The sequence below is a fragment of the Psychrobacillus mangrovi genome (assembly GCF_037104765.1).
Classification (GTDB): Bacteria; Bacillota; Bacilli; order Bacillales_A; family Planococcaceae; genus Psychrobacillus; species Psychrobacillus mangrovi.
Window position 1 is genome coordinate 57,672 of record NZ_JBAWSY010000004.1, and the last position, 186,494, is coordinate 244,165.

Consider the following 186,494-nt stretch of genomic DNA (forward strand, 5'->3'; position numbering starts at 1 on the left):
TGCCAAATGGAGTAAATACAAAATTTTTCCAACCTGCCGAAAGAGATGCGGACTATGTTGAAAAGTTCAATTTACAAGATAAATTTGTATTTTCATATGGTGGAAACTTAGGGTATGCTCAAGGGCTAGAGTTTATTTTATATGCTGCCAAAAAAATGCAAGATATTTCTCCAGACGTTCATTTCTTAATTGCAGGAGCTGGTCCTGAGGAAGAAGAGCTACATCAACTAAAAGAAGAACTTGGTCTTATGAATATGACATTTTTAGGCCATCTTCCTTTAAAAGAAATGCCAAAATTGTTTTCTGTTACAGATGTTAGCATTGTACCTTTAAGAGATTTAGAATTGTTCGAAGGTGCTCGCCCATCTAAAATTTTCCCTGCCGCTTCATCAGGAGTACCTGTACTGTATTGTGGAAAAGGAGAAAGTGCAGAAATCATTACTAAAAACGGGATAGGCTTAGTTGCTATGCCTGAAAACGTCGAATCTATTGCTAGTACGATGTTTGATTTTGTCGAATTAAATGAAGAAGAAAGAAGGGAAATGCAGGAGAACGGTCGGAAACTAGCAATTAATGAATATAGCTGGTCATCTATTGTCAAAGATCTTTTGCACAACCTTACGAAATAGTAATAGTCTTTTCATATACATGCAGAAGAAATTTATGTATAATTGGTTAGATTATATTTTATAAGTAAAGTAGGGAAAGAAAATGGCTACTTCACGTCGGACAAAGCGTAAATCAAAGACCAAAAGAAAAATTTTATATACAGTATTAACCGTGTGCATGCTATTGTTTTCTGCAGTCATCGTTTTTGCAACTAATCTATCTCTCGAGACAAAAAATGCAACCTCTAAAATGTATGAACCTCTTGATAGTGAAGTAACAAAAAATGATTCGACAAAGAAATATGAAAATGCGAAAGCCGAAGACTCCGCTTTCACAATTTTATTAGCAGGGATTGAAAATCAAGAAGGTGCAAGATATGGTCGTTCAGATGTACTAATTGTCGCAACTATCAATCCAAAAACCGAAAAAATATCCATGGTTAGCCTTCCTCGAGATATGAAAGTTTATATTCCCGATCTTGGCTACAAGGATAAAATAAATCATTCATATGCGAATGGTGGTATTAACTATACAGTTAATACAATAGAAGAATTACTAGATATTCCTATTGATTATTATGTTTCTACTGATTTCCAAGGGTTTGAAGATATCGTTGATACTGTAGGTGGAGTAGATGTAGATGTTCCATTTACTTTTAAAGCTCAGCTTACAGGTAGTTTAAAATGGAAGTCATACACGGAAGGCCCAATGTTTTTAAATGGAAATGAAGCGCTTGCTTATGTTCGTATGCGTAAAAGTGATCCTCAAGGTGATATGGGACGTAATCTTCGTCAGAAACAGGTCATTGAAGAGGTCATTAACAAAGCCACAAGCGTAAGTAATATTACAAAAATTGACGACATGATTGCTGATGTCGGAAATAACGTAAAGACAAATATTCCAACTTCTGAATACTTCGGTCTAATTAAAATGTATCAAAAGATTAAGTCTTCCCCAATTGAGCAGCTTCAAATTGAAGGCGATAACGATACAAGTAGTGGCTCTTATTATTACATTCCGAGAGAAGATTCTCTGGAAGAGGTAAGAAGCCGACTTAAACTTAACTTAGATGACTTTGGACAAAAAGCATCAAGCGAAACGAAAATAACAACGCAAGTAAATGATTTATCAATAGGCAAGTGAAACGAGTCGGTCGTAATGGCCACTCGTTTTTTTTGTTGAAATTTCTGCAACACTTGGATGGCATCTTAATTTAAATACATAGAGATATTAAACTAGTTACAAATTGACTAGATCTAGTTTAAGTCTAAAAAGGATTTGTTAATATCCAAAAATACAATTATTGGCTAAGGGCAATCAATTGAGTACTGAAAGCAACCAATTAAAAATTAAAGCAACTAGAATACTAATGAAGACAACCAATTCTGCTATGGAAGCAATCATTTATTATTCACTTTCAAACACGATTCGGCGCTTTGTGGATGCCTCCCGCGATAAGCCAGGCAGAAGTACACTGCCAGTCTTATCGCTTCGGCTAATACTTTGAAGGCGCCTTGCTGTTGCTTGCAATAAACGTACATAGAATTAATAATTGTGTCTTATCTATAAAGATCCAGTCCATTAAAACGAAATCCATTTATTGTCTAAGGGCAATCAAATGAGTCCTCATAGCAACCAAATAAAAATTAAAGCAACTAGAATACTAATGAAGACAACCAATTCTACTATGAAGTCAATCAATTGCATCTGAAAGCAATTATTAATATTTAAACTTTCAAACACGCTTCGGCGCTTTGTGGATGCCTCCCGCGATAAGCCAGGCAAGAAGTACACTGCCAGACTTATCGCTTCGGCTACCACTTGGAAGGCGCCTTGCTTTTGCTTGCAAAAAATAAACGCATAGAATTAATAATTGTGTCTTATCTATAAAGGTCCAGTCCATTAAAACGAAATCCAATTATAGGCTAAGGGCAATCAATTGAGTCCTCATAGCAACCAAATAAAAATTAAAGCAACTAGAATACTAATGAAGACAACCAATTCTTCTATGAAAGCAATCAGTTGCATCTGAAAGCAATCATTTATAATTCACTTTCAAACACGCTTCGGCGCTTTGTGGATGCCTCCCGCGAAAAGCCAGGCAGAAGTCACTGCCAGTCTTATCACTTCGGCTACCACTTGGAAGGCGCTTCGCTGTTGTATCCAAATAAAATACTCTTACTTATGCAATAAATTTAGTCCTCATATTCAATCATTTCCCCATAAAAACAACCTGAAACATGTATAAGCGTTTTGTAAAAATATATTCTAAGTAGCTCTTGTTACCACTTGTCAGAAGACGCTATACTGTTTATTATTGAACATACCATTATTCGCCATTTTTTTATTATTTTTTAGCAAATAGGTCTTAAAGAACCATAATTTAGGTAATTTTTATTACCTAAAGTTATATTACAGTCTTGTTACATTGGTTTTAATTACATTCGTTGGATTGTTTTATCTAATTTTGTCTATTAAAATGGAATAAAAACATGTTTCTAGGAGGAACAAATGAAAAAAGTAATTGCATCTTCTGTTTTAGCAACTTCTGTCCTTTTGCCAACTAATGTTCTCGTGAGTACTCCACTCTCCACATATGCTGCTTCCAATGAAAGTGTCGTATCTAATCAATTAATCGGGAATACAGCAATACTTACTGAAGATAATGTAAATGTGAGAAAAGGAGCTGGAACCGAGTTTAATAGTATTGCGAAAGTACATACAGGTCAAATCGTTTCCATTCTTGCAACTGAAAAGAATAGTAAAGGCGAGACATGGTACAAGGTTTCCTATAATTCTACAGAAGGTTGGATAATTAGTGATTATGTGCAAGCAGCAACAGCAACTGTAAATAATCGTTCTGGCTCGATTGATTCGAGCTATGTAGGAACAACTCAAATTATAGGCAATAGTGCTTCTGATATGAGAAGTGGTGCAACTACTTCATATAAAGTAGTTTCGACAATTCCAGCAGGTACTTCATTAAAAGTAGTAGATGCTTTTACAAATGCACAAAAGGAAGTTTGGTTTAACGTAGATTATCAAGGTAATAAAGGCTGGGCGAAGTCCGATTCATTTATATTGGACACTCCGGATGGACAAGTTCCAACTTCTGCAGTAAAAAGTAGTTCAATTACTGACGGAGCTAGCTATGTAGGAACAGCTCAAGTTATTGGCAATAGTGCTTCTCAAATGAGAAGTGGTGCAACTACTTCATATAAAGTGGTTTCGACAATTCCAGCAGGGACTTCATTAAAAGTAGTAGATGCTTTTACAAATGCACAAAAGGAAGTTTGGTTTAACGTAGAATATCAAGGTAAAAAAGGCTGGGTGAAATCCGATTTATTTACTTTGAATGCTTCTGCTGATCAAACTCCAACGACCGCTGTAAAAAATAGTTCAATCACTAGCGGAACTAGTTATGTTGGATCATTTCAAGTTATCGGTAAGAGTGCTTCGAATATGAGAAGTGGTGCAACTACATCTTATAAAGTGGTTGAAACTATACCGGCAGGCACTTCGGTTAAGATACTTAACGCTTTCACGAATGCACAAAAAGAAGTTTGGTTTAACGTAGAATATAATGGTAAAAAAGGTTGGGTAACGTCTGACTTATTTGCTTTAAAAGCAACGGCTGGTCAATCTGCCACTTCGAAAAAAGTTGTCAATCAAATGACGATTCATAAAGGAGCAACTAAAAGCTATTCGGTTGTCTCTACTGCAAAACCAGGAACAACATTAGTAATCCATGAAGAGTTTACAAATGCCTTCAAGGAAAAATGGATGCAGGTAACTTATGCTCCAGGAAAAAAAGGGTGGATCCTTGCATCTGCTTTTGAAGATGCATCTATTGAAAATAAAGCAGTTTTAAGAAAATCTACTGTACATTCTGGTGCTACAAAAAGCTATAAAACAGTTGCTACGATAAATGTCGGAACAAAATTACCTATTCATCAAGAGTTTACAAATGCTGCAAAAGAAAAATGGTACCAAGTAACATATGCAGCAGGTAAAAAAGGATGGATTCCAGCATCTGCATTTGAAAGTGTTTCATCTACTCCAGGAGAATCTGAAACGCCACCAGTTGATGAAAATAATCATGTAATATTAGATACTCATTTGAAAATTTCTGTTGCTGTTGCAAATATGCGTTCAGGCCCAAGTTTAAGTTTTGACGTTGTAACACAAGCAAAAATGAATGACTCTTTCCTATCAACCGAATATGCAGAAGATGCTGCAGGTGAAAAATGGTTTAAAGTGATTACTACTAGTGGTGATGCTTGGTTACATGAATCGGTTATTTCAGTTGGAGACGCATCTGTTGATGTTCCAAATTACGGAGATAGTGGTGTAATTCAACGTTTTAATGCTTTAGTTTATGTTGATAGTTCATTTAGCTCTAAAGTGTTAGTAGGACTACCCAAAAATACATCTTTCACAATACTAAATCAGTTAGTGGCTGATGGAACTGTCTGGATTCAGATTAGTACATCAAATGGTCAAGTAGGATGGGTTCCAGATTTTGAAGTAAATGAAAACATACCAACAAAATATGGTACTAAAACATCTACTGTATATAATGGTGCAAGTGCAACTGCTAAAAAAGTTGATACAATTTATTTAAGTTCACCTGTTCGCATATTACGTACATTAAATGGATGGGTAAATATTGAAACACAAAACCAAAAACGTGGTTGGATTCAAGCATCAGTATTATCAGATGTCTCTCCAATTTCTTTAACAAATGGTAGAACGGAAGTTCGAAACGGTCAAGATTATCTTGTATGGTCTAAGCCTTCTAAATTTAACATATCTTATTCGATGCCATCTAAAAACGTTTTAAAAGTATCTGGTAATCTATCTCAAATTAACGAGATAAAATCGAATGTAGCTGGTGTGGACAGTATGAAGGTGGAGAAGGTATCTGGGGGTACATCAGTGTTATCCATTACGTTTAACCCTAACTACACGTACACTATTCGTGATTACGATAAAGAACTCACGATTAAAGTAGTTCCTAAAGGATTAGCCGGCAAGAAAATTATTATTGATGCTGGGCACGGTGCAAAAGATCCTGGTGCTGTAGGTCCGAATAAGACAAAAGAAAAAGATGTAACACTATCAACAGCGAAGGCTTTAAAAGCTGAATTAGAGGCAGCAGGAGCTGAAGTAGTACTAACTAGAAGTACGGATGTTTTCCTAGAGTTAAAAGAGCGTACAGATATTGCCAATAAATCAGACTATGATGCATTTATTAGTATTCATGCAGACGCTTTTACTTCTACATCTAAAGGAACGACGACTTATTACAATGCTTCTGTAAACTTTAATGGTCCAAAAAGTTATACACTTGCAAAAAGTGTTCAATCCGATCTTGTAAAAGCTATCGGAACTTACAATCGTGGAGTAAAATCACAATCTTTCTATGTAAATCGTATGAATGAGTTACCTTCCGTATTAGTTGAGTTAGCATTTATTTCTAATCCAACTGAAGAGGCACAATTGAAAACCGCTAAATTCCAAAAGAATGCAGCAATCGGTATACGAAAAGGATTAGAAAACTATTTTCAACAATAAGAGAGGAATGTAAATAATGAAAAAGAAATTTTTAGCAACACTTGGAGTAGTACTAGGTTTAAGTTTACTAGTCTCCATTAATATTCCAACTTCAACAAAAGCAAACTCAAACTTACTTTTAGCTTCAGTTGATTGGGTACAAGCACAGTTAAATCCAATAAACTCAAAAGTTACTGCTCTAGAAAAACAAGTATCAGAACAAGCAGTACTTATAAGTCAATTACAAAAAGCAGTTTCAGAAGGTGGAAGTGTTGTTGTAACGCCGCCAACTACTCCAAATCCTACAGAACCTGGTAGTTTACCATCTGTAGTCTATACAACTAGTAGTAGTGTAAAAGTGCATAGCGGGGCAACTCGTGACTATAAAGTTTTAGCTACTTTTGGAGCAAATGAAGGATTAACAGTTATTGACCAACATAAATCTGCTTCCGGAATATGGTACCGTGTCGAGCTATCTGCTACTGTAAAAGGCTGGGTATTCTCAGGAGACGTATCGACAACAAAGCCTACTAGTTATATACCCACAAATGTCATTACTAAACAAGCAGTGAACGTTAGAAAAGGTGCAACAACAAATTATGCATCTATTGAACTAGTTGCAAAAGGCACTTCTCTAAAATACTTAGGCTCATTCAAAAATGTATCTGGTGAAACTTGGTACAATGTGCAAACCGCTAAAGGAAACAAAGGTTGGGTGCTAAGTACGCTAACTGAGGTGAAATAAAATGCTCAAAAAAGGATTGACCGTTTTATCTATAGCGTTACTTACGTTAGCTACATCTAATACAGCATTTGCATATACTCAAGAAAGCTATTCTAAGCAAGTGCGTGTGGAAGTGCATAATGCATCTTCTACTTCACTTAATTTGAACGGTATATATAAATTAGAGAATCTAACAACAAATGAAATGTTTTACGCGCTACCTAATACACCTATTACGTTTTCTCAAGTAAATGGGGAAGTTTCCATTTATCAAGTTGGATCTGCCATGTATTCAGCAAACGGATTCGCTTTGCATGCTTTATCGGGCAATGAAAAGATGGTTGTGTTTACTGCAGATGTAGAAGGTAGAAAAGGCGCTACTGCAGATTATGAAGTGGTAAAAGCGTATAAATCTTTCCAAGGTGCATATCTCGTAAATGAATTTACGAATGCAAACGGGGAACTATGGTACTCCATTAGAGATGACCAAGGAGTTTCTTCCTGGATTCCTTCGATTAATGCAACTGTAGGATCTGTCGTAAATCAACCACTTGGTAAAACGCCTAATGGTACACAATACCGTGGTAGTTTTAATGTAGTGAAGTCAGGTGCTAATGTGCAAATAGCGAATAGACTTGATTTAGAGAATTATTTAAAAGGTGTTATTCCAAATGAATCACCTGCATTATGGCATATCGAAGCCCTAAAAGCTCAATCAGTAGCAGCAAGAAGTTACTCATTAACTAAGACTGGTATTTTAAGTAGTACAACAAAAGATCAAATGTACAAAGGATATACCTCTGAGCATAAAAATACGAATGCTGCTGTGGAAGCAACTAACGGTTTGGTTATTAAATCAGGCGGTAATTTAGTACAGGCATATTTTTATTCTACAAGCGGTGGTAGAACAGCAAATATCGGAGAAGTTTGGAATTCAACACAAGTACCGCAATTTGTATCTGTAGATGATTCTATTGAAAAATCTCCACATAGTAGCTGGTCTGTAAGTATTCCAGCATCGAATATATTAACTAAATTTGGATTTAATCCTTCTACTGATCAATTACTAGATGTGAAACTTGCTAAAACAGGATCCAATGGAGAAGTTTCTGCTGTGACTGCTGTGACTTCTGCTGGTGAAAAAACAATTGAAGGCAATGAAACAGTAATGCGTAACGTATTTTTAGATGCAAAAAATGCATCTTTAAAATCCAATTGGTTTGATATTTCATTTACGAAACCAACCGGAGTTACAGATATCGCAGTGCAAGGTGCAAACGGCTCTACAGCAGTAACATCGTTAAACGGTATGTCTGTGCAAACAGCAACAGGTACAGAAACGATCTCAAGTGGTTCCGTAGGCGTTCAAACGAATGAAGGGATTGTCTCAACAACAGCGACAACCCCTGGAATCCAATCTGTTACTGTAAACGGAAAAGGCTACGGCCATCGAATCGGCATGAGCCAATATGGTGCGAAAGCCCGTGCAGAAGCAGGGTGGACTTACGACCGTATACTAAAACATTATTATCAAGGCGTAACAATAGAAAAATACTAAGTAAAAAGGTGACCAATAGATTTGGTCACCTTTTTATATGGTCAAATATGGTAGAACGAGATTAATAACATCGAAACCGAGACAAGCTTTCTAAAAACCGAGACCAAATATTCAAAACCGAGACCAGTTTACACTTAACCGAGACTTAATGTGTCCATTCACTGGAATTAAATGCAACAAAATAACACTAAATGGCTGAACGAGACCAATCGACAGGTGAAAGCGACAAACAATGCACTGAAAGCGACTAACGCACAGTCGAAAGCGACCAAATAACAGCCCAAAGCGACCAACCAAACAAAAAAGCTGTCTCCCAAAAGAGACAGCTTCCATATTAAGGTTTAATAAAATTCTCTGTATAATAAGGAATGGTTCCATTCTTCCATTCTCCAAAAGACACGCCTACACCAAGTTGGGTATAGTTAGTACTAACAATATTTTTACGATGACCTATTGAATTCATCAATGCTTCGTGTGCGTAGTATGGGTTTGTGTATCCCGAGGCTATGTTTTCTCCTGCATTCCGAAAAAGAACTCCTCCATTTGCAAGCCTGTCAAAAGGGGATTCTCCTTTTAAGTTATCATGTTCAAAGTAATTATGTATTCCCATATCGATACTATGACCACGAGCAACATTTGAAACATGCGTCGAATATTGTAGAATCGAAACCCCTTTTGCCTTTCGTTCAGCATTCGTTAATTCAAATAAGAGAGTCTCATAACTTGTTTCTAGTGTACTAGATTTAATTGGATAGAGATTTGTATTTCGTTTTATTAACTGGTTATCTATTAAATAGATTGCAGTAACCTTATTATCATTATGAACATCGATAAAAAAGTTAGCTTCATATTGTGGGAAATCATACGTAATAATTTCAAATGGATAAAGGTTACGGGTTGTTTCGTATTCTTTTCCCAAATTATTTTCTAGTTGACTAATAGTACTAGCTATCGAAATACCTTTAAATTGATAGTTTTTATCTTTTGTATAAAGTGACGCGATTTTATTATTTAAATAACTGATTGTGTAGAAGTTATTATAGCTATTGTGATAAATAGACGTTGAAGCATTAAACTCATTAGCTATTTTTTTCTTCGCGCTTCCTAATTTCGAAGTAACAGAAGATGTACTGTCACCGATTTCCATAGAAATAGGAGTAGTTTTTGAACAATTAAGTAATCTCAATTTTTCTTTTGATGGTGTTTGATATAAGATTGTAGAATCATTATTAATAACTAGTCCGCCACCAAGATGATAATATGATCCTTTATTGGCGTACACACGAAAGCTTTCACCTTTTTTAACTATGCGTGAAGCTTCGAACACACCGTTATCATTTTTATAAATAGTTGTTGGTTTTTGAATAATTACTCTGCCGATTTGACCGGATTTTAGCTCTATTCCATCCCAATGCACAACTCCTGGACAATTTGCCGCAGCAGTAAAAATAGGAGCTACGCTAAAGCTAATTAAGAAAACAAGTAAAAAAATCAATTTCTTCATATATCCACCGTCCTTAGTAAAAAGTATAAATCAATTTACTTCAAATTCCAAAAATTCTTTTTCGACAATTTCTATTTTGGTCTGTCCATTCGTAATTTCGGTCATCCAATCAGAGAATTTAGATTCATCCTCTGCTTTTACATATACATTCACTTCTACAGAATCCGCATAGTTAATGTCTTTTAAAGGATATTCAGAATTTCGTACTTCATTTTCTACTTTTCCTAACCAATTGTAGTCAATCGATACTTTCATCAAATGATGCAACTTACGTTCTACAACTTTTGCTGCAGCAATACCCTCTGTTGTCGCTTTTCCATAAGCCCTTATAAGACCACCGCCACCTAGTTTGATACCACCAAAATAACGTGTCACGACTACGACTGTATCCTTTATTCCTTGCTTCTTTAATACTTCTAGCATTGGTACTCCAGCTGTTCCGCTAGGCTCACCATCATCATTCGCTTTTTGGATGTGATCGTGCTCGCCAATAATATAAGCAGAACAGTTATGAGTAGCATCTTTATGCTTTAGTTTGATAGAATTAATAAAATCTTGTGCTTCTTCTTCAGTCTCGGCTCGATTCACATAGGTTAGAAAGCGGGATTTTTGGATAATTATCTCACTTTCTCCATAATCTTTGACTGTATGATAATCATTTCTCATGTTTTAGGGTCCTCCTTGAGTAATTTGAAATATAGTTGTAAACTAATTTTAATTTATTTTTAGTCACTTAGTGCTATAATAGGGTTTGTCACCCGTAATGAATGAAGACTCATTTGCTGAGTACAAAGGAGAAAACAGATGACGAATAAGAATTTTGACACAAAATCGTTAGATGTTATTTTCGATCGAATGGTAGAAGTAATGGATCATTCGAAAAAGGATATATTCATTATAAGCGAACAAAGTCGTCAAAGCTTCGAAGAAATGAAAGTTGAATTAGAAATAATTCGAGACAACATTGAAACCGTGATTATTGAAGGAGATTTGTTAGAAACGAAATCGCGTTTAGCTAGAAATCGTCTGGCAGAAGTATCTAAAAACTTTGAAACGTACGATGAACCTCAAATTCGGAGTGCTTATGAAACTGCAAATGAAATTCAAATCAACCTACTGATCAAAAGAACAGAGGAAAGACAACTTCGCTTACGAAGAGATGAATTGGAGCGCAGATTACAAGACTTACTGGAAATGATTGAACGTGCGGATCAACTAGTCAATCAAGTAAATATTGTAATGAATTATTTAACCTCCGATTTAAAAGATGTGGGAGTTGCACTAGAAAACGCTAAAATCAAACAAGATTTCACCCTGAAAATTATTGAAGCACAAGAGGAAGAGCGCAAAAGACTTTCTCGTGAAATTCACGACGGTCCGGCCCAAATGCTTGCGAATGTGTTACTTAGAACAGATCTAATTAATATTACATATCAGCAGCGTGGTGGAGACGAAGCAATGAAAGAGATTAACGAGCTGAAAGATATGGTTCGAAATGCACTTTCAGAAGTTCGTCGAATAATTTACGATCTTCGCCCAATGGCTCTTGATGATTTAGGATTGATTCCTACGCTTAAAAAGTATATCTCAACTATCCAAGAATACAATCCGACATGTATGATACATTTTCAATTATATGGAGAAGAACAACGTCTACAACCAAATTTTGAAGTTGCCATTTTCCGCCTGATTCAAGAGTCTTTAACTAACGGCATTAAGCACGGAAAGTTTAAAGAAGCATGGGTTAAAGTTGAATGGTTGAAACAAAAAATAAATATTATCGTCAAAGATAATGGAATCGGATTCGATCAAAACGAAGCAAAAGAAAAATCATTTGGATTAATCGGTATGCGAGAAAGAGTTGATCTCCTTGATGGAACGATGAAAATTATTTCATCACCTGGAAAGGGAACAACTATTTTGTTTAGTATTCCGATAAATGAGGAATAATAACTACAGTGTTTTTATAGGAGGAAATGACGATGACAAAAATAATTATAATAGATGACCACCAACTTTTTAGAGAAGGTGTAAAGCGCATTTTAGATTTTGAAGATTCTTTCGATGTAATTGCAGAAGGAGACGATGGTAACGACGTTGTTCGTTTATACGAACAACATGTGCCAGACGTAATATTAATGGATATTAATATGCCAACAAAAAATGGCGTAGATGCAACTGCCGAATTACTTGAAAAATACCCTGATGCAAAAGTCATCATGCTCTCTATCCATGACGACGAATCTTATGTAACACACGCTCTAAAAACTGGTGCACTTGGATATATGCTAAAAGAAATGGATGCGAACGCAATTGTCTCTGCAATCAAAGTAGTAGCACAAGGCGGTTCATACTTACATCCAAAAGTAACTCGCAATCTAGTAGCCGAATTCCGTCGACTAAGCGAACGCGAAAACAAAGGAAACTTCCATCAAACAGAAATTCGCCGTCCATTCCACTTACTTACTAAGCGCGAATGCGAAGTGCTTCAACTTCTAACAGATGGACAAAGTAACCGCACAATCGGCGAAACCTTATTCATCTCAGAAAAAACAGTTAAAAACCACGTATCCAGCATTCTACAAAAAATGAACGTAAACGACCGTACCCAAGCCGTAGTAACCGGTATTAAAAATGGTTGGGTTGAAGTAAGATAATTAAAGATTGGGAACCCTCTCGCGACTGAGCGAGAGGGTTTTTATATGGGAAAATTACGAATTAATGAATATTGGACTATGAATTTGCGATACGTGAAAGTGAACTTGCGTTAATATGATTTAATTTGCGCTAAGTGAGCTCTAATTTGCGTAACGCACTTAACAGAGAAGAAAAGCCCTCTGAATTTGCGATACGAGAGAGTGAACTTGCGTTAAGTGAGCTCTAATTTGCGTTAAGCACTCAAGAGAGAAGAAAAGCACTCTGAATTTGCGATACACGAGAATGAACTTGCGATACACGAGAATGAACTTGCGATAATGGGATTTAACTTGCGCTAAGTGAGCTCTAATTTGCGTAACGCACTTAAGAGAGAAGAAAAGCCCTCTGAATTTTTGATACTCGAGAGTGAACCTGCGTTAATAGGATTTAATTTGCGCTACGAGAGAGTTTAAACTTTTTTAGGAGAGTAGTACCTCCAAGCACCTCCTTTGTGGACGGTTAAATTTAAATCAGTGAGCATGCGTGATGCTGAGTAAACGGAATCTAATTTACAAAAATGACGAAATTCTTTGTTGGTAATAGTAGTATTAATTAACCAAAAATATTCTTGGACAGTCATATGATGAGCATTTCTATCGTTTTTCTTACATATTGGACAATTCCATGTTCGTTGTAATCGTTTCATTCCTAACTCACCACAATTCGGACATTCAACTCCAAGAATTAAATCATTTGGGGAAATGCGATAGTATTGACATAGCGGAGGATATCTATAGATAGATTGTTTCTTTCTAATCATTTTTTCAATATGTTTAATTTGATGAACAGATAATTGAGGAGAAGAAGATTGGTTATACATATACAAAATCTTTTCAATAATACTTTCTAATTTAAATATTGGATAATGGGGAGGTTTTTGACGAATTCTGCTAGACTTAGCAGTCATCACTACAGCGCCTGTCACTTTCAATTCCGGCACATAATTTTCTAAAAATGCTTTCATAAACCGTATATGTTTCATTAGCTGAAAATAGGGATTAGGATAGGTTATTTCTGAACCATCTCTACTAATTTTGTAAAATTCATCAGAGTTTTCTTCAAAATACAAATCATCATTCATATTCTTTGACTCGAGCACAATACAACATCGATCGGTTATCAATAAGCAATCAATTTGGACACGCCACTCACCTAGTTGTAATTGTACATTTGATAAAATATAAAATGCTCCAGGTAATCTCAACTCTTCTAACTTTTCTATTAGTCTATTCTCTCCGCGAATCCCTGATTCCATTTTTCTTATATCATCTATGATTGTTTGGAGTTTTAGATGATCCGAGGGCAATCTTTTTACTAATGCATAATGTTCTTTAAATAATATTTTGTTCACCTCCAATCTACCTAAACTATACATCCTCCTTCCAGAATATTCTACCTAATTTCACACGGAACCAATTAATTGAGTTTTCGTCCTAGTTATGACAAAATAACCTCAGCAGGAGGAGATAACTAGATGAAATTTATACACGTACTTATACTCGCAGCAACCGTATTTACGCTCGCTGCTTGCAATAGCAATGAAGAAGAAGCAACAAATAGTGGCACTGCAAATAATGCACCAACTGATGCACAATCAGTAACTGACCACGCAGCAAAAGACAAAGCAGCAGAAGAAGTTGGTTTTGAAATGGCTGGTGGAAATATTGAAGAAGCAACAAATGTCCCAGAAGAAGAAAAAACCGCAATCCTAGCAGCTTTCAATGAATACATGGAAGCATTCAATGTAGAAGACATCGACCGTTACATGAATACCATTTCCAAAAAACCTGAAGGCTTCAACTATGCCGATGAAAAAACGGTAGTTCAAGAAACATTTTCGGAGTACGATACAATTCGAACAGCTGAAAATACTACAGTTATTAAATACGATAAATCCCATGCGCAAGTATTTGCGAACATCAACATCGCACTCGAACAACCAGGCACAGGAGCAAAGCTTGATCGAAATGGTCGTCAAGTAACAGTATTCGCTAAAGAAGACGGAAAATGGCTCGTAACAAGCGTCTATTTTATAGGCGAATCATCTAAATAATACACTTATCATACCCTCTATATGACAAATATCATGTCGAGGGTATTTTTGTGCTTTCTTTTACCCCTTACATTCAGTACACTATGGAATAGGAGTGTGATTTATTACATGAAAACGGTAGTAGTAACGGACAGTACCGCCTATATCCCAAAAGAAATTCGCGATAACCTTAACATTCGCATGGTACCACTTAGCGTTGTTATCGGCAACGAGACGTATCTTGAAGAAATAGACATAAACACAACCGAATTTTACGATAAAATCCGAAACGAACGCACGCTTCCCAAAACGTCGCAACCAGCACTCGGAGACTTTGTTCAAACCTTTGAAGAACTATCTAAAGAATACGATGCAGTCATTTCCATCCATCTATCAAGCGGAATTAGTGGAACCCTTGCAGGTGCCAACCAAGCTGGCGGAATGGTTGAAGGCATTGAAGTATACACATTTGACTCGGAAATTTCCTGTATGGTCCAAGGCTTTTACGTTCTTCGTGCTGCAGAAATGGCTCAAGCAGGTGCACACCCAGAAGCCATCCTTCAAGAACTCAACAACATGAAACAAACAATCCGCGCCTACTTTATGGTGGACAACCTAGACCATCTTCATCGCGGAGGTCGGTTAAACGGGTTCGAACGGGTCATAGGCTCTGTACTTCAAGTGAAGCCAATCCTTCACTTCGAAAACAAAGTGATCGTGCCATTTGAAAAGGTCCGCACACGCAAAAAAGCGATGAAGCGCATTGCAGACCTGCTTCAAGAAGAGGCAAACAAATATGCAAAACTGCAAGCAACCATCATCCATGCGAACAACGAACAAGAAGCCTTCACATGGAAAAACGAGTTAGAAGCACTTATGCCAAACGTTCACTTTACAATCAGCTACTTTGGTCCTGTGATCGGAACTCACTTAGGCGAAGGCTCGATGGGTTTAGGATGGGTAAAAACCAACTAAGGAGTATGCCCATGAACGAACAATTACAACAATTTCTCACTGGCCGCATATGGCTTCGCGAACACACCCCATTTCCGCGCGAAGTCATCGACGCCCACATCGACAGTGGCCACATCCACCTCAAACCCGGTATCGACACTAGACTCAGCAACTTTTATTTTTGGCAATTAAAGAAGAGCGTCTGTAACAGATGCCACAACACAAATCCAAACTTATTTCACACATTTCACTGTGCACGTTGTAACCAAAAATGTATCTATTGCCGCCATTGTATTCGGATGGGGCGGGTGAGTAGTTGTTCTGAGTTACTTCTTTGGAACAAAGAACATGCTCGCGGCGCGAACGGCCATGTGTTTGAATGGAACGGCCAGCTTACTCCTCTTCAGCAAAAAGCAAGTGAAGAACTATTAGCAAGTGTCCAACAAAACAAGTCTCATTTACTTCATGCAGTATGTGGCGCAGGAAAAACCGAGCTACTATTTCCATCCATATTCGCTAGTTTACAAGAAGGAAAAAGAGTATGCGTCGCAGCACCAAGAACAGACGTTATATTAGAACTATTCCCACGCTTTCAAAAAGTATTTCCTAAAACGACCATTCACGCACTTTACGGTGGGGCTCCTGACCAAGAGGGCTTTGCCGAACTAGTACTCGCTACAACACATCAACTCTACCGTTTTAAAAATGCATTCGATGTGGCATTTGTCGACGAAGCAGACGCCTTTCCTTATTACGCAGACGAAACTTTAAGACTAGCAGTCACAAAAGCCGCCAAAAAAGATGCAGCCATTCATTATGTAACAGCCACTCCTACCAAATCATTAAAAACAATCAACCAATCCATTCTTTCCCGAAGATATCACGGTCATGATCTACCCGTTCCACGGTTTGATAGTCTTTGGGGATATACAAGGCAATTGAATAGAGGAAAAGTTCCTACTAAATTACAACAATGGATCGAAGATAAATCCAAAAACAATATCCCATTTCTCGTTTTTCTTCCTACTATTGAAATGCTCGAAAACTTCCCGGGAAATTTACCGAGAGTCCATGCGGAACACCCTGACCGTAAAGAGACTGTCATGCAACTTAGAGAAAAGAAAATACCTGGATTACTAACAACCACCATTTTGGAAAGAGGAATAACAATAGAAAATGTTCATGTAGCAGTAGTTGGGGCAGAGCAGAAAATCTTCACTTCAAGTGCCCTTATTCAAATAAGTGGACGAGTTGGACGTTCTTTTCAATATCCTAAAGGTGATATTGTCTTTTTCCATCATGGAATTACGCACGAAATGGACGAGGCTAAAGAAGCGATAGAAGGGTGGAACAAAAAATGATTTGTTTACTATGCGGGAGCCCATTTCAATCAAATCCTACTTGGAGGAAGCTTATATTATATGAAATAGAAGCATCAGCTTGTAAAAGATGTTTGAGTAAATTTGAGAAAGCAGACACCAAATTTGACTTAGCAGACTTCAAAGGAACGCGCTATGAGGGAGCTATAGATTCTGTCACATCTCTCTATTCATACAATGAAGTAATGCAAAGCTATTTGCATCAGTATAAATTTTTACAGGATGTTGCTTTGGCCCAAGTTTTTGCAGAAGAGCTACGGCATTTATTCGAGAAAAAAGAAGGGATAGTTGTGCCAATCCCCATGTATCCAGAAAAGCTACTGTTGAGAACCTTCGCCCAAGTAGACGAGCTATTGAATAGTGCAGCAGTTCCTTTCCAGCACTTACTTGCAAAAACTGCAGCAAGTGAGCAAGGAAAAAAATCGAAAAAGGAACGATTAGAGGCAAGTCCACTATTTGAAGTAACGGGTAAGATAACGGCACAGACCTTTATATTATTCGATGATATTTACACAACAGGCACGACCATGCACCATGCTGCTAAAGTTTTGAAGAATTTTGGGGCCACTAGAATAGAAGCAATCACTTTAATAAAAGGATAACCTGCCGATATAATTTATAGATTATTGAACTTGGAGGGAATCCATCATGGGAGAACTTAAAAATTGCCCGACATGCGGTGAATTTTTTAACTATACAGGAATAAGAGAAGTATGTAACAACTGTGCAATGAATGAAGAAAAACAATACGAGGTCGTGTACCGCTTCTTACGTAAACGCGAAAACCGTGCTGCAACAGTCGAAAGAATAGTCGAAGCAACCGGTGTAGAAGAAGCACTTCTACACAAATGGGTTCGCAAAAATCGCTTGCAACCAGCAATGTTCCCAAACCTTGGATACCCATGTGACAACTGTGGAAAGCTTACGAACCAAGGAAAACTATGCAAAAGCTGTACAGAAGAACTAAAATCAGGACTTCGTCAATTTGATGCGGCAAAAGAGTTTCGAGAAAGAGTTGCTAACCAAGACAGTGGCACCTATCACATGGATAGTAAAAAGAAATAGGTTACTAGTTTAAAATACCTAATCTATTGGTGTAATACTATTTCGTACAAAAGCCTCTAAAAAACATCCCTGTTCTAACCGAAATAAGGTATATATACTTCGTAATAAAAAAGGGGAGGAAAAGGGTATGAAAATTTCAAATATAGGTTTGAACCAAGTAAATCCATATAAACGTAATCAACAACAAACTGAAAAAGTACAAAATGCAACCAAAACAACTGCAGATCAGCTAGAAATTTCTTCAGTAGCTAAAAGCATGCAAACGAAATCTCCAGTAGAGGTAGAACAGGCTGAACGCGTTGAAGCAATAAAAGCGCAAATAGATGCAGGGACATACAAAGTAGATGCAAAACAACTTGCATCTAACATCCTCAATTATTACCGTATTTAAAAGGAGCTCATAGGAATGTCCATCGAAAAGATATTGCATGCTCTAAAAAAACTTGAAATGTTACACAAAAGTTTATTAGAAATTGCATATAAAAAAACAGAAGCAATCAAAACAGGGGACATGGACAGTCTAAACCAACTGCTCAAGGACGAGCAGGCACACGTAGCAGGCATTTCTCAGCTTGAACAACAGCGTCAATTAGAGGTAACGGATTACCTTCGAGCAAAAGGAATTGCTCCGATTGACAACCCAACTGTTGCACATGTCTTAGAAAATACCAACACTAACGAAGAAAAAGAGCAATTAGGAGCAGCGAGAAACAAACTTCTGCTAACGCTTGAAACTCTAAAACATCAAAACGATCTGAACCAAAAGCTTACACTTCAATCACTTCAGTTCGTGAACCTAACACTGGACATGTTACGTCCAAAGCCTGATCAAATAAACTATTCTAAATCCGAAGTACGTAGTCCCTCGAAAGACAAAACCTACTTCGATTCACAAGCATAAGGAGGCTAACCCATGCGCTCCACATTTATGGGACTAGAAGCAAGTAAACGCGGACTATTTACCCAACAATCCGCTCTATATACAACAGGACACAACATCTCAAACGCCAACACGTTAGGCTACTCACGCCAACGCGTTAATATGGAGGCAACACTTGGCTATCCTGGAACAGGATTGAACGCACCAAAAACACCAGGGCACATCGGTACTGGTGTACAAGCACAGTCTGTACAACGAATTCGGGATGCCTTCATTGATCGACAATATAGACAAGAGTCTAACAAACTTGGGTACTGGGAGTCCAGATCACAAGCAATTACTCAAATGGAAGATATCATGGCAGAACCATCCGAGTTTGGTTTGAATGAATCATTAAATCAATTTTGGAAATCCTTACAAGATCTAAGTACAAACCCTGAAAACGCGGGAGCTCGTAAAGTAGTAGTTCAGCGAGGAATTGCAGTTGCGGAATCGTTTAACTATATTCATAAGCAACTTTCTGATATTCAAGGGAATTTTAAAAATGAAATTTTAACATCCACTGATGATATAAACTCAATTTTAAAACAAATTTCTTCTATGAATGAGCAAATTCAAGCTATTGAACCGAATGGTTATATGCCAAATGATTTATATGACGCTCGCGATAATTTATTAGATGAATTATCAACCTATTTTCCAATCGAAGTGGAATACACTAAATCAGGCGGAAATGCCCTTCCAATAGCAGAAGGTGTAGTGAAGGTATCTTTTAAACTAAACGGTAGATCAGTAGAAGTAGTTAACGGAAAAGACGCAGCAAGTTTATCAGCAAATGGAATGACAAATAGCGGGGATTATGAACCTTTTACTAGCTTTACTGTAACAGGTTTTGGCAATGTACCGAATGATACAATTAATTATGCTGATTTAGAAGCAAATAAAGGAAAAATGTTATCGCTAATTAATTCATATGGTTATGGTGTTGTTGCTGCCGAAACTGGGTTTTATCCAGAAATGTTAAAAAAATTAAATGATATGGCTGACGCTTTTGCACAAGAATTTAATAGAGTACATGCATTAGGAAGCCCTCTTACTGGTAGTGCCGATGTTGCAGACTTTTTTGATGTATCGGCAACAGGAGCAAAAGGGATAAAAGTAAATCAAGACATAATAAATGATCCAGGAAGCGTTGCAGCTTCTACTTCAGTAGGGGAAGAAGGAAATGGAGCTAATGCTTTAGCATTAGCGAAGGTAAAATCTGCATCTTTAACAATTGGTACTAGTAATGCAACAGTTCAAACCTTCTATCAATCAATCATCGGTCAATTAGGTGTGGATGGAGAACAAGCAGCACGACTTACTTACAACTCTACTACTATCAAGTTAACTGTTGAAAATAACCGTTCTTCTGTTAGCTCCGTTTCTTTAGACGAAGAAATGACGAACATGATCACATTTCAACAAGCATACAACGCAAATGCACGTATGATTACAGTGATCGACGAAACACTAGATAAAATTATCAACGGCATGGGCCGAGTTGGACTATAATAGGAGGACTTACACATGCGCGTAACACAATCAATGCTTTCTAACAATATGCTACGTAACTTATCAACCAGTTATAGTAAAATGGGAACATTGCAAGAACAAATTAATTCAGGTAAAAAAATCACACGCCCTTCACAAGACCCAGTAGTAGCGATAAAAGGTATTGGTTATCGTACTGACTTAGGTAAAGTAGAACAATATCAGCGTAATCTTGGAGAGGTAAACAACTGGTTAGATAGCTCTGATGATGCATTAGATAAAGTAGGAATTGCCTTAAGACGGGTACAAGAACTCGTTACACAAGCATCAACTGATACAATAACTCCAGAAGATCGAACAAAAATTGAAAAGGAAATTACCCAAATTAAAGGTCAAATTCGTGATTTGGGAAATACCAAGGTTGGTGACAAGTATATATTTAGTGGAACTAAAACGTTAGAACCTTTATTTACAGACACAACCTTGGCAGGAGAGAACATTGTTCCACCAGGAGGAAGCACATATCCAACGGATTCAACTATAACTAGCTATGAATCTTCTGTAAATATTGAAGTATACGATGGTGTTCAAATTACTGTAAACACTAATGGTTATGATATTTTTAGTAAGATCGATGAAATGATGATAAACTTAGAAGCAGATTTGAAAAATCCTACAAAGGCGGGATCTGACTTTGGACCCTATCTATCTACTATAAGTGATAATCAAAATCTTGTTTTAGGAGCACGTGCAGATATTGGTGCTCGCCAAAATAGAGTAGAAATGATGGGAAATAGACTTGGAACACAAGAAGTAATTGTAACAAAACAGTTATCAAATAATGAAGACATTGATTATGAAAAAGTTATCACTGAATTAATAACTCAAGAATCAATTCACAGTGCTGCCCTTTCAGTTGGTGCACGCATTATCCAACCATCATTAATAGATTTTTTAAGATAATAAAAAAGCGTTTGGACAACTCGTTCAAACGCTTTCTTTAAAGGATGTTGACTATGAGAATTCCACAAATTCAAATACAAACAACAAAAGCTCAACTTGGTTTAAATATCGAGAAACCAAGCCAGTATATTGAACAACCTAAAGCTGATTTACAAATTAGACAACCAGCAGCTGATGTTTCTATTCGAACTACAGACGGTCAGCTTCAAATTGACTCTTCTCAAGCAAGAAGAGACTTAGGATTAACAGGACCACTAGAATTTAGTAGAAATTATGCACAAAAAGGAAGGCAAGCAGTCCTTTCGGGTATTGCCAGACGTGCTAGAGAAGGCGAACAACTAGCTAGTATTGAGAATCATGGTAATGCTATACAAGCAATTGCTGCTTCTAAGGCAACTCCTCAAAAAAAAGCACTTGGTATTAAATTTGTTCCATCTATTGGATCTGTCAAAACCACTTATACTCCAGCTAGTTTAGACATAAATGTGCAAACAAATAAAGCCCAAATTGATGTAACCGTTAATAAACCAATTCATAATTATACACCAGGAAAAGTATCTAGCTATATGCTGCAATATCCATCGATAGAAATAGACGTCATTGTATAAAAGGAGCTACTTATGAAGATTGACACAAAATTTTTAGGTGAAATTACAATAGAAGAAAAAGAAATCATTCAATTTCCAAACGGATTGCCAGGTTTTGAGAAAATAACAGAATTTGTTATTCTGCCATTAGAAAAAGATTCTCCATTTGCAATTCTACAATCTATCAAACAACAAGAGATTGGCTTCGTTATAGCTCTACCATTTGAATTTAAACAAGACTATGCATTCGATGTAATGGAAGAAGACAAAGAAGAATTAAAAATAGAGTCACCTGAAGATTTAATCACCTATTCAATTGTTACTTTAAAAGAACCTTTTAATAATTCGACATTAAACTTACAAGCACCAGTTTTAATCAATCACAAACAAAAGATTGCTAAACAACTTGTATTGCAAGATGCAAGTAAATATCCATTACGATTCCCAATTGAAGGGAGCAATTTTTAATGCTTGTACTTTCACGAAAAAAAGATGAATCAATCATGATAGGAGATCAAATTGAACTAAAAATATTAAGCATAGACGGAGACCAAGTAAAACTAGGGATTGTTGCTCCAAAAAATATAAAAGTCTACCGGTCTGAAGTATACGAAAGTATTCAAAACCAAAACAAAGAATCATTAAATGTGTCTAAATCATTAATTGAGAAACTTTCTAAAAAAAATATTTAAAAACTATTAAACATTTCCAAATAAGTACGATACTAATAATGTAAGGCAGAAATGGGGCGGCCGACCTTATACTGCCAAACAATTTCCACATGGATGTGGAACTAAATAAACCAAAATTCAAGGAGGAATCTCACAATGAGAATTCAACACAACATTTCAGCTTTAAATACACACAGAAACTTAACAGCTAACCAAGGTTCAGCTGCTAAAAACTTAGAAAAACTATCTTCAGGTTTCAAAATCAACCGCGCTGGAGACGATGCTGCTGGTCTTGCAATCTCTGAAAAAATGCGTGGACAAATTCGCGGTCTTGACATGGCTACTAAAAATGCACAAGATGGCATCTCATTAATTCAAACAGCTGAGGGTGCTCTTAATGAAACTCACGCAATTTTACAACGTATGCGTGAATTATCAGTACAATCTTCAAATGATACAAACACAGACGATGATCGTGCTGAACTACAAAAAGAAATTACTGCATTAACTACTGAAATTACGCGTATCGCTACTGATACTGAGTTCAACACTCAATCATTACTAAATGGTTCATTCACAGCTAAACTAATTCATATCGGTGCAAATACTGGACAAACTTTATCAGTTAGTGTTGCAACTATGGACGCTTCAGCTCTAGGTCTTAGTGCTCTTACTGTATCTACACAATCAGGTGCGAACAATGCAATTGCATTACTTGATTCTGCTATCAAAACTGTATCGTCTCAACGTTCTGATCTTGGTGCTATCCAAAATCGTTTAGAACACACAATTAACAACCTTGGTGCAACTTCTGAAAACTTAACTGCAGCTGAATCACGTATTCGTGACGTTGATATGGCTAAAGAAATGATGGAGTTCACTAAGAACAATATCTTAACTCAAGCTGCACAATCTATGTTAGCTCAAGCTAACCAACAACCACAAGGCGTACTTCAATTACTACAATAATAGTTAGTAATTAAAAAAGCTGAAGCTTATAGCTTCAGCTTTTTTTATAAAGTATTTATATTACATAGAAGAAATAGGCTAGCTGCGTTATTAATAAAATATTAGGTAAAAATAATTTTCCTTTGAAGAATGAATGAGGGATTGCATGTATAAATTAAAAAAAGAACTAAATAAAAGAGAAATTGAAGTAATAAAAATATTTGATGATGAAACGAACAAAATCGTATCACTAAATTCTGAAATATCTCCGCTAAAAGAAATTGAACGTTTTTGTCAAACAATCAATAATAATATGTTTTATATTATTATTGGAAGTGGAAATGGAACTATTCTAGAGTATTTATTAAATAAAAAATTTAAATCTAAATTTATTATTTTAGAAATTTTTGATGAAATTAATTACTCTGATGAGTACAAAGAAATATTAAAGGAACATAACATTGTTCTCTTTCATAATTCAAAAATAAACTATTTAGAGTTAAGCGGTGCAATAAGAAACTCTCTAGGAATGGAGTGTGAAGTATTAATACATCCAAACTATGATAGACTAAATACAGAGCTACTCTCCCCGATACTTGAAAAAATAAAAATGGGTATAGTTACTGCTACAATTAATAAAAATACAGAAAACTATTTTAAATTTGAATGGATAACCGAGCCTATATTAAATCTTTCCATCACCAAAGAAGCGAGATCTATTATGGAAATAAAAGACAATTTTATTGATAAAGATATAATTCTTGTTTCCTCAGGTCCTTCCATGGTGGATCATATTGATTTTATGAAGATGAAAAGTAATTCTGCTTATATAATTGCTTCCGGTTCTGCAGTAAATGGTTTAATCAACAATGATATTATGCCAGACTTCGTTACAATTTTGGATGGCTCCTTAATAAACTATACAGCACATTTTGAGCAAACACAGTATACAGGTCCTATTATCACTACTGGAACCACAAATCACTCTATCTTAAAGAATCATAAAGGAGAAATTTTTGTTACTAATTTTGCTCAAGATACCGTTACGGCTGCTGAACGAAAGGATCTACTAAATATTCCAACTGTGCCATCAGTAGCATTATACTCATTATTGTTATCTCATTTTCTTGGTGCAAAAAATGTATATATGGTTGGCCAGGATTTGGCTTTGGCGAATGGACAGTATTATGCATCTGGAGTAAATCAACATGCTAATATGAAAAACCTTGGACAAACGATTGAAGTAGAATCAAATAATGGTGGTATGACTCATACTACATTTGGCTTAGCTTCAACTTTAGAGAGCTTTAATAATGTTGTTTCTATTATCACTAAAACTAATTCAAAGATTCAGATTTATAATTTAGCAAAAGATGGGGCAAAAATTAAAGATGTTCCTTATATTAATTCTGAAGAAATCGAATTTGTTGATAAAATTGAAAAAGGTTGGATTAATCGATCTGTAACTAAAGCTAATTTAAATTATACTTTTTCAGCAGATTTTTTGAGCAAAATCGAAGCGTGTAAGAAAGATGTAGATTATGCTGTTCGTAAAATAAATCAAATGAATTTATCTGCCATATCGCTAAAAGACTTAAAAAAAGTATTGCTATTAATAAAATCTTTGAGGGAAAATGAAGTGTTAGAAACTCATATTTTGAGTTTGCTTTATTCTTCTACTAAATCTATAAATAATATGTTTGAATTTGGTTTTGAGGATAACTTTGAAACAAATAAAGAGCGAGTCGAAATGATTAATAAATTTAAGATTTACATTGAATATATTCAAAAGTATCTTTTGGGATTGTTAGAATCTCCGGTATGGTTACAACTCGATAAGGAGAGATTATGATGGAACTAGACATTGAAAAGGAATTAATAGCATTAATAGAAAGCCTAAATCAATATACATCTAAAATCCCACAAGGATGTATTAAAATAGCAGAATATTTAAGACTTAATAAACGGGATAAAGCATTCAGTTCTATTGGAGATTTTGTGGAAGGAATGGAATGGATAAGTGATTCTATTAATATTCTCGAGAGAAATGATTACTTAATAATATTTAATAGCCAAAAAATGAAAGAACTATTAAAGGAAATTAATATAGTTTTAGAGCAACAAGATGAAAATTTATTAGCAGATTTATTTGAATATGAAGCGGCTAGTTTTTTTGAAGAGGTTAATCAGTTAGGAATAGTTGCTGATAAGACCAAAAAGTAAGAAGGAAATTTAAAAACAATTGAAAAAGGATGGTATGATGAAAATCCTAGTAACTGGTGCTGATGGTTTCATTGGCTCACATTTAACAGAAGCTCTTGTTACACAAGGCTATGATGTTCGAGCATTTGTATATTATAATTCATTCAATTCATGGGGATGGCTTGATCAATCTCCATTGGAGATTAAAAAGAATTTAGATGTTTTCGCTGGAGATATTCGTGATCCGTATGGAGTAAAGGAAGCGATGAAAGGGTGTACCCATGTATTGAATTTGGCAGCACTTATTGCGATTCCTTATTCGTATCATTCACCAGATACCTATGTCGACACAAATATTAAAGGAACGTTAAATATCATACAGGCAGCGCGTGACCTAAATGTGGAGAAAGTTGTCCATACTTCAACAAGTGAAGTTTATGGTACGGCATTGTATATTCCAATCGATGAAGAACATCCACTACAAGGACAGTCTCCTTATTCAGCCACTAAAATTGGAGCAGATCAAATGGCAATGTCCTTCCATCGCTCTTTCGATACTCCAGTTTCGATTATTCGACCTTTTAATACATATGGACCGAGACAATCAGCCCGTGCGGTAATACCAACTATTATTAGTCAATTAGCAAGTGGTAAGACAACGATTAAACTGGGTGCGATTAGACCAACACGTGATTTCAATTATGTAAAGGATACTGTAAGTGGTTTTATCTCGGTAATGGAATCTTCTAAATCAGTAGGTGAGGTTATTAATATAGGCTCAAATTATGAGGTTTCAATTGGAGAAACAGCCGAAATGATTGCAGATATAATGGGGGTTAATTTGACTATAGAAACAGATGAGCAGCGCTTGCGACCAGAGAAAAGTGAAGTGGAACGGTTATGGGCTGAAAATAAAAAAGCAAAAGAATTACTTGGATGGGCACCAAAATTCGGCGGAAAAGATGGCTTCCGTAATGGTTTAGAAGAAACTATTGAATGGTTTACAAATTCTAAAAATTTAGCTCAATATAAGGCAGATGTATACAATATATGACTAAACAATGGCTAACATTTACAGAGCAGATAAAAGCCCATTACAAACAAGACTTTGTACCTCTACATGAACCGACTTTCAGTGAGAAGGAGCTTGAGTATGTAACAGACTGCGTTAAAACAGGCTGGGTATCATCTGTTGGCGCATATGTTACGCGTTTTGAAGAGGAACTTGCTAAATTCGTAGGAGTAAAGCGGGCAATAGCTGTCATGAACGGGACAGCTGCTTTGCATATAGCACTAAAAGTAGCAGGTGTTAAACCGAATGATGAGGTCTTGATGCCTTCTTTGACATTTATCGCAACAGCAAATGCGGTTTCTTATATACAAGCAATCCCACACTTTGTCGATGTGTCTGAAATAACATTAGGGATAGACTCAGAAAAACTAGAACAATATCTACTAGAAATTGGAGACTTTAAAGGGAATGAGTTACTCAATAAAAAAACGAACCGTGTTATTCGTGCAGTTGTGCCAATGCATACATTTGGACATGCAGTAGAAATTGATGCTCTTCAAAAGGTTTGTGAAAAATTTAATTTAATATTAATCGAGGATGCGGCGGAATCGTTAGGATCCTATTATAAGGGTAAGCATACAGGTAGCTTTGGTAAGGTAAGTGCAGTTAGCTTTAATGGAAACAAAATCATTACAACAGGTGGTGGGGGTGCTGTTTTGACAGACGATGAGGAATTAGCTGATTATGCTAAGCATATAACGACAACCGCTAAAATTCCGCATCGTTGGCAATATGAGCATGATGAAATTGGTTATAATTATCGAATGCCAAATATTAATGCAGCAATTGGTTGTGCTCAGCTTGAAAAAGTATCTCAGTTTGTAAACCAAAAACGTCAGTTAACCCATTTTTATGAAGGACTACTTCAAGATTTAGATGGGGTAAGACTGTTTAAAGAACCGAAGCATAGCACAAGTAATTATTGGTTGCAGACACTCATTTTGGATGAACTGTATACTAGAGACGAAGTGCTAGCATTATTGAATGACAATGGTGTAATGAGTCGTCCTATTTGGACACCAATGCATTATTTAAAGCCTTATGAAAACTGTCCGAAAGCTGATATGTTGATTACAGAGCGCTTCAATAACAAAATTATTAATATTCCTAGTACACCAGTAAACGAGGGTTAAATGTGAAGAAAAAAATTTGTGTTGTAACTGGCACTAGAGCTGAATATGGCTTGCTATATTGGTTAATGTCTAAAATCCAAAAAGATAAAGAATTGCAAATGCAATTAATTGTAACAGGAATGCATTTATCACCTGAATTTGGATTGACTTATCAACAAATAGAAAAAGATGGTTTCATTATAGATCAAAAAATCGAAATGTTGTTATCTGGAGATACTCCTTCCGCTATTGTAAAATCTATCGGGTTAGGTGTTATAGGTTTTGCTGATGCGTATCAATCCTTAAAACCTGACTTGGTAATTCTTCTTGGAGACCGTTTTGAAATATTTGCTGCAACACAAGCAGCGATGGTATCGAGAATTCCTATTGCTCATATTCATGGAGGGGAATTAACCGAGGGGTTAATAGATGACCCAATACGTCATTCCATTACGAAAATGTCCCATATTCATTTTACTGCTTCGGAAGAATACCGGAAAAGAATTATTCAAATGGGCGAACAGCCGGACACTGTATTTAACGTTGGAACTTTAGGTTTAGAAGGCATTAAAAATACATCTCTATTGTCATTAGAGGCTTTTAAAGAATCTATTCAATTCGATATGGACAAATTTTTCTTAGTTACTTTACATCCGACAACATTAGAAGAAAGTACAGCAGAAGAACAAATAAAAATTTTACTCTCTTCTTTAGATGAATTTAAAAATTATAAAATTTTATTTACTAAAACAAATGCGGATACAGATGGACGAATTATTAATAGGTATATTGAGCAATACGTTCAGAAAAATAAAAATCGATGTACTGTTTTTGATTCATTAGGACAGCATCGATATTTAAGTGCTATAAAGCATTGTTCGGCAGTTATAGGTAACTCTTCAAGTGGACTTGTAGAAGTTCCGTTTTTTTTGAAACCAACTATAAATATTGGAGATCGACAAAGAGGAAGACTTAAAGCAAATTCAGTCATTGATTGTAACTTCGAAAAGAATGAGATTCTTCGTGCTATTAAAAAAGGTATTAGTAATAATTTTAATCTAAATGTACAATCGATGCAGCAAGTATATGGTTCAGGTAATACATCAGAAGATATCATTCATGTATTGAAGCAAACTTCTTTGGATACGATTTTGAAGAAAAAATTTTATGATATTGAGTAGGAGAAATACATGAGAATTGTATATATTGGATGTGTTCTATCGAGTGAGCATTTTTTAAAAGCTATTTATCATTATACAAATGCAAAAATAGTAGGTATTGTAACGAAAACACAGTCTGATTTTAATACAGATCACGTTTCGCTAGCATTATTTGCAGAACAACAAAATATCGATTGGCTTGATTATAAAGATCAGGAAAATTTACTAAATTGGATACATGAAAAACGGCCAGATGTCATTTATTGCTTTGGATGGTCACATCTTTTACCTAGAGAGATTTATAGTATAGCTAAAGTAGGTGCAATTGGTTATCACCCGGCACTCTTACCACAAAATAGAGGAAGACATCCAATTATATGGGCTTTAGCGCTAGGGTTAAAAGAAACAGGTTCCACTTTTTTTTATTTAGCAGAAGATGCAGATTCTGGTGATATTTTAAACCAAATAGTGGTTGAAATTACCGAAAATGACGATGCGAATTCACTATATCAAAAATTATTAGAAATTGGTGAAAAGCAAGTTATTCAAATGACGAACGATTTGATGAGTAATCGAATTATCCCTATTTCACAGGATAATAATAAAGCGAATTATTGGAGAAAGCGTTCGAAGAAAGATGGAGAAATTGATTGGAGAATGGGCAGTAACACCATTATTCAATTGATTAAAGCATTGACAAAACCATATGTAGGTGCACATTTTGTATATCAGAATCAAGAGTATAAAGTGTGGGCCGCTAAAGAAGTCCAGTTGGGTGGACAAGAGTATAAAAATGTTGAGCCTGGAAAAGTTTTGAAAGTAAACTCAGATTCATTTACAGTGAAAACAGGTGACGGGGTAATTGAAATTTTGAATAGTGATTCACATATTATTCCCAAAACAGGAGAGTATTTATGAATAAAAAAATTATAGTAATGACGCCACATCCTGACGATGAAACATTGGGATGTGGGGGAACTTTATTAAAGTATAAAGAACAGAATCATCAACTCTATTGGCTCATTATTACGGGAATGGGTGATAATTTTTCGAATGAGCGAAAACAGTTGCGGCAAAAAGAGATTGATGCGGTAGCAGTTCATTATCAATTCAAGAAAGTATTTCAACTTAATCTTCCAGCAGCTGAACTGGATAAAATACCGATGGCAGATTTGGTTGATAGTATTAGTGAAATATTTAGCAGTGTTCAACCACAAATAGTTTTCACGCCATACCCGGGAGATATACATAGTGATCATAAGACTGTTTTTGATGCTACTATGTCTTGTACAAAATGGTTTCGGTACCCATCAGTAGAAAAAGTATTAGTATATGAAACATTATCGGAAACAGATTTTTCGATTGATCCAGATGCAAATGGATTTAAACCAAATATATTTGTGAATATTAGTGGATTATTAGACAAAAAGATAGAGATAATGAATATTTACGAATCCGAAATAAGTGATTTTCCTTTTCCAAGAAGTGAAAAAGCAATTCGCTCTCTTGCTTTTTTACGAGGAGCAGCTAGCGGGTTTGAGGAGGCAGAAGCATTTATGTTGCTAAAGGAGCGAATAGAATGATGAATACATATATTATTGCTGAAGCAGGTGTCAATCATAACGGTTCATTTGAACTGGCGAAAAAACTTGTCCTAGCAGCAAAAGAGGCTGGCGCAGATGCAGTTAAATTTCAAACGTTCAAAGCAGAGAATTTAGTGACAAAGGCTGCAGAGCAAGCAGCATATCAAGTTGAAAATTTAGGGGAAGCTACTTCGCAATTTGACATGCTCAAAAAGCTGGAGCTATCCTATGATGAGTTTACTGCATTAAAACAGTATTGCAATGAGCAGTCTATTGAATTTTTGTCGACACCTTTTGACTTTGAAAGTGTCGACTTTTTAGTAGATACACTTGGAATGGAAATAGTGAAAATTCCTTCAGGAGAGCTAACAAACGCTCCTTTTATTTATTATATTGCAACTAAAAGAAAGAAAATGATTGTATCTACTGGAATGGCAACGTTAGATGAAATTCATGAAGCACTAGGTTTTATAGCATTTGGTCTCGCAAATTTCAAAAAAGTATCCATAGAATATGTGAAAGCTTTCTATAAAACTGAGAAAGCTAAAGAATTACTTAAGCAATTTGTGACAGTTTTGCACTGTACAACGGAATACCCTGCCCCGTTAGAAACTATAAATTTAACTGCTATGAATCAATTACGAGTAGAATTGCAAGTTCCAATAGGTTACTCGGATCACTCAGAAGGTATTATTGTGCCAATTACAGCAATTGGTTTAGGTGCAACGGTTATTGAAAAACATTTTACGTTAGACAAAACTTTACCTGGTCCAGATCATAGAGCCTCACTAAACCCTAAAGAGCTAATCCATATGATAAAAGGTATTCGACAGGTGGAGCAAGTTTTAGGTAGTGGTTTGAAACACCCTTCAGAGATAGAATTGAAGAATCGTAGAGCTGCACGCAAAAGTATCGTTGCAAAGACGGAAATTGTAGTGGGAACAACACTTACAGAAGCACATTTAGATCTGAAGCGCCCGGGAACTGGATTATCACCTTCTACTTATTGGTCATTACTAGGTTCAGTAACCCAAAAGGCTTATGAAAAGGATGATTTGATTGAAGAATAAGCCTATTATCATCATAGGAAATGGCGGACATGCAAGAGCTTTAATAGAAATTTTACTAATGCAGAGTCGTGAAATAATAGGGTTTACAGCACCGACGCAACAAGTTAATCCATTCGGTTTCACGTATTTAGGGAAAGATGAAAGCATTGAACAATATCATCAAGATGAAATAATTTTAGTACTTGGACTTGGTACTATTCAGATTTCATCTATTAGAAAAGAAATATTTGACCGTTTTAAAAAGTTAGGCTATACATTTGAGTCTACTATTCATCCAAAAACAATTATTTCACCAACTGTACAATTTGGTGAAGGGGTACAAATAATGGCTGGGGCTATTGTTCAAACTAATACCAAAATTGCCGATAATACAATTATAAATACAGGAACAATAATAGACCATGATTGCATAATTGATGCACATACACATCTTGCTCCTGGTGTAACTGTTTCAGGTAGTGTACATATTGGTGAGAGCTGCCACATTGGTACTGCTGCTACAATCATTCAAGGTATCACTGTTGGAAAGAAAAGCTTAGTGGGAGCAGGTGCAGTAGTTGTTTCAAATATTGCAAATGAAAAAAAGGTAGTTGGAGTTCCTGCAAAGGAAGTGTAGATTATGAAGAAATGGACAGAAATAGCAGTTGGACCGCATACAACACTCTTTGAAACAATGAAGATTATTGATGAATCATCTTTGCAGTTTGCTATTGTAATAGATGAACAGCAGCATATGCTTGGAACCGTAACAGACGGAGATATTCGTCGAAGTATTCTTCGTGGTGAAGGACTTGAAGTGGAAATACAACATGTAATGAATAGAAAACCTTTTGTCGAGAAATCAGGTCAAAAACATCGAGATTATTTAAAGCTTATGAAACAAAAGCAAATTAAACAGCTACCAATTGTAGACGAGTATAATAGAATTGTTAATGTGATTTTTTCAAGTCATCAAACAACTAATACAGATCCTAATAATATCGTCATATTAATGGCGGGTGGACTTGGAACTAGGTTGCGACCGCTTACTGATAACATTCCTAAACCAATGTTGCATATAGGGAATAAACCAATTCTCGAAACAATTATTGATGGATTTAAGCAATATGGTTTTGCAAATTTTATATTATCAGTGAATTATAAAAAAGAAATAATTCAAGACTATTTTCAGGATGGCTCAGCATTCGATGTCTCAATTTCATATGTTGAAGAAGAAAAAAGAATGGGAACAGCAGGTGCACTTTCTCTATTAACTAAGAAACCAAGTGGACCTGTTTTTGTAATGAATGGTGATTTATTAACGCAAGTAAACTTTGAACAGTTATTACAATTTCATCAAGAGACGAATGCAATAGCCACAATGTGTGTGCGAGAATTTGAATATCATATTCCTTATGGTGTTATTGAAATTGATGGTCCTCAGTTGACTTCTATTAAAGAAAAACCAGTGAATCGTAATTTTGTAAATGCAGGCATCTATGTACTTAGTCCAGAAGTGTTTGACCTAATACCGCAAAATGAATTTTATGATATGCCAGATTTATTTAAGCAACTAATGGACAAAGGTGAAATTGTTTCTGCATTTCCAATTCGAGAGTATTGGTTAGATATCGGACAGATAGACGATTTTGAACGAGCAAATAGTGATTATAGGGAGCAAGTTAAATGAAACCATCCTTTTTAGCGATTATTCCTGCAAGAGGTGGATCGAAAGGTATTCCTAGAAAAAATATCAAAGAATTAGCTGGAAAACCCCTAATTGCTTGGACAATTGAAGAAGCAAAAAAATCTAAGTACATTAATCGAATAATTTTGTCATCTGAAGATGCAGAAATTATAGAAGTTGCAAAACGATACGGTTGTGAAGTCCCCTTTATCAGACCGGTAGAATTAGCGCAGGATAATACTCCAGGGATTGATCCAGTAATACATGCTATCGAACGATGTCCTGGCTTTGATTATGTAGTATTGTTACAACCAACCTCTCCACTTCGGACAGTTGAAGATATAGATGGAATTATTGAAACGCTATTAAATAAAGAAGCAAATTTTTGTGTTAGCGTAGTAGAGCCAAACCAATCACCTTACTGGATGTATAATTTGAATGAGAATGGAAGGATGGATCCCGTAATAAAGCAAGCTAATTTTGCTGTTCGTAGACAAGACTTACCAAATGTATATTCTCTAAATGGAGCTGTTTACGTAGCAAATGTTGAAAAATTGAAAGTTGAAAATTCATTTATTACTAATGAAACAGTAGGATACGTTATGCCAAGAGAACGATCATTTGATATAGACACAGAAGTGGATTTTTATCTCTGCGAGCAAATGCTTAGAAATTATTAAAGTAAATATTTTTATAGCCTTGGTAACGGTAGCTATATAACTGTTTTTAAGGCTTTTATAAAATTTTGAATTTATTTTGAATAAGATGCATACACCGACCTTTGATCACTATGTAAAATACACCTTCTTATAATGCAGGTAACAATCCCAACAGAATTTCAGGTCCCAAAATAAAAAAACATAAACTAATACCCATTTAAAAAATAGGTGGGGATTAGTTGAAGTTTCTTTTTTATATAACCTATGTTTTGGTTAAATTTCTTAATTTATGTTATTTATAAAAAGTTGGATTTGGAGGAAGTGGAATGGGATTTTTAAAAGAATTAGGATCATTTAGATGAGGGGCTTAGTGATATGGGAAAAGCTATTAGTGCTACAGCTAAAGCAACTAGACATGCTATTTCTAATGTTGTTGAAAATGTCATAGACATTGTTGGTGGTATTATAGAAACTATAAATTTAATAATAAATAAGAATCGCTATCGTACTAAGTGATGCTTACTTATATTGATGAGAGATAAATTGATCATACAAATAATGAGTTTGGGGTGAGCTATATGAGAATAGCCCATAATATTATCAGCTTAAATACTTTAAATAAAATGAATATAAATAATAAGCAAGTTAATAGTGGTTTATCAAAATTATCGTCGGGTTTACGAATTAATCAAGCAGCAGATGATTCTGCAGGATTGACAATATCAGAAAAAATGAGAGGACAAATCCGAGGATTGGAAAGGGCCGAACAAAATATACAAGATGGAATTTCCCTTATACAAACTGCAGAATCAGGTCTAAGCGAGATTGCAAATCCCAATTTACTACGATTAAGAGAGTTAACTATACAAGCGGCTAATGACATTTTGAATTCTGAAGATAGACATATTATTCAGCATGAAATCGAGCAGACATTAAAAACAATTAATCAAATAGCTAATGAAACTGGATTCAATACAATGAATTTGTTAAATGGAACAAATCCACGCATAACTTCTAATGCTGTAGGGGGTTCCTCTTTTAATTACGAAAACATTTTGAAACTTCCCCCAGTAAATAGTATTGGATCATTTGCATTCGGAACAGATGAGGGTTATCCAACTTCGAGTCTAGATAACAATAAAATACTTGTATATGGAGAAGGTAGCACTTCTAATCCAGCAGTTAGAATAGATGGTGTCAGTTATAAGTTGAAGACTGATACTAACATAACACCAACTGTTGAAAATAATGGAGTGTATGAAACAATATATTCAATTCCTTCAAAAAATGTGGAAGTGACTCAGCTTATAAGTATAAAAGAAGATAAGTATGAAATTCAATATATGATAAAAAATAATGATACAAGCAATACTTCTATTGGATTTCAATTTCACTTGGATACAATGTTGGGTGAAGATGATAGTGCACCTTTTATAGTAAATGGTTCTAATATTAATAGCCAAACCGTGTACTCTGGCAATGATATTCCTGACGATTTCATTGTATATAATCAAAATAATGGTGAGGGTGTAAATAGTGAGTTTCAGGCAAAAGGAATCATTAAAGGTGAGGGTATAGTAGAAGAACCATCGCAGTTCGCTATCGGAAGGTATTCAGATGTTGCCGATTGGAATTTTAATGCTAATATAGGACCGGTTGGGGATAGTGGGTATAGTATTTGGTGGAATCCAAGAGACATCGGAAGTGGAGGTTCTTTTACAGTAAACACATTCTATGGTCAATCGGTGCCACCTACAATAGAGGATCCATCTAATTTGATTAATGGTCCATTTGATATAATATTACATATAGGCTCAAACACTGACCAACAGTTTAAAATTCAACTTTCGGATGTTAGAGTTCAAAAATTAGGAATAAGTAATATTAATGTTCTATCAAATAACAACGCTAATTTTGCATTAAAGAAAATTGATGAGGCAATGAAACTAGTTTCTACAGAGAGAACGAAATACGGATCATATCAAAATGCTTTGGAACATATTGAGAAGAATGTTTCTAATTATAAAACTAATTTAACTTCAGCCGAATCGCAGTTAAGGGATTTAGACATATCAAAAGTGATTGTAAAGCTAAAAAAAGATCAAATCATCTTACAAGCATCACAAGCTATGTCTACCCAAGCTAATCAAATGTCTCAATCAATTTTGCAACTATTAAAGTAGTTATCTAGTAAGAATTGTTATTAAATAAAAATTGAACAAATGAAAAATACCAAACAGTCGAGCAATTACTCGGAGTTTGGTATTTTTGATTAATTAAACAAGCTCAACACATCACTCACATTTCGGTTCGTCTGCTTAATAAGCATCTCATCACCTTTTTGACGGATACCTTGTTTAACAAACTCCATCATTTCAAAAGCCATATCTGGATCACGAATTAGAGATTCCGTTTTTTGTAAGCTCATTTCCATATTAGAAACATTCTCCTTATGGTGAGATAGAGCCTCAAAATCTGAACCTGTATTAGCTAAGTGATTAGATATTGTAGATAATGCATTATCAACTTTTGCAATTAAATCTACTGCCTCATCTCTAGTAGAAAGTTTAGCAATTTCTATCCCTAAAGAAGTAGTACTAACATTCACGGTATCAATACGCAATGTTTGACCAGCATTTGCACCGACATGTATGTATAGTGGCCGTACATCTCCAAGAATATTTTGTGTATTAAATTCCATTTTCTCAGAGGTGTCATCGATAGAGCTAGACAGTTGGTCTAATTCCTTTTGTGAGGCAACACGATCATCATCTGTGACAGTATCAGTAGAAGTTTGAACAGCAAGTTCTCGTATTCTTTGCAGAACACTACTTACATGCTGGAGACCTGCGTCAGTGGACTCTAAAACGGATATGCCATCCTGCATATTCTGCTGTGCCCTTGCTAAACCTCTAATTTGTCCACGTAATGTTTCAGAGATAGATAACCCTGAGGCATTATTAGCGGCACGAGTTAATTTATCTCCACCTGAGAGCTTTTCAAGAGTTTTAGTTATTGCTGTATCATTTTTTTGATAGCGGTTTGTTGAGAAGGATATCCATGCCTGATTCTGTAGTTTCAATCCAATCACCTCCATGTGAATTATTTGTATTTCTTCTATATTATCGACAGAATAGATGAAAATTTTGCTAGGAACTGAAAATATTTAAAAAAAGACCGATAGTGTAAGTAAGAACATTGTGAGCATAGGGGGAAGTTTTGGTATGCGTATAACAGCTCAATCACAAGCAAAGGATGTTGTAGTTGCTCCACAATCTAAACAAGTATCAATTCCTGAGGTTGAAAAAGTAAATATAGGGGAAAATTCTTTAAAGCAAATAATGCAAGCGGAACAAAAAGCAAATGAAAAAGAAAGTTTTCCAAAAGACAAAGTGCAAAAAGCAGTAGATGCATTGAATGAATTTATGACGGTTCAAAATCGTAATTCCAAATTTGTCATGCATGATGGCTTAGATCGCTATTATGTAGAAGTAGTGGATGCGGAGACGGATGAGGTCATTCGAGAAGTGCCTCCTCGTAAATTGTTAGATGCATTTTACACGATGCAAAAATTTTTAGGAATGATTGTAGACGAGAAAATTTAGGAGGTAATTATAAATGGCAGGTATGAGAATAGGTGGATTAGCCTCAGGAATGGATATAGACCAGATTGTTGGAGATTTAATGAAAGCGGAGCGTATACCACTAGATAAATTATTTCAAAAAAGAACTACATTTGAATGGCAACGGGATTCTTACCGTGCAATCAATACAAAGTTAAAGAGCTTTGATACTTATTTATTTGATAATTTTTCTTTGTCTAGCAACTTCAATAAAAAGACTGTAGAAAGCTCAAATGCAAATCTTGTAAGTGCAACTGCTACAGGTTCAGCATCTAGTAATCTTTCAATTGAAGGAGTTTCGCAATTAGCGACTGCAGCAAGGCAAATAGGAAATACTATTTCAACTTCAACAGGGGGAACAGCAACAGGTGCTACAAAAATGAGTGAACTTAGTGGTATTTCAGGGAACACGACCATTTCTCTCAAAGCAATACAATCAAACGGTACCTTAGCTAAAGAAGCTACAAATATTGAAATTAAAGCTACAGATACTATTGATCAAGTTATCTCAAAAATAAACAATAGTAATGCAGGAGTGTCGGCGTTATTTGAAAATGGTAAGTTATCAATTACCGCAAAAAATACAGGAGATATTAAAGGTGGAGCAGAGGTACAAGTTAGTGGTGGGAATAATGTCTTTTCTGCATTAGGAATGACTAATTCAACTAATTTAGCATCAGGGGGTACAAATGCTGTCTTCCAAGTGAATGGCATTGCTACGGAACGGTCTAGTAATACTTTTACAATTTCAGGATATAATGTAACACTTAAATCGACTTTTAATGTAAAAAATACTCTTGAGGAACAAGTGGCTCGATTAGAAATCGCAAAAGATCAAGCCATCCAAGATGTAGCAAATGCTCAAACAGCAAAGGATGTAGCACTAAATAATCAATCACTAAAGCAATCTGAATATGATTCGGCATTTAATGGGTTAACTTTGGACCAACAGACGTTATACACAGATACTGTTAAGGATAGCAGTGCTTTAAAAAATACTCTAGCAAATCTTAGTGAAGAGCATTTTCTAGATTTTAAGAATCTAACTGCAACCGAAGATGCAGATATTGATAGTTTAACTATTACCGACGAATCTAAAAAAATGTTGAAAAGCCTATCTCCTGAAGATAGAGTAGCTTTACAGGGAATGAGTAATGGAGATTTTACTGCCTTGAAAGATGTAGTTGTTAAGAACATAAGTCTAGATATTGCTAATTTAGATGTTACGAGAACTACAAATGATTTGACAGCAAAAGAGACTCTAAGAGACCAAAAGATTGAAGAATATAATTTGGCAATTCAGCAAAATAATAATACTAGTCCAGACGCATCTGTTCCTACAATCAATTTAACAGCAAGTTCAGATATTAATGCAATGGTTGATAAAGTAAAAGAGTTTGTTGAAAAATATAATGAACTTATTGGAGGCATGAATACTTCACTTAAAGAAAAAAAATATCGTGATTTTCCTCCTTTAACTGATGAACAGCGAAAAGACATGTCCGAGAAAGAGCAGGAACTATGGGATGAAAAAGCAAAAAGTGGATTACTTAGAAGTGATTCTATCGTAAGTGTTGGCTTGTCTGAAATGCGGAATGCTATTTACGGTCGTGTTGGAATCGAGGATAATATAATTGACACTCTTGCTGAAATGGGAGTAACTACTTCAAGTGCATACTCTGATGGTGGTAAACTAGTTATCAATGAAGACAAGCTGCGAAAAGCATTAACCGAAAATCCAGATCAAGTTGTAAAAACACTTACTCGGTCAGGAGAAAAGGCTACTGATACTTCAGAAGACACTAGAGGAATTGTTCAGCGTCTACGTGATTCTATGAAAAAATTCACTCTAAATATTGAGAAAAAAGCAGGGAAAGCTAGTTCTACTGACCAACAATATGCCATCGGAAAAAGTTTGATTGATACGAATTCTCGTATTTCAAACTTTCAACGCAGGCTTGAAGATATTGAGTCACGCTACTGGAGACAATTCACTGCTATGGAACAAGCAATATCTAAAGCTAATCAACAGTCTGCTTTCTTAATGGGACAATCAACAGGTCAATAATAAAGTATTTTTTGGATTTAAAATAAAAGGAGTTGTGTTATATTGTCAGCACAATCGGTACATCAGGCTTATAAAAATAATAGTGTGAGCACCGCTTCACCCGGTGAATTAACATTAATGCTTTATAATGGATGCCTTAAGTTTTTAGGTAAAGCTAAGGTAGCTATTGTAGATAAAAATATTCAAGAAAAAAATGTTAATTTACAAAAGGTTCAAAAAATTATTCAAGAGCTTATGGTGACATTGAATATGAATATTGAAATCTCTAATTCCATGATGCAAATGTACGAATATATGAATCATCGTTTAATTGAAGCAAATATGAAAAATGATGTGGACATCATTGAAGAAGTAGAAGGTTATGTGACGGAATTCAGAGACACTTGGAAACAAGTAATTCAAATTAATCGTCAAAAGCAATTCACTGGGAATCAAGCATAATGGGTGAGGTAGAAAATTTTCTAGATGCATCTGAAAAGCTATATTCTCACTTAGCTAAAAATCCATCAGAGAATGAACGTACAGAATTTATCGAGCAAGTTAATGAGTTACTTGATGCTCGTGAGGAAGCAATACATGCTTTAGCTGAAATTGATTTATCTACAAATTCTCTCTATACTCATTTGATAGAATTAGATAGAGGTATAAATGAACGATTAGATAAAATAATGGATCTAATCAAAGGAGATTTAAAAGATCTCCAACAAAAAAAACGTCATGAGGGCTCTTATCGTAATCCTTACGCAGCAACTCAAACAATTGACGGTATGTATTTTGATAATAAAAAATGAAAAACACCGACTTTTGATTAAGAAAGTCGGTGTTTTTAGCAGTAGTTAATGTAGTAATATTATTAATTCTTAATTTTTCACATTCTTACTGGATGAGACTTTTTAGATATAATTATATCGGATAATTTAGCAACAAATAAATACTGAGGCTTATATTTTGTGTAATCTTACTTTAAAGTTTATCATCCTTTAACTAACTAATAAAACTATAATCATTAATTGCTTTTAGAAGCATATTTCCCAGGCAATTAAATATAAAAATAATAATGTACTAGTATGAAAATAATGGTATTATTACATTACTAGTTAATTAGAAGGAGGAAAACTATGTTTAAGAAGGTGCTAATAGTAATGGTATTATTATTTACATTCACTACTTCTGTAAGTGCAAATACTTTGTATGAAGTGAAAAAAGGGGATTCCTTAACCAAAATTGCTAAGCAATACAAAGTAACGTTGAACGATCTTCGAACATGGAACAAGCTAACAAAAGATAGTATCTATGTGAAACAGAAATTAATAGTACAAAAGCCTAAAGTCGCTAGTACAACTACTAAAGCTACTCAAAAGGTAGCAGCTGCGAATCCCGTAACAACTTCCAAGATAGATACTCCTGCACAAGCTGTCCAGGTGAAAGCGGAGGAACTTATTAATAACTCAGCACCAATACTTAATGAAGCAAAATCTCTTTCTTCAAGTGGACAAGCTAAATACGATTTAGTAGTAGACTTTGCAAAACGTATGGAAGGAATTCCGTATTTGTATGGTGGCAACACGATGGCTGGATTCGATTGTAGTGGATTTATATATTTTGTTCATTCGCAGGCAGGGCTGAAGGTTACGAGACATAGCAGCGAGAGTTATTTTGCACAAAGTTCAGCCATTGAGAATCCAGTTGTTGGGGATTTAGTGTTTTTTGAGAATACATATAAAGCTGGAATTTCACATATGGGAATTTATTTAGGCAACAATGAGTTTATACATGCGGGTTCTAAGGGCGTTGAAATTGCTAGTTTAGATTCTTCCTATTGGAAGGAACACTTTGTTTCATTTAATAGATTTCATGTGGTAAGTGAATAATTTTGGAGAGATTAGGAGCTTTATGATGAAAATGACAATAGCGAAGAAAATGTGGTTAGGGTTTTCTGTGGTTCTTATATTACTAGCAGGAATTTCTATTGTTCTAGGGCTTACCATAAAAGAAATGAATGCTAAGTATCAGTTTTTGTTGGATGATCGGGTAGAGAAAGTGGATTTAATAAAAGATATTGAGATTGCTCAAAAGGATATATCTCGTAGTGTGATGGATTATTTATTATTTAATACAGACGAATCGCTGAAGCATATTAGAGCAAATTCAGAATTACAGGTTGCCTTAACTAGTGACTTGGAAGGTCGACTGTTTTCTCCAGAAACATTAAAAATGATGGAGGATATCAAGAAAAAAGAGAAGACCTTCATAGAGAAAAATGAGGAATTGATTAATGCCAAGAAGAATAAAGATACTTCAGCAATCAATAAACTCACAGCAGATTCTAAGGTGATAAGTAATGATACGATTAAAATCTTAGGCGATCTAGAGCAATTTCTACAAGATGATATGGACAAAACAAGAGCCAATTTGAAACAGTTTGAATCTACTTCTAACTTAATAGTTTTGGTTGTGCCTCTTTTGAGTATTATTTTAGGACTTGCAATAGCATATTTCATTAGTAGAAGTATCTCTAAACCAGTTAAGAAAGTTACAGCAGGACTTGTTCAGATTGCAGATGGTAATTTACGAGTAGAGCCAATCAAGATTAAAAACAAGGACGAAGTAGGGGAAATGGCAGTAGCATTCAATACTATGTCGCAAGATTTACTTGAAATTGTGTCCAGTGTAAGAGATTCTTCGATGCAGCTTGCAGCAAACGCGGAAGAACTTACAGCGAGTGCGGAAGAAAGTTTAGCTTCTTCACAAATGGTGGCGAAATCTGCAGAGGAACAAATGGTCACTAGTGAGCATCAAGTACGTCATATGGATTCATCTGTTCATGCGATGACTGAATTATCTCAAGGTGTTGGTCAAATCTCTGCTAACAATGAAGAGATGTTGCGTGCTGCAGATGATGTACAGAAACTTGTTGAAAAAGGTTCTGGTGTAGTGGCTAATGTTGCGACTCAAATGAATACGATTCATTCAACTTTCAAAGATACTACAGTCATTATGAATACTATGGCGAAGCATTCGGATGAAATACAAAATGTAACTGCACTTATCACAGAGATATCTGAGCAAACGAATTTATTAGCATTAAATGCGGCTATTGAAGCTGCTCGTGCTGGTGAGTATGGTAAAGGGTTTGCTGTTGTAGCGGAAGAAGTTCGTAAACTGGCAGAGCAATCTAAGAATTCTGCTACCGAAATTGCTTCCATCGTTCAAGTCATTCAATCAGCTTCCAGTGACGCAGTAAAGGCAATCACTGAGGGTGGAGGCAAAGTGGAAGCGGGACTATCTAAAACAACTGAATCTATGGATGTATTTAATGAGATAGAAACGGCTGTTGGAGAAGTTGGCGTTAAAGTGCAATCAGTTTCAGCAGCGATTGAACAGATTCAGGAGATGGCGAAATCTGTATCGGAAGGTTCACTTGAAGTTCAACGTCTAGCGACACTTGCTGCAGACGGAGCAAATGATACAAGTGCTGCAACGGAAGAGCAGCTTGCTGCAAATGAAGAGATAACAGCGAATGCACAATCTTTAGCCGATCTTGCAGAAGACCTACAAAATAACGTCAGTCATTTTAAAATTTAAATAATAGGCTTTGTTATCGATACTGTTCATCCTGTAGTGGCTCATTCGCAGCGTGCGTCAAACGCACACCCTTGTGGATGGCATGCATTATACCGAAGAACTAAAGAAGCTAAATATTAAAGAGCTCTAAATTGTTTATGCAATTTAGGGCTTTTTTGTGATATTTAATAATAACTGTATGACAAAATACCTTTTAATATGTATAATAATAGAGTTACTAAAGAATCATTTGGAGAAGAGAGAATAGTAAAAAGGGAGTTAGGAAATGAAATTGACAATAGCGAAAAAATTATGGTTTGGCTTTTCAGCGGTATTACTCTTATTAGTTTTAACAAGTGTGAATTCGATTTTAGCAACAAATTCTATCACTAGTAAATATCAGTCTTTACTTGATATGAATGTTAAAAAAGTTGAACTAGTAGGGGAGATTGAAGTCATCCAAAAAGATATGGCAACTGCTATATTAGAGTTTGTTATGTTTGGAAAAGAAGATGCGCTTGGTAAATTTGATGAGGAAATTGAAAACGGGTCTGTTGCTGCAAAAGCGCTTATTGAGAGTGTGAAAGATGAGGAATCGTTAAAATTATTAGAAGATCTACGTACGCAAACAGTGGCGCTATTTGAATCAAACGATAAAATTATTTCATTGAAAAAGAGCAATCAACCATTTGAACAATATGCTAGCCAATCTACTGTATTAAACGATGAAGTGCTAGCAATTTTAGCTGAATTAAAGCAAATTCAAATTAAGGATATGGAACAAACGAGAGCTGATTTAGAAAAATCTCAAGCAAGTACGAATAGAAATATAATCCTTTTAACTATACTAAGCATAATTATTGGAATCATTCTTTCTTACTTTATTAGTAGAGGTATTTCAAAACCGATTCAAAAGGTTACTGCTGGTTTAGAGGAAATTGCAAATGGAAATTTATTAGTTGAGCCTATTAAAATTAAAAACAAGGATGAAGTTGGCGTAATGGCGACAACATTCAATAAAATGTCGAGCGATTTACAACATATTGTGTCAAGTGTGCGAGATTCGTCTATGCAGCTTGCTGCAAATGCAGAAGAGCTTTCTGCAAGCTCAGAGGAAAGTTTAGCTTCCTCTCAAATGGTTGCAAAATCTGCAGAAGAACAAATGGCATCTAGTGAGCAACAAGTGACGCATCTTGAAAATTCTGTAAACTCAATGGTGGAATTACAACAAGGTGTTGGACAAATTTCGCAAAGTAATGAAGAGATGCTTCAAGCAACGGATGGGGTTAAAAATCTAGTGACAAAAGGATCGTCGGTTGTATCAGATGTTGCGACCCAAATGGATACAATTCATACGACTTTTAATGAAACAACAGAAATCATGAAAAATATGGCGAAACATTCAGATGAAATTCAATCCATTACTGCGCTAATAACGGATATATCGGAGCAAACTAATCTTCTTGCTTTAAATGCTGCAATTGAAGCAGCTCGTGCAGGGGAATATGGTAAAGGCTTTGCAGTTGTAGCAGAAGAAGTACGTAAACTTGCTGAGCAATCTAAAAACTCAGCATCCGAAATTGAATCGATGGTTCAGTTAATTCAATCTGCTTCAGGTGATGCTCTTAAAGCCATTACTACGGGTGGAGATAAAGTGGAAGAAGGGCTTTCCAAAACTACTGAATCTCTCAACGTATTCAATGAAATTGAATCAGGAGTGGGAGAGGTTGTATTCAAAGTAGAATCCGTGTCTGCAGCAATCGAACAAATTCAAGCGATGGCTGAATCAGTTACGGAAAGCGCGCAGCAGGTACAAGCATTAGCAGCAAATGCAGCAGATGGTGCGAGTGATACGAGTGCGGCTACAGAACAGCAGTTAGCTTCCAACCAAGAAATCTCTTCGAGTGCACAATCATTAGCAAATCTCGCAGAAAAACTACAAAGTGAAGTAAGCCATTTTAAACTCTAAACTATTTAATAAGAAAAGACTCTAATTCTGTAAGTTGAATTGGAGTCTTTTTTGAAAGATTAGAAAGTATATGTAATAGAACTACCGAAAATATAGTGTTCATAAGGTTTTCCTGGCGTTAATCTAACAAGGAAAATTAAAAAATATACTAAAGTAAGGTATTATTACAATAGTGGATGTATTGTTATTAGCGGAATATCGAAAAAATAGTAAGTATTCTCCTAATAGAGTAGAAAGATAGCGACCGAAATTGCATCTTCGGTAGCTTATAATATGAATAGGGTAGCATCTATTCACTAATTATACAAAACAGTGGTACTAAGTTTCCAAGAGTTGCAGGAGTGCGACGGACAGACGAACGCCACAAGATTACCAAAAAAAGAGGGGAGGGTCGTGACGCTAGTCACGACCCTCCCCTCCAAAATTCACTCGGTAATATTGTAGCCAAGTCTTGTCCAAAGCCCACCGGAAACAATTGTAAATAGGGACGAGCTTAGCGCTTTTCTTAAAAGAAATAGAAAACATCGCGAGTATAAGCAAGTAGCTAGCGAGTAATAAAACTATGTTGCGAGTATTCTTCCTAGTTTTGCGAGATCTTAAAATTTCCTCAACTAGACACATTCATTTAAAACCTAATACTTTATAATGAAATTAGGTGATAATTTATGTATGCATTTATTGTTTTTATACACGTATTCAGTGCGATCCTTTCCATTGGTCCTTTCTTTGTATTATTTCCTTTATTGAATCGAATGAAAGGGAAAAGTGGGGATGTGATTGATTCATTATTAGGTGTATTTCAAGCATCTATTCGAATCGTGAAGCATGCGGGTCATGTGTTAGTTATTTCGGGGATTCTGCTGATGTGGCAAGGGAATTGGTCGTGGTCAACGTCATGGGTGGTCATGACGATTGTTGCTATGGTTAGTTCCATTGTGTTTCTGGCGAAGGCATTTAAGCCAAAGATTCGACAATTCCATGCAGGAGAGTTTGATTCCAATATCTTAATTAGAAAATTACGAACTTCTGTATGGCTATATATTTTATTATTACTGATTATGCTTTGGTTTATGGTTGTGAAACCAAATTTATGGTGATGGCTCTTTCTCGTTTTTGGGAAAGGGTCTTTTTGTTTTGCTATTCCTCCGAGTTATTTTACGATTTGAGACGTTTATCTTGCGATACCTCCGAGTTATTTTGCGATTTGAGACATTTATCTTGCGATCACTCAGAGTTATCTTGTGATTTGAGACATTTATTTTGCTATTCCTCCGAGTAATCCTAGCGATTCAAATCAAATAGTTTTTTTAAATTTTCCCCCTTACCCAGTTCTAAAATGATGTCTCTAAGCATAGAACTACCACACTCCCGTCATTTTAACAAAAAGTTCATAATTATTTTTTTGTGAATATAAAATGCGATATATCGCACTTGTAAGCGATTACAAACTCAATGAATATTCGAAAATAACTGATAATTTAAAAATAGGGTGTTGACGCGGCTTTTTAAAGGGGTTATGATATCTTCAATATATTAAATATTGTGAGAAAATTCACAATCAAAAATTAAGCAAAACTATTTAGTTAGTTGCAAAAAAGCAGTAGTATAGGAGAGCGATTTAATTGAGAAGTGACATGATTAAAAAAGGCGTTGATCGCGCCCCTCATCGTAGTTTGCTTTATGCAACTGGGGTTAAAACAAGAGATTTAGATAAACCGTTTATCGGTGTTTGTAACTCCTATATTGATATTATTCCTGGCCATATGCATTTAAATAAGTTTGCGGAAGTCGTCAAAGAAGCAATTCGTGAGGCTGGTGGTATTCCATTTGAATTTAACACGATTGGTGTAGATGATGGAATTGCAATGGGTCACATCGGGATGAGATATTCACTTCCTAGTCGTGAATTAATTGCAGACTCAGCTGAAACTGTTATAAACGCACATTGGTTTGACGGAGTCTTTTACATACCGAACTGTGACAAGATCACACCAGGGATGTTAATGGCAGCAGTAAGAACGAATGTCCCATCTGTATTTGTATCAGGTGGACCGATGGAAGCTGGAACATCAGCTGACGGGAAACAACTTTCCTTAACATCTGTTTTTGAAGGTGTTGGATCTTATAAATCAGGTTCGATGACAGCTGAGCAATTACTAGATATTGAACAAAACGCATGTCCTACATGTGGTTCATGTTCAGGAATGTTCACTGCTAACTCGATGAACTCTTTAATGGAAATGTTAGGTGTGACTCCTCCGGGTAACGGCACAATCGTTGCAACTTCCGAGGAACGTCACAGACTAATTAAAGAAGCAGCACATCATTTGGTACGAATGGTTAAAGAAGATGTGAAGCCAAGAGATTTGATTACAAAAGAAACAATCGATGATGCGTTTGCACTAGATATGGCAATGGGTGGTTCAACAAATACAGTTCTCCACACACTGGCAATCGCGCATGAAGCAGAGATCGAATATGACGTGAGAGAAATAAATGAAGTAGCAAAACGAATTCCATATTTATCAAAAATTATGCCTGCTTCTGATTACTCTATGCACGATGTACATCTTGCAGGAGGGGTTAGTGCAATTATAAAAGAACTCTGCGAGATTCCCGGAGCTGTTCATCCAGATCGAATGACGGTTACTGGTAAAACACTTTATGAAAATGTAAAGGAATCAGAAATTAAGAATGATCAAGTCATACGCCGAAAAGAAAATCCATATAGTCCTGTAGGTGGTTTGTCCGTACTATTTGGTAATATTGCTCCAGAAGGTGGAGTTATTAAAGTAGGTGCAGTAGATCCTTCTATTAAAGAATTTACTGGTAAAGCGATTGTGTTTGATTCACAAGAAGCAGCACAAGAAGCAATTGACAACGGTATCGTACAAGAAGGCCATGTAGTAGTTATCCGCTACGAAGGTCCGAAAGGCGGACCAGGGATGCCAGAAATGCTTGCTCCAACCTCAGCAATTCAAGGTCGAGGGCTAGGAACAAAAGTGGCACTCATTACAGACGGACGTTTCTCCGGAGCATCTAGAGGTATATCCATTGGACATATTTCCCCAGAAGCTGCAGATGGCGGACCGATCGCATTAGTAGAAAATGATGATATTATCGCTATTGATTTAACAAATAGAACAATAGAGTTGAAGGTTAATGAAGAAGAATTAGCTACAAGAAAAGCAAACTTACAACCATTTGAACCGAAAATTAAAAAAGGTTATTTAGCAAGATATTCAAAACTTGTAACATCTGCAAGTACAGGTGGAGTTATGAAAATTTAATAACCAAATAAACTTAAATCATTGATGAGGCAAAAGTTAAAGGAATCTTGTATTCACAGAGAGCTGGTGTAGCTGGGAACCGGCAATACAACCTTTAGCGACATCCCCTCGGAGTGAAGTGTTGAACGGGAAACCAATTAGATACTTCCGGGTGTAGTACAAAGCTACTCTCGTTAAAAATGGATGGTCGGCAATTTGTCGGTTGTCTGCGAGGTAGCGGTTGCGCTGCGAACTAGGGTGGTACCATGAAAAGAATTTCATCCCTATACAAAAGAACTATAGTTTTTTTGTGTGGGAGAAATTCTTTTCTTTTTTTATACAAAAAGGTGTTGTCTAGACTTTAGCACCTTGCCCCTCGGGGTCAGAACAGGTGCTTACGCTTTTCGATTTGAACTGGACGATTTGAACAAAAGGAGGAAATTATGATGAAGTTGAGTGTAGAAGAAGCAGAACAAACCTATGAAGAAGCTGAAATGCCTGCTGCTCCGAAGCAATTGGATGGAGCAGATGTATTAATCGAAACGTTAAAAAAACATCAGGTTGAAGTAGTATTTGGTTATCCAGGTGGTGCAGTTTTACCGATTTATGATGCATTATACAAAAATCCAATCAAACATATCCTAGCTCGTCACGAGCAAGGTGCGATCCATGCAGCGGAAGGTTATGCAAGAGTATCAGGGAAGGTTGGAGTAGTTATTGCTACTTCGGGACCAGGGGCGACGAACTTAGTGACTGGAATTGCTGATGCTATGATGGACTCAATTCCACTAGTTGTTTTTACAGGTCAAGTTGCTACTACAGTCATTGGAACAGATGCTTTTCAAGAAGCGGACATCATCGGGATTACACAACCAATTACAAAACATAATTACCAAGTAAAAGATGTAGCAGATTTCCCAAGAATTATTAACGAAGCTTTTCATATTGCTTCCACAGGTCGTCCAGGACCAGTCGTCGTAGATATTCCAAAGAATATGGCAACAGGCTTGTTTGTTTCAACTGATTCTACAAGTCATGAAGTGAATCTTCCGGGATATCAACCAACGACAACACCGAACTTTTTACAAATTCAAAAAGCAGCGCAAGCTATTTCAACAGCAAAACAGCCATTAATTTTAGCAGGTGCAGGCGTACTATTCGCAAAAGCTTCTGATCAGCTAGCAGCATTTGCTGAGAAATATCAAATTCCTGTAACAAACACACTTCTAGGACTAGGAAGCATCAAAGGTGATCATGAACTATTTCTAGGAATGGCAGGAATGCACGGTACGTATACAGCAAATATGGCGATTCAAACATGTGACTTGCTAATTAATGTAGGAGCTAGATTTGATGACCGTTTAACAGGAAATTTAAACTATTTTGCACCGAATGCAAAAGTAGTTCATATCGATATAGATCCAGCGGAAATTGGGAAAAACGTTCCTACAGAAATCCCAATTGTAGCGGATGCAAAAGAAGCTTTAGAAGCATTGCTAGCACAAGATGGACCAAATGGAAACACTGCATCTTGGTTAGAAAGCTTAAATGTTTCATCAGTAGAATATCCATTTCATTATCAAGCGAGTGAAGAAAGAGGACTTCTACCGCAGCAAGTATTAGAGCTTGTACATGAGTATACAAATGGAGATGCAGTAGTTACTACTGACGTAGGGCAGCATCAAATGTGGACTGCACAATATTATAAATTCAATCATCCACATAACTGGGTAACATCAGGTGGACTTGGAACGATGGGATTCGGTTTTCCGGCAGCGATTGGTGCTCAGCTTGCGAAACCAGATGCAAAAGTAATTTCGGTCGTAGGAGACGCTGGTTTCCAAATGACACTGCAAGAATTATCTCTATTACAAGAGTTGAGAATTCCAGTAAAAATAATTATTTTGAACAATCAAGCACTTGGGATGGTTCGCCAATGGCAAGAGACTTTCCATGGAGAACGTTTCTCTCAATCACTCATTCCAGTTCAACCAGATTTCGTTAAATTGGCAGAGGCTTATGATATTAAAGGCTACAAAATCGAAACGTATGAAGATGCAAAGGTTCAATTAGAAGAAGCACTTGCATCAGATGAGCCAGTATTGATTGACTGTAGAGTTGTACAAAAAGAAAGTGTATACCCAATGGTTGCTCCAGGAAAAGGACTACATGAAATGATTGGAGTGAAGCCAGAATGAAGCGAATTATTACGGTAACCGTGATCAATCAAAGTGGGGTTTTAAACCGGGTAACTGGCCTACTCATGAAGCGTCAATTCAATATTGAGAACATTACAGTGGGGCATACGGAACAACCACAAATCTCTAAAATGACATTTGTCGTAAACGTAGAAGATCAACAAAAACTAGAACAGCTTTTAAAACAGCTACAAAAACAAGTAGATGTGTTGAAAGTAAATGATATAACAGAAAAATCAATTGTAGTAAGAGAGTTGGCGCTTGTGAAAGTCGTGTCGCCACCAGCTGTAAGAGCGGAAATCAACAGTATAGTTGAGCCGTTCCGAGCTGCAACAATTGATACAGGGAAAAACGTCGTTACTTTTCAAGTAACAGGTAACCCAGAGAAAATCGATGCTTTCATTGATTTACTCAAGCCATATGGCATTAAAGAGCTGACAAGAACAGGCGTCACCGCATTTGTTCGCGAAAATCAAAAAGTAAATACACCACAATTATCTATACTGTAAAAATGCAATACTGCTTGTCTGACACTTAGTTATAAAGTTTATATACTTTTAAATAATATAAAAACCCAAATTCGAGGAGGAAATTACAATGGCTAAAATGTATTACAACGGAGATATCAACGAAGGACTTTTAAAGGAAAAAACAATCGCAATCATCGGTTACGGATCACAAGGTCATGCTCATGCACAAAACTTAAAGGATTCAGGCTTTAACGTAGTAGTTGGTATTCGTGCAGGGAAATCATTCGATCAAGCAAAAGAAGATGGATTAGAAGTTTATTCTGTAAAAGAAGCAGCTGAAAAAGCAGACGTTATCATGATTTTATTACCAGACGAAAGACAAAAAGCTGTTTATGAAGCAGAAATTCAACCTGCATTAACTGCTGGAAAATCATTAGTATTCGCTCACGGATTCAACGTACATTTTGATCAAATCGTACCTCCAGCTGATGTGGATGTATTCCTTGTTGCACCTAAAGGTCCAGGACACTTAGTACGTAGAACGTTTGAAGCAGGAGCAGGGGTACCTGGTTTATTCGCAGTATATCAAGATGCAACTGGTCAAGCAAAAGATCTAGCTTTAGCATATGCAAAAGGAATTGGAGCTGCTCGTGCAGGAGTTCTGGAAACAACTTTCAAAGAAGAAACAGAAACAGATCTATTCGGAGAACAAGCGGTACTTTGTGGTAGTACAACTGCAATCGTAAAAGCTGGTTTTGAAACTTTAGTAGAAGCAGGATACCAACCAGAGCTTGCTTACTTTGAAACATTACACGAATTAAAACTAATCGTTGATTTGATGTACGAAGGTGGAATGGCTACAATGCGTTCTTCTATCTCGGATACAGCTGAGTGGGGAGACTTCGTTTCAGGACCACGTATCATTGATTCTTCTGTAAAAGATCGTATGAAAGACGTATTAACGGACATTCAAGATGGAACATTTGCAAAAGAATGGATTAAAGAAAACGAAACAGATCGTCCAAAATATAATGCAATCAAAAAAGCAGAATCTGAACATCAAATCGAAGTTGTTGGTGCAAAACTTCGTGAAATGATGCCATTCATCAATGAAGGAAAAAAACAAGTCAAGAAAGAAGTGGTAACAAGTGGTCAAAATTGATATTTTCGACACAACGCTACGTGACGGGGAACAATCTGCAGGTATTAACCTTAATACGAAAGAGAAGTTAGAAATAGCTCGTCAGCTTGAAAAATTTGGAGTTTCCATCATAGAGGCAGGATTCCCTGCTTCTTCACCTGGAGACTTTGAGGCTGTTAAGCTAATTGCGGACACGGTGAAAAACTCAACTGTAACAGGACTTGCTCGTTCCATTCAAAGTGATATTGAAACTTCTTGGGAGGCTTTAAAAGGTGGAGTGCAGCCGCATCTTCATACCTTTATCGCAACTTCCCCAATCCATATGCAATATAAGCTGAATAAAACACCTGAGCAAGTAATAGAAATTGCTGTTGAATCAGTAAAGCTTGCTAGAAAATACTTTCCACTTGTTCAGTGGTCAGCAGAAGATGCGACACGTTCGGACCGAGATTTCCTAGTACGTATTATGAACGAAGTAATTAAAGCTGGAGCGACAACGATAAATATTCCAGATACAGTTGGATATGCTTCTCCAATTGAATATGGAGCTTTATTCAAATACTTGACTGAAAACGTAACAGGTATTGAAAAAGTGAAGCTTTCTGCTCACTGTCATGATGATCTAGGTTTAGCAGTTGCCAATACACTTGCAGCTATCGAAAATGGTGCAACGCAAGTAGAAGGTACTATTAACGGAATCGGGGAACGTGCAGGCAATGCAGCGCTTGAAGAAGTTGCAGTTGCTCTACATATTCGAAACGATTACTACAAAGCAGATTCTGGCATTGTTTTAAAAGAAACGAAACGCACAAGCCAGCTTGTTAGCAAGCTAACTGGGGTAGTCATTCAACCGAACAAAGCAGTTGTCGGGAAGAATGCATTTGCACATGAGTCTGGAATTCATCAAGATGGCATGCTGAAAAACCCTGAAACATACGAAATTATTACACCTGAACTAATCGGTGATGTAGCAACAGAACTAGTACTTGGTAAACATTCTGGACGTCATGCTTTCTTTGATCGTGCAATACAGATGGGCTTCCAATTAAGTGATGAAAAGCTAAATGCTGCATTTGTTGCATTCAAAAAATTAGCAGATAGCAAGAAAGAGATTACCGAGGATGATTTATTTGTTTTATTGACAGATCAACAAGTACAGACCTCTGAAGTGGAAGTATATGATTTAGAAAGCGTTCAGGTGCAATATGGAACTTCAAATATTCCAACTGCTACTGTTCAAGCAAAAACACCAACTGGTGGAGTGGAAGTAGTATCGTCAACTGGAGCAGGTTCTGTTGAAGCGATTTTTAACACGCTTGAAAAGCTAGTAAACGGAGAAGTTCATATTATTGATTACCGTGTATCTTCTGTATCTAAGGGAAGAGACGCACTTGGAGAAGCTGTAATTAACTTGAGCTTTAATGGCGTTATTTCCTCCGGACGTAATGCTTCACAAGACGTATTAGAGGCATCAGCAAAGGCCTATTTGAATGCTATCAACCGTCAACTAGTCAAAGAGCATTATCAAAATAGAGTACCAGTAAGTCAATAAATTATAAGAACAGTCACCTAAAGTCTAGACAAACAAATGGGAGTGAATGGGATGGAAAAAACGATAACGGTATTACCGGGAGATGGAATTGGTCCAGAAGTAACGCAAGCGGCTGTAAAGGTGCTTCAAGCAATTGCGCACCGCTTCAATCATACGTTTAATCTGCAATATGCGCTGATTGGTGGAGCAGCAATTGATGCGAAGGAAAACCCTCTTCCACAAGAGACAATTGATGCATGTAGTCAAAGTGATGCCATCCTTTTAGGCGCAGTAGGTGGGCCAAAATGGGATCAAAATCCATCTCATTTACGCCCTGAAAAAGGATTATTAGCAATTCGTAAACATTTTGGTTTGTACGCAAATATTCGCCCTGTTAAAGCTATTCCAGCATTACTTGATGCTTCTCCGCTTAAGAAAGAAGTCGCAAAAGATGTGGACTTAGTAATTGTTCGTGAATTAACAGGTGGTCTTTATTTCGCTGAACCCCGTAAGAAAACAAATGATTATGCTTTAGATACTCTTGTTTATACAAGAAAAGAAATTGAACGAATCGTTGATACTGCTTTCCAAATTGCGAGAAGTCGTAGAGGTAAACTAGCATCAGTTGATAAAGCAAATGTCCTTGATTCTAGTAAATTATGGCGTGAAATCGTAGAAGAGAAAAAACAAGGATATCCAGATGTAGAAGTAGAGCATATGCTTGTTGATTCTACTGCGATGAAATTAATTACAAAGCCAGGAGCTTTCGATGTAATCGTTACTGAAAATATGTTTGGTGATATTTTAAGTGATGAGGCATCTGTAATTACTGGTTCATTAGGTATGTTGCCTTCAGCAAGTACACGTGAAGATGGATTTGGTTTATATGAACCGGTACACGGTTCTGCACCTGATATTGCAGGACAAAACAAAGCGAATCCAGCAGCAACAATTCTTTCAGTAGCAATGATGCTTCGTGAAGCTTTCCAAATGGAAACTGAAGCGGCAGCTGTAGAAGAAGCAGTGTTTAATGTTTTAAATGATGGAAATCTTACAGGTGATTTACAAGTAGAAGGAAAACGAGCACTTTCTACAACAGAATGGACAGCAAAAGTATTAGAAGAGTTAGACTCAGAATTTGTATCTGATAGCATAATGTTTTCTTATGTCTAACCAAAAGGAGAGGGACTAAATGGCAAAAACGATTATTGAGAAAATTTGGGATGAACATATTGTATATGAGGAAGAAGGTAAACCAGACCTTCTCTATATCGATTTACACTTGCTCCATGAAGTGACATCTCCCCAAGCTTTTGAAGGGTTACGACTAAATAATCGTAAGGTTCGTCGTCCGGATCTTTGCTTCGCGACGATGGATCATAATGTTCCGACACGAAATAGAGAGCAGATTAAAGATGTAATTGCCCGTAAACAAATTAGCACGCTTCAACAAAACTGTGAAGAGTTCGGTGTCCCTCTTGCAAATATGGATCACCCTGATCAAGGGATTGTCCATATAATTGGCCCAGAGCTTGGTCTAACACAACCAGGTAAAACAATTGTATGTGGAGATAGCCATACGTCTACTCATGGTGCCTTTGGTGCAATCGCATTTGGTATAGGTACAAGTGAAGTAGAACATGTTCTTTCTACACAAACTCTATGGCAAGCAAAACCGAAAACGATGGAAATCAAAGTAACTGGTGAGCTTGGTTATGGAGTAGCTGCTAAAGATATTATCTTAGCGATCATTTCAAAATTCGGTATCGATATGGGTACTGGCTATATCGTGGAATATACTGGTGAGGCAATTCGTAAGTTATCTATGGAAGAACGCATGACCATTTGTAATATGTCAATCGAAGCGGGAGCTCGCGCTGGTTTGATTAGCCCGGATGAAACAACTGTTGAGTTTCTAAGAGGCCGTGAGCATGTTCCATCTGGAGAAGCCTTTGAGAAAGAATCAGCTCGTTGGCTGGCTTTAGCTACAGACGAAGGAGCAACTTACGATAAAACAGTGGAAATTTCTGTTGATGAAATTGAACCTTTTGTAACTTGGGGAACTAATCCTTCGATGGGTTCAGGTGTTTCTAAGAATATTCCATTTAAAAATGATTTTGCTGAAGCAAGCGACCAGCAAGCACATGAAAAAGCACTTGCTTACATGGGTCTAAAAGAAGGCATGCCTTTAGAAGAGATTCAAATCAGTAATGTATTTATCGGATCTTGTACAAATGCTCGCCTAAGCGATTTACGTGTAGCAGCAGGTGTGATCGAAGGAAGAAAAGTTCATCCAAATGTGAAAGCAATAGTTGTACCTGGATCGCAAACAGTGAAAAAACAAGCAGAACAAGAAGGCATCGACAAAGTATTCCTTGATGCAGGATTTGAATGGCGCGAATCTGGTTGCAGTATGTGTCTAGCAATGAATGACGATGTTGTACCAGCTGGCGAACATTGTGCATCTACATCCAACCGAAACTTTGAAGGTCGACAAGGTGCAGGATCTAGAACGCATCTGATGAGTCCAGCAATGGCAGCAGCTGCAGCTATCGAAGGTCATATTGTAGATATTCGCAAATTTCAACTAGTAAATGCGTAAGGAGGAAAACCCGTGGAGCCTATAAATGAAATCAACAGCGTAATAACACCTTTAAATCAAAAAAATGTAGATACAGATCAAATTATTTCAAAAGAATTTCTAAAGAGAATCGAACGTACAGGATTCGGTAAATACTTATTTTATCACTGGCGTTTTGATGCGCAAGGAAACCCTATTGAGAGCTTCGTTTTAAATGACGAACGTTATAAAGATTCTACTGTGTTAGTAGCACATGAGAACTTTGGTTGTGGATCTTCTCGTGAACATGCACCATGGTCGATTTTAGACTATGGCTTCCGAGTAGTGATTGCTCCAAGTTTTGCAGATATTTTCTATAATAACTGCATGAAAAATGGAATTCTTCCTATAAAATTGTCAGTAGACGAAGTTGAAACACTTTTAAGTAAAGATGAGTATAATGTGAAAGTGAATTTAGAGAACCAAACAGTTACTGGTGGAGATGGGGCAGTATTCTCATTCGACATCGATCCGTATCAAAAGAAAATGCTTTTAAATGGTTGGGATGAAATATCATTGACGTTCCTATACGAAGATCATATTAAAGCGTATGAACTAAAAAAAGCATAATTATATTAAAATAGAGAATTAGGAGATGGTTTTGTTGGGAATTCATACGACACTGTAGGTTTATACCGAGCAACTGAAAAAGTAGCAGAGTTCGTTCATCGGACACCGTGTAAAAAGTCGACTACATTGAATGAAATCAGTGGAAAAAAAGTATTTCTGAAAATGGAAAACTTACAAAAAACGGGTTCATTTAAATTAAGAGGAGCAATGAATAAAGTCTCGCAGCTAACTGAAGCAGAATGTGCAAAAGGCTTAATTGCTGCTTCAGCAGGCAATCACGCGCAAGGTGTCGCTTATGCTGGAAAAGCTCGCAATGTACCAGTGACGATTTTCATGCCACTTGGCACTCCAGTATCAAAAGTGAATGCAACAAAAGGCTATGGTGCAACGGTCAAACTAGTTGGTCAAAACTTTGATGAAGCTTATATGGCAGCAAGAGAGGAACAACTTCGCACAGGTGCCACATTTATTCACCCATTTGACGATTTAGCAGTAATCGAAGGCCAAGCAACAGTTGCGATGGAAATGCTTCAACAACGTCCGGAAATTGACACGATTGTCGTGCCAGCTGGAGGTGGAGGGTTACTCGCAGGTACTTTACTTGCCGTAAAATCAACTCGTCCAGATATCCGAGTTATTGGTGTCCAATCCATTAATTCAGCTGCGATTGCAATTGCTTACAAAGGAAAAAACGCCGCTTTACTTCCTTATCAAGGCAAAACAATAGCAGAGGGAATTAACGTGAAAGTCCCTGGTAAGCTAACGATGAACATTATTAATGCCCTTGTGGACGACGTCATCACAGTGACCGAGCAGGAGATTGCATCTGCCATTCTCTTTATGCTAGAACGCGAAAAAACGCTCATTGAAGGTGCAGGAGCCGCAGCAGTAGCGGCAGTGTTGAGTCACCACATCCCATACTCCTCCGGGAACGTTGGAGTTATCGTGAGTGGAGGAAATTTTGACATCAGCAAACTAGCCGAATGTCAGCAAATGTCCATTCAAGTTGCATTAGCAAAATAATTTGGTAACCGCTAGTCTGAAGAGGCTAGTGGTTTTTTTAGTTAGAGAGGATCAAAAAATTGCGAGATGTAGTGAGTAGAGACTTCGAAGTTGTGAATAATAAGGAGGATGTAGGGAGTACGTAAAATATCGCTCTTAAGAGTTCGAATAGAGTCAGTAACAGGATTCTATGCAGTCATTAATTTGCGATATGGACGATTGAACTTGCGTTATCGAGCTTTAATTTGCGTTACGGGCGATTGAACTTGCGATATCCGATCTAATTTGCACTATGCCCGATTGATTTTGCGATATCCAGCCTTAATTTGCATTACTGACGATTGAACTTGCGATACCCGATTTAATTTGCGTTATACCCAATTGATTTTGCGATATCCAGATTTAATTTGCGATATGATCGATTCAAGTTGCATTACCCAGATTTAATTTGCGCTACCCGATATAATTTGCACTATGCCCGATTGAACTTGCGATACCCGATTTAATTTGCGCTATAGACGATTGAACTTGCGTTATCCGAAATTAATTTGCGTTATGACCATTTGAACTTGCGATACCCAAAATTACCTTCCGAGATCACCCATAATATCTCAAATTAGTTACTTGACTTTATTAAGTAACTAAAATATAATAACTTACTATAAGTAACTAATATATTGGAGGCATTCAAAATGAAATATCAAAATAAACCATATACATTCGTTGAATTAGTTGAATTAAAAGTATCCGATTTAGAGAAATCGCTTGTTTATTACCAAGAGATAATTGGCTTTAAAGTATTAGAGAAACAAGAAAATAAAGTGCTCCTAACAGCGGACGGTAAAACGGCTCTATTATCACTTGAGCAACGAGCAAACAGTTTACCAAAAACGCAAAAAACAACTGGATTGTACCATTTTGCACTTCTATTGCCTAGCCGAGCAGACTTGGGAGCAGTATTAAAGCACTTCATCGAAATTAACGAACGAGTTGGAGCTGGAGATCATTTAGTGAGTGAAGCATTATATTTAACTGATCCAGATGGTAATGGAATCGAGATTTATCACGACCGTCCAGATACTGAGTGGACATGGAACGGTGAATTTGTTGCAATGGATACACTTCAAATTGATGCACAAGGGATTTTAGCATCTGGTGCAAGTACTAAATGGGTTGGTTTACCTGAAGGAACAGTAATGGGACATATTCATTTACACGTAAGAGAATTGGCTGAAACGGAGAAATTTTATAATTTATTAGGATTCGAAGTTGTTACTCCTAATTATCCAGGGGCATTATTCATGTCAACGGGTAAATATCATCACCATATCGGATTAAACACATGGGCAGGAGTCGGAGCTCCACCAGCAGGTGAAAACGTAGTTGGACTCGAAGCTTTTACGCTAGTTTATCCAAGCGATGAAGAACTAAAAGCAGCAGTAGAGAATTTAAAAACAAACGATATGAACGTTGTAGAAGAAAATGGATCATTCGTTACAAAAGATCCGTCTCAAAATAAAATCAAATTAATTGTAAAATAATTCAAAAAGAGCAACTTCATAATATGAGGTTGCTCTTTTTATAATATTAAACTGATAAAGGCAGGTACATATCCAAATATTTTGAGACCCGATAATTAACCTCATCAAATTTGTTATCCTAAAATAACCTAGTTGACCTCCGATAAAACAATTAGATATAACAACAATGAGAGGGGCAACAAGGTGGAAATCTTACTTATCATACTAATATTATTAATAGTTTTAGGCCCAAGTAAACTTGGAGAAGCAATAGATGGATGTTTAGTTACAATCTTTGGTTTGTTATTTTTAGTTTTAGCAATAATAATATTCGGGAAAATATTAGGAGGAATCACAGGAGACTTCAAGAAATTTTTCTATCATAGCATTACATTTGTTGAAACATATTGGTGGTTAATTTTAGTTATTCTAATTTATTTCTTATTACTTTTAAGATTAAAATCAAAAAATAAGAAATTAAGTGTTAGTTTTTGGAATTCCGTTTCAACTAATGAGACTACTTTGGCTCTTAAATTACTTAAAAGAAAGCCAAATATCAACTACAAAGGTTATACGAGAACCACACCATTAATGCTGGCTTCAAAAAGAGGAAATATTGAATTAGTAGAAGCTTTAATTAAATCTAAAGCAAAATTGAATCTAAAAAATAAATTTGGTGATACAGCATTTGTTGTTGCAAGATTTACATGTAAAGATGATATTGCGGACATGTTAATTAAAGCGGGTGCCAAAAGTACAAAGCCAAGCAAAATGATTTTGGTTGATTGTATCTTGAATAATAACATTGAAGGATTTAGGAGATGTATTTCTTCAGGAATTAGTCCTCAGATAATAGCTCCTTCTGGGAAATCTGCTTTAGAATTGGCGATAGAAAAGAATAGCACAGTTATAACTGCATATTTAATTAAATACGGTGCATTGTTAAATTCTATACAAGTAGGAAGTAATACTAATTTTGAGATACGGCAGATGTTAAGTACAGGAAAATATTTGGATCATATATTAAAATATGAAAATGAATTAATTAGAAAAAAATTGTAAGTACATTATTATTTGATCTTACACAATTATAGCTTTTTTGTAATGAGTCAATTTGATATTAGTTACTAGAATGACAATAAACCATTTGGACAAGTTATTTTTACGATAATATGTTTATTTCTTATAATAACTTGTCCATTTTAGGTTAATTATTGATTCTACTAAACAACCTTATAGTGCTAATCTGTTATCTGCGCTCTTCTCCCTCACAAAGCCTTAAGCATTCCACCATCTATAACCAAATTCTGACCAGTCATATATGAATTTGCTTCAGAACACAAAAATACAACTACTTTTGCAAACTCTTCTGGATCCCCATATCTTCCGCTTGGTATCGCTCGCTTATAACCCTCGCGAATTTCTTCAATCGGTACTTCTTTCTTGTCTGCTGCAATTTGATCGAGCTCTGTGACCCGGTCTGTTTGAATTCGACCTGGTCCGACAGTATTGATCAGTATATTGTTCGCTCCATATTCACGGGCAACACTTTTAGAAAGTCCAACCATCCCTAAACGGAAAGTATTCGACAGGATTAGACCGTCGAGCACTTCTTTTGTAGAAGAGGAAGAGATGTTGACGATTCTACCGAAGTTTTGTTCTTTCATGTAAGGGATGGCTAATCGAATTGTCCGAATATAGCTCAATAGATTTTTCTCAAATGCTGCATTCCAATCGTCATCATTTACTTGAGAAAAACCGCCTGGAGTAGGTCCGCCAGCATTATTTACAAGAATATCTACTCCACCAAGTTGCGCGATAGCTGTCTCAAATAGTTGATTGATGTCGTTTTCTTTTGTTATATCACATACAGAATAATAGACATTCTGATTGTTACTCACCCTAATAATATCCTCTGCAGTTTGTTTCAGTTCTTCTTCGTTTCGACTTGAAATGAGTACTTTCGAGCCCTCTTTTGCAAATTGAAGTGCGGTTGCTTTTCCAAGACCTTTGCTTGATGCCATTACGATGACACGTTTGTTTGTAAGTCCCAATTCCATGTTCATTCTTCCTTTCAATATGTACTAGTTTTATCCTACATTGAATATTCAAATTTGTCTTGTAAGCCTTATTGTAAAAGTATTGTAAAGAATAATAAAATACGTACTTTTGAAGGAATCTCCATGCTATATTTTTAAATAGGAGGTCTCAATACCTATGAAAAAATGGTCTAGTATTCCGTTGCGTATGAAATATTTAATAGCGATATTTAGTTCTTTTTTCTTATTCGGGATAATGGCGGTATTATTAATTATACAAGTGATACATAACCAAAATCTATCCGATCAGTTAGAAGTCTCATCACATAATGTCGAAAAAGCTGATATTATGAAAGCGGAAATAGCCAGTTTGTATATTGCTATCTCGCATTATGCTGGAGATCCATTACCAGAATTTGAGGAAGATTATGAAGCGAAAAAGGCAAGTCTTGAAGAACTTACAAACACTGGTCGAGAAAAAATACAACAATTAGACTGGGATGCTTTCACAAAAACACTAAATGGCATGTATACAACGTATGAAAACAATTTAAAAAAATCAGTAGAAAAGAAAGATAATGTCGCTAAGCGTAGGCAATTGAAAGCAATGAATGAGGAACAACTCCATTTAACCCAAATGCTTGACGAGACAAGAAAGCTAGAATCAGAAAATAGACAATCAATTATCAATCAAATGAATCAAAGTCAGCAAAGTATGATTTTAGTTGTCATTGCTTCATTTTTAATTGCTGGTTTACTGTCTGCTGCATTATTGTATTTAACAAATCGACAAATAAAAGAACAGTTAGCGCACGTTGCATCCTCTGCGAAAGAAATAGCAACAGGAAATTTACATATAAAACCTCTTTCTATTTCTACAAAGGATGAAATCGGTGAAGTTTCCAGTGCAATGAATGAAATGCAAACAAATTTAAAAGACATGGTACATATTATTAAACAAATTGCAGAGAAACTAAGCAAGGACAGTACTATATTAAAAGATTATTCGCATGAAACAGTGGCAAGCACGGATACTGTGCAAACTGCTATTAACGAAACAAGTAACAATATGTTAGAACAAAAAGATGCATCTATTGGAATTAGGGCCTTTTTGGAAGAGTTTTCACGTACATTTGGAGAAGTCACTGATAAGGCGGTCGTATTAAATGATCATGCAACCATTGCTGTGCAGATTGCCGATGAAAGTGCAAATACAATGAGAAAAGCAGCTGTTGAAGCCGGAAGACTGCGTACTATTTTTAAAGAAGCTGATAAAGAGAGAAAGTTGTTACAAGAAAGAACGGAAGAAATTGCGCGTATGACGACAATTGTGCAATCTATTTCAAAACAAACAAATTTACTTGCTTTAAATGCTGGAATCGAAGCGGCCCGATCAGGAATACATGGAAAAGGTTTCGCTGTTGTTGCCGAAGAAGTAAAAAAGCTAGCATATGAGGTATCCATTACAGCAAATACAATTCATGAAGTTTCTACTTCTATTACATTACAAGGAAATGTAATGGAAAAAGTTTTTGCAGAAGGATTATCCACTTCTAAGCACAATGCAACTACTTTTCAATTGTTGCATGAAAAATTAGATGAAATCGTTTCTTTTATTCGGGAATCAAAAAATCAAAACGAACATATGGCCAATTCTATTATTACTATTGAGACAGAGAAGAATACTTCTGAAAAACTGATCTTTGCTCTTACAGAATCCATAGAAGAAAATACAGCACATATGGAGCAAACGGTACAGTTGTTAATGTCTAATGTCGAGACTATAGAATCATTATCAAAACTCATTAATGAAGTGAGTGAGCAAGCAATTATATTAGAGGCATCAACCTCTCGTTTTACAATGTAATATTAGCCCGACTTGTCATTTTTGTGACTTGTCGGGCTTTTTTTCTATGAGAAATATGCTATTTTCAAAGGTTTTAAGCATTTTCTCAAAAATAAAAATAAGTCTCAAAAAGAAGTTTTGTAACACAATTGTTACACAAATGTAAAAATAAAATGACATATTACGTGGTAAGATGATTTTAGATAAATTATCAGAAAACTTCAGTAACTCGGGGGAACAACATGAATTTAAGATTTTCGTCAAAAAAGATCATTACTATTTGCTTATTATCTATGCTTTTTGTCGCAGCTCCATTTGCAGGTAATACTGAAGCTTCCAATGCAGTAAATTCAGATGAATTAGTAGCAACAGCTAAAGATTTAATAGGAATTAAGTATCGTGGTGGTGGAACAACGAAAGCAGGATTTGATTGTTCAGGGTTTGTAAGTTATGTTTTCGATGATCTAGGAATTGATCTTCCAAGAACTGCTGCGGGTATGCATAGTTCAGGTGATAAAGTGGACAAAGATGATTTAATATCAGGTGATTTAGTATTCTTTAACACTACTGGTAAAGGTGTTTCTCATGTTGGCATATACATAGGTGATGGTAAATTTATTCATTCTTCTTCATCAAAAGGTGTGAAAATTGATAAGTTGAGTGACCCGTATTATTGGGGGAAACGCTATGTTGGAGCTAAACGAGTGGCAGAAGTAACAGTAGCAGTAAACAAATAAAACATATAAATATAAGCTCTATCGTATAATTTACGGTAGAGCATTTTTTTATATCGGCAATAGTCGCAATTTTGTTGAAAATTTATTTTACCTTCTTCATAATAAAGGAAAATCGTAACTATTATGAATTTTTGTTTAACAGGGGGGGAATAAAAATGCTCTACAAACGAAATGAATATTTTAGATATACCTTCGAGGAGCCATTTGAGGCAACTTTTCGCTTGAAAAAAGAAGCTAGCGAAACATCTCCAGAAGAAATTTCGAAAAAAGGTAAATGTTTGATGATTGATATAAGTCCAAATGGGGTAAAGATGTATTCGGAGCTCTTTATAGCTATTGATCAATTAAACCATGTCGAATTGCAATTTAAAATAGACGAGACGCCCATCCAAATTGATGGAGAATTTATTTGGTCACATCGTAAAAAGGTTGGTTTTGAATATGGTGTAAGGCTAATGGGTGACGAAGAAAGCGAAAAATTAATCATCAGTGAACTAAAAAACAGACGCAAAAAAGAACTGGAACTTAAGAAGTAAATTATATTTCAAAGTTCGACAAATCTTAAAATATTCTTTACAAAAGGAGGATATTTTAAGATGAATGTAGAAAAATATTATTAGCGTCATATTAAAGGAGGAGTTTACATGTTAAACTTTAACATTCGTGGAGAAAATATCGAGGTGACTCCGGCAATTCGAGATTACGTCGAAGGAAAAGTGGAGAAAGTTGCCCGATACTTTAACGAAGAGATCCAAGCTACTGCCAATGTAAATTTGAAAGTGTATAACGATAAGCAGACTAAAGTTGAAGTAACTATTCCAATGAAGAATCTTACTCTACGTGCAGAAGAGCGAAACGCGGATATGTATGCTGCAGTTGATTTAATAGTTGATAAATTGGAACGCCAAATTCGAAAATACAAAACAAAAGTAAACCGTAAATTCCGTGAACGAGAAGGAATCGCAGCTTATTTTGCTAGCGTTGACGCTCCTGATCAACCCGTTGAGAACAATGAAGAAGAAGAATATAATATTGTTCGGACTAAACAATTTGATCTTAAACCGATGGACCATGAAGAAGCAGTATTACAAATGAATATGTTGGGTCATAATTTCTACATTTTTACGGATGCAGAATCTAATGGCACTAACATAGTGTATAAACGTAAAGATGGTAAGTACGGTTTAATCGAAACAAACTAATAAAATACTTTCCTCTAAATTAAGGAGGGTACTGAAGGTACTTTCTGTTCTAACTTGAACAGAAAGTACCTTATTTCTTTTTCTATTCATGAGGAGCCATTTACTTTAATTATACAGGTAAACGATATTGTATTAGATAAAAGAAAGGCTTAATTGTAACCGTACAATTGTTGATTGTAGTGGAAGGAGGCGACTCCGGCGGGATCAGTGAGACAGATGAACCATCACAACGTACCTGAAGGGGCGGTGATGTTTCATCGCTCACCCCGCGGAACGCGTTCGCCTCGAACGAAAATCAAGGGGTTCCATCCAAAAAAGCGAGTAAGTGAACAATAAATCGTTCACTTACTCGCTATTTAATCCTTCTGAGGACTTTTTCAGTGCCCTCATATAAAGAAGAGAGTTTTTTTATGTTAAAATATTTCTAAGACAAAATCTTTACTCCTACCAAAATACAGTAGATACATGTTTGTGAACCTACATGTTGTTTGCACCACTATGTAACGAATGGTAAAATGGGGAGTAAGACTGAATGGGAAGTGAAAACTAGATGCTTGGTGTATTAAATAAAGTATTCGATTTAAATAAACGTGACCTTAAACGATTGGAAAAAGTTGCAGATAAAGTGGAAGCTTTAGCTAGTGAAATGGAAGCTAAAACAGATGATGAATTACGTGCCAAAACAGACGAGTTTCGTACTCGTTATGCAAACGGAGAAACATTGGATGAATTATTGCCAGAAGCCTTTGCAGTTGCGCGTGAAGGAGCAAAACGTGTCTTAGGATTATATCCTTTCCGTGTGCAAATCATGGGTTCTGTTGCACTTCATGAAGGAAACATTGCAGAGATGAAGACAGGGGAAGGGAAAACACTTACTTCTACTATGTCTGTCTATTTAAATGCAATTCCTGGACTTGGCTCACACGTTGTAACAGTCAATGAGTACTTATCAAGTCGTGATGCGACGGAAATGGGACAACTGTTTGAGTTTTTAGGGATGACAGTTGGCTTGAATTTAAATTCATTGTCTAAAGAAGAAAAACGTGAAGCTTATGCTGCAGATATAACGTACTCTACTAATAATGAACTAGGTTTTGACTATTTACGTGATAATATGGTGTTGTATAAGGAAGATAAAGTTCAACGTCCACTTCACTATGCCGTAATCGATGAAGTTGACTCCATCTTAATAGATGAAGCAAGAACGCCTTTAATCATTTCTGGACAAGCGAACAAAGCAGCGCTGCTTTATAAACAAGCAAATGCGTTTGTACGTACTTTAACGAAAGAAACAGACTATACGTATGAGGAATCTACAAAAGGTGTAACGTTAACAGACACTGGTGTTGAAAAAGTAGAAAAAGCATTTGGTATTGAAAACTTGTTTGACTTAACACATGTTCGTTTAAATCATGCGGTCAATCAGTCATTGAAAGCACATGCTTCCATGCACTTAGACGTAGACTACGTTGTTCAAGACGAAGAAGTTGTCATCGTTGACTCATTCACTGGACGTCTAATGAAAGGACGTCGTTATAGTGATGGTCTACATCAAGCAATCGAAGCAAAAGAAGGTTTAGAAATTCAGAATGAATCGATGACAATGGCAACGATTACGTTCCAAAATTTCTTCCGTATGTATGACAAATTATCAGGTATGACGGGTACAGCTAAAACAGAGGAAGAGGAATTCCGTAATATTTACAATATGAATGTTATTGCTATTCCAACGAATCGCCCAATTATGAGGGACGATCGTGCAGATTTAATCTATGCATCGATGAATGGGAAGTTTGAAGCTGTTGCTGCCGACATTGCTGAAAGAAATAAGAATGGTCAACCTGTTTTGATTGGTACTGTAGCAATCGAAACGTCTGAAATTATTTCCAAATTGTTAACAAAACATGGCATTAAGCATAATGTATTAAATGCGAAAAACCATGAACATGAAGCGGAAATAATTGCTACAGCTGGTCATTTGGGTTCTGTTACAATTGCGACGAATATGGCCGGTCGTGGTACAGACATCAAACTTGGTGAAGGTGTATTAGAAGTCGGTGGATTAGCAGTAATCGGTACAGAACGCCATGAATCTAGACGTATTGATAATCAGCTGCGTGGACGTTCTGGTCGTCAAGGAGATCCGGGTATTACTCAGTTCTATCTATCGATGGAAGACGAATTAATGCGTCGTTTCGGTTCAGATAATATGCGTAATATGATGGCGAAACTTGGCATGGATGATTCACAACCAATTCAATCTAAAATGGTTTCTCGTGCAGTAGAATCAGCGCAAAAACGTGTAGAAGGTAATAACTTTGATTCACGTAAACGTCTATTGCAGTATGATGATGTATTACGTCAACAACGTGAAATTATATACAAAGAGCGTAATGAAGTTCTAGAAACAGATAACATGCGTACCCTAGTGGAATCAATGATTTTCGGTGCGATTGAGCGCTTAGTAGCTTCCTTTACAAGCTCAGAAAATAAAGCTGAGTGGAACTTAAAAGGAATTGAAGACTATGTTCAAGCAAACTTTTTGCCTGAAGGTGTTATTACACAACAAAGTTTAGAAGATTTATCTTCGGAAGAAATCATAGAAAAATTAAAAGAAGAAGTTATTCGTTTCTATGATGCAAAAGAAGAAGATTTAACATCTGAACGTATGCGAGAATTCGAAAAAGTAGTTTTACTTCGTTCGATTGACTCTAAATGGATTGATCATATCGATGCGATGGATCAGCTTCGCCAAGGTATTCATTTACGAGCTTATGGCCAAAATGATCCACTTCGTGAATACCAAAGTGAAGGATTTGCGATGTTTGAGGCAATGGTTGAAGCCATTCAAGAGGACGTTGCAAAATATGCAATGAAAGCCGAAATTCGCAATAATCTAGAACGTGAAGAAGTAGCTAAAGGTCAAGCAGTGAATCCAAAAGAAGATGGAGAAGCTGTGAAGAAAAAACCTGTTCGCAATGAAGCACCGGTAGGTCGAAATGATTTATGTCCTTGTGGAAGCGGGAAAAAGTTTAAGAACTGTCACGGTGCCGTACAGTAATAAACAAGAGCTCAAGCGCCTATGTCTGCTTTATTTGTAAATTGACTAGGCGCTTTAAGTCTGAGTACATGCAAGAGAATTTATGAAAGTCGGAGGCAATATAATATGGTGGAAATAGCAGCGATACGAAATGAATTAGATCGAACAGCAGGAAAATTGGAAGACTTTAGGGGGTCTCTTTGACTTAGAAAACAAAGAGGTTCGTATACAAGAATTAGAAGAAATGATGACTTTTCCAGACTTTTGGGATGATTCGCAAGGAGCCCAAAAAGTTATCAATGAGATGAATGGATTAAAAGGAATTGTAGACCAATACAAAGACCTTGTTTCTACACAAGAAAACTTAGAAATGACGCTTGAATTAATTAAAGAAGAGCCAGATGAAGAGCTGCAAGAAGAGCTTGGAATTGAATTAAAAGATTTCAGTAGTAAACTTGCTGATTTTGAATTGCAAATGCTTTTAAGTGAGGAATACGATAAGCATAATGCTATTTTAGAGCTACATCCAGGTGCTGGTGGTACAGAGTCACAAGACTGGGGTTCTATTTTACTTCGTATGTACCAACGTTGGGCAGATAAACATGGCTTTAAAGTTGAAACAATTGATTATTTACCAGGTGATGAAGCAGGTATTAAATCGGTTACGTTACTTATAAAAGGACATAATGCATATGGTTATTTGAAAGCTGAAAAAGGTGTGCATCGTCTTGTTCGAATATCACCTTTTGACTCATCGGGCCGTCGTCATACATCCTTCGTTTCATGTGAAGTAATGCCAGAGTTTAACGATGAAATTGAAATTGATATTCGTAATGAAGATTTGAAAATTGATACGTATCGTGCAACTGGTGCCGGTGGTCAGCATATCAATACTACCGATTCAGCGGTTCGTATTACCCACTTGCCAACCAATACGGTTGTTACTTGTCAAACAGAACGTTCACAGATCAAAAACCGTGAACACGCAATGAAATTATTGAAATCGAAATTATACCAACTGAAAATCGAAGAGCAAGAAGCACAACTTGCTGAAATTCGTGGTGAACAAAAAGAAATCGGATGGGGAAGTCAAATCCGTTCTTATGTATTCCACCCATATTCAATGGTAAAAGATCATCGTACAAATGAAGAGAGCGGTAACGTTCACGCAGTAGTTGATGGTGAACTAGATCAATTTATCCATGCTTACTTGCGTTCAAAAATAAATTAATAGACGTTTGACACTCTGATGTTATAATTGAGTAACATTAGAGTGTTTTTTTGTCTTTAATATGATTATATAGGAGGATAGCGAGATGGAGATTATAGACATTAAGAATCAGGATTTAGCAAAGAAAAATTTTATTTTATTTTTAGCTTATGGGCTAGCTGGTGGATTAGGACTTATCACGCAAATTATTTTAAAGAAAGATATGAATCTAATAATAGCTATTGGTATTCCATTTATTGTAACAATTATGTTCTACCTTTTATCGAAAAAATGGCATCCAATTTCAATAATATTCCCTTATATTGTATTATTAGCGGGTGGTATTACTGTCATCGGAAGCGCATATTTTTACATGGTAAGTGTTGCTACAATAGTTTTGGCGCTTTTTATATTGATATTAGGTAGTTTACATAACAAACAAAGCATATTTTTGGTTGGTTATTTATTCTCATTTGTGGCGCTAGCTATAAACGTTGTGTTGGATAACACGGGAATTTTTGAAGACCATACTATTAATGTCTTTTTTGTTCAATTTATTATGGCATTGGGTATTTTCTTACAAGTGAGGCAAAGCAAAGCGTTATTTATAAGTGTTGAAAAGTTAGTCGAAGAGTCGAAAGATAAAGCGATAAAAGAGGAAGTATTAAAACAAAAGCTGGAAACTGCAGTAGCTACAATTACAACCAATTTGGAACAAATTCGTACAAGCACACATGCATCTATTCATTCACAACATGAAATGCTTCAAGCAGTAGATGAGGTAAGCATTGGATCTCAAAAACAATCAGATCATGTTATAGATATTGTAAAGAACTCAGAAGCTACAACAGATTCTGTAAAAGAAATGATTGGACATTTAAAGGCCATAGTCTATAAAGCGGAGATAGCGGAAAAGAATGCTGCAGACGGATCTAATGTTATGAGTATGATGAAAGACGAGATTGATCAGTTTATAGTGTTTTTTGATGAATTAAATAACACTTTCAATGAGCTTTCCAATAAAATCAATGAAACAAATGAATTTGCAAGCACCATTCGAAAAATAACCGAGCAAACGAATTTATTAGCATTAAATGCTTCCATAGAAGCAGCAAGAGCAGGAGAACAAGGAAAAGGCTTTGCGGTAGTTGCAGAAGAAATACGAAAATTGGCTGGTGTAACAGATCAGTCGTTAAAAAATATTGATACAAACTTAAACGAAGTAAATAAATATAATGAAGCTGCTATGAGTAAACTAGCAACAGGTGCTGCACAGATTTACTCACGAGTTAAAACAGCAGATGAATCGAATAAGTCATTTATTGAGTTATTTGAAACAATGCAATCTTTACAGGGAGAATTATCTAAATTTTTAATGAATTTTGATTCTATTGTTAATAACAGTGAAGCTATCCAAACAAGTACCAACGAATTTGCAGCCATCATTGAGGAAAGCACAGCAGCGGTAGAAGAACTAAATGCCACTCTTATAAATATTACGGATGATCAAAAATCAATTGCTCGATATATCGATGAAACATACGACGAAACACAATCGATTAAGAAATAGTAGTGATGCCCAACACGATGGGCATCTTTTTTTTGTTAAAAAGTATCCAATGGAATAGTTACTATAATCGGTCGTATAATGGCGAATATCGGTCGAATACTTATAATAATCGGTTTAAAAACCATACTATCGTACGAATGACTATATACTTTATCCTTTTATCACGCCATTATGCTAAAGTTCACAAAGTCCTCATCTGTTGTTATACTAGTTCGGGCAATATAAGTATTTTGAAACGAAAGAGGATAAAACATGTCTACAAATCAAAGAATACAAAAAGAACTTCCACCGTTATGGGAACAAGGAAGAGATTATTTATATGTAATAATTGGCGCGGCTATCATTGCAATTGGATTTAATGTATTTTTATTACCAAACCAAATTGCTTCGGGCGGAGTAAGTGGGATAAGCACTATCTTAAAAGGTGTATTTGGATGGGAACCAGGGTTAGTTCAATATGCATTTAATATCCCTTTATTTATTGCCGGTCTTTTTTTTCTAGGTGCTAAGTTCGGCATCAAATCCTTCGTTGGAACACTTACACTTCCTGCAGTTGTTTTATTATCTGCTAGTTGGGAACCATGGACAACGAATCCACTTTTAGGGGCTCTATTTGGAGGAATGGCAGTAGGTCTTGGATTAGGCATCGTGTTTCGAGGTGGAGCATCTACTGGTGGTACTGATTTAGCAGCTCAAATTATTACAAAGTATACTGGATTTTCTCTTGGCACAAGTGTGTTATTAATAGATGGTTTAATAGTGCTTAGTGCTGCAGTCGTTTTTGATATTGAAAAAGCACTTTATGCATTGATAGGTCTATTTGTAACGACGAAGACGATCGACATTGTGCAACTAGGATTTAGCCAATCTAAAATGATTTACATTATTACGAATAAACAAGAGGAAATAAGGGATGCTATATATAAAGAAATAGATAGAGGGGTGACAAAACTTCCTGCAATTGGGGGATATACAGAGGAAGAACGACCAATTTTATTAGTTGTTGCGTATCAAACAGAATTCACAAAACTGAAACAAATAGTGAAAACGATTGATCCACAAGCCTTTGTGATCGTATCAAACGCTTTTGAGGTACTAGGGGAAGGTTTTAAAAGGAACTAACTTTGGTATACTAAGAATGCAATGTAATATTAGCTAAGGGAGGAAAAAACATGAATAAAAAATTATTAGCTGTACTACTTGGCGTTGGTTTAATGTTAGGTGCATGTGGCGGCGGAAATAACAACGCAAAACCTGCTAATACAACAGAAAATAATGGTACAACTGAAACTGCAACTGTAGATCCCGAAAAAATTGTAAATGCAAAATGTACAAGCTGTCATGGTGGTAACTTACAAGGGCAAGGAAATTTTCCAGCACTTAATAATGTAGGATCTCGCTTATCAAAAGATGAGATTTTAAATGTAATTGAAAATGGTCGAGGAGCTATGCCAGGTGGTCTTATTACAGGCGAAGATGCAGATGCTGTTGCTGCTTGGTTAGCTGAAAAGAAATAATTATCTATACTTTATTCCGTCAAAAATTTAATGTATTTTACAAAAATCAGTTGCTTTTAACAGCAACTGATTTTTTTTGTGTTTAAAGAAGGAAAAGGGAAGAGAAATGTAGAATGTTAAATCATTAGGTAATTTGTATGTGTGAAATGTTCTGTAATTCGTAAAAAGGAAACAAAAAAAAGTGTCGAAACTAAACAAAAATACCTATAAAATGAAATGAAACTGTAACAAAAAAAATGTCATCTAATGTTATAATAGGCATGTCGTATTTTACAAGGAAAAATAATTAGGTGGTTTAAAAATGATAGAAATGGTAAATGTCTACAAAAAGTATCCGAACGGTATTGTTGCTGCAAATGGTATTGATGTAGAGATTAAGCAAGGAGAGTTTGTTTACGTTGTCGGGCCAAGTGGTGCAGGAAAATCGACATTCATCAAAATGATGTATCGAGAAGAAAGACCAACTTCAGGGGATATACTTATTAATGGAGTTAATTTAGCAACTCTAAAAAATAGTAAAGTCCCATATTTAAGAAGACAAATTGGGGTAGTCTTTCAAGATTTTAAATTGCTACCTCGTTTAAATGTTTATGAAAATGTCGCATTTGCATTGGAAGTTATTGAAGAAACACCCAAAGTAATACGCAAAAAAGTAATGGATGTTCTTGAACTAGTTGGTTTGAAACATAAAGCTAGAATGTTTCCGACAGAGCTTTCAGGTGGAGAGCAGCAACGTGTGTCGATTGCTCGTTCCATTGTAAATACCCCTAAATTAGTTATTGCGGATGAACCGACAGGAAATCTAGATCCTGATACTTCGTGGGAGATTATGAATATTTTTGAAGAAATAAATTCACGTGGAACGACAATTATTATGGCAACTCATAATAGAGAAATTGTTAATACATTAAGACACCGTGTTATCGCAGTTGAGGGTGGATTAATCACCCGAGATGTATACGGAGGAGATTACGGTTATGAAAGCTAGAACAGCAGGAAGACACTTCAGAGATAGCCTTAAGAGTATAAGTCGTAATGGTTGGATGACATTTGCCTCGGTTAGTGCAGTAACGGTAACTTTATTACTTGTTGGTGTTTTCGTCATGATTATGATGAATCTAAATAAAGTTGCGGATGATCTTGAAAAAGATGTAGAAATTAAAGTAATCGTAGAGTTAACAGCAGACGAAGCTGCTATCACGAAACTAGAAGAAGATATTAAAAACACACCAGGAATTGCAGAAGTTGCTTATTCTCCAAAAGAAGACGAATTGAACAAGTTAGTGCTAGATTTTGGGGAAGACTTACGATTATTTGAACAGCAAAACCCATTACATAATGTGTTTTATGCTAAAGCGGAAAATCCACAAGAAACAGCAGCGGTTGCGAAGAAAGTTGATAACTTAGATAACACCTTCGAAGTGAAGTATGGCGAAGGGAAAATTGAAAAACTCTTTTCTTTCTTGAATACAAGTAGAAATATAGGATTAGTGTTGATTTTAGCATTGTTATTCACTGCAATGTTCTTAATCTCTAACACTATTCGAATTACCATAGTTGCAAGACGACGAGACATTGAAATAATGAAGCTTGTTGGTGCAACCAACTGGTTTATTCGAATCCCATTTATTTTAGAGGGAATGTGGCTAGGTATACTAGGCGCTATTATTCCAATAACATTGATTACGATACTCTACTATAATATTTACAATGTACTAGGACCTAAATTAGCACAAGGGAAATTATTTGAACTACTCAATTTTTCACCATTCATCTATCAAGTTGATGCTTTGATTTTATTAATGGGTGTTTTAATTGGAGTCTGGGGTAGTTTTATGTCAGTTCGTAAGTTTTTACGCGTATAAGAAAGATAAGATGAGAAGGATGCTTGAAGGGAGCAAGAAGTTTTGAGAAAACAGTCTAAGTGGAAGCTACAAGTTTTAGCGATAGCAACATCTGGAGCACTTTTATTCACAGGACCGAGTGCACTAGCGAATTCTTTAGATGATTTAAAAGGACAACAAAGAGAAATACAACAAAAGAAAAATTCTATTAACTCAAACATTAAAGAAACAGAAGGTAAAATAAACCAAAATGAGTCTAAAATTGATCAAATCATGGCTCAGATTCAAGCATTGGATACGGAAATTCTAGCAACAGAAAAGAACATTTCTAATGTATTAAATGAAATAAAGAAGACAACAGATGAAATTGAAACATTAAAGGCTTCCATTGTTGAATTAGAACGTAAAATAGAAGAACGAGACAAGCTATTAAAAGAACGTATCCGTGCTGTGCAAGTAAGTGGCGGTTCTGTAAGTTATTTAGATGTATTGCTTGGTGCTAATAGCTTCGTCGATTTCATTGACCGTTTTTCAGCAGTAAATACATTGATGGAAGCGGATCGCACGATTTTAAAAGAACAAGCAGATGATAAAAAACAATTAGAAGAAGAAAGAGCTAGTTTAGAGAAAAAGTTAGCAGAGCAAGAGGAAAGTAAAAATAAACTCGTAAATTTAAAATCTTCTCTTGATAAACAAAAAGCTTCTAAAGGAACTTTAGTGGACCAATTAGAGGCAGAACAAGCTAAATTGCTAGAGCAAAAAAAAGGGTTTGAAACTGAATATGATGAAGTATTGAATATTGATGCAGATCTACAAAATAAAATTGTGGCTGAACAAAAGCGTCTAGCAGAAGTAGCTCGAAAGGCTGCAGAAGAAAAGAAACGTAAAGCAGCTGAAGAAAGAAAACGTCAGCAATCGGCAAGTGGTTCTTCTGTAGCGATCCCAGAGGTATCTTCTGGGGCATGGACAAAACCTGCGAACGGAACGTTCACTTCTGGATACGGTTATCGTATGCATCCGATTTATGGAAAAGGTAAAATGCATTATGGTGTAGATTTTGCTAACTCAACAGGTACACCAGTCGTATCTGCTGCTGATGGAGTAGTTTCCTATGCGTCACCACTGAGCACTTACGGAAATGTTATTATGGTGACACATTCTATTGATGGTCAAACATTCACTTCCTTATACGCTCATTTAAGCAAAATTAATGTAAGTGTTGGACAAGTTGTTTCAAAAGGCGACAAAATTGGCGCAATCGGTACTACCGGTAACTCAACTGGCCCTCATTTACACTTTGAAATTCATGTAGGAAACTGGGAAGGTATGACAGCAAACTCAGTAAACCCACTTAGATATATTTCCATTTAAAAAAGCGGCTTCGGCCGTTTTTTTATTTCTACAAATGTGTACAATAAATTAGTATTTGCCTTCAGTTTATGCGTATAATAAGAGCGAATGAATTCTTAAACTCTTATATCCTAACAAATTGAGTGGAGGAACAGAAGTGAAAAAAATATTTGGCTTATTGGTAGTAGCGAGTTTAGTGGCTATTGCAACCATAACGTTTGTAAAAAGTAATACAGATACGACAGAAGCAATTTCAAATGAGCAATTGGGTTCTGATCTTGCAACCAATCCCGCAAATGATGGAACCGGAAAAGGAGATATTGCACCTAACTTCACTCTTACGACTCTAGATGGTAAAGAAGTTACATTGTCCGATTATAGAGGGAAAAAGATTGTTTTAAACTTTTGGGCTACTTGGTGTCCTCCTTGTAAAGCAGAAATGCCACATATGCAAAACTATTATGAAGATAAGGCTGATCAAGAAAATGTAGAAATCCTAGCGGTTAATTTGACTAGTTCTGATTCAGGACTGGATAAAGTGCAAGCTTTTCAAGAAGATTACGCTTTAAGTTTTCCTATTCCTCTTGATGAAGAAGGTATAGTGGGTGAAACATATCAAGCTATAACGATTCCAACAACATATATGATTGATACGACTGGAACAATCCAAAATAAAATTGTTGGTCCTATGGATGAACAAATGCTTACTGACTTAATAAGCAATTTAAAATAAAATCCGATTTTTGGGCAAGTATTAAACTCGTCTTTTCTCACATATATTAGTGGAAAAGTAGGAGGTATAGCTTGCGCAAAAGTCGGATTTTTTTATATGTTATCTTGTTTGTTATTTTACTAGGAATTTTTTATTTTTGGATGGTAAAACCAGCGAATAAACAAACAACAACAACTACATCTATTAGTAATAGCCAAGTCATTGATGAAGCTTTTCAGTTAATTAAAAAAGAAGCTGTATTCGCTAAAAAAGAAAATATTCTTGTAGAAGGTGCCATTCGAGGGATGGCAGAGGCATTGGAAGATCCTCATAGCACTTATTTAACTAAGGAAGAAGCGTTGGCTCAAGAGTCTTCGCTAGCAGAAGAGAGAGTTGGAATAGGAGTAGAAATAACACAATCAGGTGGAAAATTCGTAGTAGTTTCCCCCCTTAAAGATTCTCCTGCCTATAGGGCTGGATTAAAGCCACAAGATGAGATTGTACGAGTAAATGGAGAAAAATTGGATGGTAAGTCCATGGCTGAACTCGTTAAAATGTTAAGTGGTGAAAAAGGAACTAGTCTTAAAATGACGGTTTACCGTTCAAGTGAAGAACGCCATGTAGAGTTACATATGAAGCGAGAAGTAATTGCTATGCATACTGTATCTAGTGAAGTTTATGAAGCAGAAGATTTTTCAATTGGTATTGTGACCATTTCTATTTTTGGAGAAAAAACAGGAGAAGAATGGGCTAAACAAACTAAGGCACTAGTAGATAGAGGAATAGATGGGCTTCTTATCGATGTAAGAGGAAACCCAGGTGGATATTTGTATAGTGTGTCTTCTATCGTCAGTACTTTACTAGAAAACGGAAAAACATTCGCTTATATGCAAGATGCAAATGGAGTTTTAGAAATGTTGAATACAGAAAGTAAGGAAAAACCTTATCTAAATAAAATACCAGCTGTTTTATTGCAAAATGGTGGTAGTGCCTCTGCAAGTGAAGTTTTAGCAGGTGCTTTAAAAGATAATAATCGTGCGATGATTGTTGGAGAAACAAGCTATGGTAAGGGAACTGTACAAGAATCTCATCCTCTGTCAAATGGTGGGAAATTAAAAATCTCTACTCATAAATGGTTGACTCCAAAACAAGAATGGATTCACCATAAAGGGATTCAAGCAGATTTAAAGGTTGAGCCAGAGGAATTATATACAATGGATATCAAATATCCACATGGAGAATTTCGAGTTGGAGATTTCGGAGAAGAAATAAAATATGTTCAAAATGTTCTAAGGGCTTTAGGATATAATATTGGACGAAAAGATGGTTATTTTGATGAAGATACGATGGATGGAGTAGAAAAGTATCGTCAAGAGAGAAGCTTAGAGCCTAGTTCTGAAATAGATGATGTGCTCTTCCAGTCTATTTCTAAAACACTAATGGAATACAAAACTAGAAAAGAAAATGATAAGCAGCTACAAATGGGTATCAGTTATTTAGTTCATGAGATGAAAAAATAAGATTATCCCAAAATCCTATACGCAAAGGCCTCCTCGTTTGTTACAATAATAGAACGAGTATTGTAAAAGAGGGGGATGCGTATCGTGGAAAATATAATTATCGAATTGGCTAAAGGAATTGGACGTTTTTTCCTTCACCCAGCAATATATATTACGCTTCTTTTCTCTATATTAATTGGTTATTTTCGTGTAAAGAGAGAGAGAAAGCATTTCCGTACTAGACTTTTATGGGGGTGGACAGAAGCCAAACATTTATTTGATGGCTATGTTTGGGCAATTTTCCTTTCCGTTGTCAGTGTAGGGGTAGGATTAGTCGTTCCAACTTCTTGGTTATTTATTTATAGTATATGGATGATCTTGTTTATTCTATTATTTATGTACCAGCTTGGTTCTGCAATCTATGCTATGGCATTAGGGGCTGTTACGATTTATTTAATGAATGTGTATAATTGGTCATTCAATATTCTTTCGTGGAAGAATATATCTGGAATGGATATTTTACATGAACCAATTGTGACCATCGCAGTCTTAGCAGGCTTACTATTAATAATAGAAGGAATTCTTATTCAAAAACACGGAGCACAAAATGCTTCACCTAAATTAGTAACAACACCAAGAGGAATTGAAGCAATTGAATATGTTACAAAACGATTATGGATATTACCTATTTTGCTAGTCATTCCAGGTGATGCGATTGCTTCCTATGTTCCATATTGGCCCCAATTTACAATTGGAGAATCGACATTCTCATTGATTTTATTTCCCTTTGTAATTGGATTCCAGCAAAAAAGCAGAAAAACACTCGCAGTAGGGTTTTTCCCTGACCTAGGAAAAAGAGTTTGGCAATTAGGAATTGTCGTTGCTATAGTAGCTGCAGTTGGCTATTTTATGCCGTTAGTAAGTGGACTTGCTTTAATTCTAGGAGCGATTGCAAGATTAGTCATCTCCTACATAGCTTATAAAAAAGAAATGTCTGGAACGTTTGCTATCTCCCCGCAATCGGATGGAGTAATGATAGCAGGGGTACTTGCAGACTCTCCAGCAGAAAAAATGGGATTATTAATCGGAGAAAAGATTGTAAAAGTAAATGGACAAAAAATAACAAATGAACAAGAGTTTTATGAAGCAGTTCAAATCAATGCTGCACATTGTCGCTTAGAAGTAGTAGATATTAGCGGAGAACTCCGTTTACGCCAGCATATTTTGTTTAGACATGATCACTATCGTCTAGGCTTAATATTAGTAAGATAGGAGATAACTATGGAAACTCTATCAATACCAACTCAAGTAATATTAGCCATTTTTGCTCCGGCACTGCTCGTAATTCTTTTTACACGTGTTACCTTCAATCATTATGTTGCCTTAATATTAACCGTTGCCCTGTTTGCGGCATCTGTTTATGCAGGCTACACACATAGATGGTGGATCTATATAATAGACGCAGCATCGTTAACCTTAGGATTCTGGTATGCATCACATATGAAAAGTCGAGACAAAAAGAAGAAATCCACCTCTTAAATAGAAGAGGTGGACTCAGACTGTTGACAAACGCTCGCATTCTTCGTTGCTTGCACTTCGTTGTTAGCTCATGAACTTAAGTTCTATTCGCTTCCGCCTCGTGCTGGCGCGCCTCGAATGACAAGCGTTTTCAAGACAGTCTGAAATAATCCCTACAAACCAGTTTACTACAACTTGAATCCACCTCTTAAATAATAGAGGTGGATTTTCTCTCTTTTAACATGTAAAGATATAAAATTGTAGAAACTAATCTATAGGCATTTGCGTTGACAGTGCTAGTACAAGCTCATCGTAAAATTAATTTTACTGTCTCACACGGCACGTAATGAGTCTGGCAATGCATGAATTTATTCATTGAATTGCTTCAATTTCATTAGATATTTCCAGGATGTGCGCCTTATACGCCGCAAGAGCGCGAAGAATGAGACCCCCTAAAGGATGTGGGAGCGACAAAGGAGCGACTCATCATGCGGAGGCTCATGCGTAGCGTGCGGCAAGCGCACATCCGTTTTTAGCTCTATAAGTTGTTGTGAGTAAATCGAAATCGCAAGATATAGTCATCAAATCGCAAGATAACCTCTCTGTACCGCAAGATCAATCCTTCAAATCGCAAGATAACCTCTCTGTATCGCAAAATCAATCCTTCAAATCGCAAACATCCATACCATCTTCTTTTGCTTTTCGAGCAAGGGATGCATTAAAATCTTTTCGAATTTGATGTAATAGTTTCGCATCTGTTAAAATTCGATAACCGGTTGTAGCTAAAGCTTTTGCTCCTTTGATTAGGGCTTCATTAGCAGCTTCTGACTTGGCAGCTTCACGGAATTCTATTGTATGCGCAATTAAATCATCTGGCCCAATCTTAATGGATGGTCTTGCAGTTGGAACTACGTAGCTAATGTTTCCAACATCGGTGGAGTCGTTGTATTGTTTACTTTCAGTGTAGACGACTTCTCCAATTGCTTCTAATTCCGAATGGACTACCTCATCCAATACCGAATTAACTACAAAATCTTGAACTTCATTTTGAAAACGTTCGATTTTCACAGAAGTTCCTGTTATGAGAGTTGCCCCGTTAGCAATAAAACGAACTTTTTTGGAGATTTCCTCTGTTTCTTTCCAAGTCTTTGCGCTGATATGAAAGCGAGCAGACGCGAAGTAAGGAATAATGTTTGACGCATCCCCTCCATGCGTAATAATCCCATTAATGCTAACATTAGATGGTAATTGCGAACGAAGTGCAGAGACTCCATTGAAAAAATGAATGACTGCTTCCAAAGCATTTGTAACTATTTCAGGAGACGCTGTTGCATGAGAAGCTTCTCCTAGAAAATGAAAATCTAATGAATCCATAGCAAGTGTTTCAAGAGTCAAAGTAGTTTTTCCTGCTGGCCGAATTAATAGAGCTACATCTATATCTTCTATATAACCGTGCTTTATAAAATTTCCTTTTGCACTACCGTTTGATCCACCTTCTTCTGCAGGAGTACCAAGGACGATGATTCTTCCACCAGTTTCGTTTAGCAATTCTGCTAAGGCGATACTAGCAGCCACGCTTGCTGTACCAACAATGTTATGGCCGTCAGCATGGCCAATCGAAGGTAAAGCGTCATATTCTGCTAAAAAAGCTATAGTAGGTCCTTCGATACCGCTATCCCTCAAGGCAAAGAAAGAAGTTTCATGCCCTGCTATTCCTTTATTAACCTGAAAATCTGCATTTTCTAATAGCTTAATTAGTTTAGTACTAGCAAAAAATTCTTCGTTTCCAACTTCGGGGTTTGCATGTATTTGTTGACTCGTTTGTATATATATATCTTTGTTATCTTCTATTAGTTTATTGATATACTCTCTTTTTTCTACTAGAAAACTCACTTATATCTACTCCTTTTTCAAACATCAAAATTCCTACAAAGAAAAAAGCCCTCTAAATCTTATCTATACTGATAAGAATAAGAGAGCTCTTCGTTATTATCGAAAAACAATCTCTTCTCATCTTTCAAGCAAAAGTTGCTTGCAGGAATTGGCACAGTTTTCATTTAGAATCTGCTGCCGAAACGTCGTAGGGCCTGTCCCTCAGTTTCTCTCGATAAGAAAGCGTTGTATTATGTATATTTGGTAAGAATGAATTAATTCCAATATTAAGTAATTTATTCCTAGTAGTCAAGTAGAAATTAAAAAATAATACTATATACAGCTAAAACACCTATTGTTCCCAATACTACAATCATTACATTTGAAGTGATGATAGCAAGTGTAAATGCCACAACAGCTCCAATAATTCCAAATAAAATATTTCCTTCTTGCACATATAATATGGCTGGAAAAATTAAAGCCCCTAATACTGCATATGGAATATTACGTAATACTCCCGAAACAACAGGAGGTAACTCTTTACCCTCCAAAAAGGTTAACGGGAATGCTCTCGGAATATAAGTAACAATAGCCATCCCTAATAGCATCCACCAATACCATGCTTCCATTCAATTAAGCTCCTTTCGGTAAATCTCTTCCTCTCAGTCTAGTCCGCTTTTGATGTTTCGCATATATAACTTCGATAAAAATAGAGGATCCTAATGTAGCGACTAAAATAGCCCATCCTGTAGATAATAATCCTGTCCAATAAAAAAATCCGTTTATTAGAGCCGCAATAAGGGCGAGCATAACTACTTTACGATTTTCTCGCATAGATGGAACTAATAAACCAACGAACATTGCATAAAGAGCGATTGACATCGCCGCTTGTAAAAATGCTGGTAGGTTGGCACCAATAACATGTCCAAGTGCAGTAAAGATAACCCAACTTCCATATGCGATAACAGCTACACCAAATGCAAAAGATGTATGTATTTTTTCATCTTTTTGTGTCGCTAATACGGAGAAAGATTCATCTGTAATCCCAAATGCATAAATCCCTTTGATCCATCTTTTTTCACTATGCATCTTTTCATTGAGTGCTGCCGTCATTAAAAAGTGTCGAATGTTGACGACAAATGTATTTAAAACAATTAAAATAGGATCAACACCTTTTGTTATTAGCGTCAGTGACATATACTGAGCAGCTCCGGCGTAAACAAAAATACTCATTGCTGTTGCTTCTATTATGGAAAGTCCTGTAGTTTTGGCTAATAAACCAAAAGTTAATGCAACGGGAAAATAGCCGATAGCAATGCTTGTACCCGCTTTTAAACCCTTTACGAACGAATTATTATTCATTTAGATTTCACCACCTTAAAATAGTATAGTGAACAAATTATACTATATCTAAAAAGTTTTATATAGATGAAAAATGGGAAGAGTATAATTATACATAGAAGAGGAGAGTTACCATGCCAAGCTGGTTATCATTTGAAACTTTATCTAATTTAACACAAGATTACCGAGCACTTGGACCTCTATTTGGGCTACTACTACCTTTTCTTGAAGCATTTTTGCCTTTTTTACCTTTAGTTGTTTTTATCGTGGCGAATGTGACTGCCTACGGAATTTTGTTTGGATTTTTACTTTCGTGGGCAGGATCTGTCACAGGTGCTTATACCGTTTTTTTAGTTATAAGAAAATATGGACGAGCAAGAGTTCTAGGTTTTATTACGAGGCATGAAAGGATTCAAAAATTAATATTATGGGTAGAGAGAAACGGTTTTGGCCCATTATTTTTACTTATTTGTTTTCCATTTACGCCCTCCGCACTTGTGAATATTGTTGCGGGTCTATCTAATATGAAAAAAAAGACGTATTTATGGACAGTTGTCTTAGGAAAATTAATTATGATATTAGTGGTGAGCTTTATTGGCTCCGATATTAAAGCACTAATAACGCAACCATTAAGAACAGCAATAATGATAGGTATTATGGTTATATTATGGTTTGTTGGAAAAGCTGTAGAGAAAAAAATCGACAAGAAAGTAAATGCAGATTTTAAATAAATTCGCGATGATAGACGAAATACAAAGGAGAAAAGATTTGAGTAATACACAAAAAGAATTGCTAGAATGGTTAGTTGCCATTTTTATTGGAATTTTGTTAGTATTTTTTATTCGTTCTTTTATATTAACGAACTATGAAGTGGTCGGTGAATCAATGATGCCTACACTTCATGACAAAGATAAGGTTTTCGTCAGTAAGCTTGCTAATATAGACCGCATGGATATTATTATCTTTCATAGTGACCAAAAAGAAGACTATGTAAAACGTGTGATTGGTTTACCAGGAGATACAATCAAATATGAAAATGATAAATTATACGTTAATAATAAAAGGGTGGAAGAAAAATTTCTTGCGTCTTATCCTGCATATCAGAACCCGGAAGAAAATTTTACAGAGGACTTTGATTTAGATGAGTTGACTGGCACTAATAAGGTTCCTCCAAACAATTTATTTGTGTTGGGTGATAATAGAATATCTAGTTTAGATAGTCGTTATTTCCAATTTATTAATCAAGAAGAAGTCATTGGAGAAGTGAAAATCAGATATTGGCCGTTATCCAGAGCAACTTTAAATTTTGACACCGAATAATTTCCCACTCTACTGTATGTTTTGTACAATAGTAGTAAGAGATTATTCGGTTTTTCAATTTCCTGAGCGGCGAGTAATTTATTTTAGTCTCTGATATTAACACCAGTTGAAATTGTGAACTGATACATTAACAACTATAGGCATTCGCCTGGCCGCCGTCCGCATGAGACAAGTCATGCAGCTGGCAAGGCGGGAATGAGTTTTTCCTATTCATAGGAAAAACGTTTCTATTGAACGTCTTGATCATGAACAACCATAAAAAAGCATACCTAAGTATACCTCTTACTATATAAACGGAAATTTCTAGGATGTGCGCCTTACAAGCCGCAGGAGCGCGAAGAATGAGACCCCGTAAAGGATGTGAGCGACGAAGGAGCGACTCATCCTGCGGAGGCTCATACGTAGCGTGCGGCAGCGCACATCCGTGTATTTGCAATTTAAAGTGTTGAAACACATTCTATTAATCTCTCAATAAAATCAAAAATAATGAGTCTTCAATGTTGTTATGCAATAATTTAGAAGGTACAGTATTAATCTTATTAAATAAATCAATCATTAACACCATAAATATCATATCCAAGTTTACTTCTCACAGTATAAACGGAAATTTCCAGGATGTGCGCCTTACACGCCGCAGGAGCGCGAAGAATGAGACCCCGTAAAGGATGTGGGAGCGACGAAGGAGCAACTCATCCTGCGGAGGCTCATACGTAGCGTGCGGCAAGCGCACATCCGTTTAATTGGACAATAAGTTGTTGAACCAAAATCTATTAATCTTTCAATAATTTTGAAACACAATCTATTTAGCACATCACAAATTATTAACAACTAAAGCCTTATTTTAAGAAAGAAGGTGCACCATATGTCTTTACGAATTGTAACTGGACGAACTGGTTCGGGTAAAACAAAGTTTATGCAACAAGAAATCATTGATACGTTACAAAAGGATTCTATAGGAGAACCTTTATTTTATATAGTGCCGGACCAAATGTCATTTTCTAGTGAATATGCACTTGCTGCTGATTCTGGTCTACCGGGGTTAATACGTGCACAAGTAACAACCTTTAAACGATTAGCTTGGCGAGTACTTCAAGAAACTGGCGGAATTGCAAAAGAGGAAATCAGCGGATTCGGTTATCGTATGCTAATTCGCAGTTTACTGGAGGACAATAAAGAACAGTTTAAATTGTTTAACCGTGCAGCTACAAAGAGGGGATTCACCGATCAAATAGAGGTGCTCCTGAAAGAATTCAACCGTTATTGTTTAGATTATGACACAATGTCTAACGTATTAAATGATTTAGAAAACGTACAAGCACCCCAAACATTGATTGATAAATCATCTGACCTAGTCATGTTACTTGAACTAATGGAGCAAAAGTTAGGCTCGAGCTATATTGACGGTGAAGGATACTTAATGTTGCTTGCACAAAAAATTAAGGATTCTTCCCTTCTTGCGACAACGGAAATTTATATTGATGGATTTACTTCGTTTACTACGAGAGAGCTAGAAATAATACAAGAGCTTATGAAGAAAACAAAACGTCTTACGATTGCCTTGCCAATGGAGTCTCTAACGGATGCTTCGGATGAACAATCTTTGTTTTTCCAGCCAGCTACAACTTGTCAGCGGTTGCTAGATATCGCAAACAAAGAAAATGTGGAGATTGAGCAGATAGAGTATCAAACTGGACAAAAACGGTTTGAATCCGTGGAATTGGCCCATTTAGAAGCGAATTTTGACCAGCTTCCACCACAAGTAATAGAAACAGAAGGAAATCTTCATGTAATAGAAGCAGCCAATCGACGCGCAGAGGTTCATGCGATTGCGAGGAATATTCGGGTTCTCATGCAAAAGAAGGATACTCGATATAAAGAGATGGCAATTTTACATAGAGATGCGGAAACTTATGAGGAATTGATCGAAACTATTTTTGCCCAATATGATATTCCTGTTTTTATTAGTCGAAAGAAACCAATGCTACATCATCCGCTTATTGAACTAAGTAGATCCGCTTTAGAGATCATTCGCTCGGATTGGAAATATGAGTCTGTATTCAGGGCAATTAAAACGGATTTATTTTTCCCGTTAAATGCTTCCAAAAGAGAATGGAGAGAGCGAGCCGATCAATTAGAGAATTTCGTTTTATCTTTTGGGATATACGGGGATAGATGGCTTGATGAAAGACGCTGGATATATAAAAAGTATCGAGGTCTTGAATTTTATTCAAAAGTACAAACAGATGAAGAGTTAAGCATCCAAGCAGATATTCATGCCGCGAGAGATTTAGTGGTAAATCCTTTGAAAGTTCTTTCGGAACAATTGGCAGTAAGTAAAACCGGCCTTGATATTGCAACTGCTTTATTTAATTTTATGGAGACGTTACAAGTTTACGATAAATTACAAGTATTAAAGCATGCAGAAGAGGAAGAAGGTCAATTGTTGCTTGCTACCGAACATGACCAAGCGTGGAATGAATGGGTTGAAGTATTAGATCAATTCGTTTTAATGTTCGGGGAAAAAGAACTGACTCTGGAGGAAGCTTCAAAAATTTTAGATGAAGGTTATGACCAATTAACCTTTTCACGGATTCCTCCTACATTAGATCAAGTAATCGTTGCAAGTGTAGATATAGGACGAATTGTGAATGTGAAGGCTACCTTTGTTATCGGAGTAAACGATGGGGTTTATCCAAAACGAATGGAACATGAAGGACTACTTTCCGACACGGAACGGGAGTGGTTTAATCATATCGGATTTGAACTAGCTCCTAGTTCTAAAATGCGCTTGCTGGATGAAAATTATTTAGTCTATAAAGCATTTACTGGAGCATCACAATATTTATTTGTATCTTATCCAATAGCAGATAGTGAAGGAAAGGCATTGCTTCCTTCCATGTATATTAAGAAGCTTCAGCAAATGATTGAAAATATTGAAGTAGAGTTAGCAGTCATGGATCCAAGTGATTCAACAGATGCTACAGTTGATCTATCAACAATTAATCATCCACGTACCACACTTCCTTATGTGGTAATGCAGTTACGCGAAGCACTGAATACAGGTGAGTTACCAGAAGTTTGGCAAGCAGTGTATAGCTATTATATGGATGATCCATATTGGTCTAAACTAATGAAACGAATAACTAGACCACTAATACAAGGTAATACAACCGAAAGACTATCACAGGATATGACATCTGCCCTTTATGGAGAAACAATTATTTCGAGCGTTTCAAGAGTTGAAAAATATTATAGTTGTCCATTTTCCCATTACGCAGCATACGGATTGAAGTTAGAGGAGCGGAACGAATATCATTTGGAGCCTCCAGCAATGGGTGATTTGTTCCACGCGGCATTAAAATGGATTTCAGATGAAACAAACCGTTTAAATATTATGTGGGGAGATTTATCAAAATCTCAATGTATCAAGCTTGCAAAACAAGCAGTAGATCACATCGTGCCGGTATTTGTCCATCAACTTTTATTAAGCACAAATCGGTATCGATATATTCAGCGCAAGCTGGAGCAGATTGTAGCTTCTACTCTAATAGCATTAAGTAAACACTCCAATGTTTCTAGCTTTGTTCCTATAGCTATTGAAGCGGGATTCGGTCCTGGAGAAGCTTTGCCCGCATTAGAGATTCCTCTGAAAAATCAAAGAAAAATGCAATTGCGAGGCAGAATTGACCGAGTAGATGCGGCAAACGTTAATGGGAATATGTTTGTTCGAATAGTCGATTATAAGTCGTCTAAAAAAGGGATTGATTTGACTGAAGTGTATCACGGTTTATCGCTACAAATGTTAACCTATTTAGATGTTGCAATCGCAAATGCACCAATTTGGTTACAAGAGGATGCTGAGCCAGCAGGAGTTCTATATGTACATCTTCACAATCCTTTTATTCAATCTAAAAAAGAGATGGAAGAAGCTGAGTTAGAGGATGCTATCTATAAGTCTTATAAAATGAATGGCTTATTAATAGACGAATCAGAAGTCATTATGGAAATGGATGAACAAATGGATGGCTTTTCAAAAGTTATTCCAGTTCGAATAAATAAAGACGGTAATTTATCCAAATCTTCCTCTAAAGTTGTAGATGTAGAAAATATGAAACTATTACAATCATTTGTGCGTAAAAAACATGAGCAGGCTGGGAATGGTATGAATGCAGGGGATACACGTGTATATCCTTATCGATTAAAGGATAAAATGCCATGCCAATATTGTTCGTATCGGAGTGTTTGTCAATTTGACCCACAAGATCCTGAACAACCAGTACGCTTATTAAAATCAGAACAACCTGAAGTGGTGACAGAAAAAATTAGAGAGGAGATGGGGACTAATGAACATTCCTAATATGCCAGCACAATTAACATGGACACCAGAACAATGGAAGGCAATTTGGGCTAGTGGTTCAGATGTGCTTGTCTCTGCTGCTGCAGGATCAGGAAAAACAGCTGTGTTAATAGACCGTCTCATTCAAAAAGTGATTGCAAAAGATAATCCGATTAATGTGGACGAATTACTTGTCGTGACATTTACAAATGCATCAGCTGCGGAAATGCGCCATCGAATGGGAGAAGCTTTAGAAAAAGCAATTACTGAAGATCCATCATCGACCCATTTACGCAAGCAATTAAGCCTTTTAAATAAAGCGCAAATTTCAACGCTCCATTCGTTCTGTTTAAATATAGTTCGTCAATATTCCTATATGCTTGATATTGATCCCGGCTTCCGCATTGCAAACGAAACAGAAGCTGCCTTAATGCGTGATGATATTTTAGCGGACGTATTGGAAGAGGCTTATCATGTTGATAATCCAGACGCAATGTATCGATTGTCGGATAGTTTTACATCTGATCGAGATGACCAGTCCATTGAATTAATGATCGAAAAGTTATATACATATGCGAGGGTACACCCGGAACCGAAAAAATGGTTGCTGGCAATACCCGAAGCATATACATTAGATGCGTTGACAACTATAGATGAGTTATCTTTTGTTGACCCTTTAAAGCTTGCGATTGTTCATCAATTGGAAAAGGCTGTTGCTGTCACGGAAGAAATCCGTAAACTAGCGAATCTACCAAATGGTCCTGCTCCTCTAGCTGAAACAGCGATGAATGATCAACGTATGATAAGTGAAGCTATTTCGTTAATGAAAATGGGCTCATGGAAAGATGTCTACTTCTATTTTCAAAGCATTTCATGGGGAAAAGCCGCAACGATAAGAAAAGATTCCTGTGACGAAGTATTAAAAAAGCAAGCCACTGAAAAGCGAAATAAAGTGAAGAAAATAGTAAATGAATTAAAAGAAAATTTCTTCGCAAGAACACCTGAACGTTTATTAGATGAAATGAGATTGATGGCTCCGCAATTAAAAACGCTTGTGGACTTAGCAATCACTTACGGAGAGCGTTACACTGCAGCAAAAAATGATAAAGGGCTTGTCGACTTTTCCGATTTAGAACATTATGCTTTAGAAATATTAAGCGAACGCCAGGAGAATGGAGAGATTGGTCCATCAGCAATTGCCCAAGAGTATCAATCTCGTTTTAAAGAAGTATTAGTAGATGAATATCAAGATACAAATAGACTACAAGAAACAATCTTACAATTAGTAAAAAGTGGCGATGAACAAACGGGAAATATGTTCATGGTTGGGGACGTAAAACAATCGATCTACCGTTTCCGATTAGCAGAGCCGATGCTATTTTTAGGGAAATATTTAGCATTTAATTCACTTCCTCAAAATTCTGGAGTAAAAATTGATTTAAATGCAAACTTCCGAAGCAGAAAAGAAGTACTTCATGCAACGAATTATATTTTTCAGCAAATTATGGGAGAAAGCGTTGGGGAGATTAATTATGATGACTCTGCTTCTTTAAAACCACAAGCTCCTTATGATGAGGCAGAAGCGGCAGTTGAACTTGCCCTTCTGTATGAAGTAGAAGACGGAAGTGTGGAAATTGTAGAGGATGATGAAGAAGACGTAGTAGCGATTGCAGAAGAAGATTTAAAGAAATCTCAAGCTGAAGCTCGTTATATTATCTCTAAAATAAATGAATTAATGGAGTCTGGTGCTACTGTCTTTGATCCTTGGAAGAAAAAAACACGTCCTGTTCAATATAGTGATATTGTTATTTTGATGCGTTCTATGACATGGTCACAGGAAGTGACAGATCAATTTAAAGAAGCAGGAATCCCATTATATGCGGAGCTTTCCAAAGGTTATTTTGAAGCAATCGAAGTACTGATCATGTTACATACCCTTCGAACAATTGATAATCCATACCAAGATATTTCACTAGCATCTGTACTTCGATCTCCATTCGTAGGATTAACAGAGTCGGAGCTAGCTCTAATTCGATTGGCTGCTCCAAAAGAACCTTTTTACGAAGCTTTAAAGGTTTTTGTGTCAACTGGTAAAGATGGTATTTCTATTGAGACAGAAGAGAAACTGCAACGATTTTTACTCCAGTTTGAAGATTGGCGAAACTTAAGTAGAAGAGGATCGCTAGCCGACTTGATATGGCGTATTTATTTAGATACCAATTACTATGAAATTGTTGGCTCCATGCCAAATGGAAAGCAGCGCCAAGCGAATTTGCGTGTCCTTCATGATCGTGCAGTGGATTATGAAAAGACTTCATTTAGAGGTCTCTTTCGATTTTTACGTTTTATCGATCGAATGAGGAAACGTGGAGATGACTTAGGAGCAGCTCGAGCAATTAGTGAAAAGGAAAATGTCGTTCGAATGATGACGATTCATTCTTCAAAAGGATTAGAATTTCCAATTGTCTTTTTAGGAGGAATGGGAAGACCTTTTAACCAGATGGACTTTAATGAGAATTATTTATTTGATCAATCATTTGGTCTCGCTGTAAAAGCAATTGATCCTGACAAACGTATTTCCTTTACATCATTACCATTCTTGGCAATGAAAGAAAAGAAGCAAATGGAGTTAAAAGCTGAAGAGATGCGTGTTTTGTATGTAGCGATGACGCGAGCGAAAGAGTATTTATTCCTTGTTGCTTCTATAAAAGATTTGGCGAAGACCCTAACAAAATGGGAGGATGCTCAATCTATTTTACCTGGAGAAATGTTACCAGGTTATCTACGGGCTAAGGCAAAAGGATATTTGGACTGGATAGGTCCTGCAGTTGCAAGGCATGCGGACTTTAAACAGATTTCAGATATAAATGAAGCAAATGTAGTAGAAAGCGATTCAAAGTGGAAACTTGTCGCGAAATGTATAGATGAATTAAAAATCCATTCAGAAGTAGATACAACAAAGAAAGTTACGTTGGATGCACTTTTGAACAAAGATATCTCTTCTATATTGCCAACAATCCTAGATCATTTTGAAACTGTCTATCCTTTTGAACTTTCTACACATAAACGTTCTAAACAAACAGTAAGTGAAATAAAAAAAATACAACTGCTAGAAGAAAGAGAAGAGGAAGATTACTTCCGAATGGGCAACACACTTGGCGAAACGACTCGAGTTGCAAAAAGGCCATTTTTTCTTCAACAAGAAGACAAATTGACGGGTGCAGAAATCGGAACAGCAGTACATGCATTTATGCAAAATGTGGATCTAACAGAAGCAAAAAATGCTGAACAAATACGGGAATTTGTGGAGACACTAGGTCAAAGAGAAATTCTTACAAAAGCTGAGCAGGCTGCAATCAATCCAAAGAAAATGGTCCCATTCTTTCAGTCAGAAATTGCAAATCGATTGAAACATGCGAAAGAAATTATGCGCGAGTTTCCATTTACGTATGCCTTAAAAGATGCGGATGGAGATAGCCAAATTATTCAAGGAGTAGTAGACTGTCTCTTTCAGGAAGAAGACGGACGTTGGGTGCTATTGGATTATAAGACAGACCGTGTACAACAATTTGTAGCTAATGAGGCTAACCTATTGCAGGAAATGAAAAACCGCTACAACATCCAATTATCTTTATATGCCCAAGCAATAGAAGCTATCATGCAAGTAGAGATAAAGGAAAAAATACTGTATTTATTTGATATAAACAAAACGGTTACTTTATAGGGGGATAAAAATTGTTGATTCGTCCAACAGAAGTGAAAGAACGAGTTATTTCGATTGATGTAATGAGAGGGTTTGCTCTACTTGGTATTTTCATTGTGAATATGCTGTTCTTTCATTCTCCGTATATTTACTTAAATCCTTATACTTGGTTTCATATACCAGGAGATTATGAAACGTATAAGTGGATTGATATATTTGTGCAAGGAAGTGTATATCCTTTATTTGCTATGTTATTTGGTTACGGGCTATCCATGCAGTTTATGAAAACACAGGAACGTGGAACTTCCTTTGCAAAATTAGCAGTTCGTAGGCTATCTGTACTGCTATTAATTGGATGTATTCATGCATTCCTTATATTTTCAGGGGATATTTTAATCACCTATGCAATTGCAGGTTTTGTCCTTTTATTATTAATTCGATTAAAGCCTATTTGGTTGTTCATCATTAGTGCAGTATTATTCTTCATCCCAAATGGATTATTAAATGGTTTGTTATATATGATGGGGAAAGTCTCCCCCGATAGTCTTATTATTTATACAGGAATTCAAGAAATTGAATCATCTATAACAGCATTCTCACAAGGCTCATGGTTGGAAATCTTTGAGCAGCGTTTAGCAGATTGGTTATATATGACCCAATATGGATTAATTGTTCTTGTTATGTTATTTACGATTGTACCGTTTTTGTTAATTGGAGCAGCGGCTGCAAAACTTAAATTAATCGAACGAGCAAGTGAATTGAAAATATTTTGGATTGTGACCATACTTATAACACTTATAGGTGGTACGATTATTAAATGGATTCCTTTTATGAAAGAGGCAAATCTATTTACCATGTCTATACAAGATACATTTGGTGGACCATTACAAGCAATAGCTTATGGTGGAATTCTTGCATTGTTATGCACTATTCCTGCTATACAAAAGTTATTCTCACCATTTGCAAAAGCAGGTAGAATGTCGATGACCATCTATTTAATGCAATCGATTATTGCAACAACTATTTTCTATTCTTATGGTTTTGGGTTATATGGAAGAATTGATATTCAAACAGGTACTTGGATGGCTATTGGTATTTATGTATTACAACTTGTATTTGCTGAACTTTGGTTCATAAAATATAAACAAGGGCCAGTGGAAGCTTTATGGAGAAAACTGACTTATCCAAATAATTTGTCGCAAAAGGATGAAAACAATTTGAATTTGTAATAGACTAAGTATATGATTCAAAACTATTTGAAGGAGTGTCAACTAAATGAAACTATTATCATACCGATTAAATGATAAAATTTACTTCGGACCAAAAGTAAAAAAAGAAGAAGCAGTATGGGATGTATTAAGTATTCAAGAGACCCTTCAAGTATTACCAAGTTTCCCTCAGACAATGATCGATGGTGTTAGTCTTGGTATAGATTTTATGGAACAAATTCGAAAACTAGTTGAAGCAGCTTTGCAAAGTGACAATTCAGACGACTTTAAACGTCCATTTACAGAAATTGAATGGTTGTCTCCTATTCCACGTACTCCAAAAAATATTATGGCTGTAGGTAAAAACTATGCTGATCATGCAAAAGAAATGGGCGGAGAAGCAAATACGTTTGTTGTGTTTACAAAATCACCGACTGCTATTGCTGCAGACGGACAAACTCTTTCTGTTCATGCGGATAAAACCTCTTCTTACGATTACGAAGGTGAGCTTGCTATAGTAATTGGGAAAAAAGGAAAAGATATTCCGACAAAGCTTGCTTTCGATTATATATTTGGTTATACAATTGCCAATGATCTTACAGCACGTGATATCCAAAAAAATCATCAACAATATTTCTTAGGAAAAAGTTTAGAAGGCTCATGCCCGATCGGACCTTACATCGTAACAAAAGATGAAATTCCTAATCCACAAGAGCTAACAGTTGTAACCAAAGTAAATGATGAAATTCGTCAAAATGGACAAACATCTGATATGGTCTTTTCGGTGGAACAAATTATTTCAGATATATCCAAAACAGTTACACTGGAGCCAGGTGATGTAATATTAACGGGAACTCCTTCAGGCGTAGGGAATGGCTTTAATCCTCCTAAATTCTTAAAATCGGGCGATGTTGTGAAAGTTTCAATCGAGGGAATAGGAACATTAGTGAACAAATTCGAGTAAAAAATCGGCATAAATGGTAAAATAGAAATGTAAATAAACTGTCGAGGTGAAACAATGGATTTCTTAGCATCAACACACTTACACATAACTACATGGGTACTCGCAATAATCTTGTTTTTAGTAGCATTAGCAATAGCTAATCCTAAAGTAGTGCATATGATTTTACGTGTAGATTATATTTTAATTATTATTACAGGTATCGCTTTGTTTATCAAAGGGATGGACTATGGTCAAGGTATGCTTTACGGATTAAAATTCATAGCAGGAATCCTAGTTATCGGAATGATGGAAATGACACTAGTGAAAAAGAAAAAAGAAAAACCATACACAACGTTTCTTGTATTGGCATTCGTATTTTTCTTCATTGCTCTATTCCTAGGATTCAAATTACCAATGGGTATTAACTTTCTAGCATAGTAAACAAGGAGCTTTCATTTATAGAAAGCTCCTTTTCATGTAAAGCATGAAAGGGGAGTGGCAGCAAAATGTTAGGATTGTTCTTACTGTTTTTTGTCATACTATTGATGCTTTTATTCGTTGTCGCTTCATTTATTATCTTTAAACAACAAAAAATGGGTGATAAAGTCGAAAATGAATTAGAGCACATTCGCGAAAGTATCATTCATCTTAAAGATAAGAAGGAGTAGCCACCATAATTAATGGTGGCTTTTCTAATTTTAAGAGATTGGTCTCGGTTATTGGATAATTGGTCTTGAATTTAAGGATTTGGTCTCAGTTTCGAGGGAAAAGGTCTCGAAATTTCGGATTTGGTCTCGTTGTGCCGTATAGAGTGAATTATTTACAGTTTCTATGAAACCAACTTCTTCTTTTAAGACACAGTTTGGACGAAATATTGTTTAAATTTTGGACTTGTACGTATAAACAATAGCGATTAAAACATGGCTTTGATAAAATAAGTTGATATGTTTTTAATCATCTAGCTTCAGATGCCAAGCTAGGTGTGATTTACACCTAACTCTTTTTTCGGTGTCTATCGCTTTTTTAAACAGAGGAGGACTTTATTTGAACTTTAAAAAGTTGCTTGTTACCAGTTTACTGATGAGTTGTTTTTGGGTAACAACATCTCAAAATATACATGCTGAAGAAACTACTTCTATACATAATGAAAGTATTTACGATCTATATGTGGATCGTTATTTTAACAAAACATCTACAAATGATTTAGATGCAAATCCAAAAGATCCTAATGCTTTTGCAGGAGGAGACTTTTTAGGAGTAATTGAGAAAATGGACCATATTAAAGATATGGGTTTTACAATTATTTCGATTGGTCCAGTATTCGCAACTGAAAGATATGACGGTAAGCGTGTACTAGATTTCAATTTGCTTGAGCAAAGATTTGGATCCGAAGAGGAGTTTAAACAATTAATCAATGCTGCTCATAAAAAAGAAATGAAAATCATGATAGAATTTCCTTTGAACAATTTTAGTGAAAATCATATTTGGAACGCAGACCCTGCAAAAGAAGAGTGGATTGTAAAAGCAGAAGATGGCGTTATGCAAGTAGACTTGAACAATTCGGAAGCTCAGCAAGCATTAACAGAAACGATTGTAGATTTTGCCAAACAGTATAATGTTGATGGCGTGAAATTCTCTCAATTAGACGGTGCACCTACTACATTCATAAATGATATTGTTACTGCAATAAAGGAAGTCAATCCTTCCATTTATGCAATTGCATTAGAAGAATCAGATGCAAATTTTGATACACAGTATTCGGAAGAATTACTCGTAAGCTTTAGAGAAGCTTTTAAAAATACTGATTTGCCAACAGATAGAATTGCTTCAACAAAAGATAATGATTTATTAATGATTGATCACTTAAACACAGAACGATTTACTTATTATAGTGCGCTTGAAAATATGTTTCCTCCAACTCGTATAAAAACAGCAATTGGTGCGATTTTCACAATGCCTGGTGTTCCATATATGAGTTATGGTACCGAAATAGCTATGAACGGTCAAACTGCACAAGAAAGTCATCAAATTATGAATTTTCGTGTAGATGAGGATATTATTGAGTATCTCAAAGATATAAATTCGATTCGAAATAAGTCCGAAACGCTTCGTACAGGAAAAACGGAACTGTTAAAAAATGAGGATGGTTATTTAGTATATAAACGATATTCAGATGAAGAAACATTTATAGTGGTCGTGAATAATACAAGTAGCACTCAACGTATTGATTTATCAAGTGATGTAGTTGGAGAAAATGTAGAGCTCAGAGGTATTTTCGAGCAGGATCTAGTTCGTCCAACAGAGGATGGAGATTATCGACTAGTTCTGGATCGTGAAATAGTTGAACTTTATCAAGTAACGGATCGTAAAGGTTTAAATACCTCTTATATAGTAGCTATGGCTATTGCCTATTTATTATTTCTTGCGTTTCTAGTGATTGTTTGGAGAAAAGGAAAACAACGTAAATTAGATAACAAGTAAAAAAAAGAAGTGGACTAGTTTAAATTTAGTCTACTTCTTTTTAATTAGCTTTATTAGATTTTAATGCGCTCACAACAAGAGGTGTTGTGAGCGCATTTTTTCGTTTCAACAATGTATTTTTAACTAGTTAGCTCTTTTCAGGAAAGTCTACATGTAATGGAGGAGGTATTAGCCAACCCTTACTTTTACTTAGTCTAAGTACTTTAGCTCCAAATTGGGCTTTACTTGTATGGAATTGGCCATACATCATTGCTATGTCTTCTCTAATAGACATCCCCATAGCTTGACTACAAGCAACTAACCCTGCTGCAACATTCATTGCTAATGAGGCACTGATTTCCGGATCATTGAATCTTGCTCCAACTGGAATGTCTTCTAATCTCGCAACTGGACGTGCGGGAGGAGCTGGTGGCAAGCCGATAGCATTTACTTTGAGTATTCGATCTAATTGCTTGTTTTCCTCTTCCATACCTTGAATAGCTTCCTCAATTAACTTTTTAAGGTCATCATCACCGGAATGATTGTAAAATGTTTGATAGGCTGCTATCAAACCGTTGTTTGTAGCTAGGTTTGTCCACATACCGAAAACCTCGCCGTAATGTAATGGTTCATCTTTAGGATTACCGCTTAAAATACCCATTTTTAATCTCCTTTTGTAAAAAGATTCATGAATTTCTTCACGTATGAGTTATTATGTGTAGAATAGACAAAACTATTCAAAAGAAAGAAAAGACGAGATTCTAAAATTAATTAGAATCTCGTCAAAATAATATTTAAGATAGTTTATTTAAAAAGAATAAGGCCAATGTACCTGGACCAACATGAGCTCCAATAGTGGAACCGATTCGATGGATCTCAATACTTTTTGGATTGTATTGTTCTTCAATTAATTGTTTTAGTTCAAGAGCTGTTGCTTCGTCATCTGAGTGACTAATTGCAATAGTTTGTTCAGCTAATTTCTCTCCACGTTCTCCCATTACTTCGATCATTCGCTTAATAACTTTTTTACGTCCACGAATTTTTTCAATTGGTACAAGTTTACCGTCTTCCATATGAAGAAGAGGTTTAATATTAAGTAGTCCACCAATAAAAGCACTTGCTTTGGAAACTCTACCGCCTCGTGCCATATAATCTAAGTCTTCTACTGTAAAGAGATGCTCCATATGTTTAGCTGTAAATCTAATTTTCTCCTCGACAAATGATAGGTCTAAACCTTCATCTCTTAAACGAACAGCTTCTTTTACTAATAGTCCATAACCAAGAGATGCACATTTTGAGTCAATAATCGTTAATTTTAATTCTGGGTATGTTTCTAACAACTGCTCACGCATCATTACTGCCGTACTATAAGTTCCAGATAACTCTGAAGAGAAGGCAATGTATAATCCTTCTTCACCCGATTTTGCAAGGTCTTCAAATAATCTTAAAAAAAGTTCAGGTGAGGCTTGAGATGTTTTGGGCTGTTTACCTGCACGAATTGCAGCATACACTTCATTTGAATCAATTCCAATCACATCTTCATATTCTTGATCATCAATATGAACTCTAAGTGGTGCTAATACAACATTATGTAGCTCATAAAAAGTTTTTGGTAAATCACTTGCACTATCAGCGAATAATCTCATTTCCATCCCCCTAATTTAGATATTTAATTTTAATCTATCTTTTAATAATTCTGCGATACCATCTTCATTATTCGTTAATGTAATTTCATTTGCAATATTTTGAAGTGGCGATATGGCATTTCCCATCGCAACACCAACTCCAGCATATTCAATCATTTCCAAATCATTGTCCTCATCCCCAAATGCGATGATGTTTTCTTTTGGAATATTTAAATATTCCGATACTATTTTTAATCCAACCGCTTTGTTTAAACCATTTCGAATAATTTCAATTACATCCCAAGGAGCTCCCCAACGACGTTGATCGATTACTTCTGCATGTACATCTTGAAGATGTTTACGCACCAAGTCTACAGAATCCTCTTCGGCATGAATCAGTAAGCTTGTTGGATCGGTTTTTAAAAAGGTACGTAAATCACCAGTTGTAATCTGTGGATTTCCAAGAGCGAAGGCAGAAATCATTTTTTCATCATGATTATGTAAATACACATCGTCTAACACTTCTGCCAGCATATTTTTAATTGAATAGTTTTGAACTGCCTCAACCACTTCTTTCACAACATGCAAATCGATTGGTCTATGTACAGTCTTCCAAGAAGTATCCATTGGGTGATGAACAAATGCTCCATTAAAATTGACGATTGGTGTATTTAAGCCTAACTCTTTATAATACATTTCACTAGATCTATAAGGTCTTCCGGTAGCAATCATTACTTCATGACCTTCGTTTTTTGCTTGTAAAATCGTTTTTTTAGTTTTATCTGATATTATTTTTTCATCTGTTAGTAAAGTACCATCTAGGTCTAACACAATTAAGTGACGTTGCATACAACTATCTCCTTTCATTCTACTGTAAAGTGTATCCTTTTCATGAATAAACGTCAAAATGAAATAACGGGTCTTTTGTAAATTCCCATTTACTTTGTTAATATAATATTAAATAGGGGAGGCGGTTCTTTAATGATTGTACAATCGGATACTTGGGGTAATATACCTCTACTTCATATATATAATGAAGAAACGAACATTAATTCGCCAATTATAATTTTTTTACATGGTTTTGAAAGCGCAAAGGAGCATAATTTACACTATGCTTACCAATTAGTAAATGCAGGATGTCGAGTATTATTACCAGATGCTCATTTACATGGTGAAAGAGATGAAAATTTAGATCAAGTAGAAATAAGTCTCCGCTTTTGGGAAACGGTATTAACTTCTATAGAAGAAGTAGGAAAACTAAAAGAGGAATTAAATAATAGAGGCTTTGGAAACGAACAAAAAATCGGCATTGCAGGAACTTCTATGGGAGGTATTACAACACTCGGCTGCTTAACAGCTTATCCTTGGATTGACGCTGCGGCTATAATGATGGGTACCCCGGGCTACGTTCAATTAGCAAAGGCACAAATCGAACAATTTGAACAAAAAGGATTTACAATACCTTTGAATGCGGAAGAAAAAGATAATATGTTCCAAACACTATCAACTTTTGATGCTTCTATACATATGAAGAATTTAGAAAATAAACCACTATTCTTTTGGCACGGAGTAAAAGATCAGGTCGTTCCTTTTGAACCGACTGCATATTTTATTGAATCTTATATGAAACAATATGGAAATGAAAACTTAGTATTTTTAAAAGATAAATCAGCTGGGCATGCCGTTACTCGAAAAGGGTTACTCGCAGCAACTAAATGGCTAGCAAACAATTTGGCTTAAAGAACGTAGTTTGTTATGATGAAATAAAGTATCAAGGAGGTTTATATAAATGGATCAAGATATGAAAGATAGTATGATGGGTGCTCTAGAAAATGTTATTGACCCAGAGCTGGGTATTGATATTGTTAATTTAGGTTTGGTATATGATGTTGATTTGACAGATGAAGGGATTGCAACCGTAACGATGACGCTTACTTCCATTGGATGTCCAATGGGTCCAATGATTGTGGATCAAGTGAAAACCGCACTTGGCGAATTACCAGAAGTAAAAGAAACAGAAGTTAATATCGTTTTCAATCCACCATGGTCAAAAGAAAATATGTCTAGATATGCTAAAATTGCATTAGGAATAAGATAAAAAGAAAAGCGGAAGCGCCTAGGCGTCTTCCGCTTTTAATCTATTCGGCATATGTGTAATGGACAGTTATCACATTCAATTTCTTTGCGTAAATAGTCTAAATTATGAATGGTTATAATTCCTTTATTCATTGTAACAATATCTGATTTTTTAAGATCACTTAACATTCGATTCACTACTTCTCGACTCGTTGCACAAAAGTTTGCTAATTCTTGATTAGTTAAGTGATGATCGATTAAGATACTTCCATCCTCTTGTTGAATTCCGTACGTATTAGAAAGACGTATCAAGGTAGAAAAGAGAGCTCCCTTTTTTCCATGTAACAATAAATCTTTAAATCTAGTTTCGTTCTTGAAATTATTCGTTTGTACAATTTTCATCCATTCCATCATGAGTGAGGAAGAAGACGTTAAAAATTTTTCCAGTTTCGTTCTTGGAAGAGCATAGATTTGAGTAGGCTCAATTGCGTGTGCAGATACCGAATGGTATATAGTTTCACAGAAAACAGATGTTTCCCCAATAATACTTTCAGGTCCAACAATTTTTAGAGTGAATATTCGTCCGCTCTCTGAATCCTTCGAAATTCTAACATACCCAGAAACGATATAAAACACTTCATCAGAACGTTCCCCTTCATTAAAAATAGGACGATCCTTTTCAATTTTTATAATGGAACCAAATTGGTCAAATAATGAATGTATACCTTCAAACAAAGAAGTGCCCTCGCTCATTACTAATCACAACCTTTCCATTTGTATAACAATAATAGCATATTAACCCTATGCACATAGGAAAAATCGCTTTTCTTTACAAATAATATAAGAAAATATTATAATTACATTAGTCAAAAAAGGTCAAACTATTTCAAGAGGAGATGGTTGGTTATGCAAATGAAGCAACAAGATGAAAAAAGTCCATTAGAAACATACGGACGTAATTTAGTCACTGCAGTAAAAGAAGGAAAAATGGATCCTGTTATCGGACGAGATCAAGAAATACGGGATGTTATTCGTATATTATCTAGAAAAACTAAAAATAATCCAGTGCTTATTGGAGAGCCTGGAGTTGGAAAGACTGCTATTGTAGAGGGCTTGGCACAACGAATTGTACGAAAAGACGTACCTGAGGGCCTTAAAGATAAAGATATTTTTGAGCTTGATATGAGTTCTTTAATTGCAGGTGCAAAATATCGTGGAGAATTTGAAGAGCGTTTACAGGCTGTTTTGAAGCAAGTTAAAGAAAGTGAAGGACAAATTATATTATTTATAGATGAAATCCATACAATAGTAGGTGCAGGGAAATCTGACGGTGCAATGGATGCAGGTAACATGTTAAAACCGATGCTCGCTCGTGGAGAATTACATTGTATAGGAGCAACTACGTTAGATGAATATCGTATGTATATTGAAAAAGACCCAGCGCTTGAAAGAAGATTTCAACAAGTTCTTGTACGAGAGCCATCTGTTGAAGATACAGTTTCTATTTTACGTGGACTGAAGGAACGTTTTGAATTACATCATGGTGTACGTATTCATGACAGAGCAATTGTTGCGGCTGCAGAATTATCAAATCGATACATTACTGAACGTTTTTTACCAGACAAAGCAATCGATTTAGTTGATGAAGCTTGTGCGATGATTCGAACAGAAATAGATTCTATGCCTCAAGAATTGGATGAAGTGACAAGAAAAATAATGCAGCTTCAAATTGAAGAACAAGCATTAATGAAAGAAAAAGATGCTGCCAGTCAAAAACGATTAGAACAGTTACGTCAAGATTTATTGGAATTAGAACAATCTACTAGAGAAATGCGAAATAAATGGCAGCAGGAAAAAGAAGCAATTCAAGTCATTCAGCAAAAAAGAGAAGAACTGGATCGTTTTAGAAGAGAATTGGAAGAAGCAGAAAATAAGTATGATTTAAATAAAGCAGCTGAGCTACGTCACGGGAAAATACCTTCATTAGAAAAAGAATTGCAAGTATATGAACAGCAAATAAATAATCAATCTGATACCCGTTTGTTACGCGAAGAAGTAACTTCCGAAGAAATTGCTTCTATAGTATCCAGATGGACAGGAATTCCAGTTATGAAATTGGTCGAAGGAGAAAGAGAAAAACTCCTTCGCTTGAAAGAGACACTTGGTGAAAGAGTTATTGGACAAGAACAAGCTGTACAATTAGTAACTGAAGCGGTTTGGCGTGCAAGAGCTGGTATAAAAGATCCTAAAAAACCAATTGGTTCCTTCTTATTTTTAGGACCAACTGGTGTAGGGAAAACAGAACTCGCTAAATCGTTGGCTGCAAATCTATTTGATTCGGAAGAGCATTTTATCCGTATTGATATGTCTGAATATATGGAGAAGCATAGTGTTTCTCGTTTAGTTGGAGCACCTCCAGGATATATAGGGTATGAAGAAGGTGGCCAATTAACAGAAGCAGTTCGTCGAAATCCATACTCTGTTGTACTATTAGATGAAATAGAAAAAGCTCATCCTGATGTTGCGAATATTTTATTACAACTAATGGATGATGGCCGAATTACAGATAGCCAGGGACGTATAGTTAATTTTACAAATACGGTCGTTATTCTAACTTCTAATATCGGTTCTCAATATCTTGGAAATACGACAGGAGTCATTGACGAAGAGGAAGAAAGTCTTGTAATGGGCGCTTTAAGAGAGCATTTTAAACCAGAGTTATTAAATAGATTAGATGACATTATCATGTTCCATTCATTAACTATTCATCATTTTGAAAAAATCACTGAAAAATATGTAAAACAATTGCAAGATCGTGTACAAGAACAAGAGGTCAACTTGCAAGTAAATCATGAAGTGATTAAGTGGATAGTGGAAGAAGGTACAGACGCTGCATTTGGGGCTAGACCTTTAAAACGTTTTATACAAAGAAATTTAGAAACTGCTGTAGCAAAGCTATTAATAGGTGGAACGATTCTTCCGGGAAGTACAATTGTTGCAGAGATTGAAGATAATCAATTAATAATTAAATAGTAAGACAGTCTGACAGCTCCTGAAGAAAGGGAGCTGTCAGACTAAAGAGAACCCCAAAATTTGTTTTAAATAGGATAGATCAGGTTTTCCTAAGCTTACCGCTCGCTTTCCGCGGGCGAGCGCCGAGCCGCTTGGGCCAACAGGATGTTGGTCATGAAGGCTTCGCCTCAGGACGAGGCGCCCTTAGCCTTCCTTCCTCTAATACGCTCCTGCAGGGTCTCGTCTGTCTCGCTTTCCCGCAGGAGTCGAGCGGACGCTTCTCCAAACCAATAAAATGCTACCTTATTATTTTCTATACATAGGAAGAACAATCTTGAGTAAAAGAAAATGATGACAAAAATCAAAATTATGAACAAGTCCAAATAGCCGATTGACCGATTCCAAAATTTGTAGGCTGACAACGAACGGACAAATGTCATAAAATTTTCGAGAAAAAAAGGAGGCTTGTGACGTAGTCACGAGCCTCCTTTTAAACAATTCATCGGTAATAATGTAGCCAAAAGACTGTTCATTGCCTTTCGAAAACATGTTAAATTATTATTGCGTTTTTTAATGATGTTCTGGTGTAGGTACTGGATCATTTGGAAGGATTGCAGTGATAAGGATAACCAAAATTGCAACCGGAATAGACATAATTAAGCCATTGTTTAAATCAAAGTCTACGTTTTGAACAGAGCTCACTACGTAATTTAACATAGAAACTAGTATTACGGACCATACAAGTGTCATAATATATTTCATTTCATTCACCTCATGCTATTTTTACTAAGTTAATCATATCATAACCCTTCCTAATTCAAAAGAATATTTACGATTTCAAACTATGTTGTTGAAAAATGTTCATATATTCGTTATTATTAATACCAGGTACTAATAATAGATTATAAGAAAAGGGGAACTTTCGTGAATGCAGGAATAATTGGTTTAGGAACTTATTCACCTGAGCATATTTTAACTAATGCAGACCTTGAGAAAAAAGTTGATACATCTGATGAATGGATTAGAACTAGAACTGGTATAGAAGAGAGAAGAATTGCAGGAGAGGAAGAAGATACTTCTCATTTAGCATATAAAGCAGCAAAACAGGCAATCGAGAGTGCTGGGATTTCTCCAGAGCAAATTGGGCTAATTCTTGTTGCTACAGTAACTCCAGATCAACCGTTTCCAAGTGTTTCTACCATGTTGCAACATCAGCTAGGTGCAACAAACGCAGCAGCAATGGATATTTCAGCAGCATGCGCAGGATTTATATATGGATTAGTTACAGCGAAACAGTTCGTAGAATCTGATACGTATTCACATGTACTCGTAGTTGGAGTAGAAAAACTTTCTAAGATAACAGATTGGGAAGATCGAAATACTGCTGTGTTATTTGGTGATGGAGCTGGAGCTGCTGTTGTAAGTAAAGTATCAGAAGGAAGAGGAATCTTATCATTTGAGCTTGGCGCAGATGGTAGTGGTGGTAAGCATTTATACCAAGATGGACCTTATCTTGTTATGAATGGTAGAGAAGTATTTAAGTTTGCTGTTAGACAAATGGGTGAGTCAGCAGTTAATGTTACAGAGAAAGCTGGTTTAACAAAAGAAGACATTGATATGTTAATTCCTCACCAAGCAAATATTCGTATAATGGATGCCTCACGAGAAAGATTAGGGCTACCTGTTGAAAAAATGTCTAAAACAATTCATAAGTATGGTAATACATCGTCTGCATCTATTCCCCTTTCATTAAAGGAAGAAGTAGATAATGGTAAAATAAAAGATGACGATGTAATAGTTATGGTTGGTTTTGGTGGTGGACTAACTTGGGGTGCTGTTGCATTAAAATGGGGAAAATAATAAACAACTGCGGAAGGATGAATATTCATGACGAAACGTAGAGTAGTAGTAACAGGATTAGGGGCAGTTACACCGCTTGGAAATGATATAGAAACTACATGGGCTGGTATTAAAGAAGGTAAATCCGGTGTAGGAATGCTTACACGACTAGATGCTAGTCTGTTTCCAGCAAAAGTTGCCGCTGAAGTGAAAGACTTTGATATAGAGAAATATATTGAGAAAAAAGATGCACGTAAAATGGATCGCTTTACACACTATGCACTTGCGGCATCTATCATGGCTGTGGAAGATGCAAATTTAACAATTACAGAGGAATTAGGGCTTCGAACTGGAGTATGGATTGGTTCTGGTATTGGTGGAATGGAAACATACGAAGCGCAGTTTCGTGTATTTTTAGAAAAAGGTACTCGTCGTGTTAGCCCGTTTTTTGTACCAATGATGATTCCTGATATGGCAGCAGGTCAAGTTTCTATTCATTTCGGAGCAAAAGCGATTAATTCTTGTACTGTAACTGCATGTGCATCAGGTACAAATTCGATTGGTGATGCATTTAAAGTTATAGAGCGTGGAGATGCAGATGTAATGATAACAGGTGGTGCTGAATCACCTATTACTCATATGTCTGTAGCTGGATTTTGTTCAAACACGGCACTTACATTGAATACAGATCCACAAACAGCTTCTAGACCCTTTGATGCAAATCGTGATGGATTTGTTATTGGAGAAGGTGCTGGTATTATCATTTTAGAAGAATATGAGCATGCAGTAGCTCGCGGAGCTAAAATATATGCTGAAATTATTGGATATGGATCAACAGGTGATGCACATCATATAACTGCTCCAGCACCAGAAGGAGAAGGGGCAGCTCGTGCTATGAAACAAGCACTTGAAGATGCTGGTGTTACCCCTGAACAGGTTGATTACATTAATGCGCATGGAACGAGCACACCATATAATGATCAATTCGAAACAATGGCTGTGAAAACTGTTTTTGGAGAACATGCGTATAAATTAGCAATGAGTTCTACTAAATCTATGACAGGCCATCTACTAGGTGCTGCTGGTGGGGTTGAAGCAATATTCACTGTGTTAGCTTTAAAAGAAGGAATATTGCCTCCAACAATGAATTTAGAAACACCAGATCCAGACTGTGATTTAGACTATGTTCCAAATGAGGCTAGAGAAGCGAATATTCAGTACGCAATGAGTAATTCTTTAGGCTTTGGTGGTCATAATGCTTCTATACTTTTCAAAAAATAATTATTAATACCAATAAATTTTTATTATATTTGTTACTGAAAAATATCTAAAAAAGAGAGTGTTTTCCAAGTTGAATTGGAAAATACTCTTTTTATTTTTACTTAAAAGAATGCTCGTATTTCAATAGTCTAGCAGGTTGAATCATTAAAGTGTTGACTGTTTTTTTTCCATTTATGTGTCGAAATTTGTAGATAAAAACATTGTAATTTACTCTGATAAAAATTTTTTTAAAATTAAAAAAGGTAATTAAAACAGTTGATAATATTGAATTAGTAGATAATTTTACATTTTCAAAAAAGAGTAAATTGATGTAATAATCAAAAAAATGTATTGCGATTGTAACAAACCTGTAATAGAATTTACACTTAAGGGTTGAATTAACAGAAAAATTGAAATTTAGGGTTGTGTATACAGTTATAAAAAAAATTTTATTAGAAGCCAAAAGAATTAATGAGGATTTATAAGTAAAAAGTTGCATGCTGTGAAAGGAGCTTAATTATAAATATGACTGGTGAACTTTTAAAGATTAAAGACTTACACACTGGTTTTAGAATAAAAGATACATATTACGATGCAGTTGATGGCGTATCGATTACATTAAAGAAGAATGAGATTCTTGCTATTGTTGGAGAATCAGGTTGTGGGAAAAGTACATTAGCAACATCGATTATAGGACTTCATAACCACATTAAAACAAGAGTACAAGGTGAGATTAATTACAACGGAGTGAATCTAGCAACCCTTGATGAAGAACAATTTAACAAAGTAAGAGGCGAAGAGATTGGGATGATCTTTCAAGATCCATTATCTGCATTAAATCCTCTTATGCGAATCGGAGAACAAATTGAAGAAAGCTTAATATTTCATACAAAAATGACTAAAGAAGCTCGGAACAAAAGAGTAATTGAATTACTTAACCAAGTAGGTATACCGAATCCTGAGCGTGTTGCTCGACAATTTCCTCACCAACTTTCGGGAGGAATGAGACAACGGGTTATTATTGCAATAGCAATTTCATGTAAACCTAAAGTAATAATTGCTGATGAACCTACTACTGCTTTAGATGTAACGATTCAAGCTCAAATACTAGATCTATTAAAAGATTTACAAGCAGAAACAGAAGCAGGAATTATTTTAATTACACATGATTTAGGTGTTGTAGCAGAAGTAGCCGATCGCGTTGCAGTTATGTATGCAGGTCAAATTATTGAGGAAGCTCCAGTTGAAGTACTTTTCTCAAATCCGCAGCATCCATATACAAGGTCACTATTCAATTCTATTCCACAAATGAATAGTGAAAATGAAAAGCTACAAGTTATTCAAGGAATGGTGCCATCTCTCATGAAACTTCCACGGAATGGATGTCGTTTTTCCGCACGAATTCCATGGATTCCAGCTGTAGCTCATGAAGAAAATCCAACACTTCATGAAGTTTCTCCAGGTCATTTAGTAAGATGTACTTGCTGGAAACACTTTCACTTTGAAAGTGAAGAGGGAGGTATAGCAAAATGAGCTTTATGAAAATTAATGACTTACATGTCCATTATCCTATTAGAGGTGGATTTTTTAATACAGTTATTGATAATGTCTATGCAGTAGATGGTATCAGCCTAGAATTTGAAAAAGGAAAAGCATATGGATTAGTTGGTGAATCAGGTTGTGGTAAATCAACTACCGGGAAAGCAATTATTGGTCTGGAAAAAATTACTTCTGGGGAAATTATATATGAAGGAGAGAACGTGACACATAAGCGTCGAAGTTTTGACTCTTCTTATAATCGAGATATTCAAATGATATTTCAAGATGCTCACTCTAGTTTAAATCCTAGGAAAAGAGTTCAAGACATTATTGCGGAACCAATTCGTAATTTTTTGAAATTATCTCCAGATGAAGAAAAACGCAAAGTCAACGAACTTTTAGCGATAGTTGGAATGAGCGAAGATGTGAAATTAAAATATCCACATGAGTTTTCAGGAGGACAAAAACAAAGAATCGGTATAGCTCGAGCAATTTCATGTAATCCAAAATTAATCATAGCAGATGAACCAGTTTCCGCTCTTGATCTTTCAGTGCAGGCTCAAGTTCTTAACTTTATGAAAGATATCCAACAGGAATTTGGACTTAGCTATTTGTTTATATCACATGATTTAGGCGTCGTGAAACATATGTGCGACCATATATCGATTATGTATAAAGGACGTTTTGTTGAGTCTGGAAATCGAAATGATATTTATAATAATCCTCAACATATTTATACAAAGCGTTTATTATCTGCAATTCCAGATGTAAATCCGATAGGACGAGACATCCGAAAAAGAGAAAGAATTAAAGTTGAGTCAGATTACGTTGTAAATCATAAAAGTTATTACGATGAAAATGGAAAAGTTTATGATTTAAAACAATTAAACGAATCACATCAAGTAGCGATGAATGCTCATGAAAAGGGGGGCATTTAATATGTGGAAAACAATCGTAAGACGAGTATTAATCATGATTCCACAGTTACTTGTCTTAAGTTTATTAATATTTTTTATGGCGAAATTTATGCCTGGTGACCCCTTTACTGGGATGATTACACCAGATACAGATCCAGCTCGTATTGAGGAACTTCGCGAAAAAGCTGGTTTAAATGATCCTTGGTACGTACAGTACGCAACGTGGATTACTAATGCTGCACAAGGTGATTTCGGAAAAAGTTATACCTATAAAATCGGAGTTTCAACTTTAATTGGAGAACGCGCCTTAAATACATTCTGGCTTTCTTTAGTTAGTGTAATTTTGTTATATGCACTTGCTATTCCGTTAGGGGTTATAGCTGGACGTTATCAAGATACCTTTTTAGATAAAACGGTCGTATTGTATAGTTTTGTTACTTATGCCATTCCGACATTCGTTTTAGCATTAATCTTCTTATTTATTTTTGGCTATCAACTTCACTGGTTTCCAACAGTAGGTAGTGTAGACATTAAATATGATACAGGGACCTTTGGCTATATTGGGAGTAAGTTTTATCACATGCTCTTACCTGCTATTACGACAGCAATACTAGGTACAACTAGTGTTATTCAATACTTACGTTCTGAAATTATTGACGCTAAGTCCTTGGATTATGTGCGTACTGCAAGAAGTAAGGGAATCCCTATAAGTAAAGTGTATTCTAGACATATTTTTAGAAATTCTTTACTTCCAATTGCAGCTTTCTTTGGATTTACAATTACCGGATTATTGGGTGGTTCGATCTTTATTGAAACAATTTTCGGTTATCCAGGCATGGGACAGTTATTTATTTCATCTATTCAATCACGTGATTATAGTGTAATTACTGCACTTGTTATGTTATACGGCTTCTTAACGTTATTAGGTAGTCTACTGTCCGATATTATCATGAGTATTGTTGACCCAAGAATTAGGATAGAATAGGCGAAATAAGTTAAGGAGAGGTGAATAATATGGAAAAATTAGCAGATGACAAATTAATAGATTTAAACTCTCCTCCAACAGGTATCCAAGTGATTTTTAGAGAGTTTAAAAAAGATAAATTAGCAATGTTTTCACTGATATCACTTATCGTTGTAATTATCGGAGTTTTTATATGGGCTTGGCTTATTGACCAAGAAACATTAATGCGTGTAAGCCTTAGAGATAAATATGCTCCACCAGGAGACAAATTCTTTTTAGGAGCTGACCAGGGCGGCAAAGATATTCTGGGACAGTTAGTTATTGGAGCTAGAAATAGTATTGCGATTGCTATCTCAATTACATTGATCACAGGTTTTATTGGAATAATTATAGGTCTGGTATGTGGTTATTTCAGTGGCTGGATTGATAACATTTTTATGCGTATTATTGATTTCTTTATTACTATTCCTTCATTAATGCTGATTATCGTTTTTGTTACGATTGTCCCTAAATACACAGTGACCGTGTTCATTCTAATCCTGAGTATATTTTTATGGCCATCGATAGCTCGGCTTGTTCGAAGTAAAGCACTATCGGAGAGTAGACGAGATTATGTAAATGCATCAAAAACAATGGGTACAAATGGATTCTTTATTATTTTTAAAGAAATCATGCCAAATCTAAGCTCCATATTAATTGTTGAATTAACTCTAAATTTTGCTGGTAATGTTGGTATAGAAACAGGATTATCATTTCTTGGATTTGGATTACCACCACAAACACCAAGTTTGGGATCACTTGTAAGCTATGCAAGTAATCCACTAGTTTTAAAAGAGATGTGGTGGGTTTGGTTACCTGCATCCATATTTATATTGTTAATGATGCTTGGGATCAACTACGTAGGTCAAGCTTTACGCCGATCTGCAGATGCAAAACAACGACTTGGCTAAGCCAAGTAAGTTTCGGTATTAGACGTTTTACGTTTGATATATATATTAAAGAGAATAAAAAGGAGGAAACAGAATGAATAAAAAGCTTTGGGCTTTACTTGCAGTACTTATAGCTTTCATGCTTGTCCTTGGCGCTTGTAATAAGGATACAGAAAAAGGCTCGGAAGGTACAAAAACAGAAGAAGGTACAAAAACAGAAGAAGGTAAAGAAGAAGATAAAGAAAAAGAGGAAGAGCCAGCAGCTGATGATTCAGCATTATTTCCATTAGACGTAACAAATGATGGAAATGCAATTACTGGTGGTACTCTAAAAGTTGCTATGGCTAAAGATGAGCCATTCCAAGGTATTTTTTCATATGTATTATATGAAGATGGTTATGACGCTGATATTTTAGCTTTTGCTACTAACTCTCTTTTTGAAACAGATGGTGACTTCTTAATTACTGATAAAGGTATCGCAAGTATGGAAGTCGATCAAGCAAGTAATAAAGCAACAATCAAAATTAAAGAAGGCGTTAAATGGTCTGATGGAGAACCACTTAAGATTGAAGACTTAATTCAACCCTACTTAATTATTGGACATAAAGATTATACAGGCGTTCGTTATGACGCTGATTTCCAAAATATTGTTGGAGCTGTGGAATACCATGATGGTAAAGCAGACACAATTTCTGGTCTTAAAAAAGTAGATGAAACAACTTTAGAAATTTCATTTAATAAGTTATCTCCAGCTATCTTTAGTGGTGGGGATGGTCTTTGGACATATGCAGAGCCAAGTCACATCATTAAAGATATTCCAGTTGCAGAATTAGTAGAAAATGATGCTGTTCGTAAAAATCCAGTTACTTTAGGTGCATTTAAAATTGATAAAGTTGTACCTGGTGAATCAGTACAATTTGTTGCAAATGAACACTATTGGAAAGGTAAACCAAAACTAGATGGCGTTCTTGTTAAAGTAGTACCTACAAGCTCCATTTCAGTAGCTATCCAACAAGGTGAATACGATATTGTTTCAAGCTTCAGTGCTTCTAAAATGCAAGAAATTAAAGACTTTGATAATATCGATGTATTAGGTCGTCAAGAGCTTTACTATGCTTACCTTGGTTTCAAACTAGGTAAATACGATTTCGATAAGAGTACCGTAGTAACCGATATTGAAGGTTCGAAAATGGGTGACGTAAAATTACGTCAAGCTATGGGTTATGCAATTGATGTAGAGCAAGTTGCAGAAGTGTTCTATAATGGATTACGTGAACGTGCGAACTCTCTAATCCCTCCAGTATTTGAATCATTCTATGATGATTCTTTAGAAGGATATAAATACGATCCGGACAAAGCAAACGCATTACTAGATGAGGCTGGATATAAAGATACAAATGGCGATGGTGTTCGAGAAGATAAAGCAGGTCAACCATTAGAAATTAAATTTGCTACAATGGCTGGCGATGATATTGCAGAAGATATTACTCAATTCTATTTACAAAACTGGAAAGATGTTGGTTTAAACGTAACATTAACTACAGGTCGTACAATTGAATTCAATAGCTTCTATGATAAAGTTGAAGCTGACGATCCAGAAATCGATATTTTCATGGCTGCATGGGGTACAGGTACAAACCCATCTCCAGCAGGATTATACTCAAAAACTGCTCAATATAACTTTAGCCGTTATTCTTCAGATCAATTAGAACAAACGTTAACAAATATTGACTCTCCAGAGGCATTCGATCCAGAATACCGTGCGAAAGAATTCCGTGCATGGCAAGAATACATGGCTGAACAAGCTCCAGTTATTCCAACTATGTACCGTTATGAGTTAGTACCAGTTAACAAACGTGTGAAAAACTGGAACATTGATTATGCAAACGAATCTTTCAGTAATTTACAAGATGTTGAACTTGTATCAGATACAGCTGTGAAATCTACAAAATAATTCTTGAATAGCGTAGAAGGCTGCATACGAAATAATATAAAAAACCGTTCCTTTACGAAAGTTTAGGAACGGTTTTTCATATAGTTTATTAAGGAGTGATAGAAATTAGACTTTTACTTTTTTTAATCAGTTATGGAATTGCAATAATTACATGTTCTAATTTAGTTCTATATTTAAACTTTTTATCACTAGGTTACTCTTTTAGCTCTGTCCTCATGTATATATTACAAACAAATGACTTTATAATTTTTTGTTTATCTCTAGTTTCCTTAACGACTATCGTCTTCTACCAAGGCCCAATGCGGATTCCATCTTAGAAAGTGTTTCTTTTGCAAGAATATTTGCCTTTGCCGCTCCACGGTCTAAGATATCATCGAGCTCAGAAGAGTTTAGTAATTCTTCATAACGGGCTTGAATCGGTGCAAAATGATCAATGATTACTTGAGCAACTGATGCTTTAAAGTCTCCATATCCCTTACCTTCATATTTTTGGACAAGTGATTCAATAGAAACATTCGTTAATGCCGATTCGATAGACAACAAATTGGATACGCCAGGTTTGTTTTCCGGGTCAAATGCAACAATACCTTCAGAATCTGTAACAGAACTTTTTATTTTCTTTTCAATTTCTTTTGGTGTATCAAGAATACGAATGGTTGCTTTTAGATTTGGATCAGATTTACTCATTTTCTTTAATGGATCTTGAAGAGATTTTATGCGAGCTCCACTTTTCGGTAATTGTATTTCAGGAATTGTAAGGACTTCACCGTAGCGTTTATTAAAACGTTCTGCCAAATCACGTGTTAATTCGACATGTTGTGTTTGATCTTCACCAACAGGAACAATATCCGATTGATACAAAAGAATATCGGCAGCCATTAGTGGTGGGTATGTTAATAGAGCAGCAGATACACCGTCCTTACCTTCGGATTTGTCTTTAAACTGTGTCATTCTTTCTAATTCACCGATGTATGAAATACACTGCATAATCCAACCAGCTTGCGTGTGTGCAGGAACTTCAGATTGAATAAATAAAGTAGACTTCTCTGGATCAATACCTACAGCAAGATACAATGCTGCGAGTGAACGAATATGTTTATTTAATTCTTGTGGATCCTGTGGAACAGTAATCGCATGTTGATCTACAATACAGAATACACATTCATAGTCATCCTGGAGTGCAGTAAACTGTCTGAACGCACCAATATAATTACCTAGAGTGATGGTTCCTGTTGGTTGGACACCTGAAAATAACTTTTTCATTTTGTTTTCCTCCTTAAAATAAAAAAACATCATACATCCCTAAATAAAGGGACGAATGATGTATAATCCGTGGTACCACCCAGTTTGCTAAAATATTATTAGCCACTCTTCTTCGTAACGTGAAGGGGACGGTATATGCTACTTTAAGTTCACATATACTGCTCAGAAGCCCATTCTATTTGAAGTATGTTCTGCTTGCACCAACCGCAGACTCTCTGATCATACATGTCAAATATACTTTTCTTCGTCGAAGCACATTATCGTATTTTGAACATTATAGTATAGAAGAAACATAAAAATCAAGCTGAAATCTTAACTATAATAAACAAACAAAGCTATACACATACAGAATAAGCTAGATAATCCTAAAGCAATAATCGGTTTGTGTGGAAATGAGAAAATTTCTGATGGTAAACGCATTTCACTGGCATCCTTTTTAAAATGCTTAGGAGTGAATACCTTCCTTGTGCTTTCTGTAAAAAAGTCAAAAAACCCTCCTGATAAAACATATGTCATCATTCCAAAAAATGTAATTATACCTCCAACATAGAAGGACATATTGGCATATGTAACTAGGTTTATTTTTCCATATACTATGAAAATAAGAATGAAAATAAGGAGTTGTAATCCTAAAAAGTAAACTATTTTTGTCTTCATATTTCACCTCTACAAGATTTGATTATAGAAGATTGATGAAAAATAATCAAAATTTAAGAGAATTATTTGTAAAAAAATTGAAAATACTTTACCAAAGATTCTCAATTGTTAGGACAATGTAATGATTTTGTTACAATAATGTAAAAAAATTTCCGAAATATCTGTACAAGTCTTTCTGAAAATGTATAATAATTATTGTAATGAATTTTTTCTGACTATTTAAAGGAGGTTATTCTTTTGAAGAATAGCAAGTTTTTATGGCTTTTTAGCCTACTGTTAGTTCTTAGTATTTTCCTTGCAGCTTGTGGCGACAAAGAAGAAGGTACTACTACAACTACAGAAAAAGAAGAAGATCCAGCAACAACAGAAGAAGTAGCTGCAGATGAAGAGCAAGTGCTTAATTTAATCCAAACTGCTGAAATTCCAACAATGGATTCTGCTTTAGTTACAGACGCAGTAGGTTTTGACCTTTTAAACAACGTTAATGAAGGTTTATATCGTCAAAATGAAGAAAACGTACCTGTACCTGCAATCGCTGCAGAGGAACCAGCAATTTCTGAAGATGGATTAGTTTATACGTTCAAATTACGTGACGCTAATTGGTCTGATGGATCACCAGTTACTGCAAATGATTTTGAATTTGCATGGAAACGCGCAATGAATCCTGACACTGCTTCAGAATACGGTCCATATATGATGGGTGGCGTTATTAAAAATGCTACTGAAATCACAGAAGGATCTGTTGAGTACACTGAGTTAGGCGTTAAAGCTCTTGACGAAAAAACGTTAGAAGTAACGCTTGAAAAGCCAACTCCTTATTTCTTATCACTTATGTCATTTGGAACATTCTTACCACAAAAAGAAGAGTTCGTTACAGCGCAAGGTGAAAACTATGCGAAAAACTCAGAATCAGTTTTATACAATGGACCATTTACACTTGCTAACTGGGACGGAACAGGTTTATCTTGGCAATTGCTTAAAAATGAGCAATACTGGGATAAAGATACTGTAAAACTTACAGAAATCAATTATGATGTAGTTAAAGAAGATGCAACTAGAGTCAACCTTTATACAAATGGTGAAAAAGACCGTGCAACACTTTCTGGTGAATATGCTCTACAATATGCTAATGATCCAGAAGTAGTAAAAGAAATGGAAGCTACTGTATTCTATTTCAAATATAACCAAGAACGTAATGGAGAAAAAACTCCACTTGCTAACGTAAATATTCGTGAAGCAATCTCAAAAGCATTTAACAAACAAGATTTAGTAGATGTAGTTTTAGCAAATGGTTCTGTTCCAGCTAACTACTTAGTACCAAAAGACTTTACTTTTGATGCAGATGGTAATGACTTCCGTGATGTAAACGGCGATATGGCTACTTACAATGTAGATGAAGCTAAAGCAGCATGGGAAAAAGGTTTAGCTGAATTAGGTGTTACTGAACTTTCTATCGAAATTCTTGGTGGAGACACAGAACTTTCTAAAAAAATGGATGAGTACTTCAAGTCTCAACTTGAAACAAACTTACATGGTTTAAAAGTTAGTCTTAAAGAAGTTCCATTTAACGTTCGTTTAGATCTTGATACAAACCAAGATTACGAGATTCAAGTTGCAGGATGGGGACCAGATTTCCAAGATCCTTACACATTCATGAACTTGTGGTTAACTGGTGGCGGAAATAACCAAATGTCATACTCTAATCCAGAATATGATAAACTTGTAAACTCTTCAAACAATGAATTAGCTTTAGATGCAGCTGCTCGTTGGCAGGCAATGGCTGATGCTGAAAAAATAGTTATTGATCAAGATTTCGGTATTGGACCAATTTACCAACGCGGTGTAATGGCACTTCAAAAACCATATGTTAAAGGTATTGTTACTCACTCATTCGGTGGAGACTATAGCTACAAATGGGCTTATATTGAAGGTAAAAACTAATAAACATTAAAGAAAATTAGAGTTTGAAAATCTCATAAGTAGAGAGTATATGGTGTCCTTTTTGGATCGTATACTCTCTTTTTAAATGAATCAGAATTCACCAAATATTTTATTATTTTTTTCTACTTTGACAATTACTAGTCTTTTCTGTTTATATATTATAATATAATAATCTATTAAAATATTTTATTTAGGAGGTGCAAAGATGGCAAAATATATTTTTCGACGAGTAGTTTATGCCTTGATTACGTTTTTCTTGATTGCAACGGCGACGTTTTTCTTAATGAAGGCGCTTCCAGGATCCCCAATTAGTTCTGCTTCTAAACTAACCCCTTCACAACTTGCGATAGTAGAAGCGAAATATGGATTAGATCAACCAGTAGCGGTACAGTACGGTAAATACATGCTAAACTTAGCTAAAGGTGATTTAGGTAACTCATTCCAATTTAAAAATGCAAATGTCACTGACTTAATAATAAGTCGTTTAGGACCATCTTTTCTTCTTGGTACACAAGGTTTAATATTAGGTGTTGCAATTGGAATAATGTTTGGTATGATTGCTGCTCTGCGGCAAAATACTATTTGGGATTACGGTAGTACATTAATAGCCATTATCGGAATCTCCATTCCATCTTTCGTTTTTGCGACTTTTCTTCAATATTGGTTAGGTGTTAAATGGGAAATATTCCCGGTAGCTTTATGGAAAGATGGGTGGATGTCGAGTGTTCTACCTTCTATAGCGTTGGCTATGGGTCCACTTGCTACAGCTTCCCGTTTCATTCGTACTGAAATGATTGAAGTTTTAAGTTCCGACTATATTACACTTGCAAAATCTAAAGGAGCGAGTGGTTTTGAAATAGCATTCAAACATGCTTTTAGAAATGCATTGATTCCATTAGTTACCGTATTAGGACCATTAGCAGCTGGATTACTTACAGGCTCACTTGTTATTGAGCAAATCTTTGCTATTCCTGGTATTGGGGAACAATTCGTTAAGTCAATTATGTCTAATGACTTCTCGATCATAATGGGTACGACTTTGTTTTTCTCTGCGTTTTTAATTTTCGTAATATTCGTAGTAGATATTCTTTATGGAATTATTGACCCACGTATTCGATTGTCAGGAGGTAATAGCTAATGAACGTAGATACAAAAAACTTACCTGCTGATGCTTTTGAAAGAGTTCATATAGATAGTACCCAAGCAGAGCGAATTTCTAAACCTAGTGTAAGTTTTTGGCAAGATGCTTGGTTAAGATTACGCAAAAACAAAGCTGCGATTGTTAGTGTTTTTATTTTGGTGTTTATTATAATCATGGCCTTTGTTGGTCCTATGATTAGTCCACATGAAGCAGACAAACAAACAATTACGCATGCAAATCTACCTCCTAAAGTTCCAGGTCTCGAAAAACTAGGAATATTTGACGGTGTAGGTACTTTAGGTGGTAAAGAAGTAGATTTGTATGAATTTAAAAAAGTAGATACGTATTATTGGTTTGGTACAGATGGTCTTGGACGGGATACTTTTTCTCGCGTCTGGGAAGGAACACAAATTTCGTTATTCATAGCATTCGTAGCTGCTTTGATTGATGTTGTAATTGGTGTTGCTTACGGTGGTATCTCAGGGTACTATGGTGGTCGTATAGATGATGTTATGCAACGTTTTGTGGAAATTCTTATTGGTATTCCAAATTTAGTGATTATTATTTTAATGCTTCTGTTCATGGAACCCGGTGTAACTGCGATTATCATCGCTATTACGTTAACTGGATGGACGGGCATGTCTCGTATCGTACGTGGTCAAGTACTAAAATTCAAGAATCAGGAATTTGTTCTTGCCTCACGAACTCTAGGTGCAAGCAATGGTAGAATTATTGCCAAGCATATTTTACCTAATATTATGGGTGTAATTATCATTAATACGATGTTTACTATTCCATCTGCTATTTTCTTTGAAGCTTTCTTAAGCTTTATTGGTTTGGGGTTACAACCACCTGATGCCTCATTAGGAACACTAATTAATGATGGCTATAAATTGATTAAATTCCAGCCACATATTTTATTGTACCCAGCTTTAATATTAAGCTTATTGATGATTGCATTTAACTTATTGGGTGATGGTTTACGTGATGCATTTGATCCTAAGATGAAAGACTAAAAGGAGGAAAGCCTACATGGAAAAAATATTAGAAGTTAAAGATCTAGAGCTTTCCTTCCATACATTTGCAGGAGAAGTTAAAGCTATTCGTGGCGTTAATTTCGACTTAGTAAAAGGGGAAACTCTTGCAATTGTTGGAGAGTCTGGTTCTGGTAAATCTGTTACAACGAAGGCTATCATGCGTTTATTGCCTGAACATAGTTCAGAATTTAAAAATGGTCAAATCCTTTTTAACGGAAAAGACTTAACTAAATTAACGGATAAAGAAATGCAAAAGATTCGTGGGAAAGATATTTCGATGATCTTCCAAGATCCTATGACATCTTTGAATCCTACTATGACAATAGGCAAACAAATTATGGAGCCTATTTTGAAACATCAAAAAGTTAGTAAGACCGAAGCTCGTAAAATTGCGGTAGACCTGTTACGTTTAGTAGGAATGCCGAAACCTGAAGCTCGTATTAAACAGTATCCTCATCAATTTTCTGGAGGACAACGACAACGTATTGTTATTGCAATAGCTTTAGCTTGTAATCCACAAATCCTTATTGCGGATGAGCCTACAACGGCACTGGATGTTACAATACAAGCACAGATTCTAGAGTTAATGAAAGATCTACAGAAGAAAATTGATACATCTATTATTTTCATTACGCATGATTTAGGTGTGGTAGCGAACGTAGCAGACAGAGTGGCAGTTATGTACGGTGGACGAATTGTAGAGATTGGTACTGTAGATGAACTTTTCTATAATCCACAGCATCCATATACATGGGGGTTACTAAGTTCAATGCCTTCATTAGATGTTGGGGAAGAAAAACTCTATGCAATTCCAGGTACTCCTCCAGATTTATTGTTTCCACCAAAAGGAGATGCCTTTGCATTACGTAGTGACTATGCATTAAAAATCGATCTGGAAGAGGCACCACCTTTCTTTAAGGTAAGTGATACGCATTATGCAGCAACATGGTTATTACATCCAGATGCTCCTCAAGTAGAGCCACCTGCTTCGATTGTTGAGCGCATGAAAAAATTCCCTGGTAGCCGCTATTATAATGGAACTAAAGGGGGGGCTTACTAATGGCTGAAAAATTACTAGAAATCAGAAATCTAAAGCAATATTTCAATCCAGGTAAGCCGAATGAAGTTCGCGCTGTTGATGATATTAGCTTTGATATATATAAAGGTGAAACACTAGGACTTGTTGGAGAGTCTGGTTGTGGAAAATCAACTACTGGCCGTACTATTATTCGTTTATACGATGCAACAGATGGTGAAGTAATTTATGATGGTGTAAATGTACACGATAAAAAATCTAAAAATGATTTAAAAGTTTTCAACCGTAAAATGCAAATGATCTTCCAAGATCCTTATGCTTCTTTAAATCCACGTATGAAAGTATTGGATATAATAGCAGAAGGTTTAGATATTCATGGTCTAGTTAAAAATCCGAAAGAACGTAAAGAACGCGTAGTAGAATTATTAGAGACAGTAGGTTTGAACCGTGAACATGCTGATCGTTATGCACATGAGTTTTCAGGCGGGCAGCGTCAACGTTTAGGAATTGCAAGAGCACTTGCAGTAAACCCTGAATTTATCATTGCCGATGAGCCAATTTCAGCACTAGATGTTTCAATTCAAGCACAGGTTGTTAACTTATTGAAGGAATTGCAAAAAGAAAAAGGATTGACGTATTTGTTTATTGCTCATGACTTATCTATGGTTAAATACATTTCGGACCGTATTGGTGTAATGTATTTCGGTAAATTGGTCGAGCTTGCTCCTGCAGAGGATTTATATAATAATCCCCTACATCCATATACTCAATCTTTATTGTCAGCTATTCCGCTTCCAGACCCTGATTATGAACGTACTCGTGTTCGTAAATCGTACGATCCTTCTTCACATAACTATCAAGATGGGGAAGAAATAGCGATGCGTGAAATAACACCTGGTCATTTTGTTTATTGCTCAGAAAAAGAACACGTAGCTTTAAAAGCAACTGCCAGCGCACGATTATAGTTTTAAACGGTCATTCTAAATAGAATGGCCGTTTTTTTTATTAATATTCTTTCATTCTATCCGTACTACTGATAGAATGAAGAAAAAAGTAGAGAGGAAGGCTTTTACATATGAAGAATACTTTAAGATTATTAGCATCTATTGGCATGGCAACAACAATTATTGTTCCTACTTCAGTTTCAGCTGAAGGGAATTTGTTCTCCAAAAGCTTTTCACCTAAAGAATATAGCTTTCAAGCAATTGACGAGTCGCTCGTCTCGTCTTCCAAATTATTTATATATGATTCAGGGCTTCAATTTGAATATCCAGATGCAGTAAGAGGGGTATATGTCACCGGTCATTCTGCAGGAGGCTCTAGATTTAACGATTTAGTAAAACTGATGGATTCTACGGAACTAAATGCTATGGTAATAGATATAAAGGATGACTTTGGAAATTTAACATACATACCCAAGGAGGACTCGTCATTAGCAAAATATGATATTGGCAAACCATACATAAAGGATCCACAAAAAATGTTAAAAATAATGGAGGAAAAACAAATTTATCCGATTGCTCGGGTCGTAGTTTTTAAAGATACGGAGTTAGCCGAACGAAAGCCAGAATGGTCGTTTGTGGATGGTAATTCCGTTTGGAAAAATGGAAGAGGTGAATCATTCGTTAACCCATTTTTACAAGAAGTATGGGATCATAATGTCCAAATAGCAATTGAAGCTGCCAAGATGGGCTTTAAAGAAATCCAATTTGACTATGTACGTTTCCCCGAGGGATTTGAAAAAAGAGATAGCACGCTAAAATACTCAATGGGGGACTATGAAACATCAGAGCTTGATTCTGTTCAAAGACGAGTACAAGCAGTTACAGATTTTGTTGCCTATGCTAAAGAGAAATTGAAACCATACGGGGCACAGGTCTCTGTAGACATTTTTGGTTATTCTGCAACACTTCCAGAAGCACCAGGAATCGGACAAAACTTTTCTAAAATATCGGCTAACGTAGATGTCATTTCTTCTATGATATACCCAAGTCATTGGACATCTTATTTCGGTATTGCTAAACCTGATCTCGAACCATATCGATTGGTTCAAGAATACGCTAAAGTAGAGAACGCTAAATTGGGAGAGCTTGAAAATCCACCTGTATCTCGACCTTGGCTTCAGGATTTTACTGCTTCTTATTTAGGATCAGGGAATTACCAAAAATATGGTAAGAATGAGGTCGAAGCTCAAATAAGAGCTTTGAATGAAGCCGGTATTAAGGAATTTTTACTGTGGAATGCAGGCAATAAGTATTCTCCTGGTGTGGATTATACGCCATAATTAAAGAATTTATAATGAAACATAAGAAGAAAATTTTATGGTCTGACTGTAGAAAATACTCGAAGAAAACGATGATAGAGATTGATTGAACTAAATGAAAAAAACATTAAAGGCAGTTGGCATGAACTATTCCAACTGCCTTTTTTTATTTTTTGAAACCTTTTTTCATCTAAAACGTACTATTAAGTATAACAGGCATTTTCAATTTGACCTTTCTAAATGAGAATAACGTAAAAAAATATTTCTAAAGTAGGTTTAAATAATATAAGAGATGGGTATAAGGTAAACATACAGTTATTTAACCTTCAGTCGTATGAATAGCTTATATTTTAAACGAATTTGTGTCCAGACAGGTAAATAGTAAAAAAAATTTTATAAACATATTTTAATTAAATTAAAATTAGTGTATACTTGAAAAGTAATGCTATTACATTAAACTAATTATAATCTACTTCATATAACACAATTACTTTTTGAAAGGAAGTGTTTTTATTGATGGTTACATTATTTACTTCACCAAGTTGTACGTCTTGTAGAAAAGCAAAAGCGTGGTTGGAAGAGCATGATATTCCTTATACAGAGCGTAACATTTTTTCTGAACCACTTAGTATAAGCGAGATAAAAGAAATTTTGCGTATGACAGAAGATGGAACAGATGAAATTATTTCAACTCGTTCTAAAATATTCCAAAAATTAAATGTTGATGTGGAGAGTTTACCACTTCAACGTCTATATGAGTTAATTCAAGAGTATCCTGGATTATTACGTCGTCCAATTATCTTAGATGAAAAACGATTACAAGTTGGATACAATGAAGACGAAATTCGCCGATTTTTGCCGAGAAAAGTTCGTGCTTATCAATTGCTAGAAGCACAACGTCTTGTTAACTAATAGCAACCAAGCCGATGGTTTTTCAAATTAATTTTGAACAAACATCAGCTGGTTTTAGCAACTAAAATTCGATTGTAAATTGAACAGGCGCTAGACAATTAAGGCATTTGCCTCGAAATTGTCTTGCGTTTTTATTTTAGTACTTGCATTGTTACCTAAATTTTCTTACAATGCAGATAGTCTAGTTATTATTATGAAAAGGTGAGTATGAATCCTTTTCTTTTTTTGTTAAACAACATACAATAGTAGTAGACATTGCAGAAAGAAACGGTCAGAAGCGAAAGGAGATGTGTTAAATGGATATCGAGCGTATCAATGATAACACTTTCAAAGTATACATTTCATACATCGACATTGAAGAAAGAGGCTTCAGCCGAGATGAAATATGGTTTAACAAAGATAAGAGCGAGCAGCTTTTTTGGGAGATGATGGATGAGGTTCATGATGATGATCATTTTGATGATTTAGATGGTCCATTATGGATTCAAGTTCATGCGATGGAAAAAGGTTTGGAAGTAATTGTTACTCGAACGGAAATGACTAAAGGGAATGATAGATCAGAATCAAGTTTTGAGTTGGAAGATCAATCAGGAAAAATTTTCAAAAACGGTGTTTCGAGTTCTATAGGTCCCCATGAGTTTGAAGACTTTCCAAGCTATATGGATGATTTAGATGAATTACCATCGGATTATACTTTCGTATTTGAAAATTTTGATGACTTGCTACCATTGGCAAAAAAAATGGATAAAAAAACTCTTCATTCATCGTTGTACTATTATGAAGATAAATATTACTTGAATGTACAATTTAACTTCGATATGAACGAACTGGTATCTATCCTAGATACTTTAAGTGTTATATCAGAATTTGCTAACAAAACAAATAAAACAATTCATATAATTCAAGAATACGGTAAAGAAATAATAGGGAACGATGTATTTCAAGAACTAAACCAGCATTTTTAAACCTTCTGTAATAGAAGGTTTTAGACTGTAGAAAACTCGAAACAAACGAGTTTTCTACAGTCTTTTTCTTTATAGGGGATAAATCAGGTTTTCCGAATCTTACCGTTGGCCTTTCCAGGCGAGAGCCGAGTCTCATTCTTAGTTCGCTTGATGCGGGGTACCGTTTGTCTTGCTTTCCCACCATACGTCGCGCTAAATTCTCTTAAATGAATAAGTAAATAGTTTTTACAAAAATACTGATTTCGAGTTTTTCAGTAGACTCCTCTCACGCTCAATATACTCATTATAAAATAATGAACGAGACCGATTAGATTAAAGTAAAACAACTTGTTTCACAAGAACATTTATTTCTCACGCCTTTGTATTCAATTAAAACCATTCTAATAGAAGGTATTTTTTATTTAATTGTCTTTTTTAAAAGTACTTGACTTTTTATCAGAATATTCGTAACTTATGGTAGAGGAGGTGTTAAAATTTCTTACTGCAATCACAAAACATGGACAAGTTTTTATACCTGCGAACTATTCCAAAGAACATTTAAGAGAATTAAAAAAACATAATAAGTTTTCTTGTTTGCAATGTCGGGAAGAAGTCATATTAAAAAATGGACCAATTAATATTCCACATTTTGCTCACAGACGTAAATCAGATTGTATCAACTCGTTTTCAGAAGGAGAGACCGAAGATCATCTCAATGGTAAATTTCAACTGTTTGCATTCTTTCAACAAAAAAATGTACAAGCTTATTTAGAGGAATATATTCCTTCTATTAATCAGAGACCAGATATTTTAATTAAAAACGGAGACAAGCTAATAGCGATTGAATATCAATGTAGTCAATTACCTGCTTCGCTTTTAATTGATCGGTCAAATGGTTATAAGAAACAGTCCGTAAACCCATTGTGGATATTAAAAACTCCCTCCCCATCCGAGCTACCTACTAAAGAAATTGGTGTCATGCAATTGTCATCATTTAAAAAACAGTTCTTTTTAACATATCCCACGTATGGAAAAACAATTATCACCTACTGCCCCCACACTAAACATTTTCACTATATTTCAAATACGCTTCATATAAAAACAAACACCTATATTACAAAAATTAAAAAATTATCTATTAACGACCAAACATGGCCTTTTGCGATTATAAAGAGAATTTCTTTTGAAGAATATCAAAAGTATTTTAACCTCTATCAATCATATAGATTAAAGCATATTAATCATTTGTATTTCTATAATAGAAGAGGTATTCAATCTGTCTTTTTGCAAATATGTTATAGATGGAGATTATCTCCACAAAAACTCCCGTTGTTTATTGGAATTCCGACTGCCAATGCAGAAGTATTTCATGTTCATGCAGTAGAGTGGCAAATCCAACTCCTTGATTATTTAAATAAAATAAATGTACCTATTAATTCGGTAAATACTTCACATTGTAAGGCATTTATTCAAGATCGCCCAATTGGACCTGTGAACGATGAACAAAAACTAATAGCTGTAAAAGCTTATATAAATATTTTGAATCGATGTATGCTTACAACTGGACAAAAGGGATATGATAGTTATATCAATTTTCCTAAAATGGTCCAATTACTGTACAGTGATTTTCTTGCAAATTAACTAGAAAATTGAGAAAATAAGAAGTGATTCGAATTTCGAAGCAAATGGAAGGGGAGTTCATCTTGACTGCAGAAACAAAGAACAAAATCTTAACACGAGAAGAAGTTCAGGAGCATTTAACATGGAAATTAGAAGATATTTTTGCTTCTAATGATGTATGGGAAAAGGAGTTCAAAGAAGTTTCAGAGCTATCTAAAAAAGCAGCTTCTTATCAGGGAACTATTAAAAATGGTGCGGATGCTTTATTGACCGTATTAATGTATAGAGATGAACTAACTGAACGCTTACGTAAGCTTTATACGTATGCACATATGCGTCATGATCAAGATACTGCAAACAGCACCTATCAAGCAATGGAAAGCCGTATTAAATCACTTTTTGTAAAGGTTTCCACTGAATTGTCTTTCTTAGTTCCAGAAATTTTATCTGTAGATGAAGTTATTATTTCAAGCTATTTATCAGATAATCAAAACCTAAAGCTATATAGCCAACTACTAGAAGAAATTAATAAAGAACGACCTCATGTTCTTTCACAAGAACAAGAAGCATTGCTTGCTCAATACTCCGAAATAGCAGGTGCATCTGCAGATACATTTGGAAAATTAAATAATGCTGATTTAGAATTTCCACTCATCAAAGACGAAGATGGTAATGATATACAACTTACGCATGGAAGATTTACTCGCTTTTTGGAAAGTGAAGATGGAAGAGTACGGGAGGATGCATTCAAAGCGATGTATGACACCTATAGTAAATTTCGTAATACATTTGCTTCCACTTTAAGTGGTAATGTGAAAAGCGACAATGTAAATGCTAAAATTAGAAACTATGCATCTGCTCGTGAAGCTGCAATGTCCCAAAATAATATTCCAGAAAGTGTGTACGATAATTTAGTTGGCACAATCAATAAAAACGTTCATTTACTTCATAAATATGTAGGATTACGCAAGAAAGTGCTGGGTCTAGAAGAACTTCATATGTGGGATTTATATACACCTTTAGTAAAAGAGGTAGATATGGAGTTCACGTATGAAGAAGCTTGTGATACCATGCTTAAAAGCTTTGAACCACTAGGCGAAGAATATGTTTCCATCGTTAAAGAAGGACTGGAAAATCGATGGGTGGACGTTGTGGAAACGAAGGGTAAACGTTCAGGAGCATATTCGTCGGGTTCGTATGGAACAAATCCATATATTTTAATGAACTGGCAAAATAACGTGAATAATTTATTCACGCTTGCTCATGAGTTTGGACATAGTATCCACAGTTATTATACACGAGCAAATCAACCGTATGTTTATGGAGATTATTCTATTTTCGTAGCTGAAGTTGCATCTACAAGTAATGAAGCATTGTTAAATGATTACTTGTTAAAAACAATTGAAGATCCTAAAAAACGTATTTATTTATTAAATCACTGGTTAGAAGGTTTCCGTGGGACTGTTTTCCGACAAACAATGTTTGCTGAATTTGAGCATATCATTCACAAACTAGATCAAGACGGAGAAGCTCTTACTGCAGATAAGCTGACAGAGGAATATTATAATTTAAATAAAAAATATTTTGGTGATGAGATTATTATTGATGAACAGATTGGACTAGAATGGGCACGCATTCCACATTTCTACTACAATTACTACGTTTATCAATATGCAACAGGCTTAAGTGCGGCAACAGCGCTTAGCAATCAAATACTGACAGAAGGCAAGCCGGCGGTTGATCGCTATATTAATGAATTTTTAAAAGCTGGATCCTCCGATTATCCGATAGAAGTGTTGAAAAAGGCTGGGGTAGATATGAACACAGCTGCTCCAATTGAGGAAGCATGTCGTGTATTTGAAGAAAAATTGAATGAACTAGAGCAACTGCTTTTAGGTGAATAAGAAAGGAAGTCTGGCATATTTTATGTCAGACTTTTTTTCTTACAATTAGCTAAAAGTTATTGAACGGATAGATAATAATTTATCTGGTTACTAAGTTTTTTATCCGGTCATATTTACGTTTCTCCAGTCACAATTTTTTCTATCCGGTTAGAAAAAATGCATATAAGGTCGAATCGGATGGCTTGTCTCAATAATCGGATGGTTCAGTCAGATTATCGGGTGGTTTTTCTCAATAATCGGATGGTTCAGCCAGATTATCGGATGGTTTGCCTGAATAATCGGATGGTCCACGCATAAAATCGGATGGCTCAGTAAGATTGTTAATAAATAATACTGAAAACCGGGATAAGGCATACTTCTTTCATTGAATTGTGTCTATTTCATCAGGATGTACTCCTTACACTACGCAAGACGGGAAAGAAGCGACTCATCCTCCAGTGGCTCATGCGTAGCGTGCGGCAAGTACACATCCGTGTATTTACTTCATGAGGGACTGGTTGTGTTTAGGATAATGTCACAAGGAAACTAACGTTTACTTTTCATATTGAAACAGTACCGTATAACACATATTTTCAGGATACGTCGCAGGACGAAAGTGATGAGGAGTACTCATCCTGAATAGGTTTATGCTTAGCGTGGGGCAAAACCTTTCTATAAAGAAGGCTAGCTGTCAAAGAAGAATTGGAATGACCAATGCAGATAAAGCTTATATTTAAGGAAGTATTAAAGGTTAGACGTCATACTTATGACGAATTTGTGAAAAGAGTATCTAATATATTGTATTTATAATAATGGCATGTTAAAGTAAGAGTGTGAAATAAATCACAAGATAACATACACCCCTTTGTTTGAACGTGAACATTTCTCCCATCCCCTTTGTAAAAAGAAAAGGCCTTTTCCTCAATTGGAGGAATGGGCTTTTTCTTTTTTTTGGATTTAGAATAGGTCTATACTATATAAAAAGCAGCCTATGATTCTAGTTCATTTAAACTGGAAGAATAGGCTGCTTTTAATTATTTTAATTGCCATAAAACGTTGTCTTCAATAATGAGTCTTTCAACTTCTTGGAGTAATAGACGTTTCTTTAATTCACGCTCGGCTTGTTGTTCAGATATATTATAATAGCAAGCTATTTCACTAGTAGATAATGAGTAGAAATAGTCAAATAACTTTTCTAGAGTAGGCGGTTGTTGTTTCTTAGGTTCTTCGTAAAGCATTTCAGATAATATTTGTACATATATTTCATAAGGATAAATGCCGGACACTTTAATACCTTCATCTTCTATATTTTCATTGAAGAAAACGATGCTTGGAAAAGACGTTACTTCCATTTCACTTGTTATCGATAAATCATTTTGAAACGAACGTGCACATTCTTTTGACTGAAAATCATTTGTAAATTCTTTCACATCAATTTTAACTTCGTTTGCTAGATCTTGAAGTACAGAGAAAGAGGTTACGTTTCTAGTTTTTAGAAAGAGATGTTCTTGTAATTTATTGAAATAACGTAGTGCAGCTTTCTTGCCTTGAAACTCTGCAGCTTTTACTGCAATAGAAGGGAATACAGGATGTTCTATTTCAGATACATCGTAATTGTTTTTTAGTATTTGTTCCTTAGGTCTTTTGCAAACATTGTTCAATTTACTAAGTTGCGTACTGAGAACTGTACGAACTGTAAAATACTGACCATATTCCACTTGCAATTTCCGAATGATTGGTTGCAAATCCCAACAAGCTGAACAAAGAGGATCAAGAAAGATATACATTTCAATTGGCTTGTTTACTATTGAAGGCGCAATCGTTTCAGTCGGAATTTGTATTCTTGTCACATTTTTTCCTCCTCATGACTCATTTGATTGACCATGTGGTTGGCAGTAAGTACAAGTCTTCTATAAAAATTATCACGGAACTTTCCTTCGAGGCCTACTTTGTCCATTGCATCACTCATGCAAGAAAGCCAGGCTTCTGCACGTTCCGGTGTGATAGGGAATGGATTATGGCGCATCTTCATCATTGGATGTCCGTGTTCTTCCGTATATAAATTAGGACCACCTAAATATTGAGTTAAAAATTGTTTTTGTTTTCTTGCTGTTTCAGTTAAATCATTTGGGAAAATTGGCTTCAGCTTAGGATGTTTTGCTACATTACCGTAGAATGTATCGACTAGCTCTGATAATTTTTCAGCTCCGATTTCATCATAAGGAAGAATTAGTTTGTCTGTCATCTTTCTGACTCCTTTGCTTAGCTCTATTTATATTCTATCAATCTGCATCAAATATCTCAAACAATTAGACTGTGCTGAAAGTAAGTGCCATAAAAAAACGACCACTAGTTGAGGTCGTTTCATTATGGATTTATCATGTGGTCGTGTGAAGTAATAAATTTAAGCTTGGAAGTAATTCATCACTTTTTGGACATAGTTTTGCGTTTCTTTATACGGTGGAATTCCGTCATATTTTTTGACGGCACCGGGTCCAGCATTATATGCAGCAAGAGCTGTTTCTATATTTCCATCAAACTGATTAAGCATTTGACGTAAGTATTTGGCACCGCCCATTATATTTTCTACTGGATCTAAAATGTTTGTTACTCCTAAATATTTTGCAGTGCCAGGCATTAATTGCATTAAACCAGAAGCACCTGCAGTACTTACTGCATTGGCGTTAAAATTTGATTCTTGTTTAATGACGGATGAAATAAGCTTTTCCGGTAAATCGTATTTTGAAGCAGCTTGTTGAATAATTTCATTATAAGTAGAATGCTCAGTGCTTTGTGATGTAAAAGCAGATAAAGTATTTACCAAACTGTCATTTTGAAAAGAAATATTCGATGGCATAAATATTGGAGCATTGCCATTATAAAAAAGAGAAGATGCTGTATTGGAAGTCGCAGTATTTCCGCTCTCTTGAAGTACTTCTCCAAGTAACTCGGAAAACAAGGAAGAATTACTATTGTTTTGAGAACTTTGGACTGCTCCTAATGTTTGCATAGCATTTATTTCTAATAATGTTTTTAAGGATTGTATATCCACAAGGTGTCAACCTTTCAAGGTATGATTATAGTTTATAAGTCGTGCAATCTTTTTATCGGCATATCTTATAGGAATATGAAGCGATTCCAATAAATCTTGAAATACTTTTTTCCCATTTTCGACATCATTACACTCATATTCTACTTCAAAATCTTCTGTTTGACTATAAAGGGAATGATCAAAAAATAGTATACCGTTTTCAAAGGTCTTTTTAGCCCGGTTCGTTTGCATACTTCCTATACAAGTGAGAGAACCTTCATTCTTTATTTGTTCTAGAATGGGGACATTAGGAAAACGGAGGTTACACAAAATTTCTTCTTTTTCTTGATCTGTTAACAGATAAGTTGTCTCGTTCATAATATGCTCTTTCTCAGGAACTTTTAGAGTTAGTTCATTTTTATGGGGCATTACTCGCAAGCGAAAGCCCATTTTATTATCTTTAAAGTAGTTACTTGGTGTATCAAAATAATAGTTAGTTTGTGTATAGAAATCATCTTCGACTATTTGAAAATGGGTTAGTAATAGTTTGAATTCATCTTTCGTTAATAAGTTTTTAAATTCAATTTCTTTTTCTGTATGCATGAATTCACAGCCTTTCTTATAATTTCTATTATAGACGCTTTGCAATGACATTCAATATGATAAAATAGGGGAAGAATGGATAGAAAGGAAGATATATTTTGCCTATTACTTATAATGTGCACAGTGGTGTGCAATTAGAAAATGATATCCGATTTATTTTAGATGATATTCCAATAAATTTGCAAATAAAAGCAGGTGGACAAATGATTACCGATTCCGATTCGTTAGCCTTTGTTTATTTACTAGAAGATGAAACAGGATATCATTATGTTAAGTTTGGACAAGATGTATGGCCGCTTTTAGTTACTACATTAAAAGCAACAAAAGATCCAACTTTGCAATATGGTGATGAGGAAATAGTGTTAGATATGTTTCGAGAAGAACTTGAGATGTTAATTTTCAATATCGAAGGAAATGAAAACTATGGCGCTGAATTTTCAAGTGCAGTAGAGGAAGCATTCAACGAAATTCTTAAAGCATAGAAAGTCATGTGGAGTGGAGGTCACGCTTATGGGGCAATGGGAACGTTTTTTAGAGCCGTACAAGCAAGCAGTTTCAGAACTGAAAATTAAGCTAAAGGGAATGCGTACACAATATGAAATAGAAAATATAAACTCCCCGATTGAATTTGTAACTGGACGGGTTAAACCAATAGCAAGTATATATGATAAATCGTTAGAAAAAGGAATTGTATTCGAGCCTTCCGATGTATTAGCGAAAGAAATACCCGATATTGCTGGTGTGAGGATGATGTGTCAATTTGTAGATGATATTGAAACCGTCGTTAATATTTTACGTGCACGGAATGACTTAACAATTGTAGAAGAACGAGACTATATTTCTCACAAAAAACAGAGTGGATATAGATCGTATCACATGATAATTGACTATCCAGTTCAAACAATCCATGGAGAAATAAACATATTAGCTGAAATTCAAATTCGTACGCTTGCAATGAATTTTTGGGCATCTATTGAGCATTCTCTAAACTATAAATACAAAGGCGTATTTCCTGAAGAAATAAAAAAAAGATTACAATACGCAGCAGAAGCAGCCTTTCGCTTAGATGAAGAAATGTCCTTAATTAGAGGAGAAATTCAAGAAGCTCAAAAATATTTTAGCGAAATAAAAGAATTGTCCACACCAAAACTACATCTAAACCAAACAGAAGAGAGGTCTCGTGAATAATGAAATTTTTCATACAGTCTCGAAATGATGATCTTTCCAATAAGTTAATGGAAGATGCAAAAATGTATCTAGTGGATTTCGGTCTTACATTTGATGAAGAAAAGCCTGATATCGTTCTATCCATTGGTGGTGACGGAACACTATTACATGCTTTTCATAAGTATAAGCACTTAACATCTTCCGTTGCTTTTGTAGGTATTCATACTGGACATTTGGGATTTTATGCAGATTGGAAACCGGTTGAAATTGAAAAATTAGTTATTAGTATTGCTAAGAAAGAATATGATGTAATCGAATATCCATTACTGGAAGTTACTATTAACTATCGTCACGAAGAGGATAGTTCAGTATATTTAGCTGTAAATGAATCAACCGTAAAATCTCCAGACGTTACATTAGTAATGGATGTAGAGTTAAACGGAATGCACTTTGAGCGTTTTAGAGGTGATGGATTGTGTATGTCTACTCCTTCAGGAAGTACAGCATATAACAAAGCACTAGGTGGTGCTATCGTTCATCCATCGTTAGAGGCGATGCAATTAGCAGAAATTGCATCTATTAATAACCGCGTTTTCCGTACAGTTGGTGCACCTCTTGTATTGCCGAAACATCATTCGTGTCTCTTAAAACCAGTAAAAGGCCCGGATTTTATGGTAACAGTAGATCATTTACAACTTTTGCATAAAGACGTTCACTCCATTATGTATCGAGTTGCCAATGAAAAAATTCGTTTTGCTCGTTTCCGTTCATTTCCATTTTGGCAGCGAGTGCATGATTCGTTTATTGATAGTGATTTGAAAGAATGAAAAACACAAAAATAACTTTATCTTTTAAAATGAAAGAAAATAATATTCTACTTAGAGATGCTATAAAAATGTATGGTATTTCTAAAAAAGCTTTAACAAGTATCAAGTATGAAGGTGGAAAAATTCTCGTTAATGATGAAGAAAAAACGGTACGACATAAACTGCAAATTGGAGATGTCGTGAGCCTTATTTTTCCAGAAGAGAAAAAAAGTGAGGGGCTTATCCCCGAATACGGAGCTTTTCCCATATTATTTGAGGATGATCATCTATTAATAATTTTAAAAGAAGCTGGTATTAGTACGATTCCTTCTAGGGAACATCCTAGTGGAACAATAGCCAATCAAGTTGCAGGATATTACCTAGCGAAAAGTCTTGCCTCAACAGTTCATATTGTAACAAGATTAGATAAGGATACTTCAGGAATTATTTGTATCGCTAAGCATAGACATGCACATCATTTGTTAAGTGAAATGCAAAAAACGGGCTCGGTTTTTCGGACATATGAAGCAATTGTGCATGGACATGTGATTGAAGACTCTTTTACCATTGAAGCACCAATAGGTCGTAAGAATGGAAGTATAATTGAACGAATTATTTCTTCAGAAGGTAAGTATGCAAAAACATCGGTAAAAGTAATTAAGCGATTTACATTTCAAGGAGAAAAAATAACCCATGTACGATTAAATTTGCATACCGGACGAACACATCAAATTCGTGTGCATATGATGTCAATTGGCCATCCATTGATTGGTGATGATTTGTATGGAGGAAGTCAAAAGCTAATAGATCGACAAGCGCTTCATGCTAAGTCAATTAAGTTAAGTCATCCATTTACAAAAGAAGTTATTCACATAGAAGCACCATTCCCTCAAGACATGAATGAAATCATAAAATAAATCCCTCAAGTTTACCTTTTTTTTAAGGTACATTTGTGGGATTTATTTCATTATTATTTAAATAGTTTTAATTTAATTTCCCAGGGAATAATTTAATAATACACCTTATATGGATGTTGCTTATTATTGTTAAACCCCATACAATGAATAAGGATAACCGCAGAAAGGAGTGAGAAAAGTGAAAGAAGAAATGAATCAGTTTGCATTAGAAGAATCCCAGTTAATTGACATTCTAACTCATGATTTAATGGATGAGTTCAGGGAAGAATTTATGCAACTTCACCCTTATGATCAGTCAATATTTTTTGAGAAGGTGGAGCCAGAAATAAGGAAGAAAATATATCACTATCTCTCTCCTAAGGAAATGGCGGAAATCTTTGAAGCCACAAAGTTCGAAGAGGAACAATATGAATTCTATTTAAAAGAAATGGACAAAACATATGCTGCTGACATGCTCTCTTATATGTATGCAGATAATGCTGTTGACGTGTTAAACGAATTAGGGAAAGACCAAGTAGCTAGTTATTTAAGTATAATGGACGAGGAATCTGCACAAGAAATAAAAGAGCTTCTCCATTATGAAGAATACACGGCTGGTTCTATCATGACTACTGAATATGTAGCAATTCCAGAATCATCTACATGTAGATCAGCAATGACTATATTGAGAAATGAGGCTCCAAACGCTGAAACAATTTATTATTTATTTGTTGTAGATGATTCACATAAATTGACAGGCGTTATTTCCCTTCGTGATTTAATCATAGCCGATGAAGATACATTGATAAAAGAAATAATGAATGAACGTGTTGTAAGTGTATTAGTTAGTGAGGATCAAGAAGAGGTAGCTCGTATGATAAAAGACTATGATTTTCTTGCAGTTCCAGTAGTAGATTTTGAACAACATCTTCTTGGAATTGTAACCGTCGATGATGTAATTGATGTATTAGATGAAGAAGCTTCCGATGATTATTCTAAACTTGCCGGCGTTTCCGATATGGATACATTTGACAAAAGTCCTTTCACTGCTGCTAAAAAGAGGTTGCCTTGGCTTATCGTATTATTATTTTTAGGTATGATGACAGCGAATTTAATGAGTATATTTACTGAGACTTTGGAGCAGGTTGCGTTGCTTGCTGTTTTTATTCCACTTATAGCTGGCACTGCCGGTAACAGTGGAACACAAGCATTAGCTGTTGCCATAAGAGGTATTGCAACAGGAGATATTGAAGAAGAAAGTAAAATTAAATTATTACTACGTGAAGCTGGAACGGGTCTAATAACTGGTCTATTGTGTGGATTGATAGTGGTTGGGATAGTTTTCTTTTGGAAGCATGACTTATTAATTGGATTACTAGTGGGAGCGGCAATCTTTGGTTCTATTTTTGTTGCGACACTTGGTGGTTCATTTATTCCTTTGTTAATCCATCGAATGAAGATTGACCCTGCTGTTGCTTCTGGTCCGTTTATCACTACGATTAATGACGTTGTTAGTATTTTAATATATCTTGGACTTGCGACACTTTTTATTTCCTCTTTGTCATGAGTAGGCATTTTCACCTTTTCATTGAAAGAAGCATAGATTAAAGCAAAAAAGGATGTGTCTGTGAACTCTTTCAATGATCCTTTACTTTTTATAAAAGCCCCACCTGTTTTCCATCTGCCGCCGAGGGAAAAGGTTGACGTACCGGTGGAAGTCCAAATGGATGTTGTAGAAGAAATCCAAGATGAAAGTACTTCAATATACGAAATTAGATCAACAATGTCCAAAAAAACACTTGCTATATTAGAAAAATTGCACTTTCTTTCTAAGCCGTTTCAACGAAAAGCATATCGACCACTAGTGTTTCATATTGAAGGTGGTATATATCTACAAGGAGAAATAGTGGAAGTAGCTGATGATTTAGTTACTTTAATAATAGGAGAAGGTGAAATTGTTAAGTACCCAGTTAATAAAGTAGAAAAAATAGTTTGGCGTGGAGTGGAAATGAAGTGAATGAAAGAAACTATCCTGAGAAAGGGTAGTTTTTTTGTTTTATACATGATAAAACCGTTCGGGATATCCCGAACGGAGTAGACATTGCAAGGAGGAAACGATCAGTCACATACATCTAAAAATACGTCCGCTATACATTCAATTGCACAGAAACAATTTAAATCGACTGTAACACAGCTTCCAGTCAATCTCCAATTACGAACTTTACAAATTTGTCTTAAGTCGATTTTTGTACCATCTTCGTTTAATAAATCAACTTCATTTCGTTCTCTATCTAGCGGTTCTAGTACGCGTAAAGTTGCACAGCATGTGTCAAAAATATCTTCTACTCGGAAAAATACGGAGAAACAGTCATTATCACATCTGTCTCTATCACGGAAAAATGCTTTGAAAGGAGTACCATCTTTATTCAAAAGCATGAATACACGTGTGTCCGCTTGGTTTCGAGAAGGACTTACAATACCACCAAGTGGTTCTAAGAAACAACTTGTTGGACATCCTGGACATTCTTCTCTGTTAGCTTGGTCTTGAATATCTTTAATCGCACGTACAACATCGCAAACGCAACCTTCGTTTCTCTTTTTTACATCTGTAATATCTTCAACTCTTCCACACCCCATTGATTTCACCTCCTCTTCTCTATCTAACTTATGTAGCTTCCTCATAAAGGTTAGGGCAAATATCTCAAGTGCTTTTCGTATATTTCTATTTATCATGCTCATACTAACTCGAAAAGGGGCCATGAATTCTATGCATAAAATTATTACTGTCCTGCTACTGTTTTTTTTCTTAAGTGCATGTTCTGATGAAGCGGTGCACACTGTTTATCCTTCTAATACTTCTCCAGAGATAGAGGAAGAAATAAAGCACCATGATTCCATAAAAGGATTTCAGAGTGTTGTAGACAAAAATAATGTACTAGTGGCAATCGACATCAAAAGAATGAGTAGGTTCAATAAAGAAAAAATAGAAAAAAAAATTACGAAAGCATTAGAGAAAAAATTTCCGGATAAAGAAGTGCTAGTTACAGGTGATTTAAAAGTTAAATGGGAAATTGAAAAAATAATTGACCAGAAATTGAAATCAAAAAAGCTAACTAAATCAATCGAAGAAATAAAATCTTTATCAAAGGAAGAGACATAATGGATCAAAAACAATTCGAAAAAATAGTAGATAATCAAACACCAAAAACACCTCTTTTTATGAATATGTTAAAGGCTTTTTTAGTTGGAGGCATTATTTGTACTATTGGACAGCTTATTACTTTTTTTTATATTCGATTTTTTCCATTTACGGAAAAAACAGCTGGAAATCCAACGGTAGCAACTTTGGTTTTTATTGCGATGATTTTAACGGGAACAGGTCTATATAAAAAAATTGCTCAAATTGGCGGAGCCGGTTCGGCTGTTCCAGTAACTGGATTTGGAAATGCTGTAATATCTGCTTCTCTAGAACACAAAACAGAAGGATACGTATTAGGTGTCGGTGGAAATATGTTTAAACTAGCCGGCTCTGTTATTGTATTTGGTGTACTGTCCGCTTTTATTGTGGCCTTGATTAAAACAATATTAGTGAAAATGGGAGTGGTCTCATGGTAATAAAGTCTGGGACAATTCAATTTAAAGAAAATCCAAGTATAGCAAGTACAGGTGTTGTGGTAGGACCAATGGAAAAGAAGAGTACTTTTGCAGAATCATTTGATGTAATTCTTCCTTTAGAGAATGAAAAAGGTCAAACTTATGAACAAGCGAATACTCATTTCATCGAAAAAGCTTGTAAAGAATCATTGAGAAAAGGCCATGAGAAGCTTGAAAATGTGGATGTATTTATCGGTGGAGATCTAGTAAATCAGCTTTCTCCCACAAATTTTGCTGCTCGGCAGTTAGCGATTCCATTTTTAGGTGTTTTTTCCGCATGTGCAAGTTCTGTAGAATCAGTAATCTTGGGTAGTCTTTTGCTGGAATCAGGTAATGCAACATCTGTACTCGCTGGTGCCTCTAGCCATCATCCGAGTGTGGAACGACAGTTTAGATACCCTCTTGAATACGGAACACAAAGAGCTGGTACATCGCAATGGACGGTCACTGCAGCAGGTTTTGCACTATTACAAAAGCATGCAAAAAATGCTCCCATTATTACTCACGCCACAATTGGAAGAGTAATTGATGGTGGACAAAAAAATCCTCTATTTATGGGAGCTGCAATGGCACCAGCTGCAAGAGATACAATAGAAAGACATTTAGCAAATACTAATAGTAGGATGGCAGATTTTGACGTAATTATGACCGGTGATTTAGGTAAAATAGGGTTGTCTATATTAAAGGAAATGTTTCAAGATGAAAATAGTGGTGTAATCTTACAAGACGCTGGTGCACAATTTTATGGTGAAGACAAATTTTTTAAAGCTGGAGCGAGTGGTGCAGGATGCTCTGCAGCGGTTTTTTTCAGTCATGTATTTAATCAATTAAAAAGCGGCGTATACAAACGAGTATTACTGGTTGCAACTGGTGCGTTATTATCACCACTAACTTTTCAACAAGGCGAAACAATCCCTTGTATTGCTCATGCCATTGAATGTCGTATGGAGAAGAGAGGATAAAAATGATTTCATCATTAGTTGTTTCATTTATTGTTGGTGGTCTTATTTGTGTAATTGGACAAATATTAATCGATGTTTTTAAGCTTACCCCAGCACATACGCTATGTGCTCTTGTTGTTAGTGGCTCTATTCTCGATGGATTTGGATTATATGAACCGTTAATTGATTTTGCAGGTGCAGGAGCTACTGTTCCAATCACATCTTTTGGTAATTCACTAACACACGGAGCTTTGGCAGAAGCAGAAAAACACGGTCTAATAGGAGTAGTAACAGGTATGTTTGAGGTTACTAGCTCTGGGATTAGTTCTGCAATTTTGTTTGGAATTATTGGAGCGTTTATTTTTCAAAAACGGAAAACCACCTACTAGTTAATTAGCCCTTTTTCTTTTTCTCCCCTTTGCATACTATATGTTGAAGAGGAGAGGAGGGAAAGATTATGTACGGCTACTGTGGTGGAGGATACCCTGGTTACGGCGGCGGTTATGGCGGAGGCTATGGCGGAAAAGGCTCAACTTTTGTGTTAATCGTTGTTTTATTTATCTTATTAATAATTGTAGGAGCAAGCTTTCTCCCTTAATCCCGAATGCTCAAAATGTGAGGGGGAAAATTAGTGCAAAATTCATTTTTTAAAGCAATAGAAAACAAAACTGGTGTTTCGATGGAAGATCTTTTTACGCTTGCCAATGCCATCTCATATGCTGATTTTACGGATGAAAAACAAGTTCGTAAAATTGTACGTAAAGTTGGCAAGCTAGCTAATAAGCCAGTTTCTAAACAGTTAGAGGATGAACTTACGAATTCCATTTTAAAAAGTGGGAATTCGTTAAGTTTTTCCGATATTGAAAAGCTGTTATAATATCAAAAAAAATTTAAAGAGTAATAGGTTTAACACTTGGAGGCATAGGGTATAAAGTGTTAAATAAATAGGAGGTGGAGGAAATGGGATACATCATACCAGTTCAACCAATTCAATCGCAAATTTATGCAAATAGGATGTCAATGGATGATTATAATTTTGCTCATATAAGCAATATTAATGGGGTTAAGATGAAATCAACATTTGATGAGCATCTAGAAGACCAGGAACAGGTACTTAAAGAAGATGAGGATAATGATGAGCAATCATCATATGATAAGTATCCAACTAATCCGCCTTTATTTAAAACCTTTATCCAACCAAATCCAGTTAACCTTTCTCCAAAAATTGCAGAAATTAGTGGTAAAGGAATTACGATTAATACGTATGTATAAAAGGTGCCGATTTTTATATCGGCATTTTTTTTTGTTTTTTTTATAAGTAATGTACTAGATTAAATACCTTCATCCTTGACGAAGGAGAGTGCATGAGTGTGCCATGATCAGCTCTGCTCCTGCGCGAAGCTCGTCGCAAAAAAACTCTGCTCCTGCGCGAAGCTCGTCGCAAAAAAACTCTGCTCCTGCGCGAAGCTCGTCGCAAAAAAACTCTGCTCCTGCGCGAAGCTCGTCGCAAAAAAACTTTGCTCCTGCGCGAAGCTCGTCGCAAAAAAACTCTGCTCCTGCGCGAAGCTCGTCGCAAAAAAGACTTCATATAGCCTATCATGAGGCCACTGAAAAACCCTATTGCAAATTTTATTCATGATAAATATTTGATGTTGCTATACGACATACTATAGGATTTAGCACGGCGGCGTGAGACTCCTGTGGGAAAGCGAGACAGACGAGACCCCGCAACGAAGTGAGGAGGCTCGGCGCTCGCCCACGGAAAGCGAACAGAGCCGTGCTAAATCCAATCTGCAGCTATTTTCTTCGACTGGATTGTACAGAGTCAAGTATTTACTATAAAACTTATTAGAACTGCACTTTTTCAGTTGCCTCCCTATCATGCGGCTGGCAATATGCGAGCAGTTTATTCTATTAATTAGAAATAAAGACTATTCCATTAAATGTATTGATTGGCTTACTTCTATTATGGAATTATTTCAATTTCATCGAATGTTCCAGGATGTGCGCCTAAAATGCGGCGTGAGCGCGAGGAATGAGACCCCGTAAAGGGATGTGAAAGTGATAGAGGAGCGACTCATCCTGCGGCAAGCGTTTATACGTGTTGTATTACATATCCTAATGAAAAAGAGAAATAACAAAATGCATTTTATATGCTTAGTTCTTCTCCATTGAATAACTATCTCTAAACATAAAAAATTAATTCTTCTTTTAAAACAAATGAGTGACCGAAATTCATTTTCGCGTACTTTCGTAATCTATCGATCCTTAGGAATAGTAAAGCGTTTATTTTGCCTAAAGATAACTTATCACACACAGTGGAATAGACAATGAATAATGTTTTTTACCTATTATAAATTATTTTTATTAGTGCATGTACATTTAAATAATAAATGGGCGTTTAACCAATGCTACTGTGCCCAAGATACATATAAATATTAGGATACTATAAAAGGGGGTTAGAAGATAAATGAACAAGAAGATGATACTTTCTCTAGTGGAAAAAGTCGTGAAAGTTGATAGAGGTGGTCCCGAGTCACGTGTTGGTTTACTGTTATCGGCAGCAGATGATCACTTTACATTGCTAACAGAAGATGACGGCATTGTTTTTTATAATACACAACATATCAAAAGCTTAACTTATAATTCGAAAAATCAAGTGGAATTTGATCTTGAAGTTCCAAGAGGCTTTGACTATATTCAAGCTGATGACTTTAGAGGAATTTTAGATAAATTAACACTCCGATGGGTAAAAATAAACCGCGGAGGGCCAGAGACACTTGAGGGAGTTATGGATGTGGTTACAGATGATTTCGTAACAATTGTAGCTGGCGAAGAAATTGTTCGTGTTGCCTTATTCCATATTCGTAATATTAGTTACGGTATCAAAATTGAAAAAGAAAAAAAAGATGAACAAGGTAAAAAAGAAAGAGAATAGTTAGGAGACTAATTCGTCGCTTTTGTCGTTACGAAGCGACGAATATTCTATTGAAGGAGGCGCTCCAAATTGCAAGGGGAGAACTTTAAAAAAGTATTAAGCGCCCACAAAAATATGAAAATAGGATTATATTTAAGTGACAATCAATTTATAGAAGGTATTTTGTTGGACGTCAAACAAGACCATCTTGTGGTTGAAGTAAATAGAAATATTTTATACTTTTCCATTCTTCATATTAAAGCACTTTCAAAGAATGCCAAAGACTTTCATATTTCAGAGAAGTTAGTGAAGTATTTAGATAGAAATGACCTTACCGATTTGTTAATCACATTGAGACACAATTGGATTATGATTAATAGTTTGAGTAAAAATGCTTTAAATGGTGTATTAAGCAGTATTTTGTCTGATCACATCATCTTGATAAATGATAAGGAACTTGTTTATATACCAAAATCATATATCTCGTCTATTTATAGCGATATTTCAGTAAAAGACATTCTATACTTAAATAAGAAAGAACAACTTGTAATGCAACAATCGTATAAATCAAAAATCAGTAGTCGAACGCTTAAATTAAAAGGGCGATTTGTTCGTATCATGAAGGAAAATACGATTCGAAAATACAAGATGCAAATAATAGAAGAGAAACCTATTTTAATAGAAGAAACACAATTAGCTAATGCTGAAGAGCAAGAGGAAAATGAGAACTCTCAACAATTGGAAAGCCTTGTTAATGAAGAAATCATCATAAATCCATCCATTGAAACAGAAGAACAGCAAGGCTTTAATGAAGTAGTTCAAAACCTTCCTGCTAATGGCCAAGATGAAGTAATTCTAGAGATATATTCGGAAGAGCATGATAGTGATGATGAACCATTAGAAATGCAATACACGGATGAAGATTTCCTATTGGATGACCATCTGGAGGATTTAATCTTAATAGAAGAAACAGGATTAATGAATGCTGAAGAGCAAGTAGAGAATGAGAGCCCTCAACAATTCGAAAGTATTGTTAATGAAGAAATCATCATAAATCCTTCCATTGAAACAGAGGAACAGTACCACTTTAATGAAGAATTTCATACCCTTTCTGTTAATGGGCAAGATGAAGAACTTCCAATTTTAGATAAAAATATGGAAGAGCTTGATAGTGATGATGAACCATTAGAAATACAATACACCGAGGAAGATTTGCTATTGGAAGATCATCAGGAGATAAAAGAATTCAATAAAAATTTATTGGAAGAAACACAATTAGTAAATGCTGAAGAGCAAGTGGAGAATGAAAGCTCTCGACAATTAGAAATTATTGTTAATGAAGAAGTCATCATAAAACAATCCATTAAAACAGAGGAACAGCACCACTTTAATGAAGAAGTTCATACCCTTCCTGTTAATGGGCAAGATGAAGAACTTCCTTTATTAGAGAAATATACGGAAGAGCTTGATAGTGATGATAAATCATTAGAAATGCAAATGCAATACACTGATGAAGATATCCTATTCGATGACCATCAAGAGATAGAAGAATTCAATGAAGATTTATTGGAAGAAACACAATTAGCTAATGCTGAAGAGCAAAAGGAAAATGAAAACTCACAACAATTAGAAATTATTGTTAATGAAGAAGTCATCATGCATTCAAATTTTTCCATTGAAACAGAGGAACAGCAACACTTCAATGAAGTTCAAAACCTTCCTATTAATGAGCAAGACTTTGTAACTCAAATACTAGAAAAATATACTGAATTTCATGATAGTGATGATAAACCAACAGAATTTCAAATGCAATTCAAGGATGAAGACTTCCTGCTGGATGATCATCAGGAGATAAAAGAATTAGATGCAGATGATTTTATAGATGAACAAACCGAAGCCGATTTAAAAGAAAAAAGAGTATTATTAACCGCATTGAGTAACATAAACGAGCTATCTACTATTGCTATTCAAAAAAAATCTTCGCTAATAAATGAATTTGAAAACCTTGTTGATCTTACTGAAACAATTTCTATGCAACCTAAGGAATATAGCGAAGAGAACAACTCAGTGCTAAATAAGTATGAACCTGAGATGAACGAAGAAAATCCAGAGCGAGTTATATCCATAAGTCCGATAGAAGTAAAGGCTTTATTGGAGAAGCAGTATTTTGCACTAATGAATTATGCCGCTTCCGCAGTAGCACACAATTATACTAATTTTGCGATTAACGAGGATTCCGAGCACTGGAACACAAACAACTCTACACAACAAAATAAAATGGTAGAAAAACAGTATGATTCCTTAATGAGACATGCAGCAAAGATGTATCGTCAAATAAGAGACTATTCATTAGAAATAAGCGAATGAAAGAAAAAGTTTTATAAGAGGTACAAGATATTGTATAAAGAACTTATACCTATGTTAGTTAGATGAATTGGGTACTAATTTAAAAGGAGTTGTGACCTTGAATAAAATTATTCAAAGTCTTATCAAGGAATTTATTCAAATAGAGGTTTCAGGGAAAAAATATGTCAATGGTACTCTGATTGATTTAGGTAGTGATGTGATAGTGCTTTTTAATGGCTTAGATTATATGTACATTCCACTATTTCATATTCAAAGTGTAAAGATAGGAAGTAAAGATGAATATGTTATACAGGATCCGATAGATTTCCCAAGCATTAAAACAGAACATCTTAATCTGGAATTGTCCCTTAATGAAACCTTATTACAAGCAAAAGGGAAACATGTAGAGATTTTCATTGCAGAAGATCAATCGCTGAATGGTCAAGTAACTCGAATTAGAGATGACTACTTTGAATTCTTTTCTCCTATTTACAGAACCATGTATATTTCAACTAAACATTTGAAGTGGCTTATTCCTATTGGTCAAAATGAAAGCCTTTATGGTTTGAATAATAAAGATCTCTCTTTTCCAAAAGATATACTTGCAGACACATTTAAAGATCAAATAGAAAAGTTTATAAATTCATTAGTAGTAATTAATATCGGTGGAAGAAGAAGCCATTTAGGTAAAATGAACAAATTGGAGGATCAGATTATAGAGATTGAAGGAGCAAGAACAGCTCCAATCTATCTAAACTTAAACCATATTCAAACTTTGCACCAGGTATAAATGAAAATGCTAATTGGTTTTACAACATAATAGAAGCATGAAAACTTTTCATGCTTCTAAAAAAAAAAATACATAAAAATAAAAAAATCGTCATCCTTGGAGAGACGATTTTTTTATTTTTATTTGTATAAGGACATACACCACGTTTCTCTTTGGATGGAATGAATATACATACATGGACAAACAAAAATAGAGAGGAAATGGTTTATGTATGAGTTTTCATGTTGGAGTCGCCAGTTTGGTGTTCCTAACTACTATGCTAGTCATTTTTTGGAGACCTAGAGGACTGAACGAGGCATGGCCAGCGTCAATTGGAGCAGCGGTTATATTACTGCTAGGTATAGTTTCCAGTGCAGACATTTTGGATATTTTGAATAAAATTGGTGGAGCATCCATTACAATAATGGCGACAATTGTTATGGCCGTAATACTAGAAAGTTTTGGATTTTTTAACTGGGCAGCTGCAAGACTTGCGAATTTAGCCAAGGGTTCGGGTCATCGTTTATATTGGTATATTCAATTGCTTTGTTTTTTAATGACGCTTTTATTTAATAATGATGGAAGTATTTTAATAACTACTCCCATCCTGATACTACTACTTAAAAATTTGCGACTAAAACCACGTCAACAGATTCCTTATCTGTTAAGCGGTGCACTAATTGCAACAGCTTCAAGTGCTCCAATTGGTGTAAGTAATATTGTTAATTTAATCGCGCTTGAGATCGTTCATATGACTCTTTGGATGCATACAGCAATGATGTTTGTACCCGCTACATTAGGCTTGTTATTTATGTCTTACTTGATGTATATAGTAGTGAGAAAAAACTTGCCAAAAACATTACCAAATTCACCTATAGATATAGAAGAAACATTTTTTACCGAAAATTTTCATCCTTTAAAGACGAAAATCCCTATAGAAACAAAACGCAAGCGAACTAGATTTATGTTAAAGTTGTTACTATTTGTATTTATAATGCGTTGTCTCCTATTCGTTGCATCTTATATAAACGTACCAATAGAAATCGTTGCAGTTCTTGGGTCAGTGGTACTACTAATTTGGAGATGGTATCATTTAAGGACTAACCCAGTAGATATTTTAAAGAAAACTCCTTGGCACATTCTTATTTTTGCATTTTCAATGTATGTAATTATTTATGGCTTGAATAATGTAGGCCTTACAGCTTTGTTAGTTCAATGGTTTGAACCAATTGTAAACCAGGGGTTATTTCAAGCTAGCTTTATCATGGGAGGACTTGTTTCGGTACTTTCGAACTTGTTTAATAATCACCCCGCCTTAATGATTGGAACACTTACCTTAACAGAAATGGGACTTGATTCTATCACATTAAAGACAATTTATCTTGCAAATATCATTGGTAGTGATATGGGATCGTTATTACTCCCTATTGGTACACTAGCTTCCCTTATTTGGATGCATATTTTAAGAAAAAGCAAAATAGAAATTACTTGGAAGGATTATCTAAGCGTAACTTTAATCGTTATACCCATAACAACTATTGTAACGCTTACACTATTATTTTTCTGGGTACAGATGGTATTTAAATAATAAATTGGAAGGTTGGAAACTATATTTACAAATAATTTAATTTTCAATCAGGATTTTGACTTAAAGAGAACAAGTTACATGAGAGATATTAAAAAAATATTAAAAAAAGCAGGAAATTCTACAATAGTTTCCTGCTAATCTCTTTTTAGAATAGAAAAAAGATTCCTTAAATACATTTATAAAATGTTTTTAAAAAGAATCTATATGTGATTGATTATTTAATTTAAGGTATAGCATGCGAACGATCTGTACAGATAAGTATAATAGCAAAGCCCAAAGATTCAAAGAACAGCAGTGGAATTCATATTTATACTTTCAATGGGCATCTATTTATATACACACCTATTGTGCAATTGTTCTTAATATGTATATGTATCATTAGTTGAAATTGCTACTGATTTAATGGAATACATAAAAAAGCAGGATGAATGATCATCCCGCCCTAAAACATTTGATTTAAATTAAAACTTTCTCCATTGCCCGATGAGGAATACTTGCTTCTAAAAATTCTGGAGATGTAATTGTGTAGTTTCTTTTTTCATAAAATGAAATAGCATGACTTTGTGCATTTAGTTTTAGTTTATGGAATTCTTTCGATAGTGCATACTCTTCCATACACTGCATCATTAAGTTGCCATAATTTTTACCTCGATATTCAGGAAGAATGCAAACACGTTCTACTTTCCCAAGAGAAGGCCCTACTGTTCTAATTCTTCCAGCACCAAAAGGTATTTCACCATCATACGCAACAAAGTGGATAGCTTCTTGATCATATTCATCCAGTTCCATGTGAAGCGGCACATCTTGCTCTTCTACAAAAACTTTTCTTCTAATGAAAATTGCATCTTGATATTCTTTATCTGTTTCAACTTTTTTAGCATAAACCAAGAATTATTCAGCTCCAGACAATCTAAATGTTTCGTAAACAGTCCAAGAACCGTCCTCTAGTTGATAAAGTAAATGAAGTCGATCAATTTCTTCCTCAAATTCTGCACCAATCATTTTTAACTGTGGATAAATATCGTCGTGTTCACTAGAATTCATTTTTTGAGCAATCGTAATGTGAGGTACAAATGTATAATTTGCCTCATCGCTAAATTCAATAGCATTTAAATCCTGATGAAGTGCTAATAGCTCATTTGTAGGCTCTACTTTAAAATAAATAGCATTAGTTACTGGGGCAAAAGAACTCACTTTAGAAGTCTTTAATGTAAATGGCTTATGATTTTTGACCACTTGTGCAACTTGTTCTGCTACTGTTTTAATTTCCTTTTCGTCTGCTTCAAATACACCCTTTATCGTCATGTGTGGTGTAATAAGTGAATAGTGAGGATCATAACGCTTTCTATAAGAGTTAGCAAAATCCTGAACTTTTTTTGATGGGAAAGCAACAATACCGTATTTCATTTTTCATTACCTCCTCGAATTTTTTACAGATCACCTTATCATTATAACAAAAAAATATTTATAAACTGAAATTGTTTTTTAATGATCTCTTCATATCTGGTTGCCATAGCTTCCATGTATGGTTTCCATCTAATTCGTCATAAAATGTCGTAAATCCTTTTTTTATGAATAAATTATGCAAAGATCTATTAGGAGTAACAAAGTCTGTAATTAATCCATCGCCTGTTTTAACATCCGTCTCTTCCTTGCCAATAACATGATAAAGAGAAAATGCATGTATTACTTTATGATTTTCAACCTGATTCAATACATAATCATTTACAAGGGGAGAATGCAAAATAACTTTACCAAATGTATTTGGATATTGAAGAGCCGTAAGTAATGATACGGTAGCTGCAAGCGAATCACCGATTAATGCTCTACCTAATCCAATTTGATAAGTAGGGTAATTGGCATCAATATATGGAACAAGTTCATGTGCTAAAAAGCGAATGTATGCATTGTGCTTTTCACCCTCCGGATGGTATTTTGCTCTACGATCTTTCACATTTTTGTAAGGAATACCTACAATAATAAGATTTTCAATTTCATTTTCTTCATAAAGCTCGTCAGCAACGCGGGTAATTCTCCCTAATTGAAAATAGTCTTTACCATCATTTGCAATAAGTACACTGTATTTATATAAAGGTGAATAATTTGGTGGTAAATAAATGAGTAATTGCATTTCTTCTTGTAAAGACTCACTAAAAAATGTTAGATCTTTTACAACTCCTTTATTCATAAAGAACCTCCTACAATAATCATGTTGTATAGAAATTGTAACATATACATGAAGAGAGGTATAATTAACAACAACTAGAATATGGTAGTGTCATTTATTTCGATGGATAAGATGAGGAAAGAGCGCTGAGTTCAAAATAAATCAGATATATAAAGGGGTTAATTAAATTGGACAGACAGACATCAAGAGTACATTCACGAACTGTTGAGAAGGCTGCAAATGATGCATTACTTCGTAGGGGAGTGACCATTGAAGAGATTGCTAAAATAGTGTATGAAATGCAATTTCCCTACAATGAAGGTCTAACAATTGAGCATTGTATCGAATCGATTAAAAGTGTTTTAAAGAAAAGAGAAATGCAGCACGCCATTTTAGTGGGGATTGAATTAGATGAACTCGCTGAGAAAAAGTTATTATCGGAACCTTTGCAACAAATTGTAGAAGCAGACGAAGGGTTATTTGGCATTGATGAAACGATTGCTCTTGGAGCAGTATATACGTATGGAAGTATTGCCGTGACAACTTTCGGTCATTTAGACAAAAATAAAATCGGTATTATTTCAAAATTGGACACAAAAGCAGAAAACGGTATTATCCATACATTTTTAGATGATATAGTTGCTAGTATTGCTGCAAGCGCCGCTTCTCGGTTGGCACATCGAACACGTGATTTAGCAGAGGCAAACGAAACATTTGAGGATATCCCTCCAGAAGAAACTGCACCAGAAACAAAGATTAAAGGATCTCGAACTTAAATGGCTTTATTAAAATTCAATGTTGTTATGGAAAGAATGAAAGTGTAGTAATTGATAGGCATTAGTGCTTGCCAAAAGCTACGCATGGGCATTAAGTTTTTCAGTGACCTTCGTGCTGCATGCAGCGTGTGGGTTTGATGTTTCAGTACAATTTCATTTCTATAAAGTTCTTCATATAATATTTAAACAACAAAGCTGCCAGGTCAGGTTAAAATCAACAGTAACAAATAATATAACAAAGTCGCGTCCGAATTTTATCTTCGGACGCGACTTTGTGCTTCTCCTATTATGTGTATTAACACTCAAGTAACTTATAATAAAAGTACTTTATTATTCTCTAGCTTTACTAAAGCCTGCTTTAATTGCTTCCTCTTCTGTGCAAAACCATTCTTCCGGTTTAGTTACATCATAATTATTTCCACTAGGAACATGATAAATTTTCTTGCCTTCTCTGTTAATATTTCCTTTAATCAAACATTTACCAATTGCCTCCTTGGAAGAATCCTTATCATTGACAAACACGGAAGAATTAAAACCACGTGATGTAACATAGTTGGGGGTTTCCCATACTCCAACTTTCTGTTTCTCCGCAATTTTAGAAGCTTTTTCAAAGTCGTCTAAATACCTTGTGTTTGGGGGAAATACGTACGCTACACGTGCTAAGCCTTCTTCTAAGAGAGATTCTTGTACACTTACTCCATCTATGTATATATACGCGAGCATGCGACCGTAATCATCTAATCGATTTCCAACGTCAAATTCAATTGTCAACTCACCGCTGTTTAGAATTTCATTATTTCTATACTTTGCTTCGTCGCTTAAAGGCTGTGTACCCAGTTGTTTGTGGTTTGTTTCAGGAGTGTCAATAAGTAAATATCGAATTGTTTCCACATTTCCATTATAATTTACCTTAATTGTATCTCCATCAATTACTTCAATGAGTTCTACAGGAATTTGTTCAGAAGTTCCGCTCGTTTTGGTTATACCAGAAGAAGAAATTTCCTCACAACCAAAAAGAAAAGAAATAAGTGTTAATAACAATAATTTTTTCATTTTTATCACCTTCATTAGTTTAGCATATAAATAAAGGAGAGATAATGTTGACGCACATAATAGAATTACCATTTGCTTATCGTTTCGATGAGGCGATCACAAGATTATCGTTAGACCCTCTAAATTCTGTAGATTTAGCAAATCAAACAGTAAGAGTTCCATTAGATCATTCTATTATTACTATTAAAAGTATCGGATCACATCGAGAGCCAAAGTTTATTCTAACCGGAATAGAATCGGAGCAACAGCTTCAACGTATATTGTCCATTTTTCATTTTGATAGGAGTCTAGATGCTGTTCATACACATTTTATAAATACAAATCTAAAGGATTTGTTTATAAAATTTGAAGGAACACCAATAGTTACAGATTATTCTTTATACGCAAATATTCTAAAAAGTATTATTCATCAACAATTAAATCTTTCATTTGCAAGAACATTAACGACTCGATTTGTTCAGACATTTGGAGAACAGGTAGAGGATGTGTGGGTCTATCCTTCAGCAGATAAAATAGCAGCACTAGAAGTGGATATACTTAGAGGTATGCAATTTAGCACAAGAAAAGCGGAATATATCATTGGAATTTCTAGAGCTATTGCACAAGGAGAACTAGCCTTAGAAACACTCGCCAATGAAACTGATGAGATAATCATAAAAAAGTTGACTTCCTATCGTGGAATAGGTCCTTGGACTGCAGAAAGCTTTTTGCTTTTTGGTCTTGGGAGGGATAATTTATTTCCATTAGGAGACATCGGACTCCAAAACTCTTTAAAACAACTATGGAATATGGAGCAGAAGCCTTCGAAAGAAGAAATCATTGTCCATTTTGAATCTTGGTCACCTTACTTAAGTTACGCCTCTTTATACTTATGGAGAAATATTGAATAAAAAATCAGCTTCCTTTATATAATAAGAGGGAAGCTGATTCTATGTGAATACATTATTCAATTATTGCTCTCCATTTCGTCTTGTACTTCCTTGAAGTATAAAAACGACTCTTCATCCAATTCATCTATTCGTTCCTTATTAATCCCCATTGCAATTGCTCCAGTAAAAATTGTTTCCCACCAGGTTTCTGTTATTGTCATTTCTATTTCCTCCTTTAATTTTCGTTTGTCCATTTGACCAATATATACCCTAAAAAGTTTAGTTAACAAACTTGTTAATTGGAAAATGAATCAAATATCACACAACCAAAGCAAGACTTATAGACTAATGGAGTGGAAAGTGTAAAAGAAATTTCCTTACATAAAGAGTATCTCCACTTTTGATAAGAATCATGTATTTCTAAAAAAAAGTTATATGTAATATTCTTTCCTAGACTAGAAAATAATTGTATGATTCTTTTATATAGGCGTTTATATTTATTGAACTTGAATGAAAAAAGGAGATGCTTAAATGAATTTTACTGCCCAACAATTGGAGGAAATAATAGAAGAACATCATAATTTTTTTTATTCTCGGAAAACAAGAACGGCTAAATTTAGGTTAGAACAACTCGAAAAATTAAAAAACTCAATCAAAAAATATGAAAAGGAAGTTATTAAAGCTTTATATGATGATTTGCGTAAAAGTGAATTTGAGGCATATACTACCGAAATTGGGCTCATATATGACAATATATCTTTAATGAAAAAAAACTTGGAAAAATGGATGGAACCTAAGCAAGTTAAAACACCATTAGCATTAATGCCATCAAAAAGTTTTATCGTAAATGACCCTTATGGAACCGTCCTAATTATTGCTCCATTTAACTATCCGTTTCAATTAGTGATGGAACCGCTTTTGGGAGCAATTTGTGGAGGGAATTGTGCGATAATAAAGCCCTCTGAATTTACTCCACATACTACTGAAGTGGTTAAGAAAATAATAGAAGAGACATTTGATACCGGGTATATACGAGTGTTGGAAGGTGAAAAGGAAGAAACTTCATTATTAATCCACGCTCCTTTCGATTTCATCTTTTTTACGGGAAGCGTAAAAGTAGGGAAAATTGTTATGAAGGCTGCTTCAGAACGCTTGACTCCTATCGCTCTTGAATTGGGTGGGAAAAGTCCAGTAATAGTAGATCATACTGCTAATCTTGAAGTAGCAGCAAAACGAATTGTCTGGGGGAAATTAGTGAACTCGGGCCAAACTTGTATCGCACCCGATTATGTTTTGGTTGAAGAAAAAGTAAAAGAAAAGTTTGTTGAGCTTTTAAAGCAATCCATTCATCAGTTTTATGGAGAAAATATTCAAAGTAGTGGCGATTTAGGGAGAATTGTAAATACGACTCAATTTGACCGATTGAAAATAATTCTGGAAAAAGAAAAAGATCAAATTATTTTTGGGGGAAATGCCGATAAGGACGATTTGTATATAGAACCTACTTTATTAGATGGTGTTAGTTTTTCAAGTCCTTCTATGGAAGATGAAATATTTGGTCCGATTTTACCCATCATTTCATATGACAATTTACCGGCAATAATTCGACAAATTCGTAAGTTACCTAAGCCACTCTCAGCATATATGTTTAGTGAACATGAGCGGGCTCAAAATTATTTCTTAGAAGAGTTTTCATTTGGCGGAGGTTGTATAAATGATACAATATCCCACGCTGGAAGTGCTTTTTTACCTTTTGGCGGCATAGGTAACTCCGGAGTACATGCCTACCATGGTGAGGCAAGTTTTACTTTGTTTACCCATCAAAAATCTATTCTTAAAAAGAATACGAAATTACCAATTGACATTGTATTTCCACCATATAAAAATAAAGTTAAACTTGTTAGAAGCCTTTTAAAATAATAAAAAACATCCACGATTGTTACAAATCTGTGGATGTTTTTTGTACTTTTTAATAAAAAAAGGAAGTACATATCAAAATGTATAGAGTCTTTAAAGATTATTTATGTTAAATTATAAGAAAACCATTACTTATTCCTTATTTTGAAATAAATATAAATAACTAATAATAGAAAAATAATAATGACAATGTAACTAATTCATCGAAAGGAGAAAGAGAAAATTATGGGATCTATTTTTGATACAAAATCAGATGAACTACTATATACAGTAAAAAAGGCGATTTTTAATGAGTCTTTAGCTGAAGATATAATCCTTCAAGAACAACTAGAAGATGCTTTCTTTAAAATGGAATTAATGGATTATGCCTTAAATGAAACAATGATAGTAGCAGTTACTAATAGATCTGGTCAAATCTTATATGTGAATGATCGATTTGTAGAAATATCTGGTTATAAAAAACATGAATTAGTTGGAAATACACATAAAGTGGTGAATTCCAACGCACACCCAGCTTCCTTTTTTCGAAAGATGTGGAATACTATTTTAAGTGGTGAAGTTTGGGAAGGCGAAATATGTAATCGAAGAAAAAATGGTGAATTATATTGGGTAAAAACATATATTCTACCTGTCGAATTAAATGAAAAAGAGTCTTATTTCTTGAGTATCCGAACGGATATAACATCAGAAAAAGAAAAAGAAAAATTGTTGCAATCCTCTTTAGTAGCATCCTTTGCAACTGTAGTGAATTATGTAAATAACTTAGTATTTCAAGTAAAACACGATGCTTTCGGAAATTTTGGCTTTTCTTTATTGAGCGGAAAAATAGCCCATGAATATTTATCAAAACGAGGATTAGAGCCTGTTCAACCTTCTAGAGATACATTTTTGGAAAAGAATTTATTTCTATCTACACCTATTGATGCTTATTTCTCCAATGAAATGGCCGAAAGATTAGTTGGCCACCTCCAAAATGTGTTTAAGGGGGAGGAAGTATCATATAAAGAATGGTTTGATAATAGATGTATTTACATAACACTTTCACCTTATGAGCATAAAGGAAAAGTTACAGCTGCGGTGGGATTTGGTAATGACATAACCGAGTTAGAGTTTGCTAGAAAAAAATTATCAGAAATTGCGTATTTTGATCATTTAACCAATACTTTTAATGCTGCTGCTCTAGAAAGAGATGTAATTAATAAGATAAATGAAAAAAAGCCTTTCAGCTTTTTATATTTGGATTTGGATCATTTTAAAAATATTAATGACTCCCTAGGACACGTAACTGGAGATAAATTATTGAAAAAAGTTACTTCGAGAATAAAGAAATTTATTCACACAAAAGGGGAAGGTCTCTTATATCGAATTGGAGGAGATGAATTTGTACTTCTACTAGACGATGACCAACTATTAGATACACCACATCGTTGTGCTGAGTTATTAATACACGAGATGGAGCAACCATTCTTAATTGATGAAATGGAAGTATATATCTCTTGTTCAGTAGGAATTTCTATTTATACAAACCATGGTACAACTTATAATTCATTACACCGTTCTGCAGATTTGGCCTTAAATGTTTCGAAAGAGATTGGAAAGAGAAATGTAGTAGTTTTTGATGAATCACATGTAGAAGGTTTTGTAAATAAGGTTCAATTAGAAAGCGATATACGAACAGGTCTTAAGAAAAAAGAGTTTATATTAGTATATCAGCCAAAAATCGATTTAAAAACAGAGACGGTTTATGGTTATGAAGCGTTGATTCGATGGAATAAAAAAGGTAGAGACATGATTCCTCCTAATGATTTTATACCTTTTGCGGAAGAAACAGGGCTCATTATTCCTTTAGGTAAATATGTATTGAGAAAAGCCTGTAAGCAAGCAGTAGAATGGATTAAGATGGGGGTTGTGTTTCGTACCGTATCTGTAAATATAAGCCCTGCAGAACTCGAACAAAATGATTTTTTTCAAAATATCCAATTAATATTGAAAGAAACAGGATTACCAGCACATTATTTAGAGCTTGAAGTTACCGAAAACGTATTAATGAAAAATATTGAACGTTTAACAAATGTATTAATTGACTTAAAAGAGCTTGGTATTAAAATTGCGATGGATGATTTTGGTTCAGGTTTTTCTAATTTTCGATACTTAAGTGATTTGCCGATTCATACATTAAAAATGGACCGTATGTTTATGAATCGAATTGTCGAAAATAGAGACGAAGTAATTGTTGAATCAATTATACGAATTGGTCATAGCTTGGGATTAGAGGTTGTTGCAGAGGGAGTAGAAACAAAAGAGGTAATTGATTTTCTTAAGTTACATGATTGCCATTCAGTTCAAGGTTTTTATTATTCTAAACCATTGCATGCAGAAGAAATTCCAAACTTTAAACTATGAGGATTGCTTTATTAGCAGTCCTTTATTTTATAATCGATTAGATTGAATAGATTTCTCTCCTTGTAATGCTTTTCGCTTCAATAGTCACTAAAATGGTATACTAAATATAAGGAATTTAGAATCCATCAAAATGGTACGATAAAAACCTAAGTACATAAAACAAAAATAAGTTCTCAATTGATCCTGTAAGAAAACAATTAAATTTGTTAAAATAAAAGAGTGTACAAGGAGAATAAATATGTCATTTACATTTAATAAAGAAGAAACTATTGCACTGTTAAAGCAATTAGTTGAAATACCAAGTCCATCAGGTTATACGAAAGAGATTATGGATTTTATGGAAAAAATATTAGAAGATATACAAGTTACTTATAAACGAACAAATAAAGGTGCTTTGATTGCTACTATTCCTGGAAAAGATGACACCAAGCAACGTTTGCTAACCGCGCATACCGATACCCTAGGAGGGATGGTGAAAGAAGTTAAGTCGAGTGGAAGATTAAAGCTTACAATGGTAGGTGGCTTCAATTGGAATGCTGTAGAAGGTGAGTATTGCACAATTCACACTGCGGACGGTAAAAGAATACGTGGTACGATACTTATGCACCAAACAACTGTTCATGTATATAAGAATGCCAGCGGATTAGCTCGAGATGAAAATAATATAGAAGTTCGTGTCGATGAAAAAGTAACAAACGCAGAAGAGACACGTAAGTTAGGTATTGAAGTAGGCGATTTTGTTTCCTTTGATCCTCGTTTTGAAGAAACGGAATCAGGTTTTATCAAATCTCGCCATCTAGATGATAAAGCAAGCACAGCATTGTTACTTCAATTGATTAAATTCATTCAAGAAAATAAAGTGACACTTCCACACACAACTCATTTTTATATTTCAAATAATGAGGAAATCGGTTATGGTGGAAACTCGAATATACCAGAACAAGTAATTGAATATATTGCAGTTGACATGGGAGCAATCGGGGATGGACAATCTTCTGATGAGTATACAGTTTCTATTTGTGCGAAAGACTCTTCAGGTCCTTACCATTATGAGTTAACGAGACAGCTTGTAGACCTTGCTAAAATTGAAGATATTGATTATAAATTAGATATTTATCCATACTATGGTTCCGATGCTTCAGCTGCTATACGTGCTGGATATGATGTAAAACATGCATTATTTGGTCCTGGTATTGAAGCATCTCATGCATATGAGCGCACTCATGTGGAGTCATTAGAACAAACCGCTAAACTGCTATTTGCATATGTAAACTCAAAGTTATTGTAGAAATTAGTTAGAGTTTAACTAAATAACTGTTTGATAATTAGAATCAGCAACTAATTCTGCAATAAAATTATGCAGAAAAACCGTTGGCTGGTTCTTTTTTACTTGTATTTTGATGCTCAAATCCATATGATAAAAAAGTAAATAAGAAGGAGATACAAAATATATGGACTTACAAATAAAAAATGAAATATTAAAACGAAGAACCTTTGCGATTATTTCTCATCCCGATGCTGGTAAAACAACTATTACTGAAAAGCTTTTATATTTCGGTGGAGCTATTCGGGACGCGGGTACGGTAAAAGGGAAGAAGTCTGGGAAATTTGCAACATCTGACTGGATGGAAATTGAAAAGCAACGTGGTATTTCGGTTACATCTTCTGTCATGCAATTTGACTTTAATAACTGTCGTATTAATATCCTAGATACTCCTGGACACCAAGATTTCAGTGAAGATACGTATCGCACGTTGATGGCTGTTGATAGTGCTGTCATGATTGTTGATGCAGCAAAAGGGATTGAAGCACAAACTTTAAAACTATTTAAAGTTTGTCGTATGAGAGGAATTCCAATCTTTACTTTCATTAATAAGCTTGACCGTCAAGGAAAAGAGCCTTTAGAGCTAATGGAAGAATTAGAGGAAGTTCTAGGAATCCAATCTTACGCAATGAACTGGCCGATAGGTATGGGAAAAGAATTTTTAGGAATTTACGATCGATATAACAAACGGATTGAACAATTCCGAGTGGAAGATGACCAACGATACCTTCCGTTAGATGATGATGGGGAACTTGCAATTGATCATTCGATGAAAGAAACTTCTTATTATACACAGGCTATGGAAGATATCATGTTATTAAATGAAGCTGGAAATGACTTCGATAAAGACAAGGTTCTTTCAGGAGATTTAACTCCTGTATTTTTCGGAAGTGCTTTAACGAATTTTGGTGTTCAAACATTTTTAGAGACGTATTTACAATTTGCTCCTACTCCTCAACCGCGTAAAACGGACAATGGGGAAGAAGTGAGTCCTATAAATGAAGATTTCTCTGGTTTTATCTTTAAAATTCAAGCAAACATGAATCCCGCTCACCGTGACCGTATTGCTTTCGTTCGAATTGTGTCTGGCAAGTTTGATAGAGGCATGAATGTAACACTCGCTCGAACTGGTAAAAACTTCAAAGTGTCACAATCAACACAATTTTTAGCAGATGACCGTGAAACTGTTGAAACAGCAGTAGCGGGCGATATTATCGGTCTTTATGATGTAGGAAACTACCAAATTGGTGATACAGTAGTCGGAGGAAAAAAAGCTTTTAACTATGAAAAACTCCCTCAGTTTACACCAGAACTATTTATGAAAGTGACTGCCAAAAACGTGTTGAAATCCAAGCATTTTCATAAAGGGATCCAACAATTAGTGCAAGAAGGCGCAATTCAATATTATAAAACGCTTCATACAGAAGAAATCATTTTAGGAGCAGTTGGGCAGCTGCAATTTGAAGTATTCGAACACCGCATGAAAAATGAATATAACGTGGAAGTTCGGATGGAGCCGATTGGATCTAAAGTAGCTCGTTGGATTGAAAATGAAGAAGATGTGAAAGAATCTATGACAGGGCCAAGAAGTATGCTTGTTAAAGATCGCTATGACAACTATGTGTTCTTATTTGAAAATGAGTTTGCCACTAGATGGTTCCAAGATAAATATGAACATATTAAATTATATAATCTTCTTTAAGAAATTAGAGGGGCTTACTTTTTAACTAAAGTAGCCTCTTTCTTTGTCGGAAATGCGGTTAAGCCCTCAAATGGATTACTAACCATAGCGAGTAATTGAATGTTGTATTGTTCAATTACTCGCTTTTTTTAGTTGGAACCAGTTGATTTTCGTTCCAGGCGGACGCGTTCCTCGGGGGGAGCGATTAACCATCACCGCCCCTTCGGGTACGTTGTGATGTTTCATCTGTCTCCCTGATCCCGTCGGAGTCGCCGCCTTCCACTTCAATCAACTAGTGAATGTCTACAGAAAAAATCTTCTATCTAAAAATACCTTGTTGAGGTCATCTCCTGGTTCCATAACTAAGAAGTGTTTAAAGGACTTATCGTATTTGGAACACTCAACTAAAGCTACATTAGATAGATATAGCAGATACGGTATCGTATGCAGGTCTATTTGGCATGGAGATAATCTATTGTTGAATTACTTGCTTTTTATATGGAACCCATTGATTTTCGTTCCAGGCGGACGCGTTCCGCGGGGGGAGCGATGAACCATCACCGCCCCTTCGGGTACGTTGTGATGTTTCATCTGTCTCCCTGATCCCGTCGGAGTCGCCGCCTTCCACTTCAATCAACTAGTGAATATATACAGAAAAAATCTTCTATCTAAAAAACTACCTTGTTACGTTATTATAAAATAAATTAAATGCAGGTGGTGCTTCCGATGATTTCAAACCAAGAAACGCTCCAATTAAGTCCGTTTATGCCAATTTACGATATTGTTGTGCCAATAGATATATGCTCCGCAAATCATTGAACTAGTTGATTTTTCCTTTAAGTTAAAAACAAAATATTGTATAGATAATGTTTACAAAGCTATCTCACCCATTCGTATGTTCAAAATTTATTACAAAAATCACTTTATAATAATAAAAGGTAATGAGATAGCTAATGACTTCCTACTGTTGAAAGCGAGTTAAACATCGCAAATTGCTAGATTCTCTCAATATTGCAAATCTCGACAATAAACGCATTTATTTTGTGTAATATAAATTTGAACTCTGCCATTCTAGGGCATATGATAGTATTAGCAAAATAGAAGGTGGTCCCTGAAAAATGAAAATAAGTGATTTCTCCATAAAAAGACCGGTTTTTACCACAGTTATCATGTTTCTAATTCTTATACTTGGTGGAGTTTCATTCTTTAAAATTCCAGTAACTTTAATTCCCGACTTAAATCCCCCAGTGGCTGTAGTAGTAACAAGTTATCCAGGGGCAAGCTCGGTAGAAGTAAATGAAAAAATTACAAAACCTTTAGAGGAATCTTTAAGTACTTTACCGGGGATCAAGTCTGTAAAAAGTACTTCTCAAGAAGGTGCAAACTTCATCTTAATGGAGTTTGAATGGTCCACGGATATGGATGATATTGAATTAGATATTATGCAACGTATTGATTTAACTACCATTCCGGAAGGAGCATTAAAACCACAGTATTTAAAATTTGACCCTGCACAGTTTCCGATTATTCAATTGTCACTTAGTGGGACAAGTACTGATGGGGATATTCGTTTAGTGGCCGAGAAACTAGAAAAAGAATTAATCAGAACAGATGGAGTAGCTAATGTTAATATATCTGGCTCTCTTGTGGAAGAGGTGCAAATACTACTAAATCAAAATGCATTAGAAGAAAAAGGACTAACTCAAAGCGATATTGTTCAATTAATTCAAGCAAATAATATTTCTCTTCCTGGAAATCCAGTGGAAACAGACGATAAAAAATCACTTACGACTAGAATAGTTAGTACGTTAACGAGTGTAGAGGATATTAAAAATCTAGTAATTACAGTGAATCCACTTGATGGAAAAAAAGTAACGATTGCAGATATTGCTACAGTAGAATTGACTGAACAGGATCAAAACTCTGAGACGAGAGCGAATAACGAACCTGCAGTTTTACTATCCGTTTTTCAGGAATCTAATGCAAATACGGCTGATGTATCCATAGCTTTTCAACAAGCATTGGATGAGCAACTTTCTAAAAAAGAATATAGTGGTATAAAAGCAAATATTTTATTTGACCAAGGAGATTACATACAGGTTGCAATTGACAATATTGGCACCACACTTGTTAGCGGTGGTATTCTTGCGATGCTTATCCTATTTATTTTCTTAAAAGGTATAAGAAGTCCCATTATTGTAGGTGTCGCAATACCTTATTCTGTCATAGTTACATTTGTTTTAATGTATTTTGCAGGGTTTTCCCTAAATATCATGACGCTAGGAGCGTTAGCACTTGGTATTGGAATGCTAGTAGATAATTCCATTGTAGTAATAGAGAACATTGAAAGGCATTTAGGATTAGGTAAAGATCCTAAGGAAGCCACCTATATTGGAACAAAAGAAGTCATAGGAGCAATTACAGCGTCTACACTAACAACCGTAGCTGTTTTTGTACCTGTAGTTTTTCTTTCTGGATTGATTGGCCAGATTTTCACTGAGTTTGCATTAACTATATCATTTAGTTTATTTGCTTCCTTAGTCGTTGCGATAACAGTTATACCAATGATGGCAAGTAGAATGCTGAAGAAGCCAAAGGGGAACCTGGAAGCAAAAAGAAGAAGGTCGAAAGCATACAACAACTTTGAGCGATCTATAAAATGGTCATTGTCTCATCGTGCTATTATCCTTTCGCTAACAGCAATTTTATTAGTAATTTCAACTGTGGGCTTATTCCGTACGGGAACAGAATTTTTACCTGCAACTGATGAAGGGTTTGTTACGATTGCAGTGAGGCTTGAAAATGGCTCCTCAATAGCTGCAACAGACGAAGTAGTAAAGAAAATTGAGGGAAAATTGCAAGAAGAAAAAGATGTTGAAGTATATGTAAGTTTCGTAGGAGGCAATCAAGAAGGACAGTCAAGGGGAACTTCCAGATCAAACTTGGCAGAAATATCCGTTAAGCTAATACCATTAGATGAAAGAGAGAGATCTATTTTTACTTTTGTAGATGAAGTTCAACCTAAAGTAATAGAAGCAGTTGGAGAAAATGTAGAAGTTAACTTTAATTTACAAACAGCTGCTGGATCAGCTCCTAACTCATTGTCATTTACCTTAACTTCTGCAAATAAAGAACAGTTGAATAATACAGTAAATAAAGTGACTAAAGAAATAGAAAAGATAAATGGAATAACAAAAATAAGAAATGACTTAACCGAAACAATTGACGAAGTGCAAATGACGGTGAAGAGAGATGCGGCTACCGAGTATGGTCTTGCACCAGCCCAAATAGCCCAAACCGTAAATAATGTAACAAGAGGCGTATTTGCTACACAAATTATTTCGGAGCAGGAAGAAGTTTACGGAGTTTATGTAAAATATGACGAAGCTTATCGAAATAGTGTCGATCAACTAAAGCAATTAAAACTTAGAACACCATCTGGTCTATACGTTTCATTACAGGATGTAGCAGATATAGATGTTGCAAAGGGACCATTAACAATCCGACGAGTAAATCAAGCAGGTGCAGTTACATTTACAGTTAAATATGATTCTAAGATTTCTTTAGGGGAAATGTCTAATTCAGTTGATGCCGCAATTGAAAGAGCGCAAGTGCCAAACAATGTATCCGTCTCATTTGGTGGAGATCGAGAGTTATTAGACAACGCAAAAAATGATATGATTTTAGCTGTTTTATTGGCTGTAGTTTTAGTATATATTGTGATGGCTGCCCAGTTTGAATCGTACAAATATCCATTTGTTATTATGTTTACAGTACCCCTAATTGTTATTGGGATATTTTTTGGTTTATTTACTACGAATACACCTATAAGTATTTCGGCAGTTATAGGAGTTCTTATCTTAGTTGGCATAGTGGTGAATAATGGAATTGTATTAGTGGAATATATTAATCAGCGAAAAGCTGAGGGAATGGCATCTTATGAAGCTATAACAACATCGGTTCGAGATCGTGTAAGACCGATACTAATGACTGCGTTAACGACCATTTTAGGATTGGTACCACTTGCTTTAGGAATTGGAGAAGGTACAGAAATTAATCAGCCAATGGGTATTTCAGTAATCGGTGGATTAATTAGTTCAACGTTTTTAACTTTATATGTTGTTCCTGTAATTTATAGTTTATTTGATAAAGAAACAAGAAAAAGTGCAACATCTCAAGATTAGGCTACCTTAAATTTCATTCAGAGTACGTCCGCATGAGCCGCTGTATGCGCAAGCCCATCCGTGCTCCTGCGCAAAGCTCGTCGCAAAATAAATTTCGCTGTCTCATACGGCACGTCATGCGGCTCGCAAGGCGCGAATGCCAGTGTATTCTTTTGACGGAATAAACTAGGTTCGATTAATGTATTGTTTATCAATTATCCCTAAAATAGGATGTAGGACTTCTTCTTTCGATAGTTATGTTAAATTCATTGGGATGTCTAGAGAATGTGCGCCTTAAACGCCGCAAGAGTGCGAAGAATGAGACCCCGTAAAGAATAATGGGAGCGACAAAGGAGCGACTCATCCTGCGGAGGCTCATGCGTAGCGTGCGGCAAGGGCACATCCGTATTTCTACTATCAAAGTGCTACTTATGCATGGACTTGGAAGGATACATCACTAACTATTGGCATTCGCGCTGGCCGCACGTCCGCATGAGCCCGCTGTATGCGCAAGCGCATTTCGCTGTCTCATACGGCACGTCATGCGGCTCGCAAGGCGCGAATGCCAGTGACCACTCTTGAGAGTGAGTAAAGTAGATTCAATATTGTATTATTAATCAACAATCTTGAAAACTAGATTAGGATTGCTTCTTTAGATAATTATTTCAAATTCATCGGATTGTCTTCAGGATGTGCGCCTTAAACGCCGCAAGAGCGCGAAGAATGAGACCCCGTAAAGGTGAACTGCGCCCCAATTGTTGGACACACATCTAACATTGGAGGTGCATTTTTTCATGGCTAAATTTACAGAAGAACAAAAACTTAAAGCTGTACAATCCTATTTGTTAGGAAAGGAATCGTATCATGGAATCGCAGAACGAATAGGAATTGATCACAAATCCGTCATCAAATGGGTTGCCCTGTTTAAAGAACATGGTATGGAAGGGTTGAAGTTAAGAGGATATACAATCTACTCAAATGAGTTTAAACTAGATGTACTCAAATATATGATCGAAACGGGCGCATCACTGTTAGATATAGCTGTGAAATTCAATATCCCTTCTCCTTTTACAGTACTTAGATGGAAAAATCAGCTGGAGAGAGTTGGGATAGGCGCCCTTATTCAAACCAAAAAGGGGCGTCTTCCATTGAAACAAAATAATCGAAACCTTGATAAGAAATCTTTGCCGAACGAAGTCTCAGTAGAAAAAATGCAAGCTGAAATAGAACGCCTTCGCATGGAAAATGCTTATTTAAAAAAGTTGAATGCCTTAGTTCAAAACAAGGAAAAATCACCAAACAAGACAAAGCGCAAGTAGTCTATGAATTAAGGCATGAGTTTCCGGTGAAAAAGCTCGTTGAGCTTGCAGGGCTCCCACGAAGTACTTACTACTTTATTATCAAGAATATGAATCGTCCTGACCCTGATATGGATTTAAAGGAAATGATCCATACGATTTACCATGAACACGAAGGTCGCTATGGCTATCGCCGAATTCGCGATGAATTAGTGAACCGTGGTCAGAAAGTGAATTGTAAGAAAGTACGACGAATCATGAACAAATTGGGTTTGAAAAGTCTGGTACGTTTGAAAAAATATCGCTCTTACAAAGGGAGAGTCGGTAAAATTGCCCCAAATATTTTAGAACGTAATTTTAAGGCTGACAAGCCAAATGAGAAATGGGTCACTGATATTACAGAGTTTAAATTATTCGGAGAAAAGCTGTATCTATCTCCAGTATTAGATTTATTTAACGGCGAAATCATTACCTATACAATTGGCCCAAGACCAACGTATTCATTGGTGTCTGAGATGTTAGAGAAAGCATTTTCACGATTATCTGAAGGTGACCAACTCTTGATGCATTCTGATCAAGGTTGGCATTACCAAATGAAGCAATACTCTCAGGCTTTGAAAGAACGAGGAATCACACAAAGTATGTCCCGTAAGGGGAACTGTTACGATAATTCTGTGATGGAGAATTTCTTTGGTATTTTGAAATCGGAATTCTTATATTTAAAAGAATTTGAGAGTATAGAGCATTTCAAGTTAGAATTAGCGAAATACATCGAGTACTATAACAACAAACGAATTAAGGCAAAATTAAAAGGACAGAGTCCGATACAATATCGAACTCTGTCCCAACAGGCTGCCTAATGAAAAAACTGTGTCTAACTTTTGGGGTTCACTTCAAGGATGTGGGAGTGACGAAGGAGCGACTCATCCTGCGGAGGCTCATGCGTAGCGTGCGGCAAGCGCACATCCGTATTTCCAATCTCTAAGTAACAATATGAATACTTGAACAGATATCAGCAACTATTGGCATTAGCGTTGGCTGCATATCCGTGTGCGTGTTCTTCTCTAAAAAATGAAGGGTCTTCTTTATGACCCTTTTTTGATATACTTCCTGAAGGGGTGGATATTATGACAAGCGTACTTATAACTGGATTTCCTGGATTCTTAGCTAAAAATATTATAAAAGAGCTTCGGCTAAAAAAGATTTTCACTAATATATATGTTCTTGTACTACCTGTTCAAGTAGATAAGGCAAAAGCAATGATAGAGGATATATACAAAGACGGTATAACCAATAACCAGCTCATCATTGTGGAAGGTGATATTACAGAACCTAATGCAGGAATTAAAAAAGAAACATTAAACATGCTACGAAACGAAGTAGAATATATATGGCATTTGGCAGCAATTTATGATTTAGCAGTTCCAAAAGATATCGCCTGGAAAGTAAATGTTCATGGAACAGAAATGTTTAATAAAATAGTTTTGCAATTTCCTCATATAAAGAGGTATATGTACTTTAGTACGGCCTATGTAGCAGGTACAAGAGAAGGCAAATTATTAGAAACAGAGCTTATTAGACCAAATGGTTTCAAAAATCATTATGAAGAAACAAAATTTGAGGCTGAAGTACTTGTTGAACAACTAAAAGAGTCAGTTCCTGTCACTATAATTAGACCTGGAATCGTGAGGGGAAATTCGATGACGGGGGAAACGACTAAATTTGACGGACCATATTTCTTTATTAATATGATTTCAAATTTAAAAAAATTGCCCATATTACCTTACTTAGGAAAGTCATACTCATTTATTAATGTTGTACCTAGTGATTATATAACGAAAGCATCCATATATTGTTGTTTCAGTGAAGATGCCATTTCGAAAACCGTGCATTTGACCGATCCTAATCCATATCCAGTGGAAGAGGTTTATCGAGCGTTTGTAAAAGAAATAACAGGTAAATTTCCAAAAGGAAGAATACCTTTATTTTTTGCCAAAGCCTCTGTGTCTGTATATCCGGTTCGTAAGTTGTTACAAGTGGAAAAAGAGACACTAGATTATATAACATGGGATTCTTCCTTCGATACAACTGTAGCGGAAGGTATTTTAAAAAAAGGGAACATTAATTGCCCAGACTTTATTGAATCTATCCCTTCAATGATTCGATTTTATAACAAGCATAAAGACGATAAATCCTATCATATTCAAATAAAGTAGATTAATTCTTTACAAATCAATTTACTATAGTTATAATTAATAACATAAATGGATAGACTTTTGACATATGTCAAAGGGGAGTAGCTATAGGGAAACCTATTTCATAATCGTCATTACATGGCACATGCCATCGGTTATGATAGTAATTTTTAAAATTGCTTAGCAAGACCTTTGCCTTTTAATAGGCATGGGTCTTTTTATTTGCAAAAAAGGAGGATATTTATGGATACAGTTTTTTTAGAATATGCATGGGTCTTGCTAGTGTTAGTAGGTCTAGAAGGTTTACTTGCAGCAGATAATGCAGTCGTAATGGCTGTAATGGTAAAACACTTACCAAAAAATCAACAGAAAAAAGCATTATTTTACGGGTTACTTGGAGCGTTTGTTTTTAGATTCCTTGCGCTATTTATGATTACATTCTTAGTGAATATTTGGCAGGTTCAAGCAATAGGAGCAGCTTATCTATTATTCATTTCGATAAAACATATTTATGATCAACGTAAAAAGCCAGGTCCACATATCGATGTAGAAGGAATGGAACCAAAAAAGGGTTCTGGATTTTGGATGACTGTATTAAAAGTAGAGCTTGCAGATATTGCATTTGCAATTGACTCTATGCTTGCAGCAGTAGCTATAGCAGTTACATTACCGTACGTAGGTGACTTTGATATTGGTGGAATAAATGCAGGTCAATTCGCAGTTATGTTCGCAGGTGGAGTAATTGGTCTGATCATTATGCGATTTGCAGCGCATAAATTTGTTAAACTACTTGAGAAGTACCCTTCACTTGAAACAGCAGCATTTTTAATCGTTGGTTGGGTAGGGGTAAAATTGGCAGTATTGACATTGTCACATGACAAAGTTGGAGTTCTACCTCACGATTTCCCACACTCTGCGCCATGGGAAATTACTTTCTGGACAGTATTGCTGGGTATAGCTCTATTAGGATATATATTCGGAGTAGTGAAACACAAAAAAGAAGATACAGAATAATGAATAGAAAAAGTATGAAAAGATAGTGGTTAGACTATCTTTTTATGCTTTTTTTTCTTACAATGAGAAAACAGGTATGTGCTTATTGAAAGGAAACTATTTATGAGAACATTTCAAGTGAAACAAAAGATTAAATTTGCTCCTGCTCAAGTAATCGTTACGTATTATTTTATTGCTATTGCTGTATCAGTAATTCTTCTTAATTTACCAGGTGTTCATAGGCCAGGAGTTCATGTAGATTTTATTGATAGTTTATTTACCGCAGTAAGTGCAGTTAGCGTCACTGGTTTAACAGCGATTAATATTCTTGAAACATATAGTGTATTTGGATACTTTATGTTATTACTGATTCTCCAATTAGGTGGAATTGGAATTATGTCGTTAGGGACATTTATTTGGTTAGTTTCAGGAAAAAAAATTGGACTTCGCGAACGACAGTTAATTATGGTTGACCATAATCAGCCCAAATTATCTGGTGTAGTGAACTTGATTAAAGAAATTGTTAAAATTTTATTGTTAATTCAACTTGTAGGAGCAATTATATTAACTTTATATTTCACACAATATTATGATACATTTAAGGAAGCAATGTTACATGGGATTTTTACTTCTGTTTCGGCCACAACCAATGCGGGGTTTGATATTACAGGTGAATCATTAAAACCATATCATCATGATTACTTTGTTCAAATAATAACTAGCTTATTAATTATTTTTGGAGCAATTGGTTTCCCTGTTTTAATTGAAGTAAAAGAATTTCTTTCTAATAAAAATAAAAATTTTCGTTTTTCCCTGTTTACAAAGCTTACGACGATTACTTATGCGATTCTTTTAGTATTTGGTACATTAATGATTTTTCTGCTTGAAATGTTTAATTCGATGAAAGGGATGGCATGGCATGAAAAGTTTTTCACAGCTTTCTTCCATTCAGTTTCATCTCGTTCAGCAGGTTTAACGACAGTAGATGTTACGTTATTTCAAGAGGGTACAAATTACTTAATTAGTGTTTTGATGTTCATCGGTGCATCTCCTAGCTCTGTTGGTGGTGGGATTCGAACAACAACATTTGCCATTGCTATTTTATTTTTGATCAATTTTTCAAGAGGAAAAGATAATATACAGATCTTTCATCGCGAAATTCATTTAATTGATGTTTTTCGGGCATATGCTGTAATAATATTAGCTCTAGGTATGGTTTTTGCCGCTACCATTTTACTTTCTATTACGGAACCAAATATACCAATTACGTCTTTAATATTTGAAATCACCTCTGCATTTGGTACTTGTGGAATGTCGCTTGGTATTACTGGAGATTTGTCGATTATTGGCAAGATAATTATTATGATTTTAATGTTTATAGGACGAGTAGGTCTAATTTCATTCTTATATACATTAGGCGGAAAAAGTAATAAAACAAAATACCGATTCCCGAAAGAGCGAGTGATTATCGGATAATATTGAAAAAAGCCATTTAATCCGTTATAGGATTAAATGGCTTTGTTGGTTTTGTTCGATAAAGTAGAAATGAGGGGTAGGTCCATTACCAAAAGTAGTTAGTAAATATCCTTCCTTTTCTTTTATAATTCCCTGCTTAAATGAGTCAATACAAATAGAGATTGGAGTGATAAATGTTTGTTTGTATAATTCACGTTCGTTCATCTGTAGAGATGCAAATTCATCACCTGCTAGAGAAGGATTCACCACTAGTTGTTTATATAGAGTGGATTGTTCTTCCTTTGTGATGTCGTTTGACCACCAAGGTTTACGTGGTTGGAACTTTTGTTTAGATAAATAATCAAGTTTCATAACACTTTGAACAACTGGTAACGATAAGTTTTCAATTCCTTCTAAAAAAGTATTCAATCTAATAAATAAATCCTCCAATTGATGACCGATTTTCGACCAATTTCTTTCCTCCCAAAAGGTACCAAATTGTTGGAAGAAATCAAATGGAGTGTCAAAAGTTTGATCGAATAAATATTCAAGTGTTTGATCCATCCGATGTGCATTCCAATATTTTTCTAAAACATCTTCCACTTGTTTTATTCGAAGGATATCGTCAAAAGTTAACACATTATTAGAGAAAATCTCATATGGCGCTTGATCTACATAAACATAACCGTATTTTTCTGCTTCCACTCGTAAACCAGTTCCACGCAGCAATTTTAAAAATCCTAACTGTAATTCCTCCGGGCGCATTTCAAATACTTCATTGAAAGTATTTCTAAAGGAATCATAATCTTCTTCAGGCAGACCGGCTATTAAATCCAAATGTTGATCAATTTTTCCTCCACTTTTAACCATCGTAACCGTGCGTTTTAACTTCTCAAAGTTTTGTCTACGTTTGACAAGTTCATTCGTTAAATCATTCGTAGATTGTACTCCAATTTCAAATCGGAAAAGTCCTGCTGGTGCATTGTCATTCAAAAATTGGATTACTTCTGGTCTCATAATATCAGCAGTTATTTCAAACTGAAAAACTACTCCAGGTAAATGCTCGTCAATTAAGAATTGAAACATTTCCATTGCATAGCTTCTACTTATATTAAAAGTCCTGTCCACAAACTTAATCGTTTTCGCTCCATTTGCCATTAAAAAGCGAATATCTTCCTTTACTTTATCTCTATTGAAATAACGTACTCCTACCTCAATAGAAGATAAACAAAATTGACAGGAGAAAGGGCAGCCGCGACTTGTTTCAATATAGACGATTCGTTTTGATAGAGTTGGTAAATCTTCTTCAAAGCGAAACGGAGATGGTGATTCTCTTAAATCTAATTTTTTTGGTAGCGGATTTAGAATAAATTTGTCGTCTTTTACATATGCTACACCAGGTACATTTTTGAGAGACTGTTTACCGTGAAGGAAGTTTAAGAGCTCCTTAAAAGTAAGTTCACCTTCTCCTACGACAATATAGTCTATTTCTTTTACTTGTCGTAACCATATATTTGTATCGTAAGAAACTTCCGGACCTCCTAAAATTATCTTAATGTTTGGATCCACGGTCTTTAATATTTTAATGACTTTTATCGTTTCTTCGATATTCCAAATATAGCAGCTAAATCCTACTATATCGGGTTTTTTCTGATATAGATCTGCGACTATGTTAAAGGTGGGGTCTTTAATGGTGTATTCGGTGATAAGGGGGGAATATTCTGGTTCTGCATAGGATTTTAAGCAACGAAGTGCCAAATTAGTATGAATGTACTTTGCATTTAGTGTTGTTAAGATTATGTTCATTGTTTATAACTCCTTTTTAAGTATTTCTATTGTAACAATGATTTTTGTTGTCGACAATATAGGTAAAAGGAATCATTTATTTATAAAAAAATATATGAAATAATCAGAATTAACAAATATTTTAAATGCTTCTTTATTTACATACTATATTTACCCCTTTTTGGGATGATTTTTTAATCGTTAGGAGAGGTTGGGTGACATTTGTGGTAGTTGAAGCAAAGTATAAGCAAAAATTTGAACATGTATTTCAACTATATTCTGGAGGGCTAATTTTCATCAATCAGGAAGGAATAATTCTAGAAGTAAATTCAAAAATAGAGAGTATTCTTCAAACTGAAAGAGATGAATTATGCGGGATGAATGCTTTCCATCTTTTAGATATACTTAAAGCAAATCTTGAAAATAAAAAAGAGTTTATAGAAGAATTACACCAAAAAGGGCATGCAGAGCTGTTTTGTGATATTCAAACCTTCTCTGGTGAATTAAAATATATAGGAATAAGAGTTTCAAAACAGAAAGATGCCGATCTTTATTTAACAGAAGTTCATGATGAATCTGAAAAGATGAGTATGAAAAAGAGGTTAGATCATACAGAATCTCTGAGTACTCTAGGACAATTGGCAGCTAGTATTGCGCACGAAATACGAAATCCAATGACCTCTTTAAAAGGTTTTACTCAACTTTTGTTTACTACGGCAAATGATGAGGGAAAAAGATATTTATCCGTTATTAATGATGAAATTAATAGAATGGAAGAAATTTTAACGGAGTTTTTAGAAGTTTCCAAGCCGACAACTCATATATTTACTAAATTTGAAATAAAGAATCTAATTCAAGAAGTAGTTAATTTTATGGCTCCTCAGGCACTGATGCAAAACATAAATGCAACTATCAATTTCGAAGTGGATCATACACGAAAAATTCTAGGTGATCGAAATTTATTAAAACAAGTATTTATCAATTCGATAAAGAATGCAATTGAGGCGATGTCACATGGTGGAAATATATATATAAATATTTCTGATATGAGAGATAAACCCTATGTATGCATATCAATTGAAGATCAAGGATATGGAATTGAAGAAAAAGTTTTAGAGAGAATTTTCGATCCTTTTTTTACTACAAAAGCTTATGGGACAGGTTTAGGATTATCACATATTAACAAAGTGATAGGTGAGCATGGAGGAAATATTGAAGTAAGTAGCACTGTAGGAAAAGGAACTACTTTTAAATTTTATCTTCCTCTTCACAATGGAAATAAACCTATTTTGACAATATAGTTATCTGACCTATATAATAGTGGTTAGTGTATTTTAATTAGGTGAGGATGACGAAAATGGCAAATGAACAATCGAACAGTGCATTAAAGCTATTTATTGTATTGTCACGTGCTCATAAAGTAATTCATGAAAGTACGAATCAATTCTTTCAAGAAAATGGTTTAAACCCAACAGAATTTGCTGTATTGGAACTCTTATATCATAAGGGGAGACAACCACTTCAGCAAATTGGGAACAAAATCCTTTTGGCAAGTGGCTCTATTACATATGTAGTAGACAAGTTAGAAAAGAGAGGCTATATTAGTCGCGTTTCTTGTGAGTCTGATCGTCGAGTGACTTTTGCAGAAATTTCAAAAGAAGGAAATGCATTTATGGACCAACTTTTCCCAAGACACGAGCAACAATTGCTTGAACTAATGGGAGCTCTTTCAGAGGAAGAAAAGCTAGAAGCGATAGAGCTTATAAAAAAACTTGGATTATCCATTAAAAACTTGTCGTATTAATAAAAAAGCTTCTGATTAATTATAAATCAGAAGCTTTTTTTTATTTACTTTTAATTGTTTGAGCCATTTGTCTGAATGTTTCTAATGCCGGTGTATCAGCTGTATCAAAAATAGTAAGCTTTACAATCAATCCTTCAGTTTCGAAGGTATATCCCGTAACTTTTCCATCCGGTGTATCCATTTGGAAACCTTTTGCTTGTTGAATTGTTTCGCTTGCAGGCAGTTGGTTTTCATCTGTAATTTCTTCTAAAGTGCCTTCTTCATTGGAAGCCTTAACTGTTTCCATTAGATTGTTTGTAGCTTCTTCTAAATTGACCTCTTCTTTATTAAAGGTTTCAATTCTCATTGATTGTAAATCATTTTCTTTGTTGAAAAGAAGGTCCTTGTTCGGTTCTTCACCGGTTAGTTCAAAACCTTCTACCACAGTAATGGAGTAGTTTTGGCTTTCGCTTTCTGTTGTAGTACCTTCAAGAACTTGTTGAGGCTCAGTAGAACTCTCTGTAGAACTTGTTGAATTATTTTGTGTTTGTTCCGTTTCAGTTGCAGATTGATCGGTAGTGCTATCACTTTCAGTAGTTGTTGTGCCACATGCAGAGATTAAGACTGAAAGTAGCATAAAAAATAATAATGAAAAAACTTTTTTCATGGTTATTCAACTCCCTTAAAAATTTTAACGAATTGTGATGGTCATTTATCAAGGTCTTGTCATTTTATTAGACGGTAAAGGTTAATAAATGTTTCAAGCAAGTGGGAACAATAAGAATAAAAAGACTAACATAACGATATGGGTTAAAATAATAAGAGGCATACTTTTTTTCCATTCGTATAGAAGTCCTAAAATAATGCCACTAATGAAAGCACCTAAGACCCCAAGCCAAAAACCACTAAAAATTAATGAAAAACTAAATAATGCAGCACTTAAAACAATTGCGATAGTAGGAGACATCCATCGTTTCAATTGTTGCTGAATATACCCTCTCCAAAATAATTCTTCACCTGGTGCTATTATGAATAAGAGTAACAGATAATGCCAAATAGAGGTAGGAGCAAAACTACTAAAAAATTGCTTGACGCTTGTGGTAGATAAAAAGGGAGTCCACTCAAGTAATTTATATCCTCCTGCAATAATGACGTACATCAAAAACCCGAATCCTAAACCATAAAGAAGATATTCAATTGTTTTAATCTTATCATCTATCTTAGCGTAAAAAAATGCAATCGACATGAGAAAAAGGACCGTAAAAGTGTAAAAGTACCAAAATACCTTCTCATTAGAAAATGTAATCCATGTAAAGGTATAGGCTAAAAGTAAAGTTATTATTAAACCCAATAAGGGTATTTGTTTGTTCAATAAAAGCACATCCTAAAAATTATTTAAAATACCGTTCTTCTGGTAGAGGAACGGCATGACGTTTAGTCTTCATTACTATATAATATTTTATAACGCTTGTGGTTGACTACAGTTTTTTCTTCCATTTCAAGCTCATTAAAGTTCTCCATATATGTTAAATCAACGATCACAGAGTTTTCATTAACTTTTTCAACAATACCTTGGAGACCATCTCTAAATTCTATTATATTACCAACTTCTGCAACTTTCACAGATTGTCCCTCCCCTTTTAGAACTTAATACATTACAGTTTGCCCTAAAAAAAGGTATTCGTAAAGTATTTTAATCTGAAAGCGGCAAAATATATATCCATTAATAGCAAGAAAGGAATTGGTTACATGGAATCATTTGAAGAGAAGCTTAATATGTTACAAAATGGTACTATAAAAACAATAGAAATCACAAAAGAGGAATTTCTTCCATTTCGTGAAGTATTATTAAAAAGAGAAGATTTTAAACATTTTACTGGGAAAGCCACACAAGGTGGTCACGTCATTTATATGTATTTACAAGCACCTAGAAGCTGATTGTCGTGAATTGTCGAAATGTTTTTGTTTAAACACTTAAAGCAAAAGGTATATTGAAATGAAAATATATATTTTGTAAAAGGGGTTGTTCTAGATGGTAGAATCTATTTTGAAACAAGTGGAGTTTACAAGGGAAAAAATGATTCAATCAGCTATAGAAAAAGGAATGCTAGACCAAGATACAATTCGCTTAAGTAAAGAGCTTGATTCGCTTTTAAATATATTTCAATATGAAGAAAGCCAAAATATGCAAATAAAAAAAGTAGATTAGGTATGTGTTTTTAAAAAGTGTACCAGGGCTAAATCATTTGCTGACTTAGGGTAATACTAGTGATGTGTAATACCCTTCTCATTTGAAACCGTGCAAATCCGAGCTCAATCAAACTAATTGGAAGCATTGGATGATAAACAAGTAACGATTGTTTGGACAATTTGCAACTCAAAACCAAGTAGAGTCTGAGTAAAGGACAATTAACGATTTATTATCCATCTATATCATTCAAACTGTACATAATACCAGAAATCACCAATATATAATTTGGGGTTAAGCTTCACTTGCTCTACTTCAAGCAGATAAAGAATACGTATCTAATAAATGTAGAATGAGTCACACCAGATGCTGTTAAAAAAATGATCGAACCCAGTGTGCCTTCACTGTATCAACTCATAAACTGTCACAGATAATGAGTGAACTATACAGTGAATTGAGGTTTCGGTTGATGCTGCTATTCGATGGATTGGATACGTTTCACAGCATACACAATGGAGGCACTGAAAAACCTACGTATTTAATGATAATTGTTTTTTGGACAAAATAAAGACACATTCTGTTCAAAATTGAACAGATGTGTCTTTATTACTTTTTCTAATTCATAATCGCCATGTATGAACTTAATTGGAGGGTTTCATTTGCTGAGATCATGGGGAGAGCACCTTACTTGCATTTAGTTTAATTTATTATAAAGGAAAACGATGTTTTTTAGATAGAAGAAAGACTTAATTGTAAGCATACAATAGTTGATTGTAGTGGAAGGTGGCGACTCCAGGCGGAATAGCAAATGTTTTCTGCACCGAAAGCGAAGCGGCAGGTGCATGAGCTGAAGACACTGGACTGAGCAAAGCGAGGGAAGTGGCTGAAGCCATGCCGGTGGAAAGCGTCCGCCTGGAACGGAAATCAAGGGGGCACAAACAAAAAGAGATTCCGAAGTATTTTCATTGCTCTTTATGAAAAGTTGAAAGTGAATATAGGAAGCTTCAAAATGAATTGTAATCATTTGTGTTTAGAAAGAAATTGAACTGAAACAGTTAGGTATAAAAAACTTAAGTATTTATTAAAAATAAAAAATAATTTTTTTATTAAAAATAGGTTTAATAATATGAAATTCGGGGCATAGTAATAAAGAACACAGCAACATTCTCATTTCCCCCTTTTTAAGGACCTTCTAAATTTATTTGGAAGGTCCTCTTTTTTTGGTACACTATACTTATAAAATAATACAAGGGGTGTTAAAATGACGAACAAACTCAAAATCGGTTTTATTGGTACAGGTGTAATGGGCAAAAGTCTAGTAAAGCATTTATTAAATGCTGGACATGAAGTAGTTATCTACACGAGAACTAAAGAAAAAGCAGAAGAACTAATCAAATTGGGAGCAACTTGGGCAAGTACTCCAAGGGAAATCGCTAGTACTTCACAAATTGTATTTACAATGGTCGGATACCCATATGATGTAGAGGAAGTATATTTAGGTGAACAAGGAATATTAACAGTTGATAACGCTGGACTAATAGTGATCGATATGACAACTTCTACTCCAACACTGGCTCAAAGAATCGATAAGATTGCAAAAGAAAAAGGAATGCTTTCATTAGATGCTCCCGTTTCTGGCGGAGATATAGGAGCACAGTTAGGTAAACTTTCCATAATGTGCGGCGGAGAAAAGGATACATTCGAAAAAGTACTACCTGTTTTAAATTTGTTTGGGGAAACGGTTTTATATCAAGGTCCTGCTGGTGCAGGTCAACATACAAAAATGTGTAACCAAATTACAATTGCTACGGGGATGATAGGAGTTTGTGAAGCTATTGCTTATGGAAAAAAAGCTGGATTGGATTTAGACCAAGTTTTACGTTCTATTTCAACTGGAGCAGCAGGCTCATGGTCATTAAGTAATTTAGCACCTAGAATGATTGCAGAGAATTTTGAACCAGGATTTTATATTAAACATTTTGTTAAAGATATGAAGATTGCATTGGAAGAAGCAGAGAAGATGAATTTACAACTGCCAGGATTGCAACTTGCAAAATCTATGTATGAAGAATTAGTAGCAGAAGGTTATGAGAATAATGGTACACATACATTAATTAAAGCATACGTTTGATATCAAATTTCTAATAAGACTAAACTTCTTCCCTATGTTATGATTTGAAATCATACAAATGGTATAGGAACTATTAACTACTCTGTGGTACAATCAATTTAGAGAGTTGTAGAAGAAGGGACGAGTCATATGAATGAGCAAAAAGGCATTTTACTCGAAAGTGGAACAAATGAATTAGAAATCGTTGAATTTCAAGTTGGATCCAATAATTTTGGAATAAATGTTATTAAGGTCAAGGAAATTATTCAGCCAATCCAAGTTACTTTTATCCCTCATGCACACCCACATGTAGAGGGTATTGTGCAGTTACGAGGGGAGGTTCTTCCGGTTGTAAGTATGGCAAAAGTACTATCATTACCTGAGAAATCTAAAAATGAACAAGATAAATATATTGTAGCTGAATTTAACAAGCAAAGAGTAGTTTTTCATGTCGATAATGTAACGCAAATTCATCGTATATCATGGAACCAAATAGAAAAGCCTTCTGAAATATATCAAGGAAGTGCTTCACATGTAATTGGTGTAATTAAACGGAATGAGGATATGATTCTATTAATAGATTTTGAACGAATTATTGTAGACATAAATCCAGAATCAGGAATAAACGTTGATTCTGTAAAAAAGCTTGGAACTCGCGAACGTTCTAATAAGAAGATTGTCGTAGCAGAAGACTCACCTCTTCTAAGAAAGTTATTAAATGACACGTTAAATGAAGCTGGTTACGTAAACCTAGAATTTTTTGAAAATGGAAAAGACACTCTCGCTTATTTGGAAAGCTTGGAAAAAGTGTCACCAGATGTTTCGGAACACGTGCAATTAGTTGTAACAGATATAGAAATGCCACAAATGGATGGACATACCCTTACAAGAAAAATTAAAGAAAGCAGTAATTTGGGGAGGCTTCCCGTCCTAATTTTCTCCAGTTTAATCACTGACGACCTGCGTCATAAAGGAGACCAAGTAGGTGCTGAAGATCAAATCAGTAAACCAGAAATAGCAGAATTAGTATTAAAAATCGATCAGTTTATATTATAAAATAAGCTAGCATGAGTATCATGCTAGCTTATTATGTATAATTGCAATATCTCAATTTCCAAAAGTTTATCGATCTAAATAAGATTTGGAGGATTTCTTAAAAGTATTTTTAAATTTGTTGGGATATAAAGGAATTGGATTAGAGGTTTTTTTAGTCTCTGTCGTAGACTGAGGACCTATATATTCCGAAAGTACTTGTTTTGCCATACGTAAATTCATTTTACGAATTGGATTTCTATAGGTTTCATCAAGATGGCCAAGGTGTGGCAAATTCTTAAAATCCTCTTTTACAGGTATTACATGAAAATAATAGTCTGCGCATTGTATTAATACCGAGGATTGTTGCTGACTGAATCTAGGGTTTCGAACAAAGTGTAGTCCTATTTTTTTTGCCTTGTTTTCTGTTAACATTTTATGAAGTGCTAACTTCTTTAGCTCGTATAGCGGTTTGTTGTCAATTGCAGTTTTAGCATGTCTATTAACAGTATAAATAGCTGTAGCGATACTTTTTTCATCGGTTTTATTAGTCATAACATCCCTCCTCCGCTTAATCTTAATAATAATAATTTTATCATACCAATTACCAGATTTATTGTATACAAAAATCAATTAATATATTGTATATCAGTCGCTAATTAAACATAACTAAAAATTGGTCGATAAGATAGTGTAAAGTAATTTAAATTAATAAGAGTATCTAAATCTTTGACGTATATTTTGGAGGATTAAATGAATAATTCAGCAGAAATAGGACTTGCTGTAAAAAATTATATAGTAGATATTATAAATGAAAATTCTATGATGTTTACTTTCATAATAAAAGTGGACGAGCATAAGAATTTTTCACTCCTATATACAAATAACTCAGGAGCAAGTTTTTTTATAAATACATTGCAGTCTAAAAATGAATTCCTGTTAGAGGTAATTTCCAATCAAATGCAAAGTCTCTTTGATAAAGTTTCGGACACAAGCTACAAACTGTTTCTTCAACATTCAATTATATTCCAAAAGGAAGAATTTATATTTGATATTTCCATTAAACAAATTGATGTAAAGAATAAAATATTTGGATTAACGATGCAAAATAAAACAATTGAAGATAAAGAAAAAAGAGCATTAATAGAGGCGAAGGAAAAATATTTATCTTTGGTTAGTAATAATTTGGATTCCGTATTCTTAGTAAATGAAAATGGAACAATATCATATTCAAATTCTATTGCATTAAAAGAACTAGGATATGAAACGGATTTTTTAATAAATAAACGAGTGGAGCATTTTATCGAAGAAAATTCATTAAGAAATTTTAAATTAATGATGAAACAAACTTTAAGCGGATATGCTACCGAAATGCATAATTGTTTAATTCAGCATGAGAAAGGACACTACTTAACGGTATATTTAAAAGCTATTCCCAACGAAATAATGGGTGAAATACAAGGTTTTCATCTTTTTATTCGAGATATGACAACTGCTTTGGATGAACAAGACCAGTTGTTTTATTTAGCTTACCATGATCATTTAACAGGCTTATGGAATCGTCGTGCACTAAAAGAACATTTACGGGATAATCTAGAGGAAGCAGAAAAATATAAAATTCAAATAGCTATTATTCGTATAGACTTAGATAGATTTAAATTAATAAATGAATCACTTGGCTATAATTCAGGGGATGATTTATTAAAGAAGATTGCTGATCGGCTTGGTCTTTATATAGATAAAACAAGTAATTTATATAGACAAAGTGGTGATGAGTTTGTTTTTATCTTAAAAGGGAAAAACCGTGACCAAACTAGTGCTTTTGCAGAAACTATTTTATCCGAGCTATCAAAACCGATTTACTTAGATCATCAAGAGTATTTTGTAACTGCATCAATCGGAATCTCTATGTATCCGTTTGATGGGAAAAAAATTGATGAATTGTTGATCAAAGCAGATCAGGCATTATATGTTGCAAAAGATAGAGGAAGAGCCCACTATCGTTACTTCCAAGAAAAAATGAACCTATCTTTTCCTAATGAGGCTCTAATGGAATCTCATTTAAGAAGAGCAATCGAAAAAGATGAACTTACGATTCATTTTCAGCCACAAGTAAATTTAGTGACAGGGGAAATAAATTCTTTCGAAGCGTTACTACGGTGGAACAATAGAAAATTCGGATACGTGTCACCAATGCAATTTATTCCACTAGCTGAGGAATCCGGTATGATTATGCAAATAGGTGATTGGGTTTTAGAAGAAGCATGTAAACAGTTGAAATATTGGCAAGAAAAAGGATATCGGCCAGTTCGAATTGCAGTGAATATTTCACCAAAGCAGTTTAAGCAAGAAAATTTTGCGATAAAAATTAGAGAGAAAATAAATAAATATCAAATTACTCCATCATCATTAGAAGTAGAAATTACTGAAAGTGCCATGACTCATTTACAAGATACATTAATAATGCTAAGAGAGTTGAAGGATATTGGAATTGTTATTTCCATTGACGATTTTGGCACAGGGTACTCTTCCTTGAGTTATCTTAAAAAGTATCCGATAGATATTATAAAGATTGATCAATCCTTTATTAAAGATATGGAAACGGATGATAAGAATGCAGCAATCGCTAATACTATTATCCAGCTAGCACATAGCTTAGGGATGGAAGTTGTTGCAGAGGGTGTGGAAAAGGACAAGCAAGTAGAAATACTAAAAGCAGCGAAATGTCAAAAAGCACAAGGATACTTTTTTAGTCGTCCTGTGCCAATAGAAGCGATTAATGAGTCTTATATGAAAACGGAAAAAGCGTAAATTTCTTTTTAGAGATTTACGTTTTTTATTTATTAATATGATAAAATATTGAGTGAATGTTCATTCAATTCCAAAAAGGGGTGTATTAAATGTTGAACGGTAAAACAATTATTGTCACTGGTGGATCAAATGGAATGGGTAAGTATATGGCTATGAAGTTTGTAGCAGAAGGCGCGAATGTTGTAATAACAGGACGTGATTTAGAAAAATTGGAAAACGCAAAAAAAGAAATTGAGTCGATCGGAAACACGATTTCTATCTTTCAAATGGATGTCCGTAACCCGGAACATGTTACTGCAATGGTAACCTTTACAGATAATACGTACGGACAAATTGATGGTTTAATAAATAATGCTGCAGGAAATTTTATAGTAGAAACAGAAAAACTTTCTCCAAAAGGCTGGAAAGCTGTAATTGATATTGTTTTGAATGGAACGTTTTATTGTTCAAGCGCAGTAGGAAATTATTGGATTGAAAAAGGTAGTAAAGGATCAATTCTAAATATGCTCGCTACATATGCCTGGGGTGCTGGTGCTGGAGTTGCCCATTCAGCTGCTGCAAAAGCGGGAGTAATGTCTCTAACTAGGACATTGGCTGTTGAATGGGGTACGAAGTATGGAATTCGGGTAAATGGGATTGCCCCTGGTCCAATTGAACGTACAGGTGGAGCTGGTAAGCTTTGGGAATCAGAAGAAGCAGCAAAAAGAACACTTCAGTCTGTACCATTACGTAGACTTGGCCAGCCTGAAGAAATAGCGGAACTTGCAGCGTTCATCATGTCAGAGAAGGCTTCTTATATGAACGGAGAAATTGTAACTCTAGATGGCGGGCAATGGCTAAATCAACATCCTTTTTAATTTCAATAACAACTACTATATTCATAGGCTTGAACAGAGATATACCGACTTTAGGCATTCGCGCTGGCCGCACGTTCGCATGAGCCACTGTATGCGCTAGCGCATACATCTGTGTCATACAGCACGTCATGCGGCTGGCAAGGCGAGAATGCCAGTGTCCAGCGATGAATAGCTAGCAGTCTATCTATTTAATGTTCTACAATCAGTAATTGCCAATTCAGATCTGTTGCTTCATTTTTTTATTGAATTGAGACTGTTTCAACAGTTGTTTTCAGGATGTGCGCTTTATACGCCGTACGAGCTCGAAGAATGAGACCCCGTAAAGGATGTGGGAGCGAGACACGAAGGAGCGACTCATTTTGCGGAAGCTCATGCGTAGCGTGCGGCAAGCGCACATCCGTGTTTCTACTTAATGACTATTAAACACATTTTGTAGAGAGCTTTAAAAATAAATCATCGAGAAAACAAAAAAATAATAATTGATTGAAAGCGATTTCATAGTTTTTTATTCCTTGCATATGCTATCATAGTTTTATAGGTTATGTTTTCAATTATGAAAACAAACAAAGGAGTAGAAGGCGATGATTACGGTGAGCAGTAAAGATTTTTTACAAATTCCGATCGAGGATTATATTATTTCAGCAGATAAAGTAGCACATGTTCAATTAGGAAATAATGCAGAGCATGCGTTGTTAGTTTTAACAAAAACAGGATACTCTTCAATTCCTGTATTAGACGTTAAATACAGACTACAAGGCTTAATAAGTACACAACAAATTACAGATGAAATATTAGGATTGGAACATATTGAATATGAACGACTACCTTCCTTAAAAGTAGATGATATTATGAAAACAGATTTACCAGTTATTCATATTAAAGAAAAATTTCAAAAAGGGTTAGACTTACTAGTAAATAATCCATATGTTTGTGTAGTAGATGATGAGCGTACTTTTTTGGGGATATTAACTAGAAGAGTGATATTGAAGCAAATGAAAAAGTATTTATACCAAACGCAAGAATCTGAAGTATAATTGTTTTACTATTAGCGAAGACCTTTTATGAAGGTCTTCTTTTTTTTGAAGTGGGGGTTTATGATGAAAACAAAAGTAACAAGACGGCCTTTGGTGTTAATCTCCGTTATGTTGGCTATGTTTATGGGGGCTGTGGAGGCAACTATTGTAGCAACAGCAATGCCGAGTATTACTTCAGATTTAGGAGGGTTTTCTAGATATAGTTGGGTATTTTCAGCCTATTTATTGATGAGTACAATTACTGTATTAATATATGGGAAGCTTGCTGATCTTTTTGGACGTAAATTAATCTTTTTTATTGGAGTAAGCTTATTTTTATGTGGCTCATTGCTCAGTGGATTCGCAACATCGATGGAACAGCTTATTGTTTATCGATTGATTCAGGGGTTAGGAGCTGGTGCAGTCCAACCAATAGCAACTATTATTATTGGAGATATCTATCAAGGAGAGGAACGTGCAAAGGTTCAAGGCTACTTGTCGAGTGTATGGGGTATATCCGCAGTGTCCGGTCCTGCTATCGGGGGGATACTAGTTGAAACAATTGGTTGGCAATATGTGTTCTGGGTGAATATACCTTTGGGTCTTATCGCAATGATAGGAATTGGTATGTTTTTAAATGAACAAAATCCAAAAAAAGATACAACTGTTGACTATAAAGGAGCAATATTATTAACTACTATACTTACGTCCTTATTATTTTGGCTAGTGGAAGGTGGGCAATCGTTTCAATGGAGATCGATAACTAGTTTAAGTTTAATATTAGTAGTTATTATTGGATTTTACTTCTTTTTAAAAGTGGAAAAAAGAGCAAGTGATCCCTTTATGCCGTTTTCTATTTGGAGAAATAAAACGATTTTATTTGCTAATCTAATTTCCTTCTGTACAGGTATTATTTTAATTGGCCTTTCTAGTTATATACCGATGTATGTTACGGGAGTAATGGAACAAAAGGCTATCGTTGCAGGATTTACACTCACGGCAGTGTCAATTGGATGGCCAATTGCATCAACTATAACTGGTCGTTTATTAACGAAACATGGAGCATCTAAATTGTCATTAATAGGAACAGTATTTTTAATGATTGGTACTTTTTCGTTTATTTTAATCAATCCTACTCTAAATCCTATACTTATTGCTTGCTGCAGTTTCATAGTCGGTATAGGAATGGGTTTAACTAGCACATCTTTTATCGTTACTATTCAGGGTGCTGTAGGACATGAATTGAGAGGAGTCGCTACAGCCAGTAATCTATTTATGCGTAACTTTGGAAATACGGTTGGGGCAGCTTTTCTTGGCACAGTTGTAAATCATACATTAAGTAAATACTTAAAACAAAATGGATCCTCAGAAGATTTGAGTATTATCGATCGATTGCTAGATGAAAAGGAAAGAAGAATATTTTCAGAAGAGCAATTGTCTTTTTTGAGAACAGGTCTAGATAATTCATTACATGATGTTTTTTTAGCATCCTTTATTTTTGCAATAATTAGTTTCGTATTGGTATTTGGAATTCCTAAAAAGAAAGGGGCTAAATGATGACTTCTGATTTTCAAATTATTAAAGTGTTAGCCGAAGAATTAAATATGCGTAAAGCAGCGGAACGCCTTTTTTTGTCACAACCAGCACTTTCTCTACGTTTACAAACGATGGAAAAAGATTGGAATGCTAAGCTCTTTTTACGTTCCCAAAAAGGTCTGACTCCTACACCAGCAGGTGAACTGGTAATTGAATTTGCAAATAACATGATTCAACAAAGAGAAGATTTGATGGAAAGCATTCAATCCTTATCCTCTAAAGTTCATGGAACATTAAAAATTGCATGTGCTTCGATTGTAGGACAGAATTGGCTCCCAAAAGTTTTAAAAGATTTTGTTCAAACATATCCAGAGGCTAAAATCTCCTTGCTAACAGGATGGAGTTCGGAGATTGTTCGTTCAATTTATGACGGAGAAGCACATATAGGTATAGTCCGTGGTCAAACCGATTGGAAAGGGTCAAAAACGCATCTGTTCCGAGACACACTCTATTTAGTGGATAAAGAAATGACATCCATTGACGATGTTTTAACTACAGAGAAACCATTTATTCAATTTAAAAGTGATTCAAATTATTATCAAGAAATTCAATTATGGTGGCAAAAACACTTTTCCACTAACCCTAAAAGACAAATTATTGTAGACCAAATTGAAACATGCAAGCAAATGGCTGTTAATGGAATTGGATATGCTATTCTTCCATCTATTACACTCACTGGTCAAGAGGATGTACATAAAATACCTTTAACTAACCAAGAAGAACAATTTGAATTGACTCGAGATACGTGGCTGATCGGATATGATGCCTCTTTTGAACTTCCACAAGTAGAAGCTTTTGTGAAAATTGTAAACAAACATGCAGAGAAGTTTCAATAATAAAGACTATCTTAATAGGATATTTATGTTGAAACACGAAAAAGATTGTGAATTAAAACACTTAAACTAAAGGCGCAGTTTAGTTGAAGAAGTATAACTCACAATGGGTGAGTATTTATCGTTAAATAAAAATTATGTGGGGTTTAGATGAATAAAGAAATTGAAGATATAATTGTTAAAACATTTTTTGTTAAAAGAATTCAACAAAGAGTACTATTCGAGCTTTCATCACCGATAAAACGCTATGATGCTTTTGGAAGACGAAACGATTTCATTCGTAAAGAATTGATGTTTGAAATACCTAAACCGAATTCAGACCCTGAAGAAATTGAGAAGTTGTTGAAAAAACAAGGGGCTGGAAGTATATGCTATGTAATGACTTCGGCAAACAGTGATATTGACGGAGAAGAATTGCCACTAATAAAAGCCTTAGAGGATTTAATCTGGTCTGGATTGCCGTTTATAATTTCTTGCATCCCAAATAAATTAGCTTACTATCAAGTTGAACAGGCGTACGGTTCTCCTCAAAGGTATATTTTAAAAATACAATAGCTTATTCAACTAAACCAGCTAATAGAATGTCAAGAAAAACATTTTAAATCGAAAACCGGTTCATGCTATACTAAAAATGTGCAACTCAAATAACCCTCCGAATTTCATTTGGAAGGTTTTTGTTGTATTTGAAAATACTGTTACTAAATAGTTTCTTGGAACGGTGTTTTCGTTTTTAACATGGCATAAATCCAGTGTAAAAGCTTATTAGCACAAGCGATAATAGCTACTTTATACGGTTTACCTTCTTCGCGTTTTAAATCATAGAAGGCTCGTAATCTCTTATTTCGTGCAATTGTTTCTTCGGTTGTCTTCTTTTTACGACTATCACGAATGGAACACCGAACGGCAGTATAAAGCGTATGGCGTAGCCTAGCTGAGCCACGCTTGGTAATGTGATTTTTCGTGCCTTTAAAGCGACCTGATTCAAACACACTGGGATCAAGTCCTGCAAAAGCTACTAACTTTTTGGGATGATTAAACCGGTCAATTTCCCCGATTTCGGAAATAATCGTGGCTGCGATTTTTTCACCTACACCGGGAATTGATTGGAGTAATTCATATTCTTCAAGTTGTGCCGCTAACTGATTAATCTCACGCTCTAACGTAGAAAGTTGTTGGTGGTACACTTGAAGTAAATCAATATACATATTCAGACTAACCAACAGACTTTGATAAAGTGTTGACTGAAATGGATTACGTTTTGCAGCTGCGATTAATTTCACAGCTCTTTCATACGCCCATCTAGTCGAACGTGCTTTGCAATGCTGATTAATAAATTGTGCAATTTCTTCTACACCTGCGTCTTTGACTGCTTCAGAAGTAGGGTAAGACTGTAAAGTCTTTAATGAAATCTCAGCGTATAAATCACCAAAAACTCCTTTATACTCTGGGAATACTTGATCTAATATCGCTTGAAACTGAAGCTTTGTTTGAACCATGATTCCCGTCATATTTTCTTGTTGCCTTGTCAATTGCCGAAGGTTTAAAAGCTGAATACCACGCTTTTTCTGAGGCTCTAAATCCTCTTTGTAATATAGTTCACCTAAGTGATAGGCATCAATGGCATCTGTTTTCGTTTTCCGTAAGTTAGAGCTTTTGGCTCGGTAAG

169 protein-coding genes, 1 pseudogene, 2 riboswitches and 1 other annotated feature (1 of these 173 only partly in view) are annotated in these 186,494 nt (G+C 35.3%); of the genes and pseudogenes, 138 read left to right on the top strand and 32 right to left on the bottom strand.

Features of this window, described 5'->3' with window-relative positions; translation table 11 throughout:
- From WAX74_RS07960 to WAX74_RS07980, 5 genes are all read left to right on the top strand, one after another.
- Window positions 1-629, top strand: the 3' portion of a protein-coding gene (locus WAX74_RS07960) for a glycosyltransferase family 4 protein (protein WP_336497130.1). 589 nt of this gene lie to the left of the window's left edge; only the last 629 of its 1,218 coding nucleotides appear in the window; its start codon lies beyond the left edge, outside the window; the stop codon is at window positions 627-629.
- An 82-nt stretch (window positions 630-711) separates the two neighbouring features.
- Window positions 712-1,752, top strand: a complete 1,041-nt coding sequence (locus WAX74_RS07965; protein ID WP_336497131.1) for an LCP family protein — start codon at window positions 712-714, stop codon at window positions 1,750-1,752.
- Between the two features lie 1,368 nt (window positions 1,753-3,120).
- Entirely contained in the window at window positions 3,121-6,186 is a 3,066-nt protein-coding gene (locus WAX74_RS07970) for an SH3 domain-containing protein (RefSeq protein ID WP_336497132.1), read from the top strand.
- Between the two features lie 16 nt (window positions 6,187-6,202).
- Entirely contained in the window at window positions 6,203-6,910 is a 708-nt protein-coding gene (locus tag WAX74_RS07975) for an SH3 domain-containing protein (protein WP_336497133.1), read from the top strand.
- 1 nt (window position 6,911) lies between these two features.
- Window positions 6,912-8,447, top strand: a complete 1,536-nt coding sequence (locus WAX74_RS07980; RefSeq protein ID WP_336497134.1) for a SpoIID/LytB domain-containing protein — start codon at window positions 6,912-6,914, stop codon at window positions 8,445-8,447.
- A 334-nt stretch (window positions 8,448-8,781) separates the two neighbouring features.
- Here WAX74_RS07980 and WAX74_RS07985 read toward each other — a convergent pair whose 3' ends face one another.
- Both WAX74_RS07985 and WAX74_RS07990 read right to left on the bottom strand, forming a co-directional pair.
- Window positions 8,782-9,951, bottom strand: a complete 1,170-nt coding sequence (locus tag WAX74_RS07985) for a CAP domain-containing protein (RefSeq protein ID WP_336497135.1) — start codon at window positions 9,949-9,951, stop codon at window positions 8,782-8,784.
- 30 nt (window positions 9,952-9,981) lie between these two features.
- A complete protein-coding gene (locus tag WAX74_RS07990; RefSeq protein ID WP_336497136.1) occupies window positions 9,982-10,617 on the bottom strand; it encodes a YigZ family protein in 636 nt (211 codons plus the stop codon).
- Window positions 10,618-10,755: 138 nt separating this feature from the next.
- Between WAX74_RS07990 and WAX74_RS07995 the strand changes: the two genes are divergently transcribed.
- Together WAX74_RS07995 and WAX74_RS08000 are read left to right on the top strand one after the other, a co-directional pair.
- On the top strand, window positions 10,756-11,901 hold the full coding sequence (locus WAX74_RS07995) for a sensor histidine kinase (RefSeq protein WP_336497137.1): 1,146 nt from the start codon (window positions 10,756-10,758) through the stop codon (window positions 11,899-11,901).
- Window positions 11,902-11,933: 32 nt separating this feature from the next.
- Window positions 11,934-12,608 (top strand): response regulator transcription factor, encoded by a 675-nt coding sequence (locus tag WAX74_RS08000; RefSeq protein WP_336497138.1) that lies wholly within the window; start codon window positions 11,934-11,936, stop codon window positions 12,606-12,608.
- 449 nt (window positions 12,609-13,057) lie between these two features.
- On the opposite strand, the gene WAX74_RS08005 is transcribed toward WAX74_RS08000, so the two are convergent.
- The gene (locus tag WAX74_RS08005) at window positions 13,058-13,999 is read right to left on the bottom strand and encodes a nuclease-related domain-containing protein (RefSeq protein ID WP_336497139.1); all 942 of its coding nucleotides are present in this window, start codon (window positions 13,997-13,999) and stop codon (window positions 13,058-13,060) included.
- Window positions 14,000-14,122: 123 nt separating this feature from the next.
- Between WAX74_RS08005 and WAX74_RS08010 the strand changes: the two genes are divergently transcribed.
- The 26 genes from WAX74_RS08010 to WAX74_RS08135 all read left to right on the top strand — a co-directional run bounded on the left by WAX74_RS08010 (window position 14,123) and on the right by WAX74_RS08135 (window position 36,367).
- Window positions 14,123-14,701 (top strand): Cif family virulence factor, encoded by a 579-nt coding sequence (locus WAX74_RS08010; protein WP_336497140.1) that lies wholly within the window; start codon window positions 14,123-14,125, stop codon window positions 14,699-14,701.
- A 108-nt stretch (window positions 14,702-14,809) separates the two neighbouring features.
- Window positions 14,810-15,655, top strand: coding sequence for a DegV family protein (locus tag WAX74_RS08015; RefSeq protein ID WP_336497141.1), 846 nt, complete (start codon window positions 14,810-14,812; stop codon window positions 15,653-15,655).
- 287 nt (window positions 15,656-15,942) lie between these two features.
- Window positions 15,943-16,995, top strand: coding sequence for a DEAD/DEAH box helicase (locus tag WAX74_RS08020; RefSeq protein WP_336497142.1), 1,053 nt, complete (start codon window positions 15,943-15,945; stop codon window positions 16,993-16,995).
- Window positions 16,996-17,087: 92 nt separating this feature from the next.
- Window positions 17,088-17,615 (top strand): ComF family protein, encoded by a 528-nt coding sequence (locus WAX74_RS08025; protein WP_336497143.1) that lies wholly within the window; start codon window positions 17,088-17,090, stop codon window positions 17,613-17,615.
- Window positions 17,616-17,661: 46 nt separating this feature from the next.
- Window positions 17,662-18,078, top strand: coding sequence for a TIGR03826 family flagellar region protein (locus WAX74_RS08030; RefSeq protein WP_336497144.1), 417 nt, complete (start codon window positions 17,662-17,664; stop codon window positions 18,076-18,078).
- Between the two features lie 127 nt (window positions 18,079-18,205).
- Window positions 18,206-18,469 carry a flagellar biosynthesis anti-sigma factor FlgM gene (gene flgM, locus WAX74_RS08035; RefSeq protein ID WP_336497145.1) on the top strand — a complete coding sequence of 88 codons (264 nt, stop codon included), beginning with the start codon at window positions 18,206-18,208 and terminating at the stop codon, window positions 18,467-18,469.
- A gap of 15 nt (window positions 18,470-18,484) precedes the next feature.
- Complete coding sequence (locus tag WAX74_RS08040) at window positions 18,485-18,979, top strand: flagellar protein FlgN (protein ID WP_336497146.1); 495 nt, start codon at window positions 18,485-18,487, stop codon at window positions 18,977-18,979.
- 12 nt (window positions 18,980-18,991) lie between these two features.
- Window positions 18,992-20,512, top strand: a complete 1,521-nt coding sequence (gene flgK / locus WAX74_RS08045; protein WP_336497147.1) for a flagellar hook-associated protein FlgK — start codon at window positions 18,992-18,994, stop codon at window positions 20,510-20,512.
- A 15-nt stretch (window positions 20,513-20,527) separates the two neighbouring features.
- Window positions 20,528-21,454, top strand: a complete 927-nt coding sequence (flgL, locus tag WAX74_RS08050; RefSeq protein WP_336497148.1) for a flagellar hook-associated protein FlgL — start codon at window positions 20,528-20,530, stop codon at window positions 21,452-21,454.
- Between the two features lie 53 nt (window positions 21,455-21,507).
- Window positions 21,508-22,062 (top strand): DUF6470 family protein, encoded by a 555-nt coding sequence (locus WAX74_RS08055; protein WP_336497149.1) that lies wholly within the window; start codon window positions 21,508-21,510, stop codon window positions 22,060-22,062.
- Between the two features lie 12 nt (window positions 22,063-22,074).
- On the top strand, window positions 22,075-22,509 hold the full coding sequence (gene fliW / locus WAX74_RS08060) for a flagellar assembly protein FliW (RefSeq protein WP_336497150.1): 435 nt from the start codon (window positions 22,075-22,077) through the stop codon (window positions 22,507-22,509).
- Window positions 22,509-22,733 (top strand): carbon storage regulator CsrA, encoded by a 225-nt coding sequence (gene csrA, locus WAX74_RS08065; protein ID WP_336497151.1) that lies wholly within the window; start codon window positions 22,509-22,511, stop codon window positions 22,731-22,733. The genes fliW and csrA overlap by 1 nt, the downstream gene beginning before the upstream one ends.
- A gap of 135 nt (window positions 22,734-22,868) precedes the next feature.
- A complete protein-coding gene (locus WAX74_RS08070; RefSeq protein WP_336497152.1) occupies window positions 22,869-23,681 on the top strand; it encodes a flagellin N-terminal helical domain-containing protein in 813 nt (270 codons plus the stop codon).
- Window positions 23,682-23,826: 145 nt separating this feature from the next.
- Window positions 23,827-25,512 (top strand): motility associated factor glycosyltransferase family protein, encoded by a 1,686-nt coding sequence (locus WAX74_RS08075; protein WP_336497153.1) that lies wholly within the window; start codon window positions 23,827-23,829, stop codon window positions 25,510-25,512.
- Window positions 25,509-25,883, top strand: coding sequence for a hypothetical protein (locus tag WAX74_RS08080; protein ID WP_336497154.1), 375 nt, complete (start codon window positions 25,509-25,511; stop codon window positions 25,881-25,883). Before WAX74_RS08075 ends, WAX74_RS08080 begins: the two co-directional genes overlap by 4 nt.
- A 37-nt stretch (window positions 25,884-25,920) precedes the next feature.
- A complete protein-coding gene (locus WAX74_RS08085; protein WP_336497291.1) occupies window positions 25,921-26,916 on the top strand; it encodes an NAD-dependent 4,6-dehydratase LegB in 996 nt (331 codons plus the stop codon).
- Window positions 26,913-28,067, top strand: a complete 1,155-nt coding sequence (locus tag WAX74_RS08090; RefSeq protein WP_336497155.1) for a LegC family aminotransferase — start codon at window positions 26,913-26,915, stop codon at window positions 28,065-28,067. Before WAX74_RS08085 ends, WAX74_RS08090 begins: the two co-directional genes overlap by 4 nt.
- Before the next feature lie 2 nt (window positions 28,068-28,069).
- Window positions 28,070-29,227 (top strand): UDP-N-acetylglucosamine 2-epimerase, encoded by a 1,158-nt coding sequence (neuC, locus tag WAX74_RS08095; protein ID WP_336497156.1) that lies wholly within the window; start codon window positions 28,070-28,072, stop codon window positions 29,225-29,227.
- A gap of 9 nt (window positions 29,228-29,236) precedes the next feature.
- Window positions 29,237-30,124: a methionyl-tRNA formyltransferase gene (locus WAX74_RS08100; protein WP_336497157.1), complete on the top strand. Its 888-nt coding sequence runs from the start codon at window positions 29,237-29,239 to the stop codon at window positions 30,122-30,124.
- On the top strand, window positions 30,121-30,789 hold the full coding sequence (locus tag WAX74_RS08105) for a PIG-L deacetylase family protein (protein WP_336497158.1): 669 nt from the start codon (window positions 30,121-30,123) through the stop codon (window positions 30,787-30,789). Before WAX74_RS08100 ends, WAX74_RS08105 begins: the two co-directional genes overlap by 4 nt.
- Window positions 30,786-31,859 carry an N-acetylneuraminate synthase gene (gene neuB / locus WAX74_RS08110; protein ID WP_336497159.1) on the top strand — a complete coding sequence of 358 codons (1,074 nt, stop codon included), beginning with the start codon at window positions 30,786-30,788 and terminating at the stop codon, window positions 31,857-31,859. The genes WAX74_RS08105 and neuB overlap by 4 nt, the downstream gene beginning before the upstream one ends.
- Window positions 31,849-32,475: an acetyltransferase gene (locus tag WAX74_RS08115; RefSeq protein WP_336497160.1), complete on the top strand. Its 627-nt coding sequence runs from the start codon at window positions 31,849-31,851 to the stop codon at window positions 32,473-32,475. Before neuB ends, WAX74_RS08115 begins: the two co-directional genes overlap by 11 nt.
- Before the next feature lie 3 nt (window positions 32,476-32,478).
- Window positions 32,479-33,528, top strand: a complete 1,050-nt coding sequence (locus tag WAX74_RS08120; RefSeq protein WP_336497161.1) for a nucleotidyltransferase family protein — start codon at window positions 32,479-32,481, stop codon at window positions 33,526-33,528.
- Window positions 33,525-34,205, top strand: coding sequence for an acylneuraminate cytidylyltransferase family protein (locus tag WAX74_RS08125; RefSeq protein ID WP_336497162.1), 681 nt, complete (start codon window positions 33,525-33,527; stop codon window positions 34,203-34,205). Before WAX74_RS08120 ends, WAX74_RS08125 begins: the two co-directional genes overlap by 4 nt.
- Before the next feature lie 354 nt (window positions 34,206-34,559).
- Window positions 34,560-34,700, top strand: coding sequence for a hypothetical protein (locus WAX74_RS08130; protein ID WP_336497163.1), 141 nt, complete (start codon window positions 34,560-34,562; stop codon window positions 34,698-34,700).
- A 62-nt stretch (window positions 34,701-34,762) separates the two neighbouring features.
- Window positions 34,763-36,367, top strand: a complete 1,605-nt coding sequence (locus tag WAX74_RS08135; protein WP_336497164.1) for a flagellin — start codon at window positions 34,763-34,765, stop codon at window positions 36,365-36,367.
- A gap of 89 nt (window positions 36,368-36,456) precedes the next feature.
- Here WAX74_RS08135 and WAX74_RS08140 read toward each other — a convergent pair whose 3' ends face one another.
- Window positions 36,457-37,266: a flagellin N-terminal helical domain-containing protein gene (locus tag WAX74_RS08140; protein WP_336497165.1), complete on the bottom strand. Its 810-nt coding sequence runs from the start codon at window positions 37,264-37,266 to the stop codon at window positions 36,457-36,459.
- A 142-nt stretch (window positions 37,267-37,408) separates the two neighbouring features.
- Between WAX74_RS08140 and WAX74_RS08145 the strand changes: the two genes are divergently transcribed.
- From WAX74_RS08145 to WAX74_RS08235, 19 genes are all read left to right on the top strand, one after another.
- The gene (locus WAX74_RS08145) at window positions 37,409-37,789 is read left to right on the top strand and encodes a flagellar protein FlaG (RefSeq protein WP_336497166.1); all 381 of its coding nucleotides are present in this window, start codon (window positions 37,409-37,411) and stop codon (window positions 37,787-37,789) included.
- 13 nt (window positions 37,790-37,802) lie between these two features.
- Window positions 37,803-39,875 (top strand): flagellar filament capping protein FliD, encoded by a 2,073-nt coding sequence (gene fliD / locus WAX74_RS08150; protein WP_336497167.1) that lies wholly within the window; start codon window positions 37,803-37,805, stop codon window positions 39,873-39,875.
- A gap of 42 nt (window positions 39,876-39,917) precedes the next feature.
- Window positions 39,918-40,316, top strand: coding sequence for a flagellar export chaperone FliS (gene fliS / locus WAX74_RS08155; protein ID WP_336497168.1), 399 nt, complete (start codon window positions 39,918-39,920; stop codon window positions 40,314-40,316).
- Window positions 40,316-40,666, top strand: coding sequence for a flagellar protein FliT (locus WAX74_RS08160; protein WP_336497169.1), 351 nt, complete (start codon window positions 40,316-40,318; stop codon window positions 40,664-40,666). Before fliS ends, WAX74_RS08160 begins: the two co-directional genes overlap by 1 nt.
- A gap of 327 nt (window positions 40,667-40,993) precedes the next feature.
- Complete coding sequence (locus WAX74_RS08165; protein ID WP_336497170.1) at window positions 40,994-41,746, top strand: C40 family peptidase; 753 nt, start codon at window positions 40,994-40,996, stop codon at window positions 41,744-41,746.
- Between the two features lie 22 nt (window positions 41,747-41,768).
- On the top strand, window positions 41,769-43,460 hold the full coding sequence (locus WAX74_RS08170) for a methyl-accepting chemotaxis protein (protein WP_336497171.1): 1,692 nt from the start codon (window positions 41,769-41,771) through the stop codon (window positions 43,458-43,460).
- Between the two features lie 265 nt (window positions 43,461-43,725).
- Window positions 43,726-45,408 carry a methyl-accepting chemotaxis protein gene (locus WAX74_RS08175; protein WP_336497172.1) on the top strand — a complete coding sequence of 561 codons (1,683 nt, stop codon included), beginning with the start codon at window positions 43,726-43,728 and terminating at the stop codon, window positions 45,406-45,408.
- 665 nt (window positions 45,409-46,073) lie between these two features.
- Complete coding sequence (locus tag WAX74_RS08180) at window positions 46,074-46,505, top strand: hypothetical protein (protein WP_336497173.1); 432 nt, start codon at window positions 46,074-46,076, stop codon at window positions 46,503-46,505.
- Between the two features lie 525 nt (window positions 46,506-47,030).
- Window positions 47,031-48,698, top strand: a complete 1,668-nt coding sequence (gene ilvD / locus WAX74_RS08185) for a dihydroxy-acid dehydratase (RefSeq protein WP_336497174.1) — start codon at window positions 47,031-47,033, stop codon at window positions 48,696-48,698.
- A 473-nt stretch (window positions 48,699-49,171) separates the two neighbouring features.
- Window positions 49,172-50,875 (top strand): acetolactate synthase large subunit, encoded by a 1,704-nt coding sequence (ilvB, locus tag WAX74_RS08190; RefSeq protein ID WP_336497292.1) that lies wholly within the window; start codon window positions 49,172-49,174, stop codon window positions 50,873-50,875.
- Window positions 50,872-51,384, top strand: a complete 513-nt coding sequence (gene ilvN, locus WAX74_RS08195) for an acetolactate synthase small subunit (protein ID WP_336497175.1) — start codon at window positions 50,872-50,874, stop codon at window positions 51,382-51,384. The genes ilvB and ilvN overlap by 4 nt, the downstream gene beginning before the upstream one ends.
- 88 nt (window positions 51,385-51,472) lie before the next feature.
- Window positions 51,473-52,507, top strand: coding sequence for a ketol-acid reductoisomerase (gene ilvC / locus WAX74_RS08200; protein WP_336497176.1), 1,035 nt, complete (start codon window positions 51,473-51,475; stop codon window positions 52,505-52,507).
- The gene (locus WAX74_RS08205; RefSeq protein WP_336497177.1) at window positions 52,494-54,038 is read left to right on the top strand and encodes a 2-isopropylmalate synthase; all 1,545 of its coding nucleotides are present in this window, start codon (window positions 52,494-52,496) and stop codon (window positions 54,036-54,038) included. The genes ilvC and WAX74_RS08205 overlap by 14 nt, the downstream gene beginning before the upstream one ends.
- A gap of 51 nt (window positions 54,039-54,089) precedes the next feature.
- Window positions 54,090-55,190, top strand: coding sequence for a 3-isopropylmalate dehydrogenase (gene leuB / locus WAX74_RS08210; RefSeq protein WP_336497178.1), 1,101 nt, complete (start codon window positions 54,090-54,092; stop codon window positions 55,188-55,190).
- A 19-nt stretch (window positions 55,191-55,209) separates the two neighbouring features.
- Complete coding sequence (leuC, locus tag WAX74_RS08215) at window positions 55,210-56,619, top strand: 3-isopropylmalate dehydratase large subunit (RefSeq protein WP_336497179.1); 1,410 nt, start codon at window positions 55,210-55,212, stop codon at window positions 56,617-56,619.
- A 12-nt stretch (window positions 56,620-56,631) separates the two neighbouring features.
- Complete coding sequence (leuD, locus tag WAX74_RS08220) at window positions 56,632-57,207, top strand: 3-isopropylmalate dehydratase small subunit (protein ID WP_336497180.1); 576 nt, start codon at window positions 56,632-56,634, stop codon at window positions 57,205-57,207.
- Window positions 57,208-57,333: 126 nt separating this feature from the next.
- On the top strand, window positions 57,334-58,230 hold the full coding sequence (locus WAX74_RS08225; protein ID WP_413788938.1) for a threonine/serine dehydratase: 897 nt from the start codon (window positions 57,334-57,336) through the stop codon (window positions 58,228-58,230).
- 671 nt (window positions 58,231-58,901) lie between these two features.
- Window positions 58,902-59,750, top strand: a complete 849-nt coding sequence (locus WAX74_RS08230; protein WP_336497181.1) for a VOC family protein — start codon at window positions 58,902-58,904, stop codon at window positions 59,748-59,750.
- A gap of 183 nt (window positions 59,751-59,933) precedes the next feature.
- Complete coding sequence (locus WAX74_RS08235; RefSeq protein ID WP_336497182.1) at window positions 59,934-60,791, top strand: ankyrin repeat domain-containing protein; 858 nt, start codon at window positions 59,934-59,936, stop codon at window positions 60,789-60,791.
- A 206-nt stretch (window positions 60,792-60,997) separates the two neighbouring features.
- Here the strand turns inward: WAX74_RS08235 and WAX74_RS08240 are convergent, their stop codons facing one another.
- Window positions 60,998-61,789, bottom strand: a complete 792-nt coding sequence (locus tag WAX74_RS08240; RefSeq protein ID WP_336497183.1) for an SDR family oxidoreductase — start codon at window positions 61,787-61,789, stop codon at window positions 60,998-61,000.
- 157 nt (window positions 61,790-61,946) lie between these two features.
- On the opposite strand from WAX74_RS08240, the gene WAX74_RS08245 reads away from it, so the two are divergent.
- From WAX74_RS08245 to WAX74_RS08320, 16 genes are all read left to right on the top strand, one after another.
- Window positions 61,947-63,635 carry a methyl-accepting chemotaxis protein gene (locus WAX74_RS08245; protein ID WP_336497184.1) on the top strand — a complete coding sequence of 563 codons (1,689 nt, stop codon included), beginning with the start codon at window positions 61,947-61,949 and terminating at the stop codon, window positions 63,633-63,635.
- Between the two features lie 221 nt (window positions 63,636-63,856).
- A complete protein-coding gene (locus tag WAX74_RS08250; RefSeq protein ID WP_336497185.1) occupies window positions 63,857-64,351 on the top strand; it encodes a C40 family peptidase in 495 nt (164 codons plus the stop codon).
- A gap of 155 nt (window positions 64,352-64,506) precedes the next feature.
- Window positions 64,507-64,887, top strand: coding sequence for a PilZ domain-containing protein (locus tag WAX74_RS08255; RefSeq protein ID WP_336497186.1), 381 nt, complete (start codon window positions 64,507-64,509; stop codon window positions 64,885-64,887).
- Between the two features lie 108 nt (window positions 64,888-64,995).
- Window positions 64,996-65,553, top strand: a complete 558-nt coding sequence (gene hpf / locus WAX74_RS08260) for a ribosome hibernation-promoting factor, HPF/YfiA family (RefSeq protein WP_336497187.1) — start codon at window positions 64,996-64,998, stop codon at window positions 65,551-65,553.
- A gap of 550 nt (window positions 65,554-66,103) precedes the next feature.
- Window positions 66,104-68,614 (top strand): preprotein translocase subunit SecA, encoded by a 2,511-nt coding sequence (gene secA, locus WAX74_RS08265; protein ID WP_336497188.1) that lies wholly within the window; start codon window positions 66,104-66,106, stop codon window positions 68,612-68,614.
- Window positions 68,615-68,722: 108 nt separating this feature from the next.
- Window positions 68,723-69,824, top strand: a protein-coding gene (gene prfB, locus WAX74_RS08270; protein WP_336497293.1) for a peptide chain release factor 2 whose coding sequence is annotated in 2 segments (ribosomal slippage) — window positions 68,723-68,794 and window positions 68,796-69,824 — 1,101 coding nt in all. Because the reading frame shifts where the segments join, the coding sequence is not laid out codon by codon here.
- 85 nt (window positions 69,825-69,909) lie between these two features.
- Window positions 69,910-71,373, top strand: a complete 1,464-nt coding sequence (locus WAX74_RS08275) for a methyl-accepting chemotaxis protein (protein WP_336497189.1) — start codon at window positions 69,910-69,912, stop codon at window positions 71,371-71,373.
- A 252-nt stretch (window positions 71,374-71,625) separates the two neighbouring features.
- Window positions 71,626-72,495: a YitT family protein gene (locus WAX74_RS08280; protein ID WP_336497190.1), complete on the top strand. Its 870-nt coding sequence runs from the start codon at window positions 71,626-71,628 to the stop codon at window positions 72,493-72,495.
- A 50-nt stretch (window positions 72,496-72,545) separates the two neighbouring features.
- Entirely contained in the window at window positions 72,546-72,890 is a 345-nt protein-coding gene (gene cccB / locus WAX74_RS08285) for a cytochrome c551 (protein WP_336497191.1), read from the top strand.
- Window positions 72,891-73,191: 301 nt separating this feature from the next.
- Window positions 73,192-73,878 carry a cell division ATP-binding protein FtsE gene (gene ftsE, locus WAX74_RS08290; RefSeq protein WP_336497192.1) on the top strand — a complete coding sequence of 229 codons (687 nt, stop codon included), beginning with the start codon at window positions 73,192-73,194 and terminating at the stop codon, window positions 73,876-73,878.
- On the top strand, window positions 73,868-74,755 hold the full coding sequence (ftsX, locus tag WAX74_RS08295) for a permease-like cell division protein FtsX (protein WP_336497193.1): 888 nt from the start codon (window positions 73,868-73,870) through the stop codon (window positions 74,753-74,755). Before ftsE ends, ftsX begins: the two co-directional genes overlap by 11 nt.
- A 42-nt stretch (window positions 74,756-74,797) precedes the next feature.
- Window positions 74,798-76,105, top strand: a complete 1,308-nt coding sequence (locus WAX74_RS08300; RefSeq protein WP_336497194.1) for a murein hydrolase activator EnvC family protein — start codon at window positions 74,798-74,800, stop codon at window positions 76,103-76,105.
- 136 nt (window positions 76,106-76,241) lie between these two features.
- Entirely contained in the window at window positions 76,242-76,817 is a 576-nt protein-coding gene (locus WAX74_RS08305; protein WP_336497195.1) for a peroxiredoxin family protein, read from the top strand.
- Between the two features lie 71 nt (window positions 76,818-76,888).
- On the top strand, window positions 76,889-78,316 hold the full coding sequence (locus WAX74_RS08310) for a S41 family peptidase (RefSeq protein ID WP_336497196.1): 1,428 nt from the start codon (window positions 76,889-76,891) through the stop codon (window positions 78,314-78,316).
- 84 nt (window positions 78,317-78,400) lie between these two features.
- The gene (locus tag WAX74_RS08315) at window positions 78,401-79,567 is read left to right on the top strand and encodes a PDZ domain-containing protein (RefSeq protein ID WP_336497197.1); all 1,167 of its coding nucleotides are present in this window, start codon (window positions 78,401-78,403) and stop codon (window positions 79,565-79,567) included.
- 9 nt (window positions 79,568-79,576) lie between these two features.
- A complete protein-coding gene (locus WAX74_RS08320) occupies window positions 79,577-79,834 on the top strand; it encodes a CsbA family protein (RefSeq protein ID WP_336497198.1) in 258 nt (85 codons plus the stop codon).
- A 636-nt stretch (window positions 79,835-80,470) separates the two neighbouring features.
- Here the strand turns inward: WAX74_RS08320 and WAX74_RS08325 are convergent.
- From WAX74_RS08325 to WAX74_RS08335, 3 genes are all read right to left on the bottom strand, one after another.
- The gene (locus WAX74_RS08325) at window positions 80,471-81,706 is read right to left on the bottom strand and encodes an amidohydrolase (RefSeq protein WP_336497199.1); all 1,236 of its coding nucleotides are present in this window, start codon (window positions 81,704-81,706) and stop codon (window positions 80,471-80,473) included.
- Between the two features lie 114 nt (window positions 81,707-81,820).
- Window positions 81,821-81,927: riboswitch (SAM riboswitch) on the bottom strand.
- 78 nt (window positions 81,928-82,005) lie between these two features.
- Complete coding sequence (locus tag WAX74_RS08330; protein WP_336497200.1) at window positions 82,006-82,314, bottom strand: AzlD domain-containing protein; 309 nt, start codon at window positions 82,312-82,314, stop codon at window positions 82,006-82,008.
- 4 nt (window positions 82,315-82,318) lie between these two features.
- A complete protein-coding gene (locus WAX74_RS08335) occupies window positions 82,319-83,047 on the bottom strand; it encodes an AzlC family ABC transporter permease (protein WP_336497201.1) in 729 nt (242 codons plus the stop codon).
- Window positions 83,048-83,160: 113 nt separating this feature from the next.
- On the opposite strand from WAX74_RS08335, the gene WAX74_RS08340 reads away from it, so the two are divergent.
- From WAX74_RS08340 to WAX74_RS08380, 9 genes are all read left to right on the top strand, one after another.
- On the top strand, window positions 83,161-83,757 hold the full coding sequence (locus WAX74_RS08340; RefSeq protein WP_336497202.1) for a TVP38/TMEM64 family protein: 597 nt from the start codon (window positions 83,161-83,163) through the stop codon (window positions 83,755-83,757).
- A gap of 37 nt (window positions 83,758-83,794) precedes the next feature.
- Window positions 83,795-84,346, top strand: a complete 552-nt coding sequence (lepB, locus tag WAX74_RS08345) for a signal peptidase I (RefSeq protein ID WP_336497203.1) — start codon at window positions 83,795-83,797, stop codon at window positions 84,344-84,346.
- A gap of 862 nt (window positions 84,347-85,208) precedes the next feature.
- On the top strand, window positions 85,209-88,703 hold the full coding sequence (addB, locus tag WAX74_RS08350) for a helicase-exonuclease AddAB subunit AddB (protein WP_336497204.1): 3,495 nt from the start codon (window positions 85,209-85,211) through the stop codon (window positions 88,701-88,703).
- Entirely contained in the window at window positions 88,690-92,406 is a 3,717-nt protein-coding gene (gene addA / locus WAX74_RS08355; RefSeq protein WP_336497205.1) for a helicase-exonuclease AddAB subunit AddA, read from the top strand. Before addB ends, addA begins: the two co-directional genes overlap by 14 nt.
- A gap of 11 nt (window positions 92,407-92,417) precedes the next feature.
- Window positions 92,418-93,614, top strand: a complete 1,197-nt coding sequence (locus WAX74_RS08360; RefSeq protein ID WP_336497206.1) for a DUF418 domain-containing protein — start codon at window positions 92,418-92,420, stop codon at window positions 93,612-93,614.
- A 46-nt stretch (window positions 93,615-93,660) separates the two neighbouring features.
- Window positions 93,661-94,557 (top strand): fumarylacetoacetate hydrolase family protein, encoded by an 897-nt coding sequence (locus WAX74_RS08365; RefSeq protein WP_336497207.1) that lies wholly within the window; start codon window positions 93,661-93,663, stop codon window positions 94,555-94,557.
- A 54-nt stretch (window positions 94,558-94,611) separates the two neighbouring features.
- Entirely contained in the window at window positions 94,612-94,974 is a 363-nt protein-coding gene (locus tag WAX74_RS08370) for a YisL family protein (protein ID WP_336497208.1), read from the top strand.
- Between the two features lie 68 nt (window positions 94,975-95,042).
- Entirely contained in the window at window positions 95,043-95,204 is a 162-nt protein-coding gene (locus tag WAX74_RS08375; RefSeq protein ID WP_336497209.1) for a hypothetical protein, read from the top strand.
- A gap of 376 nt (window positions 95,205-95,580) precedes the next feature.
- Entirely contained in the window at window positions 95,581-97,017 is a 1,437-nt protein-coding gene (locus tag WAX74_RS08380; protein WP_336497210.1) for an alpha-amylase family glycosyl hydrolase, read from the top strand.
- A gap of 127 nt (window positions 97,018-97,144) precedes the next feature.
- On the opposite strand, the gene WAX74_RS08385 is transcribed toward WAX74_RS08380, so the two are convergent.
- The 3 genes from WAX74_RS08385 to WAX74_RS08395 all read right to left on the bottom strand — a co-directional run bounded on the left by WAX74_RS08385 (window position 97,145) and on the right by WAX74_RS08395 (window position 99,470).
- A complete protein-coding gene (locus tag WAX74_RS08385; protein ID WP_336497211.1) occupies window positions 97,145-97,657 on the bottom strand; it encodes a DUF3231 family protein in 513 nt (170 codons plus the stop codon).
- 133 nt (window positions 97,658-97,790) lie between these two features.
- On the bottom strand, window positions 97,791-98,642 hold the full coding sequence (locus tag WAX74_RS08390; protein ID WP_336497212.1) for a DegV family protein: 852 nt from the start codon (window positions 98,640-98,642) through the stop codon (window positions 97,791-97,793).
- A 15-nt stretch (window positions 98,643-98,657) separates the two neighbouring features.
- Window positions 98,658-99,470 carry a Cof-type HAD-IIB family hydrolase gene (locus WAX74_RS08395; RefSeq protein ID WP_336497213.1) on the bottom strand — a complete coding sequence of 271 codons (813 nt, stop codon included), beginning with the start codon at window positions 99,468-99,470 and terminating at the stop codon, window positions 98,658-98,660.
- Between the two features lie 132 nt (window positions 99,471-99,602).
- Here WAX74_RS08395 and WAX74_RS08400 point away from each other — a divergent pair, with 132 nt between their 5' ends.
- Entirely contained in the window at window positions 99,603-100,361 is a 759-nt protein-coding gene (locus tag WAX74_RS08400) for a prolyl oligopeptidase family serine peptidase (protein WP_336497214.1), read from the top strand.
- Window positions 100,362-100,410: 49 nt separating this feature from the next.
- On the top strand, window positions 100,411-100,719 hold the full coding sequence (locus tag WAX74_RS08405) for a metal-sulfur cluster assembly factor (RefSeq protein WP_336497215.1): 309 nt from the start codon (window positions 100,411-100,413) through the stop codon (window positions 100,717-100,719).
- Window positions 100,720-100,754: 35 nt separating this feature from the next.
- Here the strand turns inward: WAX74_RS08405 and WAX74_RS08410 are convergent, their stop codons facing one another.
- Window positions 100,755-101,450 carry a Crp/Fnr family transcriptional regulator gene (locus tag WAX74_RS08410; RefSeq protein ID WP_336497216.1) on the bottom strand — a complete coding sequence of 232 codons (696 nt, stop codon included), beginning with the start codon at window positions 101,448-101,450 and terminating at the stop codon, window positions 100,755-100,757.
- Window positions 101,451-101,603: 153 nt separating this feature from the next.
- On the opposite strand from WAX74_RS08410, the gene WAX74_RS08415 reads away from it, so the two are divergent.
- On the top strand, window positions 101,604-103,730 hold the full coding sequence (locus WAX74_RS08415) for an ATP-dependent Clp protease ATP-binding subunit (RefSeq protein WP_336497217.1): 2,127 nt from the start codon (window positions 101,604-101,606) through the stop codon (window positions 103,728-103,730).
- Between the two features lie 549 nt (window positions 103,731-104,279).
- Here the strand turns inward: WAX74_RS08415 and WAX74_RS08420 are convergent.
- Window positions 104,280-104,471, bottom strand: coding sequence for a YjzD family protein (locus tag WAX74_RS08420; RefSeq protein ID WP_336497218.1), 192 nt, complete (start codon window positions 104,469-104,471; stop codon window positions 104,280-104,282).
- 162 nt (window positions 104,472-104,633) lie between these two features.
- Between WAX74_RS08420 and WAX74_RS08425 the strand changes: the two genes are divergently transcribed.
- The 7 genes from WAX74_RS08425 (at window position 104,634) to WAX74_RS08455 (ending at window position 113,111) form a co-directional block, all read left to right on the top strand.
- Window positions 104,634-105,569 (top strand): beta-ketoacyl-ACP synthase III, encoded by a 936-nt coding sequence (locus WAX74_RS08425; RefSeq protein ID WP_336497219.1) that lies wholly within the window; start codon window positions 104,634-104,636, stop codon window positions 105,567-105,569.
- Window positions 105,570-105,596: 27 nt separating this feature from the next.
- Window positions 105,597-106,829, top strand: coding sequence for a beta-ketoacyl-ACP synthase II (fabF, locus tag WAX74_RS08430; protein ID WP_336497220.1), 1,233 nt, complete (start codon window positions 105,597-105,599; stop codon window positions 106,827-106,829).
- Window positions 106,830-107,333: 504 nt separating this feature from the next.
- Window positions 107,334-108,341 (top strand): ABC transporter ATP-binding protein, encoded by a 1,008-nt coding sequence (locus tag WAX74_RS08435; protein WP_336497221.1) that lies wholly within the window; start codon window positions 107,334-107,336, stop codon window positions 108,339-108,341.
- A complete protein-coding gene (locus tag WAX74_RS08440) occupies window positions 108,338-109,285 on the top strand; it encodes an ATP-binding cassette domain-containing protein (protein WP_336497222.1) in 948 nt (315 codons plus the stop codon). Before WAX74_RS08435 ends, WAX74_RS08440 begins: the two co-directional genes overlap by 4 nt.
- A 1-nt stretch (window position 109,286) precedes the next feature.
- The gene (gene opp4B, locus WAX74_RS08445) at window positions 109,287-110,249 is read left to right on the top strand and encodes an oligopeptide ABC transporter permease (RefSeq protein WP_336497223.1); all 963 of its coding nucleotides are present in this window, start codon (window positions 109,287-109,289) and stop codon (window positions 110,247-110,249) included.
- A 29-nt stretch (window positions 110,250-110,278) separates the two neighbouring features.
- A complete protein-coding gene (locus WAX74_RS08450; RefSeq protein WP_336497224.1) occupies window positions 110,279-111,178 on the top strand; it encodes an ABC transporter permease in 900 nt (299 codons plus the stop codon).
- A 73-nt stretch (window positions 111,179-111,251) separates the two neighbouring features.
- Complete coding sequence (locus tag WAX74_RS08455; protein ID WP_336497225.1) at window positions 111,252-113,111, top strand: oligopeptide ABC transporter substrate-binding protein; 1,860 nt, start codon at window positions 111,252-111,254, stop codon at window positions 113,109-113,111.
- A 276-nt stretch (window positions 113,112-113,387) separates the two neighbouring features.
- On the opposite strand, the gene trpS is transcribed toward WAX74_RS08455, so the two are convergent.
- Together trpS and WAX74_RS08465 are read right to left on the bottom strand one after the other, a co-directional pair.
- Entirely contained in the window at window positions 113,388-114,374 is a 987-nt protein-coding gene (trpS, locus tag WAX74_RS08460) for a tryptophan--tRNA ligase (RefSeq protein WP_336497226.1), read from the bottom strand.
- A 44-nt stretch (window positions 114,375-114,418) separates the two neighbouring features.
- Window positions 114,419-114,634: a binding site (T-box leader), on the bottom strand.
- Between the two features lie 52 nt (window positions 114,635-114,686).
- Window positions 114,687-115,031, bottom strand: coding sequence for a DUF3899 domain-containing protein (locus WAX74_RS08465; protein WP_336497227.1), 345 nt, complete (start codon window positions 115,029-115,031; stop codon window positions 114,687-114,689).
- Between the two features lie 237 nt (window positions 115,032-115,268).
- Between WAX74_RS08465 and WAX74_RS08470 the strand changes: the two genes are divergently transcribed.
- The 10 genes from WAX74_RS08470 to pepF all read left to right on the top strand — a co-directional run bounded on the left by WAX74_RS08470 (window position 115,269) and on the right by pepF (window position 127,829).
- Window positions 115,269-116,972, top strand: coding sequence for a peptide ABC transporter substrate-binding protein (locus tag WAX74_RS08470; RefSeq protein WP_336497228.1), 1,704 nt, complete (start codon window positions 115,269-115,271; stop codon window positions 116,970-116,972).
- A gap of 205 nt (window positions 116,973-117,177) precedes the next feature.
- Complete coding sequence (gene opp3b / locus WAX74_RS08475; protein WP_336497229.1) at window positions 117,178-118,110, top strand: oligopeptide ABC transporter permease; 933 nt, start codon at window positions 117,178-117,180, stop codon at window positions 118,108-118,110.
- Window positions 118,110-119,129, top strand: coding sequence for an oligopeptide ABC transporter permease (gene opp3C / locus WAX74_RS08480; RefSeq protein ID WP_336497230.1), 1,020 nt, complete (start codon window positions 118,110-118,112; stop codon window positions 119,127-119,129). Before opp3b ends, opp3C begins: the two co-directional genes overlap by 1 nt.
- Window positions 119,130-119,145: 16 nt before the next feature.
- Window positions 119,146-120,210 (top strand): ABC transporter ATP-binding protein, encoded by a 1,065-nt coding sequence (locus tag WAX74_RS08485; protein ID WP_336497231.1) that lies wholly within the window; start codon window positions 119,146-119,148, stop codon window positions 120,208-120,210.
- The gene (locus WAX74_RS08490; RefSeq protein WP_336497232.1) at window positions 120,210-121,151 is read left to right on the top strand and encodes an ABC transporter ATP-binding protein; all 942 of its coding nucleotides are present in this window, start codon (window positions 120,210-120,212) and stop codon (window positions 121,149-121,151) included. Before WAX74_RS08485 ends, WAX74_RS08490 begins: the two co-directional genes overlap by 1 nt.
- Window positions 121,152-121,261: 110 nt before the next feature.
- Window positions 121,262-122,470: a putative glycoside hydrolase gene (locus WAX74_RS08495; protein WP_336497233.1), complete on the top strand. Its 1,209-nt coding sequence runs from the start codon at window positions 121,262-121,264 to the stop codon at window positions 122,468-122,470.
- Between the two features lie 495 nt (window positions 122,471-122,965).
- Window positions 122,966-123,361 carry a transcriptional regulator SpxA gene (gene spxA / locus WAX74_RS08500; RefSeq protein WP_053590237.1) on the top strand — a complete coding sequence of 132 codons (396 nt, stop codon included), beginning with the start codon at window positions 122,966-122,968 and terminating at the stop codon, window positions 123,359-123,361.
- 296 nt (window positions 123,362-123,657) lie between these two features.
- Window positions 123,658-124,326 (top strand): adaptor protein MecA, encoded by a 669-nt coding sequence (gene mecA, locus WAX74_RS08505; protein WP_336497234.1) that lies wholly within the window; start codon window positions 123,658-123,660, stop codon window positions 124,324-124,326.
- A gap of 453 nt (window positions 124,327-124,779) precedes the next feature.
- On the top strand, window positions 124,780-125,946 hold the full coding sequence (locus WAX74_RS08510; RefSeq protein ID WP_336497235.1) for a competence protein CoiA: 1,167 nt from the start codon (window positions 124,780-124,782) through the stop codon (window positions 125,944-125,946).
- Between the two features lie 62 nt (window positions 125,947-126,008).
- Entirely contained in the window at window positions 126,009-127,829 is a 1,821-nt protein-coding gene (gene pepF / locus WAX74_RS08515) for an oligoendopeptidase F (protein ID WP_336497236.1), read from the top strand.
- Between the two features lie 1,013 nt (window positions 127,830-128,842).
- On the opposite strand, the gene WAX74_RS08520 is transcribed toward pepF, so the two are convergent.
- From WAX74_RS08520 to WAX74_RS08535, 4 genes are all read right to left on the bottom strand, one after another.
- Window positions 128,843-129,658 carry a DsbA family protein gene (locus tag WAX74_RS08520; protein ID WP_336497237.1) on the bottom strand — a complete coding sequence of 272 codons (816 nt, stop codon included), beginning with the start codon at window positions 129,656-129,658 and terminating at the stop codon, window positions 128,843-128,845.
- Complete coding sequence (locus tag WAX74_RS08525) at window positions 129,655-130,053, bottom strand: globin domain-containing protein (protein ID WP_336497238.1); 399 nt, start codon at window positions 130,051-130,053, stop codon at window positions 129,655-129,657. The genes WAX74_RS08520 and WAX74_RS08525 overlap by 4 nt, the downstream gene beginning before the upstream one ends.
- 159 nt (window positions 130,054-130,212) lie before the next feature.
- Entirely contained in the window at window positions 130,213-130,860 is a 648-nt protein-coding gene (locus WAX74_RS08530) for a lytic transglycosylase domain-containing protein (protein ID WP_336497239.1), read from the bottom strand.
- Between the two features lie 6 nt (window positions 130,861-130,866).
- Complete coding sequence (locus WAX74_RS08535; protein ID WP_336497240.1) at window positions 130,867-131,442, bottom strand: CYTH domain-containing protein; 576 nt, start codon at window positions 131,440-131,442, stop codon at window positions 130,867-130,869.
- Window positions 131,443-131,540: 98 nt separating this feature from the next.
- On the opposite strand from WAX74_RS08535, the gene WAX74_RS08540 reads away from it, so the two are divergent.
- The 6 genes from WAX74_RS08540 to WAX74_RS08565 all read left to right on the top strand — a co-directional run bounded on the left by WAX74_RS08540 (window position 131,541) and on the right by WAX74_RS08565 (window position 136,328).
- Complete coding sequence (locus WAX74_RS08540) at window positions 131,541-131,924, top strand: UPF0738 family protein (protein ID WP_336497241.1); 384 nt, start codon at window positions 131,541-131,543, stop codon at window positions 131,922-131,924.
- 28 nt (window positions 131,925-131,952) lie between these two features.
- A complete protein-coding gene (locus WAX74_RS08545; protein ID WP_336497242.1) occupies window positions 131,953-132,630 on the top strand; it encodes a GTP pyrophosphokinase in 678 nt (225 codons plus the stop codon).
- Window positions 132,630-133,436, top strand: a complete 807-nt coding sequence (locus WAX74_RS08550) for an NAD kinase (RefSeq protein WP_336497243.1) — start codon at window positions 132,630-132,632, stop codon at window positions 133,434-133,436. Before WAX74_RS08545 ends, WAX74_RS08550 begins: the two co-directional genes overlap by 1 nt.
- The gene (locus WAX74_RS08555) at window positions 133,433-134,332 is read left to right on the top strand and encodes an RluA family pseudouridine synthase (protein ID WP_336497244.1); all 900 of its coding nucleotides are present in this window, start codon (window positions 133,433-133,435) and stop codon (window positions 134,330-134,332) included. Before WAX74_RS08550 ends, WAX74_RS08555 begins: the two co-directional genes overlap by 4 nt.
- Before the next feature lie 190 nt (window positions 134,333-134,522).
- Window positions 134,523-135,878, top strand: coding sequence for a magnesium transporter (mgtE, locus tag WAX74_RS08560; protein ID WP_336497294.1), 1,356 nt, complete (start codon window positions 134,523-134,525; stop codon window positions 135,876-135,878).
- Between the two features lie 156 nt (window positions 135,879-136,034).
- Entirely contained in the window at window positions 136,035-136,328 is a 294-nt protein-coding gene (locus tag WAX74_RS08565; protein ID WP_336497245.1) for a hypothetical protein, read from the top strand.
- A gap of 101 nt (window positions 136,329-136,429) precedes the next feature.
- Here the strand turns inward: WAX74_RS08565 and WAX74_RS08570 are convergent, their stop codons facing one another.
- A complete protein-coding gene (locus WAX74_RS08570) occupies window positions 136,430-136,948 on the bottom strand; it encodes a CotY/CotZ family spore coat protein (protein ID WP_336497246.1) in 519 nt (172 codons plus the stop codon).
- Between the two features lie 130 nt (window positions 136,949-137,078).
- Between WAX74_RS08570 and WAX74_RS08575 the strand changes: the two genes are divergently transcribed.
- The 7 genes from WAX74_RS08575 (at window position 137,079) to WAX74_RS08605 (ending at window position 140,178) form a co-directional block, all read left to right on the top strand.
- Window positions 137,079-137,471, top strand: coding sequence for a YhcN/YlaJ family sporulation lipoprotein (locus WAX74_RS08575; protein ID WP_336497247.1), 393 nt, complete (start codon window positions 137,079-137,081; stop codon window positions 137,469-137,471).
- Complete coding sequence (gene spoVAC, locus WAX74_RS08580) at window positions 137,471-137,926, top strand: stage V sporulation protein AC (protein WP_336497248.1); 456 nt, start codon at window positions 137,471-137,473, stop codon at window positions 137,924-137,926. Before WAX74_RS08575 ends, spoVAC begins: the two co-directional genes overlap by 1 nt.
- Window positions 137,920-138,927, top strand: coding sequence for a stage V sporulation protein AD (locus WAX74_RS08585; RefSeq protein WP_336497249.1), 1,008 nt, complete (start codon window positions 137,920-137,922; stop codon window positions 138,925-138,927). Before spoVAC ends, WAX74_RS08585 begins: the two co-directional genes overlap by 7 nt.
- Window positions 138,928-138,929: 2 nt before the next feature.
- Entirely contained in the window at window positions 138,930-139,295 is a 366-nt protein-coding gene (gene spoVAE / locus WAX74_RS08590; RefSeq protein WP_336497250.1) for a stage V sporulation protein AE, read from the top strand.
- Between the two features lie 68 nt (window positions 139,296-139,363).
- Window positions 139,364-139,504, top strand: a complete 141-nt coding sequence (locus WAX74_RS08595) for a YjcZ family sporulation protein (RefSeq protein WP_336497251.1) — start codon at window positions 139,364-139,366, stop codon at window positions 139,502-139,504.
- 33 nt (window positions 139,505-139,537) lie between these two features.
- Window positions 139,538-139,783, top strand: a complete 246-nt coding sequence (locus WAX74_RS08600; RefSeq protein WP_336497252.1) for a stage VI sporulation protein F — start codon at window positions 139,538-139,540, stop codon at window positions 139,781-139,783.
- Window positions 139,784-139,866: 83 nt separating this feature from the next.
- Entirely contained in the window at window positions 139,867-140,178 is a 312-nt protein-coding gene (locus tag WAX74_RS08605) for a hypothetical protein (RefSeq protein ID WP_336497253.1), read from the top strand.
- Window positions 140,179-140,285: 107 nt separating this feature from the next.
- On the opposite strand, the gene WAX74_RS08610 is transcribed toward WAX74_RS08605, so the two are convergent.
- On the bottom strand, window positions 140,286-140,543 hold the full coding sequence (locus WAX74_RS08610) for a hypothetical protein (RefSeq protein ID WP_336497254.1): 258 nt from the start codon (window positions 140,541-140,543) through the stop codon (window positions 140,286-140,288).
- Window positions 140,544-141,376: 833 nt separating this feature from the next.
- Between WAX74_RS08610 and WAX74_RS08615 the strand changes: the two genes are divergently transcribed.
- The 4 genes from WAX74_RS08615 to WAX74_RS08630 all read left to right on the top strand — a co-directional run bounded on the left by WAX74_RS08615 (window position 141,377) and on the right by WAX74_RS08630 (window position 146,526).
- A complete protein-coding gene (locus WAX74_RS08615; protein WP_336497255.1) occupies window positions 141,377-141,844 on the top strand; it encodes a hypothetical protein in 468 nt (155 codons plus the stop codon).
- A gap of 114 nt (window positions 141,845-141,958) precedes the next feature.
- A complete protein-coding gene (locus WAX74_RS08620) occupies window positions 141,959-144,190 on the top strand; it encodes a hypothetical protein (RefSeq protein WP_336497256.1) in 2,232 nt (743 codons plus the stop codon).
- Window positions 144,191-144,287: 97 nt separating this feature from the next.
- Window positions 144,288-144,959 carry a DUF2642 domain-containing protein gene (locus tag WAX74_RS08625; RefSeq protein ID WP_336497257.1) on the top strand — a complete coding sequence of 224 codons (672 nt, stop codon included), beginning with the start codon at window positions 144,288-144,290 and terminating at the stop codon, window positions 144,957-144,959.
- Window positions 144,960-145,170: 211 nt separating this feature from the next.
- Entirely contained in the window at window positions 145,171-146,526 is a 1,356-nt protein-coding gene (locus WAX74_RS08630) for an arsenic transporter (RefSeq protein WP_336497258.1), read from the top strand.
- 456 nt (window positions 146,527-146,982) lie between these two features.
- Here WAX74_RS08630 and WAX74_RS08635 read toward each other — a convergent pair whose 3' ends face one another.
- From WAX74_RS08635 to WAX74_RS08645, 3 genes are read right to left on the bottom strand one after another with little or no spacing between them, the layout of a single operon-like run.
- Entirely contained in the window at window positions 146,983-147,414 is a 432-nt protein-coding gene (locus WAX74_RS08635) for a GNAT family N-acetyltransferase (protein WP_336497259.1), read from the bottom strand.
- Window positions 147,415-147,417: 3 nt separating this feature from the next.
- Window positions 147,418-147,933 (bottom strand): YjcG family protein, encoded by a 516-nt coding sequence (locus WAX74_RS08640; RefSeq protein WP_336497260.1) that lies wholly within the window; start codon window positions 147,931-147,933, stop codon window positions 147,418-147,420.
- A gap of 58 nt (window positions 147,934-147,991) precedes the next feature.
- A complete protein-coding gene (locus WAX74_RS08645; RefSeq protein WP_336497261.1) occupies window positions 147,992-148,714 on the bottom strand; it encodes an alpha/beta hydrolase in 723 nt (240 codons plus the stop codon).
- A gap of 167 nt (window positions 148,715-148,881) precedes the next feature.
- On the opposite strand from WAX74_RS08645, the gene WAX74_RS08650 reads away from it, so the two are divergent.
- Window positions 148,882-149,469: a phosphatidylglycerophosphatase A family protein gene (locus tag WAX74_RS08650; protein ID WP_336497262.1), complete on the top strand. Its 588-nt coding sequence runs from the start codon at window positions 148,882-148,884 to the stop codon at window positions 149,467-149,469.
- A 330-nt stretch (window positions 149,470-149,799) separates the two neighbouring features.
- On the opposite strand, the gene WAX74_RS08655 is transcribed toward WAX74_RS08650, so the two are convergent.
- Window positions 149,800-150,522, bottom strand: coding sequence for a thermonuclease family protein (locus tag WAX74_RS08655; RefSeq protein WP_336497263.1), 723 nt, complete (start codon window positions 150,520-150,522; stop codon window positions 149,800-149,802).
- Window positions 150,523-150,566: 44 nt separating this feature from the next.
- Here WAX74_RS08655 and WAX74_RS08660 point away from each other — a divergent pair, with 44 nt between their 5' ends.
- The gene (locus WAX74_RS08660; protein ID WP_336497264.1) at window positions 150,567-151,412 is read left to right on the top strand and encodes a DNA-3-methyladenine glycosylase family protein; all 846 of its coding nucleotides are present in this window, start codon (window positions 150,567-150,569) and stop codon (window positions 151,410-151,412) included.
- 56 nt (window positions 151,413-151,468) lie between these two features.
- Here the strand turns inward: WAX74_RS08660 and WAX74_RS08665 are convergent, their stop codons facing one another.
- Window positions 151,469-151,612: a hypothetical protein gene (locus WAX74_RS08665; RefSeq protein WP_197275637.1), complete on the bottom strand. Its 144-nt coding sequence runs from the start codon at window positions 151,610-151,612 to the stop codon at window positions 151,469-151,471.
- A gap of 310 nt (window positions 151,613-151,922) precedes the next feature.
- On the opposite strand from WAX74_RS08665, the gene WAX74_RS08670 reads away from it, so the two are divergent.
- From WAX74_RS08670 to WAX74_RS08715, 10 genes and pseudogenes are all read left to right on the top strand, one after another.
- Complete coding sequence (locus tag WAX74_RS08670; RefSeq protein WP_336497265.1) at window positions 151,923-153,311, top strand: aldehyde dehydrogenase; 1,389 nt, start codon at window positions 151,923-151,925, stop codon at window positions 153,309-153,311.
- Window positions 153,312-153,533: 222 nt separating this feature from the next.
- Window positions 153,534-155,711, top strand: a complete 2,178-nt coding sequence (locus WAX74_RS08675; protein ID WP_336497266.1) for a sensor domain-containing protein — start codon at window positions 153,534-153,536, stop codon at window positions 155,709-155,711.
- Between the two features lie 238 nt (window positions 155,712-155,949).
- Complete coding sequence (locus tag WAX74_RS08680) at window positions 155,950-156,999, top strand: M42 family metallopeptidase (protein WP_336497267.1); 1,050 nt, start codon at window positions 155,950-155,952, stop codon at window positions 156,997-156,999.
- 163 nt (window positions 157,000-157,162) lie between these two features.
- A complete protein-coding gene (locus WAX74_RS08685; RefSeq protein WP_336497268.1) occupies window positions 157,163-158,737 on the top strand; it encodes a peptide chain release factor 3 in 1,575 nt (524 codons plus the stop codon).
- A 705-nt stretch (window positions 158,738-159,442) separates the two neighbouring features.
- Window positions 159,443-159,620: pseudogene (locus WAX74_RS08690) on the top strand (IS5/IS1182 family transposase); the annotation flags it as partial.
- 214 nt (window positions 159,621-159,834) lie between these two features.
- The gene (locus WAX74_RS08695; protein ID WP_336497269.1) at window positions 159,835-162,900 is read left to right on the top strand and encodes an efflux RND transporter permease subunit; all 3,066 of its coding nucleotides are present in this window, start codon (window positions 159,835-159,837) and stop codon (window positions 162,898-162,900) included.
- 773 nt (window positions 162,901-163,673) lie between these two features.
- Window positions 163,674-165,037, top strand: a protein-coding gene (locus tag WAX74_RS08700) for an IS3 family transposase (RefSeq protein WP_336497270.1) whose coding sequence is annotated in 2 segments (ribosomal slippage) — window positions 163,674-164,133 and window positions 164,133-165,037 — 1,365 coding nt in all. Because the reading frame shifts where the segments join, the coding sequence is not laid out codon by codon here.
- Window positions 165,038-165,304: 267 nt separating this feature from the next.
- Window positions 165,305-166,393 carry an SDR family oxidoreductase gene (locus WAX74_RS08705; RefSeq protein ID WP_336497271.1) on the top strand — a complete coding sequence of 363 codons (1,089 nt, stop codon included), beginning with the start codon at window positions 165,305-165,307 and terminating at the stop codon, window positions 166,391-166,393.
- 63 nt (window positions 166,394-166,456) lie between these two features.
- Window positions 166,457-166,615: riboswitch (yybP-ykoY riboswitch) on the top strand.
- Window positions 166,616-167,386: a TerC family protein gene (locus tag WAX74_RS08710; RefSeq protein ID WP_336497272.1), complete on the top strand. Its 771-nt coding sequence runs from the start codon at window positions 166,616-166,618 to the stop codon at window positions 167,384-167,386.
- 102 nt (window positions 167,387-167,488) lie between these two features.
- A complete protein-coding gene (locus WAX74_RS08715) occupies window positions 167,489-168,841 on the top strand; it encodes a TrkH family potassium uptake protein (protein WP_336497273.1) in 1,353 nt (450 codons plus the stop codon).
- Between the two features lie 24 nt (window positions 168,842-168,865).
- Here WAX74_RS08715 and WAX74_RS08720 read toward each other — a convergent pair whose 3' ends face one another.
- Window positions 168,866-170,626: a B12-binding domain-containing radical SAM protein gene (locus tag WAX74_RS08720; RefSeq protein WP_336497274.1), complete on the bottom strand. Its 1,761-nt coding sequence runs from the start codon at window positions 170,624-170,626 to the stop codon at window positions 168,866-168,868.
- 125 nt (window positions 170,627-170,751) lie between these two features.
- On the opposite strand from WAX74_RS08720, the gene WAX74_RS08725 reads away from it, so the two are divergent.
- Window positions 170,752-171,906: an ATP-binding protein gene (locus tag WAX74_RS08725; protein ID WP_336497275.1), complete on the top strand. Its 1,155-nt coding sequence runs from the start codon at window positions 170,752-170,754 to the stop codon at window positions 171,904-171,906.
- Between the two features lie 56 nt (window positions 171,907-171,962).
- Window positions 171,963-172,409 carry a MarR family winged helix-turn-helix transcriptional regulator gene (locus tag WAX74_RS08730; protein WP_336497276.1) on the top strand — a complete coding sequence of 149 codons (447 nt, stop codon included), beginning with the start codon at window positions 171,963-171,965 and terminating at the stop codon, window positions 172,407-172,409.
- Window positions 172,410-172,449: 40 nt separating this feature from the next.
- On the opposite strand, the gene WAX74_RS08735 is transcribed toward WAX74_RS08730, so the two are convergent.
- The 3 genes from WAX74_RS08735 to WAX74_RS08745 form a co-directional block, all read right to left on the bottom strand.
- Window positions 172,450-173,055 (bottom strand): hypothetical protein, encoded by a 606-nt coding sequence (locus tag WAX74_RS08735; RefSeq protein ID WP_336497277.1) that lies wholly within the window; start codon window positions 173,053-173,055, stop codon window positions 172,450-172,452.
- 93 nt (window positions 173,056-173,148) lie between these two features.
- On the bottom strand, window positions 173,149-173,769 hold the full coding sequence (locus tag WAX74_RS08740) for a CPBP family intramembrane glutamic endopeptidase (protein WP_336497278.1): 621 nt from the start codon (window positions 173,767-173,769) through the stop codon (window positions 173,149-173,151).
- A 53-nt stretch (window positions 173,770-173,822) separates the two neighbouring features.
- Window positions 173,823-174,011 (bottom strand): YkvS family protein, encoded by a 189-nt coding sequence (locus WAX74_RS08745; protein WP_053590192.1) that lies wholly within the window; start codon window positions 174,009-174,011, stop codon window positions 173,823-173,825.
- A gap of 126 nt (window positions 174,012-174,137) precedes the next feature.
- On the opposite strand from WAX74_RS08745, the gene WAX74_RS08750 reads away from it, so the two are divergent.
- The 4 genes from WAX74_RS08750 to WAX74_RS08765 all read left to right on the top strand — a co-directional run bounded on the left by WAX74_RS08750 (window position 174,138) and on the right by WAX74_RS08765 (window position 177,742).
- Entirely contained in the window at window positions 174,138-174,326 is a 189-nt protein-coding gene (locus WAX74_RS08750) for a hypothetical protein (protein WP_336497279.1), read from the top strand.
- 94 nt (window positions 174,327-174,420) lie between these two features.
- Window positions 174,421-174,597, top strand: a complete 177-nt coding sequence (locus WAX74_RS08755; RefSeq protein WP_336497280.1) for an aspartyl-phosphate phosphatase Spo0E family protein — start codon at window positions 174,421-174,423, stop codon at window positions 174,595-174,597.
- A gap of 1,240 nt (window positions 174,598-175,837) precedes the next feature.
- Window positions 175,838-176,707: an NAD(P)-dependent oxidoreductase gene (locus WAX74_RS08760; protein WP_336497281.1), complete on the top strand. Its 870-nt coding sequence runs from the start codon at window positions 175,838-175,840 to the stop codon at window positions 176,705-176,707.
- 129 nt (window positions 176,708-176,836) lie between these two features.
- On the top strand, window positions 176,837-177,742 hold the full coding sequence (locus WAX74_RS08765; RefSeq protein WP_336497282.1) for a chemotaxis protein: 906 nt from the start codon (window positions 176,837-176,839) through the stop codon (window positions 177,740-177,742).
- Window positions 177,743-177,808: 66 nt separating this feature from the next.
- Here WAX74_RS08765 and WAX74_RS08770 read toward each other — a convergent pair whose 3' ends face one another.
- Window positions 177,809-178,273 (bottom strand): YkyB family protein, encoded by a 465-nt coding sequence (locus WAX74_RS08770; protein ID WP_336497283.1) that lies wholly within the window; start codon window positions 178,271-178,273, stop codon window positions 177,809-177,811.
- 198 nt (window positions 178,274-178,471) lie between these two features.
- On the opposite strand from WAX74_RS08770, the gene WAX74_RS08775 reads away from it, so the two are divergent.
- From WAX74_RS08775 to WAX74_RS08800, 6 genes are all read left to right on the top strand, one after another.
- Window positions 178,472-180,529, top strand: coding sequence for a sensor domain-containing protein (locus WAX74_RS08775; RefSeq protein WP_336497284.1), 2,058 nt, complete (start codon window positions 178,472-178,474; stop codon window positions 180,527-180,529).
- Between the two features lie 89 nt (window positions 180,530-180,618).
- Complete coding sequence (gene fadH, locus WAX74_RS08780; protein ID WP_336497285.1) at window positions 180,619-181,386, top strand: 2,4-dienoyl-CoA reductase; 768 nt, start codon at window positions 180,619-180,621, stop codon at window positions 181,384-181,386.
- 581 nt (window positions 181,387-181,967) lie between these two features.
- Window positions 181,968-182,420 carry a cyclic-di-AMP-binding protein CbpB gene (gene cbpB / locus WAX74_RS08785; RefSeq protein WP_336497286.1) on the top strand — a complete coding sequence of 151 codons (453 nt, stop codon included), beginning with the start codon at window positions 181,968-181,970 and terminating at the stop codon, window positions 182,418-182,420.
- Window positions 182,421-182,480: 60 nt separating this feature from the next.
- Window positions 182,481-183,956, top strand: coding sequence for an MDR family MFS transporter (locus WAX74_RS08790; RefSeq protein ID WP_336497287.1), 1,476 nt, complete (start codon window positions 182,481-182,483; stop codon window positions 183,954-183,956).
- On the top strand, window positions 183,953-184,831 hold the full coding sequence (locus tag WAX74_RS08795) for a LysR family transcriptional regulator (protein WP_413788940.1): 879 nt from the start codon (window positions 183,953-183,955) through the stop codon (window positions 184,829-184,831). Before WAX74_RS08790 ends, WAX74_RS08795 begins: the two co-directional genes overlap by 4 nt.
- Window positions 184,832-184,978: 147 nt before the next feature.
- The gene (locus WAX74_RS08800) at window positions 184,979-185,383 is read left to right on the top strand and encodes a hypothetical protein (protein WP_336497288.1); all 405 of its coding nucleotides are present in this window, start codon (window positions 184,979-184,981) and stop codon (window positions 185,381-185,383) included.
- A gap of 143 nt (window positions 185,384-185,526) precedes the next feature.
- On the opposite strand, the gene WAX74_RS08805 is transcribed toward WAX74_RS08800, so the two are convergent.
- The coding region (locus WAX74_RS08805; RefSeq protein ID WP_336497289.1) for an IS110 family RNA-guided transposase at window positions 185,527-186,494 on the bottom strand (968 nt) is incomplete at its 5' end.

Bases quoted from the DNA above. Each gene is read 5' to 3' on its own strand.
- trpS (WP_336497226.1), bottom strand. From the start codon at position 114,374: ATGAAAAAGTTATTTTCAGGTGTCCAACCAACAGGAACCATCACTCTA.
- WAX74_RS08605 (WP_336497253.1), top strand. From the start codon at position 139,867: ATGGGATACATCATACCAGTTCAACCAATTCAATCGCAAATTTATGCA.
- WAX74_RS08485 (WP_336497231.1), top strand. From the start codon at position 119,146: ATGGAAAAAATATTAGAAGTTAAAGATCTAGAGCTTTCCTTCCATACA.
- WAX74_RS08165 (WP_336497170.1), top strand. From the start codon at position 40,994: ATGTTTAAGAAGGTGCTAATAGTAATGGTATTATTATTTACATTCACT.
- WAX74_RS08755 (WP_336497280.1), top strand. From the start codon at position 174,421: ATGGTAGAATCTATTTTGAAACAAGTGGAGTTTACAAGGGAAAAAATG.
- WAX74_RS08255 (WP_336497186.1), top strand. From the start codon at position 64,507: ATGCTCTACAAACGAAATGAATATTTTAGATATACCTTCGAGGAGCCA.
- fliW (WP_336497150.1), top strand. From the start codon at position 22,075: ATGAAGATTGACACAAAATTTTTAGGTGAAATTACAATAGAAGAAAAA.
- WAX74_RS08770 (WP_336497283.1), bottom strand. From the start codon at position 178,273: ATGACTAATAAAACCGATGAAAAAAGTATCGCTACAGCTATTTATACT.
- WAX74_RS08675 (WP_336497266.1), top strand. From the start codon at position 153,534: ATGGGATCTATTTTTGATACAAAATCAGATGAACTACTATATACAGTA.
- neuB (WP_336497159.1), top strand. From the start codon at position 30,786: ATGATGAATACATATATTATTGCTGAAGCAGGTGTCAATCATAACGGT.
- WAX74_RS08555 (WP_336497244.1), top strand. From the start codon at position 133,433: ATGAAAAACACAAAAATAACTTTATCTTTTAAAATGAAAGAAAATAAT.
- spoVAE (WP_336497250.1), top strand. From the start codon at position 138,930: ATGATTTCATCATTAGTTGTTTCATTTATTGTTGGTGGTCTTATTTGT.
- WAX74_RS08120 (WP_336497161.1), top strand. From the start codon at position 32,479: ATGAAGAAATGGACAGAAATAGCAGTTGGACCGCATACAACACTCTTT.
- WAX74_RS08075 (WP_336497153.1), top strand. From the start codon at position 23,827: ATGTATAAATTAAAAAAAGAACTAAATAAAAGAGAAATTGAAGTAATA.
- WAX74_RS08585 (WP_336497249.1), top strand. From the start codon at position 137,920: ATGGTAATAAAGTCTGGGACAATTCAATTTAAAGAAAATCCAAGTATA.
- mgtE (WP_336497294.1), top strand. From the start codon at position 134,523: ATGAATCAGTTTGCATTAGAAGAATCCCAGTTAATTGACATTCTAACT.
- fadH (WP_336497285.1), top strand. From the start codon at position 180,619: ATGTTGAACGGTAAAACAATTATTGTCACTGGTGGATCAAATGGAATG.
- WAX74_RS08105 (WP_336497158.1), top strand. From the start codon at position 30,121: ATGAATAAAAAAATTATAGTAATGACGCCACATCCTGACGATGAAACA.
- WAX74_RS08440 (WP_336497222.1), top strand. From the start codon at position 108,338: ATGAGCTTTATGAAAATTAATGACTTACATGTCCATTATCCTATTAGA.
- WAX74_RS08280 (WP_336497190.1), top strand. From the start codon at position 71,626: ATGTCTACAAATCAAAGAATACAAAAAGAACTTCCACCGTTATGGGAA.
- cbpB (WP_336497286.1), top strand. From the start codon at position 181,968: ATGATTACGGTGAGCAGTAAAGATTTTTTACAAATTCCGATCGAGGAT.
- WAX74_RS08775 (WP_336497284.1), top strand. From the start codon at position 178,472: ATGAATAATTCAGCAGAAATAGGACTTGCTGTAAAAAATTATATAGTA.
- leuC (WP_336497179.1), top strand. From the start codon at position 55,210: ATGGCAAAAACGATTATTGAGAAAATTTGGGATGAACATATTGTATAT.
- ilvN (WP_336497175.1), top strand. From the start codon at position 50,872: ATGAAGCGAATTATTACGGTAACCGTGATCAATCAAAGTGGGGTTTTA.
- WAX74_RS08465 (WP_336497227.1), bottom strand. From the start codon at position 115,031: ATGAAGACAAAAATAGTTTACTTTTTAGGATTACAACTCCTTATTTTC.
- WAX74_RS08670 (WP_336497265.1), top strand. From the start codon at position 151,923: ATGAATTTTACTGCCCAACAATTGGAGGAAATAATAGAAGAACATCAT.
- WAX74_RS07985 (WP_336497135.1), bottom strand. From the start codon at position 9,951: ATGAAGAAATTGATTTTTTTACTTGTTTTCTTAATTAGCTTTAGCGTA.
- ilvC (WP_336497176.1), top strand. From the start codon at position 51,473: ATGGCTAAAATGTATTACAACGGAGATATCAACGAAGGACTTTTAAAG.
- csrA (WP_336497151.1), top strand. From the start codon at position 22,509: ATGCTTGTACTTTCACGAAAAAAAGATGAATCAATCATGATAGGAGAT.
- WAX74_RS08450 (WP_336497224.1), top strand. From the start codon at position 110,279: ATGGAAAAATTAGCAGATGACAAATTAATAGATTTAAACTCTCCTCCA.
- WAX74_RS08175 (WP_336497172.1), top strand. From the start codon at position 43,726: ATGAAATTGACAATAGCGAAAAAATTATGGTTTGGCTTTTCAGCGGTA.
- WAX74_RS07965 (WP_336497131.1), top strand. From the start codon at position 712: ATGGCTACTTCACGTCGGACAAAGCGTAAATCAAAGACCAAAAGAAAA.
- ilvB (WP_336497292.1), top strand. From the start codon at position 49,172: ATGCCTGCTGCTCCGAAGCAATTGGATGGAGCAGATGTATTAATCGAA.
- opp3C (WP_336497230.1), top strand. From the start codon at position 118,110: ATGAACGTAGATACAAAAAACTTACCTGCTGATGCTTTTGAAAGAGTT.
- fabF (WP_336497220.1), top strand. From the start codon at position 105,597: ATGACGAAACGTAGAGTAGTAGTAACAGGATTAGGGGCAGTTACACCG.
- WAX74_RS08230 (WP_336497181.1), top strand. From the start codon at position 58,902: ATGAAATATCAAAATAAACCATATACATTCGTTGAATTAGTTGAATTA.
- WAX74_RS08010 (WP_336497140.1), top strand. From the start codon at position 14,123: ATGAAATTTATACACGTACTTATACTCGCAGCAACCGTATTTACGCTC.
- WAX74_RS08750 (WP_336497279.1), top strand. From the start codon at position 174,138: ATGGAATCATTTGAAGAGAAGCTTAATATGTTACAAAATGGTACTATA.
- WAX74_RS08390 (WP_336497212.1), bottom strand. From the start codon at position 98,642: ATGAGATTATTCGCTGATAGTGCAAGTGATTTACCAAAAACTTTTTAT.
- WAX74_RS08080 (WP_336497154.1), top strand. From the start codon at position 25,509: ATGATGGAACTAGACATTGAAAAGGAATTAATAGCATTAATAGAAAGC.
- WAX74_RS08160 (WP_336497169.1), top strand. From the start codon at position 40,316: ATGGGTGAGGTAGAAAATTTTCTAGATGCATCTGAAAAGCTATATTCT.
- flgM (WP_336497145.1), top strand. From the start codon at position 18,206: ATGAAAATTTCAAATATAGGTTTGAACCAAGTAAATCCATATAAACGT.
- WAX74_RS08000 (WP_336497138.1), top strand. From the start codon at position 11,934: ATGACAAAAATAATTATAATAGATGACCACCAACTTTTTAGAGAAGGT.
- WAX74_RS08695 (WP_336497269.1), top strand. From the start codon at position 159,835: ATGAAAATAAGTGATTTCTCCATAAAAAGACCGGTTTTTACCACAGTT.
- WAX74_RS07970 (WP_336497132.1), top strand. From the start codon at position 3,121: ATGAAAAAAGTAATTGCATCTTCTGTTTTAGCAACTTCTGTCCTTTTG.
- WAX74_RS08575 (WP_336497247.1), top strand. From the start codon at position 137,079: ATGCATAAAATTATTACTGTCCTGCTACTGTTTTTTTTCTTAAGTGCA.
- WAX74_RS08405 (WP_336497215.1), top strand. From the start codon at position 100,411: ATGGATCAAGATATGAAAGATAGTATGATGGGTGCTCTAGAAAATGTT.
- WAX74_RS08240 (WP_336497183.1), bottom strand. From the start codon at position 61,789: ATGGAATTGGGACTTACAAACAAACGTGTCATCGTAATGGCATCAAGC.
- WAX74_RS08145 (WP_336497166.1), top strand. From the start codon at position 37,409: ATGCGTATAACAGCTCAATCACAAGCAAAGGATGTTGTAGTTGCTCCA.
- WAX74_RS08400 (WP_336497214.1), top strand. From the start codon at position 99,603: ATGATTGTACAATCGGATACTTGGGGTAATATACCTCTACTTCATATA.
- WAX74_RS08595 (WP_336497251.1), top strand. From the start codon at position 139,364: ATGTACGGCTACTGTGGTGGAGGATACCCTGGTTACGGCGGCGGTTAT.
- WAX74_RS08660 (WP_336497264.1), top strand. From the start codon at position 150,567: ATGTTGACGCACATAATAGAATTACCATTTGCTTATCGTTTCGATGAG.
- WAX74_RS08100 (WP_336497157.1), top strand. From the start codon at position 29,237: ATGAGAATTGTATATATTGGATGTGTTCTATCGAGTGAGCATTTTTTA.
- WAX74_RS08130 (WP_336497163.1), top strand. From the start codon at position 34,560: ATGGGAAAAGCTATTAGTGCTACAGCTAAAGCAACTAGACATGCTATT.
- WAX74_RS08715 (WP_336497273.1), top strand. From the start codon at position 167,489: ATGAGAACATTTCAAGTGAAACAAAAGATTAAATTTGCTCCTGCTCAA.
- WAX74_RS08680 (WP_336497267.1), top strand. From the start codon at position 155,950: ATGTCATTTACATTTAATAAAGAAGAAACTATTGCACTGTTAAAGCAA.
- WAX74_RS08335 (WP_336497201.1), bottom strand. From the start codon at position 83,047: ATGAATAATAATTCGTTCGTAAAGGGTTTAAAAGCGGGTACAAGCATT.
- WAX74_RS08710 (WP_336497272.1), top strand. From the start codon at position 166,616: ATGGATACAGTTTTTTTAGAATATGCATGGGTCTTGCTAGTGTTAGTA.
- WAX74_RS08370 (WP_336497208.1), top strand. From the start codon at position 94,612: ATGGATTTCTTAGCATCAACACACTTACACATAACTACATGGGTACTC.
- WAX74_RS08735 (WP_336497277.1), bottom strand. From the start codon at position 173,055: ATGAAAAAAGTTTTTTCATTATTATTTTTTATGCTACTTTCAGTCTTA.
- WAX74_RS08570 (WP_336497246.1), bottom strand. From the start codon at position 136,948: ATGGGGTGTGGAAGAGTTGAAGATATTACAGATGTAAAAAAGAGAAAC.
- WAX74_RS08090 (WP_336497155.1), top strand. From the start codon at position 26,913: ATGACTAAACAATGGCTAACATTTACAGAGCAGATAAAAGCCCATTAC.
- WAX74_RS07990 (WP_336497136.1), bottom strand. From the start codon at position 10,617: ATGAGAAATGATTATCATACAGTCAAAGATTATGGAGAAAGTGAGATA.
- WAX74_RS08070 (WP_336497152.1), top strand. From the start codon at position 22,869: ATGAGAATTCAACACAACATTTCAGCTTTAAATACACACAGAAACTTA.
- WAX74_RS08705 (WP_336497271.1), top strand. From the start codon at position 165,305: ATGACAAGCGTACTTATAACTGGATTTCCTGGATTCTTAGCTAAAAAT.
- WAX74_RS07975 (WP_336497133.1), top strand. From the start codon at position 6,203: ATGAAAAAGAAATTTTTAGCAACACTTGGAGTAGTACTAGGTTTAAGT.
- WAX74_RS08015 (WP_336497141.1), top strand. From the start codon at position 14,810: ATGAAAACGGTAGTAGTAACGGACAGTACCGCCTATATCCCAAAAGAA.
- WAX74_RS08435 (WP_336497221.1), top strand. From the start codon at position 107,334: ATGACTGGTGAACTTTTAAAGATTAAAGACTTACACACTGGTTTTAGA.
- WAX74_RS07980 (WP_336497134.1), top strand. From the start codon at position 6,912: ATGCTCAAAAAAGGATTGACCGTTTTATCTATAGCGTTACTTACGTTA.
- spoVAC (WP_336497248.1), top strand. From the start codon at position 137,471: ATGGATCAAAAACAATTCGAAAAAATAGTAGATAATCAAACACCAAAA.
- cccB (WP_336497191.1), top strand. From the start codon at position 72,546: ATGAATAAAAAATTATTAGCTGTACTACTTGGCGTTGGTTTAATGTTA.
- WAX74_RS08615 (WP_336497255.1), top strand. From the start codon at position 141,377: ATGAACAAGAAGATGATACTTTCTCTAGTGGAAAAAGTCGTGAAAGTT.
- WAX74_RS08525 (WP_336497238.1), bottom strand. From the start codon at position 130,053: ATGACAGACAAACTAATTCTTCCTTATGATGAAATCGGAGCTGAAAAA.
- leuB (WP_336497178.1), top strand. From the start codon at position 54,090: ATGGAAAAAACGATAACGGTATTACCGGGAGATGGAATTGGTCCAGAA.
- WAX74_RS08250 (WP_336497185.1), top strand. From the start codon at position 63,857: ATGAATTTAAGATTTTCGTCAAAAAAGATCATTACTATTTGCTTATTA.
- WAX74_RS08640 (WP_336497260.1), bottom strand. From the start codon at position 147,933: ATGAAATACGGTATTGTTGCTTTCCCATCAAAAAAAGTTCAGGATTTT.
- WAX74_RS08180 (WP_336497173.1), top strand. From the start codon at position 46,074: ATGTATGCATTTATTGTTTTTATACACGTATTCAGTGCGATCCTTTCC.
- WAX74_RS08535 (WP_336497240.1), bottom strand. From the start codon at position 131,442: ATGCATACAGAAAAAGAAATTGAATTTAAAAACTTATTAACGAAAGAT.
- WAX74_RS08685 (WP_336497268.1), top strand. From the start codon at position 157,163: ATGGACTTACAAATAAAAAATGAAATATTAAAACGAAGAACCTTTGCG.
- secA (WP_336497188.1), top strand. From the start codon at position 66,104: ATGCTTGGTGTATTAAATAAAGTATTCGATTTAAATAAACGTGACCTT.
- fliD (WP_336497167.1), top strand. From the start codon at position 37,803: ATGGCAGGTATGAGAATAGGTGGATTAGCCTCAGGAATGGATATAGAC.
- WAX74_RS08610 (WP_336497254.1), bottom strand. From the start codon at position 140,543: ATGAATAAAATTTGCAATAGGGTTTTTCAGTGGCCTCATGATAGGCTA.
- WAX74_RS08135 (WP_336497164.1), top strand. From the start codon at position 34,763: ATGAGAATAGCCCATAATATTATCAGCTTAAATACTTTAAATAAAATG.
- WAX74_RS08375 (WP_336497209.1), top strand. From the start codon at position 95,043: ATGTTAGGATTGTTCTTACTGTTTTTTGTCATACTATTGATGCTTTTA.
- WAX74_RS08545 (WP_336497242.1), top strand. From the start codon at position 131,953: ATGGGGCAATGGGAACGTTTTTTAGAGCCGTACAAGCAAGCAGTTTCA.
- WAX74_RS08655 (WP_336497263.1), bottom strand. From the start codon at position 150,522: ATGAAAAAATTATTGTTATTAACACTTATTTCTTTTCTTTTTGGTTGT.
- WAX74_RS07995 (WP_336497137.1), top strand. From the start codon at position 10,756: ATGACGAATAAGAATTTTGACACAAAATCGTTAGATGTTATTTTCGAT.
- WAX74_RS08340 (WP_336497202.1), top strand. From the start codon at position 83,161: ATGCCAAGCTGGTTATCATTTGAAACTTTATCTAATTTAACACAAGAT.
- WAX74_RS08665 (WP_197275637.1), bottom strand. From the start codon at position 151,612: ATGACAATAACAGAAACCTGGTGGGAAACAATTTTTACTGGAGCAATT.
- WAX74_RS08085 (WP_336497291.1), top strand. From the start codon at position 25,921: ATGAAAATCCTAGTAACTGGTGCTGATGGTTTCATTGGCTCACATTTA.
- WAX74_RS08760 (WP_336497281.1), top strand. From the start codon at position 175,838: ATGACGAACAAACTCAAAATCGGTTTTATTGGTACAGGTGTAATGGGC.
- WAX74_RS08030 (WP_336497144.1), top strand. From the start codon at position 17,662: ATGGGAGAACTTAAAAATTGCCCGACATGCGGTGAATTTTTTAACTAT.
- WAX74_RS08125 (WP_336497162.1), top strand. From the start codon at position 33,525: ATGAAACCATCCTTTTTAGCGATTATTCCTGCAAGAGGTGGATCGAAA.
- WAX74_RS08455 (WP_336497225.1), top strand. From the start codon at position 111,252: ATGAATAAAAAGCTTTGGGCTTTACTTGCAGTACTTATAGCTTTCATG.
- WAX74_RS08490 (WP_336497232.1), top strand. From the start codon at position 120,210: ATGGCTGAAAAATTACTAGAAATCAGAAATCTAAAGCAATATTTCAAT.
- WAX74_RS08620 (WP_336497256.1), top strand. From the start codon at position 141,959: ATGAAAATAGGATTATATTTAAGTGACAATCAATTTATAGAAGGTATT.
- flgK (WP_336497147.1), top strand. From the start codon at position 18,992: ATGCGCTCCACATTTATGGGACTAGAAGCAAGTAAACGCGGACTATTT.
- WAX74_RS08415 (WP_336497217.1), top strand. From the start codon at position 101,604: ATGCAAATGAAGCAACAAGATGAAAAAAGTCCATTAGAAACATACGGA.
- WAX74_RS08795 (WP_413788940.1), top strand. From the start codon at position 183,953: ATGATGACTTCTGATTTTCAAATTATTAAAGTGTTAGCCGAAGAATTA.
- WAX74_RS08330 (WP_336497200.1), bottom strand. From the start codon at position 82,314: ATGGAAGCATGGTATTGGTGGATGCTATTAGGGATGGCTATTGTTACT.
- WAX74_RS08790 (WP_336497287.1), top strand. From the start codon at position 182,481: ATGATGAAAACAAAAGTAACAAGACGGCCTTTGGTGTTAATCTCCGTT.
- WAX74_RS08645 (WP_336497261.1), bottom strand. From the start codon at position 148,714: ATGAATAAAGGAGTTGTAAAAGATCTAACATTTTTTAGTGAGTCTTTA.
- WAX74_RS08800 (WP_336497288.1), top strand. From the start codon at position 184,979: ATGAATAAAGAAATTGAAGATATAATTGTTAAAACATTTTTTGTTAAA.
- WAX74_RS08170 (WP_336497171.1), top strand. From the start codon at position 41,769: ATGATGAAAATGACAATAGCGAAGAAAATGTGGTTAGGGTTTTCTGTG.
- addB (WP_336497204.1), top strand. From the start codon at position 85,209: ATGTCTTTACGAATTGTAACTGGACGAACTGGTTCGGGTAAAACAAAG.
- WAX74_RS08495 (WP_336497233.1), top strand. From the start codon at position 121,262: ATGAAGAATACTTTAAGATTATTAGCATCTATTGGCATGGCAACAACA.
- WAX74_RS08040 (WP_336497146.1), top strand. From the start codon at position 18,485: ATGTCCATCGAAAAGATATTGCATGCTCTAAAAAAACTTGAAATGTTA.
- WAX74_RS08410 (WP_336497216.1), bottom strand. From the start codon at position 101,450: ATGAGCGAGGGCACTTCTTTGTTTGAAGGTATACATTCATTATTTGAC.
- WAX74_RS08565 (WP_336497245.1), top strand. From the start codon at position 136,035: ATGGATGTTGTAGAAGAAATCCAAGATGAAAGTACTTCAATATACGAA.
- spxA (WP_053590237.1), top strand. From the start codon at position 122,966: ATGGTTACATTATTTACTTCACCAAGTTGTACGTCTTGTAGAAAAGCA.
- ftsE (WP_336497192.1), top strand. From the start codon at position 73,192: ATGATAGAAATGGTAAATGTCTACAAAAAGTATCCGAACGGTATTGTT.
- WAX74_RS08275 (WP_336497189.1), top strand. From the start codon at position 69,910: ATGGAGATTATAGACATTAAGAATCAGGATTTAGCAAAGAAAAATTTT.
- WAX74_RS08055 (WP_336497149.1), top strand. From the start codon at position 21,508: ATGAGAATTCCACAAATTCAAATACAAACAACAAAAGCTCAACTTGGT.
- WAX74_RS08630 (WP_336497258.1), top strand. From the start codon at position 145,171: ATGAGTTTTCATGTTGGAGTCGCCAGTTTGGTGTTCCTAACTACTATG.
- WAX74_RS08730 (WP_336497276.1), top strand. From the start codon at position 171,963: ATGGCAAATGAACAATCGAACAGTGCATTAAAGCTATTTATTGTATTG.
- WAX74_RS08365 (WP_336497207.1), top strand. From the start codon at position 93,661: ATGAAACTATTATCATACCGATTAAATGATAAAATTTACTTCGGACCA.
- opp3b (WP_336497229.1), top strand. From the start codon at position 117,178: ATGGCAAAATATATTTTTCGACGAGTAGTTTATGCCTTGATTACGTTT.
- WAX74_RS08725 (WP_336497275.1), top strand. From the start codon at position 170,752: ATGCTTCTTTATTTACATACTATATTTACCCCTTTTTGGGATGATTTT.
- WAX74_RS08720 (WP_336497274.1), bottom strand. From the start codon at position 170,626: ATGAACATAATCTTAACAACACTAAATGCAAAGTACATTCATACTAAT.
- ftsX (WP_336497193.1), top strand. From the start codon at position 73,868: ATGAAAGCTAGAACAGCAGGAAGACACTTCAGAGATAGCCTTAAGAGT.
- mecA (WP_336497234.1), top strand. From the start codon at position 123,658: ATGGATATCGAGCGTATCAATGATAACACTTTCAAAGTATACATTTCA.
- WAX74_RS08550 (WP_336497243.1), top strand. From the start codon at position 132,630: ATGAAATTTTTCATACAGTCTCGAAATGATGATCTTTCCAATAAGTTA.
- flgL (WP_336497148.1), top strand. From the start codon at position 20,528: ATGCGCGTAACACAATCAATGCTTTCTAACAATATGCTACGTAACTTA.
- WAX74_RS08420 (WP_336497218.1), bottom strand. From the start codon at position 104,471: ATGAAATATATTATGACACTTGTATGGTCCGTAATACTAGTTTCTATG.
- WAX74_RS08385 (WP_336497211.1), bottom strand. From the start codon at position 97,657: ATGGGTATTTTAAGCGGTAATCCTAAAGATGAACCATTACATTACGGC.
- WAX74_RS08320 (WP_336497198.1), top strand. From the start codon at position 79,577: ATGGAAACTCTATCAATACCAACTCAAGTAATATTAGCCATTTTTGCT.
- WAX74_RS08245 (WP_336497184.1), top strand. From the start codon at position 61,947: ATGAAAAAATGGTCTAGTATTCCGTTGCGTATGAAATATTTAATAGCG.
- opp4B (WP_336497223.1), top strand. From the start codon at position 109,287: ATGTGGAAAACAATCGTAAGACGAGTATTAATCATGATTCCACAGTTA.
- addA (WP_336497205.1), top strand. From the start codon at position 88,690: ATGAACATTCCTAATATGCCAGCACAATTAACATGGACACCAGAACAA.
- WAX74_RS08510 (WP_336497235.1), top strand. From the start codon at position 124,780: ATGGTAGAGGAGGTGTTAAAATTTCTTACTGCAATCACAAAACATGGA.
- WAX74_RS08395 (WP_336497213.1), bottom strand. From the start codon at position 99,470: ATGCAACGTCACTTAATTGTGTTAGACCTAGATGGTACTTTACTAACA.
- WAX74_RS08765 (WP_336497282.1), top strand. From the start codon at position 176,837: ATGAATGAGCAAAAAGGCATTTTACTCGAAAGTGGAACAAATGAATTA.
- hpf (WP_336497187.1), top strand. From the start codon at position 64,996: ATGTTAAACTTTAACATTCGTGGAGAAAATATCGAGGTGACTCCGGCA.